This is a genomic window from Viridibacillus sp. FSL H8-0110 (assembly GCF_038003565.1).
Taxonomy (GTDB): domain Bacteria; phylum Bacillota; class Bacilli; order Bacillales_A; family Planococcaceae; genus Viridibacillus; species Viridibacillus arenosi.
Map to the genome: position 1 here is coordinate 807,399 of NZ_JBBOPJ010000001.1, position 230,686 is coordinate 1,038,084.

The 230,686-nt window shown below is 36.6% G+C and carries 212 protein-coding genes, 20 tRNA genes, 3 rRNA genes, 2 pseudogenes, 3 riboswitches and 4 other annotated features (2 of these 244 only partly in view); of the genes and pseudogenes, 178 read left to right on the forward strand and 59 right to left on the reverse strand.

Annotated elements, in window-relative coordinates:
- The 4 genes from MHH98_RS03960 to MHH98_RS03975 all read left to right on the forward strand — a co-directional run.
- On the forward strand, nucleotides 1–994 hold the 3' portion of the coding sequence (locus MHH98_RS03960; RefSeq protein WP_038188594.1) for an HD-GYP domain-containing protein. Its footprint begins 110 nt before the window's first position; 994 of the gene's 1,104 nt are visible here — the last part of the coding sequence; the start codon falls outside the window, past its left edge; the stop codon is at nucleotides 992–994.
- Between the two features lie 42 nt (nucleotides 995–1,036).
- Nucleotides 1,037–1,801 (forward strand): sporulation protein YunB, encoded by a 765-nt coding sequence (gene yunB / locus MHH98_RS03965; RefSeq protein ID WP_038188591.1) that lies wholly within the window; start codon nucleotides 1,037–1,039, stop codon nucleotides 1,799–1,801.
- A gap of 180 nt (nucleotides 1,802–1,981) precedes the next feature.
- The gene (gene lipA / locus MHH98_RS03970; RefSeq protein WP_340712235.1) at nucleotides 1,982–2,917 is read left to right on the forward strand and encodes a lipoyl synthase; all 936 of its coding nucleotides are present in this window, start codon (nucleotides 1,982–1,984) and stop codon (nucleotides 2,915–2,917) included.
- A gap of 14 nt (nucleotides 2,918–2,931) precedes the next feature.
- Nucleotides 2,932–3,327 (forward strand): YutD family protein, encoded by a 396-nt coding sequence (locus tag MHH98_RS03975; protein ID WP_076034571.1) that lies wholly within the window; start codon nucleotides 2,932–2,934, stop codon nucleotides 3,325–3,327.
- 379 nt (nucleotides 3,328–3,706) lie between these two features.
- On the opposite strand, the gene MHH98_RS03980 is transcribed toward MHH98_RS03975, so the two are convergent.
- Entirely contained in the window at nucleotides 3,707–3,973 is a 267-nt protein-coding gene (locus tag MHH98_RS03980) for a DUF3055 domain-containing protein (protein ID WP_038188587.1), read from the reverse strand.
- A gap of 89 nt (nucleotides 3,974–4,062) precedes the next feature.
- Here MHH98_RS03980 and MHH98_RS03985 point away from each other — a divergent pair, with 89 nt between their 5' ends.
- Nucleotides 4,063–4,515 carry a DUF86 domain-containing protein gene (locus MHH98_RS03985; protein WP_340708748.1) on the forward strand — a complete coding sequence of 151 codons (453 nt, stop codon included), beginning with the start codon at nucleotides 4,063–4,065 and terminating at the stop codon, nucleotides 4,513–4,515.
- Complete coding sequence (locus MHH98_RS03990; protein ID WP_076065716.1) at nucleotides 4,512–5,276, forward strand: TIGR01457 family HAD-type hydrolase; 765 nt, start codon at nucleotides 4,512–4,514, stop codon at nucleotides 5,274–5,276. The genes MHH98_RS03985 and MHH98_RS03990 overlap by 4 nt, the downstream gene beginning before the upstream one ends.
- A gap of 52 nt (nucleotides 5,277–5,328) precedes the next feature.
- Here the strand turns inward: MHH98_RS03990 and MHH98_RS03995 are convergent, their stop codons facing one another.
- A complete protein-coding gene (locus MHH98_RS03995; RefSeq protein WP_038188577.1) occupies nucleotides 5,329–5,565 on the reverse strand; it encodes a YuzB family protein in 237 nt (78 codons plus the stop codon).
- Nucleotides 5,566–5,720: 155 nt separating this feature from the next.
- Here MHH98_RS03995 and MHH98_RS04000 point away from each other — a divergent pair, with 155 nt between their 5' ends.
- A complete protein-coding gene (locus tag MHH98_RS04000) occupies nucleotides 5,721–6,788 on the forward strand; it encodes an NAD(P)/FAD-dependent oxidoreductase (RefSeq protein WP_038188575.1) in 1,068 nt (355 codons plus the stop codon).
- A 60-nt stretch (nucleotides 6,789–6,848) separates the two neighbouring features.
- Here MHH98_RS04000 and MHH98_RS04005 read toward each other — a convergent pair whose 3' ends face one another.
- A complete protein-coding gene (locus tag MHH98_RS04005) occupies nucleotides 6,849–7,181 on the reverse strand; it encodes a YuzD family protein (RefSeq protein WP_038188572.1) in 333 nt (110 codons plus the stop codon).
- 329 nt (nucleotides 7,182–7,510) lie between these two features.
- Between MHH98_RS04005 and MHH98_RS04010 the strand changes: the two genes are divergently transcribed.
- Nucleotides 7,511–7,732, forward strand: coding sequence for a NifU family protein (locus MHH98_RS04010; protein ID WP_038188571.1), 222 nt, complete (start codon nucleotides 7,511–7,513; stop codon nucleotides 7,730–7,732).
- A gap of 83 nt (nucleotides 7,733–7,815) precedes the next feature.
- Here MHH98_RS04010 and MHH98_RS04015 read toward each other — a convergent pair whose 3' ends face one another.
- On the reverse strand, nucleotides 7,816–8,517 hold the full coding sequence (locus tag MHH98_RS04015) for a DUF2225 domain-containing protein (protein ID WP_038188568.1): 702 nt from the start codon (nucleotides 8,515–8,517) through the stop codon (nucleotides 7,816–7,818).
- A gap of 144 nt (nucleotides 8,518–8,661) precedes the next feature.
- On the opposite strand from MHH98_RS04015, the gene MHH98_RS04020 reads away from it, so the two are divergent.
- The 4 genes from MHH98_RS04020 to MHH98_RS04035 all read left to right on the forward strand — a co-directional run bounded on the left by MHH98_RS04020 (nucleotide 8,662) and on the right by MHH98_RS04035 (nucleotide 11,637).
- Nucleotides 8,662–9,024 (forward strand): HesB/IscA family protein, encoded by a 363-nt coding sequence (locus MHH98_RS04020; RefSeq protein WP_038188565.1) that lies wholly within the window; start codon nucleotides 8,662–8,664, stop codon nucleotides 9,022–9,024.
- A 404-nt stretch (nucleotides 9,025–9,428) separates the two neighbouring features.
- On the forward strand, nucleotides 9,429–10,646 hold the full coding sequence (locus MHH98_RS04025) for an NAD(P)/FAD-dependent oxidoreductase (protein ID WP_038188562.1): 1,218 nt from the start codon (nucleotides 9,429–9,431) through the stop codon (nucleotides 10,644–10,646).
- Between the two features lie 60 nt (nucleotides 10,647–10,706).
- On the forward strand, nucleotides 10,707–11,204 hold the full coding sequence (locus MHH98_RS04030; RefSeq protein ID WP_038188549.1) for an NUDIX domain-containing protein: 498 nt from the start codon (nucleotides 10,707–10,709) through the stop codon (nucleotides 11,202–11,204).
- Nucleotides 11,205–11,307: 103 nt separating this feature from the next.
- Complete coding sequence (locus MHH98_RS04035; RefSeq protein ID WP_038188547.1) at nucleotides 11,308–11,637, forward strand: YuiB family protein; 330 nt, start codon at nucleotides 11,308–11,310, stop codon at nucleotides 11,635–11,637.
- Between the two features lie 66 nt (nucleotides 11,638–11,703).
- Here MHH98_RS04035 and MHH98_RS04040 read toward each other — a convergent pair whose 3' ends face one another.
- Nucleotides 11,704–12,177: a divergent PAP2 family protein gene (locus tag MHH98_RS04040; protein ID WP_038188535.1), complete on the reverse strand. Its 474-nt coding sequence runs from the start codon at nucleotides 12,175–12,177 to the stop codon at nucleotides 11,704–11,706.
- A gap of 155 nt (nucleotides 12,178–12,332) precedes the next feature.
- On the opposite strand from MHH98_RS04040, the gene MHH98_RS04045 reads away from it, so the two are divergent.
- A complete protein-coding gene (locus tag MHH98_RS04045) occupies nucleotides 12,333–13,841 on the forward strand; it encodes a leucyl aminopeptidase (protein WP_340708750.1) in 1,509 nt (502 codons plus the stop codon).
- A 67-nt stretch (nucleotides 13,842–13,908) separates the two neighbouring features.
- The gene (locus MHH98_RS04050; protein ID WP_051448801.1) at nucleotides 13,909–14,142 is read left to right on the forward strand and encodes a hypothetical protein; all 234 of its coding nucleotides are present in this window, start codon (nucleotides 13,909–13,911) and stop codon (nucleotides 14,140–14,142) included.
- A 44-nt stretch (nucleotides 14,143–14,186) separates the two neighbouring features.
- Here the strand turns inward: MHH98_RS04050 and mnhG are convergent, their stop codons facing one another.
- Genes mnhG through MHH98_RS04085 form a run of 7 tightly spaced genes read right to left on the reverse strand, consistent with a single transcriptional unit; the run spans nucleotide 14,187 to nucleotide 19,956 of the window.
- Nucleotides 14,187–14,564, reverse strand: a complete 378-nt coding sequence (gene mnhG, locus MHH98_RS04055; RefSeq protein WP_038188527.1) for a monovalent cation/H(+) antiporter subunit G — start codon at nucleotides 14,562–14,564, stop codon at nucleotides 14,187–14,189.
- Nucleotides 14,548–14,829, reverse strand: a complete 282-nt coding sequence (locus tag MHH98_RS04060) for a Na(+)/H(+) antiporter subunit F1 (protein WP_038188525.1) — start codon at nucleotides 14,827–14,829, stop codon at nucleotides 14,548–14,550. The genes mnhG and MHH98_RS04060 overlap by 17 nt, the downstream gene beginning before the upstream one ends.
- A complete protein-coding gene (locus tag MHH98_RS04065) occupies nucleotides 14,826–15,305 on the reverse strand; it encodes a Na+/H+ antiporter subunit E (protein ID WP_038188523.1) in 480 nt (159 codons plus the stop codon). The genes MHH98_RS04060 and MHH98_RS04065 overlap by 4 nt, the downstream gene beginning before the upstream one ends.
- A 6-nt stretch (nucleotides 15,306–15,311) precedes the next feature.
- A complete protein-coding gene (locus MHH98_RS04070; RefSeq protein WP_076034589.1) occupies nucleotides 15,312–16,796 on the reverse strand; it encodes a Na+/H+ antiporter subunit D in 1,485 nt (494 codons plus the stop codon).
- A complete protein-coding gene (locus MHH98_RS04075) occupies nucleotides 16,789–17,133 on the reverse strand; it encodes a Na(+)/H(+) antiporter subunit C (protein ID WP_038188520.1) in 345 nt (114 codons plus the stop codon). The genes MHH98_RS04070 and MHH98_RS04075 overlap by 8 nt, the downstream gene beginning before the upstream one ends.
- On the reverse strand, nucleotides 17,133–17,555 hold the full coding sequence (locus MHH98_RS04080; protein WP_038188517.1) for a Na(+)/H(+) antiporter subunit B: 423 nt from the start codon (nucleotides 17,553–17,555) through the stop codon (nucleotides 17,133–17,135). Before MHH98_RS04080 ends, MHH98_RS04075 begins: the two co-directional genes overlap by 1 nt.
- The gene (locus tag MHH98_RS04085; RefSeq protein ID WP_340708751.1) at nucleotides 17,542–19,956 is read right to left on the reverse strand and encodes a Na+/H+ antiporter subunit A; all 2,415 of its coding nucleotides are present in this window, start codon (nucleotides 19,954–19,956) and stop codon (nucleotides 17,542–17,544) included. Before MHH98_RS04085 ends, MHH98_RS04080 begins: the two co-directional genes overlap by 14 nt.
- 165 nt (nucleotides 19,957–20,121) lie before the next feature.
- Between MHH98_RS04085 and MHH98_RS04090 the strand changes: the two genes are divergently transcribed.
- On the forward strand, nucleotides 20,122–20,679 hold the full coding sequence (locus tag MHH98_RS04090) for a DUF5366 family protein (protein WP_038188511.1): 558 nt from the start codon (nucleotides 20,122–20,124) through the stop codon (nucleotides 20,677–20,679).
- A gap of 58 nt (nucleotides 20,680–20,737) precedes the next feature.
- Here MHH98_RS04090 and MHH98_RS04095 read toward each other — a convergent pair whose 3' ends face one another.
- Both MHH98_RS04095 and MHH98_RS04100 read right to left on the reverse strand, forming a co-directional pair.
- On the reverse strand, nucleotides 20,738–22,591 hold the full coding sequence (locus tag MHH98_RS04095; protein WP_340712236.1) for a transglycosylase domain-containing protein: 1,854 nt from the start codon (nucleotides 22,589–22,591) through the stop codon (nucleotides 20,738–20,740).
- Nucleotides 22,592–22,741: 150 nt separating this feature from the next.
- Entirely contained in the window at nucleotides 22,742–23,956 is a 1,215-nt protein-coding gene (locus MHH98_RS04100) for an MFS transporter (protein ID WP_038189105.1), read from the reverse strand.
- Between the two features lie 276 nt (nucleotides 23,957–24,232).
- Between MHH98_RS04100 and MHH98_RS04105 the strand changes: the two genes are divergently transcribed.
- Together MHH98_RS04105 and MHH98_RS04110 are read left to right on the forward strand one after the other, a co-directional pair.
- Nucleotides 24,233–24,823 carry a peptidylprolyl isomerase gene (locus MHH98_RS04105; RefSeq protein ID WP_038188505.1) on the forward strand — a complete coding sequence of 197 codons (591 nt, stop codon included), beginning with the start codon at nucleotides 24,233–24,235 and terminating at the stop codon, nucleotides 24,821–24,823.
- Between the two features lie 18 nt (nucleotides 24,824–24,841).
- Nucleotides 24,842–25,060 carry a hypothetical protein gene (locus MHH98_RS04110; RefSeq protein WP_038188496.1) on the forward strand — a complete coding sequence of 73 codons (219 nt, stop codon included), beginning with the start codon at nucleotides 24,842–24,844 and terminating at the stop codon, nucleotides 25,058–25,060.
- A gap of 21 nt (nucleotides 25,061–25,081) precedes the next feature.
- Here the strand turns inward: MHH98_RS04110 and MHH98_RS04115 are convergent, their stop codons facing one another.
- A complete protein-coding gene (locus MHH98_RS04115; protein ID WP_340712237.1) occupies nucleotides 25,082–26,257 on the reverse strand; it encodes a MalY/PatB family protein in 1,176 nt (391 codons plus the stop codon).
- Nucleotides 26,258–26,332: 75 nt separating this feature from the next.
- On the opposite strand from MHH98_RS04115, the gene MHH98_RS04120 reads away from it, so the two are divergent.
- The gene (locus tag MHH98_RS04120; protein WP_340712238.1) at nucleotides 26,333–26,593 is read left to right on the forward strand and encodes a DUF1871 family protein; all 261 of its coding nucleotides are present in this window, start codon (nucleotides 26,333–26,335) and stop codon (nucleotides 26,591–26,593) included.
- A gap of 51 nt (nucleotides 26,594–26,644) precedes the next feature.
- Here the strand turns inward: MHH98_RS04120 and MHH98_RS04125 are convergent, their stop codons facing one another.
- Complete coding sequence (locus MHH98_RS04125; protein WP_327192149.1) at nucleotides 26,645–26,860, reverse strand: helix-turn-helix domain-containing protein; 216 nt, start codon at nucleotides 26,858–26,860, stop codon at nucleotides 26,645–26,647.
- Nucleotides 26,861–26,962: 102 nt separating this feature from the next.
- The gene (locus MHH98_RS04130) at nucleotides 26,963–28,294 is read right to left on the reverse strand and encodes a sodium-dependent transporter (RefSeq protein ID WP_340712239.1); all 1,332 of its coding nucleotides are present in this window, start codon (nucleotides 28,292–28,294) and stop codon (nucleotides 26,963–26,965) included.
- A 133-nt stretch (nucleotides 28,295–28,427) separates the two neighbouring features.
- Here MHH98_RS04130 and MHH98_RS04135 point away from each other — a divergent pair, with 133 nt between their 5' ends.
- The 3 genes from MHH98_RS04135 (at nucleotide 28,428) to yugI (ending at nucleotide 29,485) form a co-directional block, all read left to right on the forward strand.
- Nucleotides 28,428–28,652 carry a sigma factor gene (locus tag MHH98_RS04135; protein WP_235175762.1) on the forward strand — a complete coding sequence of 75 codons (225 nt, stop codon included), beginning with the start codon at nucleotides 28,428–28,430 and terminating at the stop codon, nucleotides 28,650–28,652.
- A gap of 179 nt (nucleotides 28,653–28,831) precedes the next feature.
- Nucleotides 28,832–29,023 (forward strand): RNA polymerase sigma factor, encoded by a 192-nt coding sequence (locus tag MHH98_RS04140; protein WP_235175764.1) that lies wholly within the window; start codon nucleotides 28,832–28,834, stop codon nucleotides 29,021–29,023.
- Nucleotides 29,024–29,104: 81 nt separating this feature from the next.
- Nucleotides 29,105–29,485: a S1 domain-containing post-transcriptional regulator GSP13 gene (gene yugI / locus MHH98_RS04145; RefSeq protein ID WP_038188484.1), complete on the forward strand. Its 381-nt coding sequence runs from the start codon at nucleotides 29,105–29,107 to the stop codon at nucleotides 29,483–29,485.
- Between the two features lie 35 nt (nucleotides 29,486–29,520).
- On the opposite strand, the gene MHH98_RS04150 is transcribed toward yugI, so the two are convergent.
- Nucleotides 29,521–30,828 (reverse strand): sigma 54-interacting transcriptional regulator, encoded by a 1,308-nt coding sequence (locus MHH98_RS04150; RefSeq protein WP_340712240.1) that lies wholly within the window; start codon nucleotides 30,826–30,828, stop codon nucleotides 29,521–29,523.
- Between the two features lie 139 nt (nucleotides 30,829–30,967).
- On the opposite strand from MHH98_RS04150, the gene pruA reads away from it, so the two are divergent.
- The 3 genes from pruA (at nucleotide 30,968) to MHH98_RS04165 (ending at nucleotide 35,170) form a co-directional block, all read left to right on the forward strand.
- Entirely contained in the window at nucleotides 30,968–32,512 is a 1,545-nt protein-coding gene (gene pruA / locus MHH98_RS04155; RefSeq protein WP_038188481.1) for an L-glutamate gamma-semialdehyde dehydrogenase, read from the forward strand.
- Nucleotides 32,513–32,639: 127 nt separating this feature from the next.
- On the forward strand, nucleotides 32,640–33,833 hold the full coding sequence (locus MHH98_RS04160) for an ornithine--oxo-acid transaminase (protein WP_038188479.1): 1,194 nt from the start codon (nucleotides 32,640–32,642) through the stop codon (nucleotides 33,831–33,833).
- A gap of 92 nt (nucleotides 33,834–33,925) precedes the next feature.
- Nucleotides 33,926–35,170 carry a Glu/Leu/Phe/Val family dehydrogenase gene (locus MHH98_RS04165; protein ID WP_038188476.1) on the forward strand — a complete coding sequence of 415 codons (1,245 nt, stop codon included), beginning with the start codon at nucleotides 33,926–33,928 and terminating at the stop codon, nucleotides 35,168–35,170.
- 66 nt (nucleotides 35,171–35,236) lie between these two features.
- On the opposite strand, the gene MHH98_RS04170 is transcribed toward MHH98_RS04165, so the two are convergent.
- The 4 genes from MHH98_RS04170 to MHH98_RS04185 all read right to left on the reverse strand — a co-directional run bounded on the left by MHH98_RS04170 (nucleotide 35,237) and on the right by MHH98_RS04185 (nucleotide 38,040).
- Nucleotides 35,237–35,473: a DUF378 domain-containing protein gene (locus MHH98_RS04170; RefSeq protein WP_038188473.1), complete on the reverse strand. Its 237-nt coding sequence runs from the start codon at nucleotides 35,471–35,473 to the stop codon at nucleotides 35,237–35,239.
- Nucleotides 35,474–35,530: 57 nt separating this feature from the next.
- A complete protein-coding gene (locus MHH98_RS04175) occupies nucleotides 35,531–36,241 on the reverse strand; it encodes a metallophosphoesterase family protein (RefSeq protein ID WP_340712241.1) in 711 nt (236 codons plus the stop codon).
- Between the two features lie 83 nt (nucleotides 36,242–36,324).
- Nucleotides 36,325–37,305, reverse strand: coding sequence for a cation diffusion facilitator family transporter (locus MHH98_RS04180; protein ID WP_038188467.1), 981 nt, complete (start codon nucleotides 37,303–37,305; stop codon nucleotides 36,325–36,327).
- A gap of 12 nt (nucleotides 37,306–37,317) precedes the next feature.
- Complete coding sequence (locus MHH98_RS04185) at nucleotides 37,318–38,040, reverse strand: MgtC/SapB family protein (protein WP_038188464.1); 723 nt, start codon at nucleotides 38,038–38,040, stop codon at nucleotides 37,318–37,320.
- Nucleotides 38,041–39,267: 1,227 nt separating this feature from the next.
- Between MHH98_RS04185 and MHH98_RS04190 the strand changes: the two genes are divergently transcribed.
- From MHH98_RS04190 to MHH98_RS04320, 27 genes are all read left to right on the forward strand, one after another.
- A 16S ribosomal RNA gene (locus tag MHH98_RS04190) occupies nucleotides 39,268–40,820 on the forward strand.
- A 184-nt stretch (nucleotides 40,821–41,004) separates the two neighbouring features.
- A 23S ribosomal RNA gene (locus MHH98_RS04195) occupies nucleotides 41,005–43,934 on the forward strand.
- A 133-nt stretch (nucleotides 43,935–44,067) separates the two neighbouring features.
- A 5S ribosomal RNA gene (rrf, locus tag MHH98_RS04200) occupies nucleotides 44,068–44,183 on the forward strand.
- The 16S, 23S and 5S rRNA genes sit together here with 20 tRNA genes alongside, the layout of an rRNA operon.
- 9 nt (nucleotides 44,184–44,192) lie before the next feature.
- A tRNA-Val gene (locus MHH98_RS04205) sits at nucleotides 44,193–44,268 on the forward strand.
- An 18-nt stretch (nucleotides 44,269–44,286) separates the two neighbouring features.
- A tRNA-Thr gene (locus MHH98_RS04210) sits at nucleotides 44,287–44,362 on the forward strand.
- A gap of 12 nt (nucleotides 44,363–44,374) precedes the next feature.
- Nucleotides 44,375–44,450, forward strand: a tRNA-Lys gene (locus MHH98_RS04215).
- A 19-nt stretch (nucleotides 44,451–44,469) separates the two neighbouring features.
- Nucleotides 44,470–44,554 (forward strand) — tRNA-Leu (locus MHH98_RS04220).
- Nucleotides 44,555–44,579: 25 nt separating this feature from the next.
- Nucleotides 44,580–44,654 (forward strand) — tRNA-Gly (locus MHH98_RS04225).
- Between the two features lie 6 nt (nucleotides 44,655–44,660).
- Nucleotides 44,661–44,749 (forward strand) — tRNA-Leu (locus MHH98_RS04230).
- Between the two features lie 29 nt (nucleotides 44,750–44,778).
- Nucleotides 44,779–44,855 (forward strand) — tRNA-Arg (locus tag MHH98_RS04235).
- 4 nt (nucleotides 44,856–44,859) lie between these two features.
- Nucleotides 44,860–44,936 (forward strand) — tRNA-Pro (locus MHH98_RS04240).
- A 19-nt stretch (nucleotides 44,937–44,955) separates the two neighbouring features.
- Nucleotides 44,956–45,031: transfer RNA gene (locus tag MHH98_RS04245), tRNA-Ala, on the forward strand.
- 27 nt (nucleotides 45,032–45,058) lie between these two features.
- Nucleotides 45,059–45,132: transfer RNA gene (locus tag MHH98_RS04250), tRNA-Met, on the forward strand.
- Between the two features lie 16 nt (nucleotides 45,133–45,148).
- Nucleotides 45,149–45,225, forward strand: a tRNA-Ile gene (locus MHH98_RS04255).
- Between the two features lie 22 nt (nucleotides 45,226–45,247).
- Nucleotides 45,248–45,340: transfer RNA gene (locus tag MHH98_RS04260), tRNA-Ser, on the forward strand.
- Between the two features lie 32 nt (nucleotides 45,341–45,372).
- Nucleotides 45,373–45,449: transfer RNA gene (locus tag MHH98_RS04265), tRNA-Met, on the forward strand.
- A 3-nt stretch (nucleotides 45,450–45,452) separates the two neighbouring features.
- Nucleotides 45,453–45,529: transfer RNA gene (locus tag MHH98_RS04270), tRNA-Asp, on the forward strand.
- A gap of 29 nt (nucleotides 45,530–45,558) precedes the next feature.
- Nucleotides 45,559–45,634, forward strand: a tRNA-Phe gene (locus tag MHH98_RS04275).
- Nucleotides 45,635–45,638: 4 nt separating this feature from the next.
- Nucleotides 45,639–45,712 (forward strand) — tRNA-Gly (locus tag MHH98_RS04280).
- A 7-nt stretch (nucleotides 45,713–45,719) separates the two neighbouring features.
- A tRNA-Ile gene (locus MHH98_RS04285) sits at nucleotides 45,720–45,796 on the forward strand.
- A gap of 10 nt (nucleotides 45,797–45,806) precedes the next feature.
- Nucleotides 45,807–45,881, forward strand: a tRNA-Asn gene (locus MHH98_RS04290).
- Nucleotides 45,882–45,886: 5 nt separating this feature from the next.
- Nucleotides 45,887–45,977 (forward strand) — tRNA-Ser (locus MHH98_RS04295).
- 4 nt (nucleotides 45,978–45,981) lie between these two features.
- Nucleotides 45,982–46,053, forward strand: a tRNA-Glu gene (locus tag MHH98_RS04300).
- Nucleotides 46,054–46,276: 223 nt separating this feature from the next.
- Complete coding sequence (locus tag MHH98_RS04305) at nucleotides 46,277–47,041, forward strand: MerR family transcriptional regulator (protein WP_340712242.1); 765 nt, start codon at nucleotides 46,277–46,279, stop codon at nucleotides 47,039–47,041.
- Nucleotides 47,042–47,129: 88 nt separating this feature from the next.
- Nucleotides 47,130–47,621 carry a TraR/DksA C4-type zinc finger protein gene (locus tag MHH98_RS04310; RefSeq protein WP_051448792.1) on the forward strand — a complete coding sequence of 164 codons (492 nt, stop codon included), beginning with the start codon at nucleotides 47,130–47,132 and terminating at the stop codon, nucleotides 47,619–47,621.
- Nucleotides 47,622–47,839: 218 nt separating this feature from the next.
- Nucleotides 47,840–49,042: an MFS transporter gene (locus MHH98_RS04315; RefSeq protein WP_340712243.1), complete on the forward strand. Its 1,203-nt coding sequence runs from the start codon at nucleotides 47,840–47,842 to the stop codon at nucleotides 49,040–49,042.
- Nucleotides 49,043–49,087: 45 nt separating this feature from the next.
- The gene (locus MHH98_RS04320; protein ID WP_340712244.1) at nucleotides 49,088–50,020 is read left to right on the forward strand and encodes a dipeptidase; all 933 of its coding nucleotides are present in this window, start codon (nucleotides 49,088–49,090) and stop codon (nucleotides 50,018–50,020) included.
- A 59-nt stretch (nucleotides 50,021–50,079) separates the two neighbouring features.
- Here MHH98_RS04320 and MHH98_RS04325 read toward each other — a convergent pair whose 3' ends face one another.
- Nucleotides 50,080–51,015, reverse strand: coding sequence for a hypothetical protein (locus tag MHH98_RS04325; protein ID WP_340712245.1), 936 nt, complete (start codon nucleotides 51,013–51,015; stop codon nucleotides 50,080–50,082).
- A gap of 366 nt (nucleotides 51,016–51,381) precedes the next feature.
- Here MHH98_RS04325 and MHH98_RS04330 point away from each other — a divergent pair, with 366 nt between their 5' ends.
- From MHH98_RS04330 to MHH98_RS04365, 8 genes are all read left to right on the forward strand, one after another.
- The gene (locus MHH98_RS04330; RefSeq protein WP_340712246.1) at nucleotides 51,382–52,767 is read left to right on the forward strand and encodes an isochorismate synthase; all 1,386 of its coding nucleotides are present in this window, start codon (nucleotides 51,382–51,384) and stop codon (nucleotides 52,765–52,767) included.
- Nucleotides 52,760–54,484: a 2-succinyl-5-enolpyruvyl-6-hydroxy-3-cyclohexene-1-carboxylic-acid synthase gene (menD, locus tag MHH98_RS04335; protein ID WP_340712247.1), complete on the forward strand. Its 1,725-nt coding sequence runs from the start codon at nucleotides 52,760–52,762 to the stop codon at nucleotides 54,482–54,484. Before MHH98_RS04330 ends, menD begins: the two co-directional genes overlap by 8 nt.
- Entirely contained in the window at nucleotides 54,472–55,287 is an 816-nt protein-coding gene (gene menH, locus MHH98_RS04340) for a 2-succinyl-6-hydroxy-2,4-cyclohexadiene-1-carboxylate synthase (RefSeq protein WP_340710689.1), read from the forward strand. Before menD ends, menH begins: the two co-directional genes overlap by 13 nt.
- 26 nt (nucleotides 55,288–55,313) lie before the next feature.
- Nucleotides 55,314–56,132 carry a 1,4-dihydroxy-2-naphthoyl-CoA synthase gene (gene menB / locus MHH98_RS04345; RefSeq protein WP_038188163.1) on the forward strand — a complete coding sequence of 273 codons (819 nt, stop codon included), beginning with the start codon at nucleotides 55,314–55,316 and terminating at the stop codon, nucleotides 56,130–56,132.
- A 127-nt stretch (nucleotides 56,133–56,259) separates the two neighbouring features.
- Nucleotides 56,260–57,705: an o-succinylbenzoate--CoA ligase gene (locus MHH98_RS04350; RefSeq protein ID WP_340712248.1), complete on the forward strand. Its 1,446-nt coding sequence runs from the start codon at nucleotides 56,260–56,262 to the stop codon at nucleotides 57,703–57,705.
- Between the two features lie 181 nt (nucleotides 57,706–57,886).
- The gene (locus MHH98_RS04355; RefSeq protein ID WP_076035346.1) at nucleotides 57,887–58,846 is read left to right on the forward strand and encodes a response regulator transcription factor; all 960 of its coding nucleotides are present in this window, start codon (nucleotides 57,887–57,889) and stop codon (nucleotides 58,844–58,846) included.
- A 145-nt stretch (nucleotides 58,847–58,991) separates the two neighbouring features.
- Nucleotides 58,992–59,840 (forward strand): ABC transporter ATP-binding protein, encoded by an 849-nt coding sequence (locus MHH98_RS04360; RefSeq protein ID WP_076064960.1) that lies wholly within the window; start codon nucleotides 58,992–58,994, stop codon nucleotides 59,838–59,840.
- Nucleotides 59,837–60,544, forward strand: a complete 708-nt coding sequence (locus tag MHH98_RS04365) for an ABC transporter permease (protein WP_038188151.1) — start codon at nucleotides 59,837–59,839, stop codon at nucleotides 60,542–60,544. Before MHH98_RS04360 ends, MHH98_RS04365 begins: the two co-directional genes overlap by 4 nt.
- A gap of 97 nt (nucleotides 60,545–60,641) precedes the next feature.
- Here the strand turns inward: MHH98_RS04365 and MHH98_RS04370 are convergent, their stop codons facing one another.
- From MHH98_RS04370 to MHH98_RS04380, 3 genes are all read right to left on the reverse strand, one after another.
- Nucleotides 60,642–61,613 carry a metal ABC transporter solute-binding protein, Zn/Mn family gene (locus MHH98_RS04370; RefSeq protein WP_038188148.1) on the reverse strand — a complete coding sequence of 324 codons (972 nt, stop codon included), beginning with the start codon at nucleotides 61,611–61,613 and terminating at the stop codon, nucleotides 60,642–60,644.
- A gap of 98 nt (nucleotides 61,614–61,711) precedes the next feature.
- Nucleotides 61,712–61,945 carry a membrane protein insertion efficiency factor YidD gene (gene yidD, locus MHH98_RS04375; RefSeq protein WP_038188145.1) on the reverse strand — a complete coding sequence of 78 codons (234 nt, stop codon included), beginning with the start codon at nucleotides 61,943–61,945 and terminating at the stop codon, nucleotides 61,712–61,714.
- A complete protein-coding gene (locus MHH98_RS04380) occupies nucleotides 61,946–62,110 on the reverse strand; it encodes a hypothetical protein (protein WP_155981199.1) in 165 nt (54 codons plus the stop codon).
- A gap of 98 nt (nucleotides 62,111–62,208) precedes the next feature.
- On the opposite strand from MHH98_RS04380, the gene MHH98_RS04385 reads away from it, so the two are divergent.
- The 3 genes and pseudogenes from MHH98_RS04385 to MHH98_RS04395 form a co-directional block, all read left to right on the forward strand.
- Complete coding sequence (locus MHH98_RS04385) at nucleotides 62,209–62,643, forward strand: Dps family protein (RefSeq protein ID WP_038188143.1); 435 nt, start codon at nucleotides 62,209–62,211, stop codon at nucleotides 62,641–62,643.
- A 191-nt stretch (nucleotides 62,644–62,834) separates the two neighbouring features.
- The gene (locus tag MHH98_RS04390; protein WP_340712249.1) at nucleotides 62,835–63,776 is read left to right on the forward strand and encodes a c-type cytochrome; all 942 of its coding nucleotides are present in this window, start codon (nucleotides 62,835–62,837) and stop codon (nucleotides 63,774–63,776) included.
- Nucleotides 63,777–64,070, forward strand: a pseudogene (locus MHH98_RS04395) (phosphoenolpyruvate hydrolase family protein); the annotation flags it as partial.
- Between the two features lie 230 nt (nucleotides 64,071–64,300).
- On the opposite strand, the pseudogene MHH98_RS04400 reads toward MHH98_RS04395, so the two are convergent.
- Nucleotides 64,301–64,539: pseudogene (locus MHH98_RS04400) on the reverse strand (hypothetical protein); the annotation flags it as partial.
- A 352-nt stretch (nucleotides 64,540–64,891) separates the two neighbouring features.
- Between MHH98_RS04400 and MHH98_RS04405 the strand changes: the two are divergent.
- From MHH98_RS04405 to MHH98_RS04460, 12 genes are all read left to right on the forward strand, one after another.
- Nucleotides 64,892–65,749, forward strand: coding sequence for a RhaT/GlcU family sugar-proton symporter (locus MHH98_RS04405; RefSeq protein ID WP_038188135.1), 858 nt, complete (start codon nucleotides 64,892–64,894; stop codon nucleotides 65,747–65,749).
- Between the two features lie 12 nt (nucleotides 65,750–65,761).
- Nucleotides 65,762–66,547: a glucose 1-dehydrogenase gene (gene gdh, locus MHH98_RS04410; protein WP_340712250.1), complete on the forward strand. Its 786-nt coding sequence runs from the start codon at nucleotides 65,762–65,764 to the stop codon at nucleotides 66,545–66,547.
- A gap of 687 nt (nucleotides 66,548–67,234) precedes the next feature.
- Nucleotides 67,235–68,458: a putative hydroxymethylpyrimidine transporter CytX gene (gene cytX, locus MHH98_RS04415; protein WP_038188129.1), complete on the forward strand. Its 1,224-nt coding sequence runs from the start codon at nucleotides 67,235–67,237 to the stop codon at nucleotides 68,456–68,458.
- A gap of 19 nt (nucleotides 68,459–68,477) precedes the next feature.
- Nucleotides 68,478–69,335: a bifunctional hydroxymethylpyrimidine kinase/phosphomethylpyrimidine kinase gene (gene thiD / locus MHH98_RS04420; RefSeq protein ID WP_340712251.1), complete on the forward strand. Its 858-nt coding sequence runs from the start codon at nucleotides 68,478–68,480 to the stop codon at nucleotides 69,333–69,335.
- Between the two features lie 96 nt (nucleotides 69,336–69,431).
- Entirely contained in the window at nucleotides 69,432–69,614 is a 183-nt protein-coding gene (locus MHH98_RS04425; protein ID WP_038188115.1) for a YjfB family protein, read from the forward strand.
- Between the two features lie 172 nt (nucleotides 69,615–69,786).
- Nucleotides 69,787–70,209 carry a VOC family protein gene (locus tag MHH98_RS04430; protein WP_038188112.1) on the forward strand — a complete coding sequence of 141 codons (423 nt, stop codon included), beginning with the start codon at nucleotides 69,787–69,789 and terminating at the stop codon, nucleotides 70,207–70,209.
- Between the two features lie 398 nt (nucleotides 70,210–70,607).
- Nucleotides 70,608–70,798: riboswitch (cobalamin riboswitch) on the forward strand.
- Nucleotides 70,799–71,053: 255 nt separating this feature from the next.
- Nucleotides 71,054–71,284 carry a hypothetical protein gene (locus MHH98_RS04435; RefSeq protein ID WP_038188098.1) on the forward strand — a complete coding sequence of 77 codons (231 nt, stop codon included), beginning with the start codon at nucleotides 71,054–71,056 and terminating at the stop codon, nucleotides 71,282–71,284.
- Nucleotides 71,285–71,420: 136 nt separating this feature from the next.
- Nucleotides 71,421–71,610: riboswitch (cobalamin riboswitch) on the forward strand.
- A gap of 205 nt (nucleotides 71,611–71,815) precedes the next feature.
- Complete coding sequence (gene metE, locus MHH98_RS04440) at nucleotides 71,816–74,104, forward strand: 5-methyltetrahydropteroyltriglutamate--homocysteine S-methyltransferase (protein ID WP_340712252.1); 2,289 nt, start codon at nucleotides 71,816–71,818, stop codon at nucleotides 74,102–74,104.
- 392 nt (nucleotides 74,105–74,496) lie between these two features.
- Complete coding sequence (locus tag MHH98_RS04445) at nucleotides 74,497–74,808, forward strand: hypothetical protein (RefSeq protein WP_038188093.1); 312 nt, start codon at nucleotides 74,497–74,499, stop codon at nucleotides 74,806–74,808.
- A 51-nt stretch (nucleotides 74,809–74,859) separates the two neighbouring features.
- On the forward strand, nucleotides 74,860–75,333 hold the full coding sequence (gene ytkD, locus MHH98_RS04450) for an RNA deprotection pyrophosphohydrolase (protein WP_038188085.1): 474 nt from the start codon (nucleotides 74,860–74,862) through the stop codon (nucleotides 75,331–75,333).
- Nucleotides 75,311–76,096 (forward strand): alpha/beta hydrolase family protein, encoded by a 786-nt coding sequence (locus MHH98_RS04455; protein ID WP_076064954.1) that lies wholly within the window; start codon nucleotides 75,311–75,313, stop codon nucleotides 76,094–76,096. The genes ytkD and MHH98_RS04455 overlap by 23 nt, the downstream gene beginning before the upstream one ends.
- Nucleotides 76,097–76,100: 4 nt before the next feature.
- Nucleotides 76,101–76,559, forward strand: a complete 459-nt coding sequence (locus MHH98_RS04460) for a hypothetical protein (protein ID WP_038188080.1) — start codon at nucleotides 76,101–76,103, stop codon at nucleotides 76,557–76,559.
- Nucleotides 76,560–76,707: 148 nt separating this feature from the next.
- Here MHH98_RS04460 and pckA read toward each other — a convergent pair whose 3' ends face one another.
- Nucleotides 76,708–78,294, reverse strand: a complete 1,587-nt coding sequence (gene pckA, locus MHH98_RS04465; RefSeq protein WP_038188414.1) for a phosphoenolpyruvate carboxykinase (ATP) — start codon at nucleotides 78,292–78,294, stop codon at nucleotides 76,708–76,710.
- A 202-nt stretch (nucleotides 78,295–78,496) separates the two neighbouring features.
- A riboswitch (SAM riboswitch) is annotated at nucleotides 78,497–78,615 on the forward strand.
- 263 nt (nucleotides 78,616–78,878) lie between these two features.
- Here pckA and metK point away from each other — a divergent pair.
- The gene (gene metK / locus MHH98_RS04470) at nucleotides 78,879–80,075 is read left to right on the forward strand and encodes a methionine adenosyltransferase (RefSeq protein WP_038188077.1); all 1,197 of its coding nucleotides are present in this window, start codon (nucleotides 78,879–78,881) and stop codon (nucleotides 80,073–80,075) included.
- A 172-nt stretch (nucleotides 80,076–80,247) separates the two neighbouring features.
- On the opposite strand, the gene MHH98_RS04475 is transcribed toward metK, so the two are convergent.
- The gene (locus MHH98_RS04475; RefSeq protein WP_038188074.1) at nucleotides 80,248–80,760 is read right to left on the reverse strand and encodes a gamma carbonic anhydrase; all 513 of its coding nucleotides are present in this window, start codon (nucleotides 80,758–80,760) and stop codon (nucleotides 80,248–80,250) included.
- A gap of 121 nt (nucleotides 80,761–80,881) precedes the next feature.
- On the opposite strand from MHH98_RS04475, the gene MHH98_RS04480 reads away from it, so the two are divergent.
- The 3 genes from MHH98_RS04480 to MHH98_RS04490 all read left to right on the forward strand — a co-directional run bounded on the left by MHH98_RS04480 (nucleotide 80,882) and on the right by MHH98_RS04490 (nucleotide 84,576).
- Complete coding sequence (locus MHH98_RS04480) at nucleotides 80,882–81,679, forward strand: alpha/beta hydrolase (protein WP_038188071.1); 798 nt, start codon at nucleotides 80,882–80,884, stop codon at nucleotides 81,677–81,679.
- Nucleotides 81,680–81,888: 209 nt separating this feature from the next.
- The gene (locus MHH98_RS04485; protein WP_038188068.1) at nucleotides 81,889–83,343 is read left to right on the forward strand and encodes an alanine/glycine:cation symporter family protein; all 1,455 of its coding nucleotides are present in this window, start codon (nucleotides 81,889–81,891) and stop codon (nucleotides 83,341–83,343) included.
- 231 nt (nucleotides 83,344–83,574) lie between these two features.
- Nucleotides 83,575–84,576: an LLM class flavin-dependent oxidoreductase gene (locus MHH98_RS04490; RefSeq protein ID WP_038188064.1), complete on the forward strand. Its 1,002-nt coding sequence runs from the start codon at nucleotides 83,575–83,577 to the stop codon at nucleotides 84,574–84,576.
- Nucleotides 84,577–84,622: 46 nt separating this feature from the next.
- On the opposite strand, the gene MHH98_RS04495 is transcribed toward MHH98_RS04490, so the two are convergent.
- The 4 genes from MHH98_RS04495 to MHH98_RS04510 all read right to left on the reverse strand — a co-directional run bounded on the left by MHH98_RS04495 (nucleotide 84,623) and on the right by MHH98_RS04510 (nucleotide 87,918).
- A complete protein-coding gene (locus MHH98_RS04495) occupies nucleotides 84,623–85,198 on the reverse strand; it encodes an isoprenylcysteine carboxyl methyltransferase family protein (RefSeq protein WP_412104694.1) in 576 nt (191 codons plus the stop codon).
- Nucleotides 85,167–86,234 carry a type III polyketide synthase gene (locus MHH98_RS04500; protein WP_038188059.1) on the reverse strand — a complete coding sequence of 356 codons (1,068 nt, stop codon included), beginning with the start codon at nucleotides 86,232–86,234 and terminating at the stop codon, nucleotides 85,167–85,169. Before MHH98_RS04500 ends, MHH98_RS04495 begins: the two co-directional genes overlap by 32 nt.
- Before the next feature lie 155 nt (nucleotides 86,235–86,389).
- Nucleotides 86,390–86,962: a tRNA (mnm(5)s(2)U34)-methyltransferase gene (locus MHH98_RS04505; protein ID WP_340712253.1), complete on the reverse strand. Its 573-nt coding sequence runs from the start codon at nucleotides 86,960–86,962 to the stop codon at nucleotides 86,390–86,392.
- The gene (locus tag MHH98_RS04510; RefSeq protein ID WP_038188053.1) at nucleotides 86,959–87,918 is read right to left on the reverse strand and encodes a TIGR01212 family radical SAM protein; all 960 of its coding nucleotides are present in this window, start codon (nucleotides 87,916–87,918) and stop codon (nucleotides 86,959–86,961) included. The genes MHH98_RS04505 and MHH98_RS04510 overlap by 4 nt, the downstream gene beginning before the upstream one ends.
- A gap of 165 nt (nucleotides 87,919–88,083) precedes the next feature.
- Between MHH98_RS04510 and MHH98_RS04515 the strand changes: the two genes are divergently transcribed.
- The 4 genes from MHH98_RS04515 (at nucleotide 88,084) to leuS (ending at nucleotide 93,714) form a co-directional block, all read left to right on the forward strand.
- Entirely contained in the window at nucleotides 88,084–89,262 is a 1,179-nt protein-coding gene (locus MHH98_RS04515) for an MDR family MFS transporter (protein WP_038188050.1), read from the forward strand.
- 128 nt (nucleotides 89,263–89,390) lie between these two features.
- On the forward strand, nucleotides 89,391–90,080 hold the full coding sequence (locus tag MHH98_RS04520) for a CoA transferase subunit A (protein WP_340709416.1): 690 nt from the start codon (nucleotides 89,391–89,393) through the stop codon (nucleotides 90,078–90,080).
- Nucleotides 90,081–90,099: 19 nt separating this feature from the next.
- Nucleotides 90,100–90,756 carry a 3-oxoacid CoA-transferase subunit B gene (locus MHH98_RS04525; protein WP_038188043.1) on the forward strand — a complete coding sequence of 219 codons (657 nt, stop codon included), beginning with the start codon at nucleotides 90,100–90,102 and terminating at the stop codon, nucleotides 90,754–90,756.
- 231 nt (nucleotides 90,757–90,987) lie between these two features.
- Nucleotides 90,988–91,203, forward strand: a binding site (T-box leader).
- 96 nt (nucleotides 91,204–91,299) lie between these two features.
- The gene (gene leuS, locus MHH98_RS04530) at nucleotides 91,300–93,714 is read left to right on the forward strand and encodes a leucine--tRNA ligase (protein WP_038188040.1); all 2,415 of its coding nucleotides are present in this window, start codon (nucleotides 91,300–91,302) and stop codon (nucleotides 93,712–93,714) included.
- A gap of 185 nt (nucleotides 93,715–93,899) precedes the next feature.
- On the opposite strand, the gene MHH98_RS04535 is transcribed toward leuS, so the two are convergent.
- Complete coding sequence (locus MHH98_RS04535; protein WP_038188037.1) at nucleotides 93,900–94,208, reverse strand: hypothetical protein; 309 nt, start codon at nucleotides 94,206–94,208, stop codon at nucleotides 93,900–93,902.
- 321 nt (nucleotides 94,209–94,529) lie between these two features.
- On the opposite strand from MHH98_RS04535, the gene MHH98_RS04540 reads away from it, so the two are divergent.
- Nucleotides 94,530–95,216: an ArsR/SmtB family transcription factor gene (locus MHH98_RS04540; RefSeq protein WP_038188034.1), complete on the forward strand. Its 687-nt coding sequence runs from the start codon at nucleotides 94,530–94,532 to the stop codon at nucleotides 95,214–95,216.
- 65 nt (nucleotides 95,217–95,281) lie between these two features.
- Here the strand turns inward: MHH98_RS04540 and MHH98_RS04545 are convergent, their stop codons facing one another.
- Nucleotides 95,282–96,172: a DMT family transporter gene (locus MHH98_RS04545; protein ID WP_038188029.1), complete on the reverse strand. Its 891-nt coding sequence runs from the start codon at nucleotides 96,170–96,172 to the stop codon at nucleotides 95,282–95,284.
- 286 nt (nucleotides 96,173–96,458) lie between these two features.
- On the opposite strand from MHH98_RS04545, the gene MHH98_RS04550 reads away from it, so the two are divergent.
- Both MHH98_RS04550 and MHH98_RS04555 read left to right on the forward strand, forming a co-directional pair.
- A complete protein-coding gene (locus MHH98_RS04550; RefSeq protein WP_038188023.1) occupies nucleotides 96,459–97,088 on the forward strand; it encodes a Bax inhibitor-1/YccA family protein in 630 nt (209 codons plus the stop codon).
- Nucleotides 97,089–97,327: 239 nt separating this feature from the next.
- Complete coding sequence (locus MHH98_RS04555) at nucleotides 97,328–98,380, forward strand: CAP domain-containing protein (RefSeq protein WP_051448790.1); 1,053 nt, start codon at nucleotides 97,328–97,330, stop codon at nucleotides 98,378–98,380.
- A gap of 208 nt (nucleotides 98,381–98,588) precedes the next feature.
- On the opposite strand, the gene MHH98_RS04560 is transcribed toward MHH98_RS04555, so the two are convergent.
- A complete protein-coding gene (locus MHH98_RS04560; RefSeq protein WP_162148719.1) occupies nucleotides 98,589–100,703 on the reverse strand; it encodes a sigma-54-dependent Fis family transcriptional regulator in 2,115 nt (704 codons plus the stop codon).
- A 441-nt stretch (nucleotides 100,704–101,144) separates the two neighbouring features.
- Between MHH98_RS04560 and MHH98_RS04565 the strand changes: the two genes are divergently transcribed.
- The 9 genes from MHH98_RS04565 (at nucleotide 101,145) to MHH98_RS04605 (ending at nucleotide 111,685) form a co-directional block, all read left to right on the forward strand.
- Nucleotides 101,145–102,308 (forward strand): acyl-CoA dehydrogenase family protein, encoded by a 1,164-nt coding sequence (locus tag MHH98_RS04565; protein WP_246832406.1) that lies wholly within the window; start codon nucleotides 101,145–101,147, stop codon nucleotides 102,306–102,308.
- Nucleotides 102,309–102,332: 24 nt separating this feature from the next.
- Complete coding sequence (locus tag MHH98_RS04570) at nucleotides 102,333–103,517, forward strand: CaiB/BaiF CoA transferase family protein (protein WP_340712254.1); 1,185 nt, start codon at nucleotides 102,333–102,335, stop codon at nucleotides 103,515–103,517.
- Between the two features lie 16 nt (nucleotides 103,518–103,533).
- The gene (locus tag MHH98_RS04575) at nucleotides 103,534–104,322 is read left to right on the forward strand and encodes an enoyl-CoA hydratase/isomerase family protein (RefSeq protein ID WP_038188016.1); all 789 of its coding nucleotides are present in this window, start codon (nucleotides 103,534–103,536) and stop codon (nucleotides 104,320–104,322) included.
- Between the two features lie 96 nt (nucleotides 104,323–104,418).
- A complete protein-coding gene (locus MHH98_RS04580) occupies nucleotides 104,419–105,189 on the forward strand; it encodes a 3-hydroxyacyl-CoA dehydrogenase (protein WP_038188011.1) in 771 nt (256 codons plus the stop codon).
- Nucleotides 105,190–105,290: 101 nt separating this feature from the next.
- A complete protein-coding gene (locus MHH98_RS04585; protein ID WP_038188006.1) occupies nucleotides 105,291–106,814 on the forward strand; it encodes a long-chain-fatty-acid--CoA ligase in 1,524 nt (507 codons plus the stop codon).
- Between the two features lie 121 nt (nucleotides 106,815–106,935).
- Entirely contained in the window at nucleotides 106,936–108,513 is a 1,578-nt protein-coding gene (locus tag MHH98_RS04590) for a long-chain-fatty-acid--CoA ligase (protein ID WP_038187987.1), read from the forward strand.
- A gap of 55 nt (nucleotides 108,514–108,568) precedes the next feature.
- Complete coding sequence (locus MHH98_RS04595) at nucleotides 108,569–109,348, forward strand: enoyl-CoA hydratase/isomerase family protein (protein WP_051448788.1); 780 nt, start codon at nucleotides 108,569–108,571, stop codon at nucleotides 109,346–109,348.
- A gap of 24 nt (nucleotides 109,349–109,372) precedes the next feature.
- Nucleotides 109,373–110,524, forward strand: a complete 1,152-nt coding sequence (locus tag MHH98_RS04600) for a thiolase family protein (protein WP_038187981.1) — start codon at nucleotides 109,373–109,375, stop codon at nucleotides 110,522–110,524.
- A 12-nt stretch (nucleotides 110,525–110,536) separates the two neighbouring features.
- The gene (locus tag MHH98_RS04605) at nucleotides 110,537–111,685 is read left to right on the forward strand and encodes an acyl-CoA dehydrogenase family protein (RefSeq protein WP_038187977.1); all 1,149 of its coding nucleotides are present in this window, start codon (nucleotides 110,537–110,539) and stop codon (nucleotides 111,683–111,685) included.
- A 132-nt stretch (nucleotides 111,686–111,817) separates the two neighbouring features.
- On the opposite strand, the gene MHH98_RS04610 is transcribed toward MHH98_RS04605, so the two are convergent.
- Complete coding sequence (locus tag MHH98_RS04610) at nucleotides 111,818–113,071, reverse strand: BaiN/RdsA family NAD(P)/FAD-dependent oxidoreductase (RefSeq protein ID WP_038187974.1); 1,254 nt, start codon at nucleotides 113,069–113,071, stop codon at nucleotides 111,818–111,820.
- Between the two features lie 125 nt (nucleotides 113,072–113,196).
- Here MHH98_RS04610 and MHH98_RS04615 point away from each other — a divergent pair, with 125 nt between their 5' ends.
- Complete coding sequence (locus MHH98_RS04615) at nucleotides 113,197–114,804, forward strand: putative polysaccharide biosynthesis protein (protein ID WP_038187970.1); 1,608 nt, start codon at nucleotides 113,197–113,199, stop codon at nucleotides 114,802–114,804.
- Between the two features lie 9 nt (nucleotides 114,805–114,813).
- Nucleotides 114,814–115,521, forward strand: a complete 708-nt coding sequence (locus MHH98_RS04620; RefSeq protein WP_038187965.1) for a pseudouridine synthase — start codon at nucleotides 114,814–114,816, stop codon at nucleotides 115,519–115,521.
- A gap of 170 nt (nucleotides 115,522–115,691) precedes the next feature.
- Here the strand turns inward: MHH98_RS04620 and MHH98_RS04625 are convergent, their stop codons facing one another.
- Nucleotides 115,692–115,913 (reverse strand): DeoR family transcriptional regulator, encoded by a 222-nt coding sequence (locus MHH98_RS04625; protein WP_038187960.1) that lies wholly within the window; start codon nucleotides 115,911–115,913, stop codon nucleotides 115,692–115,694.
- 343 nt (nucleotides 115,914–116,256) lie between these two features.
- Between MHH98_RS04625 and pepV the strand changes: the two genes are divergently transcribed.
- The 7 genes from pepV (at nucleotide 116,257) to MHH98_RS04660 (ending at nucleotide 123,855) form a co-directional block, all read left to right on the forward strand.
- Nucleotides 116,257–117,648, forward strand: a complete 1,392-nt coding sequence (gene pepV, locus MHH98_RS04630; protein ID WP_038187955.1) for a dipeptidase PepV — start codon at nucleotides 116,257–116,259, stop codon at nucleotides 117,646–117,648.
- Between the two features lie 114 nt (nucleotides 117,649–117,762).
- A complete protein-coding gene (locus MHH98_RS04635) occupies nucleotides 117,763–118,977 on the forward strand; it encodes a right-handed parallel beta-helix repeat-containing protein (protein ID WP_038187945.1) in 1,215 nt (404 codons plus the stop codon).
- Between the two features lie 135 nt (nucleotides 118,978–119,112).
- Nucleotides 119,113–119,964: a D-amino-acid transaminase gene (dat, locus tag MHH98_RS04640; RefSeq protein ID WP_038187940.1), complete on the forward strand. Its 852-nt coding sequence runs from the start codon at nucleotides 119,113–119,115 to the stop codon at nucleotides 119,962–119,964.
- 145 nt (nucleotides 119,965–120,109) lie between these two features.
- Nucleotides 120,110–121,138: an NERD domain-containing protein gene (locus MHH98_RS04645; RefSeq protein ID WP_038187937.1), complete on the forward strand. Its 1,029-nt coding sequence runs from the start codon at nucleotides 120,110–120,112 to the stop codon at nucleotides 121,136–121,138.
- Nucleotides 121,135–122,070 carry a diacylglycerol/lipid kinase family protein gene (locus MHH98_RS04650; RefSeq protein ID WP_076035358.1) on the forward strand — a complete coding sequence of 312 codons (936 nt, stop codon included), beginning with the start codon at nucleotides 121,135–121,137 and terminating at the stop codon, nucleotides 122,068–122,070. The genes MHH98_RS04645 and MHH98_RS04650 overlap by 4 nt, the downstream gene beginning before the upstream one ends.
- Nucleotides 122,071–122,136: 66 nt before the next feature.
- Nucleotides 122,137–122,793 (forward strand): tRNA (guanosine(46)-N7)-methyltransferase TrmB, encoded by a 657-nt coding sequence (trmB, locus tag MHH98_RS04655; protein ID WP_038187931.1) that lies wholly within the window; start codon nucleotides 122,137–122,139, stop codon nucleotides 122,791–122,793.
- 183 nt (nucleotides 122,794–122,976) lie between these two features.
- The gene (locus MHH98_RS04660; protein WP_038187929.1) at nucleotides 122,977–123,855 is read left to right on the forward strand and encodes a YtnP family quorum-quenching lactonase; all 879 of its coding nucleotides are present in this window, start codon (nucleotides 122,977–122,979) and stop codon (nucleotides 123,853–123,855) included.
- A 173-nt stretch (nucleotides 123,856–124,028) separates the two neighbouring features.
- Here the strand turns inward: MHH98_RS04660 and MHH98_RS04665 are convergent, their stop codons facing one another.
- A complete protein-coding gene (locus MHH98_RS04665; RefSeq protein WP_038187927.1) occupies nucleotides 124,029–124,343 on the reverse strand; it encodes a peptidase M4 in 315 nt (104 codons plus the stop codon).
- Between the two features lie 243 nt (nucleotides 124,344–124,586).
- On the opposite strand from MHH98_RS04665, the gene MHH98_RS04670 reads away from it, so the two are divergent.
- The 10 genes from MHH98_RS04670 to MHH98_RS04715 all read left to right on the forward strand — a co-directional run bounded on the left by MHH98_RS04670 (nucleotide 124,587) and on the right by MHH98_RS04715 (nucleotide 135,622).
- The gene (locus tag MHH98_RS04670) at nucleotides 124,587–125,660 is read left to right on the forward strand and encodes a M42 family metallopeptidase (RefSeq protein WP_038187924.1); all 1,074 of its coding nucleotides are present in this window, start codon (nucleotides 124,587–124,589) and stop codon (nucleotides 125,658–125,660) included.
- 77 nt (nucleotides 125,661–125,737) lie between these two features.
- A complete protein-coding gene (locus tag MHH98_RS04675; RefSeq protein WP_038187922.1) occupies nucleotides 125,738–126,256 on the forward strand; it encodes a DUF84 family protein in 519 nt (172 codons plus the stop codon).
- Between the two features lie 104 nt (nucleotides 126,257–126,360).
- Nucleotides 126,361–126,882 carry a hypothetical protein gene (locus MHH98_RS04680; protein WP_038188402.1) on the forward strand — a complete coding sequence of 174 codons (522 nt, stop codon included), beginning with the start codon at nucleotides 126,361–126,363 and terminating at the stop codon, nucleotides 126,880–126,882.
- A 10-nt stretch (nucleotides 126,883–126,892) separates the two neighbouring features.
- Nucleotides 126,893–127,204, forward strand: coding sequence for a thioredoxin family protein (locus tag MHH98_RS04685; RefSeq protein WP_038187920.1), 312 nt, complete (start codon nucleotides 126,893–126,895; stop codon nucleotides 127,202–127,204).
- A gap of 91 nt (nucleotides 127,205–127,295) precedes the next feature.
- Nucleotides 127,296–128,111 carry a DUF1444 domain-containing protein gene (locus MHH98_RS04690; RefSeq protein ID WP_038187918.1) on the forward strand — a complete coding sequence of 272 codons (816 nt, stop codon included), beginning with the start codon at nucleotides 127,296–127,298 and terminating at the stop codon, nucleotides 128,109–128,111.
- The gene (gene ytpR / locus MHH98_RS04695; RefSeq protein WP_340712255.1) at nucleotides 128,108–128,713 is read left to right on the forward strand and encodes a YtpR family tRNA-binding protein; all 606 of its coding nucleotides are present in this window, start codon (nucleotides 128,108–128,110) and stop codon (nucleotides 128,711–128,713) included. Before MHH98_RS04690 ends, ytpR begins: the two co-directional genes overlap by 4 nt.
- 200 nt (nucleotides 128,714–128,913) lie before the next feature.
- Entirely contained in the window at nucleotides 128,914–132,864 is a 3,951-nt protein-coding gene (locus MHH98_RS04700) for a DNA translocase FtsK (protein WP_340712256.1), read from the forward strand.
- A gap of 157 nt (nucleotides 132,865–133,021) precedes the next feature.
- Nucleotides 133,022–134,332: a UDP-N-acetylmuramate--L-alanine ligase gene (gene murC, locus MHH98_RS04705; RefSeq protein WP_038187915.1), complete on the forward strand. Its 1,311-nt coding sequence runs from the start codon at nucleotides 133,022–133,024 to the stop codon at nucleotides 134,330–134,332.
- A gap of 202 nt (nucleotides 134,333–134,534) precedes the next feature.
- A complete protein-coding gene (locus tag MHH98_RS04710; protein WP_038187904.1) occupies nucleotides 134,535–135,008 on the forward strand; it encodes a DUF948 domain-containing protein in 474 nt (157 codons plus the stop codon).
- Nucleotides 135,009–135,028: 20 nt separating this feature from the next.
- Nucleotides 135,029–135,622 (forward strand): YtxH domain-containing protein, encoded by a 594-nt coding sequence (locus MHH98_RS04715; protein ID WP_051448785.1) that lies wholly within the window; start codon nucleotides 135,029–135,031, stop codon nucleotides 135,620–135,622.
- A 69-nt stretch (nucleotides 135,623–135,691) separates the two neighbouring features.
- Here MHH98_RS04715 and MHH98_RS04720 read toward each other — a convergent pair whose 3' ends face one another.
- Nucleotides 135,692–137,851, reverse strand: coding sequence for a cell division protein FtsA (locus MHH98_RS04720; protein ID WP_038187899.1), 2,160 nt, complete (start codon nucleotides 137,849–137,851; stop codon nucleotides 135,692–135,694).
- A 181-nt stretch (nucleotides 137,852–138,032) separates the two neighbouring features.
- Here MHH98_RS04720 and MHH98_RS04725 point away from each other — a divergent pair, with 181 nt between their 5' ends.
- Together MHH98_RS04725 and ccpA are read left to right on the forward strand one after the other, a co-directional pair.
- On the forward strand, nucleotides 138,033–139,118 hold the full coding sequence (locus tag MHH98_RS04725; protein WP_038187896.1) for a bifunctional 3-deoxy-7-phosphoheptulonate synthase/chorismate mutase: 1,086 nt from the start codon (nucleotides 138,033–138,035) through the stop codon (nucleotides 139,116–139,118).
- Between the two features lie 105 nt (nucleotides 139,119–139,223).
- Entirely contained in the window at nucleotides 139,224–140,222 is a 999-nt protein-coding gene (gene ccpA / locus MHH98_RS04730) for a catabolite control protein A (protein WP_076034305.1), read from the forward strand.
- A gap of 70 nt (nucleotides 140,223–140,292) precedes the next feature.
- On the opposite strand, the gene MHH98_RS04735 is transcribed toward ccpA, so the two are convergent.
- The 4 genes from MHH98_RS04735 to MHH98_RS04750 form a co-directional block, all read right to left on the reverse strand.
- Nucleotides 140,293–141,480 (reverse strand): acetoin utilization protein AcuC, encoded by a 1,188-nt coding sequence (locus MHH98_RS04735; protein ID WP_038187890.1) that lies wholly within the window; start codon nucleotides 141,478–141,480, stop codon nucleotides 140,293–140,295.
- Nucleotides 141,450–142,097, reverse strand: a complete 648-nt coding sequence (locus tag MHH98_RS04740) for an acetoin utilization AcuB family protein (protein WP_038187887.1) — start codon at nucleotides 142,095–142,097, stop codon at nucleotides 141,450–141,452. The genes MHH98_RS04735 and MHH98_RS04740 overlap by 31 nt, the downstream gene beginning before the upstream one ends.
- A gap of 26 nt (nucleotides 142,098–142,123) precedes the next feature.
- Entirely contained in the window at nucleotides 142,124–142,756 is a 633-nt protein-coding gene (locus MHH98_RS04745) for a GNAT family N-acetyltransferase (protein ID WP_038187885.1), read from the reverse strand.
- A gap of 200 nt (nucleotides 142,757–142,956) precedes the next feature.
- Nucleotides 142,957–145,593, reverse strand: coding sequence for a transglycosylase domain-containing protein (locus tag MHH98_RS04750; protein ID WP_340713516.1), 2,637 nt, complete (start codon nucleotides 145,591–145,593; stop codon nucleotides 142,957–142,959).
- Between the two features lie 158 nt (nucleotides 145,594–145,751).
- Nucleotides 145,752–145,953, forward strand: a binding site (T-box leader).
- Nucleotides 145,954–146,000: 47 nt separating this feature from the next.
- On the opposite strand from MHH98_RS04750, the gene tyrS reads away from it, so the two are divergent.
- Nucleotides 146,001–147,266 (forward strand): tyrosine--tRNA ligase, encoded by a 1,266-nt coding sequence (gene tyrS / locus MHH98_RS04755; RefSeq protein WP_038187882.1) that lies wholly within the window; start codon nucleotides 146,001–146,003, stop codon nucleotides 147,264–147,266.
- Between the two features lie 428 nt (nucleotides 147,267–147,694).
- Here tyrS and MHH98_RS04760 read toward each other — a convergent pair whose 3' ends face one another.
- The 3 genes from MHH98_RS04760 to MHH98_RS04770 all read right to left on the reverse strand — a co-directional run bounded on the left by MHH98_RS04760 (nucleotide 147,695) and on the right by MHH98_RS04770 (nucleotide 149,235).
- Entirely contained in the window at nucleotides 147,695–148,507 is an 813-nt protein-coding gene (locus tag MHH98_RS04760; RefSeq protein WP_038187879.1) for a cobalamin-binding protein, read from the reverse strand.
- Nucleotides 148,508–148,612: 105 nt separating this feature from the next.
- Entirely contained in the window at nucleotides 148,613–148,966 is a 354-nt protein-coding gene (locus tag MHH98_RS04765; RefSeq protein ID WP_340712257.1) for a rhodanese-like domain-containing protein, read from the reverse strand.
- Nucleotides 148,966–149,235, reverse strand: a complete 270-nt coding sequence (locus MHH98_RS04770; RefSeq protein WP_340712258.1) for a glutaredoxin family protein — start codon at nucleotides 149,233–149,235, stop codon at nucleotides 148,966–148,968. The genes MHH98_RS04765 and MHH98_RS04770 overlap by 1 nt, the downstream gene beginning before the upstream one ends.
- A 179-nt stretch (nucleotides 149,236–149,414) precedes the next feature.
- Between MHH98_RS04770 and MHH98_RS04775 the strand changes: the two genes are divergently transcribed.
- The 3 genes from MHH98_RS04775 to MHH98_RS04785 all read left to right on the forward strand — a co-directional run bounded on the left by MHH98_RS04775 (nucleotide 149,415) and on the right by MHH98_RS04785 (nucleotide 150,977).
- Complete coding sequence (locus MHH98_RS04775; RefSeq protein WP_053416639.1) at nucleotides 149,415–149,678, forward strand: metal-sensitive transcriptional regulator; 264 nt, start codon at nucleotides 149,415–149,417, stop codon at nucleotides 149,676–149,678.
- A gap of 59 nt (nucleotides 149,679–149,737) precedes the next feature.
- Nucleotides 149,738–150,034, forward strand: a complete 297-nt coding sequence (locus MHH98_RS04780) for a rhodanese-like domain-containing protein (protein WP_340712259.1) — start codon at nucleotides 149,738–149,740, stop codon at nucleotides 150,032–150,034.
- A gap of 292 nt (nucleotides 150,035–150,326) precedes the next feature.
- Entirely contained in the window at nucleotides 150,327–150,977 is a 651-nt protein-coding gene (locus MHH98_RS04785) for a Yip1 family protein (protein WP_340712260.1), read from the forward strand.
- 202 nt (nucleotides 150,978–151,179) lie between these two features.
- Here MHH98_RS04785 and rpsD read toward each other — a convergent pair whose 3' ends face one another.
- Nucleotides 151,180–151,782 carry a 30S ribosomal protein S4 gene (rpsD, locus tag MHH98_RS04790; protein ID WP_038187861.1) on the reverse strand — a complete coding sequence of 201 codons (603 nt, stop codon included), beginning with the start codon at nucleotides 151,780–151,782 and terminating at the stop codon, nucleotides 151,180–151,182.
- 407 nt (nucleotides 151,783–152,189) lie between these two features.
- Here rpsD and MHH98_RS04795 point away from each other — a divergent pair, with 407 nt between their 5' ends.
- Entirely contained in the window at nucleotides 152,190–154,064 is a 1,875-nt protein-coding gene (locus MHH98_RS04795; RefSeq protein ID WP_038187858.1) for a sensor domain-containing diguanylate cyclase, read from the forward strand.
- Nucleotides 154,065–154,119: 55 nt separating this feature from the next.
- On the opposite strand, the gene MHH98_RS04800 is transcribed toward MHH98_RS04795, so the two are convergent.
- Both MHH98_RS04800 and hisJ read right to left on the reverse strand, forming a co-directional pair.
- Entirely contained in the window at nucleotides 154,120–154,605 is a 486-nt protein-coding gene (locus MHH98_RS04800; RefSeq protein ID WP_038187855.1) for a GAF domain-containing protein, read from the reverse strand.
- A 19-nt stretch (nucleotides 154,606–154,624) separates the two neighbouring features.
- On the reverse strand, nucleotides 154,625–155,422 hold the full coding sequence (gene hisJ, locus MHH98_RS04805) for a histidinol-phosphatase HisJ (protein ID WP_076064938.1): 798 nt from the start codon (nucleotides 155,420–155,422) through the stop codon (nucleotides 154,625–154,627).
- A gap of 148 nt (nucleotides 155,423–155,570) precedes the next feature.
- Here hisJ and ezrA point away from each other — a divergent pair, with 148 nt between their 5' ends.
- The 10 genes from ezrA (at nucleotide 155,571) to MHH98_RS04855 (ending at nucleotide 166,038) form a co-directional block, all read left to right on the forward strand.
- Entirely contained in the window at nucleotides 155,571–157,262 is a 1,692-nt protein-coding gene (ezrA, locus tag MHH98_RS04810; RefSeq protein WP_076034306.1) for a septation ring formation regulator EzrA, read from the forward strand.
- Nucleotides 157,263–157,339: 77 nt separating this feature from the next.
- Nucleotides 157,340–158,488 (forward strand): cysteine desulfurase family protein, encoded by a 1,149-nt coding sequence (locus MHH98_RS04815; protein ID WP_038187847.1) that lies wholly within the window; start codon nucleotides 157,340–157,342, stop codon nucleotides 158,486–158,488.
- A complete protein-coding gene (gene thiI, locus MHH98_RS04820; RefSeq protein WP_038187845.1) occupies nucleotides 158,485–159,687 on the forward strand; it encodes a tRNA uracil 4-sulfurtransferase ThiI in 1,203 nt (400 codons plus the stop codon). Before MHH98_RS04815 ends, thiI begins: the two co-directional genes overlap by 4 nt.
- An 80-nt stretch (nucleotides 159,688–159,767) precedes the next feature.
- Nucleotides 159,768–159,968 carry an alpha/beta-type small acid-soluble spore protein gene (locus tag MHH98_RS04825; protein WP_038187843.1) on the forward strand — a complete coding sequence of 67 codons (201 nt, stop codon included), beginning with the start codon at nucleotides 159,768–159,770 and terminating at the stop codon, nucleotides 159,966–159,968.
- A 175-nt stretch (nucleotides 159,969–160,143) separates the two neighbouring features.
- A complete protein-coding gene (gene mbcS / locus MHH98_RS04830; protein ID WP_038187842.1) occupies nucleotides 160,144–161,721 on the forward strand; it encodes an acyl-CoA synthetase MbcS in 1,578 nt (525 codons plus the stop codon).
- Nucleotides 161,722–161,863: 142 nt separating this feature from the next.
- Nucleotides 161,864–162,760, forward strand: coding sequence for an EamA family transporter RarD (gene rarD / locus MHH98_RS04835; protein WP_038187840.1), 897 nt, complete (start codon nucleotides 161,864–161,866; stop codon nucleotides 162,758–162,760).
- Between the two features lie 74 nt (nucleotides 162,761–162,834).
- The gene (gene sppA, locus MHH98_RS04840; protein ID WP_038187834.1) at nucleotides 162,835–163,857 is read left to right on the forward strand and encodes a signal peptide peptidase SppA; all 1,023 of its coding nucleotides are present in this window, start codon (nucleotides 162,835–162,837) and stop codon (nucleotides 163,855–163,857) included.
- Nucleotides 163,858–163,870: 13 nt separating this feature from the next.
- Nucleotides 163,871–164,497 (forward strand): RDD family protein, encoded by a 627-nt coding sequence (locus MHH98_RS04845; protein WP_340712261.1) that lies wholly within the window; start codon nucleotides 163,871–163,873, stop codon nucleotides 164,495–164,497.
- 24 nt (nucleotides 164,498–164,521) lie between these two features.
- Nucleotides 164,522–165,028 carry a thiol peroxidase gene (gene tpx, locus MHH98_RS04850; RefSeq protein ID WP_038187829.1) on the forward strand — a complete coding sequence of 169 codons (507 nt, stop codon included), beginning with the start codon at nucleotides 164,522–164,524 and terminating at the stop codon, nucleotides 165,026–165,028.
- Between the two features lie 74 nt (nucleotides 165,029–165,102).
- Nucleotides 165,103–166,038 (forward strand): class I SAM-dependent methyltransferase, encoded by a 936-nt coding sequence (locus MHH98_RS04855; RefSeq protein WP_038187824.1) that lies wholly within the window; start codon nucleotides 165,103–165,105, stop codon nucleotides 166,036–166,038.
- 52 nt (nucleotides 166,039–166,090) lie between these two features.
- On the opposite strand, the gene MHH98_RS04860 is transcribed toward MHH98_RS04855, so the two are convergent.
- On the reverse strand, nucleotides 166,091–166,546 hold the full coding sequence (locus MHH98_RS04860; RefSeq protein WP_038187813.1) for a universal stress protein: 456 nt from the start codon (nucleotides 166,544–166,546) through the stop codon (nucleotides 166,091–166,093).
- Between the two features lie 295 nt (nucleotides 166,547–166,841).
- On the opposite strand from MHH98_RS04860, the gene ald reads away from it, so the two are divergent.
- Entirely contained in the window at nucleotides 166,842–167,957 is a 1,116-nt protein-coding gene (ald, locus tag MHH98_RS04865) for an alanine dehydrogenase (protein WP_340712262.1), read from the forward strand.
- 85 nt (nucleotides 167,958–168,042) lie between these two features.
- Here the strand turns inward: ald and MHH98_RS04870 are convergent, their stop codons facing one another.
- Nucleotides 168,043–169,131, reverse strand: coding sequence for a M24 family metallopeptidase (locus MHH98_RS04870; protein ID WP_038187794.1), 1,089 nt, complete (start codon nucleotides 169,129–169,131; stop codon nucleotides 168,043–168,045).
- A gap of 143 nt (nucleotides 169,132–169,274) precedes the next feature.
- Between MHH98_RS04870 and MHH98_RS04875 the strand changes: the two genes are divergently transcribed.
- Nucleotides 169,275–169,955 carry a metal-dependent hydrolase gene (locus MHH98_RS04875; protein ID WP_038187791.1) on the forward strand — a complete coding sequence of 227 codons (681 nt, stop codon included), beginning with the start codon at nucleotides 169,275–169,277 and terminating at the stop codon, nucleotides 169,953–169,955.
- 104 nt (nucleotides 169,956–170,059) lie between these two features.
- Complete coding sequence (locus tag MHH98_RS04880) at nucleotides 170,060–171,370, forward strand: DRTGG domain-containing protein (protein WP_038187790.1); 1,311 nt, start codon at nucleotides 170,060–170,062, stop codon at nucleotides 171,368–171,370.
- Between the two features lie 43 nt (nucleotides 171,371–171,413).
- On the opposite strand, the gene MHH98_RS04885 is transcribed toward MHH98_RS04880, so the two are convergent.
- Nucleotides 171,414–171,731, reverse strand: coding sequence for a YtpI family protein (locus tag MHH98_RS04885; RefSeq protein ID WP_038187789.1), 318 nt, complete (start codon nucleotides 171,729–171,731; stop codon nucleotides 171,414–171,416).
- Between the two features lie 204 nt (nucleotides 171,732–171,935).
- On the opposite strand from MHH98_RS04885, the gene MHH98_RS04890 reads away from it, so the two are divergent.
- The 8 genes from MHH98_RS04890 (at nucleotide 171,936) to MHH98_RS04925 (ending at nucleotide 181,936) form a co-directional block, all read left to right on the forward strand.
- The gene (locus tag MHH98_RS04890; RefSeq protein WP_038187788.1) at nucleotides 171,936–172,877 is read left to right on the forward strand and encodes a DHH family phosphoesterase; all 942 of its coding nucleotides are present in this window, start codon (nucleotides 171,936–171,938) and stop codon (nucleotides 172,875–172,877) included.
- 22 nt (nucleotides 172,878–172,899) lie between these two features.
- The gene (gene dnaE, locus MHH98_RS04895) at nucleotides 172,900–175,992 is read left to right on the forward strand and encodes a DNA polymerase III subunit alpha (RefSeq protein ID WP_143691226.1); all 3,093 of its coding nucleotides are present in this window, start codon (nucleotides 172,900–172,902) and stop codon (nucleotides 175,990–175,992) included.
- Nucleotides 175,993–176,129: 137 nt separating this feature from the next.
- Nucleotides 176,130–176,783 carry a FadR/GntR family transcriptional regulator gene (locus MHH98_RS04900; protein WP_038187787.1) on the forward strand — a complete coding sequence of 218 codons (654 nt, stop codon included), beginning with the start codon at nucleotides 176,130–176,132 and terminating at the stop codon, nucleotides 176,781–176,783.
- On the forward strand, nucleotides 176,780–177,643 hold the full coding sequence (accD, locus tag MHH98_RS04905) for an acetyl-CoA carboxylase, carboxyltransferase subunit beta (protein WP_038187786.1): 864 nt from the start codon (nucleotides 176,780–176,782) through the stop codon (nucleotides 177,641–177,643). The genes MHH98_RS04900 and accD overlap by 4 nt, the downstream gene beginning before the upstream one ends.
- A gap of 2 nt (nucleotides 177,644–177,645) precedes the next feature.
- Nucleotides 177,646–178,599 (forward strand): acetyl-CoA carboxylase carboxyl transferase subunit alpha, encoded by a 954-nt coding sequence (gene accA / locus MHH98_RS04910; RefSeq protein ID WP_038187785.1) that lies wholly within the window; start codon nucleotides 177,646–177,648, stop codon nucleotides 178,597–178,599.
- Nucleotides 178,600–178,743: 144 nt separating this feature from the next.
- Nucleotides 178,744–179,700, forward strand: coding sequence for a 6-phosphofructokinase (gene pfkA / locus MHH98_RS04915; RefSeq protein WP_038187784.1), 957 nt, complete (start codon nucleotides 178,744–178,746; stop codon nucleotides 179,698–179,700).
- Nucleotides 179,701–179,722: 22 nt separating this feature from the next.
- Nucleotides 179,723–181,483, forward strand: a complete 1,761-nt coding sequence (pyk, locus tag MHH98_RS04920) for a pyruvate kinase (RefSeq protein WP_038187774.1) — start codon at nucleotides 179,723–179,725, stop codon at nucleotides 181,481–181,483.
- 63 nt (nucleotides 181,484–181,546) lie between these two features.
- The gene (locus tag MHH98_RS04925) at nucleotides 181,547–181,936 is read left to right on the forward strand and encodes an FxsA family protein (protein ID WP_038187771.1); all 390 of its coding nucleotides are present in this window, start codon (nucleotides 181,547–181,549) and stop codon (nucleotides 181,934–181,936) included.
- Here the strand turns inward: MHH98_RS04925 and MHH98_RS04930 are convergent.
- A complete protein-coding gene (locus MHH98_RS04930; protein ID WP_051448783.1) occupies nucleotides 181,917–182,891 on the reverse strand; it encodes an AI-2E family transporter in 975 nt (324 codons plus the stop codon). The two genes, MHH98_RS04925 and MHH98_RS04930, sit on opposite strands and share 20 nt — an antisense overlap.
- Before the next feature lie 249 nt (nucleotides 182,892–183,140).
- Between MHH98_RS04930 and citZ the strand changes: the two genes are divergently transcribed.
- From citZ to rplT, 18 genes are all read left to right on the forward strand, one after another.
- Nucleotides 183,141–184,256: a citrate synthase gene (citZ, locus tag MHH98_RS04935; RefSeq protein ID WP_038187768.1), complete on the forward strand. Its 1,116-nt coding sequence runs from the start codon at nucleotides 183,141–183,143 to the stop codon at nucleotides 184,254–184,256.
- A gap of 81 nt (nucleotides 184,257–184,337) precedes the next feature.
- Nucleotides 184,338–185,603, forward strand: coding sequence for an NADP-dependent isocitrate dehydrogenase (icd, locus tag MHH98_RS04940; protein WP_038187765.1), 1,266 nt, complete (start codon nucleotides 184,338–184,340; stop codon nucleotides 185,601–185,603).
- An 81-nt stretch (nucleotides 185,604–185,684) separates the two neighbouring features.
- Nucleotides 185,685–186,623 (forward strand): malate dehydrogenase, encoded by a 939-nt coding sequence (gene mdh, locus MHH98_RS04945; RefSeq protein ID WP_038187758.1) that lies wholly within the window; start codon nucleotides 185,685–185,687, stop codon nucleotides 186,621–186,623.
- Nucleotides 186,624–186,774: 151 nt separating this feature from the next.
- Nucleotides 186,775–187,251 (forward strand): MaoC/PaaZ C-terminal domain-containing protein, encoded by a 477-nt coding sequence (locus MHH98_RS04950; protein WP_038187755.1) that lies wholly within the window; start codon nucleotides 186,775–186,777, stop codon nucleotides 187,249–187,251.
- A 49-nt stretch (nucleotides 187,252–187,300) separates the two neighbouring features.
- On the forward strand, nucleotides 187,301–188,014 hold the full coding sequence (locus MHH98_RS04955) for a response regulator transcription factor (RefSeq protein WP_038187751.1): 714 nt from the start codon (nucleotides 187,301–187,303) through the stop codon (nucleotides 188,012–188,014).
- The gene (gene pnpS / locus MHH98_RS04960; protein ID WP_038188370.1) at nucleotides 188,014–189,558 is read left to right on the forward strand and encodes a two-component system histidine kinase PnpS; all 1,545 of its coding nucleotides are present in this window, start codon (nucleotides 188,014–188,016) and stop codon (nucleotides 189,556–189,558) included. Before MHH98_RS04955 ends, pnpS begins: the two co-directional genes overlap by 1 nt.
- Nucleotides 189,559–189,884: 326 nt before the next feature.
- On the forward strand, nucleotides 189,885–192,512 hold the full coding sequence (gene polA, locus MHH98_RS04965; RefSeq protein WP_038187748.1) for a DNA polymerase I: 2,628 nt from the start codon (nucleotides 189,885–189,887) through the stop codon (nucleotides 192,510–192,512).
- Between the two features lie 12 nt (nucleotides 192,513–192,524).
- Nucleotides 192,525–193,397 carry a bifunctional DNA-formamidopyrimidine glycosylase/DNA-(apurinic or apyrimidinic site) lyase gene (gene mutM / locus MHH98_RS04970; protein WP_038187746.1) on the forward strand — a complete coding sequence of 291 codons (873 nt, stop codon included), beginning with the start codon at nucleotides 192,525–192,527 and terminating at the stop codon, nucleotides 193,395–193,397.
- Nucleotides 193,398–193,410: 13 nt separating this feature from the next.
- On the forward strand, nucleotides 193,411–194,007 hold the full coding sequence (coaE, locus tag MHH98_RS04975) for a dephospho-CoA kinase (RefSeq protein WP_038187743.1): 597 nt from the start codon (nucleotides 193,411–193,413) through the stop codon (nucleotides 194,005–194,007).
- 133 nt (nucleotides 194,008–194,140) lie between these two features.
- Complete coding sequence (locus MHH98_RS04980) at nucleotides 194,141–195,163, forward strand: glyceraldehyde-3-phosphate dehydrogenase (RefSeq protein ID WP_038187741.1); 1,023 nt, start codon at nucleotides 194,141–194,143, stop codon at nucleotides 195,161–195,163.
- A 243-nt stretch (nucleotides 195,164–195,406) separates the two neighbouring features.
- Nucleotides 195,407–195,874 (forward strand): transcriptional regulator NrdR, encoded by a 468-nt coding sequence (nrdR, locus tag MHH98_RS04985; protein WP_038187738.1) that lies wholly within the window; start codon nucleotides 195,407–195,409, stop codon nucleotides 195,872–195,874.
- 23 nt (nucleotides 195,875–195,897) lie between these two features.
- The gene (locus tag MHH98_RS04990) at nucleotides 195,898–197,325 is read left to right on the forward strand and encodes a replication initiation and membrane attachment family protein (RefSeq protein ID WP_038187735.1); all 1,428 of its coding nucleotides are present in this window, start codon (nucleotides 195,898–195,900) and stop codon (nucleotides 197,323–197,325) included.
- Nucleotides 197,312–198,256 carry a primosomal protein DnaI gene (dnaI, locus tag MHH98_RS04995; protein WP_038187734.1) on the forward strand — a complete coding sequence of 315 codons (945 nt, stop codon included), beginning with the start codon at nucleotides 197,312–197,314 and terminating at the stop codon, nucleotides 198,254–198,256. Before MHH98_RS04990 ends, dnaI begins: the two co-directional genes overlap by 14 nt.
- A 75-nt stretch (nucleotides 198,257–198,331) precedes the next feature.
- Nucleotides 198,332–198,575: a binding site (T-box leader), on the forward strand.
- 292 nt (nucleotides 198,576–198,867) lie between these two features.
- A complete protein-coding gene (thrS, locus tag MHH98_RS05000; RefSeq protein WP_038187733.1) occupies nucleotides 198,868–200,802 on the forward strand; it encodes a threonine--tRNA ligase in 1,935 nt (644 codons plus the stop codon).
- Nucleotides 200,803–201,053: 251 nt separating this feature from the next.
- Nucleotides 201,054–202,244 (forward strand): iron-containing alcohol dehydrogenase, encoded by a 1,191-nt coding sequence (locus MHH98_RS05005; protein WP_038187732.1) that lies wholly within the window; start codon nucleotides 201,054–201,056, stop codon nucleotides 202,242–202,244.
- 369 nt (nucleotides 202,245–202,613) lie between these two features.
- On the forward strand, nucleotides 202,614–203,120 hold the full coding sequence (gene infC / locus MHH98_RS05010) for a translation initiation factor IF-3 (protein WP_038187731.1): 507 nt from the start codon (nucleotides 202,614–202,616) through the stop codon (nucleotides 203,118–203,120).
- Between the two features lie 37 nt (nucleotides 203,121–203,157).
- A complete protein-coding gene (gene rpmI, locus MHH98_RS05015; protein ID WP_038187730.1) occupies nucleotides 203,158–203,358 on the forward strand; it encodes a 50S ribosomal protein L35 in 201 nt (66 codons plus the stop codon).
- A gap of 54 nt (nucleotides 203,359–203,412) precedes the next feature.
- The gene (gene rplT, locus MHH98_RS05020) at nucleotides 203,413–203,772 is read left to right on the forward strand and encodes a 50S ribosomal protein L20 (RefSeq protein WP_038187728.1); all 360 of its coding nucleotides are present in this window, start codon (nucleotides 203,413–203,415) and stop codon (nucleotides 203,770–203,772) included.
- 163 nt (nucleotides 203,773–203,935) lie between these two features.
- On the opposite strand, the gene MHH98_RS05025 is transcribed toward rplT, so the two are convergent.
- The gene (locus MHH98_RS05025) at nucleotides 203,936–204,379 is read right to left on the reverse strand and encodes an RrF2 family transcriptional regulator (protein ID WP_038187725.1); all 444 of its coding nucleotides are present in this window, start codon (nucleotides 204,377–204,379) and stop codon (nucleotides 203,936–203,938) included.
- Nucleotides 204,380–204,547: 168 nt separating this feature from the next.
- Here MHH98_RS05025 and hmpA point away from each other — a divergent pair, with 168 nt between their 5' ends.
- The 4 genes from hmpA to MHH98_RS05045 all read left to right on the forward strand — a co-directional run bounded on the left by hmpA (nucleotide 204,548) and on the right by MHH98_RS05045 (nucleotide 209,573).
- Nucleotides 204,548–205,732: an NO-inducible flavohemoprotein gene (hmpA, locus tag MHH98_RS05030; RefSeq protein ID WP_038187722.1), complete on the forward strand. Its 1,185-nt coding sequence runs from the start codon at nucleotides 204,548–204,550 to the stop codon at nucleotides 205,730–205,732.
- A gap of 297 nt (nucleotides 205,733–206,029) precedes the next feature.
- Nucleotides 206,030–207,481, forward strand: coding sequence for a DUF5776 domain-containing protein (locus tag MHH98_RS05035; RefSeq protein ID WP_340713518.1), 1,452 nt, complete (start codon nucleotides 206,030–206,032; stop codon nucleotides 207,479–207,481).
- 261 nt (nucleotides 207,482–207,742) lie between these two features.
- Nucleotides 207,743–209,203, forward strand: a complete 1,461-nt coding sequence (locus tag MHH98_RS05040; protein WP_340712263.1) for a DUF5776 domain-containing protein — start codon at nucleotides 207,743–207,745, stop codon at nucleotides 209,201–209,203.
- Nucleotides 209,204–209,312: 109 nt separating this feature from the next.
- Entirely contained in the window at nucleotides 209,313–209,573 is a 261-nt protein-coding gene (locus tag MHH98_RS05045) for a DUF1294 domain-containing protein (protein ID WP_038187719.1), read from the forward strand.
- Between the two features lie 298 nt (nucleotides 209,574–209,871).
- On the opposite strand, the gene MHH98_RS05050 is transcribed toward MHH98_RS05045, so the two are convergent.
- The gene (locus tag MHH98_RS05050) at nucleotides 209,872–210,249 is read right to left on the reverse strand and encodes a hypothetical protein (protein WP_038187713.1); all 378 of its coding nucleotides are present in this window, start codon (nucleotides 210,247–210,249) and stop codon (nucleotides 209,872–209,874) included.
- Nucleotides 210,250–210,333: 84 nt separating this feature from the next.
- On the opposite strand from MHH98_RS05050, the gene MHH98_RS05055 reads away from it, so the two are divergent.
- The 7 genes from MHH98_RS05055 to MHH98_RS05085 all read left to right on the forward strand — a co-directional run bounded on the left by MHH98_RS05055 (nucleotide 210,334) and on the right by MHH98_RS05085 (nucleotide 218,680).
- Nucleotides 210,334–210,819, forward strand: coding sequence for a dUTP diphosphatase (locus MHH98_RS05055; RefSeq protein WP_038187711.1), 486 nt, complete (start codon nucleotides 210,334–210,336; stop codon nucleotides 210,817–210,819).
- Between the two features lie 71 nt (nucleotides 210,820–210,890).
- A complete protein-coding gene (locus MHH98_RS05060; RefSeq protein WP_038187710.1) occupies nucleotides 210,891–211,979 on the forward strand; it encodes a M42 family metallopeptidase in 1,089 nt (362 codons plus the stop codon).
- A gap of 138 nt (nucleotides 211,980–212,117) precedes the next feature.
- A complete protein-coding gene (gene argF, locus MHH98_RS05065) occupies nucleotides 212,118–213,083 on the forward strand; it encodes an ornithine carbamoyltransferase (protein ID WP_038187708.1) in 966 nt (321 codons plus the stop codon).
- Between the two features lie 303 nt (nucleotides 213,084–213,386).
- The gene (locus tag MHH98_RS05070; protein WP_038187706.1) at nucleotides 213,387–214,223 is read left to right on the forward strand and encodes a metallophosphoesterase; all 837 of its coding nucleotides are present in this window, start codon (nucleotides 213,387–213,389) and stop codon (nucleotides 214,221–214,223) included.
- Nucleotides 214,224–214,325: 102 nt separating this feature from the next.
- Entirely contained in the window at nucleotides 214,326–214,973 is a 648-nt protein-coding gene (locus MHH98_RS05075; protein WP_038187705.1) for a response regulator transcription factor, read from the forward strand.
- A 118-nt stretch (nucleotides 214,974–215,091) separates the two neighbouring features.
- Nucleotides 215,092–216,336: a sensor histidine kinase gene (locus MHH98_RS05080; RefSeq protein WP_200866442.1), complete on the forward strand. Its 1,245-nt coding sequence runs from the start codon at nucleotides 215,092–215,094 to the stop codon at nucleotides 216,334–216,336.
- A 37-nt stretch (nucleotides 216,337–216,373) separates the two neighbouring features.
- Nucleotides 216,374–218,680 (forward strand): glycoside hydrolase, encoded by a 2,307-nt coding sequence (locus tag MHH98_RS05085; RefSeq protein WP_038187695.1) that lies wholly within the window; start codon nucleotides 216,374–216,376, stop codon nucleotides 218,678–218,680.
- A 132-nt stretch (nucleotides 218,681–218,812) separates the two neighbouring features.
- Here MHH98_RS05085 and MHH98_RS05090 read toward each other — a convergent pair whose 3' ends face one another.
- Together MHH98_RS05090 and MHH98_RS05095 are read right to left on the reverse strand one after the other, a co-directional pair.
- Nucleotides 218,813–219,787 (reverse strand): bile acid:sodium symporter family protein, encoded by a 975-nt coding sequence (locus tag MHH98_RS05090; RefSeq protein ID WP_038187691.1) that lies wholly within the window; start codon nucleotides 219,785–219,787, stop codon nucleotides 218,813–218,815.
- A 231-nt stretch (nucleotides 219,788–220,018) separates the two neighbouring features.
- Nucleotides 220,019–221,404, reverse strand: coding sequence for an FAD-binding oxidoreductase (locus MHH98_RS05095; protein ID WP_340712264.1), 1,386 nt, complete (start codon nucleotides 221,402–221,404; stop codon nucleotides 220,019–220,021).
- 304 nt (nucleotides 221,405–221,708) lie between these two features.
- Here MHH98_RS05095 and MHH98_RS05100 point away from each other — a divergent pair, with 304 nt between their 5' ends.
- Entirely contained in the window at nucleotides 221,709–222,851 is a 1,143-nt protein-coding gene (locus MHH98_RS05100; RefSeq protein ID WP_038187685.1) for a C40 family peptidase, read from the forward strand.
- A 224-nt stretch (nucleotides 222,852–223,075) separates the two neighbouring features.
- Here MHH98_RS05100 and sspI read toward each other — a convergent pair whose 3' ends face one another.
- Nucleotides 223,076–223,282: a small acid-soluble spore protein SspI gene (gene sspI / locus MHH98_RS05105; protein ID WP_038187682.1), complete on the reverse strand. Its 207-nt coding sequence runs from the start codon at nucleotides 223,280–223,282 to the stop codon at nucleotides 223,076–223,078.
- A 137-nt stretch (nucleotides 223,283–223,419) separates the two neighbouring features.
- Between sspI and MHH98_RS05110 the strand changes: the two genes are divergently transcribed.
- From MHH98_RS05110 to MHH98_RS05140, 7 genes are all read left to right on the forward strand, one after another.
- On the forward strand, nucleotides 223,420–224,397 hold the full coding sequence (locus MHH98_RS05110) for a zinc-binding dehydrogenase (protein WP_076034313.1): 978 nt from the start codon (nucleotides 223,420–223,422) through the stop codon (nucleotides 224,395–224,397).
- 23 nt (nucleotides 224,398–224,420) lie between these two features.
- A complete protein-coding gene (locus tag MHH98_RS05115; RefSeq protein ID WP_038187674.1) occupies nucleotides 224,421–225,191 on the forward strand; it encodes a TrmH family RNA methyltransferase in 771 nt (256 codons plus the stop codon).
- Between the two features lie 62 nt (nucleotides 225,192–225,253).
- Nucleotides 225,254–225,484, forward strand: a binding site (T-box leader).
- A gap of 119 nt (nucleotides 225,485–225,603) precedes the next feature.
- Complete coding sequence (pheS, locus tag MHH98_RS05120; protein WP_038188362.1) at nucleotides 225,604–226,641, forward strand: phenylalanine--tRNA ligase subunit alpha; 1,038 nt, start codon at nucleotides 225,604–225,606, stop codon at nucleotides 226,639–226,641.
- Between the two features lie 12 nt (nucleotides 226,642–226,653).
- Nucleotides 226,654–229,059 carry a phenylalanine--tRNA ligase subunit beta gene (pheT, locus tag MHH98_RS05125; RefSeq protein WP_038187672.1) on the forward strand — a complete coding sequence of 802 codons (2,406 nt, stop codon included), beginning with the start codon at nucleotides 226,654–226,656 and terminating at the stop codon, nucleotides 229,057–229,059.
- A 126-nt stretch (nucleotides 229,060–229,185) separates the two neighbouring features.
- Nucleotides 229,186–229,374 (forward strand): PLD nuclease N-terminal domain-containing protein, encoded by a 189-nt coding sequence (locus tag MHH98_RS05130; protein ID WP_076034314.1) that lies wholly within the window; start codon nucleotides 229,186–229,188, stop codon nucleotides 229,372–229,374.
- Entirely contained in the window at nucleotides 229,371–230,255 is an 885-nt protein-coding gene (locus tag MHH98_RS05135; RefSeq protein ID WP_038187665.1) for an ABC transporter ATP-binding protein, read from the forward strand. The genes MHH98_RS05130 and MHH98_RS05135 overlap by 4 nt, the downstream gene beginning before the upstream one ends.
- Nucleotides 230,252–230,686, forward strand: the 5' portion of a protein-coding gene (locus tag MHH98_RS05140) for an ABC transporter permease (RefSeq protein WP_076034315.1). The gene runs 348 nt beyond the window's last position; only the first 435 of its 783 coding nucleotides appear in the window; the start codon lies at nucleotides 230,252–230,254; its stop codon lies off the right edge, out of view. The genes MHH98_RS05135 and MHH98_RS05140 overlap by 4 nt, the downstream gene beginning before the upstream one ends.

Consider the following 230,686-nt stretch of genomic DNA (forward strand, 5'->3'; position numbering starts at 1 on the left):
AATAGCCAACCGACTTTTACAATTAAATGTTCAATATGTATATATTAACGATAAAATTTCTCATGATATTAATATAGTTGAAGCTGTGCCAATACATGTAAGAAGAAAAGCTGTAGATAAAATTACAGAATCCTTCAAAATGTTAAAAAATCAAAAAAATGCTGATTTAACTTATTGTTTAGATCAACAGTCCAAACATTTTGGATGTATTATAGAGCAGTTACTTGAAAGTATTGTAAATAGTGAAGAAATGATTACAGTTTTGAGTGATGCATTTATATATGATGAATATATTTATCAACACTCACTACAAGTGGCCATTTATTCTATTGCGATTGCTAGAGAGATGAAATATACATCGGATGAAATACGCCAAATTGGGATTGGTGCCATGTTACATGACGTAGGTAAGATGCTAATCCCACTTGAGATTTTAAATAAACCTGGGCGCTTAACAAATGAAGAATACGATACAATGAAACTTCATGCAAAGTATGGCTTTGATTTATTAAGAAACTTACATACTATTTCTTTATTATCAGCACATTGTGCATTCCAACATCACGAAAGACTTGATGGTAGTGGGTATCCACGTGGATTGATTGATTTTGAAATTCATCCATATGCTAAAATTATTGCTGTCGCCGATGTATTTGATGCTGTGACATCTAATCGCGTATATCGAAAGAAAATGTTGCCATCGCATGGAATGGAAATAATAAAGCAAGGTATAGGTACGTTATACGATGAGAAAGTTGTAAAAGCATTTCAAAAATGCATTGCCATATATCCAAATGGAACTGTCGTTTTACTTTCTGATGGTCGACGAGGCATCGTCTCAAAACAAAATCATAAATCAACAGATAAACCTTGGATTCGCATTTTTGAGGAGGATGGTGAAATATTGCAAGCAACATATGAATGTTGCTTGGAAAATGAACCAGCTACTTACATCCATCAGGTTGAGGTGGAATACCTCGTACATAGTGAATAAATAATGCCCCTTAGTCATAGCCTATGATTAGGGGGAATTTTTTTGCGTTTACCAAAACAAAGACGTAGATTGTTAGTGCAAAAACGACAAAAACGCTCTCGATTATTACCACTTTTTATCGTAAGCTTTTTTGGGATGATTGCTCTCTTATTTTACTTAGTGAATATAAGACTGATGCCAACATATTTGGATTATGCGGAAGTCCAAACGAATCGAATAGCATCTGAAGTTATTAGTAAGGCTATTAACTCTAGAACTGCGAATGTCCTTGATGTTAATGATATAATAGAAGAAGTTCCAGGCGAAGATACTAAAATGACAAAGTTTAATTCAGAAATTATTAATCGTGTTATGGCGGAAACATATACGCTCGTACAAGATCATCTTGAAGAAGCAGAGTCAGGAAATTTAAGTAAACTGCCGAAATACGACGATATTGAATATGATGCCAATGCAATGCAAGAAGATGGTGGTGTTGTCTTTTATGTCCCAATTGGGCAGGTAACAAAATTACCCTTGTTAGGGAATTTAGGACCGAAAATACCTATTCGTTTTCATGTTATAGGCAAGATCAATACAAATGTCGAAACGGATATTGAGGAGTTTGGTATTAATAATGCACTCGTGAAAGTGCAAATTCATTTATCAGTAAATGTTCAAGTCATCGTTCCATTTGCTAGTAAATCAACCACTGTGGAGCAAAGAATTCCAGTTGCTATTGGTATGCTTAAGGGGACAGTACCTAATATTTATACGACAGGTGGAGGTACGCAACCATCAGTCGAGGTACCTATTAAAATGAACTAAGAGATATTTAATTTCCCTTTTCATTTCATTTCATTTAAATTAATATTTACTTAGTGCAGGGTATAGCAAAATATTTTGACAATATTAGTAATCGAAGGTTGTTTGAAACTATTTATTATGTTACATTGACAAAAGTACTACAATATATAAATAAGCCTTGTGATGGGAGACGAATCTTCAATGACATCATGTAAACCAACTAAAGTAGAACATATAAGAAAACCGGATTGGCTAAAAATTAAACTAAATACTAACGACGACTATAAGGGCCTAAAGAAACTGATGCGAGAAAAGAACTTACATACAGTTTGTGAGGAAGCCAGATGCCCAAATATTCATGAATGCTGGGGTGAAAGACGTACAGCGACATTTATGATATTAGGAGCTGTATGTACACGCGCATGTCGCTTCTGTGCAGTAAAAACAGGCCTTCCAAATGAATTAGATACAGCAGAACCAGAACGCGTAGCAGATTCAGTTGAAATTATGAACTTAAAGCATGTCGTTGTAACTGCAGTAGCACGTGATGACTTAAAAGACGGAGGAGCAGAAGTTTTTGCAGAAACTGTTCGTGCAATTCGTCGTAAAAATCCATTTACATCAATTGAGGTATTACCTTCAGATATGGGTGGAATTGAAGAAAATTTACGTATATTAATGGATACGAAACCTGATATTTTAAATCATAATATCGAGACAGTAAAACGTTTAACACCTAGAGTTCGCGCTCGAGCAAAATACGATCGCTCATTAGAGTTTTTACGTCGTGCAAAAGAAATGCAACCTGAAATTCCTACAAAGTCATCATTAATGTTGGGACTTGGAGAAACAGAAGAAGAAATTATTGAAGTAATGGATGATTTACGCGCAAATAATGTAGATATAATGACAATAGGTCAATATTTACAACCGTCAAAAAAACATTTACCGGTGAAAAAATATTACTCACCTTTAGAATTCGGTAAACTGCGCAAGATTGCGATGAGTAAAGGATTCTCTCATTGTGAAGCTGGTCCACTTGTGCGTAGTAGTTATCATGCCGATGAACAAGTAAATGCCGCAGCTAAACAAAAACAACTGCTTGGCGAAGAAAAAAGCGCTATCGCGAATAACTAACGGATGGTGGTAACATGGTCATTGCAGAACGAATGGCGTATGATGTATTAACAGATTATCGTGAAGGTTTCCAAGAAGAGGCTTTTCTTGGACGATTTAGCGATATTTTAACAAAGTATGACTATATTGTTGGTGATTGGGGCTATGGCCAATTACGTTTAAAAGGCTTTTTTGATGACAAAAATCAAAAGGCTTCTTTCGATACGAGAATAAGTACATTACAAGATTATTTATATGAATATTGTAACTTTGGATGTGCTTATTTCGTACTAAAAAAAACCGGTAAAGCGCCGATTCCTGTAAAAGAGGAAGTACTTGAAGAAGTAGATTCTGAGGCTGTAGATGAGCCTGAAATCGTTATCACTGAAACATTTCAAGAAGAACAAAAAAACATCAATTCCGAGCTGTAAAAGCCGGAATTGATGTTTTTTTTAGTATTTTTTTGATTTAAAGTGGTTAAATTAGAGTTGGGTAAGGGGGTATCCAGCTTCAGGCGCTAGATTCTCGGGTCGTTTCGGTCTTTCGGCACAAGACGAAAAGCGTCTTGTGTTCGAGTCCTCCAACGCCTGTCTAGTCTGAACGAGCGCCTTGGGCTAACAGGATGTTAGTCATGCAACCGTTGCGACAGGACGTCGCGAACTTAGGTTGCCTTCCTAAAGTTAGATATCCAGCTTCAGGCGCTAACGGCTCGAGGTCGTTTCCGTTCTCTCGGTCAAAAGCGGGAGTGATGCTTTTGATTCGAGAACTCCAACGCTTGTCGCCGTTGGACGAGCGCCTTCAGCATTTAGGTTACCCAATTAATTCATGTAGGTAGTCTCGTAGTTCTTGTGCTTCGTCTTCGGGACGGTTGTATACTTGTTCTAAGTATCCTGGCTCTTCTAGGTCGTCTGAGCCGAGAATAGCAAAGCGGCCGAGTTGCATATCTAAAACGAGCACTTTTCCAAAAAAGCGTCCGCTTTGTAAAATTGCTAAATCATAGCGTTGCGATTCGCCTGTGAAGCTAACAAAACGAGTCTTTGTATCTTCAACATCGTCGTATAAGAAAAATCTTTCCATTGCGTGTGCAACTCCTTCCGATTCTAAAGATATGGTACTATAGAAAGGAGTAGACTATCAACTTTTATAATTTGAATGGAGGAAGTACTGTGTATTTCGTTGATCGTAAAAAAATAATAAAAAATCTTGAATATATGAATTCATTAATAGTGGTTTTTGAAGGCCAAAAAGACTGGTTATCAGATGATATCCGTAAATTGGCTGTGGAGCGTATTGCGAATACATTAATCGAAGCAATAATTGATGTGGGTAACTCTATGATTGATGGTTTTATTATGCGTGATCCTGGAAGTTATGAAGATATAATTGATATTTTAGTCGATGAAAAAGTCATTACACTTGAGATGGATCAACCATTAAAAGAGCTAATTGGATTAAGACGCGCACTTGTGCGTGATATTTTAGAAGTAAATGATGAAGAGTTAGTAGTTGTATTAAATAATAATATGGATGCTATTAAAGCATTTGCACCAAAAGTAGAGCATTATTTAGTGAATGAGCTAGGTCCAGTATCTGCGTTCATTCCAGAGGAACAAAAATGAAATCATACAAAGCCTATTGTTTCGATTTAGATGGGACTGTGTATAAGGGAACTGAACCTATTCCTACTGCTGTAGCTTTTATACATGCATTACAAAAGAAAGGAATTGAGCCTTTCTATATCACCAATAATGCACGTATGACGCAAAATCAAGTACAGCAGAAATTACTGAAAATGGGGATATGTGCACCTGAAGCGCATATTTTAACTTCAGCTATCGCAACTGCAAAATATATCAGCAATCAATATCCAAATGCAACAGTGCAAATGATAGGTGGAGATGGCTTAAGAGAAGCTCTTCTTGCTGAAAATATAAGGTTCACTTCTGAACAACCGGATGTGTTAGTGCAAGGTATTGATCTGGAATTAAATTATTCTAAAATAGAAAATGCTTGCTATGCTATACAAAATGGTGCAGATTTTGTAGCGACCAATGGTGATATTAAATTTCCAAGTGAAAAAGGCTTTGCACCAGGAAATGGATCGATTGCTGAGCTAATTCATAATGTGACAGGTGTGGAACCTACGTATATCGGAAAACCACATCCTCATATGCTAGCAATTTTACAGCAGATGAATGGGTTTGAAAAAGAAGATATGCTTATGATTGGTGATAATTATGATACGGATATATTAGCAGGTATCGGCTTTGGTATAGATACATTACATGTGAATACTGGAGTAACACCTACTGAATCTGTGTTGAAAAAGGATATCCAACCAACTTACAGCATTAATAGTTTACTCGATTGGCAATTGTAAAATAAAAGTCGCAAACTATGTTGTTCATTCACATAGCTTGCGACTTTTTTGGTTAAAATAAAGGATTCTCTTCAATAAATTGATAGACTTTTTTTGTTAATTCTTCCGGCGTTTCAGCTTCAACCATTTCGCCGTTTACTAGAGCATATAAAGAATTAGAGCATTTAGTACAATAGCTTAAACAGCCATATTCTAAAACATCTATATTAGGATCCATTTCTAGCACTTCAAATGTATCTTGGGAGCCATTTGCTAAATTACTAACACAAAACTCAACAAGCGGATTCATGTGCGCTTCACCTCACTACTCGAAATGCTACTATTTTTTTTTTCATTCGTCAATTTTCGAGTCTATATTGTGAAACTTCTCACAATCGTTTATACTCTTAGTGGACAGTTTTGAAATGAAACGGTATGTAATATTGTAAGAAGAAGGAGATTACTATGAGAAAATTAGTCTTATTAGGCGGTGGCTACGGTAATATGCGTATTCTTTTGCGTTTATTACCAAATAATTTACCAGAAGATGTACAAATCACTCTAGTAGACCGTGCACCATTCCATAGCTTGAAAACCGATTTTTATGCTTTAGCTGCAGGTACAACACCTGAGAAACATATTCGTGTAAGTTTCCCTGAAAATGAGCGGTTATCGATCGTTTATGGCGAAATTGAAAAAATTGATACAGTTAACAAAGCTGTACTATTAGAAGGTGGTAATAGCGTAGCGTATGATGATTTAGTTATTGGTCTAGGTTGTGAAGATAAGTATCACGGTGTACCTGGTGCGGATGAATTCTCGTACAGCATCCAAACAATGGCTAAATCACGTGAAGCTTATAACGCTCTTTGTGGCCTTCCATCTGGTTCTGTCGTAGGAATCGTTGGTGCAGGATTAAGTGGTATTGAATTGGCAAGTGAATTACGAGAAAGTCGTGCAGATCTTAAAATTAAATTATTTGATCGTGGCTCTCGTATTCTAAAAGATTTCCCAGAACGTTTAAGTAACTATGTTAAAAAGTGGTTCGATAATAATGATGTTGAAGTTATTGCGAACTCGAATATTACAAAAGTAGAACAACATATGCTACATAATCATGAAGAGCAGATTCCAGTAGATGCAGTTGTTTGGACAGCGGGTATTCAACCAGTTAAGGTAGTCCGTGACTTAGGTCTAGAATCTGATCGAACTGGTCGAGTAGTTATAACTCAATATATGAATATACCAAATGATGAACATGTCTATGTGGTTGGAGACTGCGCAGCTTCACAATTTGGTCCGAGTGCACAGTTAGCTGAAGAGCAAGCTGAACATATTGTTCGTATATTAAAATTGCGTTGGAAAAATGAAGCACTTCCGGAGAAAATGCCAGAAATTAAGCTAAAAGGCTTTATGGGTTCTTTAGGAAAGAAACAAGGCTTCGTCTATTTAGCAGATAAGACTGTAACAGGTCGAATTGCTCGCTTGATGAAATCAGGCTTGCTGTGGATGTACAAACGTCAAAATGGTTAAAAAAAGCTGTCTCACGTACAATGATGAAACATTGTACAGTGAGACAGCTTTTTATTATATTTATTTATCGATTGGTTCAAAGCCTAATTTCTCAAGCTCCTTAAAAACAGGCTTTAACTGAATGTAGCCTTCTCCAATAATTTCATTATTAATTAATACTAATGGATAGAAAAACTCATCATCTCTTACTCGTTCTGCCCATTGTTTATGGCGTTCATTTTCAATAGGATTTTCTATATCAATATATGTGATTTGATAAGGTTGTTCCGGATATTTGCGATCTATTGCAGCTTGTAACCACTCATAAGTATCCTTGGAAGACGGTGCATTAACACAGCTTGCACACATGACACTAGCCCCGTATATTTCGATTGCAATTGTCTTTTCTGTCACTTACAATTCATCCTCTCGTTTACAATACTAAAATTTTTCCATATGTACTCACATATAAATATAAAGATAAACGGTAAGATTGTCACTTACAATTTTAAACTATTAAAAATTAGCTATTATTAAAAAACACTGAAATCGCTCGGTAGATTAGACGAGAAAAATAGTTAAATAATTATATAGAACATAGCTATAAAAGATGAGGGATAGAATAGCATTTTTGGAGTGGATAGTAATTATAATATTGTTATACCATTAATTGAGCATTTTAATTACTTTCCTTTGTGTTCGTCTGATATTATAATAATTATAAGGAAAGGAGTCGATTGAAAATGCAAGAACAAGTACAAGAAGTTTTAGATAAATTACGCCCATTCCTTCTTCGTGATGGAGGAGACTGTGAATTAGTTGATATAGAAGATGGTATCGTAAAATTACGTTTACTAGGCGCATGCGGAAGCTGCCCAAGTTCTACAATCACTTTAAAAGCAGGGATTGAACGTGCGTTATTAGAAGAAGTACCAGGTGTTATTGAGGTAGAACAAGTATTCTAAACAACAACCGTATAGAGATAAAAAAGAGCCAGTTTTTATAAGGCTCTTTTTTTCTTATAGATAAGTGTAAATTACAAAAGGAATCATAGAACTTTGGTGCGTTCAGTCATTTCATTTTCAAGTCTCATTGTTTGCCATTGTTCCTTGGCCATTTCAATAATTTTCGTTTCATTTGAACTACGTTGCTTTTCTATTACACGAGAGAAGTAGCGAATGGCTTCTTCGCGTTCTCCTAATCTTCTCGATAATTCGGCTATTAAGTAGATAACACGAACTTCCGACATAGAAGTACCGTTATGATCGCCATTGGAGAAAGCATCTATATATTGATTTCGAGCAATAAGCATAAATCGATTTTCTAGCTCTTTGTTATCAAGCGTACGGTATAGCCAAGCTGTTCTTAATGCAAGTCCCGCTAGTGTAATATGCTTTTCTTTTTTTATATGTCCACAAACTAGTGCTAATTTATATACTTGAAGTGCATCATCTATAGTTCGTTCTTTATCAAATGAATGTTTTTTCCAATGCAAGCTGATTTTTTGATCGATCTCTTCTGATATGCCTGGTCCAAAATATTTTGTAAAGTCTTCCGTGAAAGAAAATCCACAGTGCTCACATACAAATGCATTATATAAAAGAGGGTTAAAATCATTTTCGTATAACGGATGAAAATCACTTTCATTATTACTAACCTTAATAAATTTTGATCGCACTTTTATTGTTTTAAATTTCTTTTTACAATGAATGCAGTCTATTTGCTTCTCGTAATAAGGTGAAATTTCCATAATGTAGTCCTCATTCCCTATTTGTATATATGAATCAATTATACCAGATGAAAGGCCTTTAGATGTGTCAAATTTCCGAGTATGAGATGTTTTACTCCAACATAAATTATTGTTATGATAGAAACATGAAAGAAGGTGACACAGATGACGCAAGTAATTGAAATTACTGAAGCTGCTGCTATCCATGTAAAAGAAATGATGCAGCACAATGAAGAAGAAGGCTCTTTTTTACGCATTGCTGTAAAAGGTGGCGGCTGTAGTGGTCTGTCATACGGTATGGGATTCGAAAACGAAAAGGCAGAAAATGATTTTATACAAGAAGAACATGGTTTACAAATTCTTGTTTCCAGTGAAGATGCACCAATCTTAAAAGGAACTAAAATCGATTATAAAGAATCACTAATGGGTGGCGGGTTTACAATTGATAATCCAAATGCTATCGCATCATGTGGTTGTGGAACTTCGTTTAGAACAGCCAAAACAGAAGGTACTCCTGAAAGTTGTTAATCTAAAAACTATATAAAAAAACCTTCTCATTTCGATAACTTTGAGAAGGTTTTTATTTTTTTATGGATACTTTATTTTTTTAGGGGAATAAATAAACTAATATTTAGCATCTAATTAGTTGCTTGTGAACGAATATTATGCATGTATTTATCATAATGATAAATTGACAAAAATTAATAAATTATACTAAAAGGGATAAATAGAAAAAAAACAACCCTGAAATAGTAACTTAATTAGCTCGTTTTTTCAACATTACTCTATTGAAATCAGTTAACAAAAGGTCTAATATAGTATGTAGGTATTTTGTCGAAAAATAGACACACTGATGGTAGAGATGAAGTATGTAAAATACTTCTTTTTTATTGGTCAGAGAATATAAAATTTTAAAGGTGGTTTCGATTCTAGTGAATAGACCGAAAATATTAATATTGGGTGCAGGATATGGTGGCTTAACAACAGCTGTTAACTTGCAAAAGAAAATTGGTTCTAATGTAGCCGATATTACAATTGTAAACAAAAACTCATACCACTATGAGTCAACTTGGTTACACGAAGCTTCAGCAGGAACTCTATCTCCAGAGAAAGTACGTTATGACATTCAAAGTGTGTTAAATAACAAAGTTAACTTTGTACAAGCAGCTGTTGAATCTATTGACGCTACAAATAAAAAAGTAATTACTGATGCTGGTGAAATGTCATACGATTACCTAGTAGTAGGTCTTGGTTTTGAAGGTGAGACTTTTGGTATCGAAGGTTTAGATAAATTTGCATTCGGTATTTCTGATGTAAACGAAGCTCGTAAACTTCGCGATCATATTAACTCTCAGTTCGCTGAATGGGCATCACAAGCTCCTGCTGAAAAAGATGATACCTTATTAACAATCGTAGTTGGTGGCGCAGGATTTACAGGTATCGAATTCCTTGGTGAATTAGCTAACCGTATTCCAGAGCTTTGCAAAGAATATGATGCACCGCAAGAAAAAGTACGAGTTGTCTGTGTAGAAGCAGCTCCAACTGTATTACCTATGTTCTCTCGTGAATTAGTAGAATACGCTGTTGGTTATCTAACTAAAAAAGGTATCGAATTCTCAATCGGTACTCCAGTAGTTCAAGCTACTCCTGAAGGCGTTAAAATTAAAAAAGGCGAAGAAGAATTCGAATTCATCAAAGCTGGTACTGTAGTATGGGCTGCCGGTGTTCGTGGTTCTCGCATTGTTGAAGAATCAGATATCCCATCTAAACGTGCTCGCGTTGCAGTTGATAAAGACTTACGTGTACCTGGATTCCCTGAAGTATTCATCGTTGGTGACTGTGCATTCTTAATGAATGAAGAAGCTGGTCGTCCTTACCCAACAACAGCTCAAATCGCTATGCAACAAGCAATCACTGTTGCTGAAAACCTTATTGCTTTAATCGAAGGCAAAGACACTAAAGAATTCGTACCAGCACTTAAAGGTACTGTATGTTCTCTAGGTGATTCTGATGCAATCGGTGAAGTTTTCGGTAAAGAAATCACAGGTAAATCGGCTTCATTCATGAAAAAAGTAATCGATAACCGTGCACTTTACATGGTTGGTGGCGCTGGCTTAGTTCTTAAAAAAGGTAAATTTAACGTACTATAATTATACCTTTCACACTCCCTTCAGTTATTATAACTGTAGGGAGTTTTTTATTGGGAGGTAATGTCATTGAATAAACAAGACCGTATGAAAGTTTGGTTAGGTGTATCAGGTTTAGTAGAGAATAATAATGGTGAATGGCTTGTAGTGATGAAGCGCTATGGTGGTCTTGATGGTAAATGGTCATTACCTGCTGGTTTTGTACAGCCAGCTGAAACTGCAGATCAAGCTGTAATTAGAGAAATAAAAGAAGAAACAGGAATTGACGCTACCATTCTAGGCTTAATTGGTTTGCGGACAGGCGTACTAAAAAATGATATAAGTGATAATTTAGCCGTTTTTCATTTAATAGCGAATGATCCATTACAGCCAGTTGTTGCACAATTAGAGGAATTATATGAGGCATGTTGGATGTCTCCATTAGCTTTAAAAGAGGACGAGCGTACGTCGTTAATGATACTAGAGTTATTAAAAACAGAAATTAATGCTCGTAAAAGTGCATTAGATAATTTAGAGCCAGATAATATATTTGGCTATACCGCATATAAATTGTTTTTCTAGTAATATTTGAATTATGACAAAGCTTTGAAATTACTTACTAGTCGTTGAAAGCATTGTTCCAATCATGTACACTTATGAGAGGAAAAATGGAGGTTTCGAATATATGGCTGGTTCATTTTCAATTGTACAATTGGTATTATCAATGATATTATTCCTCGTTATGTTCTTTGGTATCGGGTTCTTAATCAATATGTTACTCCGTGCTACTTGGTTCATGGCGATTGTCTACCCAATAGTAGTCATCTTCATTGTTGATGAAGTGGGTTTTTTCGATTATTTCTTTAAGCCAGGAACGGCATTCCCGGCATTAGGGGATAAACTAGTATCATTACAATTAGTTGATATTCTTATTCTAGCAAGTGGACTTGCAGGCGCTATTATTGCAGGTTTAGTAATGAAAGCACTACGAAGAAATGGCTATCGTATGTTCTAACTTGAATATTCGATTCACAAAAAAAGCAGTGTCACGATTTTATATCGGACACTGCTTTTTTACATTTTAAAAGATTGTATAGACGAAAACTGAAATGAGTATGCCAGTTAAACTTCCGAAGAATACTTCGCTTGGTCTATGACCTAGTAGTGTTTTTAGCTCTTGCATTTTCTCTTCTTCTTTTTTGTTTATCCAGCCTTTCGCTTCATTGACGAAGACTTGGAAATCTTTGCGCAGTTGATTAATAATGACTGCTTGTTGTCCTGCTTGATAACGTATTCCAGTTGCATCAAACATAACGATTATAGCAAATACCGTGGAAGCAGCAAACAAAGGTGAATCCACACCACTTTCAAAGCCAATAGCTGTTGTAAGGGCTGATACAGCCGCAGAATGTGAGCTTGGCATGCCGCCAGTAGATGTGAAAAGTGACCAATCGATTTTCTTAGTTGCAATGAAATGAATAGGAATTTTAACAAATTGTGCAAAGATAATTGCAAAAAGTGAGGAGAGCAGGGGAATATTGTGAAGAAGCTCCATTAAATCAGCACCTTTCTAGCCTAAAATAAGTTAGTAATACTATAACATAGGACAGAACATTGAAAAAACTCTAAGGAAATTCGGAATCCGAACATTTCGTATGATGTAATATTTTTGATATAATAGAATTGATAATATAGGAATGGAGGATTCGAATGAACATTATTAAAGAAAGTCAAACATTTCAATCTGCACAAGCAGATATATTAATTGTTGGTGTATCTAAAAATCAAGAACAATTAGTAGGGTGGGGAGATTTCGTAGAAGTCTTTGGAAATCCAATTACAGAATGGATTAAAGAAGGGGATATTGCTACGGATCTAAAAAAACTAACGAAAATCCCATGCTTTATACCATCAACTCAAGTGAAGCGTATACTATTTGTTGGACTTGGAGACCGCAAAATGCTAAGCACAGATGAATTACGCGAATCATTCGGCTTAGTTGGAAAAGAACTACATAAACTAAATGTTAAAACAGTTTCAATATGGTTAGATTCATTTGTAACTGCTGACATTGACCCGACTGAAGTATCAATTATTGCAGCTGAAGGCACGGGTTTAGGTTATTATAACGTACAAAATTACAAAACGACGTCTAATGCAATTGATGTGAAAATAGAAGAAGTCAGTTTCATTACGACAGCAGATACGCAAGAAATAGTGGCTGGTTTTGAAGTAGGACAAATATATGCTGAAGCTGTAAATGAAGCACGTACTTTAGTGAACTTACCAGGTAATATATTAACTTCCGCAAAATTAGCAGATTATGCGGAAGAACTTGCTAAACAATATGATTTCGAAATTGAAATTTTAAACAAAGTTCAATTAGAAGAGCTAGGAATGGGTGCTATTTTAGCTGTCAATAAAGGTTCAGTAGAAGAACCGCGTGTTATTACGATTAAATACCAAGCAACCGAGAAATGGGAAGATGTCATTGGACTAGTTGGTAAAGGTGTTACATTTGATACAGGTGGCTATTCTATTAAAACTAAAACGGGACTAGTTGGTATGAAAGGCGATATGGGTGGAGCTGCTGCTGTACTTGGCGCAATGAAAATAATTGGCGAATTACGTCCAAACAAAAACGTCATCGCTGTTATTGGTTCAACAGACAATATGATCTCAGGTGAAGCTTTTAAACCAGATGATGTTATTACAACATATAGTGGGAAAACTGTAGAGATATTAAACACTGATGCGGAAGGTCGTCTCGTATTAGCAGATGCTGTAACTTATGCAAAACAACAAGGTGCAAACTATATCATCGATGTGGCAACATTAACAGGAGGCGTCATTACAGCTCTAGGTTATGATAAAACTGGTGCTTTAACAAATGATGAGACATTATTTGAAACATTCCTTGAAGCTTCTGAAGAATCAGGAGAATTCGTATGGCGTTTACCTTTAACAGAAAACGATAAGAAACGAATTCGTAAAAGTGATGTAGCAGATTTAAATAACTCTCCTGGTTCTGATGGGCATATGATTTTCGGAGGAGGATTTGTAGGAGAATTCGTTGGTGATATACCTTGGATTCATTTAGATATAGCTGGAACTTCAGATGCTCATGGTGCACATGATTTAGGACCTAAAGGTGGCACTGGCGTAATGGTGCGTACTCTGGCAACATTTATCGAGCGTTTAGCAGAGGAAGATATATAGTGAAATAGGCCAAGACCTAGCTGTTCTTTCCTATGATACATAGGATAGAAAAGAAAGGAGGAGGCTTATGTTTCCATTTCGCGGCGGATTTTTCGGCGGACCATTTTTTGGTGGTTTTCTTGGTGGTTTAGTTGGATCATCCATTAGACCACATCAACATTACAATCGTTTTTATGGACCAAACTATGGACCGAACTTTGGGCCAAATTATGGACCAAATTACGGACCGAATTTTGGACCGAACTTCGGACCACAATGCGGACCACCGTTTGGACCTCCATGTGGTAGACCTTACTGGTAAAATAAAAGCTTTTGTCCCATTTGTATGGAGACAAAAGCCTTTTTTCATTCTTTTTCTTTTATAGAAGCTTCTTTCATTTTGCGTTCATATTCTGGTTTTAATTCATCCTTTACAGTACCTTTCCAAGCTTTTACACCTGAAAAGTAGGCTGCACGAGCTATAACATGGCCACCAACAGGACCTGTGATGAACAAAAATAAAATACCGAGTAAAATACGAGGATTAAAATGATCTTCTATTAACCAAAAGTGTAAGAATACGCCGATTAAAATACTCATAACACCTAATGTAGCGCTCTTAGAAGCCGCATGAGACCGCGAATATACATCAGGTAGTCTAATTAGGCCAATCGCGGTAACCATGATAAATATCGCTCCAAAAGAGATTGTTAAAACGATTAATATATTAGCGAGAATTGTCACGTTCTATGATCTCTCCTTTCTCTATAAACTTAGAGAAAGCTACAGTACCGATAAAGGATAGAATCGCTAACAGTAAAATAATATCTAAATAGAAACTTGTTTTGATGAAAATGGAAAATAGGCCAACTAGAGATATGATAGAAACACCTATTGAGTCAAGTGCTATCACACGATCTGGAACAGAAGGCCCTTTCACAAGGCGGTAAACTATACCGACTAGTGATAGTGTCACAATGACAATAATAGCCCAAATAAAGTACGTCATGAGCGACTCACCTCCAGGATGGCCTTTTCAAAGGAATTTTTGATAGAGTCAACTGCTGAATCAACATCATCAATATCAATTGCATGTATATAAAGTGTTTTTGAATCATCCGACAGATGGACAACGATCGTGCCAGGAGTCAAAGTTATCAAACTGGATAACAACGTAATTTCCCAGTCTTGTTCTAGTTCAGTTTGCATAGCGAAAAATGCTGGATTCATATCAAGCTTAGGCTTAATGATAACCATAAATACTTGGAAATTAGCGAGTATCAGCTCTTTCATAAACAGAACTACTAGTTTAATTACTGCCCAAAATCGACTAATATATAGACGACTAGTGAAGAAATTTCGCATAATATAAATCATGATCATACCTAAGATGAAACCTACTACAAAGTTACTTGAAGCGAAGTTAGTAGACAAGAACATCCATATAAATGCGATAAAGAAGTTTAATAAGATTTGAAATGCCATCGTCATCTACTCCTTTAACACGGCATCTGTATACACAGATGGATTATTTAATATATTTCCTGCATCTTGCATAAATGGTGTAATCCACTCTGAACCAACGCCATAAAATACCGTCAGCACTACTAGAATAACAGTGGGGATAAACATCATTCGATAGTAACCTTTTTCCACAGGTTGTAATGGACTTTTCTCTTTGCCCCAAAATGCATAGATGAAAATGCGAATTACAGATAGTAAAACGACTAAGCTGGATAATAAAATCCATAAACTTCCCCATAGATTACCTGCTTCAAAACCTCCACGAACGATTAAAAGTTTACCTATAAAACCGCTTAATGGTGGGATACCAGCAAGTCCAAATGCTGCGATTAAGTAAAACCATCCTAAAGCAGGATGAGTTTTCATAAGACCGCCCATTTTCCGTAAATCTGAGGTACCTGTAACAGCAATGACGATACCAACTAAGAAGAATAGTGCTGCTTTAATTAGCATGTCATGGATCAAATAAAACATTGCGCCCATTAAAGAATTGTCATTCATTTGAGATACCCCAAATAAAATAACACCGACTGCAATAATAATGTTATAAATAATGATTTTCTTTACATCGAAGTATGCTAATGCTCCAATACATCCGGCGAGAATCGTTAGCACTGATAAAATCATTAATAGTTCATGCGTAAAGCCCATATCATGTACGAAGAATAGCGTATATGTACGAGTAATAGCATAAACGCCAACCTTAGTTAATAACGCTCCAAATAGTGCAAGCACAGGAATAGGAGGAGCGGCATATGAAGAAGGTAACCAGAAAAACAGTGGGAAAATGGCTGCTTTTAATCCAAATACAATTAAGAATAAAACAGCAATGACGGTAATAATACCGGGTTGCTGAATGTCTGCAATTTTCACAGCGATATCAGCCATATTTAGCGTGCCTACAACCGAATATAGATAAGCTACTGTAATAACAAAAATAGCAGATGAAATTACATTGACTAAAATATACTTAATGGACTCTCGTAATTGTGCCTTTTCGCCACCAAGAACGATTAACAGGTATGATGACATTAACAACACTTCGAAGAAAACGAATAGGTTGAAGATATCACCTGTAGTAAAGGCACCATTCACACCGGTCAGCATAAATAAAATACCTGGGTAGTAGAAGTACGATTCACGTTCTTTACCTATAGCTGCAATGCTATACCATACAGTAAAGAAAGCAAGTATAACAGATGTTAGAACTAGCAATGCAGATACCATATCTGAAACCATCGTAATCCCAAATGGAACAGGCCAGTCCCCAAATGTTACAACTTGCGGGCCTTCGTTTTTCACTTTAAATAACAATACAATAGCAGCAACTACAGCAATTGATAAACCTGTCATTGCTCCAGTTCGTTGAAAACGAATATTTTTTGGTGCAAACATCAACAACATTCCAAAGAAGAACGGGATGATGATTGGCAACAATAGGAAATTACTCATCATCTTCATCAGTTCCTCTCATTAAATTCATATCATCCGTGCCAAGCTCTTGATAAGCTCTATAAGCTAGTACTAAGAAGAAAGCAGTAACACCAAAGCTAATAACAATTGCTGTTAAGATTAACGCTTGTGGGATGGCATCAGCCATATTTGTAACGCCTTCTGATAACACTGGAGGTGCACTGCCGCCTAAACCACCCATTGTTAAAATAAGTAGGTGAGCACCGTGGCTAAGAAGGCCAGTACCAATAATAATGCGAAGTAAACTTTTAGATAGCATTAAGTAGACAGCTGCCATGAATAGAAAACCAATGGCAATGGCCATTATGACTTCCATCAATCATCCCCTCCAATCGATTGAATGATTGTTAACGTAACACCAACAACTACTAGATAAACACCTGTATCAAAAAGCATTGCAGTATGCAATTCAGTATCACCAATTAACGGTAGATAGAAATGGTCAAAATAATGCTTGAAGAAAGGTTTACCCAAAAACATACCTATAGAAGCAGTTCCGAGTGCTAAAACTAAACCACTAGCGGTCATAATTGTATAGTTGATCGGTAATAATTTTTGAACAGTTTTTAAATCATAAACCAACAGTAAAAGTACGATGGCGCTTGAAGTAAGTAAACCTCCAACAAATCCGCCACCAGGTGCAAAGTGACCTGCTAAAAAGACATGAATTGAAAAGAGAAAGATGATAAAAAATACGACATGTGAAGTCGTTTTTAATATGACATCATTTGTTTTCATGCTCATTCTCCTTTCTACTTAGGCGGAGTTTAATCATACCTAAGATAGCCATACCAGCAATAGATAACACCGTAATTTCAAATAATGTATCGAATCCACGGTAGTCTACTAAGATTACGTTTACGATATTACCACCACCGGCTAATGTATTGACGGTTTCTTTGTAATACTCCGTAATAGAAGGTACAAGCTTTTGAGATTGTGCAGACAAAGCAACGAGTGTCACCATTACACCAACACCTAATGAGATGATAAAGTTGTTTAAGCGGAATCGAATCCGCTCTTCATGTCGACTAAGTTTCGGTAAATGATAAAACGCAAGTAAGAATAGTGCTACCGACACCGTTTCAATAACGAGTTGTGTTAAAGCTAAGTCTGGCGCGTTAAAGATAACAAAGAACAGCGCTACTGTATAACCTACGGCTCCTAACGCAATGATGGCTGTTAAGCGTGATTTTGAGAGCAAAACAGTTATAGTGCTAATAATCAGGACGAGAATTAAAATAATCTCATACACATGAATTGGTGCTGTACCCTCCATCGAGAAACTAAAAGCATCTTTTACAAATAAAGTACTAATAGTAATGACAACGATGAAAGAGAACATATAGACTAAGTAATTGCGAATTGAACCAGTCATATATAGTTTTGAAATAAAATTTAAATCCTTATCTAAGAATGTCATGAATCGGTCGTATAAACGATTTAGTGACAACCAATCTGGTGCGATTTTGTATAACTTTTGCCATTTTGGAATCGTTAAGAATAGCAAGAAGCCAACAATGAAAATACCGATTGTCATAAATAACTCAGTATTAAAGCCATGCCAAGCAGAGACATGAATTGGAATAGCACTAGCTGAGTCATATAAGAATGGTTGAATAGCTAGAACAGCTGGTTTTACAAAAACGTCTCCAATTATATTGGGGATAAAGAATATGATTACCACAAGTGAAGCTAAAATTATTGGTGAAATAAGCATACCAATAGGTGCTTCATGGGCTTTTTTCGGTAATAATTCAGGTTTATATTTACCGGTAAATGTTTTGAATACAAAATAGAAGCTATAAACGAATGTAAAGACGCTTGCTATCCAAGCGACGATAGGGAAGATAGTTCCCCATGTATCCATTGCAAAAAGATTAAAGTCCTTTATAGCAAGCATAGATGTTAAGAACATTTCTTTACTTAAAAATCCGTTAAATGGTGGAACACCAGCCATTGAGAAACTGCCGATTGCTGCAACTGTAAAGCTGATTGGCATAAGACTCATTAATCCACCGAGCTTGCGAATATCACGTGTACCGGTTTCATGATCAACGATACCTGCAATCATAAATAGACTACCTTTAAATGTCGCGTGATTTATAAGGTGAAAGATAGCTGCAAAGGCAGCAAATTTAAATACAGTATCCTGCGCTTGGTCAACATGGAATGCAACAGCTCCTGCACCAAGCAAAGACGTAATTAGTCCTAATTGACTGACAGTTGAAAAAGCTAATATGCCTTTTAAATCTGTTTGCTTTACAGCAAAGAAAGAACCCCAGAATAATGTAAATAAACCGACTCCCATAACTAGCCACACCCAAATTTCTGAGCTAGCATAGATAGGTGTTAAACGTGCTACTAAATAGATACCGGCTTTAACCATCGTCGCAGAGTGAAGATATGCACTAACCGGTGTAGGCGCTTCCATCGCATCAGGTAACCAAATGTAGAATGGGAACTGTGCAGACTTTGTGAATGCCCCTAAAAGAATAAGTACTAGTGATAGGGTGAACCAATCATGTGAAGCAAGTGTCGGAGCTTGTGCGATGAGTTCGCGTATAGAGTACGTTTCACCCATGATGGATAAAAGAATGAAACCTCCTAGCATCATGAGGCCACCAAATACAGTAATCATCATCGATTTTAATGCACCAAATCTAGAGCGATCACGGTCATACCAATAGCCGATTAATAAGAAGGAAGAAATAGATGTTAACTCCCAAAATAGATATAAACTAATTAAATGGTCTGATTGTACAACGCCCAGCATGGCACTCATGAACATTAACAAATAGACATAGAAATTATGTAATTGTTCACGTGTACGATCTAAGTAGAAGATAGAATAAAGAACGACTAAGGCACCTATTCCCGTAATCAGAAGCGAAAATAACAGGCTTAAGCCATCAATATAGGAGATAAATGAGATATCAAGTGATGGAACCCAATTGACCTTTGAAACAATGGTTTCTCCATGCATCACTCTCGAAATATAAGAGGCATAAATGGCTGCTAACACAACTGGAACAATTAATACAAACCAGCCAGTATGGATTCCTCTTACCTTCTTAAAAAGAACAGGTATAAAGATTGCAGCGATAATTGGTATGAATATAAATAATACTTGTACCAAATAAATCCTCCTTTCAAAAAAACTTAATATGCAGTCAACAAATCATATTATAGCTCATTATACATACATTTGCATGGCATAATCTTTATTGTTTCCCTTGATAGTAAGGGTATTTGTTCGATATTATAAATAGGAAATAAATAATAAAATAATCGAGGAATTTAGATGAAAAACCCTTATGTTTATGGATATTTACCGCTTATTACGATCATACTTTTTAGTTTAACTTTTGGATTGTATACGGTAACAGAATCCATTGAAGTCTTCAAATCTATTGGTGTATACACAGGTATGCGCGAGTTTTTATCAGAAATACAGTTACGTGTATTTTTATTAATTGTTTTTGCACTTTGCTATTTTATGTTGTTCTCTGCGTTAAAGTTGATAGGAGAGACAATTCATGAATTAGCAATGCTGTTCTTTTCAAAAGATATTGATGGTAAAACAGTCGCTGAAGCACGGGGAGGAAATGTTATTTTCTTCTTTGGAGCCATAGCTTCTGCTTTCGGCATTCAATCGTTCATGTTATTAATGATTATTTTCTTACTGACTGTCCTTACATACTTTATTTATGTCATTTATAAAATTAGTAATCATATGACGTTAGGTGCTACGATTGGTGTTTTAATATTTGATATTTTACTTTGGAGTATCTTAATAACATTAATTGTTTATGTCATTTTTAAATTGTATAACGGTATTTTAGCAAGTTTACCAATTTAAATGTTGGGAACATAAAAAGCTGTCAGGGGATATAACTCACCCACGACAGCTTTTTGTTTTATTGCATGATATTAGAGAATATACGATGATGTATTTTAGCATTTTCAAGCCAGTACATATTTCTAGGGCGGTCAAATCCAATCCATACTGCAGAAGTATAGCGATCTGTTAATCCTGCAAGCCAATAATCACGATAATCATTAGTGGTACCTGTTTTTGCACCTACATAGGGAGCGTTAATATGAATACCAACTCCCGTTCCATTTTGAACAACGTCCGATAATAATGTTCGCATATGCTGGATGGTACTAGGTGACCAAACTTGTTTTTGCTTTTGCTCCCATTCATATCGAAGCTTGCCATCGCGACTTTGTACTTGACGAATAGCATGAACAGGTTCGTAATCCCCGTTAATAAAGCTAGTATAGGCATCAGCTAATTCTAATGTCGTAACACCATGTGTTAATCCACCTATAGCGGCAGGATAGATGTGATCAGCGTTTGATAATGAATCAAATTGAAATGGCTTCAAGTAGGAAAATGCTTTGTTGGCACCAATTTGATGAAACAAACGCATAGCAACAGTATTGTAACTATTTCGGAAACCTTGTTGAAGCGTTACATTGCCAATCACTTGTCCACCATAGTTTTGAGGGCAGTAAGAGCCAATGCAGAAAGGCTGACCGCTCACAATCGTATTAGGAGTTGCTGATGTGGTTTCAAAATAAGGTGCATAATCAATTAATGGCTTAAATGCAGAACCTGGCTGACGTACTCCCTGAAATGCTCGATTATAATCAAATTTCTCATACTCCTTACCTCCATAAATACTAACAATTTCACGATTGTTATTATCAATAACAACGGCTGCTGCTTGTAAATCTTGAGTATAGGAAATGGCTTGATCGATTGCATTCTGGTCAGCTCTTTGCTTAATAGGAGATAGGGCAGTATCGATAATCAGACCATCATTTAGCAAAGTATTAACCCTTTTAGTCAGCTTTTTATTAATGCCTCTTTTTTCAGAAGTTGTTTTAGCTGCTTTAAGTTGCTTTGTAAATCCTTCTTTGTCGGCGATTAATGATCGTAATTCACTTAATACATACGTACTATAGGCAGGGTAAAGTTGTTTTTTCTGCTTGATAGTAAGTGTTATTTTTTCTTTTTTAATTTTCTTTCCTTGTTTCTTTGTTAGAATTTCCTTATCCACTAGTTTGTTGATAAGGCGTTCCTGTCTTTTCTTTGTATTAACAAAATGTTTGACAGGGTCATATAAAGAGGGGTTATTTGGAATGGCCGCTAAAAATGCCATCTCAGCTTTTGTTAGTTTATTTACTGGGCGTTGAAAGTAATAAGTTGATGCACCACCAATACCATAAACGCCATTACTAAAGTACATTTCATTCAAATACATATTTAAAATTTCGTCTTTAGAAGCTTTTCTTTCTAACTCATATGAATAGAAAATTTCAAGTACTTTTCGCTCATAAGATTTTTCCTCTGATAAATAACGCATGCGAACAAGTTGTTGCGTGATGGTACTCCCACCTTGGGAAGATTCACCACTTGATGAGTTTGCAACAATAGCACGCGCAATGGCACTTAAGTCAAAGCCGATATGTTCATAAAAATGCTCATCTTCACTATATAAAAATAGTTCTTGAACAAACTCTGGAATATCCGCAAGCTTCATAGGTTTGCGCCATTCTGTATATTCCTCTGAAAAGGTATCCTTATTTTGATCTCTTATGACAGTTGGAATGAGTGAGTTTGTCGCATCTAACTGAATGGAAGATGTGAATTTTTTATCCAAAGTATTAGCTGTATTCTTTTCTATTGAAATTTGTTCGAATAGAAAAAACAGTAAAGGAATACAGAGGATAATAATAAGACTACCAACTACTTTTCTCAATGATACCCCCCTCAATTAAATGTTTCTATATGTATAGTAAGGTTAAAGAAATGAAAACGCTCATAAAAAAGAATAGCACATTTTACAAGAAGGCTGTAAAAAAATAAAGTATTTCTCAGCCGTAATCTAATAAAAATATGCTATCCCAATTTACGATTCTAAAATGTCTTCTAAATGCTGTTTTGGATATTTACGTGTCCACTTTAATAAAATGAAAGCTATTAAAAATAATGAGCCTGTTACGTAGAAAACGGAAGAAATTCCGATAAATCCACTGACGATTCCCCCAAATGTAGGACCGATTATATTCCCTAGGAAACGAAAGCTTGTATTATAGCCCATGACTTCACCTTGGATATCTATAGGTGCTTCGCGACGTATTAGAGCCGTAGTAGTAGGAATTAGACCACCAACTGCAATACCGAACAACAATCTAAGTCCCATCAATTGCCAAAGTGATGTCACAAACGCTTGTGGAATAATGAAAACAACAGCTATTGCTAAAAGAATTGTTAACACCTTTTCATAACCTATTTGGTCACCAAGCCTGCCCCAGAACCTTGCGAATAATAAGTTCCCAACACCTGCAGCACTAAAGGTCAGTCCAGCTAGAAAGGCAACCTGCCCACTAGTTGTTAAATCGGATACATAAAGAGAAAGTAAAGGTTGAATACTGAAATTTCCGATTTGAATAAGACTTGTAATCATCATGACATTAAATAATAAACGATGATGGAATATGCCTTTTAATACTGCTATTCGAGAGTATACAATCGCATTTTTCTTTTTCACTTTTTGGATTTCACGGACACCGAAAATGATAAGTAGGGCAGCAGTTGCAATGGAAATCGCAGTAATAATAAACGTATACTGAAAACCGAATTCATCTGCCAACAAACCACCGACAACTGGACCAAAAAGTGTCCCTGTTACACTCCCCATTTGTAGAGTTCCTAGGGTTTTTCCTGCAATTTCTTTTGGTGTTTGTCTACTTATAAACGCAAGAGATGTCGGGATGAATCCCGTTACAATACCCATGAATAAGCGTAATAAGAAAAACTGTTCTACACTTTGTACATGTCCCATAAAGAAAATACTGATCGATATGCCAAAGCCATTAATAATTAAGATTGGTTTATAGCCATATTTATCTGCAACTCGTCCCCAGATAGGTGACATTAGAAAAGCAGACACAAATGTGGCACCAAAGATTAAACCTGCCCATTTTTGGACATAACTTTCGGTGAAATTGCCCATCGTTTCAATGTATAATGATAGAAAGGGCATAATCATAGTAGTTGTTCCTGCAACTAACAAGTTAGCAAACCAGATAATGATAAAATTGCGTTTTTGCTGTGGGTTCATATGAGCACTTTCTTTCGCTGTATTATTTGGTCTATTCGTAGTATAAAGCATTATGAATTTTGAATGAAGCTCTTCAAATGCTAATGGTGGAGTTTTTAACTGAAAAATAGTGTGAATTGTGATAGACTATGACGAGGTATCCAAGTAGTATACGCAACCTCAAAGTGTTGAAGTTATTAAGGTTGCGATGGTGGGATAAACCCACTTTAAAAATTACTTTTATTTTCCCCGTAAAAAGGGTAACTAAACATTCACGATTATAAAGGAGAGTATATTATGTATCCACAATTAACAACTGAAGTACAAGCAAACGAAGCATTAGTAGAAATGAAAACGACTTTAGGTTCAATCAAGATTAAATTATTCCCAGAGCATGCACCTAAAACAGTTCAAAACTTTTTAACTCACGCTGAAAATGGTTATTATGACGGTATCATTTTCCACCGTATTATTAAAGACTTCATGATTCAAGGTGGAGATCCAACTGGTACAGGTATGGGTGGAGAAAGCATTTATGGATCAACTTTTGAAGATGAATTTTCAAATGACTTATTCAACATTCGTGGTGCTTTATCAATGGCTAACGCTGGTCCAGGTACAAACGGAAGCCAATTCTTCATCGTTCAAATGCCATCAGTTCCAGCTAACATGATCGGACAAATGAAAGATGCTGGCTATCCAGAAGAAATTATCGCAGCATATACAGAAAACGGCGGTACACCTTGGTTAGACCACAAACATACTGTATTCGGTCAAGTTGTAGAAGGTATGGACATCGTTGATAAAATGGCTGATGTAGAAAAAGACATGCGTGACAAACCACTTGAAGACATTTCAATTCAATCAATTGAAATTCTTCAAAAATAATAATTGGAGTGTTCTCAGATGAAAACTTGGGTATTAAATGAGTTTCTCTATTTTCCTGAAGACAAATCGGAATATCTTCCAGCAGCAATTGAATTAGCAATTATTTTAGTTCTATGTGTCGCTGTGTTTTTTACTGTTAAAAAAATGGCCAAAAAACAAGAGCTTAAAACAAAAATGCTAGAGGAAGAAATTCTTCAAAATCGTCAACAAGACGCAAAACAAAACCAGTCGAATTAGATTCGACTGGTTTTTCTTTGCTTATTTAAATGCTTTTATAAATCTTTCAATGCCGTCCTGTACAGTTGCTTTTGAACAGGCTACATTCATACGAACGAATCCGAGACCTGATTCCCCGTATTTAGAACCTGGATCTAAAGCGAGTTTCCCAGTATGTAACAAGCGTTCCATCACTTCTTCTTCTTCTAAACCAGTTCCACGGTAGTCAATCCATAATAAGTATGTACCCTGAGGTTTTACAATTTTAATGCCAGGAACAGCAGCAGGAATCTGCTCAATAACAAGGTCCATATTAGCTGACACATATGACAATAACTCAGTTAACCATTCTTCACCTTCAGTATATACGGCTCTCATTGCATCAATAGCAAAAATGTTAGGTCCCATTTGACCATGCGAAGCAGCATTTTGTAAAAGTTTATCACGCATAGAATCGTCAGTAACAATCATCATAGCTACTTGTACACCTGCTAAGTTAAATGTTTTCGTTGGTGCCATACAAGTAATTACACGAGCAGCCTCTTCACCAGCAATTTTTGCGAGAGGGATATGCTTTTTACCATCAAGTATTAAGTCTGCGTGAATTTCATCTGACAAAATCAGTACATCGTGTTTTGCACAAATTCGAAGCATTTCACGTAAATCGTCCTCACTCCAGACGATTCCCCCTGGATTGTGTGGGTTACATAAAATGAATAACTTCACTGCTTCTTTTGCTGCACTTTTTTCAAACGCTTCAAAGTTTAGTGAATAATGACCATCTTTTTCTACCATTACACACTCTTCCATCTCACGTTTTAACGCAATCGGAACATTAGTGAATGGAGGATAAACAGGCGGGGTGATTAAAATCTTGTCTTTTGGCTTTGTATAAGCTTCAACAATAGATGCAATGGCAGGGACAACACCACTATGATAGAGAACCCAATCCTTTTCGATTGTCCAATTATGGCGCTTTTCAACCCAATTGACGAACGTTGCTGTTGTTGCATTATCTGCAACTGCATAACCTAGCACAGGGTGTTCTAAACGCTCACGGATGGCTTTAGTTACTACTTCAGGAGCAGCAAAATCCATATCTGCAATCCACATTGGTAAGATATCTGATGTATCTTCAATTTGGTAAATTGCCTTCATCATATCCCATTTTACTGAGTTTGTATCTCGTCTATTAATCACTTTGTCAAATCTACTCAAGCATATCCCTCTTTTCTTTTTTTATATCTATGTTATCATAACCATTAAAGATGAAAAGTAAATAGGTGAAAAAATATGGAGAATATTGCAATGAATAGAAAGGCTATAAATATCCTTTCTGAGTGGGATCCTTTTGAAATGGGGAATTTCACATATGATACGGAAGCAGCCGATGTCGTAGCGGAATTACAGCATATTGATGATCCAACTGTGTTAGGTAAGAAAATTCAAGGAATTTACGAGCAGTCATTCGAAAGATGGATTCCTATAGAAGAATGTATCGGAATTTCATATAAGCTATTAGCCGTAAAATTTGAAGCCAAATGTATCGTATAAATGAAAAAGCCTTATTGCTCGATGAAACTCGAGCAATAAGGCTTTTTTTACTTAATGTAATTGTAAACCGTCCGTTAAGTTAGACAATGGAACTTCTAATGCATTTGAAAGCTTGAAAATCGTCTCTTTTGAAGGAATATCTTCTCCAGATTCATAGCGCCCTAGTTTCCCTGCACTAACACAAACTTGTAAAGATAATTCCTCGAGTGAAATATTACGTTCACCACGAAGTTGGCGAAGCTGAGTATGAAAATCTTGAATCATCATAATAAATAAAGCACTCCTTTCAAATCGTCTACAATAATAATAATTAAATTATATCACGGCTTGAGTGATGAAATTTCTAACTTAAGTGACAGAAAAATGACGTTATCTAAAGAACACACTTTGAATAAAGACGATAATAATTGCAATTGGAGCGACGAAACGAACAAGAATACGCCAAGTTTGGAAGATCCAATCTTTTGTGTCCAATTCAGCAGCAGCGTCTGCTTTCGAAATTTTATAACCTGAGAAAATAGCAACAAGTAGTGCACCTATTGGCATACCAATATTATTCGTAAGGAAATCAGCTGAATCAAAAATCGATAGACCGAAAATTTTAATATCTGACAATGCACCAAAAGATAATGCACTAGGAATACCAACGATGAAAATCCCAAAGCCGCATAGCCATGAATATTGCTTACGTTTATCATATTTTGGACCCATCGCAGTTGCTACAACAATTTCTAACATAGCAATAGCAGATGTCACTGTTGCAAATAATAATAAGATAAAGAAAATGATCATAAACACTGAACCAAAAGGAATTTGCTGGAACACAGCAGGTATAATAATAAAGACTAGCCCTGGACCTTGGTCAGGAGAGTAACCTAATGCAAATACAGCAGGGAATATTACCAAACCAGCTAATAAAGAAATACCAATATTCATCCAAGCAACATTCATTGCAGAGCTACCTATTTTCGTTTCTTTTGATAAGTAAGAAGCATAAGTCAGCATAGCCGAAACCCCAACACTTAAGGAGAAGAATGCTTGTCCTAAAGCCATCAATAACGTTTTACCTGTGAAATATGACCAATCAGGTACGAACATAAATTTAATGCCCTCAATTGCACCATCTAAAGTTAAAGAACGGATAACTAATACGATAAAGAAAATAAATAGTAATGGCATCATCCATTTGCTTGCTTTTTCAATCCCGTTTTTTACTCCACCCTGTACAATCCAGACAGTGAGAAATAAGAATACAGCTTGGGCAATGACAACTTCCCAAGGATTTGATGTAATAGAGGCAAAAAGCTCACCATAATAATCTTCGCCACTACCAGATAATTGAAATGAAATTGCACGAACAATATAACTTAATATCCATCCACCAACAACACTGTAGAAGGATAAGATAATAGCAGACAATATAAAACCTGCCCAACCAGTTAAAAACCAACGTGTACCTGGAGCTTGTTTTTTAAATGAGGAAACAGCATCTGTTTGACCACGTCGTCCAATCATAAATTCAGCCACTAATATAGGCAGTCCAATAAATAATGTACATATAATAAATAGCAATATAAAGACACTACCACCATTAGTACCAGCCATATACGGAAACTTCCAAATAGCCCCTAAACCAATGGCGCTACCAGCTGCCGCTAAAATAAATCCTATCTTTGACGCAAATTGATCCCTATTTGACACTTTTTATGTCCTCCTTTTAGTAAGGATTGTTTTATTCTACCTCAATCAATTAGAAAAAAGTATAGGATTTTGTGAAACAAAATTGAAACTTCTATCGTATCACCAACAGAACAACAGAGAGCGAGGGGGGACAATGCCAGTTAAGGAACTAATCGCCAAAGCTCAAAGTGAGGATTTAGAATCATATAGCCTACTTATACAGCTTCATCATAGAACAGTTGAAAAGTTTACTTTTCAGTGTGGAGTTCATGTGCATGACATACCAGATGTCACTCAAGAAGTATTTATAAAGCTTTACCGTTTTTTACACCAATTTAATCATGAGAGATTTACAACCTGCTATATAAAATTACCTTAAATGCAACGCGCGACTATTATCGCAAGGAAACGAGTGAAGTAGCGAAGGAACATAGATTGATACAAAACAGTTCAAAACATACATTTACACCTTCAGCTGAAGAATGAATTTTAGTCTTTGAGGAGGATCAAGAACTACCTCAAGCTATTTTGCAACTTGATGAATTCCGCCATCCTATTGTGCTCTATTACTTTCGTGAACTAACATACGAGCAAATAGCAGATGTATTAAATATATCGCTACCATCAGTTAAAACACGTCTTCTGATTGTTAGGAAGAAAGAAGACCAAATAGATTTACTTAATGTAAGTGAGTTCAGACTAATCAAAGAAGAAAATGGTTGGCTTATCCCATTAAATCCAACAAAGTGATTTTTTGCCCGTACTATACCACTATGTTATAATTTAACATGAATATAGTGTATATATAGCTACAGAAGGTAGGAAGGGCTTATGGCAGACAAATATGTAGTAGGAGATGTGTTAACTGGTAAGATAACAGGAATACAACCCTATGGTGCTTTCGTTGCTCTTGACGAAGATACCCAAGGACTTGTGCATATTTCTGAAATTACGTACGGCTTCGTAAAAAACATTGCAGATCTTTTATCGGTTGGTCAGGAAGTACAAGTAAAGGTACTTGAAATCGATGAAAATGCGAGCAAAATCAGCTTATCTATTCGTGCACTGCAGGAACGCCCCCCGATGAAACGTAAAGAAAACGCGCCAAGAAAATCTTTACAAGCGCGTGTTGACGAAAAAGATGCAGTTGGTTTCAATTCATTAAAAGAAAAGTTACAAGATTGGATCGATCAATCAGGTATAAAAGGTTAATAAAAAGAGGGTTCACATTAATGTGAACCCTCTTTTTATTTCTTCATTTTTCGAATACGGTATTGCAAATTTTGTCTGCTCATCCCAAGTGCATTAGCTGTTTTCGTGATATTTCCTTCATACATATTCAATGCTTTTTGCAAATAATATTCTTCTGCCTCACGTAAATACTCATCAAGCGGTAATAGTTCCTTCGTATTTTGTACAACAAAATAGGATGCATCGTGTGATGAGTCCCGCAATGCTTGCACCTTCCATTTGAAATGGAGTGGCAGCATTTCAAATGTTATCAATTCCTCTGTCGTTACCATTGAGACAATTTCCTCAAGCAGAATTTCTAATTCCTTTAAATTACCCGGCCAATCATATAGATGGAAAAGTTCATTTACTTCACTAGACAAGTCTTGAATATTAGAACCGAAACGTTGACGATGACGTTTCAGAAAGTTCTCTATAAATGGTTTAATATCTTCTCTTCTTGAATGTAATGGTGGCACATTAATCGTGACGGATGCGAAAAAATAATAGAGTTCTTTTAACAGTTGGCCAGAAGCAATTAAATCTATTGGATCTCCACCAATACTAGCGATAAACATATGGTTTTTCATATGGTTCTCTTCTAATAATTGTAATAACTTCTCCTGTAACGTTAAAGACAAAAATTCAATACGTTCGCAGAATATCGTGCAATTTTGAAGTGAGTTTGTACTTTCATATAGTTTTTCTAAAATGGCTGAATCTGAACGCTGACAGAATATCGTGATGAAATGTTGATTTACAGGATCTAAATTATGATGGATGCCTTCAGCAATTAAGTCTTTACCAGTACCAGATTCCCCGATTAAAAGTACTGGGAGTCTTGCTGTTGCAGCTTTTTCAGCTGTTTGAATAACTGCCTTCATAGGTGGAGAAACAGCGGTAATACTTGAAAAAGTAATTGGTTCACCATAACGTCTTAGTGGTTGGTAAACGAGCTTTTCAAGTGTAGTAATATCACGAGCGAACTCAATAGCCCCAATTAGTGCATCATTTTCAAAAACGGGAAATGTATCATTAATTGTCGTAATTTCCTGACCATTATGATTCCAATAGGTTTGTTTTACATTGAGTACTTTTTCGCCAGTTTGTAGAACTTGAAGTAATGTACTTTCTTCTTGCTCAAATTGAAAGAGTTCTAAAATAGAACGATCTATAACATCCTTTAAATTCAAACCCTCAATATCTTTCATTTTATCGTTATAAATAACCGTTTGCCCATGGGCATTTACTGCATGAATGCCAACAGAAGCATGTTCTGTAGCGTGGCGGTAAAAGGGGGTTAAATCGTTGTCAATTGGTTTCATATTTTATCACCTTGAAATTTTTTTATAATTTTAAATATTTTTTACTTGAAAAACGCAATAATCTTTTGCATTATTATAAGTGTAAACAATTTATAAATGCAAATATTTTTTGCACTTACATCACAAAGGAGGATTACAAATGATTCCGTACAAACATGAACCATTTACAGATTTCTCTAAAGAAGAGAACAACACAGCATATTTAGAGGCTTTAAAAAAGGTGGAAGGATATCTTGGGGAAGAATATCCGTTAATCATCGGTGGAGAACGTATTACAACGAATGATCAAATCATTTCATATAATCCAGCAAATAAAGAAGAAGTTATCGGCTCAGTTTCAAAGGCTAACAAAGAATTAGCTGAGAAAGCGATGCAAGTAGCAGATGAAACTTTTCATACATGGAAGAAAGTAAAACCTGAAATTCGTGCAGATGTATTATTCAAAGCAGCAGCGATTATTCGTCGCCGTAAGCATGAGATTTCTGCGCTATTAACAAAAGAAGCAGGTAAGCCTTGGAATGAGGCTGATGCTGATACAGCGGAAGCAATTGACTTCTTAGAATATTACGGTCGACAAATGTTACGTTTAAAAGACGGTCAACCAGTTGAAAGTCGTCCAGGTGAATTCAACCGTTATGACTATATTCCATTAGGCGTTGGAGTAGTAATTTCGCCTTGGAACTTCCCGTTCGCAATTATGGCAGGTACAACAGTAGCTGCTGTAGTAACAGGAAATACAGTACTTTTAAAACCAGCATCTACGACGCCAGTAGTTGCTTATAAATTCGTAGAAATTCTTGAAGAAGCTGGATTACCAGCAGGCGTTGTTAACTATATTCCGGGCTCAGGGGCAGAGGTAGGAGACTATTTAGTAGATCATCCGAAAACACGCTTCATTAGTTTTACTGGTTCACGTGATGTGGGCTTACGTATCAACGAACGCGCTTCAAAATTAAATGAAGGTCAAATTTGGCTGAAACGTGTAATCGCTGAAATGGGCGGTAAAGATACTATTGTAGTTGATAAAGAAGCAGATTTAGAACTTGCTGCACAATCAATCGTAAAATCAGCATTTGGGTTTAGCGGTCAAAAATGTTCAGCATGTTCAAGAGCTGTCATTGTAGAAGATGTTTACGATGAAGTAGTAGCTCGTGTCGAAGAATTGACAAAAGGCTTATCAGTTGGGGACCCAACTGACTTATCAAATTTCACTGGACCAGTAATCGATGCTGCTGCATTCAAAAAAATTACTAGCTACATTGAAATTGGTAAAGAAGAAGGCCGAATTGTTGCAGGAGGCACTGCAGATGATTCAAAAGGATTCTTCGTAAATCCAACAGTAATCGTTGATGTGACTCCAGAAGCACGTGTGATGAAGGAAGAAATATTTGGACCAGTAGTAGCTATTGCAAAAGCTAAAGATTTCGATGAAGCATTAGCTATTGCAAATAATACTGAATATGGTTTAACAGGTGCAGTTATTACAAAAAATCGTATGAATCAAGAAAAAGCGCGCGAAGATTTCCATGTAGGTAATTTATACTTCAACCGTGGGTGCACAGGAGCAATCGTAGGTTACCAACCATTCGGAGGCTTTAACATGTCCGGAACAGATTCTAAAGCAGGCGGTCCAGACTATTTACAATTGCATATGCAAGCAAAAACAACTTCAGAGACGCTTTAATCAGTCTGTATCAAAAATGATTTAATGAGAAAAAACAAAAAGGCAGACTATATTGCATATGTCTGTCTTCTATAAAGAAAATAGTGGACGTTAGAAAGCTTGCGTTTACATTTTAGGGGGAAATATAATGACAAAGACACATGAGATTATTAAGCAAACAGAAACATTTGGTGCACCAAACTATTTACCACTGCCAATCGTTATTTCAGAAGCAGAGGGAGTATGGGTAAAGGATCCAGAAGGAAATAAATTTATGGATATGCTTTCAGCTTATTCTGCTGTAAACCAAGGACATCGCCATCCAAAAATCATTCAAGCATTAAAAGATCAAGCAGACCGTGTGACATTAACGTCTCGTGCTTTCCATAGTGATCAACTTGGACCATGGTATGAGTTAGTTTGTGAAGTAACTGGAAAAGAAATGGCACTACCTATGAATACAGGTGCTGAAGCTGTAGAAACTGCATTTAAAGCAGCAAGACGTTGGGCTTACGATGTAAAAGGTGTAGCAGAGGGTCAAGCAGAAATCATAGCATGTAATGGGAACTTCCATGGCCGTACAATGACTGCGGTATCTCTGTCTTCAGAAGCAGAGTATAAAAGAGGTTTCGGACCAATGTTACCTGGTATTAAATTAGTAGATTACGGTGATTTAGATGCTCTAAAAGCAGCTATTACACCAAATACTGCTGCGTTTTTAGTTGAACCGATTCAGGGAGAAGCGGGTATTGTTATTCCACCAGCAGGTTATTTAAAAGCAGCACGAGATTTATGTCGTGAAAATAACGTATTATTTATCGCTGATGAAATCCAAGCAGGTTTAGCTCGTACAGGGAAAATGTTTGCATGTGAATGGGAAGATGTAAATCCTGACATGTACATTTTAGGTAAAGCTTTAGGTGGGGGAGTTTTCCCGATTTCATGTGTTGTCGCTAGTAAAGAGATTTTAGGTGTCTACAATCCAGGATCGCACGGATCGACTTTTGGCGGTAATCCAATTGCATGTGCAGTTTCAATTGCAGCATTAAATGTGCTAAAAGAAGAAAAGCTTGCTGAACGTTCATTAGAGCTAGGAAATTATTTCATGGATGAGCTGAAGAAAATTGATAATGATGCGGTAAAAGAAGTGAGAGGTCGCGGTTTATTCATTGGAATGGAGTTAAATGAATTAGCACGTCCATACTGTGAGAAGTTGATGACACTAGGTTTATTATGCAAAGAGACACATGATACAGTGATTCGTTTTGCACCACCACTAATTATTTCTAAAGAAGAATTAGATTGGGCAATTGAAAAAATCAAAAAAGTCTTTACAAAATAAACTGAAATATATCCCACAATCTCTGGAACTATGTTACAATGTTTGCGATATACAGTAAAAAAACATTACGAATAAAGAGGCGAGAAAATCAAATGGCAGAAAATCTTAACCTGTTTACATCAACACAGGCGGTTATTCACGAAGCTCTTCACAAGCTAGGCTACGATGAGGGAATGTATGAACTTTTAAAAGAGCCACTACGCATGCTAGAAGTACGTATTCCAATTAAAATGGATGATGGAAAAGTGAAAGTATTCACAGGCTACCGTGCACAACATAATGATGCAGTAGGTCCTACAAAAGGTGGCGTGCGCTTCCATCCGCAAGTTTCTGAAGATGAAGTTAAAGCGCTTTCAATGTGGATGACTTTAAAAGCAGGTATTGTTGATTTACCTTATGGCGGTGGTAAAGGTGGTATCATCTGTGATCCACGTCAAATGTCTATGGGGGAAATTGAAAGACTAAGTCGTGGCTATGTTCGTGCTATTAGCCAATTCGTTGGACCAACAAAAGATATTCCTGCTCCAGACGTTTTCACGAACTCACAAATCATGGCGTGGATGATGGATGAATACAGTCGTATTGATGAATTCAACTCTCCAGGTTTCATCACTGGTAAACCTATTGTTTTAGGTGGTTCACAAGGTCGTGACCGCGCAACTGCACAAGGTGTTACAATTGTGATTGAAGAAGCAGCTAAACGTCGTAATATTGACATTAAAGGTGCACGTGTCGTTATCCAAGGATTTGGTAACGCAGGTAGTTTCCTAGCTAAATTCATGAGTGATTTAGGTGCTAAAGTTATTGGTATCTCTGATGCTCACGGAGCTTTGCATGATCCAGAAGGTCTGGACATTGATTATTTACTAGATCGTCGTGACAGTTTTGGTACTGTTACAACTCTTTTTGAAAATACAATCTCCAATAAAGAACTGCTTGAATTAGATTGTGATATTTTAGTTCCTGCTGCGATTGAAAATCAAATTACTGCGGACAATGCACATAATATACGTGCAAGTATTGTAGTAGAAGCAGCAAATGGCCCGACAACTTCAGAAGCGACTAAAATTTTAAATGACCGTGGCATTCTACTAGTACCAGACGTACTAGCAAGTGCTGGAGGCGTTACAGTTTCTTACTTTGAATGGGTTCAAAACAACCAAGGCTATTACTGGTCAGAAGAGGAAGTAAATGAAAAACTTCTTAAGAAAATGGTTGATGCATTTGATAATGTCTATACAGTTGCAACAACACGTGGTATCGATATGCGTTTAGCAGCTTATATGGTAGGTGTACGCAAAACAGCTGAGGCTTCTCGCTTCAGAGGCTGGGTATAATCGTTAATCTAAAAAGTAACCCCCAAGAACATAAAAGTGTTCTTGGGGGTTTTTACATATTAGGCATTACATCGTACGCGCAACTTGAGGTTCTGAACGCTCTATTTCTTCTGAAGGTCTAAAGAGTATCCACAAATTCACTAGACCAGCAATTCCTACAATAGTATAGATGATTCTCGATACCACACTAGCTTGTCCACCAAAAAGACTTGCGACAACATCAAATTGAAATAAGCCAATAACACCCCAATTTAAAGCACCGATAATAGTGAAAAATAAGGCCGTTCTTTGTATAACGCTCATCATAACACCTCCTCATACAGCTAGAGTGTGTTGTGATGTCGAAAATCATACGAGTTTTTATTTAATAAAGCAAATCCTCTTACTAGGTAGTTCTAGACAATTCAATTGACCGCCAAAAACGGCGCCTCCATCAATACCAATAATATTATTTTGTCCAAAATAAACATTATGGTTATTTTCACTTTGGTGTAAATTAGAAGTTGGAGTATGTCCAAATACTATTGTTTTACTGCCAGTATAACCGTTATAAAATTCTTCGCGAATCCAAATAAGTGTTTCTTTTTCCGTTTCGCTTACAGGGATATGAGGATCAATTCCTGCATGCACGAATATATAATCTTCGTCTTCTATATATATATGTAAATTTTTTATGAATGCTAAATGCTCATCAAGCTTTTTAGATTGTAATTGTGGAACAGTGAACTGTTCACCTTCCCCAATTCCTTGAATCTCTTCCTTAGAAAAGCCGTAGCTAAGTAAGGTTTCTTTACCTCCACACCGTTCGGTCCAATGTTTCCAAGCGTATTCCGTTTTTTCCGTAAATGCTTTTTCCATTAAATTTTCGTGATTGCCAATTAAAACAATCGCTCCGTTTTGCTGTAACTTCATGATTAAATCTAACACATCAGCAGAATCAGGTCCTCGATCAATATAATCACCCAGTAAAACTAATCTGTCTTCATCTGGTGAATAATTTGCTAGAGTTAAGAGTTCTTGGAATTTTTTTAATTCACCGTGTATATCGCTAATTAATATTGTTTTTTGCATTTTCATCTCTCTTTTCAATTGGTTATGTATGAAAGGGAAGCATGTTATTGAAATACAGATAACAATGCGTCCCAATCTTTTATTTACTTCATATTGTTAAGGTTATCGTCAAGGTGATTCCAGTTTGTAATACCATCATCTTCGTCAAAAGCAACTGTTACTTTTGAAACTTTAGTTTGCGATAATAAAATCTTCATCAAATGATCCCTAATATCATCAACCTCAGCAAAAGTAAGCGTAGGATCTATTTCAGCAAGAACCTCTACGTGTAAAAATTCACCTTCTTTTACTACTTCTAATTTTTGTATATCACGCACATTTTTATCTTCCCATAATAAACGTGCGATATGATTTAGCATTTCTTCATCCGTTTCACCAATGACTCCACGAGCATTTTCTAGGAATACGACACCAACTACGTAGAACATCATGAGACCAATTAGAATAGATGCAATACCCTCTACTTGTAAGAATCCAGTGAAATGTGCGATTATCACAGCTACAAAAGCTAAAACGCCACCTAAAGTTGCTACTAAATCTTCCATAAAGACAAGCTTTGTTGCAGGTTTTGCTCGGTTTAAATTGGCAAAGGCCCTCGGTAGGGCTGAAAAGAAAGTGGCTGACTCATTTGAATCATGAAGAATTTCTTTCGCTGCCTTCATTAACACAATACCTTCTAATACAATACCAATTCCTAAAACGCTCAAACTAATCCACATACCATTCGAAGTAGCGGGGTGAGTAATTTGATGCCAGCCTTCTTTAATTGTTTCGTAAGATAATATTCCTACAATAATAACGGCACCTAAACACACTAAATTAACAACACGGCCGAAACCTTTTGGGAATTGTCGAGTGGGTGCTTTTTTAGATAAAGCAGAGCCTATAAAAACAAAGAATTGGTTGGCGGAGTCTCCTAATGAGTGCATCATTTCTGCAAACATTGCAATGTTCCCTGTAAAGAAGAAAGCGACTCCTTTTAATACACCTAAAAATAAATTGACAAAAGCCGCTAATAGCGAGGGTTTATTTCCTTTTTTTAACAAACTCCAAACATTACTCATAAAATGCCTCCTCTAAGACAGGATTTCAATTTCTATTTCTTCTATATAAGGTTGTTCGCGAATGCTGTTATATAATGAAATAGTATCTTTTTTGGGAAGAGAAGAAAAACGTAAATCAACTTCATGCTTAAATTCATTATTCTCTAGACGAATGTCTTTAATACGCATATTATCTACATCCATATCATTCTTCTGTAAAAATAGTAAAATATCATTGATATCTTGTGTATTTTTAACGCCTATCTTTAATGATACTTCACGCATACGAAGTCGCTTAGGTCCAAATTTCATGAAAATTGGAGCAAGAATTTCTACACCAATCATAATAATAACTACAGCAATAATAGCTTGCCCATAAAAACCTGCACCAACTGCAATACCAATTCCTGCAGCTCCCCAAATCATAGCGGCAGTTGTTAAGCCGCTTATATTGTCATTACCTCTACGTAAGATTACTCCAGCACCCAAAAAACCAATTCCACTGACTATTTGTGCAGCTAAGCGGAGTGGATCCATTGTGACATTTATGCCGGGTACTGGTTTAGCGTTATAAACCGATTCTATTGAAATGATTGTTAACAAACAGCTGAACGTGGCAATGACTAAACTTGTTTTCAATCCAACAGGTTTTCTTTTCAACTCTCTTTCAATACCGATGACTAAACTCAACGTAGCTGCAACAATCAACTTAATAAACATTTCATGAGTTAAAGTGTTATCCAGTAAGAAATTCAATATAGTATTCCTCCTTAGTTTCATTTTTTTTATTTCGAACGCCGTTTGCTCAAGTTAAAATTATGTACATCTAGTATTCGTATTGTACACTATGTGGTTGGGGAATTTACCCTTTTCTGCTATTTAAGTTACACTTGCAGGCTGTACAGATTCCAACGTCATAACTTTTTTATTGAATGCTTTTTTGATTTTATTTATTTCTTCAATATTCTTTATGAAATTTAAGAATAAAATAGGCCAATTTAAAAAAGTAATTGGCTGTATTCAATTGATGTGAGTTAATTTTTAATGATTCAATTCATTCTATGGTTTGAATCATTAAGTTACATCTCGGTAGTAAGTTCAACAGTTCTTTTTACATTACAGCCTGTGCTTTTGTAGGAATGTAATTCTTCCATAAAAAAAACTTTATTCTAAAACACTATTTATCCGGTTGTATTGCAAACAAAAAGAGTGTACTAATAAGTAGGGGAGTGAGACTTAATGGTAAATGGTTCAACTTTTTTGTTATTTGTAGCTTACGCATTAGCAACCGGTTATTAGTTATATGAGCAAGAGTTCCGAAAAAGTTTAGCATTAATGACATATACAATGAATATTAGGTTCGTACAATTACTTAATTTTTCTAATTTCCTATTTAAGAGGAATCATATTGACTAGATTCTTCTATTGAATTGTTTTACTATACTAGCTATAGTACCCAATTTGTTAGGACATAATCTTTTAAGGAGTCTTTATAATGAGTGAGTATGAAAGTGTGCTCAATAGCGGATCTATTTGAAACAATTGGAGCGGTAATGTGTGGTAAACTTAAAGTATATTCTATTTCATGAAAAACTAATGCATACTCAAGTAATAGGTGTGATTGTAACATCCTATATTATGCTGTATATAATTAATGAAAAAAGAATATAAAGTTATTTTAAAAAAACTGTTGATTTTTAAAATAGCATGCTGTATAGTAATAAATGTCGTTAAGACGTGCTACAAAATATGAATACAACATCTTAAAAAACTTTTTCAAAAAAGTATTTGACAAAGAAAACAGATGATGATAAGATATTGAAGTCGCTTACGAAACGACAACAAAATGAACCTTGAAAACTGAACATGCAAGACGTTAATCAATAAATGTTTTTGAACATCAACTCTGTTGGTGGATCAAAACAAAAATAGATATCATCTTCGGATGATACGCTAGCAAAGCTAATGAGCTTTCAAACTACTTTTATGGAGAGTTTGATCCTGGCTCAGGACGAACGCTGGCGGCGTGCCTAATACATGCAAGTCGAGCGAATGATGAAGAAGCTTGCTTCTTCTGATTTAGCGGCGGACGGGTGAGTAACACGTGGGCAACCTACCTAGTAGATTGGGATAACTCCGGGAAACCGGGGCTAATACCGAATAATCCATTTTGTCACATGGCAAAATGCTGAAAGGCGGTTTCGGCTGTCACTACTAGATGGGCCCGCGGTGCATTAGCTAGTTGGTGGGGTAACGGCCTACCAAGGCAACGATGCATAGCCGACCTGAGAGGGTGATCGGCCACATTGGGACTGAGACACGGCCCAAACTCCTACGGGAGGCAGCAGTAGGGAATCTTCCACAATGGACGAAAGTCTGATGGAGCAACGCCGCGTGAGTGATGAAGGTTTTCGGATCGTAAAACTCTGTTGTAAGGGAAGAACAAGTACGTTAGTAACTGAACGTACCTTGACGGTACCTTATTAGAAAGCCACGGCTAACTACGTGCCAGCAGCCGCGGTAATACGTAGGTGGCAAGCGTTGTCCGGATTTATTGGGCGTAAAGCGCGCGCAGGTGGTTTCTTAAGTCTGATGTGAAAGCCCACGGCTCAACCGTGGAGGGTCATTGGAAACTGGGAGACTTGAGTGCAGAAGAGGAAAGTGGAATTCCAAGTGTAGCGGTGAAATGCGTAGAGATTTGGAGGAACACCAGTGGCGAAGGCGACTTTCTGGTCTGTAACTGACACTGAGGCGCGAAAGCGTGGGGAGCAAACAGGATTAGATACCCTGGTAGTCCACGCCGTAAACGATGAGTGCTAAGTGTTAGGGGGTTTCCGCCCCTTAGTGCTGCAGCTAACGCATTAAGCACTCCGCCTGGGGAGTACGGCCGCAAGGTTGAAACTCAAAGGAATTGACGGGGGCCCGCACAAGCGGTGGAGCATGTGGTTTAATTCGAAGCAACGCGAAGAACCTTACCAGGTCTTGACATCCCAATGACCGCTCTAGAGATAGAGTTTTCCCTTCGGGGACATTGGTGACAGGTGGTGCATGGTTGTCGTCAGCTCGTGTCGTGAGATGTTGGGTTAAGTCCCGCAACGAGCGCAACCCTTGATCTTAGTTGCCATCATTTAGTTGGGCACTCTAAGGTGACTGCCGGTGACAAACCGGAGGAAGGTGGGGATGACGTCAAATCATCATGCCCCTTATGACCTGGGCTACACACGTGCTACAATGGACGATACAAAGAGTCGCTAACTCGCGAGGGTATGCTAATCTCATAAAATCGTTCTCAGTTCGGATTGTAGGCTGCAACTCGCCTACATGAAGCCGGAATCGCTAGTAATCGTGGATCAGCATGCCACGGTGAATACGTTCCCGGGCCTTGTACACACCGCCCGTCACACCACGAGAGTTTGTAACACCCGAAGTCGGTGAGGTAACCTTTATGGAGCCAGCCGCCGAAGGTGGGATAGATGATTGGGGTGAAGTCGTAACAAGGTAGCCGTATCGGAAGGTGCGGCTGGATCACCTCCTTTCTAAGGATAATTACGGAAACAGATCTTGGATCTGTCGATTAACGTCTTGCGTTCAGTTTTGAAGGCTCATTGTAAAATGATCTTCAAAACCTTGTTCTTTGAAAACTGGATAAAACGACATTGAAGCAAATTAAGTAACACATTTTTTATTATTAAGTTTTTTAGGCTTAATAACTAACTTTTAGGTTAAGTTATTAAGGGCGCATGGCGGATGCCTTGGCACTAGGAGCCGAAGAAGGACGGCACTAACACCGATATGCTTCGGGGAGCTGTAAGTGAGCTTTGATCCGGAGATTTCCGAATGGGGGAACCCACTGTTCGTAATGGAGCAGTATCTTGACGTGAATACATAGCGTCTTGATGGCAGACCCAGGGAACTGAAACATCTAAGTACCTGGAGGAAGAGAAAGAAAAATCGATTCCCTGAGTAGCGGCGAGCGAAACGGGAATAGCCCAAACCAAGAGGCTTGCCTCTTGGGGTTGTAGGACACTCTATATGGAGTTACAAAGGAATGAGTTAAACGAAGCGGTCTGGAAAGGCCCGCCAGAGCAGGTAACAGCCCTGTAGTTGAAAGTTCATTCTCTCTTGAGTGTATCCTGAGTACGGCGGAACACGTGAAATTCCGTCGGAATCTGGGAGGACCATCTCCCAAGGCTAAATACTACCTAGTGACCGATAGTGAACCAGTACCGTGAGGGAAAGGTGAAAAGCACCCCGGAAGGGGAGTGAAATAGATCCTGAAACCATGTGCCTACAAGTAGTTAGAGCCCGTTAATGGGTGATAGCGTGCCTTTTGTAGAATGAACCGGCGAGTTACGATTACATGCGAGGTTAAGTTTTAGAAGACGGAGCCGCAGCGAAAGCGAGTCTGAATAGGGCGAATGAGTATGTGGTTGTAGACCCGAAACCAGGTGATCTACCCATGTCCAGGGTGAAGGTAAGGTAACACTTACTGGAGGCCCGAACCCACGTACGTTGAAAAGTGCGGGGATGAGGTGTGGGTAGCGGAGAAATTCCAATCGAACCTGGAGATAGCTGGTTCTCTCCGAAATAGCTTTAGGGCTAGCCTCGTGATAAAGAATCCTGGAGGTAGAGCACTGTTTGAACTAGGGGTCCATCCCGGATTACCGAATTCAGACAAACTCCGAATGCCAGTGATTTATGCACGGGAGTCAGACTGCGAGTGATAAGATCCGTAGTCAAGAGGGAAACAGCCCAGACCACCAGCTAAGGTCCCAAAGTAATTGTTAAGTGGAAAAGGATGTGACGTTGCTTAGACAACCAGGATGTTGGCTCAGAAGCAGCCATCATTTAAAGAGTGCGTAATAGCTCACTGGTCGAGTGACGCTGCGCCGAAAATGTATCGGGGCTAAACAATTCACCGAAGCTGTGGATGGACATCTTAGATGTCCGTGGTAGGAGAGCGTTCTAAGTGCTGTGAAGTCAGACCGGAAGGACTGGTGGAGCGCTTAGAAGTGAGAATGCCGGTATGAGTAGCGAAAGACGGGTGAGAATCCCGTCCACCGAATGACTAAGGTTTCCTGAGGAAGGCTCGTCCGCTCAGGGTTAGTCGGGACCTAAGCCGAGGCCGATAGGCGTAGGCGATGGACAACAGGTTGATATTCCTGTACCACCTATTTACCATTTGAGCAATGGGGGGACGCAGTAGGATAGGGTAAGCATGCTGTTGGTTATGCATGTTCAAGCAGTGAGGCGTGAAATGAGGCAAATCCCATTTCTATAACGTTGAGCTGTGATGACGAGGACGTATGTCCGGAGTTCCTGATTTCACACTGCCAAGAAAAGCCTCTAGCGAGGTAAAAGGTGCCCGTACCGCAAACCGACACAGGTAGTCGAGGAGAGAATCCTAAGGTGTGCGAGAGAACTCTCGTTAAGGAACTCGGCAAAATGACCCCGTAACTTCGGGAGAAGGGGTGCTCTAGTAGGGTGAAAGCCCGAGAGAGCCGCAGTGAATAGGCCCAGGCGACTGTTTAGCAAAAACACAGGTCTCTGCAAAACCGTAAGGTGACGTATAGGGGCTGACGCCTGCCCGGTGCTGGAAGGTTAAGAGGAGTGCTTAGCGCAAGCGAAGGTGCGAATTGAAGCCCCAGTAAACGGCGGCCGTAACTATAACGGTCCTAAGGTAGCGAAATTCCTTGTCGGGTAAGTTCCGACCCGCACGAAAGGCGTAACGATCTGGGCACTGTCTCAACGAGAGACTCGGTGAAATTATAGTACCTGTGAAGATGCAGGTTACCCGCGACAGGACGGAAAGACCCCGTGGAGCTTTACTGTAGCCTGATATTGAATTTTGATACATCTTGTACAGGATAGGTAGGAGCCAGAGATTCCGGAGCGCCAGCTTCGGAGGAGGCGTTGGTGGGATACTACCCTAGATGTATTGAACTTCTAACCCATGCCCCTTAGCGGGGTAGGAGACAGTGTCAGGCGGGCAGTTTGACTGGGGCGGTCGCCTCCTAAAGAGTAACGGAGGCGCCCAAAGGTTCCCTCAGAATGGTTGGAAATCATTCGTAGAGTGTAAAGGCATAAGGGAGCTTGACTGCGAGACCTACAAGTCGAGCAGGGTCGAAAGACGGGCTTAGTGATCCGGTGGTTCCGCATGGAAGGGCCATCGCTCAACGGATAAAAGCTACCCCGGGGATAACAGGCTTATCTCCCCCAAGAGTCCACATCGACGGGGAGGTTTGGCACCTCGATGTCGGCTCATCGCATCCTGGGGCTGTAGTCGGTCCCAAGGGTTGGGCTGTTCGCCCATTAAAGCGGTACGCGAGCTGGGTTCAGAACGTCGTGAGACAGTTCGGTCCCTATCCGTCGTGGGCGTAGGAAATTTGAGAGGAGCTGTCCTTAGTACGAGAGGACCGGGATGGACACACCGCTGGTGTACCAGTTGTTCTGCCAAGGGCATCGCTGGGTAGCTATGTGTGGACGGGATAAGTGCTGAAAGCATCTAAGCATGAAGCCCCCCTCAAGATGAGATTTCCCATTACGCAAGTAAGTAAGATCCCTCAAAGACGATGAGGTAGATAGGTTCGAGGTGGAAGTGTGGCGACATACGGAGCTGACGAATACTAATAGATCGAGGACTTAACCAAATTTTACTTAACGAACTTCAATGTAATTTATCCAGTTTTGAGAGAATAAGAAAAAAACTTTTCTAAAATAGCAAAAAACACTTGCTAAACTTTAAAAAATATGTTATAATAATTCTTGTCCTTAAGAAAATAGTCTAGTGACGATGGCAAAGAGGTCACACCCGTTCCCATGCCGAACACGGAAGTTAAGCTCTTTAGCGCCGATGGTAGTTGGGGGTTTCCCCCTGTGAGAGTAGGACGTTGCTAGGCGAACAATATGGAGGATTAGCTCAGCTGGGAGAGCACCTGCCTTACAAGCAGGGGGTCGGCGGTTCGATCCCGTCATCCTCCACCATTATTTTAAATAAACAATGCCGGTGTAGCTCAGTTGGTAGAGCAACTGACTTGTAATCAGTAGGTCGAGGGTTCGACTCCTTTCGCCGGCACCATTCATTTTATATGAGCCATTAGCTCAGTTGGTAGAGCATCTGACTTTTAATCAGAGGGTCGTAGGTTCGAATCCTACATGGCTCACCATTTTTAAAAAACATTATATGCGGGTGTGGCGGAACTGGCAGACGCACTAGACTTAGGATCTAGCGCCGCAAGGCGTGGGGGTTCGACTCCCTTCACCCGCACCATAATTTTTAAGTTTATCAGCATATTGCGGAAGTAGTTCAGTGGTAGAACACCACCTTGCCAAGGTGGGGGTCGCGAGTTCGAACCTCGTCTTCCGCTCCAAAATATGCCGGGGTGGCGGAACTGGCAGACGCACAGGACTTAAAATCCTGCGGTAGGTGACTACCGTACCGGTTCGATTCCGGTCCTCGGCACCATATTTTAATATAATATAAGTGATATAAATGCGCCCGTAGCTCAATTGGATAGAGCGTCTGACTACGGATCAGAAGGTTGTGGATTCGACTTCTGCCGGGCGCGCCATTAACGGGAAGTAGCTCAGCTTGGTAGAGCACTTGGTTTGGGACCAAGGGGTCGCAGGTTCGAATCCTGTCTTCCCGACCATTAATACTTTCAACCCTATGGGGCCTTAGCTCAGCTGGGAGAGCGCCTGCCTTGCACGCAGGAGGTCAGCGGTTCGATCCCGCTAGGCTCCACCAATTTATTACTAAATTTAATACCATCATGGCGGCGTAGCTCAGCTGGCTAGAGCGTACGGTTCATACCCGTGAGGTCGGGGGTTCGATCCCCTCTGCCGCCATACTAACCAAACTAAAGGACCTTTAGCTCAGTTGGTTAGAGCAGACGGCTCATAACCGTCCGGTCGCAGGTTCGAGTCCTGCAAGGTCCACCATCTACACAACGTTATATTTTTTGGAGGAATACCCAAGTCTGGCTGAAGGGATCGGTCTTGAAAACCGACAGGCGGGTCATACCGCGCGGGGGTTCGAATCCCTCTTCCTCCTCCATTTTTTAAAATTTAATTTCATAATATCATTATCGCGGGGTGGAGCAGTTCGGTAGCTCGTCGGGCTCATAACCCGAAGGTCACAGGTTCAAATCCTGTCCCCGCAACCAAATGGTCCGGTAGTTCAGTTGGTTAGAATGCCTGCCTGTCACGCAGGAGGTCGCGGGTTCGAGTCCCGTCCGGACCGCCATTTTTTAAAAATATTGTATTAATCATCATGGGTCAGTAGCTCAGTTGGTAGAGCATTAGATTGAAGCTCTAAGTGTCGGCGGTTCGATTCCGTCCTGACCCACCATGATGCGGGTGTAGTTTAGTGGTAAAACCACAGCCTTCCAAGCTGTTGTCGAGAGTTCGATTCTCTTCACCCGCTCCAATTTTATGGGCCTATAGCTCAGCTGGTTAGAGCGCACGCCTGATAAGCGTGAGGTCGATGGTTCGAGTCCATTTAGGCCCACCATTAAAATTTTTCCGAAGTAGCTCAGTGGTAGAGCATCCGGCTGTTAACCGGACGGTCGTAGGTTCGAGTCCTACCTTCGGAGCCATATATGGGGAAGTACTCAAGTGGCTGAAGAGGCGCCCCTGCTAAGGGTGTAGGTCGCGTAAGCGGCGCGAGGGTTCAAATCCCTCCTTCTCCGCCATATAGGCCCCTTGGTCAAGCGGTTAAGACACCGCCCTTTCACGGCGGTAACACGGGTTCGAATCCCGTAGGGGTCATACTTTAAAAACCATTAGAATCATATTTGATTCTAATGGTTTTTTTGCGTTTGGAAAGTAAATTGAAAAGGCATTTTTTTAATGAGTTAAAGCTATTTTTGCAGATAATGAAAGTAACATACTAAGTAAAGGCTGATTGCCGATACTTAGATTTTTTATTTTAAATACTGTTGACCTTAACGTTACGTCAAACTATATAGTAGAAACATGGAGGTGAAAGAAGATGGAAATGACAATTCAAAAACTTGCTCAGCTGTCAGGAGTTAGTTCAAGAACATTGCGTTATTATGATGATCTAGGCTTGTTAAAACCTACACGTGTAAATTCTTCAGGTTATCGTATTTATGGGCAAGAAGAGATTGATTTGTTACAGCAAATATTATTTTATCGTGAATTAGGCTTTAAGTTAGAAGTCATTAAAGAAATCATAACAGTCGAGAATTTTGACTATAAGAATGCCTTAATGGAGCATTATAAGGCATTAATGGAGAAACGCCACCAATTAGATGTCATGATAACAACGGTAACTAAAACGATCAGTGCTATGAATGGAGGAATTCAAATGTCGAATGAAGAAAAGTTTGAAGGTTTAAAGGAAAAAATGATTTTAGATAATGAAAAACAATATGGTCAAGAGATACGTCAAAATTACGGAGATACTACAGTTGATGCTTCCAATAATAAAGTGCAACAAATGACTGAGCAGCAATATGAAGAAGTGCAAGCATTAGAGCAAGACGTGAAGAGATTATTAAAGCAAGCAATGGAAACTGGTCAAGCTGATAGTGATGTTGCTCAGCGTGCTGCCGAAGCACATAAGCGATGGTTAATGTATTATTGGCCAAAGTATAGTAAAGAAGCACATGCAGGACTTGCAGAAATGTATATAGCAGATGAACGTTTCACGAGCTATTATGATAAAGAGCAAAATGGTACAGCACAACTTTTAAGAGATGCTATATTAATCTATACTGGAATGGATATTTAGAGTACTGCAAAAAGCAGTACTCTTTTTTATGTTTGATTTAAAAAATATAGGAAATAATAAAAATAGGTTATATTAATGGAGGAATAAAATGACGAACACAAAATATCAAAATTTAAAAAATCAAATGATACAAGAATTATTTGTGTTGCAGGGAAGAAAATATACACATGAGCCCCCAGACTCAACAGAGTTATCCAATTATGACAACCATCCTGCAGATCAAGCAACTGATTTAACAGATCAAGTAACAGAAATGGCGATAGGCGAGCATAATGAACAAGAAATTGAAAAACTTGAGGCTGCGTTGCGAGCTATTGATGATGGTTCTTATGGAAAATGTAGTGAATGTGGAGAAGACATTCCATTTGGTCGATTAGAGGCTATTCCAACAGCACTGACATGTGTTGAACATGTACCAGAAAATAAGGTACCTACTGACAGACCTGTTGAGGAGGAACTATTAAATGCATCAACAGAGAGACCTATACAGGATGAAAGATCGATTGTTGATAATGAGGACAGTTTTCTAGAAGTAGAAGCATACGGTTCCTCAGATTCACCTAGCGATCAAATAGAATAAAGTAAAAATGGGACTGTGGGGATACAGTTCCATTTTTGTTGTGCTCAATATTAATGACAACTATGTGAAATTAGAAAGATATTTTATGGAATCTTCAGAAATTTATATACATATTAAATTTACATAATTGTAAAATGGAAATATATAGATTTTATTGTATGTAGAAGGGGGAAATACAATTTCATCAATCGATTGACAAATAAGGGGTGAAAATTGGGATGTGGAAAAGATATTCTTTATTACTTAGTGGAATTGGCGTTTCGTTTTTTGGGAATTGGATTTACATAATCGCGTTGAATGTCTTGGTTCTTGATATGACCAAATCAGCAGCAGCAGTTGCAGGTATTTATATTGTAGGTCCTGTTGCAAAGTTACTAACAAATTTCTTTGCCGGCTCCATAATTGATAGGCAGAATAAGAGAAGATTAATGATAATTTCTGATGTGATAAGAGGTTTACTTGTGCTACTTGTACCTTTTATGGGATCGATTTGGATTATTTATACCATAATCTTTGTTGCAAATATGGCAGGTTCTTTTTTTGGGCCCAGCTCTACTTTTTATATTACGAAATTTGTAAAGGAAACCGATCGACGACGATTTAATTCAATTATGAGTATGATGAATTCAGGTTCGTTTTTAATCGGCCCAGCGCTTGCGGGTATACTAATTGCAACAGTAGGTACAACGATATGTGTCGTGATTAACGCAGTTACATTCTTTTGTTGTGCGATTTGTATTTACCTGTTACCAAATATCGAAGATGAAACAATATTAAAGCGTGAACCATTTTCTTTAAAAATGATGTTAGTAGATTGGCAAGTTGTTAAGTCATATATAAAACAAGATCATTATTTTATAAAAGTATATTTATTATTCCAAGTTGCTTTAATGATTGCTTTTTCTCTAGATTCACAAGAGGTGACATTTATTAAGCAAAACTTAGGATTATCTAATCAAATGTATGGAGTAATCGTTAGCATTACGGGGATAGGCTCAATTATTGGGGCATCAATATCAGCAATGTTTGTGAAAAAAATATCATTACAAATATACTTTGCCGTAGGTATGTTGATGACCACAGTTGGCTATTTATTATTTTACAGCTCTGTAGGGTTTTGGACAGCAACTGCAGCATTTATCTTTTTAGGGTTCTTTATGTCATTCTCCAACTCAGGATATGATACTTTCTATCAAAAAAATGTGCCAACAGAAATTATGGGGCGGTTTGGTAGTGTAACAGCAATGTTCTTAAGTATAATACAAATTTCATTTACTTTTATTATCGGTGCTCTAGCTGAATGGTTTTCTTTACAAATGGTGGCTGTAGGATTTTCGGCAATAGCAGTGCTACTATCGGTCATATTGTGCACACAAGTATTTCAAAAATCAAACAAGCGATATTATGCTGAAACATCGTAACCATGTATAATATGTGCAGTAAGATAGCTAATGGGGGTACAACATATGAATATTATCGATTTGCATTGTGATGTGTTATGGAAATTGTCCATAGCCGAAGAACCACTTAATTTTAGAAATGCACCACAATTACAAGCAAATTTAGAACGCTTAAAGCAAGGAAAAGTGAAGGTACAATTTTTTGCGATTTTCGTAGATGAAGATATACCTCAAGGAAGAAAATATTTAGAGGCACTCCGCCAAATTGAATTATTCCAAACACAAGTGCTTGCTCCAAATCCGGAGATCGTACATATTACAGATTGGCATCAACTAGAAACGCTACAAGAAGGTGAAATTGGAGCGGTTTTAACATTAGAAGGTTGTGATGCCATCGGAGCCGATCTATTCAAATTACAGGCTATATTAGATGCAGGAGTGAAACTAGTTGGCCTCACTTGGAATAATGAGAATGCTGTTGCCTATGGTGCACAAAATGACCCTAATTTAGGTTTGAAAGATTTTGCAAAAGAGGTTGTGGCATTATTAAATGAACGTGACATACTCATAGATGTATCACATTTAAACATGCAAGGATTTTGGGATGTACTACCGATAGCTAAACATATTATTGCTAGTCACTCGAATGCACGTGCATTATGTGACCATCCTCGTAATTTAACGGATGAGCAGGCAAAGGCTCTTGTAGAACATGGTGGTCATATTCATCTAGTTTATTATCCAGAGTTTATTGTCAATCATACTGAATCTGCTACAATGCAGGTATTGATTCAACATTTTATGCATTTAGCAAATGTAGTGGGTGTAGAGAATTTAGGGTTAGGATCAGATTTTGACGGCATTCACCAGTTTGTTGAGAATTTACAGAATGCATCTCAAACTCAAAATTTGTTAGAGAAATTGCAAGACCATTTTACTGAGGATGAAGTGAAAGGTATCGCGAGTAATAACTTCTTATCTTATGTGAAAGAAATATAAATTTAAGTATAAAAAAAACGTCATGACGTAGGTTGTCATAACGTTTTTTTGCAGTGAAGTTAATTCTTTGTTATTTTCACTAGTACTTGCTTACTTTTGCCGTAAATGATTAATTCGTAAGCATCTTTCTTTATCTGGGTTTTAGTGGATTCTAATGTGAAAAATTTCTTGAAAGTCTCTTTTAAATAAGTGACATTTTCGGACTTAGACTTGTCTAACTCCGTGTTTAAAGAAATATAGGTTTTTCCATTCTTTATTTGATAACTTATACCTTTCAGCATGTAATCACTTTTCCCAATAAGATTATCTGAAATAGTGCTAATAATTGGACTCCATCTATAATCTTGAAGTCTTTTCGATTTGTTATACAGTTTAAATTCAACTTTTTTTATTTTAAACTTTTCCTTCTTTAAAGCCTTTTCCACAGCTTGCTTTATAGTCTTTTTTCTTTTTTCAGTATTAGGTAATTCTATAATGAGGATTCCAGATTTTATATCGTTATATGCTATGCTAGGCGGTGTATCATATCCGAATTTTTTCATGGTTTTTGAAATGATAGGGAAGAGGTTCAGCATTTCTTTATGGATTTCTTCACTTTTAGATGGCAACTCATTAGGCAGAACATTTTCGAATTTCTCGATTTTGATTTTATAATCGTCAATATAGCGGGCTGCCAAAATTTCTTCAACTTTCTTTGTCACTATTGGTTTTTCTTTTTCCAATTCTTCATTGGTTAGATGGAGAGAAATAGTTATGGTATAAGGATATGGTATTAATCCGACACTCATAATTTCATAGTCTGCGCGGTTTAAAGTATCAAAAACTTCCCGAGCCACAGAATTCCCACCAATATCTAATCGAATCGGTGCTAACTTCTTTCCATTACTAGCCATTACAACTGAAATGGTGGTATTACTTATAAAAAGGAAAAAGAAAGCAATTGCAAAGCTTACAATGATATGTGGCTTTTTCAATAGGTTTCGTTTTACTTTCATAAATGCTGACTTTATTTGCTTAGCATCAGACTTTTTTCTCGTAGTGATAACCCCTTTTCTGGACTCTCTTCTAGTATTTTTAAAACTTTTATTACGATCGATTTCAGTTCTTATTCAAATAAGGTTGTTCATAAGTAGAATATATGTTGTTAGACAAAATGTCATGACATAATCTATCATGACGTTTATATTTTAGCTGTATTAGAATTTTTTAGTAAATTACTAGCGGGAATACATAGAAATTGCGAGTGAACTTTGCAAATGAAGTGCCGAATTGCCAATAAAGATGTATGATAGTATAGGATATTTAAGTATGTACGAGTGGATTCCATTAATTGGTGGGATCCGTTGACGGAGGGAATTTTCATGAATCGGAAGTTGTCAGCAACAACCGGCGACCGAATTGAAACGGAGCAATCGACATTATATTTTCATACAGAAACAATAGAAGTAAGTCGATTGTCAGCGCTCGCTTTTTTTGAAGCAGGTGAGCAATCATTTGCTGGACAACGATTTTTTTGGCAAAATCGTGAAAAAACATTTACGCTTGCAGGTTTGGGTCATGCTCATACAATTACAAGCGATGCAAAAGAACATAGATTTGATGACGTTGAACAACAATGGAAAAAGATAACGCAAAATGTTGTGAATGATGAAAATGATATACAACCAATTTTGTTTGGTGGATTTACATTTGATACGGAAAATGAAGTGTCAGGTGAATGGACAGGTTTCCCTGAAGCTTTTTTTGCTGTTGCAACATATCAACTTGTGATAAAGAATGATCAGGCTTATGTGAGTATTCATTTGATCACTGAAGAAGAGAATACGCCAGAAGCACTTAATGCTTTACGCAAAGAATGTGATGAATTAATTCATACAGCGCAAGTAAAGGCATTAAAAACCTATGCTAAACCTCAAATAAAGAGCAGTTATGAACCTTATAAAGAAGAATACTTGGAATCAATCAGCAAGGTCACGTCTTTAATACGTCAGAAAGAAGCGGACAAAGTTGTTATTGCAAGATCGCTCGCTTTGCAATTTGAAGAACAAGTAACATCTCCGAATGTGTTATCACAAGTAATGATGGAGCAGCCAGAAAGCTATTTATTTGGCCTAGAAGAGCAAGGTAAATTGTTTTTTGGAGCATCACCTGAGCGTTTAGTAAAGGTTTCCGATAAATATGCTTACTCTTCGTGTATTGCGGGTTCTATCAAACGTGGGAAAACGGCTGAAGAAGATGACTTGCTAGGACAAAGCTTATTAAATGATACGAAGAACCTTTCCGAGCATCAATATGTGGTGGATATGATCTTACAGACATTTAAAGAAAACTGTGCAAGCTATCAAATTCCAAACGCGCCACAGTTGCTGAAAATTAGAGATATACAACATTTGTTTACACCAGTTGAAGGTCCATTGAAAGAAGGAGCGACTGTTTTACAATTAGTAAAAACATTGCACCCAACACCGGCTTTAGGGGGCGTACCTCGTATGAAGGCAATGGAAGTAATACGAGAATATGAACCAATGAATCGCGGTCTCTATGCAGCTCCAATTGGGTGGCTAGATGCTCAAGGTAACGGGGAATTTGCTGTAGCTATTCGTTCGGCTCTTTTAGCTAAAGATCAAGCATTTTTATATGCTGGTGGTGGCATAGTGGCTGATTCACAACCAAGCAGTGAATACGATGAAACTTTAGTGAAATTCCGTCCGATGTTACGAGCTTTAGGAGGACAATTACATGAGTGAGAAAGAGACTTTAACGAGCTATGTTTATAAGCTCGTTGCGTCATTATATAAAGCAGGTGCACGAGATGTAGTTGTGAGTCCAGGCTCACGCTCAACTCCACTTGCTTATGCTTTTGCTTCTTCAAAGGAATTTAATTTATACCGTCAAGTAGATGAGCGTTCTGCAGCATTTTTGGCATTAGGTATTGCAAAGGCAAGTGTGCGACCGGTTGTACTAGTTTGTACATCAGGAACAGCGGCAGCGAATTACTTCCCTGCAATCGTAGAAGCGAGCTATGCGCGTGTACCATTGATCATATTAACGGCGGATCGTCCACATGAATTACGTGAAGTCGGAGCACCACAAGCAATCGCTCAAGTGAATTTATACGGTACGCATGTAAAATGGTCAGTGGACTTTCCACTACCAGATACATCAACAGGGACAATGTCATTTATCGAACGTCATATAGCACGTGCGATGTCGATTGCGACGACTGCACCTGCTGGCCCTGTACAAATTAATGTACCGTTCCGTGAACCACTACTGATCAATTTCCAAGAAACGTTACCAGGTGGGACCTTTGTGGAAAGTTACGGAGCTGAATTACGTCCTTCGAAAAAAGCATTTAATACATTAGAAATAGCAATTAACAAAGCTGGAAAAGGATTATTAATCTTTGGTGAGATGAATCCAGGAACGGAATTAAAAGCTGTTTGGGATTTTATTCGAAAGGTGAAATGGCCAGTTCTTGTGGAGAGCCTATCTCATTTACGTTCGAATATTCCCGAAGATTGTATGGATTATATCATTGATCAGTATGATGCTATTTTGAAAAACGAGGCTTTTAAAAATTCGATGGCACCTGATACTGTTATTCGCTTTGGCGCACAGTTAGTATCTAAACCTCTTTCATTATTTTTAACCTTGGTTAAACCTAATACGTTTATAGTAATAGATGAAGATCCGATGTTCCGTGATTCTTTAGCAATTGCAACACATCACGTACATGCAAGTGTCAGTGACTGGTTAGAAGATGTCACTGTTGAGTCAACAATCGATGCTATTTATAGATCTAATTGGATTGCTGCAAATGGTATTGCAACAAAACATATTGAGCAGTATTTACAAGAGCAATCTGATGAGGGTGCAATGGCAGCGACGCTCTTTACAAATTTACCTGAAGCAAGTGATTTATTTTCTAGTAGTAGTATGCCAATCAGGGATGTAGATACATTTTTCAACAAAACGGCAAAAGATGTGAAGATTTTTGCGAATCGCGGTGCAAATGGCATTGACGGTGTTGTATCTACTGCTTTTGGTGTGCAACTTGCAAGACAGCGTGAAACGTATTTATTGATTGGTGATTTAGCGTTCCTACATGATGTGAATGGGTTAATCACGACACGATATCAAGAGTGTAATATGACAATCATTGTGATGAATAATGATGGCGGTGGTATTTTCTCATATTTAGCACAAGCTACAGAAGAAGCACATTATGAAGAATTATTCGGAACGCCATCAGGACTTAACTTTAAAGAAATCGCAGTAATGTATGGAGCAGAATATCAGGCTGTAGAAACAAAAGAGGCATTTGTAGAAGTGTTACAAACATCAAAACAAAAACCGCTACGCTTGATTGAAGTATTTACGAATCGTCAAGTAAATGTTGAGACACATCGTAAATTATGGAAAGCGATTGGTGAGGAGTTAGATGCGAAATGGCAAGCGTAATGATGACAGTAAACGGCTTAAACTTGCATTATGAAATTATTAATCCACGTGTCAAAAAAACCGTTGTATTATTACATGGGTTTACTGGTAGCTCTACAACCTGGGATAAAGTAATAAGTTCAATGAGCGATCAAGTACGTATCATTGCAATTGATTTGATTGGTCATGGCTACACAGATAGCCCGAAAAACGTAGAGCATTATTCTATGGAGAAGCAAGTTTCAGTCTTACATGGATTGTTGGCACAACGTGGTATCAATAAATTCACGTTAGTAGGTTATTCTATGGGGGGGCGCATTGCATTAGCTTATGCTTTGCAATACCCTGAAACAATAGAGCAACTTATTTTGGAAAGTGCTTCACCAGGTTTGCAAACGATTGAAGAACGGACTGTCAGAGTAAAAGCTGATAATATTCTTGCAGAGCGTCTTGAAAAAGAGGGTATACAAGCATTTGTGGATTATTGGGAGAACATACCCTTATTTGAATCGCAAAAAAACTTACCTCAAGAAATTCAAGAGGAAATTCGTGCAGGCCGCTTATTGCAAAATGAAAGAGGTTTAGCAAATAGTTTAAGAGGCATAGGTACAGGACAACAAAATTCATATTGGGATGAGCTGACAAGCTTTACTAAGCCAGTTGTTTTAGTAACAGGGGAGTTAGATAAAAAGTTTTATCAAAAAGCTGTCGATATGAAGAATTTATTCCAAAATTGTAAGCATGTAGTCGTATCAAAAGCTGGACATGCAATTCATGTGGAAAATCCTAAAACTTTTGCTACAATAATAGAGGAACAAAATTAAAAATTTCAAGTAGGAGGATTATATATATGACTCGTCAATGGGTAACAGAGCGTACATACGAAGATATTAAGTATGAATCTTATAATGGTATCGCGAAAATTACAATTAATCGTCCGGAAGTGCGCAATGCATTCCGACCAAAAACAACTTCAGAATTAATCGACGCATTTACACGTGCACGTGATAATGCAAATATCGGTGTAATTATTTTAACTGGGGAAGGCGATCAAGCATTCTGCGCAGGTGGAGACCAAAAAGTTCGTGGAAACGGTGGCTATGTTGGAGATGACAACATTCCTCGTTTAAACGTATTAGACTTACAACATTTAATCCGTATCACGCCAAAACCTGTAGTAGCAATGGTTGCTGGTTACGCAATTGGTGGCGGACATGTGTTACACATCGTTTGTGATTTAACAATCGCAGCAGAAAACGCTCGCTTCGGACAAACTGGACCTAAAGTAGGTTCATTTGACGCTGGTTACGGTGCAGGTTATTTAGCACGTATCGTTGGCCATAAAAAAGCGCGTGAAATTTGGTACCTATGCCGTCAATACGATGCACAAGAAGCATTGGATATGGGCTTAGTAAATACAGTTGTTCCTCTAGAAAGATTAGAAGACGAAACTGTTCAATGGTGTGAAGAAATGCTTTCTAAATCACCTACTGCATTACGCTTCTTAAAAGCGTCATTCAACGCAGACACAGATGGTTTAGCAGGTCTTCAACAATTCGCTGGAGATGCAACTTTACTTTACTACACAACAGATGAAGCAAAAGAAGGTCGCGACGCATTCAAAGAAAAACGCGAACCAGACTTTGGGCAGTTCCCACGTTTCCCGTAAGTGCTGGATATGCAAAATAAATACTTCAAGTAATCGTCAACAAAAGACAGCTCAAAAAAGTTGTCATTCTAAGCTGTCCTCCAAGGGCAGCTTTTTTTATCAACATATACAACCAGGGGGTGAAAAAATGATACCAAACTGGCTTTTACAACGTAGCCTATTAACACCTGAGCGGATTGCACTTAGCTTTGAAGAAGAACAGTGGACGTTTAAAGAAGCGAATGATAAAGCACATATTTTAGCGAAAAAGTTAACTGCAAATGGCGTAAAGCCGCGATCAAGGGTAGCTATTTATGCACCATCCCATCCCGATATTATTTGGATGATGTATGCTTGTATGCATTTGCAATGTGAAATGGTACTATTAAATTTACGATTAACAGACAAAGAACTAGCTTATCAAATTGATGATGCGGCAGTTGATTTTATTTTAGTAGAGGACTTACTAGTGGGGAAATTGCCAGTAAATAAAGTGCCATCATTGACTTTTAATGAAATTTATACAAGTCATGAAGAGGGATTCATTCTTGCAAACGAGTGGGATGATGATCAAACGATGACAATCATGTATACATCGGGTACAACTGGATATCCAAAAGGAGTTCGTCAAACGGTAGGGAATCACGTTTCAAGTGCTACTTCCTCCGTTTATAATATGGGTTTAGTAGAAGATGATTGTTGGCTTTGTACAATGCCATTATTTCATATTAGTGGATTTTCCATGCTAGCTAAATCATTATTGCATGGTGTCGAAATTAAACTCTATCCTAAATTTAGTGTTAAAGAAATAGTAAACGAATTATTAGCAGGTACTGTAACAAGAATGTCTGTTGTTTCTGTCACTTTAGAAAGAATTATATCGGAGTTGGAAGCTAGAAATGCTAAAGTTTCTCCAAAGTTTTTAACAATGCTTGCAGGAGGCGGGCCGGTTCCAATCGATTATTTGAAGAGGGCGGAACAACTTGGGCTTAATGTTTCCCAAACATACGGAATGACAGAAACATCTTCACAAACAGCAACTTTATCAAGTACAGATGCATTGCGTAAATTAGGATCTGCGGGTAAAGCACTCTTTTTCAATCAAATCCGTATCGATGGTGCAGAGAAAGCTTTTGATCAAGGTGAGATATTAATTCGTGGTCCTCATGTAACACCTGGATATATAGGCAAATTTTCAGATAAGTCTTCTCAGGAAAATGGCTGGTTACACTCAGGAGATATTGGTTATTTAGACGATGAGGGTTATTTGTATGTCGTTGATCGCCGTTCAGATTTAATCATTTCTGGTGGTGAGAATATATATCCTGCGGAGATTGAAAATGTGCTCGTCTCACATGATGCTGTGCGTGAAGCTGGTGTATGTGGAGTAGAGAATGAAAACTGGGGGCAAGTACCAAATGCATTTGTTGTTTTAAAAGAAAGAGTAAATGTAGATGAATTGCTCGCGTTTTGCAGGGGACATTTAGCCAATTATAAAGTACCACATCAAATTTATATCGTTAGTGAATTACCTCGTAATGGTTCAAATAAGTTATTGCGAAGAAAATTAAAAGAATTATTAAACAAAGAATAAACTCAAGATTGAAATTAATTAAACCATCTATGATGATTAATATCATAGATGGTTTAATTTTTATTAATAGCATTGATTTTAGGCGAATTCAGCAGTTTTCATATGTATTTTAATTGGTTTAAATGAATTAATTTCCATTATGTTGTATAATTTTATTATTTGTGAGAGGAAGTTAATAAATATGACAAAAGATTTTCAACAGATTGTTATTCCTGAGTCTGTTATTGGTGGTGTCACAATTTGTCCTTCGTTCAAATTGCCATTTAATGAGGGTGCTGTAACTGGCATATACTCTGATGTAGAACAAATAGGATATATTGTACAACAACTCCAATACAATAATCAAATAAACTTTCATTTTAGAAAAGAAGGGTGCTACGAACGATTAACAGTAATGGAAAGCCTGAAGTTTGAAAGGGCTTTATATAATTCAAATGCGGTACTCGAGGATGTTCTTAAAATTACTGGTTTGATGGATAAAGAAAGTGTGAAAATCAAGGATTTAAATGATGTACAAGTTCAAAGAGTTCGGTTTGCCAAATTATTAATGCATGAGCAACCTATACATATTTTAGAAGAGCCTTTTCAAAACCTAGATGTAGAAACTAAACGTATTGTCGAAATTGTCATTACAACATTAAAGGAAAAAGGATATATTGTATATTTATTGGCGAATAACTTAGAAGATCTGCTGAGTTCATCAGATCAACTATATCGTCTGGATACAACGGGATTAGAACCATTGGATTTACAAGAGGAGAGAAAAGAATTCGAGAAAACACCTGAAACTGAAAATCAGCTAATTAAATTAGAGAAAATTCCTACCAAGCTGAATGATAAATTCATATTATTTAATCCACCTGAAATTGACTATATTGAAAGTGTAGATGGAGTAGTGAATGTATATGTCAGTGGAGATGCATTTCCATGTACCTTAACACTTAATGATCTCGAACACCGTCTAGTTCCATTTGGTTTCTTCCGTTGTCATCGGTCATATATTGTAAACTTACAAAAGGTTAGAGAAATTGTTACATGGACTAAAAATAGCTATAGCTTAATTTTATCTGGTAATGAAAGAACGCATGTTCCTTTATCTAAAAGTAAGTTAGTCGAATTAAAGAAAATAGTCGGAATATAAATTATTTCTCAGGAAATAATCGTCCTCCATTCACACATAATTTGATATCATTCACCATCATATAACTCCATTCACCCGATATATAATGCACGATCATGAAGCCTCTTGTATTCTTAGGTCAAGATCGAATACAGGGGGAATACTAATGGAAACGATAATTGAAGTAAAACATTTAGAAAAGAGCTTTCAAAAGGAGAAGGCAATCCGAGATGTTTCTTTTGAAATTAAAAAGGGGGAAATATTTGGTTTCCTTGGACCAAGTGGGTCGGGTAAAACAACGACGATAAAAATTTTAACTGGGCAACTTACTGCATCTGGAGGAGATGTACGCGTCTTTAATAGTGATGCGAAAGCATTGCAACAACCTGCAGCACGTAGTCGATTTGGAATCTTAACAGATAATAGTGGTTTATATACGAGGATTTCAATTGAAGAAAACCTCCTATTATATAGTAAATTATATAATTTACCTGATTCATCAGTTGAAGAGGCGCTCAAGTTTGTTAATTTATATGAAGAACGTAAGAAACGTGTTAATACTTTATCAAAAGGGATGATACAACGCGTTACATTAGCACGTGCTATTCTACATAAACCAGAATTGTTATTTTTAGATGAGCCAACTTCTGCGCTGGATCCAGTGAACACTAATCATATTTATGCTGGATTACGTAAATTAAATGAGATGGGAACGACAATTTTCTTAACGACGCATGATATGACAGAAGCTGAGGTACTTTGTAATCGTGTAGCTTTTTTGGATAAAGGGACTATACGTGCAATTGGATCACCAACCGACTTAAAACGCCAATTTGGAGATGACTCGTTAACAGTTGAACTATTAAATGGTAAAAAGGAAATAATTGGTAAAGGAGCAGAAGATGCTAAACAAATGTTTGAATGGATGCAAAATAATCAAGTAGAACGTATATCTACTAATGAACCGAGTTTAGGGGATATTTTCGTACAAGTAACGGGGAGGGAACTATTATGAACACATCAGTTAAAAGAATCCAAGCAATATTAGTGAAAGACTACAAGGAGTTTTCGCGTAATATAGCGGTATCATCAATGATCTTTTTACCGCTAATTTTAGCAGCTATGTATGCTCGAATGGGTGTCGATACAATTCAAGGGTACTTTATGTCGATTAACATTACATTTTCAATGGTAGCCACTTACGTCCAATGTTGCTTGATTGCTGAAGAGAAAGAGAAGAATACGCTGAGGAGTTTAATGTTATCTCCAGCATCGACTTCTGAAATCCTAATTGGTAAAAGTACATTAACATTTATATCAACTATGCTTATTGTAGGGGGATGCATGTATTTCTCAGGGTATATGCCAGGGAATTTAGTAGTGATGGCATTAGCACTAATGTTATCAGCAGTATTTTATATAGCTGTCGGAACATTTTTAGGCCTTTTTGCTAAGTCTGTAATGGAATCGTCTGTGATTGTATTACCCGTACTAGCTATATTTTCATTAGGTCCTATGGGGATGGCGTTCATTGAAAATTATCCTATATTGAAAGTTGTCGAATGGCTTCCAAGTGTTCAAATTATTCTTTTGGGAGAGCTACTTGAAAAAAGTTATGCTTTAGGGGATTTGATTAAGCCATTTGCAGTGATTATTGGATGGATTATAGTAGCAGCTATAGCTACAGTGGTTACCTTTAAAAAACGAATGGTGGATTAGTTGGGTAAATACTTGGTAATAAAGTGAAAATTAAAAACCCGTGCATAGAGCCATTATACGGACTCTTTGTACGGGTTTATTTTTTGTTTAACACATATTATTTTGATTCATGCAAAGCCTTTTTTAATGTCTCGATATCTTTTTTCATTAAAGTAAAGTATGTTTCATCGTTTTTAATGTCCTCATCTGTAAGAACACTTAAATTGTGAAGAGTAAGTGGTTCTGCACCTACTTCTTTTTGGATGACTTCTGCTAACTTAGAAGAAACATTTTGTTCAAACAGGATATAGTGAATATGATTCTCTTTTGCTTGATCTACAATTTTCGTTAATTCTTTTTGAGAGGGTTCGTCTTGGGAATTCAACCCGGCTACGGAAATTTGAGTTAATCCGTATGTCCCAGCAATGTAGCCAAATGCAGAATGAGATACAAAGAATGTTTTAGAAGGGGCATTATCTGCCATTTCTTTGAATTCTTTATCTAAATCTTGAAGCTCTGAGATTAAAGACTTGTAATTTTTTTCAAATTCTTCTTTATGATTTGGTTGAGTTTTTACTAAAGCGTCTTTAATAGAAAGTGCTAAATCTTGGCTGATGATAGGTGAAAGCCATACGTGAGGGTCAATATCACCATGTGCATGATCATGATCTTCTTCTTCAGCTTCATGTTCATGTGCAACACTTGTACTAACGTCTAGTTTTTCTTCGGATACATTAGCGGCAGTTTCAATAAGTTCTACATTTTCATTTTTTAATGTTTTTTGGGCATTTTCAACGAAGCCTTCTAAACCTAAACCAACATAGAAAAATAAATCCGCATCTGCTAAATTCATCATATCCTTTTGAGTTGGGTCAAATGAATGTTCATTTGATCCAGGAGGATAAATTGAATTAACTTCAACATGACTACCGCCAATCCGTTCTGCAAAGTAAGTTAAAGGATAAACAGTTGTGTAAATAGAAAGTACGTCTTTATTACTTTTATCCTGATTTACTTGGTCATCTGCATTACAGGCAACGGTAAATAAAGCGAGTATAGCAATTAAAAATATAGATAGAGTCTTTTTCATATAAGCACCCCTTAAATAGTAATCATTACGATTTGTTCTTTCGACATGTTTTATCATACAAGAGTTTATAAAAAAACACAATAAAAAAAGCCCCGAAATTAATCTTTTTTCGGTGGCCATTCTTCTGGTACAGGGTCATATCCACCTGGATGTAGTGGATTACAGCGTAAAATGCGACGGATTGCTAGGTAAGCGCCTTTAAAAGCACCGTGTTTTTCAATCGCTTCCAACCCGTAATTTGAGCATGTTGGGTAGAAGCGACAAGATGGTGGAGTCAAAGGTGAAATCGCTTTTTGATAAATGCGAATAAGGAATTTGAAAATATACTTCATTTACTTTTCTTCTTTCTCGGCAGTATAAAAAGGCTGCGTTGGTTTAGGATCAATCGTTTTATGTGAATCTTTTTGGTTGTTTTTTGCGATATAGTAAATTAAATAACTTGCTAAAGCTACTGTCAAAATAACAACAGGCATTATGGCAATCCAAGCAATCGACATTTATTTCACCTCAATGATTTCTTCATGTTTATTTTACTTAAAATAGCGGTATATTAACAGTATAGTGCTTAAAACAGAAAGAGGAGTGTGAAAGTTTTATGTCAGCTTTACAAAATGAATTAAATCAACTAGTAGCTTCATGGTCGGTGCTTTATACAAAATTACATAACTACCATTGGTATGTGAAAGGACCATCTTTCTTTACGCTACATGAGAAATTTGAGGAATTGTACAATGAAGCCGCAACTCATTTAGATGAAATCGCTGAACGAATATTAACTTTAGGTGGACAGCCTGTAGCAACATTAAAAGAGCATTTGGAAATTTCGAATGTAAAAGAAGCGACTGGTAACGAATCAACAAACGAAATGGTTGAAACTGTTATTAGCGATTTTGAGATCATGATGAAATCCTTAAAATCAGGAATGGATGAAGCTGCAAAAGAAGAAGATGACATGACGGAAGATTTATTAAATGCTACCTATCAAAGTCTTGATAAACATGTTTGGATGTTAAAAGCATTCTTGGGTTAATCTAAATAATATTAAAGTAAAGTCAGTAGTTTTTGCTATTGGCTTTTTCTTTTGCCTACAAAATGAAATAACATATTTTGTGTCGAATAACTGACATTTACTAAAAATACCCATTTTATTCACTGGCAATTACTGATTACATTTTCTATTTAAGTTAATATAAGGGTAACAAACGCAATGGAGATGATTTTATGAAATCAGGCACAGGAATAGCCGTTGGCCTTTTGTTTATTGGAGCAATACTTGGGGGAGTATGGCTTACAAAAGCATTCTTTGTTGAAGGTTTAGATGCAACAGAAATGGTAACAGCGAGTGCGAAAAGTTCAAATGATAAAAATCTTTCTTATAATCCTCCAAGTTTAGACGATGTACCAGAGGGAGAGATGGGTGAGTCCATTCTCTTTGGATATGAATTAGTAAATGATACTAACAACAAAGCAGAGCAATATGTAGGAAACAATTTAACTTGTACAAGTTGTCATGCTGGAGCGGGATTAGATGAGAACTCTTCTTCATTAGTTGGAATGACTGCTGTTTATCCGCAGTATATTGAACGTTCTGGAGGTATTGTAACGATAGAAGAACGTATTAATGGTTGCATGGTCAGAAGTATGAATGGGAAGAAGTTTGAAGCAAATAGTGATGAACTTGAAGCAATTGTATCTTATTTTAAATATATTTCTAAAGATATTCCAGTAGGTGCAGATATGCCTTGGCGTATGAACAATTCAATGGAAAATGTACCTGTTCCAAGTGTTGCTAATGGTGAAGAAATCTATCAAAAATCATGTATTACATGTCATGCTGCAGATGGAGCTGGCACTGGTCCAAATACTGGCCCTGCATTATGGGGAGAAGATTCTTTTAATGATGGAGCGGGTTTAGCACGTCTTTCAAAACTTGCAGGATATGTAAAAAATAATATGCCAGCTGGTGGTGAAGGAACTCTAACTAATCAAGATGCATCAGATTTAGCGGCATTCATCTTATCTCAAGACCGTCCAGTATGGGCTAATCACGATAAAGACTGGCCAAAAGGTAATCGACCAAAAGATATTATGGATAAAGAAAATCGTCAAAAAGTGAAAGATGGTACGATTGATTGGAAAGCTATGCTAACAACTAAACAATAAATCTTAGTTGCTCACATGGGGTTGACGACAAAAGGAACAATTGGCGCACATACCGCATTAACATTGGATTGTGAGGAACGAATTCAAAAAATAATTGAAGCTGGTCGTTTTATCAATCCAGATATTTTAGTTATTTGCCATGGTGGACCAATTGCTGAACCAGCAGATGCTGAATATGTGATCAACAAAGTGGAAGGTATTTGTGGTTTCTTTGGAGCTTCAAGCATTGAACGTTTTGCTGTTGAAAAAGGAATTAGAGAACAATCAGAAGCTTTCAAGAATATTCGTTCTTAATTTGTCATGAAAGTTAATGACAGTATTTAAATGACGTCTTGTTAATAATTAATTCTGGTTAAGTTCTTTTTCATAAAAACTAATTAGAAACTGAACTTACTATTGCTAAAAATCAAAAGCAACCTTTCTCGAGTTTAATCCTGAAGTAGCTATTTTAAATGCCTTTTTGAGGACTAATAAGAGCATGTTTTGAACAATCTACGTTCATAACATGCTCTTTTTTAGTTCGTTTAGGGGTTTCTACAGTGATTAACTATAAACTTATGCATATGGTTATTATCTAATTGCTTTTCATGTTTTTGTTTATTAAATTTCGGATTCAATTCACTCCACACATCAAATTTATTTCCATCTAAATCAGCAAAGACAAAGTTTCTACGTGTATGTCCTTTATTTGCATATATTACCGACTTCCATTTTACTGTTCTATAAAAACGCTATGAATTTTTTCTAATGCAGTTAATCCATTATGAGTTTATAAAAAATAGGTTCAATTAGATAAAAGGATTAGAAATAGAAAAAAGTGAAAGAATAGTAAGGTGGAATGAAATTCATCAATAAAGGAGACAAAAAATGCAAGATATAAAATTAGCAGTAATTTATTACAGTATGGATGGCACTAACTAGCGATGGGCTGAAGAAGGTGCAAACAGCAGTGAATTCAAGCAAAGCATACAGTAACAGTTGCAGAATGGGTAAAGAAAGCAAATCAAAAAGGGCGTTGAACCAAAATTTCAACATTTTGTTGGAGAAGGATTTAGATCTTTGTACTAAAATTTTACTCGCATCAATATGAAATTTAATATAGAAAGGCTTAAAAAATGGATATCTTCCTAGCAATTTTACCTGCTTTATTTTGGGGAAGCATTGTGTTATTTAATGTTAAACTTGGCGGAGGACCCTATAGTCAAGTACTAGGGACAACCCTAGGTGCACTTCTTTTCTCCATAGGTATTTATATTTTTGTGAAACCGGTGTTAACACCGGTAGTTATCGGTGTAGGAATTGTATCAGGTTTATTTTGGGCATTAGGACAAGTAAATCAATTAAAAAGTATTGATATAATGGGCGTTTCTAAAACAATGCCCATTTCTACAGGGTTGCAATTAGTTTCCACTACTTTGTTTGGAGTAATTGTGTTTCATGAATGGTCCACTACGATGTCGATTGTATTAGGTGTTCTTGCACTTATTTGTATCATTACTGGAGTCGTACTCACATCACTTCAAAACGAGGAAGAGAAACAAAAAGCAGAAGCAGGGAATTTTAAAAAGGGAATATTGATTTTACTTGTTTCAACCTTTGGTTATTTAGTTTATGTAGTAGTGATACGCTTATTTGATATAAATGGATGGTCTGCTTTATTTCCTCAAGCAATTGGAATGGTTCTAGGTGGTATTTTATTGACATTTAAGCATAAACCATTTAACAAATATGCAATTCGCAATATTATTCCAGGTTTAATCTGGGCAGCTGGAAATATGTTTTTATTTATTTCTCAACCCCGCGTAGGTGTAGCAACAAGTTTTTCCCTTTCTCAAATGGGAATTGTAATTTCGACGTTAGGTGGAATATTTATATTAGGTGAGAAGAAAACAAAACGTCAATTCATTGCTATTATCATTGGGATTGTTTTAATTATCGCGGCTGGAATTATTTTAGGAATTGCAAAAGGATAGGAGAGCTAAGTTATGTATCCAGATTTAAAAGGAAAAGTTGTTGTCATTACAGGTGCCTCAACGGGACTGGGAAAAGCGATGGCAATTCGCTTTGGAGAAGAAAAAGCGAAAGTTGTGATTAATTATCGCTCTAATGAAGCAGATGTAAATTCTGTAGTGGAAGAGATTAAAAAAGCAGATGGAGAAGCCATTGCGATAAAAGGTGATGTTACAGTTGAATCGGATGTTATAAATTTAATTCAGTCAGCTGTGAAAGAGTTTGGTACGCTCGATGTGATGATTAATAATGCAGGTATAGAAAATTCAGTAGCTTCACATGAGATGCCCTTAAATGATTGGAATAAAGTAATCAATACGAATTTAACAGGTGCATTTTTAGGAAGCCGAGAAGCAATCAAATATTTTGTCGAGCATGATATTAAAGGTACCGTTATCAATATGTCTAGTGTTCATGAGAAAATTCCTTGGCCATTGTTTGTGCACTATGCTGCTAGTAAAGGTGGTATTAAGTTAATGACAGAAACATTAGCTTTAGAATATGCCCCAAAGGGAATTCGTGTAAATAATATTGGGCCAGGAGCTATCAATACGCCAATTAATGCTGAAAAATTTGCTGACCCAGAAAAACGTGCTGATGTTGAAAGTATGATTCCGATGGGGTATATTGGAAAACCGGAAGAAATTGCAGCGGCAGCAGCATGGCTTGCCTCCTCCCAAGCAAGCTATGTAACAGGGATTACATTATTTGCTGATGGTGGGATGACTTTATACCCATCCTTCCAAGCTGGACGTGGATAAAGTAGTTGATTAAAGATTCAGTACTATTGAATAAGTGCGGTTACCTTATAAGCTCTTATTGTAGATTAAGTAGTGTGCACAGAATAATTATTCAATACGCAGGCAGAACTAGACAAGGACGAATTGTAACGTGGACTCTAAAAAATCGCGCCAAGTATAGGATTCTTCAGCTGTTCATTCAACTAAACATGACATGGTCAAAGATGTACGGAAAAAGACCTGCCCAGGTATACTTTTCATTTAAAGGGTTAGGTGTGAATTGGAAAGAATGGAAAACTCAGAAAAACGATCAAACTAGTTGATTGGAGTGCAGGCGGAGACCCCTTGGGGAACTAGCGAACATCTTGAGACCTCGTAGGAGCGTTAGTGACGAGGAGGCTCAAGGTCCGTCCCCAGGAAAGCATCCGCCGGAATGGAAATTAACGGGATCGAAGAAAAAGCCATGTCAGAAACGATTAATCGTTTCCGCCATGGCTAAAATTCATTTTACGGACTTTTTCAGTGCCCTCCGAAATGATGGGAGCTAATTCGTACTTTTATTAATGTTAGGAGAAGTCATTTTTCTTTTCACAAAGAAGTAAACTGACCTTATCATTTTATCCAATATTGGTCCTTTTAATATAATCAAATATTAAGGTACAATAGCGAATAATTCTGAAAATATTTGTGAAAAGAATAGAGGCTAACATGAATAATACATATAATACAACGACCATTAGCCAATTCTTTCTTTGGGTTGGAGCTTCTGTATCGATTGCAGAAATTGTTACAGGCTCACTATTAGCCCCACTAGGTTTAACGAAAGGGATTCAGGCAATTATTCTGGGTCATGTAATCGGGGCAACTATATTATTTTTATCCGCGTGGATTAGTGCGAATAGTCGTGTAACAGCTTTACAAGCAACGCGTATTTCCTTTGGTACATATGGCTCTTATGGTTTAACAATTTTGAATATGCTACAACTTGTTGGCTGGGCTTCGGTAATGATTGCAACAGGTTCAATTGCATTAAATGGTATTTCTAAAGAGTTATTTGCATTTGATTTTCAAGCACTGTGGAGTATTTTAATCGGTACTATTCTTGTGATGTGGGTATTATTTGGTTTGAAGAAAATTTCAAGGCTGAATATTGTTGCAGTGACGATATTATTTGGTTTTACGATTATTTTAACTTCCGTTATTTTTGGTGGAGGAGGAGTTGGGACAGTACCCGATGCAACGATGAAATTCAGTACAGCTGTAGAGTTGAGTGCAGTTATGTCTCTTTCATGGTTACCTTTGATTGGAGACTATACACGCCATGTGAAACATCAGAAAATGGGTACAATAATGAGCGTACTAGGTTACAGTCTAGGAAGTACATTTATGTTTATCATCGGACTTGGTGGTAGTCTTTACGTTGGTTCATCTGATATTAGTGAGATTTTGATGGCGAGCGGTCTAGGTGTAGTCGCACTATTGATTGTGTTATTATCTACTGTCTTAACAACATTTTTAGATTCGTATTCTGCAGGTATTAATTTTAAAAATTTTGTTCCAAGAGCCAATGAGCGTTATGTTTCGGTTCTATTCACGGTTCTAGCAGTGGTAATTGCAATTGCCTCAAGTGTATCTGCATATGAGGACTTTTTGTATTTCATAGGTTCTGTCTTTGCACCGCTATATGGTATTTTGTTTGCTGATTATTATTTATTAAAGCGTCGACATATTGATCCACAAAAGAAATGGTCTTGGCAAAGTTCACTTCTTTGGTTAGCGGGTGTAGTAGTTTACCATGCTTCACTAAAGTATCCAATTCTTCTAGGACACACACTTTGGGTATTAGTTGGAATCTTTGCCATAAGAATAATCATGATGACAATTACAGAGAGAGTTAAAGGTACTAGTAAAGCACAATTAATAGAAAGATAAATGAAGGGATAGAATCAATATGACAGTTTCCAGAGCATTAACAATCGCAGGATCAGCAGCGCGCGGTGGAGCAGGGATTCAAGCAGATATCAAAACTTTTCAGGAGCTAGATGTGTTTGGTACATCAGCTATTACGGCTATTGTGGCAAAAAATCCTCACACAGGACAAGGGATTTTCCCGCAATCAGTTGAAGCGATTGAGGCACAAATTCACACGATTTTAGAAGATATCGGTGCAGATGCAATTAAAACAGGAATGCTTTTCACACATGAAATAATAATAAATGTGGTTAAGTGGATTCAACGATCCGGTGTGAAAAAAATTGTTGTAGACCCTGTAATGATTGGGAAAATCGGTTCCGCATTATTAAAAGAAGATGCTATGGAAGCGATGCGTACGCAACTAATTCCTCTAGCAACGATCATCACACCGAATATGCCAGAAGCTTCTTATTTACTAGACGGCATGGAGTTAAATTCTTTAGAAGATTTAAAAGTAGCGGCAAAGAAATTACACGAATTAGGACCACGATATGTACTTGTAAAAGGCGGGCGATTAGAAGGCCCTGCAATTGATGTATTATATGATGGTGAACAATTCTATTTGTTGGAGGCGCCACGATTCGATACAATCCATACAAATGGTGCGGGCTGTACATACTCCGCAGCAATCACAGCGGGTTTAGCAAAAGGTCAAGCTGTACCAGAAGCTGTTATTGAGGCGAAAAAATTCATCTCAGCAGGCATCCGCCATTCATTTGGTTTTAAACAAGGTGTAGGTCCTACTTATCATGCGGCTTATGGCAAATATGGTGAAACGGACTGCACGGTTACAATTGAAAGTTCAGAGCTTTCTACGAATTACGATGAAAGATAGTTCCCTTGGATATGTAAATATTACAATGGATTTTTTGCATGCATTTAATAATATCTTGGAATTTCCGATACTATTAAAGATAAGGGAGTGATACTAATGGATATTAACTCTATGATGTCAATGGATCTTGCACAGCTTCAACAAACCGTACAAATGAGCGTTTTGCAAAATTCGATGAATATGCAAGCGACAGCAGCTGTACAGCTATTAGAAGCAATGCCAGAGCCTGCTCAAGCGGCGCACCCTTATAAAGGGGCAACTATTGACGTCCAAGTCTGATTTGCTTAAGCCGCGTACTTCAACTTTGTGGTACGTGGTTTTTTTTATTGGGTTGAAAAAATTCTAATTACGAGTTATATAACTGAAAAATTTGACTACTATATGTTGGAAATATAAAATTAGAATGTAATTATGTTTGAAACAATATGAAGTGAAAAGAGGAGTGTGCTAAATGGCTATTAATGTGTATCTTAATTTTAATGGAAATTGTCGCGAAGCAGCGGAGTTTTATGCAGAGGTTTTTAACACAGAGAAACCAGAAATTATGACTTTTGGTGATTCGCCACAAAATCCTGAATATACTTTACCAGAGGAAGCAAAAGATTTAGTCATGCATACTCGACTAAACATACTTGGAAGTAATGTTATGTTTTCGGATGTTTTCCCTGGTTCTCCTTTTATATTAGGGAATAATGTTAGCTTAGCCGCTGTTAGTGACAATGAAGAAGAACTTAAATCTGCTTTTGAAGCACTAAAAGTTGGCGGTAAAGTTGGTATGGAGCTACAAGAAACATTTTGGAGCAAATGCTATGGAAGTTTAAAGGATAAGTTTGGTATCGAATGGCAATTTAGCCATGAGGGTGAAGAAGCTTAATATATTGGTATTAGATAAAACTTTTTGCAGTACTGTCCAGGCCTTAATAAGATGAATAAAAGAACATTGTATAAACAACAGCAACTGTTTGAATTTTAGAACAGTTGCTTGCTCTTTATAAAATATATTTTGGCACATTAATATGGTTTATCTAAATAATATCAAATTTTTTTGAAATAGTAGTTGAAAATAGAACCCCTCCATTTTAAACACCCCATTGAATAAATCATTTATATCTATAATAAGAAGCATACACTTTGCTATTAGTATACAGAAATACTAATATTCTATCGAAAATTCAATCAATAATTTATATTCAACATAAATCCTTTTTTAAATTACATGTAAATAATATTATGAATATTTGTATTACATTATGGTAAGATGGTGATACAACTGAATAATGTGTAGAATTGGGTGCACTATTTTCAATAGATAGCTGCTTAAAAGGGAAATCGGTTAGAATCCGATGCTGTCCCGCAACTGTATGTAGGAGCAAACTTTTAGATCCACTGTTAGAACTGTAATGGGAAGGGAAAAGTGAGCGATGATGACAAGCCAGGAGACCTGCCTAGTTTAGTACACACCAAAAACCTACGTGGATAGGAGGTGTTATGTGATAATGAATAGAAACCCTATTTATATGATCACTGTACGACAGCGTATTAGAGAAAGCGTTTGGACTAATGAGGATTTAGAAGCGATTAAAACTTCTGTTTCTCTGTTTAGAAACGTTTATTCTAGTATGTATTGTCGAAACAGGGAACATATTAATTAATCATAAAAACATCTTTTATTAATTGATAAAAGATGTTTTTTTATTGAACAGATAAGGGGAATATGAATGAATATTGAAGAGTTTAAATTACAGTTAAAATCGAGGGTGATGCTCTCACAAGTAACAGATACAGTTTGTACTTTATTACAGGCGAAGAACGTGATTGAAAGCTCCATTGAAAATTGTGAAATTGAAAATATTGAAGAAGAATTAGGAAAGCTAGAAAAGGCTTATACAAGTGTATATAACGAACTTGTATATTACCCACATGATTTGATTGAAGCTAGTATTGATTAAAAGATGAAAGTGTAACTAATAATTATACTAAAAAAACTGTATTTAACGGTTTGGTAATCATATAAAATATAATTATTTTTATATTTAGAATATACTGAACAATTTATGGTTTGTGTGTTATAGTAAGTGAACAATTGAATATCGTGTAGGCTAAGGTGCGCTATCTTAAATAGATAGTCGCTTAAAAGGGAAATCGGTTAGAATCCGATGCTGTCCCGCAACTGTATGTTGGAGCAAACTTTAAAATCCACTGTTAGATTTGTGATGGGAAGGAAAAGTAAGCGATGATGACAAGCCAGGAGACCTGCCTTAGTTTAGTACACACCAAAAAACCTACGCGGATAGGAGGTGTTAGAGAGATTTTTTCAAGGATTATTATATCCTAGTACGATAAGCGAATTTGAAAGGGAATAGTGTGTCATTTTTTATTATTCCTGATTTTTTTCGATATTTACTATATTAAAAATCATCAACCACCTTTTAATGTTTTTCATTAATTGGTGGTTTTTTATTGAATTGGAGGATTGAAAGATGAAAAGTACAGTTATTGGATATCCATATATCGGGCCTAATCGTGAATGGAAAAAAACTATCGAAGCTTTTTGGTCAAAAGAAATAAGTGAACAACAATTCGAAGCTCAGATGAAAGAGTATAGATTAGCAAATATTCAAGTTCAGCTAGATGCAAAGATTGACTTAGTAACCGTAGGTGATTTTACATACTACGATCGTATGTTAGATTTAGCAGCAATGTTTGGAATTATTCCTGCACGTTATAAATGGAATTCAGATTTAGTATCTCTAGAAACTTACTACGCTATGGCACGTGGAAATCAATCTGCTTCTGCAAGTGAAATGACAAAGTGGTTTAATACGAACTATCACTATATTGTACCTGAGTATGAAGGACAAACTTTAAAATTATTGAACAATAAACCATTACGCTATTATTTAGAAGCGAAGGAAAACTTTAATACAGAGCTAAAGCCTACAATTATAGGCCCAGGGACATTTTATTTTTTAACAAAAGAAGTTGCAACGCTGAATAAGCCGTCATATTTACTTCAGTTAATCAAAGTCTATAGTCAACTATTGAGTGAACTTTCTGCAGCAGGTGCAAAATGGATTCAAATAGAAGAACCGATTCTATCAACTTCTTTATCTAAGGATGATATGGAACTAATCTCAGAAATATATGAACAACTAAACACTGTAAATTACTCTAGTAAATTGCTGCTGCAAACATATTTCGAGTCAGTAGAATGGTATGAAGAATTGATTAAATTACCTGTAGAAGGCATCGGGCTAGACTTTGTACATGGTCTAGAAGAGAATATTTCTAATATCAAAAAAATTGGATTTCCAAAAGATAAGGTTCTAGCAGCGGGAATTATTAATGGTCGTGACATTTGGATTACTCCTTTACAACAATCATCTGAAATGCTAATTGAATTAGAAAGTTTAGTTTCCCCTAATCATCTGTGGATTCAGCCATCATGTAGCCTAATGCATGTGCCAGTAAGTCTAACAGCAGAAACGAAATTATCAAAAGAGTTATATGAAAACTTAGCATTTGCTAATGAAAAGTTACAAGAGTTGGCTATTTTGAAAAACGCTTTGACAAATAATCGTGATGCGGATCAAGAGGCCTTCGAACAAAACAGATTAACTAGAGAATTGCTAAATAGCAGCTCAGTACGTCAACAAGGAGAAGTCCAGAAGAATATTAAAAGGTTGAGTGAAATTCAAATAACTCGTCAATCATCATATGCTATTCGAAAAGATCGTCAGCAAAAGATTTTACAATTACCAGACTTTCCGACAACAACAATTGGTAGCTTTCCGCAAACAGCTGAAGTGAAGCGCAATCGTTCACAGTTGAAAAAAGGACTAATTGATAAGGAACAACATGATGATTTCATAAAAAAAGAAATAAATAAATGGATTACGTACCAAGAAGAACTAGAACTTGATGTTTTAGTTCATGGTGAATTTGAAAGAACAGATATGGTTGAATACTTTGGAGAAAAGCTTGTTGGATTTGCATTTACAGAAAAAGCATGGGTCGTTTCATATGGATCACGTTGCGTTAAACCACCAATTATTTATGGAGATGTTAAGTGGGAAAAACCAATGACGCTCGATGAAACAGTGTACGCACAATCGTTAACAACTAAACCTGTTAAAGGTATGTTGACAGGGCCAATTACGATTTTAAATTGGTCATTTGTTCGTGATGATGTTCCACGTAGTATTGTAGCTCAACAAATTGCCTTGGCACTACGTCAGGAAATTGAAGCATTAGAGACTGCTGGTATTCGTATTATTCAAGTCGACGAACCTGCACTTAGAGAGGGTTTACCATTAAAGTCCTCAAAACATGATGCTTATTTGGACTGGTCAGTGGATGCCTTTAAATTAGCTACATCAGGAGTTGAAGATGAGACGCAAATTCATACGCATATGTGCTATTGTGAATTTAATGATTTTATTGAACCAATCCATGCGCTTGATGCGGATGTTATTTCAATTGAAACATCGAAAAGTCACGGTGAAATTATTGGGGCTTTCAAAAATGCAACATATACAAATAGTATTGGTTTAGGTGTGTACGATATTCATAGTCCAAGAATTCCTGAAATAGATGAAATGGTTGCTGTAGTAGATGACAGTCTTGAAGTTATCTCACCAGAACAGTGCTGGATTAATCCGGATTGTGGTTTAAAAACACGAAAAACCGATGAAACTTTAGCAGCGCTTGAGATAATGGTAAAAACCGCTCAATTGTTAAGAAAACGAAGTGTACAACGTGTAAACTAAAAAAGTATCATACAAGCCTATAATCCAATTAAAATTGAATTTTGTTATAACATTGATTATTAAAAAATAAAATTGATATAAGTTACTTTAGAAAGAAAATCAAAATTTTGAATCCGCCTTTACTTAAAGATTAGTAGAGGTGGATTTTTAGGTGCTATTCATATTATTTTATCAGTGAAGAGCGTTAAGGATATTCGATGAAACAAAGTTAACCGAGGTGCTATTGATAAAAGGGTAGAAGTTACCAAGGTCATTTAAAAGGTTATTGAATGAATAAATTTAAGTGAAAAGGTATCTTCTATTATCAACAAGTGAATATTGCTATGTTTACTGGGGCTCAAAGTATAATTGATTTAGATTAGGTTATCCTATATAAAAAAAAGGATGATATGATGAATAAACCCATTACACTTTACGTTTCGATTGCAAATCAGCGTTACTATACTTCTCCTGACGAATCACCATGGGAATTTAAACTTCAGATTGAACCACAGTATATAAAAGTTTTTGACCAACTATTTAATCAAGCGGAATATTTTGATGGGAAGAGTATATGGAGAGCTCAATTACCTTACATTCCATACCATTTAGATCAGGAAAACGATGAAGTTGATCTACGTTTAAAGAAACTATATGCACTTGTTCATGAATTTGGTGATACTGAAACGAAGCAATTAATTGAGCAAATGCCGTATTATAGTTGATTGAAAAACATACCTTCGTTACACTTAGAGCAATAGGGAGTGATCGAAGGTATGTTTACATTTACAGATTTAAACGGCAATGGTGTTGAATTATCTTTTAAAAAAAATGCTTTTAAAATAGCGCCTAAGCATGTATTAGTCTTGGCTAAATATCATAAACAGTGGTTATTAACGGATCATCCAAACCGTGGCCTTGAATTTCCAGGTGGCAAAGTAGAAGGAGACGAAACGTTAGAACAAGCTGCTGAAAGGGAAGTATATGAAGAAACAGGTGCTATCATTCATGAAATAGAATGGTTAGCAACATACTATGTTCATGATGATCGTCCATTTAGTAAAGCAGTATATGTGGCAAATGTATTGAAAATCGATGACATTCAGCAAAAATTTGAAACGAATGGAGCTGTACTGCTATCGGATGAAGAGTTACATAATTGTGATCGACTAAGCTTCTACATGAAAGATGCAGGGATGAAAAAAATGTTGGAGAAGGTGAGTGAACGTGAAGATAAATGGCTTCGTTGAAAGTAGTCGTAGTTATCCGTCTCCAAATCCACAAGTTCGTCTAACTGAAATTACATATTGGTCTGAAGGTTTGCGAGTGAAAGGATTACTTGCAGAGCCCGTAGCAAAGGGTATTTATGAAGGACTACTTTATCTAAGGGGCGGTATGCAGGGTATTGGAATGGTGCGACCTGCTCGTATTGCGCAATTTGCATCGCAAGGATTAGTTGTTTTTGCGCCGTATTACCGAGGAAATCGTGGGGGAGAAGGGCGAGATGAATTTGGTGGAAATGACCGTTATGATGCAGTGAATGGTGTCGATGTATTAAAACAATTTTGTCGTTCACATCGTATTCATATTTTCGCATTTTCTAGAGGTGGTTTGATGGCGCTTTGGACTGGAATTTTGCGAAATGATATTACCTCGATTGTGACTTGGGCAGGCGTTTCTAATCCTAAATTTACTTATGAAGAACGTATAGATATGCGTAGAATGATGAAAAGGGTAATAGGCGGATCACCTACTAAGATGCCTGAGGCTTATGAAGAACGTTCACCAATTGCGAAGATAAAGCAATTAAATGCACCAATATTAATTATTCATGGTAAAAAAGATGAAAACGTTGGAATGCATCATGCATTATTGCTTGAAGAAAGCTTAAAGGCATTTAATAAGCATGTTGAAACATGGTATTATAATGACTTTACACATTTTTTCCCTAGTGCAGTCAATCACAAAATAGTTAAGAGCGCATGTAATTGGATGAAACTCCAAAAGGGGTGAACTAATGCTAGGTTATGTAAAAATAACAGTCGACCCGGAAAAATTGAAAGTGGGAGCAAGTTTTGAGGAAACATATCTATTTTGGCAAATTCTTTGCGATGTATTTGTAAAAGAGTGTGTAGAAGTAGAGATTCAAAGTTGGCAAGAAGAAAATGGTGTCATTGAAGAGTTGGAAAAAATATCGGATGTCTCTAAAGATGAAGGTCTAATAAAAATTCAAAGAATTCCTCTAACAGATGCTAATCGTGCATTTTTTAATAATCATGCTGCTAATAAAGAGGGGAAATTAAAATGGTTCTCTATGCGCTTTTACGATGAAAATGGGAAAGGCAGAATAGAGGTTAGGGATTATGGCTTTGAGGTACGCTTTAATAAGGTCACAGGAGCACAATCTGAAGAAGTGATACAACAATTTTCTAATCCTCATACAGAGGCGGTATTTTATGATGATGATGTTGAATAAGTTGATTGGAGCGTAGCGACGAAGCAGCTTTGAGCCCGCCCGAGGAAAGCGTCCACCGTAGTGGAAATCAACGGTCTTAACAATTTGTATATATTGTAAAATAAAAAGACCACTCAGAGAGTGGTCTTTTCTAATTTGTTCGATTGATTTAAGCGATAGGACCGCCGTTTTTCACGATATCTTCTGAAACAACACCGAATTTTTTGAAGTTTTCGCGGAACATGTTAGCAAGTGCAGAAGCTTTTTGATCATAAGCTTCTTTATCTTCCCAAGCGTTACGTGGATTTAATACTTCAGTTGGGACACCTTCAATTGCTACAGGCATTTCTAAACCGAAGATAGCATCTTTTTCAGTAAAGACGTTATTTAGTTTACCATCGATTGCAGCGCGAACCATTGTACGAGTGTAAGAAAGTTTCATACGGTTACCAACACCGTACTCGCCACCAGTCCAACCAGTGTTTACTAAGAAAACGTTTACTTCGTGTTCGTCGATTTTGTTACCTAACATCTCAGCATAAACTGTTGCTGGAAGTGGTAGGAATGGAGAACCGAAGCATGTTGAGAATACTGGTTCAGGTGAAGTAACACCACGTTCAGTACCTGCTAGTTTAGATGTGAAACCACTTAAGAAGTGATACATTGCTTGTTCTTTTGATAACTTACTGATTGGAGGCAATACACCAAAAGCATCTGCAGTTAAGAAGATGATTGTTTTAGGATGGCCTGCAACAGATGGATCAACAATATTTTCGATATTTTGGATTGGGTAAGCAACACGAGTATTTTCTGTTAGCGAAACATCATCATAGTTAGGTATGCGTGTTTCCTCATCCACTACTACGTTTTCTAATACAGTACCAAAACTAATTGCATTGTAAATTTCAGGTTCTTTCTCTTTAGAAAGGTTGATAGTTTTAGCGTAGCAACCGCCTTCGATATTGAATACACCGTTGTCAGACCAACCATGTTCATCATCACCGATTAGTTTACGATCTGCATCTGCAGATAACGTTGTTTTACCAGTTCCAGATAATCCGAAGAACAATGCTACATCGCCTGCTTCACCAACGTTTGCTGAACAGTGCATTGAAAGAATACCTTGTTGTGGTAATAAGTAATTCATGATACCGAAAATTGATTTTTTCATTTCTCCTGCGTATTCAGTTCCACCAATTAGGATGATACGTTTTTCAAGCGAAACGATAATGAAAGTTTCTGAGTCAGTACCGTCTACTGCTGGATCCGCTTTGAAAGTTGGAGCAGAAACGATTGTGAAGTCAGCTTCATGAGTTTCTAACTCCTCTTCAGTAGGACGAATGAATAATTGGTGTGCAAATAAGTTATGCCAAGCGTATTCATTTACTACACGAATAGCTAAACGAGATGATGGGTCTGCACCTGCAAAACCTTTAAATACAAACAATTCTTCTTTTTCTTTTAAGTAGTTTACTACTTTAGTGTATAATGAGTCGAAGATATCTGACGAAATTGGTCTGTTTACTTTACCCCAATCAATTTTGTCTTTCGAACTATCTTCTTCAACCATATATTTATCTTTAGGAGAACGACCTGTATATTTTCCTGTGACTGCCCTTACAGCACCATCAACAGTTAGGATTGCCTCACCGCGTGAAGTAGCTTTTTCTGTTAATTGTGGTACTGAAAGTTGTTCCAGAATATTATCACCTTTCAATAATTCCTTCAGTTCATTCGTAATTTCTACTGAATTCATCGTTTTACGTACCATCCTTTTTATATTATTCCTCGTATTAGAGGGGATTTATAATTCATTTCGGAAATTAGTATAACACATTTAGTTAAATAATCTATACTAATTACCATTTAATTTTCATGAAAGTTGTACTTTTTTTTAGAAATAAAAAAGGTGTTGACAACTAAGGTATAATGTTCTAATATGAGAAATTGAACGGATACTCTTATCCCGAGCTGGTGGAGGGTCAGGCCCTATGAAACCCGGCAACCTGCATTGTGATTTTATGTGATGCGCTGGTGCTCAATCTGATGCAAGGATTTGATCCTTGAACGATAAGAGTGAAAGGTGCTTATGAATTATTCCCTTCCACTCATTAGTAATAATGGGGGGAAGGGTTTTTTTATTTAAAATAGACCAATTCCTAAATTTTTTATAAGTATGTGTAATTTATGCGGTTCTATTTATATATAGTGGCACTTTCTAGAATCCTCGTGTTAAAGGCAGCAACGGCTTGGCGTTCAATCCTACTGGAAAGAACTAACATGGGTAATGAGTACCGTATCATTTCCGAGGCAATCTCGCAGATAATAGGAGGAAACCAAATGACAAACCGTCGACTGTTTACATCTGAGAGTGTAACAGAAGGACATCCAGATAAAATTTGTGATCAAATTTCGGATGCCATTTTAGATGAAATCGTTTCAAAAGACCCGAATGCACGTGTAGCGTGTGAAACTACAGTTACAACTGGTCTTGTATTAGTAGCAGGAGAAATTACAACATCAACTTATGTTGATATTCCTAAAATCGTTCGTGAAACGGTAATGGAAATCGGTTATACACGTGGTAAATATGGCTTTGATGGCGAAAACGTAGCTGTTTTAACAGCAATCGGTGAGCAATCAGCTGATATCGCATTGGGCGTTGACCAAGCACTTGAAGCACGCGAAGGTTCAATGACAGATGAAGATATTGAAGCAATTGGTGCAGGTGACCAAGGTTTAATGTTTGGATATGCATGTAACGAGACACCTGAGTTAATGCCTCTACCTATTAGCTTGGCACATAAATTAGCAAGACGTTTAACTGAAGTTCGTAAAACAAACGAGTTACCTTATTTACGTCCAGATGGTAAAACACAAGTAACAATCGAATATGATGAAAATAATCATCCAGTTCGTGTGGATACAATTGTTATTTCAACTCAACATGATCCAGAAGTAACGTTAGAGCAAATTAAAGAGGATTTACAAGCACGTGTAATTGCTCCAGTTGTACCTACTGAATTACTAGACGAGAAAACAAAATACTTCATCAACCCAACAGGTCGTTTTGTAATAGGTGGACCAAAAGGTGATGCAGGCTTAACGGGACGCAAAATTATCGTAGATACTTATGGTGGATATGCTCGTCATGGTGGCGGTGCTTTCTCTGGTAAGGATGCGACTAAGGTTGACCGTTCTGCAGCTTATGCAGCGCGTTATGTTGCAAAAAATATCGTAGCAGCTGAACTTGCTGAGCGTTGTGAAGTACAACTGGCTTATGCAATTGGTGTTGCACAACCGGTTTCAATTGCAATCGATACTTTCGGTACTGGTAAAGTAAAAGAAACAAATTTAGTTGAATGGGTTCGTGAATTATTTGATTTACGCCCAGCTGGAATCATTAAAATGCTTGATTTACGTCGCCCTATCTACAAACAAACAGCTGCTTATGGTCACTTCGGCCGTACAGATTTGAATGTTCCTTGGGAAGCTACAGATAAAGCTGCCGTTTTAAAAGAAAAAGCTGGACTTTAATTCAATCTGAAAAATTACAATAACATAAAATATCCCGAGTTACATGTTGATTATTAAGTAATCAATTGTAGTTCGGGATGTTTTTTATTATATTATAGAAGAAACTCATAGCAAGAGATTAAAAAAACCTGAGAATTCGTTTGAAAAACGATACTCAGGCATCTTGATTGAATTATTTTTGAAGTGATTTATAATATTGTCCTTTTTCGTAATACTCGTTGACAATACGGTCCATATCTTTTTTATCTTCCTCTGTTAACTCTCTAATAACTTTTGCAGGGCGTCCAAATGCTAATGTGTTTGGAGGAATTTTCTTACCTTGCGAAACGAGACTACCGGCACCTATAAATGCACCTTCGCCAATCTCAGCACCATCTAGGATAATTGAAGCCATTCCTACAAGAGCGCCTCTTTTTATAGTACAGCTATGTAATGTTACTTGATGTCCAATTGTCACATCGTCTTCTAAAATAAGTGGATATGCAGGACTTTGATGTAAACAACATAAATCTTGGATATTTACTTTGCGTCCGATAATCGTAGGTGAAACATCTCCGCGAATAACTGTATTGTAAAAAATAGATGAATCAGGTCCAATAGTAACATCGCCAGTGATAATTACGTTATCACCGATAAAAACGGATGGGTCAATAGATGGTTTTTTGTCTCTAAATGGATAAATCATCGAAAAACGCCTCATTTCAAGTTATTATGTATTATTATCGTAACAAAAGGAAGCTATGAATGGAACTGAAATCGTCAGAATACGTTAATATATACGTAGGAATTTATGAGGTGAGATAGTAATGTGGAAATGGGAAACGGATGGCCAAGCAAGAGCTGTCGCTGTAATTATACATAGTGCATACGAACATCATCGTCGTTATGCATGGTTAATCGAAAATTTAAGAACATCTGGTATTCATGTTATTTCAGGAGATTTACCTGGACATGGTGAAGAGAGTAGACATAAACGTGTGCATAGTGAAGAGTTTAAAAGTTACGAAACATTTGTTAAACAACTTATGCAAGCAGCTTTAACATATAACTTACCTGTATTTGTTGTGGGACATGGTTTAGGAGCTATATTAGGGATCCATGTTGTTGAAAAATTCAAATACGAATGTACAGGTATTATAATAACATCACCTTGGATGCATTTAAAACACCAACCATCAAAGTTATCAAATGCTTTAACAGGTCTAAGTAAACTGACAGGCAATCTGAAAATCAATCACGAAATCAATATTAAACACTTAACGAGAAGCTATGAATTTTATAAAGAGGAAAAAGATGATATTTACTATAATGATGTCATAACTGTCAATTGGTATCGTGAACTTCATGGTTTCATGAAGGGAATATCACAACAAACGGTATTTCCAAATATCCCGATTTTATTAATGACTGGTGGCAACGATAAAATAGCGGATGTATCGTATGGTAAAAAATGGCTTTCTCAACAAAGTTTATCAGAGTATCAGTATAAGGAATGGAAAGCCTGTTATCATGATTTGTTCCAAGAACCTGAACGCGAAGATATTTATGCTTATATGGAGAGCTTTATCTTTAATACATTAAAATCAGTTGGATACATCATTTAAATTTTGACGGAATTTTACAAAATTCCGTCTTTTTTTATTTGTAACCGATTTCAATTGTCATATAACACATAAGGGATATTCCAAACTTTATTGTTTTGATATATAATACATAACAATTGCTATTTCGATAGAATGAATTTTCCTTTATTAGAAACTGGCAATATATATTATTCATGGAATAACTTATTATGATCAATGGGGGACAATAGATGGAAGCCATTATTACCAGTGTTTATGAAATTTTATGGGGACCGTGGATGATCTACGGTATTCTACTAGTCGGATTATTATTTACTATATTAACAAAAGGTGTACAAGTCCGTTTATTGAAAGACATGTTTAAACAAATCTTCAGTGGGAAAGAATCTGAAGCAGGTGTATCATCTTTTCAAGCACTATCCATGGCACTATCTGGTCGTGTTGGGACAGGGAATATTGCAGGTACTGCTACTGCAATTGCATTTGGTGGACCGGGTGCAATTTTCTGGATGTGGGTAATAGCCTTCATCGGATCTGCAACCGCTTATGTAGAATCAACTTTAGCACAAATATATAAAGAGAAAAGAAATGGTGTTTATCGTGGTGGTCCTGCATTTTATATAGAGAAAAGTACAGGGAAGCGTTGGTTAGGAATGATTTTTGCGGTAGCAGCAGTTGTAGCAATGTCATTTTTACAACCAACTGTGCAGTCAAATGCTATTGCTGACTCGATGTATACTGCATTTGGTATAGAACACTGGATTTCAGGTTTAGTCGTTTGTGTTATTTTGGGTGCTATTATTTTAGGTGGCGTAAAACGTATAGCTTCAGTAGCTTCTTTTATCGTACCGTTTATGGCACTAGGGTATCTTCTTGTTGCAGCCATTATTATTGTTATTAATATTGAGAAGGTACCTGAAGTACTTTCTTTAATAATTCGAAGTGCGTTTGGTCTAGATTCTACTTTTGGTGGGATGATAGGTGCTGCAATAGCATGGGGAGTAAAACGTGGTGTTTATGCAAGTGAAGCTGGACAAGGTACAGGGCCTCACCCAGCTGCTGCTGCTGAAATATCTCACCCAGTAAAACAAGGTCTAGTACAGACGGCTTCTGTATACTTAGCTGTATTTTTAGTTTGTACTGCAACAGCATTTATGATTCTATTCTCAGGTATGTATAATGTCCAATTAGATGATGGTAAAGGTGAATATTTAGTTGAAAATGCCCCAGGGGTTATCGCAGGGACAGCCTATACGCAAGCAGCTGTAGATAGTGCATTCCCAGGTGCTGGGGTAGGCTCGGGCTTTGTTGCCATTGCATTATTCTTCTTTGCTTTTACAACGACAATGGCTTATTATTACATTGCTGAAACGAATATTGCTTATATGTTTGAAGGGAAGCGGCAGAAAGTCGGCATACGCATCGTGCAAATTATTATTCTTGCTACTACTTTCTATGGTGCCGTTCGAACATCGGATTTAGCTTGGGTTTTAGGTGACATTGGTCTTGGTCTAATGGTTTGGGTCAATATCATAGCACTATTGTTCTTGGTGAAACCGTCTATAATAGCATTAAAAGATTATGAAGAGCAGAAAAAGCAGGGAATCGATCCTCAATTTGATCCCGTTAAATTAGGTATTAAAAATGCTGAGTTTTGGGAACAAAGAAATAAAGAAAGAAAATAAGAGTTTAACTGATATCTGACTCGATTTGTCCGATAATGAAATTATGTATGCATATAAAAATGTCAAAGTTTTATAATATAGTAGAGCGTCTCTTAGTCTGACAACGACTTAAGAGGCGCTTTTTTAGGTTTACATACAATAAAAAGCACTAAAGGTACCTCAAATGCCCTTAGTACTTTTTATTGGTGTTATTTTATAAGATTCGGTAATCTTTAGCTAGGAGGCGATTTTTTGGACATTCGATTAAGTATATTAGACCAGTCACCCATTTCTGAAGGTTCCAATGCTGTCGAGGCATTGCGACAAACAACTGTTTTAGCGCAAAAGGCTGAAGAATGGGGATATTCAAGATTCTGGGTTTCAGAACATCATGATACAACAACTTTAGCGGGTTCATCGCCTGAAATATTAATATCTCATTTAGCGTCAGTAACTAAGAGCATTCGCATTGGATCAGGTGGTGTAATGCTACCACATTACTCAGCGTATAAAGTTGCAGAGAATTTTAAGTTATTAGAAGCCTTATACCCAGGGCGTATAGATGCAGGGATGGGAAGAGCACCAGGTGGAATGCCACGTGCAACTCATGCTTTACATGATGGGAATTTTCGTGATGTCAATCAGTTCCCTAATCAGATTGATGATTTACTTATGTATTTGCATGATGCAGTACCAGAAGGTCATCAATTCCAAGGCTTAAAAGCAACACCAGTGACCAATAGTGCTCCACCTGTTTGGATGCTTGGTTCAAGCGCTAATTCAGCATTTTTAGCTGCGGAAAAAGGATTACCATATATGTTCGCTCAATTTATTAATGGTGATGGTGGCCCATCATATGCTAAGTCATATAGAGATCGCTTTAAACCATCTCAATATTTGCAACAGCCTAAGCAAGCAGTTGCCGTCTTTGTTGTTTGTGCAGAGACTGAAGAAGTTGCTAAGCGAATTGCATCATCAAAGGAACTGACTATGCTACGTTTAGTACAAGGGAAGCCATCAGCTGGAACACCATCTATTGAAACAGCTATGAATTATCCATATACCATTTATGATTTGCAAAGTATTGAAGAATTCCGTAAAAGATTAGTAGTAGGAAATCCTCAACAAGTAAAAGAGCAGATTGAAAATTTAGCAGAAGTATACCAAGCTGAGGAAGTGATGCTTGTAACGATTGCTTATAATTTTGAAGACAAATTAAAGTCCTTTGAACTAATCGCAAAGGAAATACTATAAAAATAACCTCTACTTAGCAAATTTAGCTATGTAGAGGTTATTTATTTTAATTAGAAATTTTATCAGGTTTATTAGATGTGTGATTGCTATATTGTGAAAGTGCTTCTTCTTCTATCGGAATACGTATAAGCATCATGCCATAATTAAGTAATGTAAAAATAATAGCAGTAAAATATGCCTGGAAAATAAGTGGTATAATGGCGATTTCAAGAGCGACAATTGCGTAATTAGGATGTGGCATCCATTTATACGGCCCTTGCTTTACTAGTTTAGCTCCGGGTAAAATAATGATTTTTGTATTCCAAAAACGACCAAGTGATTGAATAGCCCAAACACGTGCAAATTGAAGAGTTATGAAGGCTATTAGTAGATATGGCCAAAGTGGGCTCAGTGTAGGTTTAAGCCATAAGTATTCAAAAAGTAGGCTGCATAAAAAGAGCGTATGCATTATCACCATGAGTGGGTAGTGTCCCTGACCAGCCTCAATAGCTCCCTGTGTTTTTTGGTAGCGCTCATTTGATCGTGCAACCATTAATTCACCTAAGCGCTGTAAACAAATTAGTATGAAGACGATAGAAAACAGCAATTCATCACTTCCATTCCAAGAGTAATAGTTCACCACTAAAACCAGGTCCTAAAGCAGCCATTAAGCCAACATCTCCTTTATTAGCATACTCTGTCATTGTTTTTTCTAATACATATAAAACAGTTGGAGAAGACATATTGCCATGATCTTGTAATACGGTTTTACTTGGTATAAGCAATTGCGAATCTATTCGTAGAGCTGTTTCATAAGCAGCCAATACTTTCTTTCCGCCCGGATGTGCTACAAAATGATTGATGTTCGAAAGCCCTATTTTGTTAGCTTTTAAAAATTCTTCTACAAAAGGGGCTAGCCAATTTTCGATAACACTAGGAATACTTTTGGCGAATATGACATGAAAGCCTGTATTTTCAACAGCCCATCCCATGACATCCTCTGAGTTCGGAAGCCATTTGGAAGCAGTAGCTTTAATAGCGGGTAGTGGCTGGCGAGATGATGCCATGACAGCATCCCCACAAACGAGCGCACAAGCGACACCATCTCCGAAAAGCGACGTGCCTATAAGGTTACTTTTAGTTAAATCATTCGCTTGGAAAGTAAGACTACAAAGCTCCACACATAGTACTAAAACTTTTGAAGCAGGGTGGGCAATACAGTAATCATTAGCCCGACTAATTCCTGCGGCACCACCTCCACAACCTAGTCCCCAAATAGGAATCCGTACAACATGTTCAGAAAAAGGGAGTTTGTTCATAATTCGAGCATCAATACTTGGTGTGGAAATGCCTGTACTAGAGATGAATACAATGGCATCAATATCCTTCGTACTCACACCTCCAGCCTTTTCTAAACAGCGCTCAATAGCAGTAACGCCAAAAGAGACAGCGTATTCAATGTATAGCCGGTTACGTTCGGCGAAATCGTGGTCTTGTTTATACCAATCAATTGGCATAGTAAGATGGCGATTAAGAATTTCACCATTTTCAAAAACACGTAAATAGCGTTCCAGTTGAGTTATTTTTTTTGAAAAAAGAGTGCGAACAAAATGTTCAGCCTGAGTTTGTACTAATGTAAAGGGTGGATTATATGTACTAACTGCATGAATTTTTGGCATACTGATTCTCCTTATAAAAATAGAATATTATCAGTATCACTATGTGCAATGGCTTTTATTCATGTATTTTTTGTAGGTAATAAGGTGGAAGGTATAAAAAAGACTTCCATCACCTTTATAAACGGTAATAGAAGTCTTGTATTGTAGTAAATAGTTTATGGTAGGTCCTTCATTTTCTCTAGAGCAATGATAAAAGGAGGATCATTTTTTTGGTTGATAAATTCATAACGTAAAACATGAACATATTTCTGTGGTAAGTCACTAACATAAGCTAATAATTTATCGCGTTCATCCTTGCCACCTTCATGCCCATGGTAAACAACGAGAATAATCATACCGCCCACATGTAATAGGTCTAGTAAGTCAGAGACTGCTTCGATTGTTGTGCCAGGCTTTGTGACAATTGAGTGCTCACTGCCAGGTAAATAACCGAGATTGAAAATAGCTGCTTTAATAGGCTCTGATACATATTTTTTAACGTTTTGATGACCATCTAAAATAACAGTAGCTTGCTTGTCTAATTGGTTCTCCGCCAGACGTAACTTTGTTGCTTCAACTGCTTGCTGCTGCACATCGAAAGCATAGACATGCCCTTTAGGGCCTACAAGCTCTGCTAGAAAGGCTGTATCATGTCCATTGCCGGCTGTCGCATCAACCACAGAATCACCAGCTACTACTGTATCTGCTAGTAAAGCTTTTGTGTATTGTAATACGCGCTGCAGCTTCATTTAGTTGATACTTCCGCATGGTAATACTTCCCTTGCCAGCTACCTCGTCTTTCAAGTTCAGCATCAATACCATTTAAAACTTCCCACTTGTTAACACTCCACATTGGTCCAATCATTAAGTCGATAGGTCCATCACCTGTTATTCGGTGTACGATCATTTCAGGAGGGATGATTTCTAGTTGGTCAGCTACCAGCTTGATATATTCATCCTTATCTAGAAATTCAAGAATGCCTTTTTCATATTGTTTAACCATCGGTGTACCTTTTAATAAATGAAGTAGATGAATCTTAATCCCTTGTACGTCAAGATTAGCGACAGCTCGTGCAGTCTCCATCATCATTTCATTTGTTTCAAGAGGTAAGCCGTTAATGATATGACTACATACTCGTATATTGTGCTTGCGTAATTTTTCGACGCCTTCAACATAAGTCGCGAAATCATGTGCACGGTTAATCATTGTTGCTGTTTTTTCATGGACAGTTTGTAAACCTAGCTCTACCCATAAATAAGTTCTTTCGTTAAGTTCAGCTAAATATTCAACAACGTCGTCAGGCAAGCAATCAGGTCGGGTAGCAATACTAATCCCCATAACACCTTCTTGAGCTAAAGCCGCCTCGAATTTCTCTTTTAAGATTGGTAATGGGGCATGTGTATTTGTATACGCTTGAAAATAGGCCATCGTTTTGCCGTTTTTCCATTTTTGCTCCATTTTATGTTTGATTTTTTCGAATTGAACTGGAATTGGATCTACTCGATCACCAGCAAAGTCACCTGAGCCGGCTGCACTACAAAATGTACACCCGCCAAAAGCTACAGTACCATCACGGTTTGGACAGTCAAAACCAGCATCCAAAGCTACTTTATATACTTTGTGACCAAACTCATCACGTAAATATCGATTCCATGTATAATAACGTTTCCCATCAGAAGGGAACGGAAATAAATTTTCAGTCATGCGTTTTCACTCCTCTAACGAACTATTTTAACATGGGAATGGCCTATTCATCGAATCATTTTGTTTGAAGTGAAAAAAATTAATAGAAAAAAGCTTAATGGGGTTGTTGAAACAGTGGAAATGAAATAAGATTATTTAGTTATACGAAACAATGGGGGTAAGGGGATGCCGAAAAGTGTCTGGCTTTTAATAATTGGTATGCTTGTAAATGTTACAGGTAGTTCATTTTTATGGCCTTTAAATACAATTTATATGCATGATCATCTAGGCCAATCACTTTCTGTAGCGGGGCTTGTGTTAATGGCAAATGCTGCTGCAGGTGTTGTTGGTAACTTACTAGGTGGTTATTTATTTGACCGTTATGGCGGCTATAAGGCGATAATGTTCGGAATTATCGTGACAATTTTAGGTCTAATCTGTTTAACGATTTGGCATGGATGGCCACATTACGTGTGGTTTTTAACGCTAATCGGTTTTAGTGGTGGGGTAGTATTCCCAAGTATGTTCGCAATGGTAGGTACTGCTTGGCCTGAAGGAGGGCGACGTGGATTTAACGCCATTTACTTAGCTCAAAACTTAGGTGTAGCGATTGGTCCCGCTCTTGCAGGAGTTGTAGCGTCGTATAGCTTTGACTATTTATTTAGTGCGAATTTACTAATGTACGTAGTGTTCTTTTTCATTGCCTTTTTTGGTTTCAGGTCCATGGGTGAACAATCAATGGGGCCAACATCTGTTGTGAGTGAAAGTAAGCGTGTGAAGGATAAATCCTCTTTTATCGCACTATTAATAATATCATCAGGTTTCCTATTCAGTTGGATTGCCTATTCACAATGGACGACAACAATTTCATCGTATACACAAGATTTAGGTATTTCATTGAAGCAATATAGTTTGCTTTGGACTGTAAATGGTTTACTGATTGTAATTGGGCAACCACTGATTAATCCGATTGTAAAAAAATTGGAACATCTTATGAAAGCGCAACTAGTGTTAGGGATTTCCATCTACATCGTATCTTTTATTGTAGTGAGCTTTGCAGAATCATTCCAAATGTTCATGGTCGCAATTATCATTTTGACTTTTGGTGAAATGTTCGTATGGCCAGCAATTCCTACAATTGCTAGTACGTTAGCGCCCAAAGGACGAGATGGATTTTATCAAGGTGTTGTAAATAGTGCTGCAATGATAGGACGAATGGTCGGCCCCTTTATAGGTGGTGTGCTGGCTGATCAATTAGGGATGCATATCATGTTCATTGTTTTAACAATTTTCCTTGCGATTGCTATAGTACCTTACGTCATGTATGATCGACCACTAAAAGAGAAAAAAACTGAGAGTCTTTGAGATTCTCAGTTTTTTTATTTACATAAAATACTACAAAAATATATATTTCTGCTAGAATTTGAATATTTATTACTTGTTTGAGAAAATGAAAGAGGGAGAAATTTTAAGTGAAGAAAGGGGTAGTGAAGATGAAGCCTATTTATACTTCTGCAAATGAAGCGATTGCTGATATTCAAGATGGTATGACACTTATGGTGGGTGGGTTTGGCTTAGTTGGTATTCCAGAGCAACTCATTCTAGCTTTAGTTGAAAAAGAAGTGAAAGACTTAACAATCATTTCTAACAATTGTGGCATTGATGATTGGGGACTTGGATTACTGCTACATAAAAAACAAATAAAGAAAATGATCGGTTCTTATGTAGGAGAGAATAAGGAATTCGAGCGTCAGGTACTATCTGGTGAAATTGAGGTAGAACTGACACCACAAGGCACACTAGCCGAGAAAATTCGTGCTGGTGGAGCAGGGATTCCAGCATTTTATACACCTGCGGGAGTGGGGACTCCTATTGCAGAAGGGAAGGAAACACGCATATTCGATGGTAAGGAATATGTCTTAGAAGAAGCCTTACGTGCAGACTTTTCATTAATAAGAGCAGCTAAGGCAGATCGTTTTGGTAATTTAATTTATAACAAAACAGCACAAAACTTTAATCCAATCATGGCTGCGGCAGGACTTTTTACGATTGCAGAAATAGAGGAATTAGTGGAGCCGGGGGATATTGACCCGAACCAAGTTCAGACGCCGAGCATTTACGTACAAGGCCTAGTTCAGGCGAAGCAGGAAAAAAGAATTGAACGCTTAATGATTCGTTCTTAAAGAAAGGGGACTTTGAGATATGAATGTAAGAGAAATAATAGCACGTCGTGCGGAGCAGGAAATTGCTGACGGGAATTATGTCAATTTAGGAATTGGTATGCCAACATTAGTGGCTAATTATATAGCTCCAAATAAACAAGTAATTTTACAATCAGAAAATGGATTATTAGGAATTGGGCCATATCCAACAAAGGATGAGGTAGATCCTGATTTGATAAATGCAGGGAAAGAAACGGTAACAACTATTCCTGGCTCTGCTTTTTTTAGCAATGCTGAATCATTTGCTATGATCCGCGGAGGGCATATTGATGTAGCCATTTTAGGTGGAATGGAAGTATCTGAAACAGGTGACTTAGCTAATTGGATGATTCCAGGTAAAATGATTAAAGGTATGGGCGGAGCAATGGACTTAGTACATGGCGCGAAGAAAATTATCGTAATAATGGAGCATGTAGCAAAGGATGGCTCTGCTAAGATTAAAAAGACTTGTGAGCTACCGTTAACAGGAAAGTCCGTTGTCGACAAAATCATTACTGATCGAGCTGTCATTGATGTAACACCTACAGGACTGGTATTAAGAGAAGTATTTGAAGGGTATACAGTAGAAGAAGTTGTTGCGGCTACTGGGGCCAATCTAAATATTGAAAATGTTCAGGAAAATGTAGTAGTAAGATAAGTATATTCTAAATAAAAAAGAAAGGCATAAGTAGGGTATGCCTTTCTTTTTTTACTTTAAAATAAAACGCGTATTATTGATATTCTTTTCTTTACATATATATATAGTAGAAATCGAACCTTTTACATATTATAAAAAACACTCATATTGAATATCTTAACCCTTTTATTTACAATGATTTTTAAATTGCTTGTCATTTTGGCTCAATTCGATTAGAATTAGATTCAATATAACAAGACTATGATAAGGAATAGTAAATTTATTTGATTTTCAAGAGAGCTAGCGGGTGGTGTGAGCTAGTAAATGGATAAATTGAACTCGCCTTGGAGTCTGCAATGGTGAATACAAGTGTAACCAAAGCCGTTTTCCGCGTTAAGGAGTCAAGTTGAGTGTAATACACTAATTTGGGTGGTACCGCGGGAACCTTTTTAAGCTCTCGTCCCTTTTTCTAGGGACGGGAGTTTTTATTTTGTCTAAAATATAGGAATATTATGACAATGTAAAAGGCGAAACTTGTTTTATTATTTTAAGGAGGAGAAATCATTGAATTTCAATCATCAAGAGATCGAAAAGAAATGGCAATCGTATTGGGCAGAACATAATACATTTAAAACTGTCAATGATGAATCAAAGCCAAAATTTTATGCACTAGATATGTTCCCTTATCCATCAGGAGCGGGTCTACATGTTGGACACCCTGAAGGATATACAGCAACAGATATTTTAAGTCGTTTCAAGCGTATGCAAGGCTATAATGTCCTTCACCCAATCGGTTGGGATGCATTCGGACTACCTGCTGAACAATATGCTTTAGACACGGGTAATGATCCTGCTGAATTTACAGCAAAAAATATTGCGACATTTAAACGTCAAATTCAAGAACTTGGCTTTTCATATGACTGGGATCGTGAAATCAATACAACAGATCCAAGCTACTATAAATGGACTCAATGGATTTTCGTCCAATTATACAAAAAAGGCTTAGCTTATATTGATGAGGTAGCTGTTAACTGGTGCCCAGCACTTGGTACAGTACTTGCCAATGAAGAAGTAATTGATGGTAAATCAGAACGTGGTGGACACCCTGTTGAACGCCGTCCTATGAAACAATGGATGCTGAAAATTACTGCTTATGCTGATCGTTTAGTCGACGATTTAGAAGAAGTAGATTGGCCAGAAAATATTAAAGATATGCAACGTCACTGGATTGGTCGCTCTGAAGGTGCAGAAGTGGCATTCACAGTAGATGGTACAAATCAATCGTTCCGTGTATTCACAACACGCCCGGACACATTATTTGGTGCTACTTATGCAGTACTTGCCCCTGAACATAAACTAGTAGCTGAAATTACAACAGATGCACAAAAAGCAGCAGTTGAAGCATACTTAGACGAAGTGAAAATGAAATCAGATCTTGAACGTACTGATCTTGCAAAAGAAAAAACTGGTGTCTTCACAGGCGCTTATGCAGTTAATCCGATTAATGGTGAAAAAATGCCGATTTGGATCGCGGACTATGTACTTGCAACATATGGTACAGGAGCAATCATGGCTGTTCCTGCTCACGATGAACGTGACTACGAATTTGCAAAACAATTCGATTTACCAATCGTTGAAGTTGTAGCTGGTGGAGATATCGAAAAAGAAGCTTACGCTGGAGAAGGTAAACATGTTAACTCTGGATTCCTTGATGGTTTAGGCAAAGAAGAAGCTATTGCTAAAGCGATTGAATGGTTAGAAGAAAAAGGCGTAGGTGAAAAGAAAATTTCTTATCGTTTACGCGACTGGTTATTTAGCCGTCAACGTTATTGGGGAGAGCCGATTCCAGTTATCCATTGGGAAGATGGCGAAGTAACAACGCTTGATGAATCAGAACTACCACTTATTTTACCTAAAACAGATGATATCCGCCCAAGTGGAACAGGAGAATCACCACTTGCGAATATTGAAGAGTGGGTAAATGTAGTTGACCCTGTAACAGGTAAAAAAGGTCGTAGAGAAACAAATACTATGCCACAATGGGCTGGTTCAAGTTGGTACTTCCTGCGTTATATCGATCCAACAAATGATGAAATGCTAGCGGATCCAGAATTATTAAAACGCTGGTTACCAGTTGATATTTACATTGGTGGTCAAGAGCACGCTGTTCTGCATTTACTATATGCTCGTTTCTGGCATAAAGTATTGTACGATCTAGGTGTTGTACCAACTAAAGAGCCTTTCCAAAAATTATTTAACCAAGGGATGATTTTAGGAGAAGGTAATGAAAAAATGTCTAAATCAAAAGGGAATGTAGTAAACCCTGATGATATCATTGCGAGCCACGGTGCAGATACACTTCGACTTTACGAAATGTTCATGGGCCCACTTGAAGCATCTATTCCATGGTCTGAAAATGGCCTTGATGGAGCGCGACGCTTCTTAGATCGTATCTGGCGTTTATTTATCAATGAAGATGGATCATTATCAGATAAAATCCAAGCTTCAGAAGATACTACTTTAGAAAAAGTGTATAACCAAACAGTGAAAAAAGTAACTGAAAACTACGAGCATATTCGTTTCAACACGGCTATTTCACAAATGATGGTATTCATCAATGATTGCTACAAAGCAGATGTCGTGCCAACAGCTTATGCTGAAGGCTTCGTTAAAATGTTAGCGCCAATTGCTCCTCACATTGCAGAAGAATTATGGGCGAAATTTGGTAAAGAAGAAACATTAACATACGCTGCATGGCCAACATTTGATGAGTCAAAATTAACTGACGATGAAATCGAAGTAGTAGTGCAAGTAAATGGTAAAGTAAAAAACAAAATTTTAGTAGCAAAAGACGCATCTCGTGAGGACTTACAAGAAATTGCATTAGCAGATGAAAAAATTGCAGAACTACTTGCAGGTAAAGAAATTAAGAAAATTATCGCTGTTCCTGGGAAACTTGTGAATATTGTAGCGATTTAAGCTTCACCAATTAATACTTCTGCTATTTAGCAGTTTAACCATATCTTCTCTTTAAAATGGAGAGAAGATGTGGTTTTTTCTTTTTTTAATAGCGCAAGGAGTACTGGGGTTTCAAATTTAGTCCGCACAAAAATACACAGTTTCAATTTTGCGAAATTGAAGCTGTGTATTATTAATTGATTAATTTACAAATCTCTCTGAATCGAACTTTTTCCTAAACCCATAAAAAAATCAATGAAATAAGCGATAGCGATTAAAATATGAATGGCCCACCCAAGGATAGGAATCCACGTCAGTAAAGTTAAGATAATCGCTAAAATTGGTACAACTTTTGAGTGACCAGTAACAAAGCGAAGGACAAGAACGATGACGTGAATAACTAGCGCAGTCGTTAAAGCTGAGTATCCAGAACCAATCATAATAGCTCCACCTAAAATAGGTATAGCTAATAATAGTTCATATAAAAAAGCAATAATAGTTGGGATTATAAACATATACAAAACCTCCTGATTAGATATCATACCCTATATACGTTTGAAAACAACAATAGTTGCAAAGATAATTAATTTATAAATAAATGACTTAGAATATTAGTGTCTATAGGTAAAGTGGGATAAATTTCAAGGGTTATTCCACTATCGCTACTTAGGGTGTTTAATAAGAAACGATGATAAAGCTGAGCAAAGTTCTTTGGAAAGTGATAATGGCAAAATGGAAGTTGATGTTCAAATAAGATTCAACGTATTTGGTGCATATTGTAAGTATTCTATACTTTGACTATAATCGAAATATGGAATGCGGAAAGGGTGTTTGAAATGAGTATAAATCCAAATGTGGCTGAGGTTGCCGCTCTCCTTGGAGAAACATCAAGAGCAACTATTCTTACAAGTTTAATGGATGGGCGTTTTCATACAGCCAGTGAATTAGCTTATATGGCAGCTGTAACACCACAAACTGCGAGCTTTCACCTTGCGAAATTAGTAGAAGGTAATTTGGTGAAAGTAGAGAAACAGGGACGTCATCGCTATTTTCAGCTAGAGGGTGGAGAAGTCGCCCGTATTTTAGAATCTTTTCTGGCCATCTCGCCACCTCCTGAAGTGCGCTCATTAAAACAATCTAACCAAGTGAAATTACTTCAGGAAGCTAGAACTTGTTATGACCATTTAGCCGGTAAGTTAGGTATAAATTTAACCGAGTCAATGTTGCATTCAGGTTATCTAAAAAAAGAAGAGAGAGAATTTATAGTTACTCCTACTGGAGAACAATTCTTTACTGAATTAGGCATTGATATAGGTAAACTAAAAAGAAAACGCCGCTCATTTTCACATGCTTGCTTAGACTGGAGTGAGCGTCAACATCATCTTGCAGGTGCTTTAGGAAATGGACTAATGACACACTTTTTTGATTTAGGATGGATAGTTAGAGTGCCATCTATACGTGCTGTTAAAATTACAGACAAAGGAAAAATAGGTTTCAAACAGAAATTTAATATTAATATGTAATGATGAAATGAAAAACCCTCGCCTAATTATATAGATAAGGCGAGGGTTATTCGATTAAACAAAAGCTATTCATTTACTTTTACAGTACTTTGAACTAGATTTTTTTTGAAATTACTATTGACCAAATAAATACCAATAATTATAAAGAGGCCACCAACTATAAGAGAAGGGTATAACGGTTCATCTAATAATAACCAGCCAGTTAGTACCCCAAAGAAAGGTGCTAAAAATAAAAAGGCACTCGTTTTTCCTGGATCACCTTTTTGTAAAAGATAATACCATACGGCAAATTGAACAATGGATGACATAATACTTAGCCATAATAAAATGAGTATTGAGTTACCATTCAAAATAAAAAATGACTTTTCAAGAGTAAAACTACCAAGTAATAATATTAATCCACCGAACAGCATTTGATAGGCAGATAAAACCCAGTTATCAAAAAAGGCTCCCCATTTTTTAGCTAATAATGTGGCCATCGCCCAAAATACAGCAGACAGAATACCAAAAAGAATACCAATCTTAAATTCAATTTGCGCTCCCATTGTTATACTTACGCCTACTAAACCTAAAAGAACGCCAATCCATTGATAATATTTATAGCGTATTTGAGAAAAAATAGTACCGAATACCACTACGAGTAGTGGGTTTGTGAAAGTGAGAATTGAGGACTCACTAGCCGTAATTGTTCGTAAACTTAAAAAGATACAACCCATAACACCAGCTGTTTGCAAACTCCCAATTATCAGCAACTTTACCCAACTTTCCTTTGAAGTTGGATGAGGTCTTTTTAAAATAATCACGATTATTGCCATGATGATTCCCGCAAGTGTAAAGCGTAATGCTGCTAATAACAATGGTGAAGAATAAGGCAAACCAATTTTAACGACTGCAAAAGAAGACCCCATTAAAAATGTTGTTAAAACTATCAGCGGTATAAATTTGAAAGTATTCATATTCAATCTCCCTACATATTATAATGACTAATCTATATAAAGTATAAATGCTGGATATTTCAACTGTTATCGAAGTATGGAATGCGAAAATGCGAGATAAACATATAGTGGTAAATAACTAGATATTATGAATTAGGCTCATTATTGTTATAGATTTTTTAGCTAAAGAAGAATTTCATAATTGTTTGAAAGGGGGAAAGAAGTCTGATAAATCCATACTATTAAACATTTCTTCAAAAAAGATTTATACTGGAAGTAGCTTAATAATATAGGAGAGATAAATTTAATGGAATCACAATTTCCGAAGGTTCTTCGGTTCTTTACCTTGCTGTGGGTAGTCACAGCAATCGGGCTATTTGCTGGGATATTTGTTCCCGTATCACTAGTAATGCCTATTAGTATTGCAACGGTTGTTTTGCTGTTAATCGTTATGTTTAGTCGAGCTGCAAGAAAAGCGAGTAAAATGATCTCCATCCTTTTTGCTTTCTTAACAGGTGTGACATTATATAGCTTGCTCCAATTTTACATCGGTGCATTAGGCGGAAGTCTAGTACTGGTTATCTTCGGTACAACTGCAGCGATCTTCATCGTAGCAGGAATTATTGGCTATAATACTAAACGCAATTTAGGTAACTGGGGCAAATTTTTGTTCATCGTATTAATCGGTGTCATCATTTTTTCTATCATTACAATTTTCGTTGGTTTTAGTGATATTGTTATGGTCTTTGCAAGTGCAATTGGTGTTTTGCTGTTTGTAGGTTATACGTTGTACGATATGAATCAAATTGCCCGAAGTTATATTAGTGATGAGGAAGTGCCACTCGTTGCATTAAATCTATACTTAGATTTTATCAACCTATTCACAGAACTACTAAAACTCATTTACCATTTAAAAAACATAATAAATAGAGATTAACTGATGAAGAGATAGGTAAAGTATGGATGAGATGCTTTCCCTATCTTTTTATTATGGAGAATAATACAAATTAACTGAGTAATTTATTTTAAAATGTAATTTACGTTTTATTAAATTATCCATTTTTTTGATAAGAAATTGTACTTCTTGTCCTTTTAAACTATTTTTAACTATATTACTATAATAGAGTTATACATGAAAGTTTAGGTAATTTAAGCAACAGAAGGGAAGTAAGCACGATGTATAAGAAGATATTTTCATGTTTGATTGCTATCCTCTTAATGGTAGGAACGTTATCGACAACGGGATTCGCGGCAACTAGTGTTAAGTTTAAAGACGTTTCTAAAACTCATTCAAACAAAAAAGCAATTGAGTATGTAGTTTCAAAAAAAATAATGACGGGGTATAAAGGTAGCAAATTTAAACCATCTAGTTATGTAACTCGTGAGGATGCGGCTAAAGCAATTGTGAAAGCTTTAAAACTTTCTACTAAGAACCGTCCTAATCCGAAATTTACGGATTTAAAGAAATCGAGTAAGGCATATCCATATGCCGCAACTTTAGTAGACGAAAAAATTTGGAAGAAATCCAAAAAATTCAATCCAAAAGGTAAAATAACGAAAATTGAAATGGCAACTATGTTAACAAAGGCGTATAAACTAAAATCCGTAAAAAATCTGTCCTACTCAGATGTATCTAAGAAAAACAAAGCATATAAAGATGTACAAGCATTTGTCACAACAGGTGTTGGGAAACGAAAAACATCAACAAAGTTTGGTGCAAGTGATTTAGTTAAACGAGGAGCATTTGCTCAGTACATATACAATGGGAACCTTTATAAAAAAGGTAAATTAAAATCACCATTTAAAAAAGAACCTGTAAAGAAACCAGAAACAAAACCTTTAACTTTTAGCGAACAAGTAGTTAATCTTATGAATGTAGAAAGAAAAAAAGTTGGAGTGGAACCACTTAAAATAGACAAAAGGCTAGAGAAAACAGCTACTCTTAAATCAGAAGACATGCGTGATCTTCAATACTTTAGCCACACGAGTCCTACATACGGTTCTCCGTTTGATATGATGCGTAAATACGGAATCAGTTATTACTATGCAGGTGAAAATATTGCGGCTGGCAAATCAACTCCAGAAGCAGTTATGAATTCTTGGATGAATAGTCCCGGTCATAAAGCAAACATGCTAAATAGCCGTTTTACTCATATTGGGGTGGGTTATGCCAACGGTGGCCCTTATAGACATTACTGGACACAACAGTTTATTGCAGTAAGTTATTAAGTTATATGTATTTTTAATAAAAAAGCGAGGAGAAAACATTATGTTTTCTCCTCGCTTTTTACTTTAGGGACTTAAGAATATTTCTTGATTTATCAAAAAAAATATATTATTGCCTCTTTTATTTTAACAAGGAAGTATGATTGATTTTCTCTTTTGTATACCTATTATATTGGTAGTATGCTCGAAATAGATTATATTGTAATGACCTTTATTTACTTATATTATATTTTTTTATCTTTTCGTAAAGCCAAGTGCGACTGATACCCAATAATCTACTTGCTTTTGCTTTATTTCCATTTGTTTCTTTAAGTGCAGCAAGTATGAGTTCTTTTTCTTTAAGATCAATAGCATTCCAGTATGGCTTATTATTATGTTCCTCCGAATATGATAGAAGTGTATTTGTTTGATCTATTCTTATACTTTCAGTTGTTGTAAGAATATTAGCATTAAACGATTCTGGAAGGTGTTGAGCATCTATATATCCATCACTTGTTAGATTTGCTGCTCTTTCTAAAATATTATGTAGCTCACGAATATTACCTGGCCAGTTATAGTTTAATAACTTTGTTAATGCAGAATGTGTGATTCCTTCTAAATGAAATCCTGAAAGTTTTAGTTGTGAAATAATGGATTCTGCAATATCAGGTATATCCTCGATCCGGTCTCGTAAAGGTGGAATGTTAATCCTCATTATATTTAAACGATAGTATAAATCTTCTCTGAATTTCCCCTCTTTAATAAGTATTTCAAGGTTTTGATTTGTTGCAGCAATAATTTTAGTTTGGAGTTTAATAATACGATTGCTCCCTATTGGTTCAAACTCCTTTTCTTGTAAAACTCGCAATAGTTTTGATTGGAGGGAAAGAGGCATATCACCGATTTCATCTAAAAATAATGTTCCATTTTGAGCCATTTCAAATTTCCCTTTTTTTCCACCCTTTTTTGCACCAGTAAATGAGCCTTCAGCATAACCGAAGAACTCTGATTCCATTAACTCTGGAGGAATTGCTGCACAGTTCACTTGAATAAACATACCGGTCTGAGAAGAAGAGGCATGAATTCCATGTGCAAATAATTCTTTTCCAGTACCACTTTCCCCTAAAAGTAAAACCGTTGATAAACTATGAGAAGCAGCTAAGGCCTCTTTTTTTATCCTTTTAATATTAGAAGATTCCCCAATAATATTAGCAAAAGAGTATTTTGTTCCTTTAAGTTCATTCAATTCTTTTTGATAGTAAGTGACTTGTTGTTCCAAGTTATTTACCTTTTTAATAGCTTCTTGCAAATGCTTTAAACCACGGTATGTAATTTTACAAATTGCTCCGATAATTTCTTCATTGTTTTTTATAGGTAAGATTGTAATAAGACATTGTGTCTTACCAATTAATTTTGCAACATTCGTTATTCTGACACCGGTTTGTAGAGCTTCATCTAATCCTAAATCAGGGTACATGTTCAAAATGGATTGCCCTAAAAGTTCATTACTTTGAACATTATATAATTCACAAAAGCCATTATTGACCATCGTTATTTCTGCCTTTTGATCAACTAAAATTATGCCATCATAAGCTAGCTCAATAACGCTTCTTAACTTTTCCTCCCATTCCTTAGAAAAACGTAGTTCACTGGCCATTTTTTCAATATTAGTGAAATCATCCATTATGACCATGGAACCAACTAGTTTATTTTTTTCTATCAATGGATAACTCTGTACGACAAGGCTATGCCCATTTAAATGCATCTTCTTTTTCATTATTTGTTCTTTGTGATGCAATATCCCAGTTAATAGATTAGTAATCTCCTCAAGTCCGTTTAATTCATTGAATATATGTTGTTTATTGGGTAATAATTGAAGGATTTTTTCTGCTACAGGATTGATGGCGTTAACCTTAAACTTAGTATCAACGGAAAATAATCCGAAATTTAAGTTTTCAAATAGTAAGGATTGTTGGGTTTGCAATCGATCATATACTAAGTCGTATGCAAATAATATTTGTGATGTAGATAGAATACCAATAGGATGCAATTGTCGATTGACGACTGGAGCATGTCCAATTTGATGTTTAAGCAGTAATTTTCGAGTCTCATTAATATCTTGATCTGGATATAAAAAAATGGGATTAAAATTAATAAAAGATGTGATTGGGCACTGAAATGAATAACCTTCTGCTAGTATTTGAATAATTTTATTTTTTGTTAATAAACCTATTAACCTTTTATCATCATTAACTACCGGAATAATTTGCGAGTTTATTTTAGCGAAAATTTCCAATGTATCTTGAATTGTGTAATGTACTGTACAAGTAGGCGAATCTTTCATCATGATATCCTCGACACGCATTATAAAATTCCTCCACTTATAAAATTCTGATTATTATAAATATTATAACAAAACAGTGTACAGTTAACACTTATTTGTTAACATGCATCATTTATTTACGGAAATGTGTTCACGACTATGTACATATGTATTTTACAAATCACTCAATATTCATGGGATATCAATGAAAAATAAAGTTGGCATGGGTCTTGCTTATATAAAGTAAAGCCAAAGTTTTATCGGAAGAAGGTGGTTTTGTTGAGATTAAATGAATTCGTAGTCAGGCAGAAATTTCAATCAGAGCCAATTGAAATTCTTCATATGGTTCAAGACAAAGAAGAGGAGAAATTATTACGATCTCATTAACAACATACAATCAAAATGAAAAAAGCGTACTAAAGGTCGAGGTGTCTGGCATCGTCAAAGTGTAAAGGAGAATTATATATGACAATGAGTGAGTTATATCAAGCAGATGAATTGTTTTTATTTCGTAAATCCATTCAATCCATAGCAAAGAAAGTGATTGAACCTGACTATAGTAAGTGGGAAGAAAGTGGATCAATCCCTCGTGAATTATGGAGAAAGCTAGGGGATGAAGGGCTGTTATGTATAGATATTCCAGAAAGATACGGTGGGTCAGGAGCGCCCTTCGCTTATTCTGTAACAGTGATCGATGAGTTGAATCGTTTAGGTTATGCAGCAATTGCTGTTAATTTATCGGTCCATTCTAATATTATTGCTCATTACATATTGAGCTCAGGAAATGAAGAGCAAAAAAATTACTACCTACCAAAAATGGCTACTGGTGAACTTGTCGGTGCAATTGCAATGACTGAACCCGGAGCTGGAAGTGATCTTCAAGGAATTCAAACAACAGCCCGGTTTGATGAAGTCCAATCAACTTACATTATAAATGGTTCGAAAACATTTGTTAGTAATGGCCAACTTTGTGATTTCGTGATTGTTGTTACTAAAACAGATTTCCAAGTACCTGCATCAAAAGGAACAACATTATTTATTGTAGATTTATCAATTTCAGGTATAAGCCGAGGGAAAAACCTTCAAAAAATAGGATTACATGCATGTGACACATCTGAAATGTTTCTAGAAGACGTATTAGTTCCGGAGGAAGCAATTTTAGGAGAATTAAATAGAGGATTTATAACATTAATGAAGGAACTTCCAAGGGAGAGGTTAACAATCGCAATAGGAGCCCAAGGAGCAATGGAAGGAGTACTAGATTTAACCATCGCTTATGTAAGTGAACGCAATGCATTTGGAAAACCAATTAGTCAATTTCAAAATACTAAATTTCGCATTGCAGAAATGAAGACGGAGGCAAGAGTGAATCGTTCGTTTGTTAATGAATGTCTGTATTTATTAGAAAGAGGAGAACTTGATACTGAGACAGCAAGTATGGCTAAACTTACATGCACTGAAGCACAAGGGAAAATCGTAGACGGTTGCCTACAATTATTCGGAGGATACGGGTATATGCGGGAATATCCAATCTCTAGAGCTTTTGTGGATGCTAGAATTCAAAGGATTTTTGGAGGTACCTCTGAAATTATGAAAGAGATTATTAGTAGAGGTATTTTTGGAAAATAAGAAAAGAAGGGGAGTTAATCGATAATGGGCATATTAAATGGATTGAAAATATTAGACTTTTCAACCTTATTGCCGGGACCGTATGCCACGATGATGCTCGCTGATTTAGGTGCTGAAGTAATTCGGGTAGAGTCCTCAACAAGAGTCGATTTAATCAGAGTTACACCACCTTTTGACAAAGATGGTTTGTCTGCTGCCCACGGGTATTTAAATCGCTCAAAACGATCGTTGACATTAAATTTGAAGCAGGCGGCATCAGTGGAAATCATTAAAACGTTAGTGGCCGAATACGATATCGTTATTGAACAATTTAGGCCGGGTGTTATGGAGCGTTTAGGTCTTGATTATGAATCACTAAAGAAGGTGAATTCTAAACTCATTTACTGTTCGCTGACAGGATACGGTCAAACAGGTCCTTACCGCAATCGACCAGGGCATGATAATAACTATTTGTCAGTGGCTGGAGTAATGGACTACTCACGTCGTAAAGGAAAAGTTCCGACAACGATGGGTATCCAAATTGCGGATATAGCGGGTGGGTCATTGCATTCGGTTATTGGAATATTGGCAGCTGTTGTTCATCGGGAGAAGACTGGAGAAGGGCAATACATCGACGTAAGTATGACAGATGCTGCTTTTTCAATGAATGCGGTATATGGATCGGGATATCTCGTCGGAGGAATCGAGCCACAACCAGAAGAAATGCAGTTAAATGGTGGCACATTTTATGATTTCTATGAAACGAAAGACGGACGATATTTTTCCGTTGGTAGCATTGAGCCACCCTTTAAAAAAATACTTTGCGAGGCTCTTGGGAAATCGGAATTATTTGAATTGGGGATGAGTGAACAAGCAGAGGACCAAGGCATGTTTAAGAAAGAAATTAAAGCAGTCTTTTTAACAAAGAATTATGAAGAATGGCTTACCGTGTTTGATGAAGATTTAGAGGCATGCGTGGAACCAGTATTAACGTTTGCTGAAGCGTGCGATCATCCACAACTCCAAGCAAGGGGAATGATTGTAGATGTCCCGAAAGCAGATGGCTCTGGTCAAAAACAAATGGCTACTCCAATCAAATTTTCATCAGCTAAACCAATTTATCAGCATGTAGGTACAGCTGTCGGTGAAAATACAGCAGAAATTTTAGAAGGACAAGGATTTAGTGAGCATCAAATTAGAGAATGGAAAGAACAAGGCGTATTTAAATAAAGGGGGGCAATTTACAATGAGCAATCAACCAATTATTTATGAAAAACGTAAACAAACAGCATGGATTTACTTAAACCGCCCAGACGAAATGAACTCAATAGGAAAAGCTTTATTGCTGGCTTTGAAGGAGGCAATTGTCCAAGCGGAAAACGATGATGACATCCGTGTTGTTGTACTTTCAGGCAAGGGGAAAGCATTTTGTGCAGGAGCAAATTTAAAGGAACTACTGGAAGACCTTGAGGTGAAGTATCAAAAGGAACCTGGCTTATTAGATTTAAGTGAAGAGCTTTTTGGGAAGTTAGAAAAGTTGAGTAAACCTTTAATTGCTGCATTAAACGGTATTACATTGGCGGGCGGTCTAGAGCTTGCGATGACGGCCGATTTTGTGATTGCGTCTGAAAAAGCGAAAATCGGAGATGCTCATGCTAATTTCGGTGTGTTACCTGGAGCAGGTGGCGCTGTAAAGTTGCCACGAAAAATTGGTGTTAACCGTGCGAAGTACTTACTGTTCACTGGAGAATTTATTAGTGCAGCTGAAATGAAGGAATACGGACTTGTCCAAGAAGTAGTTAGTTCTGAGGAATTGGAAATTACTGTACAAGAGATTGCAGACAAAATTACGGAGAAAAGTCCTTTGGTCCTTCGCAAGATGAAACAACTTGTAACGGATGGATTGGAGCAACCTGTAGAAATCGCATTGAAACAAGAATTGCTATCGTTGAAAGCGCATACAAAGTCATACGATATGGCAGAAGGATTAGCTGCTTTCACAGAAAAACGAAAACCAGTTTTTGAAGGATATTAACCTCAATCAGTAGTAGTTCAAACTATTGCTTTATAAAAGGAATTCTATCGGTGAAGGCAGCAAATTTTGATCAATAAAAGAATTGGAGTGGAGAACATGAATATAAAAGATAAAGTAGCAATTGTTACAGGTGGAGCTTCTGGTTTAGGACTTGGTACGGTTACAAGTTTAGTAGAAAGAGGAGCAAAAGTAGTCATTTTTGATTTGAATGAAGAAAAAGCACAACAGGCTTGTGAACAATTGGGTGAAAACGTTGTTTACGCGCTTGTAAATGTTACGGACGATGCATCTGTACAGGCTGGAATTGTGAAAGTCATTGAGACATTTGGAGGGGTGCATATTTGTGTGAACTGCGCAGGTGTCGGAACTCCTCAAAAGACATTAGGCCGTTCTGGAGCAATGCCTTTAGAAAACTTTAAACAAGTGATAGATATCAATTTGAATGGGACTTTTAATGTACTGAGATTAGCAGCGACAGAAATGGCGAAAAATGAACCTCTTACAGATGCAGGCGAACGTGGGATTATTATTAACACGGCATCAGTAGCTGCTTTTGACGGGCAAATGGGGCAGGCAGCTTATGGTGCAAGTAAAGCTGGAGTCGCAGGAATGACTTTGCCAGTTGCGCGCGACCTATCTTCTTTTGGCATTCGTATTAATACGATTGCGCCTGGTTTGTTCCGTACACCAATGGCAGAGACCTTGTCAGAAAAAGTGGTTGAGAAATTGGAAAGCATGGTCGAGTTTCCAAAACGTCTTGGAAAACCGACTGAATACGCATCATTGGTACTATTCATGATTGAAAATGAGTATATAAACGGTGAAGTGATTCGTCTAGATGGTGGAATTCGAATGTCACCACGTTAAGCGATGAATCAGTAGGAACAGAGCGGACATCATTGCCTTATCTCATAATGACTAATCAAATTTCTGAATGTTCAATTATATTGTATTGGAGGATTTAATAGATGAACATTGTAAATATTTTAGCGCAAAATGCCGTAAGACACCCGCATAAAATGGCAGTTGTTTATGAAGACCGTTCATATACTTATGGCGAGTTTAATGAAACTGTGAACCGCTTTGCCAACGGTTTACTTGACTTAGGAGTGAACAAGGGAGAAAAAGTGGCTCTTATGATGAAAAACTCCGATTTTTTCGCTATTTCTTATTATGCATGCGCCAAAATAGGGGCAGTCATTGTGCCGATGAATTTTCGGTTAGTTGAAAGAGAAGCGAATTACATCTTGAATCAGTCTGACAGTGTCCTTGTCATTTGTGATCAAGACTATGAAGAGTTAATTCAAGCATCTAAAAATGGCATCCCTGCTATCCGCCAAGTGATTACTGTTGAAACGCCAAGCATCGAAGGAAACTTGTCAATTGAAGCTATCTTATCTAAGGATACTTCTGAGCCATCTATTGAAATTAACGGTACGGACGACCTTCATATTTTGTATACTTCAGGAACTACGGGTAATCCAAAGGGTGCACTATTTGACCATCAACGTGTGACAAATGTAAATGTGGGGATGATTGGAACGTTTGGTTACAACGCGCAGGAAAAATTTATTCATATTGCACCGTTATATCATGCGGCGCAGCTAGTAATATGTTTAACAAGTAGTTTTTTCGTAGGTGGATTTAACGTGATACACCGAGAATTTAACCCTGCAGCTATATTTAGAGACATTGAGAAATATAAAATCACGAACTTTTTCGCAGTTCCAACAATGTATAAATTAATGCTTGAATATACGGATAAAGATCAATATGATGTTTCATCTATTAACCGTTTTTCTTATGGTGCAGCACCTATGTCTGCTGAACAAGTCAATCAATGTATCAAATTTTTCAAAACGCATAATTTTTACAGCTTATGTGGATTAACAGAAGGAGGTCCTACAGGTGTTTTCTTATCTCCGGAGGAACATAAGACAAAAGTTGGGTCAGCTGGTAAGGACGGCTTGTTGTTAACGGAAGTGAAAGTCGTTGCACCTAATGGACTTGAAACAAAGGCAGGTGAAGTTGGAGAACTTATTCTTAAAGGTAGTACGATTATGAAAGAATATTATAAAAAGCCTAAGGAAACGGCAAGCACGTTAAGAGATGGTTGGTTATACACCGGGGATTTAGGTGTAAAAGATGACGAAGGATACATTTCTATAGTTGATAGAAGTAAAGACATGATTATTTCAGGTGGAGAAAATGTCTACTCTGTTGAGGTTGAGAACGTGTTAAGCGCACATCCACAAATTGCAGATATCGCAATCATTGGAACACCCGATCCGCAGTGGGGAGAAGTCGTGACGGCTGTTATTGTACAAAAAAATGGAGAGACGATAGATCTTGTAGAGTTGGAAGCTTATTGTAGAAAGAATTTATCGGGTTATAAAATTCCAAGAAAAGTGCTATTTGAAAACGAATTGCCTCGCAATACTTCTGGGAAATTGATGAAGTTTCAACTGCGAGAGACAGTTAAAAGTAATTAATGAATAAATAACTATATAAATTGAGTATAGGCGCCTATCAAGTGGCAGCCGGAGCGGATTTGAAGGGACTCTTTTTTTCAACAATTAGATGTTAAAAAAACTTATACCGAGGTGAAAGATAATGATTCTAACAAAAAGTCTACTTAGTACGGTTAGAAATTGTCCAGAGAAACTGGCTGTTGTCGACGGGCATCATCGATATAGTTATAAGGAATTAGAGGGACGGACTGCGAAACTGAAAGAATCTCTAAAAAAATTGGGCGTGAAAAAAGGAGAGCGTATCGCCTTACTTCTGCTGAACGATTTTCGCTATCTTGAATTGATATACGGTATAACAGCAATGGGCGGAATCGTTGTGCCGCTGAATACGCGTTTTAGTTTAGAAGAGAACGCCTATGTACTAAATGATGCAGGGGTAGAGATTTTATACGTCAACAAAGAATTTTTACCTATTGTTGACGAGCTGAAAAAGCGAGTATCTGGTATCAAACATGTAATTTTGTCTGAAAATCGAGATGCCTCAGAGCTAAATGAGTACTTAGATATACTCTCGTATGAGGCCTTGCTTGATGAGGAGTCCGTAGAAGAGCTTGTCTACGAAGACGTACAGGAAGAGGATGTAGCTGGTTTGTTCTATACAGGAGGGACAACTGGACGCTCCAAAGGCGTCATGTTAACACATAAAAATTTGCTGTCAAATGCACTTCATGTTGCTTTGAATTTTGAATATATGGAAAGTGATATTTATCTGCATGCGGCACCTATGTTTCATCTTGCGGATCAAGCATCTACTTTTGCGGTAACGTTAGCCGGAGGAGCACACACGGTGGTGCGCCAGTTTACACCGAAAGATGTATTGCATGTCATCGAAAAAGAACAGGTGACAGCTGTTATGTTAGTGCCCACGATGGTTAATATGCTACTTCATTCAGCAGATTTCGAGAAATATGATACGTCTTCACTTAGGTTAATGTTATATGGTGCTTCACCTATGGTTACGGGACTATTAAAAAAAACCATGACAATGTTGCCTAACGCGCAGTTGTTTCAGGCATATGGCATGACCGAGGCATCTCCGGTTCTGACTCTCTTGAAGCCGAAAGATCATATTATTAATGGGACGAAGGAAGAGGAAAAGCGTCTTGCTTCATGTGGGAAACCTGTTCAGTTCATCGAAATGAAGGTAGTGGATGAGGAAGGTAATGAGGTACCAATTGGTCAAGTGGGCGAATTTATCGCAAGGGGTCCCAATGTCATGAAGGGCTATTGGAATTTGCCTGAGGAAACGTCGCAAGCTCTTCGGAATGGATGGTATTTTACTGGAGACATGGGATATAAAGAAGAAAAAGGATTTTTCTATGTAGTTGACCGAGCAAAAGACATGATTATTACGGGTGGAGAAAATGTGTATTCAGTGGAAGTAGAGCAAGCACTATCAAGCCATCCGGCTGTGTTAGAATGCGCGGTATTTGGTGTACCTCACGAGCAGTGGGGAGAAGTTGTCAGAGCTGCTGTTGTATTAAAACAAGGTACTGTTGCGACAGAAGAGGAGATTCTTACTTCCATTCGTCCAATAGTTTCAAATTATAAAGTACCAAAATCAATTGAATTTCTATCGGAGTTGCCAAAAAGCGGAGCAGGTAAAATATTGAAGCGCGTGATACGTGATGAATATTTAAATCAACAAACTACAACATGACTCAGTATGGTAAACGTGTCCTAGCATTAGACCTCGTTAAAGGAGGAACAATTTGGTGTCTACAGTTATTACTAGATTTAAAGATGGGGTTTATGAAATTGAGTTAAATCGGCCAGATCAGTTAAACGCTGTAAATTATGAATTAGTATCAGATTTAGCCGCAGCGGTAATGGAGGCAAAAAATGATCAGAATATACGAGCAGTCTTACTATACGGAAACGGAAGGGGTTTCTGTTCGGGTGGTGATTTGAAAGACTTTGGAATCGACACCACTGATACAGTTGCAGTTAAAGAGTTTTTGCAAAAAGGGCATGAGGCAATTACGGGTATTTATAATATGGAAAAGCCTGTTGTTGCAGCGATTCATGGTCCAGCAGTTGGAGCAGGGTGCAATATTGCTTTTTGCTGTGATTTGATCGTTGCGGATGAAAGTGCCATATTTTCAGAGATTTTCGCAAAAGTAGGAGCAATCCCTGATATGGGGGGATTATATTTCCTTCCACAAAAGATTGGCATGCATAAAGCCGCGGAATTAGTGTTCACTGGCAAAAAAATAACGGCCCATGAAGCGCTGGAATATGGCTTGATCAACGAAGTTGTTGCAGATGGAACAGCTGTGAAAAAAGGTAGAGCACTTGCAGTTTCATTGGCAGAAGGTCCTACAAAGTCATTTGGTATTGCTAAAAGAATCATGCATCAAGCTACACACGTATCCTTGGAAAATATTTTAGAAATGGAAGCATATGGCCAATCTATTGTGTTTCAAACAAGAGATTTCAGAGAAGGAAAAGCAGCTTTTGTAGAAAAACGAAAAGCTGAGTTTCTTGGTTATTAATAAATAGAAAAGGTGGGGTTTAAAATGACAGAAGTTGTAATTGTAGATGGAGTACGGACAGCGGTAGGCAGAAGAAAGGGGTTTCTATCTGGCTATAGATCAGACGAGCTGGCAGCAGTTTTGCTTGATGAACTTGTGAAACGTACAGGTATAAAAAAAGCTGAAGTCGATGATGTTATTTTAGGGTGCGTAACACAATCAGGGGAACAAGCTGGTAATATTGCGCGAACAGCGGCACTAATTGCTGGGTTCCCAATTCATGTGCCTGGTGTCACGATCGATCGACAATGTGGATCTAGCCAGCAGGCAGTTCATTTTGCTTCACAAGCTATTGCTTCAGGCGATATGGATATCGTCATTGCTGGAGGAGTAGAAAGTATGTCACGAGAACCTATGTTTTCGAATATAAGAGAAGCAAAACCAAGCGAGAAATTAACTGCAAAATACGAGATTATAAATCAGGGATTGTCCTCGGAACGAATGGTTGAAAAATGGAATTTAACACGTGAGGAGCTTGATCAATATTCATCAGAAAGTCATAAAAAAGCATTTGAGGCAATAGAAAATGGGCATTTTACAAAAGAAATTGTGCCGGTAGATGTTCAATTAGAAAATGGAGATACAAAGAGTTTTGCGATTGATGAAGGGCCTCGTGAAGGGTCTACTGTGGAAGTTTTAGGTGAGTTGAAGACTGTTTTTGATGAGAATGGAACTATCACTGCAGGTAATGCAAGTCAGATGAGTGATGGAGCTTCAGCTGTTCTTCTGATGTCTCGCGAAAAAGCAGATATGCTTGGTTTGAAGCCAAAAGCCCGTATAGTTGCTAGAAGTGTTACAGGATCAGATCCAACACTAATGTTAACTGGACCAATTGAGGCGACCAAGAAAGTGCTTTTAAAAGCAGGTCTTACAATAGATGAAATAGACACATATGAAGTAAACGAAGCATTTGCGCAAGTTCCATTAGTTTGGTTGAAAGAGGTAGGTGCAAACCCTGAAAAGTTAAATCCTGATGGTGGGGCAATTGCACTTGGTCATCCATTAGGAGCTACTGGAACGAAGCTTTTAGTGACTTTAATGAATCGATTAGAACGCACAGGTGGTCGCTACGGGTTACTTTCCATTTGTGAAGGAATGGGTATGGCAAATGCGACTATTATTGAACGTATAGAGTAAGGAGGGATATTTATGACGAGATATAGATTTGAAACAGAAGAGCACGAGATGTTCAGAGAATCGCTTCGAAAGTTTCTACAAAAAGAAGCTGCACCTTTTTATGATACGTGGGAGAAAAATCGAATAATTCCAATTGCATTTTGGAAGAGTCTTGCTGAGATGGGCTTTCTATGTCCTCAAGTAGAAGAGGAATATGGTGGTCTTGGTTTAGATTTTAGCTTTAATGTTATTATTTCAGAAGAGTTAGAACGTGTAGGAACTAGTTTAGTAGGAGTTGGCCTACATAATGATATTGTTGTTCCGTATATTGAGTCATTTGCTTCAAAGGAACAAAAAAAGCGGTGGTTGCCGAATTGTGTGACGGGCGATACTATTACGGCGATTGCAATGACAGAGCCAGGAACTGGATCAGACTTAGCAAATATTCAAACGACAGCTACACGAGAAGGTGATTATTATGTGTTGAATGGCCAAAAGACGTTTATTACAAATGGTATTAATGGAAATTTATTTGTTGTAGTTGTTAAAACAAATCCTCACGCTGAGCCAAAACATAGAGGTATTAGTTTAGTAGTTGTTGAAGAAGGAACACCTGGTTTTACTAAAGGTCGTAAATTAGATAAGGTCGGACTTCATGCACAAGACACAGCTGAATTATATTTTGAAGATTGTAGAGTCCCTGTAAGTAATTTATTAGGTGAAGAAGGGAGAGGTTTTAGTTATCTAATGGAAAAACTGCAGCAAGAAAGACTAGTTGTTGCTATTTCAGCACAAATAGCTGCAGAGGATATGTTGGAGACAACTTTGGAGTATATAAAGTCACGTAAAGCCTTTGGAAAATCAATATCATCTTTCCAAAACACACAATTTAAAATTGCTGAGATTGCGACAAAAATTGAACTAGGAAAATCATTCCTCGATGCTCTTATTGAAGATCATATAGCTGGAAAAGATATTGTTACAAAAGTATCGATGGCGAAATACTGGTTAACAGAATCTGCTCGGCAAATCTCCAGTGATTGTATGCAATTACATGGCGGATATGGTTATATGGAGGAGTATAAGATTGCTAGAAGATATCGAGATATACCTGTCGCATCTGTATATGCAGGAACAAATGAAATTATGAAAGTAATCATTGCTAAAAATTTAGGTTTGTAAAGTCTATACTTATTCTTTTCCATAAAAAAGCGATTTATAAAAAATTCGTATAAATAACATAAAAAGCCATTATTTCGTGTGAAATCGAAATAATGGCTTTAATAATGGAAGAATAAAAAAATTGGAGCTAGTTCATAATTGAGCAGCACTCATACCAGCAATTCGCCCAGTTACAAGTGCAGAAGTAATATTGTATCCGCCTGTATATCCATGGACATCTAAAATTTCACCACAGAAATAAAGACCGGTTTTCTTTTTGGAAGCCATTGTTTTAGGTTCAATCTCTTTTACTGAAACGCCACCACCAGTAACGAAAGCTTTTTCTAATGGTTGTGTACCATTCACAGTCATTTCAAATGAGACCAATTCTTTTGCAAATAAACGTGTTTTTTCTGCTGCAAGATCAGCTCCAATAGATTGTGGATCTAGACCAGCACGCTCAAGTAGGAATAATAGCCAGCGCTCAAGTACAATACCTTTCCACACGTTTTTTAATGCTTTTTTCGGCTCATCTTTTGCCAGTTTAAAGAGCATTTGGAATGCAGATTCTTCGTTGTAATCCATTAATGATTGAATGCGTATAGTAACTGGGTTACCACCGTTTTTCTTCATTTCTTTTACGACGAATTGGCTACAGCGTAAAATGGCAGGTCCACTTAAACCGAAGTGGGTAAAAAGCATGTCCATTTGATGTGTTACTAAAGGTTTGCCTTTTTTGTTTAGCACGGAAACAGCTACATCACGTAATGCTAATCCTTGTAGTTCGCGAAGGCGGATGAAGTTTTCGTTTGAAAGTAGAGGAACTTCTGTTGGATAGAGATCTGTTACAGTATGACCGGCCTTCTCAGCCCAAGGATAGCCATCCCCTGTCGAACCTGTTTGTGGTACAGCTTTACCACCAACTGCTACTACGACTGCATTTGAAAGTATTTCTTCACCATTTGCTAAGCGTACGCCTAGAATTTTGTTCTCATCCATTAATAATTTATTAACGGTTGTACTTAATCGAACATCTACTTTTAAGCGATGTAATTCGTTAATCATAGCATCTACAACGTCTTGCGCACGATTGGAGACAGGGAACATACGCCCATGATCTTCTTCTTTTAGAGCGACGCCTAAGCCTTCAAAAAAGGCAATGATATCTTCGTTGTTATAAACAGTAAAAGGGCTGTATAAGAATCGACCATTTCCTGGAATATGTTTGACGATTTCTTCAACAGGTAGGCGATTTGTGACATTACAGCGACCGCCTCCTGAGATAGCTAATTTCTTACCTAATTTTGTTCCTTTTTCAAGCAGTAATACTTTTTTTCTTTCAGTGCCAGCAGCGATTGCGGCCATTAGGCCCGAGGGACCCCCACCGATTATTATGACGTCATACATATATGTGAACTCACTTTCTTTTTTTATTTATTATACATGATTTAAATAAACTATTTGAGTAATTGTTCTTTGAGTTGTAAACTATCATTTAGGTTCATTAGATTTACGAAGAATGGAAGGGTTGTATGTCATCATTAATGAAAAGCACTGCCATTTTGACCATTGGCATGTTTTTATCGAAATTACTTGGCCTCGTTTACGTATTCCCGTTTTACGCCATCATAGGGCAAGAAAATGTTGCGTTATATTCGTATGCCTACATTCCATATACAATAATGCTTTCGGTGGCGATTTCAGGCGCACCAATTGCAGTTTCAAAATTTGTATCGAAATACAATAGTATAGGTGATTATGAGTCAGGGCGAAAACTTGTGAAGTCTGGTTTAATCATCATGACAATCACTGGTTTTTTATCCTTTTTAGTCCTTTATTTATTAGCAACGCCGATTGCACATTTAGTTATTAAAGATGAAGAGCAAGTTTTTTCTGTTGCTCAAATAGCATCAGTTATTCGCTGGGTTAGTTTCGCGCTTATTGTTGTACCATTTATGAGTTTAGTTCGTGGTTTTTTCCAAGGTTATGACCATATGAAACCAACTGCTATTTCACAATTGATTGAGCAAATTGTGCGTATTATTGCGCTATTAATAGGATCTTTTTTAATAGTGAAAGTATTTGGAGGATTAGCAGAGACAGCTATTTCATTTGCGGTGTTTTCTGCATTTATCGGAGCACTGGGAGGACTATTGATTCTCTATTATTATTGGAAACGATTAAAACCGGAGTTTGATTTGAAGCTTTCTCAAAGTGTTTCTTCTGGTAAGTTATCGTATAAAGAAATTTATTCCGAAGTCATTCGTTATTCCATTCCATTTGTATTTGTTGGGGTGGCAAACCCACTATTCCAGTTAGTTGATATGCTAACATTTAATACAGCTATGGGGAACATTGGTTTATCGAGTGTAACGGATTTATATTTGAGTATGCTGAATTTTACAACGCATAAAATTGTTATTATTCCAGTCATGCTTGCAACAGGTTTTTCGATGGCTTTAATACCAACAATTACAAAGTATTTCACAAACAGAGAGCATACACAACTTATTCAAGCGATGGATAAAACGTATCAAATTTTATTATTTGTCACTTTACCAGCTGTAGTTGGAATCTCTATACTGTCTAAAGATATTTATCATTTGTTATATTCAAATGATGCAATGGGTGCGAGTATTTTAGCAGCATACGCACCAGTAGCGATTTTATTTGCCTTTTTCCAAGTGACAGCAGCCTTATTACAAGGAATCGATTATCAAAAGTGGATTGTCTTCAGTTTATTAACAGGGATATTAGTAAAACTTATCGTCAATATACCACTGATTGAAGCATTCCAAGCAAAAGGTGCAATCATAGCGACAGCGATTGGCTATACTGTATCAATCGGCATCAATATGGTCGTCCTGAAAAAAGCGTTAAATTACAAATCATTTGTTGTTATTAGACGATCAATCTTAATCACCCTTTTAACTGCCATAATGGCTGCTACTGTTATCATCGTCCATAAATTATTATTGTTAATGGGTGTAGCAGAAACTAAATGGCAAGCACTACTATACTTAACGATTTGTGCAACAGTTGGAATTGTTGTATACGGATATTGTTCTCTAAGAGTGGGCCTAGCCCAAAAATTATTAGGGGAACGAATTACAAGAATTTCACGCAAGCTTGGCATGTAGGAGGAAAAAATGCGCTTAGATAAATTACTATCCAATATGGGCTACGGCTCGCGTAAAGAAGTTAAACAGTTACTGAAAATGAAAGCAGTAACTGTTGACGGCGAAGTAGCAAAAGATGTATCAAAACATGTAGACCCTGTAAAACAAAATGTGTCAGTATTAGGAGAGCGTGTGCATTATCAAGAATTCATTTATTTAATGATGCACAAGCCACCTGGTGTTATTTCAGCAACAGAAGACTTGCATGATCAGACGGTTATCGATTTACTAGACCCCTTTCATGCACATTTTGAACCGTTCCCTGTAGGACGTTTAGATAAAGATACAGAAGGTTTACTGTTGATCACAAATGATGGTGGATTGACACATAATTTATTGTCACCGAAAAAGCATGTTCCAAAAGTGTATTATGCGCAAATTGATGGTGAAGTAACTGAGGCGGATATTGAAGCATTTTCTAGAGGAGTAATGCTAGAAGATGGCTATATGACAAAACCTGGCGAACTAGTTATATTAAATGCTGGTCCTACATCTGAAATTGAATTGACAATTTCAGAAGGAAAATTTCATCAGGTGAAGCGTATGTTTGAGTCGGTTGGGAAAAAAGTGACGTATTTAAAGCGTCTTTCAATGGGGTCATTAAAATTAGATGAGCAATTAGAACTTGGTGAATACCGCGAGTTAACTGAGGAAGAATTAAATAACCTAAAATCTTAAAACAAAAAGAATGACCAAGCGACGCAGCATGGTCATTCTTTTTTTACATGTAATTAATTTAGTAGTAATTTTGAAAAGACGTTTTTGCGATCAGCATGATAAATCTAAATAAAGGCAAATGTTAACGTCTTGTTCAACGAAAAGCGTGAGATCTAACTCGTCGAATGGTTCTATGATGTCATTTTCACTTTTTTACGCGTCGTTGTCCAGTTACCTCGACTTGGGCTTTCCACCAAGTCATTAAAGGCTAACACATTCAAATCTCTTTGAATGGTGCGAGGAGTGATGCCGAATTCATCGACTAAATCTTGCGTAGTTACAGTCCCATTGCTAAGAATGTACATATACACATCTTTAATACGATTGAGCATCCGATCAGTAGTTGGTTTCAAAGTTGAACCACTCCTTCATCTTAATTCTCATGGCAAAGACTAGCGGACGACAATATTTGCGAGGTATTTCAGGCTTTTTTTCTTTTGCCTTAGACATCCCCTTCTCTTAGTTGATCGTCAGAATATGATTATCTGACAATTCGATTATAACGAAAAACTTAATACTTTTCCAACATTTTGTTTGGATTTACAAAGTTGTAACAGTATGTTCATAGTTATATACGAATTATTTTATGGTTTAGTTGGAAAAATGTTCGTGTATTGCCAAGTGCTATGTTATTTCTATCATAGAAGTAAGTAACCGTGTAAAATGGATTTATGAAAAGTGTAAGGAGGAACGAATTTGAATTGGTTAAAACAAGCTCAAGAAAGACAAGACGAATTGATTAAAGAATTGCAGGAATTAGTACAAATTGAAAGTGTTTTAGATGAAACAACAATTACAGCAGAAGCACCATTTGGCGAAGGTCCATTAAAAGCTATGGAATGGTTATTACAAAAAGGTGAAGAGCAAGGGTTGACGGCAAAAAATATCGATAATATGGCAGGACATATTGAAATGGGACAAGGTGAAGAGCTAGTCGGAATTCTTTGTCATGTTGATGTAGTGCCTGCAGGTAGTGATTGGCAACACCCTCCATTTGGTGGTGTTGTAGAGGACGGCAAATTATTTGGACGAGGGGCAATTGACGATAAAGGTCCAACAATGGCTGCTTGGCTCGCTATGAAAATGGTGAAGGATGCAGGTGTTCAACTAGATCGTCGAGTAAGATTAATTATTGGATCTGATGAAGAAACTGGATTCCGTTGCGTAACTCGCTATTTTGAAAAAGAAGAAATGCCTACTTTAGGATTTGCCCCAGATGCTGATTTTCCAATTATTAATGCTGAAAAAGGGATTGCTGTATTAGTATTTAGCCAACAGCAAAAAATGGCTGAAAACGAACAATTAATTTCTTTCAAAGCTGGTCATCGTACGAATATGGTACCTGATTTTGCAGAAGCCAAAATTCAAATTGTATCTGCTGATTTTGAAGCAGCATTCCAAGCATATTTACAACAAGAGAGCTTACAAGGTGCGATTGAAAAGGTATCTAATGTGTTTACAGTATCAGTTAAAGGTAAGTCTGCTCACGCAATGGAGCCAAATGCTGGTGTGAATGCAGCAGTAAAATTAGCAGCATTTTTGAATACACAATTATCCACTTCAGGATCAAAAGAATTTGTACAGTTCTTAGTAACTTCATTTGGTGAAGAAACACGCGGTCATGCTTTAGGACTGGCTTTCAATGATGAGATGTCTGGTGATACTACACTTAACGCAGGCGTAGTATCATTTGAAGCGGGGAAAGGTGGAGAAGTACAAGTAAGTTTGCGCTATTCTGTCACATATCCATATGATGAAAAAATAACTGCCGCTCAACAACAGCTTGCTAAAAATGGATTTGCCTTAGATATAGCAGAAAACTCAGCTCCCCATTATGTAGATGAGAAAGAAGAGTTAATCCAGAAACTAATTAAAGTTTATGAGCGTAATACCGGGGAAAAAGCCGAGCTATTATCAATTGGTGGCGGTACTTACGCACGTGAATTAAAAACAGGTGTAGCTTTTGGTATGTTATTCCCAGGTGAGCCTGATATCGCGCACCAGGCAGATGAGTTTGTTGTAGTTGAAAACTTAGTGAAGGCTGCTGCTATTTATGCAGATGCCATTGTCGAACTAGCAACTAAATAAGATTTACCTTTTTTGAGATTGAAAAGTATAGTACACTAATTATTAACCCCCTTTCTAATATTTGGATGGGGGTTTATTATATATTATACTCAACATAAAGGAGATTTTAGATCAATGCTTAATGTTAAGAGAATAAGTATTTTATTTGGAGCAACAGTTCTGTTTTTTAGTCTACTATTATACATATCTACAGATGCAGCAAATGCAGAGGATAAGCCTTTATACACAGTTACTCCTTTATCAGATCCAATCAATGAAAATTATATGAACTATTCCACATATACTAGTGAAACAATGCAATATTATATGTTACGTTCATATCTAGAGAAACTGGAAAGTACGGGTGGCGGAACACTGATTTTGAATGAAGGTACATATACAGTTACAAACGCACTTTATGTACCATCTAATGTAACGATTGAATTTGAAGATGGTGTTAGAATAATTAAAGGAACAGATACGGGTTCTAGCATGAAACCAGCCAAATCAATATTCCAATTTGTGAGACCTTCTAAAGCAAAAGAGGATGATGCTTTTGGCAAATTTAAAGGGGAAAAGAATATTTCCTTAATAGGTCATGGTGAAGTAACAATCGATATGGATTATGATCTTGCTGCTATTTCCATTATTATGGGACATAACCAAAACATAGTTGTAGATAATATTACATTCTTAAATATGTACTCAGGACATTTTATTGAATTGGATGCTTCAAAAAACGTTGTTGTAAAAAACTGTACATTTGACGGCTCTAGAAACTATCTAGGCTACAATAAAGAAGCCATCAACATTGATACACCAGATGCAAAAACGAGTGGTTGGAGCCAAATTTGGAGTAAATTTGACGCTCAACCAAATTTCAATGTAGTCATAGAAAACAATAAATTTAACCTACTTGACCGAGCGGTTGGAACACATAAATATTCAGGCGGGAAATACCATGATCGTATTATTATTCGAAACAATGAAATTTCCAATACACGATCAGATGCAATCCGTGTGATGAACTGGTCAAATTCAGTTATTGAAAATAATACAATCACTAATGTAAATGAAGGCAATTTACGTGGTATTCTAGCAAGTGGTGCGGTAAATCCTACTTTCCAAAATAATGTGTTTACTAACGTTAGCCGTGCAATGCAATTTATTGTTTGGCAGAATAATGGGCCAGGGGAAGAATATGAACCTATTTTCAATGATTTAAGTGAAACAAATAAAAAAGCATTAGCTATGAACAATGGACATAACATGAAAGAAGACTTTATCCGAATATCTAACGAAGAATTTAAAAATTACTTAAAGCCAGAAAAGGTATATCTAAAAAAATAATAACACTAATTAATTTTCACCAAAAAAGTGCAATGAAGTATATTTATTCATTGCGCTTTTTTGATGATTGTGATAAAAATGAGGCAGATAACTAAGAGTAAAATATGTGTAGAAACAACTTGAGGAGATGCTTGAATGACAACAATGCTTTGGAATGACCGTTTGGTAAAAAAGGAAGAAATCAAACTTTCTATAGAAGACCGTGGCTATCAATTTGGTGATGGCGTCTATGAAGTTATTAAAGTTTATAATGGCTCAATGTTCACAGTAACTGAGCATATTGACCGTTTTTATGAAAGTGCTGAAAAAATTAATATTGTGATTCCATATACAAAAGATGTTCTTCATAAAATGGTATATGATTTGATTGAAGCCAACGAAATTGTAAATGGCTATGTCTATTTTCAAATTACTCGTGGTTCTTCACCTCGTGCTCATGCATTCCCACAGCCAACGACTGAACCAGTTTTCATCGCTTATACAATGAAAGGTGAGCGTTCAATTGAGAACTTTGAAAAGGGCGTAAAAGCTAAATTTGTAGAAGATATTCGCTGGTTACGTTGTGATATTAAAAGTTTAAACTTACTTGGAAATGTGTTAGCAAAAGAAGCAGCACAACAAGCAGGGTGCTACGAAGCAATACAACATCGTGGAGAAATTGTAACAGAAGGTTCTTCTTCAAATATGTATGGTATAAAAGATGGTGTACTCTATACACATCCAACTAATAATTTAATCTTACATGGGATTACAAGAAGAGTTATAATGTCCCTTTGTGAAGAAATTGGATTATCTGTTATAGAAGAAGCATTCACAACAGAGCAAGCAATAGACATGGATGAATTCTTTATGTCTTCAACAAGTTCTGAAATTACGCCTATTATTCAAATTGATGACAGCATTATTGGCAATGGGAAACCAGGCGAATGGACTAGAAAATTACAAGCTGCTTTTGATGCACGTGTACAGCAGTTAGGGTCCTTATAATTTTACAAAATATAGAGATAGAGGGGGCGAAATCAACGCCTTCTCTATTTTTTTTTCTTTACGTCATGTAGAATGGATAGATAAAGCAGTAGAAATAACCCTACTTTTGAACGAATTTATTTTTATTTTAGAAGGGAAGCTTATAATGGCGCAATTAGTTAAGCTACAAGATTATATTTCACGCTACCAAATTGATTTGAAACGCTATCCGTCTCAATTTGTAAGATTAAAACAAATCCAGTGGGAACGTATGAAAAAGGAATGGGAAACTGGTGCTGAAATAGAGCAATGGGAGCACGAGTCTGAAGAATTAGAAAAAAAGCAACGTAATCCATTTTTTAAAAAGGTATTCTCTTTCTCTCTTAAAAAGAAAGATGAAGCTTTTGAGCAAGAGGAACTTGTGCACAATGACGAAGTACAAGATGAAACTAGTTTAATTCATGGCGTAACAGATGAAGAAGACATGCCAGAGGAAATAATGACTTTAGATTTTGAACCGAATATACTTTATCGACCACAAACGGCTGAAGAATTAAAGCGAATGTATATTGACCAACTATTTCAATTTCAATTAAAGTGGGCTAGTTCAACTTTAAGGGAAAAATCATATGTTGAACCAAGATATCAACGTGATTCGTTATTACGAGCATTGACACAAAACCTTCCAGATAGTTATTTGTTATTCTACTATCCTATTCTACAATTGAAAAAAGCACCTATTGAGATGGGGATTATTTTATTTACACCAACAAGTTGTCTTTGTATTCAAGTTCTTGAAGAGGAAGAACGAGCTTCATTTATTGGTAGTGGAGAACGCTTTTGGGTGAAAAAAGTAGGTACAACAGACAAAAAAGTGTTAAGTCCATTGATTAGTTTAAATCGTATGGAATCTATATTGAAACAATTGTTTACAAATGATCAAATTGATATACCAATCCATAAAATTGTCTTATCACGAAATGGCTATATCGACTATCCTGGTTCAGCATATGGTGTTCAATTTATCGATAAACGTAAATTTCCAGAATGGTTTTCAAATTTAAAAAAGAACCCATCTCCTATGAAGCATATGCAGTTTAAAGCTGCACAGTCGGTATTAAATACAGGCCAAACAACATCATTCCATCGTACGAATTGGGATACAAAGACAGAGGAAAAGGATATGGATCAGTGAAAGTTGTTTTTATTATTAATGAAAAAGCGGGAAATGGATCTGCTAAGAGGAAATGGAGCTATCTAGAAAAGTCCTTGCAAATCCCGTATCAAATAGAGTTTACAGCTTACCCGGGCCATGCAACTGAGATTGCAAAACGATACGCCAACTCAGCTATAGTGCAATCTGAAAAGTATTTATTGATCGCGATTGGTGGAGATGGAACAGTCCATGAAGTAGTACAAGGAATTTTAGAGAATGAAGAAGTCTGTATTGGCGTAATTGGTGCAGGTTCTGGAAATGACTTCGGAAGAGGATATGAAACGTTTAAAACGGCAGCAGAAATAAAAGCGTATGTTGAGCAATGTAGTGGTGGTCAATTAATGGATGTCGGAAATATGCAAAGAAATGGTGTTACATATTATTTTGTTAATAACGCAGGAATTGGCATCGATGCATATATAGCAAAAGTGGCGAATGAATCGAAGCTTAAGCAATACTTTAATATTTTTCGTTTGGGGAAACTGACATATATTTATTTTTTACTTAAGGCATTAATGAATTTTAAAACATTTTCGGCTAAAGTTGTACATAATGGACAAGAAAAAGTTTTTGAAAAAGTATGGCTTGTAGTAGCTAGTAATCAGCCATACTTTGGTGGTGGAATGAAAGTCTCGCCATACTCTATCCCAAATGATCACAATATCGAATTGACAGTTGTTTATGAAATCTCTCGTATAAAATTATTGTTTCTGTTTAGTACCGTCTTTTTTGGTAAACATACTGGATTAAAAGCAGTTCACCAATATTCTGCTAAAGAATTCGAAGTTGAAATTCATAATGAGGTTATGGCTCATACAGATGGAGAATTTGCTGGTGAGACAAAGGAATATGAGTCGATTCACTTTGGTGTAATCCATCAAGCTTGGCAATTGGCAAGAAAGTCTTCTTGACGAATGGAAAGCTTTCTTTAATAATGAGAAGTTGAATAGTAGAAATAACAGAAATGAGGAAAAGAATTGAGACTTCGACATAAACCATGGGCTGAAGAATTTATCGCTAGTCACCCAGACATCGTCGTTCCAAATCCTGAAGAGCAAAAAGGTAAATGGAATGAAGTATTCAAAAACGACAATCCATTGCATATTGAAGTAGGAACAGGTAAAGGACAATTTATCACTGGTATGGCGCTTGCTAATCCAGAGATTAACTATATCGGTATTGAGCTTTTTGACAGTGTTATAGTAAAGGCGGTTGAAAAAGTACAAGCTGCTGGTCAGCCAACTAATTTACGATTATTAAAAGTAAATGGTTCGGATTTAGAAAAGTTTTTTGAGAAAAACGATGTTGACCGTTTATACTTAAATTTCTCTGATCCATGGCCAAAAACACGTCATGCAAAAAGAAGATTAACGCATGCTGGTTTCTTAAGTATCTATGAGAATATCTTACCTGATTTCGGTGAAGTACACTTCAAAACCGATAACCGTGGCCTATTTGAATACTCTTTAGTGAGCATGTCACAATATGGTATGAAACTTGTTTATGTCTCTTTAGACTTACACAAAGAAATGCTTGAAGATAATATTATGACTGAATACGAAGAGAAATTCTCTGCAAAAGGTCAACCAATTTATCGGGTGGAAGCACAATTCCAGTTACCAGAAGTGAAATGAAGGGTTTTGAAAATGCAGGAGCTTACATAAGCTACTGCATTTTTTGTTTGTAAAAATGGAAATGGATAGAAAAAAATAGAACAACCTTTTTGTACATGTTACAATTTATATGAGGGAATATTCATTTTTATATAAAAATAAAAATGTTTGAACTCTAAGTTTTAAAACAAGGGGGAAAAGAAAATGGATCAATTTAAATTTCATGATATGACATTAACATGGCTCAAAGGGGGAACCACTTTTTTAGATGGTGGAGCAATGTTTGGGGTAGTGCCAAAGCCACTTTGGTCACGCAAGTATCCGGTCAATGAAAATAACCAAATTGAACTACCGACAGATCCAATTCTTATTCAATATCAAGGCAAGAATATGTTAGTCGATACAGGTGTTGGAAACAATAAGTTTACTGAGAAGCAATTGCGAAATTTCGGTGTGACAGAGCAATCATTTATCGATGATGGCTTAGTCGAAATGGGATTACTATCGGAAGACATCGATTATATTCTTATGACACATTTACATTTTGACCATGCTTGTGGTTTAACAAAATGGGAACAGGACAAGCTGGTACCAACTTTCCCAAATGCTAAAATCTTTGTATCACAAGTTGAATGGGATGAAATGCGAGAACCAAATATTCGTTCAGCAAATACGTATTGGAAAGAAAATTGGGAGCCGGTGCAACATTTAGTAGCTCCATTCATTGGTAAATTAGACGTATTTCCTGGTATTGAAATGATTCATACAGGTGGGCATAGTAATGGGCACAGTATTATTAAGTTAACGCAAAATGGGGAGACTATTCTACATATGGCGGACATTATGCCAACACATGCTCACCAAAATCCATTATGGGTCCTTGCGTACGATGACTATCCAATGACATCAGTTTTCGCTAAAGAAAAGTTAATGAAGGAAGCATTAGAAAACGGCTATTGGTTTAGCTTCTATCATGATGCACACTATCGTCTCATTAAATGGAACGAGACAGGTAAAGAAGTAATCGGAGAATTGAAACGTACAAGAGAAGAGATGAAAGAAGAGACTGTCCCTAAAGGATAATTCTTTTCCTTTTCATTATAGTAGGTATCTCTGAGCTGGAAAGTTGGCTCTTGAGATACTTTTTTTATGTGAATTTGAGAGTAGTCCACTACGGAAGAGAAAATTACGTTTGTTTTTTTGTTTAAAAATAAAAAAACTCCTCTATAACGAGGAGTTTTAGAAAAACGTAAGGATTAAACACGTACTAAGTCAATAATCGAGCCTGTTTTCGCATCAGCAGCAAATTCAAAACTTTGTGTTTCACCATTATGAACGCGAGAAATACCGCCTTTATACACAGGGATTTCGATGTTTTCTTTTTTGAAAACTTCTGGTTCCATGAATATCCATGATCCATCGATAGGACCTTCTTGTTTAAATAAGTTTTTAATGTCAGACAATACTGAATTAGCTGGTTTGTTTGGATAAATTTTTTCGCTAGCTTCTTTAATTACATAAGCTGCAGCAAGTCCTGTTGCAACACCAAGTAGGAAATCACGTAATTTCATAGATCATTGCCTCCCTAAATTTCATATGAAGCTAGTGTACCACATCCATTATATGGAGTGAAAATGTGAGGGTGGTACTTTTGAGTATACTAGTTCAAATGAGGAAAGTTTTATACATGGAGATCACACTGTTAGTTGAAATGGCGCTTTCCACATTTCGGTTGCCGAAATAAAGTGCTAGTAATAAAAGCATTTTTTGGATAAAATAAAAGATATAGTGGCTCATTAAAGGAGGCTTTTCAATTGAATCAAGAAACTTTAGATATGTTTAAAACACTAACTGAACTACCGGGGGCACCAGGTGATGAACGTGCCGTACGCGCTTTTATGCGACAAGAGTTATCTAAGTATGCTGATGAGATTGTGCAGGATAATTTAGGTGGCATTTTCGGATTAAAAAAAGGTGACGAAAATGGTCCCCGTATTCTAGTTGCAGGTCATATGGATGAAGTTGCTTTAATGGTAACTTCAATTACTGATAATGGTATGCTTCGTTTCCAACCTCTAGGTGGATGGTGGAATCAAGTAATGCTTGCGCAACGTGTTGAAGTATATGCAACAAATGGTCCAATACCAGGTGTTATTGCTTCTGTTCCAAAACACTTATTAACACCAGAAATGCAGTCAAAACCAATGGAAATTAGCAATATGTTAATTGATGTTGGTGCTGACGATAAGGTAGATGCTGAAAAAATGGGTATCATTCCAGGCCAATCAATTATTCCAGTTTGTCCATTTACACCGATGGCAAACCCGAAAAAAATTATGGCTAAAGCATGGGATAATCGTTATGGCTGTGGATTAGCAATTGAACTATTAAAAGAACTGAAAGACGAAAAACTACCGAATACATTATATTCAGGTGCGAATGTTATGGAAGAGGTTGGACTACGCGGAGCTAAAGTGTCAGCTAATTTGATTAAACCTGATCTTTTCTTTGCATTAGATGCCAGCCCAGCTAATGATACTTCAGGTGATAAAACGCAATTCGGTCAACTTGGTAAAGGTCCTTTACTTCGTATTTTGGACCGCACAATGATTACTCATAGAGGAATGCGTGAATACATTCTAGATACAGCTGAATCTAATAATATTCCATATCAATACTTCGTCTCACCAGGTGGCACAGATGCAGGAAATGTACATATTTCTAATGATGGTGTACCAAGTTCTGTTATCGGTATTTGTTCACGCTATATCCACACACATGCTTCAATCATTCATACGGATGATTTAGATGCGGCGAAGGAATTGATCGTGAAGCTGGTCAAAAATGCAGACCGTACAACGTTAGAAACAATCCGTGCAAACGGCTAATTTGTTATACTATTAAGGGGGTTCCGACAAGGGCCCTCTTTTTCTGTACATAAATAATTATTTAAAGGAGTATGAAAATGCTAATAGCAATAGGAACAAAAAATAAAGCTAAGACAGGTGCTGTTGAAGCAGTTGTAAAACAATGTATAAATGAAGAATTAGTATTCGAACATATTGAAGTTGCATCTGGCGTATCCGTACAACCGATGACAGATGCTGAAACAAGAGAAGGTGCAATTAATCGTGCTAAGAATACTAGTAATGTTTCCAATGCAGATTTTTCATTTGGATTAGAAGGTGGAGTTAAAGAAATTGATGGGGTTATGTATGTTTGCAATTGGGGAGCTCTTGTCTTAAAAAATGGACATGTTATTACAGCTGCGGGGGCTCAGATTCCATTGCCAGAAACAGTTGCAGAAGCGGTGAAAAGTGGCAGAGAGCTAGGTCCTGTAATGGATGAATACACTCAACAAAACGATATTCGACAACATTCTGGAGCAATTGGTATTTTCACTCAGGATTTTGTTGATCGAAAAGAAATGTTTGAACATGTTATAAAATTGTTAATTGGGCAATACTTCTTCCAAAAAGCATGACTTTTCCCTCTTTATTAGCAGTTTAGTGGGAAGAGCACTAAAGTTGCATGGACTCTATAACATCTTTAAAATAGAATGGAGTTCAAGCAAGGATGGAGGATGGCATGTCACGATATACTATTGTATTGTTACTAATCATTTCTGTACTGGCAAGTCTGGCAGGTTGCGGACAAACTATTGAAGAACAAATGGATCAGGGAATGGAGAATGCCAAAAGTGTATTTAACGCCAAACCTGAGAAAAGTACAGAGCAAACCAATAAAATCAATTTCTATCTACCTTCAGAATTTACTATAGAAACTTCATCTGATGATACAAATATTATATTGTCTAAAGATGAAAATGCATTTGTTCTATTTATTAATCCTAATGAAAGTAATGATAGTGAAAGATTTTATAAAGCTTTGAAAGCTGATAAAAAAGCTAATATAGTAAAAGAACAAACTTTTAAAAAGAAGAACCGATTTGGATTTGCAAGTGTTTTAAAGAAAGAAGACAAACAATATGAGATTCTTGTAAGTAGTGGTGGTGTTAAATTGACGACCATTACAAATGGTGAAAATATTGATGAACTAATAGAACAAATGATGCAAATTGTTCGATCAGTGAAGATTACTAATAAGTGAGGTTAAGAACATGCAAAGTTTACAAACTATTGAACAATTTTCAGACTTAAAATCACAAGGAAAAACAGTCTTTCTATTTACAGCAGGCTGGTGTCCAGATTGTCATTTTATCGATCCGTTTATGCCAGAAATAGAAGAAAAATTCGAAGATATTCAATTTGTATCAGTTAATCGTGATGATTTTATCGATTTATGTGGAGACTTAAACATTTTCGGTATACCTAGCTTCGTCGCATTTGAAAATGGTGAAGAAAGTGGTCGGTTTGTAAGTAAAGATCGTAAAACACAAATTGAGATTGAAGAGTTTTTAGAATCATTATAAGTCTTTGGAGATAGTGAAAGAAAAACTGTCTGATACGGTTCACAAAAAAGTGAACCGTTTGTTTATGTGAAAATAAAGGGAGTTGAAGCAGTTGAAATCTAAAGAGCTAGTCAAAAAGCTACAAGAACGATTGAGTGATACTCACTTTGAATGGCAATTTGATGAAAAACACAACAAATTAAGATTAGATCATAAAGAGCTAGGTAAAGGAATGGACATATCTTTACCAGGTATCCTCTCTAAATATGAAACGAAAAAAGAACTTGCAATTGATGAAGTAATTTACACAATTCAAGAGACATTTTCAGCAATGGAAAAAGAGCATGCAGAAGGATTTGAGAACATAGATAATATTTTCCCAATCATTCGCTCCACATCTTTTCCGAAAAAATCAAAAGATGGTCATGCTTTCGTTACTACTGATCACACAGCAGAGACACGTATTTACTATGCTCTTGACCTTGGCAATACTTACCGCCTAATCGATGTCGATATGCTAGACAAGCTAAATGTATCAACAGAGCAAATAACAGAAGCTGCACGCTTTCAAATAAGAAAGCTGAATACGAAAGTTAAAAAAGACGTAGTAGCTGAAAATGTTTTCTATTTTTTAAATGAAAATGATGGTTATGATGCAAGTCGTATTTTAAATGATACCTTTTTAAAGGAAATGCGTGGTAAGATTGAAGGGGATATGACTGTGTCAGTACCGCATCAAGACGTGCTAATCATAGGAGATATTCGTAATGAAGCAGGATATGATGTACTAGCACAAATGACTATGCATTTCTTTACAGTAGGCACTGTCCCAATTACATCACTGTCATTTATTTATGAAGATGGCGATTTAGAACCCATCTTTATATTAGCTAAAAACAGAGTGAAAAAGGAGCAAGAGAAAAAATGATCGTATCATACAACAAAGCTTATGTTGGAGACGTTTTACTCGTTCAATTATCGACAGAAGCAATCGTAAAAACTGTGTTAGAAAAGCACGGAGATTTAGTTCTATTAAAAGAAGAATCTACTGGCGAAGTAAAAGGGTTTAACCTTTTTAATGCAAGTGAATATTTGCAAATCGAACAACAAGGTAACGTTGAAATTACGGAAGAGCTAGTAGCAGCAATTGATGCAGCTATCTTTAAGAATGGCGCAACATTAAATTTAGATGTTGACCTAACACCTAAATTTGTCGTTGGTCTTGTTGAAGAAAAAGAAAAACACCCGAATGCAGATAAATTAAATATTTGTAAAGTAAATGTTGGAGATGAAACATTACAGATTGTATGTGGTGCTCCAAATGTTGAAGCAGGTCAAAAAGTGGTTGTAGCTAAAGTGGGAGCAGTAATGCCTTCAGGTATGTTAATCAAAGATGCTGAGCTACGTGGCGTTCCTTCTTCTGGAATGATTTGTTCAGCTCGCGAATTAGCAATACCAAACGCTCCGCAAGTAAAAGGTATTTTAGTGCTTGAAGATGATGCAATTGTAGGTACACCTTTTCAAGCTTAAATAAAATATTATTAAATCGACATACCGAATTATAGGTATGTCGATTTTTTATTTTGTAACAAAAAAGAAATAATTATATTAATATACGAAATGAATTTGAGAAAAATGGTAATTTTCTAGTGCATTCTTTCGCTTCTCATTGCATACTTGGCGTTATTACTGATAAAATGAATGCAACGATTTGGAAAAGAGTGATTCTTATGAAGTGGTTTAAAAATGTAGTTGCTCGTATTATGGGTGACGAAATCGAAGAATATGATAATGAAAAAAAGATTAATAATGACAGAATTAAAATACAAGATACATATGAAGACTATATAGAACAAGAGTTTGAAACAGTACAACAAGAAGATTCTATACCCGCATTTTTACGTAAAAGAGATGCTTTCCGTTTCCCGGTTATATCTGATTCAGAGCGCTCGCAAATGATAAAGAAGGAAACTCCAAGCAAGCAAGCGCCACTACCATCGAATAAGCAAGTTAGACCAAAGCCACAATCCGTTCAACCAGATCAATGGCAAGAACAGAGACAAAAGCAAAAACGAGATCGTTTCCAACCGTCTTCTCAAAATCAAACAACAACGCAAAATAGAAGGTCACCATTTGAAAATCAGGTACAGCAATATCAGGAGTCAGCTCGATTCGAAACACGAGAGCAGCGGAGACCAATAGTGAAGAATGGGTATAACGAGGTGCCATCAAAACAAGAGCGTATTAATCCATTTAACCCAAAGCCAAATTATGATACAACCGCTTCTTATAGGGAACGACCAAGTTCTTCACTAGGTCGTAGATCGGTTGAGAGTGAAACTGAAACTGTGACTACCACAAAGCCAGAGCAAGTAAAAAAGCAAAAGTTCAAACCTACAAATGTACCTTCACCCGTTTATGGTTTTCAAAAGCCACCTTTGCGTTCTACTCATGACCAGCTAGAGGGCCATGAATCCAATGAACTAAAACAGACTGATGATCATTTAGAAGCAACAAAACAGGTTACTGTAGAAGTAATGGAGTCACTACACACCGCTGCTACAGAAGAACATGCCATTGTTGAAACAAAACTAGAGGAAGCTCAAGTTATTACTGAAACAGAAATGAATGCAGCCCAAGCAATTCCTGAAACAGAAATGAATGCAGCCCAAGCAATTCCTGAAACAGAAATGAATGCAGCCCAAGCAATTCCTGAAACAGAAGTAGAAGAAGTTCAAGCTACTGTTGAAACAGAAGTAGAAGAAGTTCAAGCTACTGTTGAAACAAAAGTAGAGGAAGTTCAAGCTACTGTTGAAACAAAAGTAGAGGAAGTTCAAGCTACTATTGAAACAAAAGTAGAGGAAGTTCAAGCTACTGTTGAAACAAAAGTAGAGGAAGTTCAAGCTACTGTTGAAACAAAAGTAGAGGAAGTTCAAGCTACTGTTGAAACAAAAGTAGAGGAAGTTCAAGCTACTGTTGAAACAAAAGTAGAGGAAGTTCAAGCTACTGTTGAAACAAAAGTAGAAGAAGCCCAAGCTACTGTTGAAACAGAAGTAGAAGAAGTTCAAGCTACTGTTGAAACAGAAGTAGAAGAAGTTCAAGCTACTGTTGAAACAGAAACAGCAGAGGCCCAAACAGTTGTTGAAACGATAGTAGAGGAAGTCCAAAAAATTGTTGAAGCAGAAGTAGAAGAAACTCAAGTAATTGCTGAAACAGAAGTAGAGGAAGTTCAAGCTACTGTTGAAACAAAAGTAGAAGAAGCCCAAGCAATTGCTGAAACAGAAGTAGAGGAAGTTCAAGCTACTGTTGAAACAGAAGTAGAGGAAGTTCAAGCTACTGTTGAAACAAAAGTAGAAGAAGCCCAAGCAATTGCTGAAACAGAAGTAGAGGAAGTTCAAGCTACTGTTGAAACAAAAGTAGAAGAAGCCCAAACAGTTGTTGAAACAATAGTAGAAGAAGTCCAAAAAATTGTTGAAGCAGAAATAGAAGAAACTCAAGTAATTGCTGAAACAGAAGTGAATGTAGACCAAGCTATTGATGAAATAATAGTAATGGAAGAACAGCCTCTTGAAGTTGCTATTGAAGAGGGTATAACTGAATCGACTATAAAAATGGAAGAAGTAAATGATCAATATAGTGATTGTGAGGAAATTGCCTCTCCAACTACTGGTGAAGAGCCAATCCAACAACAGCTAATACCTGTTGCAATTAAAGAGCTGAATGAAATCGTAGATCAAAATCTAGAAGTAAAATTAGTTGGGCAGGCACAAACTTCCATAGAGGAGATTACTATAGAAGAAAAACCTGCCATTGTCGAAGAACTTATTCGCCGAGCGGAAGATCCTGAAGATGAGCTTTTAAAATCAGAAGATATAATTGTAGAAGCAACTATAAAGCCATCTGAAAAAGTAGAACAAATAGAGGAACCATCTTCAAAAGAGGAAGAGTACCAAGAGCCAGTAAAAAAAGAAGAAAGTAAACTTCCATTTAATGTTCTTATGTTAAAAACAGATAAAGAGAAATGGGCACTGAAAGAAGCAAAGACTAAGCAATTATTAAATACGAGCGTAGAAGAAACTGTTCTCCCTTTAGTCGTAAAAGAGCAGCCTGTTGCAACGAGTATTACAGAGAACCCTATACAACAACCCATATTAGAAACATATACGGTGTCTGATAATCAAGAAGTTGCGGCGACAACAGTAGAGCCAGTCATCGAACCTGAAATTGAAGAGCCTATGCCATCACGCATTAACGAAAACCTTGACGAATCTCTAAAATATTTAGAGTCACCAGAGGAAAAGACAGAGGATTTTGAATGGATGGATATGCAAGGTGAGAAACTAATTGAGGCACTCTCATATTTTCAAGTAAAAGGAGAGATTGTTCAAATTGTGCAAGGACCTGCAGTAACGCAATTTGAAATTACAGTTGGTCATGGTACCAAGGTGAGTAAAATACGTAATTTAGCAGATGATTTGAAACTGGCTCTAGCTGCTAGGGATATACGTATTCAAGCTCCGATTCCAGGTAAGAGCTCAATCGGAATTGAAATTCCAAACCAAAAATCACGACCAGTGCGTATTTCTGAGATTGTTGGTGACCAGTTATTTATTGATTCAGATTCGCCTCTTGAAGCAGCGTTGGGTTTAGATTTAACAGGAAAACCGGTAACGCTTGATCTTCGTAAAATGCCTCATGGATTAATTGCAGGGGCAACTGGATCTGGTAAATCTGTTTGTATTAACTCAATTTTGGTTAGTCTATTATTAAAAGCTAGCCCACAAGATGTGAAGCTGCTTTTAATTGACCCTAAAATGGTGGAATTGGCTGCATTTAATCATATTCCTCATTTAGTGAGCCCGGTGATTACCGATGTCAAGGCAGCTACTGCAGCTTTAAAATGGGCTGTAGAGGAAATGGAAAGACGTTATCAGTTGTTTGCACATGTTGGCGCGCGAGATATTACTCGATACAATGCAATGGTTGAAGAAGAACGAAAATTTTCATTAAAAATGCCATATTTAGTGATTGTCATCGATGAATTAGCAGATTTAATGATGATGGCTCCTACTGATGTGGAAGAAGCTATTTGTAGAATTGCTCAAAAAGCAAGAGCTTGTGGTATACATTTAGTACTTGCAACTCAACGCCCATCTGTAGACGTTATTACGGGGCTAATTAAGTCTAATATTCCGACACGTATTGCTTTCTCTGTATCATCTCAAATTGATTCACGTACAATATTAGATAGCCAAGGAGCGGAGCGATTATTAGGTCGTGGTGATATGCTGTACTTAGGTAATGGAATGTCTGGGCCTATTCGTGTGCAAGGTACATTCGTAACGGATGAAGAAATAGAAGCTGTGACAGACTATATGCGATCGCTAGGCGAGCCGGAATATATTTTTGAACAAGAAGAATTGTTGAGAAAAGCTGAGGCTATTGAGGAACAAGATGAGTTATTTGAAGAAGCATGCCGACACATTTGTGAGCAAGGTACAGTTTCTACATCTTCTTTACAACGAAAATTCCATATCGGTTATAATCGAGCAGCCAGATTAGTAGACATGATGGAAGCTCAAGGATTTATCTCAGAGTCAAAAGGTACAAAACCACGTGATGTTTTTTTGAAAACACAAGATTTAGAGAATCTCTTTAATAACGGATATGATGAAATGTAAATTATTTATGACTAATGTCTTATTACTTATAAATAATAAAAGTGAAAGAGTGGGAATTATCGTTTATTTTAGAAGTGTAGTAATCCATGCTATAATGTAATATGTTTTAAAGATTTGATTAATCAAGGGTAAGGAAACTTTCCCGGGAGGTTTCAACATGACAGTTTATCATTTTACAGGAATTAAAGGATCAGGAATGAGTTCACTTGCACAAATTCTATTTGATTCAGGTGAGACGGTTCAAGGTTCCGATATCGAAACATACTTTTTTACAGAGGATCCTCTAAGAGAGCGCAATATTACCATCTTGCCTTTTGATGAGAACAACATTCAACCAGGAATGATTGTAATTGCGGGTAATGCTTTTACGGACGAGCACCCAGAGTTAGTAAAAGCCCGTGAAATCGGTGTAGAAGTAATTCGTTATCATACATTCCTAGGGAAATATTTAGAACAATATACATCAGTCGCTATTACAGGAGCCCATGGTAAAACTTCAACAACAGGTTTAATGTCTCATGTGTTAGAAGGAGACAAGCCGACTTCTTTTTTAATTGGTGATGGTACTGGTGGCGGGGCAGTAGGCGCTCAAAACTTCGTAATGGAAGCATGCGAATACCGCCGTCATTTCTTAGCATATCATCCAGATTATGCAGTGATGACGAATATTGATTTTGATCACCCTGACTATTATAAAGACATAGAAGATGTGTTTGATGCGTTTCAATCAATGGCATTACAAGTGAAAAAAGCTATTATTGCTTGTGGTGACGATGAACACTTACAAAAAATTCAAGCTAATGTACCAGTAGTATTTTACGGCTTTGGTTCTGAAAATGATTTTGAAGCGCGTAATGTAGAAAAAACAACTGAAGGGTCTACCTTCGATGTTTTCGTACGCAACGAATTTTATAGTAAATTCCATATTCCAATGTTTGGAGATCATAATGTATTAAATACACTTGCCGTGATTTCTTTATGCCATTATGAAGGAGTTCCAGCGGAAACGATTCAAGCTCGCCTAAGTACTTACGATGGTGTTAAACGTCGTTTTACTGAGACAGCAATTGGCGCTCGTACATTAATTGATGATTATGCTCACCATCCTACAGAGATTAGAGCAACGATTCAATCTGCACGACAAAAATACCCGAATCGCGAAGTTGTAGCTATTTTCCAACCACATACATTTACACGTACTCAAGCTTTTTTACAAGATTTTGCGGATAGTTTAAGTGAAGCAGATAGTGTTTATCTTTGTGATATTTTCAGCTCTGCGCGTGAAAAATCAGGTGCTCTGTCTATACAAGATTTAGTAGATCTAATTGAAGGCAGTAAATTATTGAAGTTAGAAAATATACCTTCTTTAATAGAGCATAAAGAATCTGTATTCTTGTTTATGGGTGCAGGCGATGTGCACAAATTCCAAGAAGCATTTGAAGCTCATTTATTAGAAAAAGACGCATAATACAAGTGAAAATATATAAAAAAACAGTTTAACCTCTTCTTGAGGCTGAGCTGTTTTTTTAATGGAAAATTCTTTATTTTTGTAGTATAGTGATGATGATTAGCAGGATTTAGCAATGTTTTGTTGAATGTATTGTAATATGTTATGTTTAAATACATTCATTTTGTGGGAACTTAAATGTATATAGTTAGGAGGGTGTAAGATGATAGTTATTTTGTATATAGCAGCACTAGTTGCGGCTATAGGGTTCCTTGTTTTATGTATTGGTTTAACAATGACATTAAATTCGTTGAAAACAACGTTGAATAATGTAGCGAATACAATGGCTGGAATTGAAGGTCAAATGCAAGGAATTACACGTGAGACAACAGGCTTGTTAGAAAAAACAAATAGTTTGGCAGAGGATATTCAGGATAAATCTAAACAACTGAATACCGTAGTTCAAGCCGTTAAAGGTTTTGGTGATTCAGTAAATGGATTGAATAATTCAGTACAACAAGTAACATCTTCTATTTATTCAAACGTTTCGAAAAACAGCGATCAGATTGCTCAAGTTATTCAATGGAGTAACGCTTTTATGGGAATACGTGGTAAGATGAAAGAGCGTAAAGCAAACGGTGAAACAGTTACGGTGAATACACTAGATGAAACTGTTAAGCGAAAAAGAAGAAAATAAGATTTTGGGAGGCGCTAGGTATGTCAGAACAAAAACCGAATTACAATGATGTGAGAAATAATTATGATGTTTATGGTAACCAAGGAATTGAGGGTTCGGAAGTGAATGCTTACTTACCACAACCTTATGAACATAAAACTGAATCTCTCTATGACGAATCAAATGTAAATGTAAAAGATTTTGTGATTGGCGCATTTGTCGGTGGTATTGTTGGGGCTGCTGCAGCGTTATTTTTAGCTCCTAAAACAGGTAAAGAATTGCGTGATGATGTGGCAACACAAGCTAGCCAAATTAAAGAAAAAAGCATTGAGCTTTCTTCCACTGCAAAGGAAAAATCAGCTCAAATTTCAAAAACACTACAAGAACAATCAGGTCAATTAGTTGATAAAGTAAAATCAATCAAATCTAAAACAACTCAGCCATTGGATGATGGAACGGCTTCTTCTGAAGGCGAAGAGCCGATAGATATCATGGAAACTATGGAAAAAACGATTGCAGAATACGAAGCAGAAACTAATGAGCCGACGGCGGTAAGTTTGGCTCTTGAAGAAGCAGTAGAAGTAGTCGAGTCTGTAACGAAAGAAGCAAAAGCTGAAGCGTCAAAAAACAGATAATGTATTCATAAGTAAAAAGCTATCTCAAAGTTCGTTATTAGAACATTTGAGACAGCTTTTTTTCGTTATTTATAAGATTTCTTGCTCTACTTTATTTAATGTAATAGAAAGTCGATCGCCACCGAAGATTTCTGCATCGAATTTTGAAGGTTTTTCATTACGTAATATTGAAAATGAGCCTTTGAAATCTGTAGGTAATTGCCAATTGGAAAAACGGAATACATCTTGGTAAATCCAGTTACTAGTATCTTTTGTTACAAATTGAATTTTAGCACCGTTTGGTATGACGTCTGATTTATGTGCAATTTCTCCGTTGATATAAACGGTTATACAATTTTTATTCAACTCTAATGTTTCATCTTGGAATGTTACAATTATACGATCTTCTATTTGGATATTAAGGCGCTTAGCGATTAGTTCAACTGTCGGCAATTCGGTCATTTGGATGGTTATGCGGTCATTGTGCTTCATAGCATAGTGAAGTTTTGTCGGAAGACTATTAAGCGATAAACTACTCGCGAATTCAGGTAAATTTACTGGCTTGTTGTCAATGAAAATTGTAAATGGTGTTATTCGTTTAATAAAGGCTTGATTGTTAGTCCAATACAAAATTTCTTCTATGGTATCGGCTGTTTTAATAGAAACAATGTCTCGATCTTTCAATTGCGTATCCGAGGAGACTGATTGGCCATTTACCGTGATTTTCGGTTGTATTTCGTATGATAAATCTTGGATGTATACTTTTTTAACACCAGCATCATCTAATATATCTTTTACCGAAGCTTGAGCAGGTGCTCCGTTTTCGCCTTCTTTTAACTCGATGATATCACCATTTTGTATGAGGTGTTTGGTGTTTGCTTTATTACCGTTGACGAAAATTTCAGTTGGACTACCATGACCACCAGGTATAAAGATATCCTGATCGTTTACTTTAATTGAAAGAGCTAGACCTGGTTTACCGTATAATTTTGTAGCTAAAACATTGGCTGCAAGTAATGCGTCTGACACAGTCATCTCTTTTAATTCAAATAAACGGATGATTTGTTTATTTACTTCGACCGTCATATATTTTATTGGTGCTCGTTTTGCGGCAATGGCAATACCAATAGGTGTTACAAGTTCAGGAGAGGCAGGCACATGATCCTCCCTTGTGAGTTGTTGAATGGCATCAATCCCTCGAACTGCCACCCTATTTTCTGGTAACTCTAAAACTCTGCAAAGTTCCATTGGTAAATCCGGTGTTAAACTGCCACCACCTACTAGTAAAACGGCTTTTGGAGCAATTTGGTTATTTAATCGTAAAATTTCAGTGCCAATCGCTGTAGCAAGTTGTACGACTGCTGGACGTAATTTTTCCATTATTTCAGAGCGTGGGTAAAACTGATCGAAGCCTAATATATCTTGAATATTAATCTCTTCTTGCATAGCCATTTCTTTTTTTGCTTTTTCAGCAACTGGGAAGTCTAGTAAGTAATGGTCACTTAACGCCTCTGTAATTTCATCACCAGCTGTAGGTACCATTCCATAAGCTACAACTGTACTTTTATCTGTAATGGCGATATCTGACGTACCTGCACCTATATCCACTAGAGCGACATTTAATCGGCGCATTGTGGGAGGAATTAACGCATTGATGGCTGCAATTGGTTCAAGGGTTAATGCTTCCATTTCTAAATTTGCACGTTTAAGAGCAGCTAACAGCGATTCTACGACGACTCTTGGTAAGAAGGTGGCAATTACTTCAACTGAAGCTTCCTCGCCTTGTTGGTCAATTAAACTGCCAATTTCTTCTTGGTCTAAACGGTAGTATAAAACTGAATAGCCAACACAATAATAATGACTAGTATTATTTTTATCTTCTTTATTTTGTAATAGTTGTTGCTGGGCTTGTTGAACAGCAGCTAATTCTAAACGGCTGATATCATCTTCAGTGAAAGCAAGTCGGTTTTTTATATTAATAGTGACAGCAGCTTGTTCAGTTTTTAAGGCTCGACCGGCAGCAGCAACACTTACTTTATGAAGAGGGCCGTGTTTCTCTTCAAGTTGAGTTTTAATTTTCTCTATTAAAGTAGCTACATGTAATACATTATGTATTTGACCATCTACCATAGCACGTTCCTTGTGTTCTTCAATCATTAAGTCGACAACGTGGAAATTTTCACCTTGTTCTTCTATAATTATTCCAACTACAGATCGTGTACCTATATCTAATGCAAATAGCTTAGACATCGTGTTTTGCCACGTCCTTTCATGTGCATTTAAAGCAATATACTTCGCCGCGTTGAAGCGTTAAAGAAATATTGCGTGACTTTTGTAAAAATATTGATTATAATATTCATATTATCTAAAAATGTATCACAGTTTTCAGTCTACTGAAAGTACCTGATACGAGGAAGTGAGGAGAAACGCAATGAGTCATCAAAATTTAGATCACTTACGTGACCGCGTAGACGCATTAAACCTTGAAATTTTAAGTTTAATTAACGAACGTGCAGAAGTCGTACAAGAAATTGGTAAGATTAAAGAAAAACAAGGTGTTAATCGTTATGATCCTCTTCGTGAGAGACATATGTTGAACCTTTTGAAAGAAAATCATGAAGGTCCACTTAGTCAAGGTACGATTGAACATATTTTCAAAGAAATCTTTAAATCAGCATTAAAATTACAAGAAACAGATCATAAAAAAGAATTATTAGTATCTCGTAAACGGAAACCAGAGGATACAATTGTGAATATTAACGGAGAAGCAATTGGTTCTGGAGAACCAACATTCGTATTTGGTCCATGTGCGGTAGAATCTTACGAACAAGTAGCAGCAGTTGCTGAATCGATTCAATCAAAAGGTCTGAAAATGATTCGTGGCGGAGCTTACAAACCACGTACATCTCCATATGACTTCCAAGGACTAGGTCTTGAAGGTTTGAAAATTTTAAAACAAATTTCAAAGGAATTCGGTTTAGCTGTAGTTTCTGAAATTGTTACACCATCACATTTGGATGAAGCGCTAGATCATATCGATGTTATCCAAATAGGTGCACGTAATATGCAAAACTTCGAATTATTAAAAGCTGCGGGAGCGACAAATAAACCTGTACTTTTAAAACGTGGTTTAGCAGCAACAATTGATGAATTCATCAATGCTGCAGAATACATTATCTCAAAAGGTAATGATCAAATTATTCTATGTGAACGTGGTATTCGCACATATGAAAAAGCGACACGTAACACATTAGATATTTCAGCTGTTCCGATTTTAAAACAAGAAACACATTTACCAGTATTTGTAGATGTAACGCACTCAACTGGTCGTCGTGATTTACTATTACCATGTGCTAAAGCGGCCATTGCTATTGGAGCAGATGGTGTTATGGCAGAAGTTCATCCAGATCCAGCAGTAGCATTATCGGATGCTCAACAACAAATGAGCATTCCACAATTCGATGAATTCTACGAAACTCTACAAAAGTTCATGAAATCTTACGAAATACAAGCATAATAGGGGGTGACGATTCGAATTACTAGAATCGTCACCTTTCTTTTGTTGAAAAATCTTTGCTAATTGTCGTATCATAAAAAGAAGAAAAGAAAAGGAGGTCATCAAGTGACCGTTACAATTTATGATGTTGCACGTGAAGCAAATGTTTCTATGGCGACAGTTTCACGTGTCGTCAATGGCAACCCAAACGTTAAGCCGTCAACTAGAAAAAAAGTTCTTGATGTAATTGAACGCTTAGAATATAGACCAAATGCGGTTGCTCGTGGCTTAGCAAGTAAAAAAACAACGACAGTAGGCGTTATCATTCCGGATATATCCAATATTTTCTATGCTGAACTTGCTAGAGGTATTGAAGATATCGCGACAATGTATCGCTATAATATTATTTTATCCAATTCTGATCAACGAGAAGAGAAGGAACTTCAGTTATTAGATAATATGTATGGTAAGCAAGTTGATGGAATTGTTTTGATGAGCGAGCAAGTCACAGAAGAGTTATTAGATAAAATGGGACATTCCCCTGTACCAATCGTTTTGGCAGGTTCAATTGACCGAACACAAGAAATACCATCTGTAAATATAGATTATTTACAAGCCGCTTATGAAGCTGTTAGCCGACTAATAGATAATGGCCATAAACGAATTGCTTTCGTGTCAGGACCATTCACTTCTACGATAAACCGAGAATATAAATTTGCTGGCTACAAAAGAGCATTAGAAGAAGCCGGAATTGAATTAGCTGACAATCTTGTTATAGCTAATGAAGATTCTTATGATAGTGGTATCGAAGATTGGTCAGAGTTAAGCAAGCTTGAAAATGCACCAACAGCCTTCTTTGCAGGTAGTGACGAGCTAGCCATAGGAATTATCCATGGTGCACAAGATGCAGGTAAGAAAGTACCGGACGATATTGAAGTAATTAGTTTTGAAAATTCGAAGCTAGCACGTATGGTACGTCCTCAATTAACAAGTGTTGTATTACCGCTGTATGATATAGGTGCGGTTTCAATGCGCCTTTTAACTAAATTTATGAACAAAGAAACAGTGGAAGAAGGAATTGTTATACTTCCACACCGCATTGAAGAACGAGATTCAGTAAAATAAAAACTTAAATAAAAAAGGATCGCTCTAGCATCGTGTGAAAGACGATAGGAGCGATCCTTTTTATGTACGTTTAGCTTTTGATAGAACGAATCAGGTACAATGCTTTTTCTAAAATTTGATGATTTTTTTCGGTGATTTCTACTTTTCGTGGCACTTCATTATACATATTAATTGGATCCATCCAAGTAGGAATTAGGGTGACTGGAGATTCGGTCTGCCACTTCTCTAACCAAGCAGACGGAAGCGGCCCATCAGGAGCTTTTTGGTCAGTCATTTCTGTCCAAATAAGTGACCATGCTCTTGGAACTACACGCCAAATATCATAGCCGCCACCACCTACTGCAATCCAGCGGCCATCACAATATTCATGAGCTAGCTCATGAGCGATTCGTGGAATTTCTTTATAAATCTTCATCGAACCATACAGATGAGTTAAGGGATCAAAATAATGAGCATCTGCACCATTTTGTGTCAAAATCACATCTGGTTTGAAATGATCGACTATTTCTCTAAAGGCTGTTTCATAGATGTCCAAAAATGACTCATCTTCTGTAAAAGCATCAATTGGTAAATTGAAGGAAGTACCATGACCCTCACCAGTTCCTCTTTCTGTAACGTTTCCAGTGCCAGGAAATAGATAACGACCTGTTTCGTGAATAGAAATAGTGCACACATTTGGATCATCGTAGAAGCTCCACTGAACACCGTCACCATGATGTGCGTCTGTATCGATATAGAGTACTCTAGCATTGTATTTTTGTTGCATATACTTAATGGCTACAGTGCTGTCATTATAGATACAAAATCCCGATGCACGACCTTTAAAGCCGTGATGAAGTCCACCACCTAAATTAGCAGCATGCTTTGCCTTTCCTTGCATCACATAATCGCATGCAGTTAATGTACCACCAACGATATGAGCACTCGCTTCATGCATAAATGGAAAGATGGGAGTATCCTCTGTGCCGATGCCATACTGCTCACCCTGTTCATTTGTTATTTCACCGTGGCCAGCTTTTTTTACTATATCCATATACTTTGAATCGTGACCGAGAAGAATTTCTTCATCTGTTGCGATACGTGGTTCAACAATATCGGCTTTATTTAAGGCACCAAGTTCATTTAGTAAATCAACTGTTAAAGTTAGTCTTTTTTGATTAAAAGGATGAGTGTCTGAAAATTTATATCCAAGCTGATTATCTGAGTAGATGAATACGGCGTTTTTTTCTACATTTTCATGCCCGGCATATTTGGCCATAGCACCTCAAACCCTTCTTTTCGTAAATCCTCAATGATGGAAAGAGGATTCATGATTTTTACTCGAATAGATAGTATTTTCATCTCATCAAACTCTTTATCTGGATATACTAAGACACTTAATACACTCGCGTGGTGCTTATGGAATACTTTTGTTACTTCAAATAATATGCCAACGATATCTGGTACACGAATTTCAATATGTGAACTTGGTTTGTTTGCTCCAGTTAACTCAATATAGTTATAGAGTAAGTCTGTTCCTGTTACGATTCCTACTAATTTACCACCGCTGATGATAGGTAAACAACCGATGCGATGTTCATAGAAAATAATGGCGATTTCTTCGACGAAATCAAGTGGATGACCAACAATTATATTCTTTGTCATAATATTTTCTAATGGTTGGTCATAGATACCTTCGTCTGGTATTTTGAGCAGGGAAGAAGGAAGCGCGTTTTTTATATCCCTTTCTGTCACTAGGCCAATAACTTCATTAGCTATATTTGTAATAGGTAAATGACGAATCTGTTCTTTTTTTAGTAGTTGAACAGCCTCCTTAATAGTGTTGGATGGCTTTAAGGAGAACACAGTTGAATTCATGATTTCTTCAACAATCATAGACAAAATCCCCTTTGTTTAGTTGTTTAGTACATGAAACGGCTTTTAAAACGTAGCTGATCAAACCTTTGAATTGATTCACTATCAACTCTACTACCAATACGTGCCATTAGGCAATTCGCAGGGTGTGAAGAGATTTCAGGTTCATCCGTGGCGAAATTCTCCAGACCTCCCGCATTCATCATTTTCTCCATGATTTTACGATATTCCCAAACATTTAGTCCTGTTCTTTTTAAATCCCAGTGCCAATAATATTCGGTTGTAATAACGATATAGTCTTCCATCGCATCATCCATCATAGATACGCGAAGTATTTGTTTACCTACACCTGTTCCGCGAAAATCTGGTATGACTTCAATTGCTCCAAGCTCAATTAAATTTTCCATTTTCCCTTCTGACCAACGTTCTAATGGATCAGGGTATAAAAAGGTAGCATAACCGACGATGGTATCCTCATTACGTGCAATAATAATACGTCCTTCAGGTAATTTGGCTATTCCTATTAACGCTTTAAATTGTTGTTTAGCAACACGAAAAGCTGTTAAATCCTCATGGAATTTTAGTTTTTCTAATTGCTCAGGTGGGATAGGACCTTCAACTACAATTTGACCTGATTTAGTTTCCATATTAACGCCGTAATAAGTTTTAATAAATTCCATTATTTCACCGCCTTACTAAGATATTGTATTTCAATTATACATGAATGAAAAAGAGAATAATCACATAAATGAGAAAATTATATGTCTAGTGTCGTAAGTTTGTGAGGTGATAAAAGGTGTAATCAATGAGATTTAAATGTAATTAATAAGTATAAAAAAAGTAGCATTCTACAAGTGTGTAGAATGCTACTTGATAAGGGTTAATTATTGTTACTAGTACCATTGTTTTCAGTACTATTCTCTTTATCTTTATCTTTATCTTTATCTTTATCCTTGTCCTTATCGGTACTTGGGTCCTTGTCTTTATCTTGCTCTGTTGTATTGTCTTTGTCTGTTGTCGGTTTATTATTATCTGTATTAGGTTTCTGGTTCTTATCTTTGTCTTTGTCAGTATTTACGTTTGAATTTGAAGAATTGTTATTCGGTTGTTTATCTTTATCTTTATTCTTATCTTTATCCTGGTCTTTCTCATCATCAGGTTTGTTCGCAGCATCTAATTTCTCTTTCTCTTTTGGTGATAGAATACCTGCAGGATCTCCACCTAGGATACCTAACATACGAGAGATAAAGTCAGGATTTAAGCCACCACTTGAGTTGAAACTATCATCTGGACTAGTAGGTAGCATCACTTGAGAGTTAAATAAATCAGTACGTGAAAAGCCTGCTTTTGAACATGCTGAAGATAATGCTCGACCAGACAAACCACAGAATGTTTGACTTACTACACCTGCAGGAGCAGAGAAGCGTTTGCCAGATGCTGTAGCTAATTTTGGATTAGAATCATAAACAGAGTTCATCAGTTTAGCCCATAACAAATTAATACGAGTACTTGGTTGCAAGTAAGTCTCATTGTATTGATAAAGTGTTTGTGGTGTATCATAACCCATCCATACACCTAGTGAAATGTCAGGATTGTATCCAACCAACCAAACGTCTTTATATTCTTGAGATGTACCTGTTTTAGCCGCGAAGTCTGCACTAAATTTCAGGCCAGCATTTGCTGTTGTACCAGTTCCTTGTTTCAATACATCACGCATCATATCCGTAATGATATATGAAGTTTGAGGACTATATACTTGTTTCGCTTTAGATTTGTGTTTATATACTGTTTTGCCATCCGAGTCAACAATTTTAGAAATCATATAACCATCTACGAATTTACCTCCATTTGCAAATGTTGCAAATGCATTCGTATTTTCTTCCACAGTTACACCGTATTTTAGCGCTCCAATAGAAGTTGAGTAGTTCGTGTAATCATCTGCATCCAAATTTGAGAATCCGTTTTTAACTAATAAATCAGCAGGTCTACGGTTCATAATTTGGCTGTACAGTCGGATTGCTGGTAAGTTTTGAGAGTCTTTTAATGCTTCACGTGCCGAAATAATACCTCGGTTATCACTTTCAGTATAGTTGGATGGAGACCATCCGTTAATATTGAATTTCACATCGACTACAGGACTACCTGCCCCGATTAATCCATATTCAATCGCTGGTGCATAAACTAGAAGTGGCTTCATAGTAGAACCATTTGAACGTTTGGCTTGAGTCGCATGATTTAGTTCTTCTAATTTAAAGTCACGACCACCGATAAAGCTTAAAATTTTACCTGTTTTGTTTTCCATGACAATACTACCAACTTGTACAGGCACATCAACTTGTTTGCTTTTTCCAGTCTCTGAATCTGTAACAGTCTTTTTAAATGTAGCACCGTAATAGGTAAAGTTATCTTTTACATTTTGCATATTATCATACATTTTCTTATCAATCGTAGAGTAAATCTTGTAACCTTTTGATCGCAATTCACGATCTGCTAAGATTGTATATTTTTCTTTTAATTTCTTTTCATTTTTTAATCGTTTTGGATCTAATCCATCTTTTTTAGCTAAAATAGTAGCCATTATATCTTTTGCACGGCTTTCAATTTCGTATGTTACATATGGATACTTTTCTTCTGGGCGAAGTTCTGGTTTACGGAAATCTTTTTTAATTTTGTATTTCAAGGCTTTTTTATACTGCTTGTCCGTAATATAGCCTGTTTCATGCATACGATATAGAACAGTTTTCATACGGTTAACACCAAGTGCTAATGAATCTTTATCTTTAAGCTTTCCTTGCTGTGTAAATGGTGTATAGGCATAAGGTGATTGTGGAATCCCTGCGATATAGGCAGCTTGTGCAAGGTTAAGTTCACTTGCTTTTTTATTGAAAATACCTTCAGCCGCTGTTTCGATTCCAGCAATATTGCGACCAGATGCATTTCTACCATAAGGAATAATATTTAAATAAGCTTCTAAAATTTCGTCTTTGTCCATGAATTTTTCAAGTCGCATTGCGAGTAATAGTTCCTTAGCTTTACGCTCGTATGAAACTTCATTTGTTAAAATTTGATTTTTAATTAATTGCTGCGTTAATGTGGAGCCACCTGTTTGAGTTGAAGAGTTCGTTACATCTTGTAACAATCCACGGAAAACTGCTTTTGGTACAATCCCGTTATGTTCATAGAAGTATTCATCCTCAGTAGCTAGTACTGCATTAATTACATTAGGCGAGACCTTATCTAGAGTTGTTTCGCGTCGTTCTAAGTCCGAACGCATTTTACCTAAATATTTTCCACCTGCGAAGTAGAGATCACTTGTTTCATCATAAGTTAAAATGTCGCTACGCATTTCAGCTTTTGCTCGCAGAGGCTCTTCTTTTACGAGGGAAGCAAAATATCCAGCGCCAATAGACCCTACAAATATAAAACCTATAACTGCTAATGTGATAAATAATAAACATAAATTCCAGATTACGCTTGATGTTATACGTAGTGTTTTCATCCATCTCATAGAAGTCATTTCTTGAAAAAGATTGTCTATTTTTTCAACCCATTTTTTAAATTGTTCTATCACTAAATCGACCTCCTAAAATCTCGTTAATTATACCATAATTGATTTATGACTAATAATATTTATTGACAATGAATCTAAATGAAGTACAATAGTCATTAATAGTTTTTCGAGCGTTGAAAAGTGCGCAGTAGTGAACATATTCCCTGTATAGAGAGCTAGCGGTTGGTGTAAGCTAGTCATAATATGGACACGAATTACACATTTGGAGCGAGAACGTAAGCGTCGCGTTAAGACGTATGAGCCGGAAGAATCATTTTTTCTTCAAGCTGGGTGGTACCGCGTTAAATTGTGATTAACGTCCCTGCATATTTATATGCAGGGACTTTTTTTATTTATATTAGGAGGTAAGGAATATGACAAATCTATTATTGGAAGATTTACAGTGGCGTGGCCTACTGTACCAACAAACAGATGCTGAAGGTATGGAAAAATTATTAAATGAGGAATCTGTTTCTTTGTATTGTGGTGTTGACCCAACTGCAGATAGCATGCATATCGGACATATCGTGCCACTACTTACTTTAAGAAGATTCCAAATTGCAGGTCACCAACCAATTCTATTAGTCGGTGGCGCTACTGGTATGATTGGTGATCCATCAGGTCGTTCTGAAGAGCGCCAATTACAAACGGTTGAACAAGTTGAGAAAAACGTACAAGGAATAAAAAAACAATTAGAGCGTATTTTTGATTTTAATTCAGAAAACGGGGCAAAACTTGCAAACAACCGCGACTGGATTGGCTCAATGAATACTATTGAATTCCTACGCGATTACGGTAAATTAATCAATGTAAACTATATGCTTGGTAAAGATACAATTTCATCTCGCCTAGATACTGGTCTTTCATTTACTGAATTTGCTTACACAATTATTCAAGGTATTGACTTTAACCACTTATACGACAACTTCAACTGCCGTATTCAAGTAGGTGGTTCTGACCAGTGGGGAAATATTACAACTGGCCTAGAAGTGATTCGTAAAACCCATGAAGAAGAAACAAAAGCATTTGGTATCACAATTCCACTTGTAACAAAAGCGGATGGTACAAAATTCGGTAAAACAGCAGGAGGAGCAGTTTGGTTAGATGCTGAAAAAACATCGCCATATGAGTTCTACCAATTCTGGATCAATGCAGCTGACTCTGATGTCGTGAAATACTTGAAAATCTTCACATTCCTATCTCGTGAAGAAATCGAAGCATTAGAGACTGCTGTAGAAACTGAGCCACATCTACGTAAAGCACAAAAAGCATTAGCTGCTGAAATGACAAAATTAATCCACGGTGAAGAAGGTTTAGAACAGGCAATTCGTATTACAGAAGCATTATTCTCAGGTGACTTAAAAGCACTTTCGGTAGAAGAAATGAAAGTAGCATTTAGTGGCGTACCTTCTGTTGAAATCGCGAAAGAAGATCAAAACATTGTCGACCTAATCGTCGAAGCTAAAATTTCATCTTCAAAACGTCAAGCGCGTGAAGATGTAACAAACGGAGCTATCTCAATCAACGGCGAAAAAATTACAGATTTAGCATACACTGTAGACGCCAAAGATCGCCTAGAAGATGCATTTGCAATCGTAAGAAGAGGTAAAAAGAAATACCACATGGTACAGTTCAATTAAATGCTGAAGGCGCTCGTTTTAAGGAACGTAACCTAAGTGCGCGGCGTCCTGCCGCAACGGTTACGTGACCCACATCCTGTGGGCCTTCGACAAGCACTGGAACTTTCGAAACAAAAGCATTTTTTCAGCTTTTGTCCGAGAAAGTGGAAGTGACCTCGAGCAGCTGAATATGTTGATTAAAGTACTAATAATTAGTCATCAAGACTACTGTTCACTCTAAAGTGAGCAGTAGTCTTTTTTGAATTTATACAAAGAAGCATAGAACTTATAAATATTATGATTATTTAAGAAAACCTTTCTATACATAGAGTAGGCTCTTTTGTAAGAAAATAACCCTATTTAATCGTAAAATATTGAAATATAAAAAGGGTTACAAAAAAAGACTTCTCACTCAATGTGAAAAGTCTTCTACTATTACTAAATTCATCTTATTTTTCAATTATCCATTCAGGTAACGCGAGACTTTCATACTCTATGGGATGTATTAAGGTTGCCAATTTCAAAGCACCTTCTAGTAACCTAGGCGAAGGACGGCAATAGAGCCATTCCTCCATTACATGTAGGCGATCTAATTTTATAGCAGTCATTTCTGATGCACCTGGTCTTTTCAGAAGGTGTCCAGGTTTAATCCGGTGGTGTTGAACACCGACCCAAGCTAAAAACGCATAATCAGGATTTCGTTTTAATACATCGTTCCATTCAGTCTGTACACTAGCTAATTCAACATCAGCAAAGAGGTTTACACCACCCGCAATTTCACTTACTTCAGTCAACCAGTTAATACCGCCTGGTGTGAAAATGGGGTTTGGCCACCATTCCCAATATAATGAAGGTTTAATTTCGCAACTTTCGCCGATTTTCTTCATGCTAGAAACAAAGCTCTCAAATTCAGCAGCTCTTATCTCAGCATGTTCCAGTACGCCACATGCTTTTCCTAGTATACGTAAATCGTCAGCAATTTCTTGTAGACTATTAGGATTTAGAACGAGATGTGGGATTTTACGACGCTCGAGTTCCTCAATATTCTTCTCCATTCCAGGAACGCTAAGCGAAGCAATGACGAGCTCGGGCTCCATGCTTTCAAGCAAATCCATATTAATAGAAAGATCCGGACCAAGGCGTGGTAAATGCTGAATAGAAGATGGCCAATCAGAAAAATCATCTATAGCAATTAACTGATGCTCAAGTTGTAAATAGGTGAGTAGTTCAGTATTACTAGGGCAAATTGATATGATTTTCATTAATAAAAGACCTCCTTTAAAAAAATAGCCATTCGTTAAGTGTCATTATAACATAACGAATGGCTATTTTTGGTTATAGATGAAAAGGCGAGTAGTAATGCTATGTTATGACCATCGACTCATACCACCTTTGACATTATAAACAGAAGTAAAGCCTGCTTTTGAAAGAATACTAGCAGCTCGAGCACTTCGCATACCACTTTGGCAGATAACGATGATTTCCCTGTTGGCGTCGAGTTTACTTACTTTGCTAGGTAGTTGATCTAGTGGGATATTTTGAAACTGTACAATATGTTGGGTATTATATTCACCAGGTGTACGGACATCGATAAATTGCTTAGATTTGTCATTTAGCATATTTTTTAAATCGGCTGTAGAAATATTTTTTACACCTTTTGCTGTTTTGGTGCGGAAGTAAATAAAAATAGCGATTGCAAGTAGTAAGATAATCCATTCCATTATTGTAGTTCTCCGTTTCTATTAGTTGTTGTTAGTTGCTGGATAATTTTCATAGCAGAAATTGGGTCATAACCAAGCACCCAATTACTATTAATATTGGTTTGGGGGACTCCGAGACGACCTGTTGCTGCCATTAGTTCTTGCACAATTTCAGGCTTTTCTTGAATATTTACTTCTTTATAGAGAATGTTTTGTTCGTTTAGAAAATTTTTCATTAATACGCAGTATCCACAATTTATGGATGAATAAACGGTCACGTCCAATTTCATTTCGTTATTGCCTCCTTTCGATAGCTACTTCTATATACCCTGGTAGGTATTTTTAATATACTATGGAGGGTATGAGTTTTCAACTAATTTGTTTATAACATCTTTACTTGACACAATACCTTTAGGGGTATAGTATCTATAAATGTTACACGATATGCTTGAATTGAGGTGACGATAATATGGAGTATAATGATCAAATTAAGAATCGTTTGAAACGAATAGAAGGCCAGTTAAAAGGTGTTATCCGCATGATTGAAGAAGAAAAAGAATGTAAAGATGTCATCACACAGTTATCTGCCTCTCGCTCAGCAATTGATCGCGCGATCGGACTTATTGTAAGTACTAATTTAGTACGTTGCATGGAAGATGAAAATGAGCTTAAAGGGAAAGATAAAGAAACTTTAATAAAAGAAGCTGTAGATCTATTAGTGAAGAGTCGATAATCGTCTCTTCCTTATTTTCAATATTTTATATACCAGGTGGGGTAAGGGAGATAATAAAAATGAAATTAATTTCAGTAGAAGAAGTACAACAATTATTAGAATCGGGTAAAGAATTGAATTTAATCGATGTTCGTGAAGTGGATGAAGTAGCAGCAGGTATAATTCCAACAGCCATCAATATCCCTTTAGGTTTAATCGAATTTCGTATGAATGAATTAGATAAAACAAAAGAGTACATTATGGTTTGCCGTTCAGGTGGTCGTAGTGGCAACGCAACAATGTTTTTAGAAAATCAAGGCTTTAATGTAGTTAATATGGATGGTGGCATGTTAGCTTGGACAGGTGATGTCGAATAAATTATAGCTATAAGAATCGTATTAAAGAGTATGCATTTCGCATACTCTTTTTTATGTGGCTAAACACTAAAAAAATCAAGGTGTTTTATCGACCAATATGATTATTGGGTGGAAGCGTAATTGTAAAATCAAAAATTTCGGTTTTAAGGATTGCTGAAAAAAAGCTTAAGGACTTGATTAAACAGCGTTATTGTTGTGTTTTTCATATTTTCCATAAATATGTTTTCAATACAATATACCTATCTAATATTTGGTATGCTTTAAACAGAAAACTAGAAGGGAAGAATAATAAATGAATGAATTACAAGAAACAAAGCAGCAAGAGGTGTTACATCCATTTTTTTCTATTTGGTTGCATCCTAAAAAAACGGCCAGGTATATTCTTGATTATAAAGGATTAGGTTACGCTATCATGTTCATATTGCTTGGAGGAATGGCGGGCGTACTCTTCGGTGCTATGGATTCGAAATTACCTTTAGATATTCCAACTTGGGGTATACTATTAATTTGTGTAATTGGTGGACCATTTATTGGATTGTTTTCATCTGCTATTGGGGCAGGGGTAATATTACTAATAGGGAAGTTATTTAAAGGCAAGGCAACTTATAATGAGATGTTCAAAGTAATGGGGTTATCTTCAATTCCTCATATTTGGTTAGCACCCATTTTATTATTATGGATGGCATTTTCACCAGAAACTTTCTTTCGGATGGATAGCGATTATCTTGAAGTGAAGAATCTTATAGTAACTCTAGTTTCGAGTCTAATCGCGTTTTGTGTTACTATTTGGGCGGTTGTTATTAACGTAGGGGTAGTTGCAGAGACACATCGCTTTTCTAATTGGCGTGCATTTTTCACGATTTTCATTCCGGGCTTCCTTGCTTTTATCATTTTACTTATTATTGTTATTATTTTTACGTTCTCATTTATTGGGCAAATGTAGAGTTTTAATTAGTAAATAATCTAGTTCTTATCCACTCGAGGCTAATTGAACATCCAAATTTTTTGGATGTTCGTTAGTCTTTTTTTATACTACTTTTCTAAAGGTAGCTTAAAAAGGAATTAGTTTTAATTTAGTGGATAATATGTAATAAAAAAACCTTGTACCCGATAAAACGGGTACAAGGTTTTGGAAAGAACAAAGATTAACGAGAGTAGTACTCTACGATATAAGCTTCGTTGATTTCAGCTGATAATTCGCTGCGTTCTGGAAGACGTACAAAAGTACCTTCTTTTTTGTCTGCATCGAATGATAGGTATTCTGGTACGAAGTTGTTTACTTCGATTGCTTCATTAACTGCAGTAAGGTTTTGAGATTTTTCACGAAGAGAAATCACTTGACCTGGTTTTACGCGGAATGAAGGGATATCAACGCGTTTACCATCAACCAAAATGTGGCCGTGGTTTACTAATTGACGAGATCCACGACGAGTGCGTGAAAGACCTAAACGGTAAACTAAGTTATCAAGGCGAGTTTCAAGAAGGATCATGAAGTTTTCACCGTGGATACCTTGCATTTTACCAGCTTTGTCGAATAGAGTACGGAATTGACGTTCGTTCATACCATACATATGACGAAGTTTTTGTTTTTCTTGTAATTGTAAACCGTATTCTGATAATTTTTTACGTTGGTTAGGACCGTGTTGTCCTGGTGCGTAAGGGCGTTTTTCGATTTCTTTACCTGTGCCGCTTAGTGAAATACCAAGACGACGAGACAGTTTCCATGATGGACCTGTATAACGAGACATAGAGAGTCTCCTCCTTTAATTGGTTTTATTTTGTTGTAAAATAAAAACCAGATGTATCCAGAATTATTGACATTTTATTTTCATGCAACTTCGCCCATGCAGCCAAAGGGTTACGTGTTACACCATCCATTTCTGGAGGAATAAAATGAAAGCAATAAAACCATACAACTGCTGCGTTTATTTTACACAAAGACCATTGTAACTTTTACATAGTAATGTGTCAAGGTAAATGAGAGATTGTAGAACAGATAAAACAAGTAGATAAACGATAAAACAAGGAGTTTTGATACGATTTCTCGAATTCAAGAAGTTTTTTCCAAAAGAACTATAGTTGAAAAGACTTATTTTATGTATAATAGAATTAGACAAGATCATATATAGCATGTTTTGAAGGAAAAGGTGATTGCATGGCAGATTATCAACAAACAATGCAAAATGTAAAATGTCAGATCCTAGACTTGTGGATGGATTTAATAGATGAAAAACTTAATAGTAGTGAATATTTCGAACTATTAAAAGGAATCCTATTACAATACTTCGGTATTTCAAAAAGTGAATACTTACATTTAGATAAAGATAACTTCTACCCTGTCTCAATCGATGCAGCACATGAGAATATAACGCAAGGTATTCCGAGTAAATTATTAGAGCAGCATCTTCATCAAGAGTATCCATTCCCAAGCGCATTTGTTGATATTTTGAAAAAGAAATATGATTTTGCCGATGATGTAATAGTTTTACGGGAAGTAAATCAGAAACCGTTTGGCATTATCATTGTGCAAGAAACTGTGGATTGGAAAGAGTTTGCGAAGACAAAGTATATTTATGATTTTGAAATACTAATCTCGCGTGTGATTCAGTTAATACAAAAAAATATTAGAGCCACATATGAACAAAAGATGAATCTTGAATTAGTTAGAATGACTAGTATTTTCCATTCATCTATGGATATTGATCGAATACTGAAAGCACTTCTTCATGGTGTCAGAAGTGCCCTCCCAAAGTTTGAATCAAAACTTATTTTATCAAATGACCAAGATCGTCATTTAACTGTTGATACACATACATTTGATTATATGTCAGAGCGTTCTTCTACTATAGAAGCATTTGTCTCTGGTGATTTGAAAATTGAACAGGCAACAGACATAGAATGGTGTGTATTAAATGCACCTATAAAGGGCCGTCAAGGAATTTATGGGGTGTTACAAATTTTTGCACCGCTAAATTATGTTTTTGGTAAACAAGAGAAAGACCTTATTATGCATATAGCTGAAACATCAGGGAATGCATTAGAAAATGCAAAACTATATCATCAATCACATCGTCTAGTTTCAGATCTCCAACTTATAAATGAAACTTCGCACCGTTTAAATATGAAATTGAATCAAGAAGAAATGTTATTGTTTCTGGCAAAACAGTTAACAAAGTCGTTCAATCCGGATGAGATTTGCTTTGTTTTAAAAGAAAATGATGTGTATCAAGTAACAACGGGGAGTACAGACTTTTTCTTTGAAAATGAATCTATGCCATATTTGAAATATGTCGGTGATCATTTTGATGAATCGACAGATGCGTTATTTGTAGCAGATTTCAGCAAATTAGTGGTTGATAAAGTTTCGCTTATGTCAATGATGGCTATACCTATTATTATTCGAGAAAAAGTACATGGTTTTAGTATTGTCTTACATAATAATCCGTATTTCTTTTCGTTTGATAGTTTTAAACTAATGCAATCTTTAATACGTCATTCTTCGTTGGCGATTTCTAATACAATTTTACGTGATCAACTTCAAGAAATGGTCGATCGAGATCATTTAACTAAATTATTTGCTAGAAAATATTTGGATCGATATGTTGAAATTTCGATGGATAAGGATGAAGGTGGTGTCTTTATTCTATTAGATATTGATGATTTTAAAATGATCAATGATACATATGGACACCAAAAAGGTGATGCGATTTTAGTAACGATTGCGCAACATTTGATAGACACGGTGCAGGAGCAAGGCATTTGTGCTAGATGGGGTGGCGAAGAAATTGCTATCTATTTACCTAACCAAACATTATTGGCATCTATTGATTTAGTTGATAAGATTGTTGCATCTGTACCTGAAGTAACAACGCCATCTGTAACTGTATCTTCGGGTGTAGCTGCTTGGCAAAAAAATCTTAATCACAATTTTCATAACGTATTTCAAAATGCCGATATTGCATTATATGAAGCGAAAAATAACGGCAAAAATCAATTTCGTTTGTTTGAGATGGATGATGTCACAAATTAAAATCTTAAAAAAGAGTTACGCCCAATACAATTGTGAGCGTAACTCTTTTGGCATTTTAGAATGAAAGATGTTTCGTTAATACGTGCACAAAGTGTTCTATACCTTTACGATCATCATCTGAAAAGCGATTTTGAATAGGACTATCGATATCAAGTACACCTAAAAGTTTACCCTCAACGATGATTGGGACAACAATTTCTGATTGAGAAGCCGCATCACAAGCAATATGACCTGGAAATGCATGCACATTTTCGACGACGATTGTTTCTTGTTTCGCTGCTGCAGTACCACAAACTCCACGTCCAATTGCGATATGGACACAGGCAGGTAACCCTTGGAATGGTCCTAACAATAATTCTTCGTTTTTATGTAAGTAAAATCCACACCAGTTAATGGTGTCTAAAAATTGATTTAATAATGCGGAGGCATTGCTTAAATTAGCAATTGTATCTGTTTCGCCTTCTAATAAAGCATCAAGTTGCTTCGCTAATAATGCATATTGTTCTGCTGAGTTGCCAGTATAAGAAGATTGTGTAAACATTTCATCTCTCCATTCTATATTATCTTAAAGGGAAAATTTTATCATAGTGTTGATGTAAATCCGTAACTTGATGAGCGTCAGAGCCAAAAACAATTGGGATTTTTAGTGCGTCAGCAAGTTTAACATATTGTAATGGAGGATAAGGTTCTTTACAATCTTTTTTTGACAAGCCGGCTCCGTTGACATCTAGTTCATAGTCCTTGACGGCCATCAGTTGTAAAATCTCTTCGATTTGTTTATGATCATCGATTTTTTGTTGATGTGCTAATTGGAATTTATGAACGAGTGTCGGGTGACCGATTCGCTTTGGTTTGTAAGGTCCTAAATCAGCAGAAATAGATTCTTTTACTGTTTCATAATATAAATTGTAAATTTCTTTAACTGTTCCAACTGCTTCTGCAAATTCCAGGAACGTCTCACTTGAAAAATCAATACATGTATAGGTATTGTCATGTTTTAAAAAATGAACTGATAGAATAGCATCGTCCAACTGAGGACCGATAACATTTAAAAAGTCCCGTGTTTGTTGTTCATAACCGGAAATAAAATCGACTTCTAAGCCAATACGGATACGAATTTGTGAGGCATATTGTTTTTTTAATTCCTTTAACTTCTCTATGTATGGAATTAAATGTTCGGCTTCCATACCACTATCCTTCATAGGTGTAGGGTCAATAAAGCCACTAGGAAGAGGTGCGTGTTCTGTAAATGTAATGTCGGTAAATCCGAAATTGATTGCTTTTTTTATGTATTTCTCAAAATCATCAGTCGTTCCGTGAGGGCAAAAAGGTGAGTGAATGTGAGCATCTCGTTTCATGAAATATTCCTCCAACTTGTATAATATAGTGAAATGGCAGATATTTTTTTAAAATACGTGCAAACGGTAAACAAATTCACCGAAAACATGGTAATATTAAGGTTAATTAATTGGCTGAAATAGTGATTTAGGAACAGGGGGTCTTACGATGCAGTATATCATTCCCGTTATAATCGTACTATGTATTATAGTAGCATTCATTTTTATTTTGCGTCGAAAACATAATAAAGAAATTCAGAGGTTGGATCAGAAAAAACTTCAAATTCAAAACAAACCCGTTTTGGAAGAGTTAACAAAAGTGAAAGCTCTGAATATGAATGGTCAAACAGAAGAGATGTTTGAGCGCTGGCGCAATAAATGGACGGAGCTTATGGACGTTGAAATGCCTAAAATCGACGTGCTATTATTTGATGCTGAAGAACTTGTGGATAAATTCCAGTTTGGCAAAGCGACTGACATTGAAAAAGAAATTGAATCACGTATTAATGAGTACGATCAAGAGATGATCCAAATTTTAAAAGAACTTGGTGAATTAATCGGTAGTGAAGAGAAAAACAGAATTGAAATTGAACAGCTGAAGGATCAGTATCGTTCAGCTAGAAAAACGTTGTTAGCTCATCAGTATTCATATGGTCCTGCTGCAGGTCCGTTAGAAAAACGTCTGGAGACATTTAATCCGAAATTTGAAGAATATGAAGTACTAACAGAATCAGGCAACTATTTACAAGCAAGAGAAATTGTTATTACGTTAGATGAAGAAGGTCAACATATTTTCAAATTGATAAATGAAATTCCAGCATTATTAACGGATATTCAGCATAAGATTCCATCTCATATTCATGAACTACGCAATGGTCAACGCGAAATGGAAGAGCAATCTTTCTTCTTAAAACATTTAGAACTGAATGGAAAGTTAGATGTAATGGAAGAAAGTATTGATGAATTTAAACAACAAATTGCTGATTTGAACATAACTTCAGTACAGCATCGAGTAAATGAAATCAAAGATGAAATCGATTCATTTTATGATGCATTAGAAAAAGAAGTGATGGCTAAGCGATTTGTTGATGAAAACTTTGAACAAATTGGTACACGATTAGAAAATGTTATTGTATCAACTGATGAAACAGCAAAAGAAGCAGAAGAAGTTCAAAAAGGATATCATTTATCAGAAAAAGATGCTGCACTTCCTTCAAATTGTAAACAACAATTGATGTCAGTTCGTCAGAGATATGAATTACTATCTATTCAAGTAAAAGAAGAGCAATCTGCCTATTCTAGCTTACAAGAGGAGTTAAAGGGAGTTAAAGAAGAGACAGAACGTTTATTTGAAGAGCAAGATCGATTTGCTGATCGTTTAAAGAGTCTAAGAATTGATGAAAATAAAGCAAGAGCTACACTTGGAAATCTAAAGCAGTTATTGCATGAAACAGATCGCATGTTAAATAAGGCAAATATTCCAGGAATTCCAGAAGAAATGGATATCCGTTTAGAAGAAGCAGAAGAACAGTTATTTATAGTTGTTCAAAGCTTAAAAGAAGTTCCATTAAATATGGTAGCCGTACATAAGAATTTGGATACCGCTGAAAAATGTATTCAAGATGTACATAATACAGCAACAGAAATGCTTGAAAACGTATTATTAATTGAAAGAATTATTCAATATGGTAACCGTTATCGTGCATCCAATCCAACAATGCACCAACGATTATTAGAGGCTGAGCAGGCATTCCGGGAATTCCGATATGCAAAAGCGCTAGAAAATGCTGCAACAGCCGTAGAAGCAGCCGAACCAGGTGCTATGAAAAAAATTCAAGTACTTGCCAAAGACGACAATTGACGTTCATAATAAGAGAAGCATAAAGCCACCGCACGGTAGAGTGCAGGTGGCTTTCTTTTGGAAGGAAGGTTACACAATTGATTTATCTCGATCATAGCGCGACGACAAAACCAGATTCAGCCGTATTGCAAACTTTTATACAAGCGAATGAACGATATTACGCAAATCCAGCTTCCCTTCATCAAATGGGTACAGAAGCCAATACATTATTAATGAAAGCAAGAGAGCAAATCGCACAAATTTTAAAAACAGAGCCTGAGCATATAATTTTCACATCAGGTGGAACAGAATCAAATAATTTTGCTATTAAAGGTCTTGCTAGAGCCAATCAGCATCGTGGCAAACATATTCTAATCTCCGCTATCGAACATCCATCTATCATCGAAAGTGCTCGTCATTTAACAAATGAAGGCTTCGAATTAGAATTTATTGACGTCGATAATAACGGAGGGATTATACTATCGGATCTGCGAAGTAAAATTCGTAAAGATACGGTGCTCGTTAGTATAATGCATGTAAATAATGAAATGGGAGCTATTCAACCGATTTCGGAAATTGCAAAGATTATACGCCCAAATAGCCGTGCGTTTTTCCATGTGGATGCAGTACAAAGCTTCGGAAAATTGCCAGTGCAATTTCAAGGAGATAATGGTCCAGATGCTTTAACTATTTCTGGTCATAAAATAAATGGCTTAAAAGGAACAGGGTTATTAGCTTTTTCAAAGCGCATTAAAATTCAACCGATACTACATGGTGGCGGACAAGAATTAGGCTACCGTAGTGGAACTGTTGCAGTGCCACAAAATGTTGCATTAGCAAAAGCCATGCGCCTAGCTGTGGAGCAAATGGCAGAGAATACAACGAAATTTAGAAAGTGGCGCGAGGATCTACATGTATTTTTAAATAAAATTTATCATGTCCATGTTATTTCAAGTAACGATGGTGCACCACATATTATAAGTTGCAGCGTAAGAGGCTTAAAAGGTGAAGTTGTTGTCAATGCATTGCAAAGTGAAGGCTTTATCGTTTCCACATCTAGTGCGTGTTCCTCAAAAGATTCAAGTATTAGTCATGTTATAGAAGCACTTCAAATAGAAGAAAGTTTTGAAAAGGGTGTTATTCGTATAAGTCTTGGCAATGGCTTAACCAATTCAGATATCGAACAATTTAAAGTAGTATTTGCGAAAATGATGAAACAATTAAAAGGAGAGACAATTCAACTATGAAATGGCATGAAATACTAATACGTTACGGTGAATTAACAACAAAAGGACGTAATCGAAAACAATTTATCACACGTTTAAGAGAAAATTTACGATTTTCATTTGCAGATATACCAGATATGAAAATTCGTGCAGAACGAGATCGTATGTATATTAGCAGTGATAATGACGAAGATATGGAAGAACTGATTAAACGCTTACCAACAGTTTTTGGCATTCATTCTTTTAGTCCAGTTGCAAAATGCGAACCGACTTTGGATGCAATGAAAGAACTTGCGATTAATATTATGAAATCAATCAATACAGATGGTAAAACGTTTAAAGTAAATGCAAAACGTTCAGATAAAAGATTTCCATTAGACACTTATGAGTTACAACTTGAAATGGGTGGACATGTTCTAAGTAATATTCCAAATTTACATGTTCAAATGAAAGAACCTGAAATCGAACTTCGTATTGAAGTACGTGAACATGCAGTATATATGATGGTAGAAGTAATTCCTGGAGCAGGTGGTTTACCAGTCGGTGCAAACGGAAAGGCATTGCTATTATTATCTGGAGGTATCGACAGTCCAGTTGCAGGCTATTATATGATGAAACGCGGAGTGCGAATTGAGGCAATTCATTTCTTTAGCCCACCATATACAAGTGATCGTTCACTTGAAAAAGTTAAAGATTTAGCTGAAAAAATGAGTCGTTTAGGCGCGAATGTACGTCTGCATATCATTCCATTCACTGAAATTCAACAAGTAATCCAACAACAAGTTCCAGAAAATGTAACTATGACATCGACACGTCGTATGATGATGAAGATTTCAGATGCAGTACGTGAAGAAATAGGTGCAACTGCAATTGTAACGGGTGAAAACTTAGGACAAGTAGCAAGCCAGACTTTAGAAAGCTTAGCTGCTATTAATGAAGTAACTTCAACGCCTATTTTACGTCCATTAATCACATACGATAAATTAGAAATTATCGATGTAGCAAGAAAAATTGACACATACGATATTTCAATACGTCCATATGAGGACTGCTGTACGGTATTTACACCAGCAAGTCCAAAAACAAAACCGAAATTAGAGAAAGTTGTATATTACGAAAGCTTTACTGACTTCGATGAAATGATTCAAAAAGCGGTGAAAAACCGCGAAATTCATACGTTTCCGAAGCAGAAGCAAGATGAATTTGCAGATTTACTCTAATAGAAGAAAGAATTTCCTGTAATTTGCCCGTATGAAATCCCTCCTTCAGCGCATTCTATATTCACAAGGAGGTGATACACATGGCAAATTCAAATTCAAATCCACTTGAAGTAGCAGGTGCTAAACAAGCGATCGACCAAATGAAATACGAAATCGCACAAGAATTCGGAGTGCAACTTGGTCCAGACGCATCATCGCGTGCTAACGGTTCCGTTGGCGGAGAAATCACTAAGCGATTAGTGCAAATGGCAGAGCAACAATTAAAAGGTTACAACAAATAATCAAATGATTATGTAACCAAAGGAGAAGCCGGTGGCAGATTTGTCATCGGCTTCTTTTTATGTTATTTTTGTTACCTAGTACTAAGACTTGATGGTGTATGTGAGTTGTGCAAATTTTGAATTTTCTGTATAATATAAATGTTCTTAATATGAGCATCTTAAGGGGGAGTTTTTCATGAAACGCGAAGATTTACTTGCGCCAGAAGACTATAATTTAGTTGTGGAATTTGAAAAGTATATACATGATGAGGCAAGGAAAGCCATTGTTTATGAAAACGAAAACGGTAATACAGATGAAATCACTTATGCTGGTTTAATAAAAAAGGCAAATAAAGTGGCGAATGTATTTACTAACCATGGCTTAAAAAAAGGTGATGTAATCCTTATTATGGTGCCTCGTTTAATCGAAGCATATGTTACTTATGTAGCTGCACTAAAAGCAGGATTAGTTGTCATTCCTAGTTCTGAAATGTTACGTGCTAAGGATATCGATTATCGCCTTGTACATAGTGAAGCCAAAGCCATTGTTTCTTATGAGCCATATATTGAACAATTTGATGAAGTAAAACATTTAGAAGGCTTAAAACTTTTTGTTATTGGTCAAGCACATAAACCATGGATTGAACTTATTCAAGAAGCAGAAACAACATCTGAACAATTTGAAATGGCACCGACAAAAAATACAGATATGGCGTTTTTATCATATACAAGTGGTACTACAGGGAATCCTAAAGGTGTTGTCCATACGCACGGTTGGGCTTACGCACATTTAAAAACAGCGGCAGCTCATTGGCTTGGTATTGAAGATGGTGATCTAGTATGGGCAACTGCAAGTCCTGGTTGGCAAAAATGGATTTGGAGCCCGTTTCTATCGGTATTAGGAAGTGGAGCTACTGGTTTTGTTTATAATGGCAAATTTGAAGCAACAAAATACCTGCAACTATTAGAAAAAAATAAAGTAAATGCATTATGCTGTACACCAACGGAATATCGTATTATGGCGAAAGTGGACGGTTTAGGAGAATATAATCTAACTGCATTACACAGTGCCGTTTCTGCAGGAGAACCGTTAAATCGCGAGGTAATCGATGTGTTTGCCAGACTTTTTGACTTAGAAGTGAGAGATGGCTATGGGCAAACAGAAAATACATTATTAGTCGGTACGATGAAGGGAATGGAAGCAAGATCAGGTTCAATGGGGAAACCAACACCAGGCAATATCGTTGATGTTGTTGATGAATATGGTAAACCATGCGAGGCTGGCGAAGTTGGCGATATCGCTGTTCATGTATCAACGCCTGCCCTTTTTAAAGAGTATTTAAAAGATCCGGAAAGAACTAGCATGCAATTCCGTGGTGATTATTACATTACAGGAGATCAAGCTAAAAAGGATGAAGATGGATATTTCTGGTTTGAAGGGCGTTCTGACGATATTATTATTAGTTCAGGATATACAATTGGACCATTTGAAGTAGAGGATGCTTTAGTTAAACACCCTGCAGTACAAGAGTGCGCGGTGATTGCAAGTCCAGATGAGATTCGCGGTAATATCGTAAAAGCATTTGTCGTTTTAAAAAATAAAGAAGATAAAGGTTCAACTACTCTTATTCAAGAGTTACAAGACCATGTGAAACAGCTAACAGCTCCTTATAAATATCCGAGAGCGATTGAGTTTATAGATGAATTACCTAAGACAACTTCGGGTAAAATCCGTCGTGTTGAATTAAGAAATCTAGAATTAAATAAAGCATAATGGTTGCGAATTAGAAGGTCTATAGTCACTGCAATATCGCAGAGGGATAGGCCTTCTTTTTTATGTTACGTTTACTTTCGCACACTAAAGTCATATAATTATAGCGGTAATCTATAAACTTAATATAGAAAGAGGTGTTACTATGCAAGAAGAAAAGAAAGGTATACTTTCTGCCTTAGGAGCTTATATAATATGGGGGATCTTTCCACTTTATTGGAAAGGGTTACAACATGTTGCAAGCGAAGAGGTTTTAGCAGGACGAGTAATTTGGTCATTTATTTTAACGTTATTATTTGTGGTCATCATGAAGCAAGGAAAAACGTTATTATTGGATTTTAAACAGTTATGGCAACAACCAAAATCATTTTGGTTACTCGTTACTGCAGCTTATTTAATTTCACTAAATTGGTTTTTATACATATGGGCTGTTAATAATAATCATATCGTCGAGTCAAGCTTAGGTTACTATATGAATCCATTAGTATCTGTCTTATTAGGGATATTCTTTTTAAAAGAAAAACTATCTAAAGCACAAGTATTGTCTTTCATAATTGCCGCAATTGGCGTTTTAATATTAGTTATTTCATATGGTCAGATTCCTTGGCTGTCATTCGGTTTAGCATTGACATTTGGTGTGTATGGTTTACTGAAAAAGAAAGTGTTAGTTGATGCCACAAGGGGATTAGTTTTAGAGACATTCTTTATATTACCTGTCGCCGTGGCATATTATGTTTATGTTTATTTCCACGGAAATATTTCATTTTTACATACTGATTTGAAAACGGATGTACTTATTATTGGAACGGGTATTGTAACTGCGGTGCCATTAATATTATTTGCTACTGGAGCGCAGAAGATTCCATTATATTTAGTTGGATTTATCCAATATGTATCACCAACTATAATGTTATTTTTAGGTGTAATTGTTTATGGGGAATCATTTAGTGGAATAGATTTATTATCATTTTCATTCATTTGGGTAGCATTAATATTATTTTCAATTACTAAAATTATAGAAGTAAGAAAATCTAAAAATTAGTAATTTGAAAAAAATCGAAACATTTAGAAGTTTGGTTCGTAAGTTAATAGAAGGCAAAAGGAGGAAAAGAGAAGATGAATACAAAAAGATGGATCGCTTTAGGAGCAGCTGCATTATTATTCGTTACTTCGATTGGTGTAAATACTGTATTAAAAGTTGCTACGACGGATTTTACATCAAAATTCGATAACGTGCTTAATATGTCTAATGGTACTACATACAGTGAAATGCCAATCGAATCAGGTGACTTAAATAAAAGAATTGCTGTTTTATCCGTAAACGGTACAATTCAAGACAACGGAGGTTCTGGTTCTTTACTAGGCGGAGCTGCAAGCTATAATCATCAGTTCTTTATGAATCAATTAGAGTCGATTATAGATGATAAATCTGTTAAAGGTGTAGTATTAAAAGTAAACTCACCAGGTGGTACTGTTATTGAATCGAAACAGATTTATGACAAGATAAAAGAACTTCAACAGAATCGTGAAATTCCATTGTATGTATCTATGGGATCAATGGCTGCTTCAGGTGGTTATTATATTTCAGCACCAGCTGATAAAATCTTTTTAGATGAAGAGACGATGACTGGATCAATTGGTGTAATCATGCAAGGCTTGAATTACGGTAAATTAGCAGAAAAATATGGAATTGAATTTCAAACAATCAAAACAGGTAAGTACAAAGATATAATGAGCTCTACACGTGAAATGACGTCTGATGAGCGCGATATGTTACAGGAAATGATTAATGATTCTTATGAACGTTTTGTTGATGTTATTGAAGATGGCCGTGGCATGAGTGAAAAAGATGTTAAGAAAGTTGCTGATGGTCGAGTATTAAATGGTACACAGGCTATTAAAGCTGGCTTAGCTGATGAATTTGGTTATGCAGAAGATACGATTGAAGCGATGAAAAAGGATCATAAACTAGAAGGTGCTGAAGTTTTTGAATATGCTACTTCAGAAGATTGGACTTCACTATTCTCTGTGAAAATGAACAATCTATTTGGCGCCTCTGCTGAAACACAAGCAATTAGTAAAATTCTTTCTAACTACAATTCTGCACCACGTATGATGTATATGTACGGTGATGAGTAAGGGGCGATGAAAATTGACGGAATTTGTTGAGGTACACACGATTAGTCAAGAGCCGGTACAGGTTAGAAAAATAGAACAATATGAGTTAAAACCAGCAGGCTTCTGGGTGAGGTTTTGGGCTTATTTATTAGATTTAGCTATCATTAGTGCAATTTCTGGCTTAACAGTGAATCCGATTGTGACTATACTTGGAATCGATACTGATAATGCGCCATGGTATGCACCTGTAGCAATTGTTTCTAGTGTTATTTTCTATTTATATTTTGTTATTATGACGAAATTTTGGAATCAAACAGTAGGGAAAATGGTCTTTGGACTGAAAGTGGTCCATGTAAAGGAAGAAAAGTTAAAGTGGGGTACGGTTATTTTCCGAGAATGGATTGGGCGATTCTTTTCTGCTACTTTACCAGTCATCTACTGGATGGTAGCTTTTACACCAAATAAAAAAGGATTACATGATTATATTGCAGATACAATTGTAGTTCATGAAAATACTTATGAAAAACATGATAAGATGGTACGAGTGGAACATAAAAAAACTACTGTTGCTGAATCAAAAGAAGAGGAAAATCTATCAATTAATAAAGAAGCAGTCGATTCTGAGGTTTCTCAGTTGCAAGAGCCTAAAAGCTTCGAGTAAGATTAAATACAAGGAGGCGTTGAAATGGTACAAGTAACATTTAAAAATAACCCTGTAACATTAGTAGGTAACGAAGTAAAAGCAGGTGATCAAGCACCTGCTTTTACAGTGGTAGCTCCAGATCTTTCTGAAAAAACATTACAAGATTATGAAGGTAAAATTCGTTTAATAAGCGTAGTACCTTCAATTGACACAGGTGTTTGTGATGCACAAACACGTCGTTTCAATGAAGCTGCTTCTGAGTTAGGCGAAGACGTAGCCATTTTAACAATTTCATGTGACTTACCATTCGCTCAAAAACGCTGGTGCGGTGCGAACGGAATCGAAAATGTTTATACACTATCGGATCACCGTAATATGTCATTCGGTGATGCTTATGGTGTACATATGAAAGAACTTCGTTTATTAGCGCGTTCTGTTTTCGTTGTAGACCAAGATGGAAAAGTTGTTTATGCAGAGTATGTATCAGAAGGTACAAACCACCCAGATTATGAAGGTGCATTAGCAGCTGTTAAAGAACTAGTGAAATAAGGATTCTAATAATTAAAACAACATGAAACCCACTCTGTCTTTTATGAGTGGGTTTCACGTTTGAAGGAGTATATATGGAAACAATTGAAAAACTCTTTTCTTTTATTAATGACAATGCTCAGAAGATAGAGAAAGAACAAGAATTAACCTATTTAGATAGTGTTTTAGAAGTATTGAATGCATGGTTAGATGGCGATAATGTACCGGCTGGAAAAGTGGCTTCAAAAGAAGATATTCGTAAGGCGATTCAACTGGCTATTTTAAAAGGGATGCGTGAAAACGCACAACCTAATCACCAAATGACTCCAGATGCATTGGGGTTATTAGTTGGTTATTTCGTGGAACAATTTATGGATAGTGAAGAGAATGATGGTGCTAAAATCAAACTTCTTGATCCAGCAGTTGGTACGGGGAATTTGCTATTAACCGTGATGAATTTATTACAAGACCGTGCAGATGGAGTTGGAGTAGATATTGACGAGCTACTAATTCAATTAGCGGCCGCGGCAGCTGATTTAACAGAGCAGCCAGTTTCACTTTTCCGTCAAGACGCATTGCAAAATTTAATGATAGATCCGGTTGATGCAGTAGTCTGTGATTTACCAGTAGGGTATTATCCAAATGAAGAAGTAGCAAAAGAATTTGAATTGAAGTCTACTGAAGGTATGACATATGCGCATCACTTATTTATCGAGCAGTCGTTAAAATATTCGAAGGATGGCGGATATTTATTCTTCTTAGTACCAGAGAATATTTTTGAATCAGAACAAGCACAAGGTTTGTATAAATATTTACAAAAAACAGTGTGGATTCAAGCAGTAATTCAATTACCGAGTTCACTTTTTTCAAATAAAGCACATTCGAAGAGTTTATTTATCTTACAAAAGAAAAGTACTGATGGAAAGCCTGTGAAAGAAGTACTACTTGCTAAAGTGCCTAGTATGACGAATAAGCAAGCGTTAGAAATGTTCTTTACAAAAGTACAAATTTGGAAAAAAGAGCAGAAATAATACGTAAAAAAGAGACCCTAATTATTATTAGGAGCCTCTTTTTATTTAATAACTATTCAGCGTCAGGTTCTGGTGTACGTACTACAAGTACATCACATTTAGCAGAGCGAACGATGTTTTCAGAAACACTACCGATTAGGAAGCGTTCAACAGCATTTAAACCTGTTGCACCACAAATGATTAAATCTACTTCGTATTTTTTAGAGATTTCTTTTGTAATAATTGTTTTTGGGGAACCGTATTCGATTAAAACTTTAACATTTTCTACACCAGCTGTTTCAGCATCTTTTTTATAGCCAGCAAGCAATTCTTGAGCAAAAGTTTGAGCGCGTTCAGCAATTGAACGGTCATATGCTTCAACAGCAGCAAAAGAACGAGTGTCGATTACGTTTACTAAATTTAACGTTGCGTTGTTACGTTTAGCAATTCCAACAGCTTTTTTGAACGCCCATTTTGCTTCTGCAGAACCGTCTACAGCCACGATGATATTGTTATAAGATAATGTCATATGTAATTCCTCCTTTATATTTAATATTATTATACCACCCAATAGAAACAAATAAACACCATAATATTGAAGTTATTGTGAAGGCTTTCCAAAAAAAGTGTGAACAATTGGGTATGAATATTGAATTTTGCAAAAGACTTATATTGATAGAATTATTAAAAAATATAATTTTCTAAATTAATACACAAATGAGTGTTAAAATCTGTTAGAATGAACTTGTTTTTAAGTAGAGTTACTTGTTCATTTTATTAATACAACAAGAGTTAATATCTTTTCACAATTAGGAGGATGGATTATGAAGATTGGTATTCCAAAAGAGATTAAAAACAATGAAAACCGTGTTGCTATGACACCTGCTGGGGTGGTCAACTTAACAGTTTTCGGACATGAAGTATTCATCGAAAAGGGAGCCGGTCTAGGATCTGGTTTTGGAGATGAAGATTATTTAGCTGCTGGGGCACATATTGTAGGGACAGCTGAAGAAGCTTGGTCTCAAGAAATGGTGATGAAGGTAAAGGAACCAGTTGCATCTGAATATGGTTATTTCCATGAAGGACTTATTCTGTTTACTTATTTACACTTAGCACCAGAGCCAGAATTAACACAAGCATTGCTTGATAAAAAAGTTGTAGGGATTGCTTACGAAACAGTGCAACTTCCAAATAGATCATTGCCTTTATTAACACCGATGAGTGAAGTTGCAGGACGCATGGCAACTCAAATTGGTGCTCAGTATCTTGAGAAAATGGAAGGCGGTAAAGGTATTCTTCTTGGTGGTGTACCAGGAGTAACACGTGGTAAAGTCACTATTATTGGTGGAGGAATGGCTGGTGCAAACGCAGCGCAAATTGCAATTGGTATGGGTGCTGACGTAACAATAATCGACCTAAGCCCAGAACGTTTACGCGTATTAGATGACCAATTTGGTCGTGATGTTCAAACTCTTATTTCAAATCCATTCAATATTGCTGAGTCTGTAAAAAATTCAGATTTAGTAATTGGAGCAGTGCTTATTCCAGGTGCAAAAGCGCCTAAGCTTGTAACAGAAGAAATGATCAAGTCAATGTCACCTGGTTCTGTAGTAGTTGATATTGCAATTGACCAAGGTGGTATTTTAGAAACTTCTGATCGTATTACTACCCATGATAATCCTACTTATGTGAAACATGGAGTAGTGCATTATGCAGTAGCAAATATGCCAGGAGCTGTGCCACGTACTTCAACAATGGCTCTTACAAACAATACTGTTCCTTACGCTTTGCAAATTGCAAACAAAGGCTATCAACAAGCTTGCTTAGACAATGAAGCATTGAAAAAAGGATTAAATACGCTAGATGGTCATGTCACTTTTGCAGCTGTTGCAGAAGCATTAAACCATCCTTATGTAGATGCAAATACATTATTAAGATAATGAAAGCAAGAGTCACTTAGTAATTTTACTAAGTGGCTTTTATATGAAAAAGGACTACTCAATAGATGAGTAGTCCTTTTTGTTACTAAAGAATGATTAGTTCTTTTGGATATTTCGTTAGAACTTCCACGCCATCTTTTGTTACATATACGTCGTCTTCGATACGAACACCAGTAACATCCCCTTTGTAAATACCAGGTTCGATTGTAAATACCATTCCTTCTTGAAGAGCCATTTCGTTTGCACCGTGAACAGATGGGAATTCATGTACAGAAATGCCCAAACCGTGACCTAGACGGTGTGTGAAATATTCGCCGTAGCCAGCATCAGTAATCACGTCACGAGAAATCTTATCTAAATCCATCGCACGAACGCCAGGTTTAACAGCTTCAATAGCAGATTCGTTGGCGTTGCGAACAGCTTCATAAATTTCTTTTTGAGCGGATGTTGGCTCACCAAATGACACTGTACGTGTAATATCAGAGCAATAGCCATTATAGACAACACCTAGATCAAATAAGATGAAATCGCCTTTTTCAATTTTACGTTCACCAGGATTACCATGTGGAGAAGCAGTTTTCTTACCACTTAAAACCATTGTGTCGAATGACATATACACGCCTTTTTTCTTCATAGCTAGTTCAATGGCAGATAATATTTCAAGTTCAGTTTTACCTTCAGCAATTTCACTACAACCTACTTCAATAGCATAATCTGCAAGAGCAGCTGCTTGTCGTAAGTTTTCAAGCTCTTCTTCTGATTTCACTAAACGCATGTTGTTTAGTTGGTCATCAAAACCAACAAATTTTGTGGCAGGGAAAAAGTCATTAAGAGCTTCTAAACGTTCAACAGTTAAATGTGATTTTTCGATTGCAATATTTTGTAATGAAAGTCCACGTGCTTCTGCTGCTTGATGTAATAGTGCCCATGCATTATCAGTGTCTTCATGACCAACTACTTCATGAGACCAGCCTGCAGCTTTAGCATCAGGTACTTCCATTTTAGGGCAAATTAAAAATGGTTCAGCATCTTGGAAAATCATTACTCCAAGTAGTCTTTCGTGTGGATTACTTTTAAATCCAGATACATAAAACACATTATCAGGTGTTGTTACAAATGCAGCGTCAATACTTTGTTCTTTTAAATAGTTTGAAATAGTTTGTATTTTACCCATTATTAATCCCCCTTGGATTGATTTAATAGACCATGGCTAAACGAGCGCCTAAGGTACTATATTATTAGAATACCAAAAAAGAAGGAGAAAACGTATTGATAACGAATATTTTTTGTAAGTCGAAATATTAGGAGGATTTAATTATGAAAGTTTCATATCACGGGCATTCAATTGTGAAGATTCAGGTGAATGGTTATACGATTTTAATCGATCCTTTTATTAAAGGTAACAAATTAACAGATTTAAAAGTGGAAGACCAAAAGCCGGATGTGATTTTACTGACGCATGGACATAATGACCATGTCGGGGATACGGTGGAGATTGCAAAAGCAGTTGATGCTTTAGTAGTCGCACCTGATGAACTAGCGAGTTATTTGTCCTGGCAAGGCGTTAGAACGCATCCACTACATATAGGGGGCTCTCATGTATTTGATTTTGGAAAAGTTAAATTGACACAAGCATTCCACGGCTCTTCCTATACGACAGAGAATCGTGAAATTATTTATACAGGTATGCCATCTGGTATTTTATTTTTTGCAGAGGGTAAGACAGTTTATCATGCAGGAGATACAGCGTTATTTAGCGATATGAAATTAATAGGGGAGCGCCATCCAATTGACCTAGCATTTTTGCCAATTGGAGATAATTTTACAATGGGACCTGAAGATGCAGCATATGCGGTCTCATTTTTGAAACCGAAAGTTGTCGTTCCCGTGCATTATAATACATTCCCGGTTATCGAACAGGATCCAAATAACTTTGCTGAAATGGTGTCGATAACTGAAGTGAAAGTATTGAATCCAGGAGAAGAACTGGAGATTTGATTAAAAAACCTGAAAGAATATGTCTTTATTGGTTTTTCAACTAATGAATATGACCAGAATGTGGTACACTTAAGCAACAATGATGTTGGAAAATAGGTGATTTTATGGCTACAAAACATGAGAAGATTCTTCAATATATAGAATCACTTCCTGTAGGGGATAAAATTTCTGTGCGACAAATCGCAAAGGATATTTCCGTGAGTGAAGGAACTGCTTATCGTGCAATTAAAGAAGCAGAAACGAGAAGACTCGTTAGCACGATTGAGCGTGTTGGAACGATTCGAATAGAGAAGAAGAAAAAAGAGAATATTGAAAGACTTACTTTTGCTGAAATCGTTAATATAGTGGATGGACAAGTTCTAGGCGGTAAAGATGGTTTGCATAAAACACTGACGAAATTTGTCATCGGTGCGATGAAGCTTGAGGATATGATGCGTTATACCGATGCAGGTAGTCTTTTAATTGTTGGGAACCGTGGTCGTACGCATGAAAACGCCCTAAAAGAAGGTGCGGCTGTTTTGATAACAGGCGGCTTTGATACGGCGGAAGAAACAAAAAGACTTGCTGACGAGTTAGAATTACCAATTATTTCGACTAGTTACGATACGTTTACTGTAGCAACAATGATTAACCGTGCTATTTATGACCAATTGATTAAGAAAGAGATTTTATTAATTGAAGATATTTTCGTCTCAATGAAAGATACTGCTTTCTTAAAATCGACGGATACGGTTCGCGAGTATCATTTATTAAATGCTTCAACGACTCATGGAGGATTTCCGGTAGTGGATAAGCATCATAAAATTGTTGGTATCGTGACCTCACGTGATGTAATTGGTAAACAAGATGATGACCCTATTGATCGACTAATGACACGTAATCCTATTACAGTGTCGATGAAAACTAGTGTTGCAACGGCAGGGCATCGAATGATCTGGGAAGGCATTGATTTACTACCGGTAGTCAATGATCAAGGATTGTTACAAGGTGTGATTAGCCGTCAGGATGTTTTAAAGGCGTTACAAATGGCGCAAAGGCAGCCTCAACATGGTGAAACAATAGATGACCTAGTAAAAAATGAAATCAAGATGGCGCGAGACACTGAGGAAACTACAGTAGAGTTTACCGTAACACCTCAAATGACAAACCAATTTGGTGCCATTTCGTACGGTGCATTTACTACTTTACTAGTAGAAGCAGGTTCTAGTGCACTTAAAAAATTTAAGCGCGGTGAAAGTGTCGTAGAGAATATGACAATTTATCATATGAAACCGGTTCAAATGGAGACATCATTAGTCGTAAAACCACGCATTTTGGATATGAGTCGTAAATTTGTAAAAATGGATTTCGAAGTTTATAGTGAAGCTATCTTAGTTGGTAAAGCGATGATGACCTTCCAATTATTAGAGCGCTAAACGTATTGAATTCGACAAAAAAAGTGATGCACAGTACTGTGCATCACTTTTTATTCAAACGGTATTCTTCTTCAACAAATTGTCCATAGTGGCGAACTCGTTTATTATAATTAAACGCAGTAAATAGGCCGAAAATAACTAAAACTGCACATACAATATACGTTAAAGTAGTGTGGTAAATAATAATTTGGTTGATACCAAAAATAACTAATAAGCCACCTAAAGCTACACCCGCACGACTCGAATACCATTTTTTGCGAATAGGTAAATCAGAACGGAATTGTTTTGTTTTAAGGTAAAAATAAAAAACAACTGTAATAGCAATTAAAATTGCTAGAACAACATTCAAAATATTAGACATGGTGTTCCTCCTATAAAAGCAAAGCTGACTCTAGTTTAACGATAAATACAGGAAAAAGCGAGTAGAAAAACAAAGGAAACTTGTTATATAGAGAGACTATGAGAGATTAAATTTTTCAGTATATATCCTTTGATAAAATCTATTAAGCAAACCTTTGTATAGCTGGGATTTAGAGGGTTCACAATCATTTAAAGGAGAATCAAAATGAAACGACAAATTATTGACACAATTAAACAATATGACACAATTATTATTCATCGTCACGTTAGACCAGATCCAGACGCGTACGGCTCACAAATGGGTCTGCAAGCTATTTTACAAGCGACTTATCCGGAAAAAACAGTATATACAACGGGTGAACATGAAGAATCACTTTCATTTCTTGGAGAGCCTCAGGTTGTTGCTGATAAAGAGTTTGAAAATGCTCTTGTCATTGTTACTGACACAGCTAATACTGAGCGTGTCGATGATCAACGTTACAAACAAGGGAAGTTTTTAATTAAAATAGACCATCATCCAAATGATGATGCATATGGAGATATGCTGTGGGTCAACACAAATGCAAGCTCTTGCAGTGAGATGATCTATGATCTATTCACAGAGGGTAGAAAAGTAGCGGATTGGAAAATGGATAGTAAAGCAGCTCGATTCTTATTTGCGGGAATCGTTGGTGATACTGGTCGTTTTATCTATCCGAGTACAACAGAAACGACATTTAATACTGTTGGGGAACTAATCAAATATAATTTTGATCGTACAGAATTATTTGATGGTATGTATGAATTGAGCCGAGAATTGCTGCATATGCAAGGTTATATGTTCCAAAATTTTGTGATGGATGATAATGGTGCAGCTTATATTAAATTAACAATTGAAGTTTTAGAGCAATTTGGCGTGACTGCTTCCGATACTTCTCTTTTAGTAGGATCATTAGGTAATGTTAAAGGGATTAAGGCTTGGGTGATTTTTGTTGAAGAGGCAGATCAAATTCGTGTTCGCTTACGTTCAAAAGGACCAATTATTAATACTCTTGCAAAACAATATAATGGTGGAGGCCATCCAATGGCATCTGGCGCTACTATTTATAAATGGGAAGAATCAGAAGAGGTTATCTCGAAATTAAAAGAACTTTGTGCAAAATACTAACTATCGAAAGGAAGAGATGAAGTTGCAAAATGTATATCCACAAATTGTGACGGCTGCGGATATGTTAAAAAGTACGATTCGCATTGAGGAGCTCATTTCTTTCTTACAGCAAGAACATGCGAAGGCAGCAGCAATCGTCAATTCTAAATTGTACGGCTTGTTGCCTTTTTGGCGTGCATTAAAAAAAGCCGAGATTCATCCAGTTATTGGTTTAACCGTTCGTGTGCAATTTAGAGAACATCAAGTACGATCTGTCGTTTTGTATGCGGCTACTCAGCAAGGTTATCAACATTTGCTGAAAGTAACTTCCGCTATGTCTATTCGGGAAGGAGAAGTATTACCATTACGCTGGCTTGAGGGGTATCAAGAGGGTTGCATACTGATGGTACCTATGACTTCACCAGACTGGATAGCTGAAGGTTCGTTTGAAGATGTACAAGCACTACAAGGTATTTTTGGTAAAGGTAGATTATATGTTGGGATCGACAGACCTGGTGGTTTGAAGTCTGATATAGAACAGGATATTATTAGCTATTGCCACGAACAAGAATTACCTATTTGTGCGACTCATCTATGTACATTTATGCGTGAGGAACATGCTTTTTCTTTTGAAGTAGCTAAAGCTATTGAACAAGGGATGAAGATGAACATTAGCGATCAATTAACTGCACGCGAGCGCCAACAGTTTGTACCTTTTAACAGGCAATGGCAGGATTGGTTTGCAGATTATCCTGAGTGGCTTTTGTCGGCTGAGGAAATGTTACTTAGTTGTCAGGTTGATCTAGCATTCGACAAATTTTTGATGCCTAAGTTTCCAACGCCAAATAATGAGACAGCTTTTTCATTACTTGAAGCGAATAGCTTGAGAGGACTACAAGAACGGGTACCAAATGCCAGTGCAGATTATATAGAGAGACTGCATTATGAATTAGGAATCATTCAAGAAATGGGCTATGCAGATTACTTTTTAATCGTTTCAGACTATATTCAATACGCGAAAAGTAAGCAAATTTTAACGGGACCAGGTCGTGGTTCGTCAGCGAGTTCACTTGTTGCCTATACTTTACGTATTACAGATGTTGATCCACTACAGTATGGTTTATTATTCGAACGTTTCTTAAATCCAGAGCGAATTACCATGCCAGATATTGACGTTGATTTCGCAGATCATCGTCGGCAAGAAGTGATTCAATATGTTGCTGATAAATATGGGAAAACATATACATCACAAATCATTACATTCGGTACGTTATCTGCTAAAGCAGTTGCAAGAGATGTTGCACGCGTATTTGGCTTCACCAGTGAAGAGTTGTCAAAAATTTCCTCACTTATTCCTAATAAGGTAGGTATTACCTTGAGAGAAGCTTTAGCGGAATCTATATCATTACGTGATTGGATTGCAGCTTCAGATATACGTCAAAAATGGATTGAAGTTGCTTTAAATCTAGAGGGATTGCCACGAAATGCGTCGACGCATGCCGCGGGTGTTGTACTTTCTCCAGAGCCTTTAGTAAATATTGTTCCTATTGAGCCAGGTAACGATGGGCTCTATATAACGCAGTGGCCGATGCAAGAAGTAGAATCCATCGGCTTATTAAAAATGGATTTCCTAGGTTTACGTAATTTGACCATTTTAGAGCGTATTCGTTCAATGATTTACTACGATACACGGAAGTTTCTTGACTTTGAAAAAATTCCATTACATGACCCCTCGACCTTCAAGTTGTTGCAACAAGGCGATACAACAGGTGTTTTCCAATTAGAGTCAGATGGTATGCGCCAAGCATTACGTGACATAACGCCAACTGCTTTTCAAGATATCGTGGCAATCATTGCGCTGTATCGTCCAGGTCCAATGGATTTTATTCCTGTTTATAGTAAAAGGAAGCACGGTGGCGAAGCTGTAATCATGCCACATCCAGTACTTGAACCTATTTTAAGAGAGACGTATGGTGTCATTGTGTATCAGGAACAAATCATGCAAATTGCTTCAGTGATGGCAGGATTTACGATGGGAGAAGCAGATATTTTACGTCGAGCAGTTAGTAAAAAGAAGAAGGAAATATTAGATGCTGAACAACAACATTTCGTGAAAAACTCTGTAGCAAAAGGGTTTACTGAGCAAGTAGCTGTGGAAGTTTACGATTTAATTGTTCGTTTTGCAAATTACGGTTTCCCAAAAAGTCATGCAGTTGCATATAGTGTCATTACTTATCATATGGCGTATCTAAAAGCGAATTTTCCTACGTATTTTTACGCTGCACTTTTGACAAGTACTATAGGAAATCAAGATCGTCTTATGCGCTTATTGCAAGAGGTAAAACAAAAAGGAATAACTGTATTGCCACCATCTGTTCATCATAGCGGCCGTACATTTCGAGTGGAAAATGGTGCTATTCGTTTTGCGCTTTCTGCAATAAAAGGTGTCCCACAATCATTTTTAACAAAACTTTTAAGCCTACGTAAAAACGGTCATTCCAACTGGGCTGATTTATTTGATTTTGCGCTTGATATGACAGGTGTTCATTTCACTAGAAAAGCATTGGAACCATTAATAAAAGCCGGAGCGCTGGATGACTTTGGTAGAAATCGTGGACAACTGTTAGCTTCTATTGAAGCGGTGGTCAAACATGCGAATTTATATCGACCAAATGATGAAGAGAGTCTATTAAGCGATGGCGATTTTTTATTCGGTAAACCCAAATATGCAGACGCAAGCTTGATGCCAGAAAAGTTATTGTTGCAATATGAAAAAGAGGTGCTTGGATTTTATATGTCAGAGCATCCAATTTTGAAATTAAAGAAAGAGTTGCAAATAGATTCAATGTCTGCTGCAAATATTTTAGAAATACAAGGTCGAAAATATGTGAAAATGCTCGGAATCGTTTCTGGGATTAAGCAAATTCGCACGAAAAAAGGCGAACAAATGGCGTTTATCGACCTAGAAGATGAATCTGGTATGCTTTCAATAACGATCTTTCCTCGTGAATATATCCATATTCAAGAATGGTTACAAGAGGAGCAAATCGTTTTGGCAGAAGGTTTTGTTGAGCCACGCAACGGTAAGGCGCAGATGATTGTAAAAAAATTAATAACGGAACTAACTGAAAAATAGATTAAACGACTAAAACTGTGTGATTTTCGCACAGTTTTTTTATTTTTACTTTACTCTTCGAAAGATTTTATGTATGCTATTATCAAAAGTGGTCAGACCACTTTTTTTACAACTTATATTGTCCAAGGAGAAATTCGATGAGTGCAGAAAAACCAACTTCTAAAATGTTTTTACAAATTGTCAGTGAACTACGAGCTTTAATACGTGATGAAAATATTCCGGCAGGTGGTAAAATTCCATCAGAGCGTGTACTAGCTGAGCGTTTGAATGTTGGAAGGTCATCTGTAAGAGAAGCACTACGCAGTTTAGAGCTACTTGGACTCATTGAAACGCGTAGAGGCGAAGGAACATTCTTAACCGATTTTCGAAATCATAAACTAGTAGAAGTATTGTCTACCTTCATTTTGCAAGAAGGAACAGATCTAGAAAATGTGAACGAAACACGAAAAATTCTTGAACGTGATGCAATTCGTATCGTGTCTTCAAATGAAACATTACGAAAGTTACCAGTATGGGAAAGTTTGTGGCGTAATCTTGAAACTGAAGGTGTAATTGCGCGCGAAGATGTTATGAGGGAAATCGTTATCGCATCAGAAAATCGCCTTGTACTGAAAATGTGGATTCTGTTAAAGCAATATGGAAAAGAGATGTATAGTGGACTTTCTACCGAGCATGAACAGCCTATGTTACAAACCTTTATAAGTGAATTAATGATAGGAAATACTGCTGAAGCAATAAGCTGGTTTGAAAAATGGACCGAATTGCTACATAAGGGGAGAGATATTTTATGAGTATAAAAGATTTATTTAAAACCAATAAAATTAAAAATAAAGCACGTATTTCTATAAAACGTGAAGAAAATGATGTGCCAGAAGGAATCATGACAAAATGTCCTGACTGTCGTCATGTAGAGTTAACAAAAGATTTAGTGAAAGGGTTAAAAGTTTGTTCAAAGTGCGACCATCACTACAAAATGACAGCATATGAGCGTGTTGATATTTTCTTCGATGAAGGCACATTTAAATCATTGGATGATCACTTACATTCTATTAATCCATTAGAGTTTCCTAGCTATATAGAAAAGATTCAATCAGATATAAAGAAAACAGGATTAAATGAAGCAGTATTAACGGGTGTTGGTGAGTTAGATGGCGAACAGATCGTAGTAGCGATTATGGATTCGCATTTCCGTATGGGTTCAATGGGTTCTGTAGTTGGTGAGAAGATCACCCGTGCAATTGAAAAGGCCACTGAATTAAGTGCACCATTTATCATTTTCACAGCGAGCGGTGGCGCTCGTATGCAAGAAGGCGTGTTATCTCTTATGCAAATGGCGAAAACGAGTGTTGCCTTACAACGTCATAGTGCGGAAGGCAATTTATTTATTTCAATCATGACACACCCAACAACTGGTGGAGTTTCTGCAAGTTTTGCATCTCTTGGAGATATCAATTTAGCTGAGCCAAAAGCGTTGATTGGCTTTGCGGGACGTCGTGTTATTGAACAGACAGTTCGCGAAAAGTTACCAGAGGATTTCCAAACTGCAGAATTTCTATTGGCACACGGTCAGTTAGATGCGGTGGTAAATCGTAAAGATATGCGCAAAACAGTTTCAACAATCGTTAAGCTTCACGTAAAGGAGGCGCAATAATAATGGTGAAATACTTACCGTTCGAAGCACCACTTATGCAGCTTCGTGAAAAAATTAATGAATTAAAAGAATTCACTGCTAATGCAGATGTTGATATGTCGAAAGAAATTAGTCAGCTTGAGGACCGTTTTAGTAAATTAGCTAAAGAAATTTATGATAATATCCAACCTTGGGACCGAGTGCAAATTGCTAGACATCCTGAACGCCCAACTACAAAAGATTATATAAATGCTATTTTTGATGATTTTATCGAGTTTCATGGTGATCGAAACTTTGGTGATGATGAGGCGATTATCGGAGGTATTGCCTCTTTTGAAGGCCGACCAATTACAATTATTGGCCATCAAAGAGGGAAGGATACAAAAGAGAATATTCGACGTAACTTCGGTATGCCACATCCGGAAGGCTATAGAAAGGCACTACGCCTAATGAAGCAAGCTGAGAAATTTTCAAGACCAATTATATGTATGATTGATACAAAAGGTGCGTATCCTGGTAAAGCCGCAGAACAACGTGGACAAAGTGAAGCTATAGCACGCAATCTATTCGAAATGGCGGGGCTAAAAGTTCCAGTCATCAGTATAGTTATAGGTGAAGGTGGTAGTGGTGGTGCACTTGCTCTTTGTGTAGCTAACCAAATCCACATGTTGGAAAATGCAACTTTGTCTGTTATTTCACCAGAAGGAGCTGCTTCAATTTTGTGGAAGGATGCGACTTTAGCACAAAAAGCTGCAGAAGCTATGCGTATTACTGCACCGAACTTAAAGGAAATGGCAATTATAGATGAAATTATCCCTGAAGTGTTAGGTGGGGCGCATAATGATGTAGCACAACAAGCTCTCAATATGAAGACAGTTCTAAGGGATTCATTAGAACAGATGAAAAATTTAACAGCTGATGAATTGATACAAAATCGTTATAATAAATTCAGAACTATTGGGGTTTACGCTGAATAGTAACAATTAAATTTTGGGGTGGGCTGAATCTGTATCGATATATTCGATACACGAAACAGCCTATTTCTTTCGACGCAATACTGACACAGAATACTATTTCGTGTTAATGTCTTAATAGTGACGCTTGTAGGAGGAATGAATCATATGAAAAAAATTGGTGTTTTAACAAGTGGTGGAGATGCACCAGGCATGAATGCAGCTGTCCGCGCAGTTGTCAGGAAAGCTTTATATCATGATTTAGAAGTTGCAGGTATTTACTATGGCTATCAAGGGCTGATAGAAGGACAAATTGAAAGTTTAGATCGCGGTTCTGTAGGGGATATTATTCAACGTGGAGGTACGAAATTACATTCTGCACGTTGTCTAGAATTCAAAACAGAAGAAGGACAACTTAAAGCAATTGAACAGTTGAAAAAGCATGGTATCGAAGGGTTAGTTGTTATCGGCGGGGACGGTTCTTATCGAGGGGCTTTGGAGTTAACGAAGCGTGGTTTCCCTTGTGTAGGCGTGCCGGGAACAATTGATAATGATATTCCAGGAACAGATTATACAATAGGTTTTGATACAGCTTTGAATACTGTAATTGATTGTATTGATAAAATTCGTGATACAGCAACATCTCATGAACGAACATTTATCATTGAAGTAATGGGTCGTGATGCAGGTGATTTAGCTTTATGGGCTGGTCTAGCTGGTGGTGCTGAAACGATTTTGATTCCTGAAGTACAACATGATTTAGACGAACTTGTCACTCGTTTAGAACAAGGTTATGACAGAGGGAAAAAGCACAGTATTATTATTGTTGCTGAAGGTGTTATGTCTGCGAGTGATTTGGCAAAAAAACTTTCGGAAAAAAATATTGAAACAAGAGTTTCAGTTTTAGGTCATATCCAACGTGGCGGATCGCCGACAGCACGCGACCGTGTACTAGCAAGTACTTTTGCTGCGAGAGCAGTAGAATTATTAATTGAGCACCGTGGCGGTCTTGCAGTTGGCATGAGAAACCATGTGGTGGTAGACTATGACTTAGCAGAGGCATTTAAGAAAGAACGTAATACAGACTTGTCAATGTACACTTTATCAAAAGAATTATCGATTTAATTAAATTGGAGTGGTCGAGAAAATGAGAAAAACAAAAATTGTATGTACTATTGGTCCCGCTAGTGAATCGCAAGAAATTTTAGTGCAATTAATCGAAGCAGGTATGAACGTAGCTCGTTTGAATTTTTCGCATGGTAGTCATGAAGAACACGCAGCAAGAATCGAGAGCATTCGTGAAGCAGCGAAAAAGACTGGACAAGTTGTGGCTATTTTGCTTGATACAAAAGGTCCTGAAATTCGTACGCATTCAATGGAAAATGACGCTGTAGAATTAGTAACAGGTCAAACAATTGATATTTCAATGACAGAAGTACTTGGCAATAAAGAAATTTTCTCTATTACGTACGAAAAACTTATCGATGATGTTGAAGAAGGTTCAATCATTTTATTAGATGATGGCCTAATTGAATTACGTGTTACTGGTAAAGATACTGAGGCTGGAATAATTCATACTGTAGTTGAAAATGCAGGCCAACTAAAAAATAAAAAAGGCGTGAATGTACCGGGCGTTTCAGTACAATTACCAGGTATTACAGAAAAGGATGCACAAGATATTCTATTTGGTATCGAACAAGGTGTAGACTTTATCGCTGCTTCATTTGTGCGTCGTTCATCAGATGTATTGGAAATCCGTGAATTGTTAGAAAATAACAATGGTGGACATATCCAAATTATTCCGAAAATCGAGAATCAAGAAGGTGTCGATAATATCGATGAAATCATTCAAGTTTCCGACGGTTTAATGGTTGCTCGTGGTGACCTTGGAGTTGAAATTCCAGCAGAAGAAGTACCTATTGTTCAAAAAAATCTAATCCAAAAATGTAACACAGTAGGAAAGCCGGTTATTACAGCAACACAAATGCTGGATTCAATGCAGCGTAATCCTCGCCCTACTCGAGCTGAAGCAAGTGACGTAGCGAATGCTATTTTAGATGGTACAGATGCAATCATGCTTTCTGGTGAAACAGCAGCTGGACTTTATCCGGTAGAATCTGTAAAAACGATGTATAAAATTGCTAATCGAATAGAGGATTCATTGGATCACCGTGCGATCGTTAGTAAACGTAGCCGTGAGAAAGGTGCTAGCATGACTGAGGCAATTAGCCAAGCAGTTGCATACACTTCACTCAATTTACAAGTTTCAGCTATTTTAGCACCAACTGAGAGTGGCCATACAGCACGTATGATTGCCAAATATCGTCCAGGTGTACCGATTATTTCAGTTACATCATCAGAACAAACATGTCGTAAACTAGCGCTTGTATGGGGTGTATTCCCTATCGTTGGACCAAAAGTAAGTTCTACGGATGAAATTTTAGAGCTAACTGTCCAAGAAAGTTTGAACAAAGGATACGTTCACCACGGTGATCTAGTTGTAATTACAGCTGGTGTACCAGTAGGTGAAGCGGGTACTACAAACTTGATGAAAGTGCATGTAATTGGCGATATGCTTACTAAAGGTCAAGGCATTGGTAAATCTGCTGCTATTGGTAAAGCCTTAGTTGTCAGAAATGCTGAGCAAGCACTAGCGCAAGATACTGAAGGTAAAATTATTGTAACGATTGGTTCTGATCGTGATATGATGCCAGCGATCTCTAAATGCGCAGGGTTAATTACTGAAGAAGGTGGACTAACAAGTCATGCTGCAGTTGTTGGCTTAAGTCTAGGTATTCCTGTTATTGTGGGTGTGAAAGACGCTACAACAATGATTAGCGATGGACAAGAGTTATCAATCGATGCAGTATCTGGAGTTATCTACTACGGACGTTCAAGCATTTTGTAATAAATAAACAAACAACCTCAGCGCATTTGAGCTGAGGTTGTTTTTTAAAAAGAGGTGAATAAATTGCGTAAAATTCTACTATTTCTTTTACTGATTCCTATAATTGAAATCGCGGTTGTATTAATATCCGGAAAACTAATTGGTGCCATGTATACACTAGTCTTAATTATTGTCACTGGTATATTAGGAATCTATTTAGCTAAAACGCAAGGAGTTAAAGCTTTTAAGGATATTCAACAAGCGATACAAAATGGACAACCACCAGGTAATGCCATGATTAATGGCTTACTTATATTTATTGGGGGAATGTTCTTAGTCTTACCAGGCTTTGTATCTGATATTATTGGTCTTCTTTTAGTCTTTCGCCCCACAAGAAATCTCTTTAAACCACTTCTTTATTATTGGCTACGTAAAAAGATGAAAAACGGCCAAGTTATTTTGATACAAAAATAGGATGGTTTCTTAATTTAACAGCTAGTAATAATAAGAATGGACTAATTAAAATACCTGCAATGCCAAAAAGCAATAAACTAATGGCACTTATCATAAAAGCGTGAACGGATCGGATATGTAAAGTTGACGCCCACATATACGATTCAGCGAATTGTCTTGAAAGCTGAATTACCGCATAGAGAATCAATAGATATATGCAAAGTAATTGATTACCAGTTATAAAAAAATATATGCTCATTGGAATAAGGAAGATACCAATTCCTAAAAAGGGGAGACTATCTGCCACAGAGATGAGTAATGCTTTTCCAACAGGAAATGAAAAACCAAGTATCATTAAACCAACGGATAAAAGAGCAAATGTCATGAGTAACAAACGTAATTCTACTGACAGGAAATAGCCGAACAATTGAGAAGCTTCTTCATAAACTCGTTGAATAGGCTTTCTAAATCGAGCAGGTAAATAGATAAAGAACCATAGTCTATTCCTGCTTGTTTCATATAAAGCAAAATATAAGGCTACTAGATAAAAAGTAAAATTAATTAGATTATGGAAGGTGGATTGCACAATATTTACGAGCGATTCCATAGCCATATCTACTAGGGAAACAAATTTCTCTTGCAGATTCAGAAGTAGCATTGATTGCATATTAGAGAAAAACTCAACTTGGGTAATTATGCGTTTAATCTCTGGTAAAGTTTCGATTAAAACAGAAGTTAAAAAAAGTATAGTTGCGATAAAAGTGGATAAAATAATAACTTCAGTAGTTAATGCTGCAAGCCATTTAGGCAGTTTTAATATTGTGATCAAATACTTTAGTAATGGATATGCGAAATAAGCAGTTAAAATCGCAAGAGCTACAGGTAAAACTAACCAACACAACACTAATAGTAGAGCAATTAGTACGAATAATTGGATTCGGTACATGGTAGATTTTTTGATTTTTTCTTGTAACAAAACATCATCCTTTAAAAAATGTGATTTTTTCATCCTAGTTAATGTTAATTTTTTTCTACAAAATGCGATATTTCTGTCTAAATTTTGTTTTTTAAACGAAATACGGCCTTTTCATTCACAAAGCCGTCAAAATTTATTATAATAGCAATGTAAGCGATTTACTTATAGGTTCATATCGAAAAAACGTAGGTTGCATTTATGTAATTTTGTGAATGCTATCTAATACATTTGGAGAAGGAGCGATATATTATGACAGCAACACGCGGATTAGAAGGTGTCGTAGCAGCAGAGACTAAAATCAGTTCTATAATTGATGATACTCTTACATATGTTGGCTACAATATTGATGACTTAGCAGACAATGCATCTTTTGAAGAGGTAGTTTACTTACTATGGCACACACGTCTTCCTAAAGCAGACGAATTAGCTGAATTGAAACAACAATTAGCTGACAATATGGAAGTGCCACAAGCGGTATTAGATCACTTTAAAACTTATGACATCAAATCTGTTCACCCAATGGCTGCATTACGCACAGCAGTTTCTTTACTAGCTTTATATGATGAAGATGCTGAGGATATGTCTGACGAAGCAAACTATCGTAAAGCAATCAAGTTGCAAGCTAGAATTTCTACTGTTGTAACTGCGTTCTCTCGTATTCGCGCAGGTTTAGAACCAGTAGCACCTAAAAAAGAGCTAAGCTACGCTGCAAACTTCCTTTATATGTTATCTGGTAAAGAACCAGAAGCTATCGCTGTTGAAGCATTCAACAAAGCATTAGTATTACATGCTGACCACGAATTAAACGCATCTACATTTACTGCTCGTGTATGTGTAGCAACATTATCTGATGTATATTCAGGTGTTACAGCTGCAATTGGCGCACTTAAAGGTCCTTTACATGGTGGCGCTAACGAACAAGTAATGAAAATGCTTTCTGAAATTGGTTCAGTTGATAAAGTTGAAGATTATATCAACGATAAATTAGCTAACAAAGTTAAAATCATGGGCTTCGGACACCGCGTATACCGCAAAGGTGACCCACGTGCTCCACACTTAAAAGTTATGTCTGAAAAGTTAACTAAATTAACTGGACAGCCTGAATATTATGAAATGTCAGTGAAAATCCACGAAATGGTGACTGGACAAAAAAATCTACCACCAAACGTAGATTTCTATTCAGCATCTGTATACCATTCATTAGGTATCGATCACGATTTATTCACTCCAATCTTCGCAGTTTCACGCGTATCTGGATGGGTAGCTCATATCTTCGAACAATATGCTAACAATCGTTTAATTCGTCCACGTGCAGAGTATGTTGGACCAGGAATGCAAAAATATGTACCTGTAAACGAAAGATAATTGGTATAATAAAAAAGTCAAGGGCGGTGCTAGGTTTTGGCACCTGCCCTTTGATTATGAATATTAGGAGGCAATAAGTTCATGTCTAACGGTAAAATCGTAGTTGAAAATGGCGTACTTAAAGTACCAAACAATCCAATCATCCCATTCATCGAAGGTGACGGAATCGGTCCAGATATTTGGGCAGCAGCATCACGCGTAATCGATGCAGCAGTAAAACAAGCTTACAATGGCGAAAAATCTATCGAGTGGAAAGAAGTACTTGCTGGACAAAAAGCATTCGACCAAACTGGCGAATGGTTACCACAAGCAACTCTTGACGCTATCAATGAATACTTAATCGCAATTAAAGGACCTCTTACTACACCAATCGGTGGCGGTATCCGTTCTCTAAACGTAGCATTACGTCAACAACTTGACCTTTATGTTTGTTTACGTCCTGTACGTTACTTCGAAGGTGTTCCTTCTCCAGTTAAACGTCCTGAAGACACTGATATGGTTATTTTCCGTGAAAATACAGAAGATATCTATGCTGGTATTGAATATGCTGAAGGTTCAGATGAAGTTAAAAAACTTATCAACTTCCTTCAAACTGAAATGGGTGTTAACAAAATCCGTTTCCCAGAAACTTCAGGTATCGGTATTAAACCAATATCTAAAGAAGGTACACAACGTTTAGTTCGCGCAGCTATTAACTATGCTATTACTGAAAAACGCGAATCTTTAACTTTAGTACACAAAGGTAACATCATGAAGTTCACTGAAGGTGGATTCAAAACTTGGGGTTACGAATTAGCTGAAACTGAATTTGCTGACCAAACATTCACTTGGAATCAATATGATGCAATCAAAGAAGCTGAAGGCGCTGAAGCTGCTGATAAAGCACAAGCAGAAGCACTTGCTGCTGGTAAAATCTTAGTAAAAGATTCGATTGCTGATATCTTCTTACAACAAATCTTAACTCGTCCAAAAGAGTTTGATGTTGTAGCAACTATGAACTTAAACGGTGACTACATCTCTGACGCATTAGCTGCTCAAGTTGGTGGTATCGGTATCGCTCCAGGAGCTAACATTAACTATGTTAGTGGACATGCGATCTTTGAAGCTACTCACGGAACAGCACCAAAATATGCTGGACAAGATAAAGTAAATCCATCTTCAGTATTACTTTCTGGCGTTCTTATGCTTGAACACCTAGGCTGGAAAGAAGCTGCAGATTTAGTAACTGCTTCAGTAGAAAAAACAATTGCTTCTAAAGTTGTAACTTACGACTTTGCTCGTCTAATGGACGGCGCTACAGAAGTAAAATGTTCTGCATTTGCTGACGAATTAATTAAAAACCTGTAATAATTAGATTCGATGAATGAGGGGATTGGGAATTTTTTCCCTTTTCCCTCTTTATATTTATTATCAAAGGAGTGTATTCGAATGACTTTGAAACGTAGTAAAATTTCTGTAATTGGCGGGGGCTTCACTGGCGCTACATCTGCTTTCTTAGCTGCACAAAAAGAACTTGGTGATGTTGTATTAGTAGATATTCCACAAGCTGAAAACCCAACAAAAGGTAAAGCTCTAGACATGTTCGAAGCTTCTCCGGTACAAGGTTTTGACGCACGTGTAAAGGGTACTTCTGATTATGCTGATACTGCTGATTCTGACGTAGTAATCATTACTGCTGGTGTTGCTCGTAAGCCAGGAATGAGTCGTGATGATTTAGTTCTAATCAATCAAGGCGTTATGAAAGCAGTAACAAAAGAAATTGTAAAATACTCTCCAAAAGCAACAATTATCGTTTTAACAAATCCAGTTGATGCAATGACTTACACAGTTTACAAAGAATCTGGGTTCCCTAAAAACCGCGTAATCGGTCAATCGGGTGTTCTTGATTCAGCTCGTTTCCGTTCATTCATCGCTGAAGAGCTAAACATCTCAGTAAAAGATATTACTGGTGTTGTACTTGGTGGTCATGGTGACACTATGGTTCCACTTACTCGCTACTCATTTGCAGGTGGTATTCCACTAGAAAAACTAATCGCTCCTGAGCGTTTAGAAGAGATCGTTGATCGTACTCGTAACGGTGGTGCTGAAATCGTAAACCTTCTTGGTAATGGTTCTGCTTACTATGCTCCAGCTGCAGCTTTAATTGAAATGGCTGAAGCAATAATTAAAGACCAACGTCGTGTATTACCATCAATCGCTTACTTAGAAGGCGAATATGGTTACAATGATATCTACCTTGGTGTACCAACTATTCTTGGTGCTAACGGTATCGAGAGAATTATTGAATTGGACTTAACAACTGAAGAAAAAGCAGCTTTAGATAACTCTGCAGAAGCAGTTAAAAACGTTATGAAAGTTCTTGCTTAACATACTTTTATTAACGAGCAGGTTGTTACCTACTCGTTTTTTTTCTGGTATAAAAAAGTTCAGATAATATGATATATGTATGCAATCACACTGTCTTTTTTTACTGATTATTGATACTATTGAAATAACAAATTATTTAAGGGGGAATATTGTGTTACTTGGCAAGAAGGGAAAGTTAGGTAAAAAAATTGAAGAGTTGTCTGTTGGCGAATCATTACAGCTAACGGAGAAAATCGAAGATAAAGACTTACTATTATATCTCGGCTTAACCAATGACAGTAATCCTCTATACATACAACATGACTTTACCTCACAGACTAGTTTTCAAAAACCTGTAGTACCTACAATCATGTTGAATGGTGTGGTAACATCAGCTATTTCAAAATATATTCCAGGTCCTGGTTCTTATATTACTTCGCAACAATTTGAATATCCGCAACCGGTATATCATTATGATACGATTCATATTTTACTTGAAGTAACCGAAGTGAATGTAAAGCTTAACGAAGTAACTGTGAATATTGAAGGACGTAATGATGAAGACCTGATAGTGATGCAAGGTAGAGTGACAGTAAATCCGCCGAATCGTGAACAAGATGATTCTGCAAATAAGAAAGAAGAAATCTAGTAGCGAAGGTTTGAAATGGGGGTTTCAAATCAATTGCGGGGGAAAAAACATGACATATAAAATACTTGTAGTAGAAGATGAAATTTCAATAGCAACATTATTACAATACAATCTCCAACAGGCAGGATATGAAGTTGTAATTGCAAATGATGGGAAAGACGGCTTACACAAAGCAATTTTGGAAAAGCCGGATTTACTATTGTTAGACTTAATGTTACCTAAAATGGACGGCATGGAAGTTTGCAAAGAGCTACGTATTAAAAAAATTAATACACCAATTATTATGTTAACAGCAAAAGACGATGAGTTTGATAAAGTACTTGGTCTTGAGCTTGGAGCAGATGATTATATGACAAAGCCATTCAGTCCACGTGAAGTAATGGCAAGGGTTAAAGCGGTATTACGCCGTTCTAAAGTGACAGAAGTAGTGAAGGAAGAAGAAGAGCATATTGAACAAACATATTCATTTGGACAACTGCAAGTACTCCCTGATCGGTTTGAAGCTTTTTTAGGAGAGGAAGTGTTAGAATTCACTCCAAAAGAATTTGAACTACTTGTCTATTTATTAGAAAATAAAAATCGTGTGTTAACACGCGATCAGTTATTAAGTGCTGTATGGAATTATGATTTTGCAGGAGATACGCGGATTGTTGATGTGCACATTAGCCACTTACGTGAACAAATTGAAGAAAATAGTCGCAAACCAAAATTCATTAAAACAATAAGAGGTTTAGGCTATAAATTTGAGGAGCCGAAGCTATGATGAAATCTCTTAAAGCTAGGTTGCTCATTGCTTTTGGATTTCTGTATGGTACAGCTCTAGCTGGTCTTGGTTTTATACTAGGCCAGCTTTTTCCTGTATATGTAGAGGATTCTATACGCTCTAATTCTATCCGATCACATGACAATATTTTACGTGCAATAGAAAAGCAAAGAATTGATTTAACTGCAGATCAAGAACAGGCTATAATAAATGCCCTACCGCTTGATTTTGGCGGAAATGAATTTTCGGATATAAGGATTCGCCTATGGATTATGCTTATTATCACTTTGATTATAACGTTCATACTACTTATGGTTGTTACTTCGCGCTTGATAAAGAATTTGGCTCAGCCTATAGATAATGTAACAAATACAGCGTTAGAGTTGGCAAAAGGAAATTATCGTGCAAGGGCATTTGAAAATGTAGAATCACCAACAATACAACTAAGTAATGCGGTTAATGTCCTTGCCCGAAACTTGCAAGATATTATGATGATTCGCGAGATGGAGCAAGAGCGTCTAAAGACGCTGATAGAAAATATGGGTAGTGCACTTATAATGATTGGGAAAGAAGGGCATGTATCTATTGTGAATAAAGCGTTTTTAGAATTATTCGATGTGCCCTATAGTACAGTCTATAAACAGGTTTTCCGTGAGTTAGGATTACCAAATGAGCTAGAACAATTTGTTGACCACGTCTTTATGACAGAAATAACATACCGTAAACAAATGCAAATAGAGATTCAACAAGAATTCCACCATATGGAAGTATATGGAGCCCCTGTAATAGGAGAGCACGGTCACTGGCTAGGGATTGTAATTATCATGCACGATATTTCAGAATTGAAAAAGCTAGAGCAAATACGTAAGGACTTTGTAGCAAATGTATCGCATGAATTACGTACTCCTATTACATCGATAAAAGGCTTTTCTGAAACATTATTAGACGGTGCTTACAAAGAACAAGGTACATTATTATCCTTTTTAGAAATTATTAATAAAGAGAGTAATCGCCTACAGATGCTTATTTTAGATTTGCTAGAGTTATCGAAAATTGAAAAGCACGGTTTTACAGTTAATATTGAACGTACAAGTTTAAAGGATGTAATTGTAAGGGCGTCTGAAATGACAGTGCCACGTCTTGAGGAAAAAAACATATCTTTCGAAGCGGAAATTGAGCAGGATGTTGTAGTTGAAGGTGATGCAAACCGGCTAATCCAGGTTGTGATGAATTTAATGACAAATGCGACTACTTACTCACCAGAGAATACGAAAATCAAAGTAAAATTATATGAACAAAACAAAAGTGGCGTCATTGAAATAATCGATGAGGGAATTGGAATTGAAAAACCTGAAATTCCAAGAATTTTTGAACGTTTCTACCGTGTTGATCGAGCACGTAGTCGCAATTCTGGTGGAACAGGTCTTGGTCTTGCAATTGTGAAGCATTTAATAGAGGCGCACCATGGTAAAATTCAAGTGGAGAGTGAAGTTGGTAAAGGAACGACAATGCGTGTTATTTTGCCGACAAAACAACCAAATTAACACAACATTTACAATTTATATATATACTCTTCATAATCCTTTGTTAATATAATATTCGAAGCCCCCTTCAACCAGTGTTTATGGAAGTGAGAATCTAGGTTTTCCTAGATTCTTTTTTTAGGATTTAAAGAGCTGAATACAGTAATTATAAAATACGAACATTTTTTCGTATTTGCATCAGTCGTCATTTTCCTTTCTACTTACACGCGTGGTAAGATAGAAGGGAGAGACGGCTTTTTGACGTTTAGGAAAAAAGAAATTCCGTGCATAATAACATATAAAGCAAATAGCTCAAAATAGAGAAAAAGTAAGAGGAGAGAGTATATATGACAAAGGAAAAGCTACTACTTTTAGATGGCAATAGCTTAGCATATCGAGCATTTTTTGCTTTACCACTATTAACAAATGATAGCGGTATTCATACAAATGCCGTTTATGGCTTTACTACGATGTTACAGAAAATATTAGAAGAGGAAAAACCAACGAAAATGCTTGTGGCATTTGATGCTGGTAAGACAACATTCCGTCATTCTACTTACGGGGAATATAAAGGTGGCCGTCAGAAAACACCACCTGAATTATCGGAGCAATTCCCGTATTTGCGAAAATTATTAGATGCGTATTGTATTAAGCAATATGAACTGGAAATGTACGAAGCGGATGATATTATCGGTACTTTGAGTAAACAAGCTGAAGAACAAAAGCTACAAGTAATCGTTGTTAGTGGAGATAAAGACTTAACGCAGCTTGCATCAGATAATACAACTGTCTATATTACACGTAAAGGCATGACGGATATTGAAAAATATACACCGGATCATATTCAAGAAAAGTATGGCTTAACGCCAGAGCAAATTATTGATATGAAAGGTCTAATGGGTGATGCATCAGATAATATACCAGGAGTACCTGGTGTCGGTGAAAAAACAGCTATCAAATTATTAAAACAATATCCAACAATCGAAGAACTATATGAAAATGTAGAACAAGTGAGTGGTGCAAAGTTAAAAGAAAAACTTACGACCAATGAAGAGCAAGCGAAAATGAGTAAACAGTTAGCGACGATTGATCGTCAATCACCTATTACTATTACACTGGATGAATTAGTGTATGATGGTCCAAATGTAGATGAGTTGTTTTCTTTATGGCAAGATTTATCTTTTAAATCATTAATCGAAAAAAGTGAATTTCAATCAGAAGCAACAACAACAAAGGAACTAACTTTTTCTATATTAGAAGATGTATCAGCAGAGCAGTTACAAGATGCGATGGCTGTACATATTGAACTTGCTGATGAGCACTATCATACTTGCGACAGATTTGGTATTGCATTAGTTGATGACAAGCAAGCTTATTATATTCCTTACGACAAAGCAATGGCTTCAATATCATTAAAAGAATGGTTAGAAGATGCTTCAAAGCAGAAGTTTATGGTTGATTCAAAAGCCGCACAAGCCGCATTATTACGTGATGGTATTAAATTAGCAGGGGTGGAATTCGATATGCTCTTAGCTGCATATATTGTAAATCCCGCTATTCCTTCCGATGATGTTGCAACGATTTCAAAAGAATTTGGTTATACTGATGTTCTATCAAATGACAATGTATATGGTAAAGGTGCTAAGAAAGCGACTCCGGCAATAGAAGCTGTGGCGGAGCATGCTTGTCGTAAAGCCAATGCGGTATTCAGCTTGCAGCCAAAATTAGAACAACTTCTTCGAGAAAATGAACAATTTGAGCTGTATAAACAGTTAGAGTTACCACTTGCTGCGATATTAAGTGAAATGGAAAGCGAAGGTATCACAGTTGATCGTGAACGACTTGTTGAAATGGGGCATGATCTAACAACGAAACTAAAAACAATTGAAGAAGATATTTATTCAATTGCTGGCCAAGCCTTCAATATAAATTCACCGAAACAACTGGGGGTTATTCTGTTCGAAAAATTGGGTTTACCTGTTATTAAGAAAACAAAAACAGGCTATTCAACTGCAGCGGATGTATTAGAAAAATTAGAGCCAGAACACGAAATTATTCGTCATATTTTACAGTACCGTCAGCTTGGGAAGTTACAATCAACCTATATAGAAGGATTATTAAAAGAAATCCACGAAGAAGATCAAAAAATTCATACAAGATTCCAGCAAGCGTTAACATCAACAGGGCGCTTAAGTTCTACAGATCCGAATTTGCAAAACATTCCTGTAAGACTTGAAGAGGGCCGTAAAATTCGCCAAGCATTTGTTCCTTCAAATCCAGAATGGCTTCTTTTTGCAGCAGATTATTCGCAAATTGAGTTACGTGTATTAGCTCATATGTGTGGTGACGAAAACTTAATCAATGCATTCCAAAATGGTTTAGATATTCATACGAATACAGCAATGAATGTATTCCACGTAGCAGAAGAGGAAGTAACATCGGATATGCGTCGTGCAGCAAAAGCAGTTAACTTTGGAATTGTTTATGGAATTAGTGATTACGGTCTATCTCAAAACTTAGATATTACACGTAAAGAGGCGGCAGATTTCATTGAACGTTATTTCGCTAGCTTTCCAGGTGTACAGGACTATATGAAAAATATCGTGGAAGAAGCGAAGCAACAGGGCTATGTGACGACTATGTTAAATCGACGTCGCTATTTGCCAGACCTGAAAAGTTCAAACTTCAATTTGCGTAGCTTTGCTGAACGTACTGCTATGAATACCCCAATTCAAGGTAGTGCTGCCGATATTATAAAAAAAGCAATGATAGATATGGCAGCAGCATTAAAAGAACAAAATTTACAAACGAAAATGCTTCTGCAAGTACATGATGAGTTAATTTTCGAAGCACCAAAAGAGGAAATTGCTATTCTTGAAAAACTAGTTCCAGAAGTGATGGGGAAAGCATTTGAACTAAATGTACCATTGAGAGCCGATTTTGCATTTGGCCCAACTTGGTATGATACAAAATAAAGGAGTGATCGCATGCCAGAATTACCAGAAGTAGAAGGTGTTGTGCGTTCATTACAACCGGTCGTTACCGGTAAAACGATTCATCATGTGACGATTTCAAAGATTATTAAACAAGCGAAAGAGCAAGGTAAAGAGTGTATTATAAAAGCAGTTGATCCTGATTCTTTCCAACAAGCAATTGAAGGAATGACTATTAAAAGCATTGAACGTCGCTCAAAATATATTTTTTTTCATCTGGAGAAAGAAGGGAATCCATATTTGCTCGTCAACCATTTAGGGATGACGGGCGCATGGTTCCATGTATCGCAACTTAGTGATATTACAGAAGAGAAATTTCTAAAGCATGCGCATGTCTTAATCCAATTCGATGATGACAATTGGCTTGTTTATTCGGATATTCGTCGTTTTGGTGAAATGCGCTTTTTGCATGAGCTAGCAGAGCATCCGCCACTACTTGAAATGGCACCTGAACCTTTTTCAGATGAAGCACTACCTCATTTTCTTGAGAGAGCAAATCTGCCGAAGTATGCAAATAAGGCAGTTAAAGAAGTAATTATGGATGGGCATGTGATTGCAGGTTGCGGGAATATATATGCGACAGAAGTGCTGTTTAAGATGAATATTCATCCAGCTCGTAAATTGTCACGAATTAGTCAACAACGTAAAATCGAACTTTTTGAGACAATTGTTCATGTTTTGCAAGAAAGTATTGATGTTGGCGGCTCGACCATTTCAGATTACAGAAATATTAATGGTGAAGCAGGCAGTATGCAACATCGTTTGAAAATGTATGGGAAAAAGACTTGTCCGACTTGTAATGGAGATACTAAACAAAAGATAATTAGTGGCAGAAACTCAGTTTATTGCCCAAATTGCCAACATTAAAGGTGTGATATAGATGATTATTGGATTAACTGGAAGTATTGCGAGTGGTAAAAGTACAGTGGCAGAAATGCTAAAAGAGTTACATTTACCAATTATTGATGCTGATTTAGTAGCCCGAGTAGTAGTTGAACCTGGAACAGAAACGCTAAAACAAATAGTAGAAGCATTTGGCGAAGAAGTGTTGCTGGATGATGGTACTCTAGATCGTCCTAAACTAGGGAGTATTATCTTCCATGAACCTGCAGCACGTAAAACGTTAAATGATATTATACATCCGGCTATTCGCCAAGAAATGCTTCGTCAACGTGATGAGTTATTAGAAAACGGTTCAAAAGATATAGTGATGGATATTCCATTATTATTTGAAAGTCGCCTTCAACATTTCGTAGAGAAGATTTTAGTTGTAACTGTCACAGAAGAAACACAATTAAAACGTTTAATGGAACGTAATAATTTATCTGAAAAAGAAGCTATGGCGAGAATTAGTTCTCAACTACCGTTATCTGAAAAAGAAAAAGGCGCTGATGCAGTTATATATAACAATAACTCGCTTGAATCAACGAGGGAGCAATTGTATAAAATATTAGGTAAGTGGAATGTACTCAAATAGGGTATTTTAGAAAAATCAGAATTCACTAACTTTTAAATGTTCATCATAATAGGTTTTACTTTCCTCAAAATGTGTTATACTAATTTTCGAATTAATAAAATAAGTATAACGCAATTACAGGAGGATATTATTCATGACAGTTTCTATTGCTATTAACGGATTTGGCCGTATTGGTCGCATGGTGTTCCGTCAAGCGATACTTCAAGATGATTTAAATATTGTTGCAATTAATGCTAGTTACCCAGCTGAAACGTTAGCACATTTGATTAAGTATGACACAAATCACGGGAAATTTGATGGGGATGTTCAATTTGAAGAAAAAGCCCTAATCATAAACGGCAAACGTGTTGAACTTATTAGTGAACGTGATCCTTTGAACTTACCTTGGAAAGAAATGAATATTGATATCGTTATCGAAGCAACAGGTAAATTCAATGCTCGTGAAAAAGCAGCATTGCATCTAGAAGCAGGAGCTAATAAAGTTATTTTAACAGCACCTGGGAAAAATGAAGATGTAACAATTGTAATGGGTGTTAATGATGAAAAATTAGACCTTTCAAAACATGATGTAATATCAAATGCAAGTTGTACTACAAACTGTCTTGCACCAGTTGCAAAAGTATTAAATGATACTTTTGGTATTGAAAATGGCTTAATGACAACTGTTCATTCATATACAAATGATCAAAAAAATATTGATAATCCACATAAAGACTTACGTCGTGCTCGTGCATGTGCGGCTTCAATTATTCCTACTTCAACAGGAGCTGCCAAAGCTCTAACTCTAGTATTACCAGAACTAGAAGGCAAGTTACATGGTATGGCACTTCGTGTTCCAACACCAAACGTTTCGTTAGTAGATTTAGTAGTAGATTTAAACAAAGATGTTACGGTTGAAGAAGTGAATGAAGCGTTCAAAGCAGCATCAGCTGGTTCTCTAAAAGGAATCTTAGACTTCACAATGGAACCATTGGTATCAGTGGATTTTAATACAAACCCAGCATCAGCTACAATCGATGGCCTAACTACAATGGTAATTGGTAGTCGTAAAGTGAAGGTACTTGCTTGGTACGATAACGAGTGGGGATATTCAACTCGTGTTGTAGATTTAACGAAAAAAGTTGCATCTGCTCTTAAGGCTTCTGTAAACGCTTAATTTTAATATAATATTCCCCTTTCTAGTAGTGTACTAGAAAGGGTTTTTTTGTTTAAGAGTAGAAAAAACTGCAATTAATTGTGAATATATGTCTGTTTTTTCTGTTAGTAACGCCCTTATATTGGCCAAAAACAGTATCTTTATCATACATCTGAGAATTTCCACTGCATTTTTTCGATTTTTTAAGGCATTATTTGATATAATAGATAAACTAAAATGTTTTGCAATCAGGAGAGAAAAAATATGAAATGTCCAGCATGTCAGTTTAATGGAACAAAGGTTATTGATTCAAGACCAGTAGATGACAATAAAGCAATCCGTAGACGCCGAGAATGTGAATCATGTGCATATCGTTTTACTACGTTTGAAAAAGTAGAAGAAATGCCGTTGATCGTCGTGAAGAAAGACGGCTCACGTGAGGAATTTAGCCGTGAAAAAGTTTTGCGAGGTCTTATCCGAGCGTGCGAAAAGCGTCCAGTAGCACTTAATCAATTAGAGGAATTAGTATTTGCTATTGAACAAGATCTACGTAGAATTGGTAACTCAGAAGTGAAGACAGAAGATGTCGGGGAAATGATTATGGATCGTCTTGCGAAAATTGACGAAGTATCTTATGTAAGATTTGCTTCTGTATATCGTCAATTTAAAGATATTAATGTCTTTATTGAAGAATTAAAGGAATTAATAGAAAGACAATCCGATGACAAATAAATGCGATATGAAGGACGGTGATCGTGGTGCATTTATATAAAGAACTACAGCCCGTTGATCGATTGTCCATTCGAATGCCATTTCCCGTATCTAGCTACGATCGCCAACTTATTACTCTGCTTTATCAGCCGTTAATAGGTGCGGAGCCCATTAGCTTATACTTTATGCTTTGGGCTGAAGGAGAAAGTACGACTGAAGCTGAATTATCACATTACCATTTGATGAACTCACTTGATATGCCGATTGCAAAGATTTTCGAGTCGCGCATCGCATTAGAAGCTATTGGTTTAATGCGCACTTGGCGTAAAGATTCTGAGGATGTACGCTCATTTATGTACGACGTGATGCCTCCTTTAGAAGCATCAGCTTTTTTTAATGATCCCTTACTATCCATGTTTTTATTTAGCAAAATTGGTGAACAAGCCTATAGACAGTTGCGCCAACGTTTCGTTCAGAAGGGTCCATCAAATGATGGCTATCAGGAAGTGTCAAGAACATTTACAGATGTCTATCGTCCTGTGCAGCATCATTTACCATCCTTTGCGAATGAGCAGACAGTTGAGGAAAGAGAGAAACCTAAAGAACTACCATTTAACTACGAGGACTTCGATTTTTCTTTACTTAGAGCTGGATTGTCAGAACAACTTGTACCATCTTCAGCACTTACTGCTGAAGCGAATGCAACAATTGCAAAGTTAGCTTTTTTATATCATTTAACACCATTAGATATGCAAAAAGTTGTTATGCTCGCTCTAGATGATCATATGATGTTATCCGAGTCAAGGTTAAAGAAATCGGCAGCTGATTATTACAAATTGACTGTTTCAACAGAACCACCTGCTATGCAACAAGCTTTCCAATCGGCAGTTAATGAGGCAGAGAAAAAGACTACAAAAGAGCAAGCTTTGCAGACGAAGGAAGAGTTATTGATTCATTACCTAGAAACAACTGCTCCAATTGATGTCTTGCGTGATATCGCTGATGGGAAAGAACCAATCCCTGCTGACATTCAGCTTGCTCAAAATCTTGTCCTACAATATCAAATGCCAATTGGTGTTGTAAATGCCTTACTTCAGTATGTTCTTTTACGTACAGACATGAAGTTAACTAAAAACTATGTCGAAAAGATTGCCTCACATTGGATTCGAAAAGGTGTGAAAACGACGAAAGAAGCAATGGACTTAGCGCGCAAAGAGCATAAGCAGTATATGGAATGGAAAACAGCTGAGCAAAAACCTGCAACGAAAAAACGTTACACCGGTGGTCGAGAAGAAAAAGTCCCTGACTGGTTTAAGAAAAATAAAGAAAAGAAACCTCAGAAAGAAGATACTATAAAAGAAACTTCAAAAGAAGCAGCTAAGAGTGATACCGATTTTGAAGAGGAAAGACGTAAAATTCTAGAGAAACTAGGAATAGAGGAAGGGCAGGTGGATTCACATGGAACCGATTAATAATCAACTTAGAAAAGTGATGGATTCACAAACTTTTCAAGAACGATACGAGCAAATGAAGCGAGAAATTCTTGAAAATAAAGGTGTCCAGCAATTTCTAGCTGACAACGATCAAGAAGTAAACAAAGATATGGTAGACCGTGGTCTAGGTAAATTATATGAATATACAGGACAGAAACATGATTGTGACGAATGTGTATCCGTTGCAAAATGTCAAAATGCATTAAAGGGCTTTGTGCCAATATTATCAATTATCCGCGATTCAATAGAAGTCGAATATACACCGTGTCAACAAAAACGCATGGAGGATGAGCGTCGTCAAGCTGCCTCTATGATTTCGAGTATGCATATGCCAAAAGACGTGTTAAGAGCGACGATCAAAGATTTAATGATTGATGATCATTCACGTGTGAATATCGCTAATCGCGCAGCGGATTTCGTTCGTGAATTTAAAGAAACGGGTGAACTTCCTCACAAAGGCTTTTATTTATATGGTGAATTTGGTGTCGGTAAATCTTTTGTATTAGGGGCTATTGCCAATGAATTGGCGACTTTACAAATCAAATCGGTTGTAGTATTTGTACCCGAGTTTTTACGTGAAATGAAAGGTTCAATCCAAGATCAATCTTTACAAGAGAAAATAGATTTTGTGAAAAAGGCGCCTGTTTTAATGCTAGATGACTTAGGCGCTGAAACGTTGTCGAGTTGGACACGTGACGAAATTTTGGGAACGATTTTTCATTACCGAATGGCGGAACAATTGCCGACATTCATCACTTCGAATCTTGGATATGATGAATTAGAAGACCATTTAGCTTATAACCAAAAAGGTGATCGTGATATGTTAAAAGCTTCACGAATTATGGAGCGTATTAAAGCTGTGACGACACCAATCCGAATGAGTGGGCAAAACCGAAGAGATCAGAAATAGTTGCATTTTTTTGATTGACTTTTTTTCCTACTTGATTTTAAACTTAATCGAGCGTATACTTTCAGTCATAATATAAAAAATGCTTTGAAAAGGACAACAATTTTTTGTACGACTTTTAGAGAGAGAAGCCTAGGCTGGAAGCTTCTTAGTACGGCAAATTATTTACCCCCTTGGAGCAGCGACAGTGAATGTACTAGTAATTGTCGACGGTAACGGCCCGTTAGCCGATCGAGAGCTTCGTCTATACCTGCACTCTTTTTAAGTGTTGGCAGTAGAAGGAAGAAGGGTGGAACCACGAGAATACAGCCTCGTCCCTTTTGGGATGGGGCTTTTTTGCGTTTTTATCTAAATGCTAAAGCGGCCCGTTCAGACTCGACAAGCACTGAAACTTTCGAAACAAAAGCGTTTTTTAGCTTTTGTCCGAGAAAGTGGAAGTGACCTCGAGAGTCTGGCCGCTGAAGCTAGAAATTTATCTAAATGCTGAAGCGGCCCACTTAAAGGAAAAAAGTCTAAAAACGCCACGTCCTGTGGCAACGACAGCGTGACCCGCATCGTGCGGCCCTAAACCTCTCGTAAGGCTAAAATAAATAAAACTAAAAGGAGATTACAAAATGGCAGACATGATTAATTTAAAATTCCCAGATGGCGCAGTAAAGGAATTTTCAAAAGGTACAACAACTGAAGAAATTGCACAATCAATTAGCCCGGGACTTCGTAAAAAAGCAATCGTTGGTAAATTCAACGGACAATTAGTAGATTTAACAACACCTTTAGAAGAAGACGGTGACATTGCAATCGTAACACCTTCTGATTCTGAAGCATTAGAAGTAATGCGTCATTCTACAGCTCACCTTTTAGCGCAAGCTGTTAAACGTATGTTCCCTGGTGTAAAACTTGGAGTAGGTCCAGTAATTGAAGGTGGTTTCTACTACGATATCGACTCACCAGAACCAATCACTGCTGATGATCTTCTGAAAATCGAAAAAGAAATGAAAAAAATCATTTCTGAAAATATCGTCATCACTCGCCAAGACATATCACGTGCTGAAGCAATCGAACGCTTCACTGCAATTGATGATGAATATAAATTAGAACTTATCGAAGCTATTCCTGCAGATGAGCAAGTATCAATCTACGAACAAGGCGATTTCTTCGACCTTTGCCGTGGTGTACACGTTCCATCTACAGGTAAGATTAAAGAATTTAAATTGTTATCAATCGCTGGTGCATACTGGAGAGGTAATTCAGATAACAAAATGCTACAACGTATTTACGGAACAGCATTCTTTACAAAAGACGATCTAAAAGCACATCTTCAAATGCTAGAAGAAGCAAAAGAACGTGATCACCGTAAAATTGGTAAAGAACTTGAATTATTCACTACTTCTCAAAAAGTAGGTCAAGGTCTACCGTTATGGTTACCAAATGGTGCGACAATTCGTCGTACAATTGAACGTTATATCGTAGACAAAGAATTGTCTCTTGGTTATAAACATGTTTATACTCCTGTATTGGGTTCAAAAGAGTTATATGAAACTTCAGGACACTGGGCACACTATCAAGATGATATGTTCCCACCAATGGAAGTGGATAACGAAACATTTGTATTACGCCCGATGAACTGTCCACACCATATGATGGTTTACAAATCGTCAATGCACTCATATCGTAACCTGCCATTACGTATTGCTGAACTTGGTACAATGCACCGTTACGAAATGTCAGGTGCTGTATCAGGACTTCAACGTGTACGTGGTATGACTCTAAATGATGCGCATATTTTCGTTCGTCCAGACCAAATTAAAGAAGAATTTAAACGTGTAGTAGAATTAGTGCTTGGAGTTTATAAAGACTTTGATTTAAATGATTACTCATTCCGTCTGTCTTACCGTGACCCAGCTGATACTGAAAAATACTTCGATGATGATGCAATGTGGGAAAAAGCGCAAGGTATGCTAAAAGAAGCAATGGATGAACTAGGCTTAGATTACTTCGAAGCTGAAGGCGAAGCAGCATTCTATGGTCCAAAACTTGACGTTCAAGTAAAAACTGCAATTGGTAAAGAAGAAACTTTATCAACAGTTCAACTTGACTTCTTATTACCAGAACGCTTTGATCTAAGCTATGTTGGTGAAGATGGTAAACCACATCGTCCTGTTGTTATCCACCGTGGTGTTGTATCAACAATGGAACGTTTTGTAGCTTTCTTGATAGAAGAATACAAAGGTGCATTCCCAACTTGGTTAGCGCCAGTGCAAGTAGAAATCATCCCTGTATCAAACGAAGTTCACTTCGACTATGCAAAACAAGTAGAAGAAAAACTTCAAGCAGCAGGCTTCCGTGTTGAAATGGATGATCGTGAAGAAAAACTTGGCTACAAAATCCGTGAAGCACAAATGAAGAAAATTCCTTACATGCTTGTATTAGGTGATAAAGAATTAGAAGCAGGTAGTGTAAACGTACGTCGCTATGGCTCTCAAGATTCTGAAAGCATTGCGATTGAAGATTTCTTAGTGAATTTAAAAGCTGACGTTTCTTTTGAATAAGTAATTTCTAATAATAGAAAGGTGACTGAGACATTAATGTCTCAGTCACCTTTTTCGTATACTCTTAATCCTAAAAAAATATCATCTTGCTATTTTTTGATAAAACATTTGCTTTAAGTTACCTTATTTCCTTATTTAATTACAAAATATGTCAAAATTAGAAGTTGAGAATACTTGATGTATAGATGATACTAGAAAAGTAGTTATTGCATGTAATTACAAACCATTTGAGTCTAAGGAGGAATTTATCCATGGGTGTACAAAGCGAATTTAATATGCCGTCTATTAATTTATTTGGAGCTGGGACAATTCAAGAAGTAGGTAGTCGTTTAAAGGGCTACAACGTAAAAAAAGCACTTCTTGTTACAGATGAGGGATTGCACAAATTAGGTTTATCCGAAACACTAGCAACAATTATTCGAGATGCTGGTGTGGATGTAGCAATTTTCCCTAAAGTCGTACCAAACCCAACGGATATTAATGTAGCAGAAGGATTGGAAGTATACCAAAACGAACGCTGTGATGCGATTGTGTCATTAGGTGGCGGTAGTGCACATGATGCGGCTAAAGGCATTGGCATTGTAGCAACGAATGGTGGTAAAATTTCGGATTATGAAGGTGTCAATTTATCAAGTAATCCTTTACCAACATTTATTGCTGTTAATACAACTGCTGGAACGGCGAGCGAAATGACAAAGTTCACCATTATTACTGATACAACAAGAAAAGTAAAAATGGCGATTGTCGATAAGCATGTTACTGCACTTGCATCGATTAATGATCCTGAGTTAATGGTTGGTATGCCGCCACAATTAACTGCGGCTACTGGTCTGGATGCACTGACTCATGCGATTGAATCCTTTGTTTCTACTGCAGCTACACCAATTACCGATGCGTGTGCAGTGAAGACGATGCAGTTAGTAGTAGAATATTTACCACGTGCTGTAGCAAATGGTGAAGACATGGAAGCTCGTGAACAAATGGTTTATGCACAATTTTTAGCAGGTATGGCATTTAACAATGGTTTACTTGGTTATGTCCATGCGATTGCACACCAATTCGGAGGTTTTTATGACCTACCACATGGTGTATGTAATGCGATTTTATTACCGCATGTATGTCGTTTCAACCTAGTGGCAAAAGTAGATCGTTTTGCGGAAATTGCTAAACACTTAGGTGAAAATGTAGAAGGCTTAAGCCAACGTGATGCAGCCGATCTTGCTATTGCTGCGATTGAACGTTTATCAAAAGACTTAGGGATTCCAGCTGGTTTTGCGGAACTTGGTGCGAAAGATGAAGACATCGAAACATTAGCAAAAAATGCAATGTTAGATGTTTGCGCTGCATCGAATCCACGTAAACCAACATTAGACCAAGTCCAAGAGATTATTCGTAATGCATGCAAATTCCCAGTAAAAGAAAAAACTTTAGTGAATGTATAATAAAAACTAAACGAAAGTATCTACGCTCATATTAAGCGTAGATACTTTTTCTTTTAAAAAAATGTCGAGTGAAATCATTGACAACATAGAATAGGTATGATAAATTTATAAAGGTTAATGAATACAAAGTTTGTGGTTGAAGAAGAGGCTGCCCGCTTCTCACCTGTTTGACTCATCAGTTGATGTTTACAGGTTACATGATAGAACGGATCACGCATTAAGGCGTGTACATATATCGGCGGGCGGACATTTCGACTATGTCCGCTCGTTTTTTTGTGGACATCGAAATATTCGTACCGATCATCGGGCAACTAGCCCAAACCATGTATTCGCGACACTATTTGGAGGTGGATTGTTATTAGCAAAGACATGTATGTAAACGAAGGTATTCGCGCACGTGAACTTCGTGTTATCGACCATAACGGTGATCAGCTAGGAGTTAAGACACGTAACGAAGCTTTGGAGATTGCCGAACGCGCCAATCTGGATCTTGTCCTTGTGGCTCCTCAGGCCAAACCGCCAGTCGCTCGTATTATGGACCATGGTAAATTTAAATTCGAGCAACAAAAGAAAGACCGTGAAGTACGTAAAAATCAAAAAGTTATCGTAATGAAAGAGGTTCGCTTGAGCCCATCTATCGATGAACACGATTTCCAAACGAAATTACGTAACGGCATTAAGTTCCTTGAAAAAGGAGACAAAGTTAAAGCATCTATTCGCTTTAAAGGTCGTGCAATTACGCACAAAGAAATTGGCCAACGTGTATTAGACCGCTTTGCTGCAGCTTGTGCCGAAGTATCTACGGTTGAATCTAAACCGAAGATGGAAGGCCGTAGCATGTTCTTAGTTTTACAACCAAAGAACGAAAAAGAGTAATTTTATAGTTACACGAACAGTTTAGGAGGAATTCGACATGCCAAAAATGAAAACTCACCGTGGTGCTGCGAAACGTTTTAAAAGAACGGGTACTGGTAAATTAAAACGTGACCGCGCATTTGGTAGCCACTTATTCGCGAACAAATCAACTAAAGCGAAACGTCACCTACGTAAAGGTCAATTAGTTTCTTCAGGAGACTACAAACGTATCAAGTCTCTACTTGCTTACATGAAATAATTCGATTCGAAAACATACAAATTCATACTATATGAATAGCAGGAGGTAATCACTATGCCACGCGTAAAAGGCGGTACAGTAACGCGCAAGCGTCGTAAAAAAGTTTTAAAATTAGCTAAAGGGTACTACGGTTCTAAACATACTCTTTATAAAGTAGCTAACCAAGCAGTAATGAAATCAGGTCAATATGCATATCGTGACCGTCGTCAAAAGAAACGTGATTTCCGTAAATTATGGATCACACGTATCAATGCAGCAGCTCGTGTAAACGGTCTTTCATACAGCCGTTTAATGCACGGTTTAAAACTTGCTGAAATCGAAGTTAACCGTAAAATGTTAGCTGATTTAGCAGTAACTGATGCACAAGCATTCGCTCAATTAGCAGATGCTGCTAAACAAGCAATCGCAAAATAATTCAAGCTTACTAGCATGATTGTAAGAAACTCATGAATCTTAGATTCATGAGTTTTTTGTTGGATAAAAATAAGCATAAGTACAGTATGCTTATTTATATGTATTTTTTGCAAATAAAAAAGAGATAATCTTTAATCACCTTTGATTAAGAGATTATCTCTTTTTATTTTTGGTTAGGAAATAACAATGCAGCCAATTCCTCTTTGGAGTGAAGAAAATCATCTAATGTATAGGTATCCAGAACAGCAATATATGCATGTAATGCTTTATTCAGGGCACCCTTTAAACTGCAGACAGGTGAAATAATACAGCCCACAGATTCTGGATTAAAACAATCTACAAGGTAGAAGTCCTCCTCGGTTTGCCGGACTAATTTTCCTATGACAATATCTTTTGGTTTTAAAGCTAATCTGATACCCCCACCTCTACCTCGAACAGTTTCAATGTAACCTAATTTCCCGAGTTCGTGCGTAACTTTCATCAAATGGTTTTTAGAAATACCATAAGCATCTGAGATTTCTTTAATTGTAGAGAGATCTTCAATATTTTTCGCGCCAAGATACAATAAGACCCGTAGAGAATAATCTGTATACAAAGTTAAACGCATTTGATTCACCACCATTTCTGTTTACATTATAACACGGCATTGAATTGTGTCTAAAAATTTAAAAGATGTATTTTAAATGTGTCTTTTATGTTAAAGATGTATTTTAGATATTGCTTTAAAGTAGAAATAGGCGTAAATTATAGACAGTTAAGAAAAGGAGTGTTTGATATGTTATCTAAGTCAACAATGGAAATTGTGAAATCAACAGCACCAGTATTGGAAGTCCATGGTAAGGCCATTACAACAGTGTTTTACCGTAATCTATTTGAAGCACATCCTGAACTATTGAATATATTTAATCATGCAAATCAAGCGAAAGGGCGTCAACAAACTGCTTTAGCAAACACTGTTTATGCAGCAGCAGTGCATATTGAAAACCTAGAAGCCATTTTACCCGTAGTAAAACAAATTGCTCATAAACACCGTAGCTTAGGCATAAAAGCAGAGCATTATCCAATTGTCGGAGAGTTTTTATTAAAAGCTATTAAAGAAGTTCTTGGTGATGCGGCAACAGATGAAATTATCCAAGCGTGGGGAGAAGCATACGGCGTAATTGCTGATGCATTTATCCAAACAGAAGAAGCAATGTACAAAGAAGCGGAAGCTCAAGAAGGTGGCTGGCGCTACTTTAAAGAATTCGTGGTAGCGAATAAAATACAAGAAAACGAGAAAATCGTTTCAATTTACTTAAAACCTGCGGATGGAAAGAAACTACCTGTATACAAACCAGGTCAATATATTACTGTGCAAATTGAAATCCCAGGAGAAAAATACTTGCATAACCGTCAATATAGCTTATCACAAGCACCTGGTGACGATGCATACCGAATTTCAGTTAAACGTGAAGATGAAGGACATCCAAATGGAATCGTATCTGTTTATTTACATGACCAGTTAAAAGAAGGCGATACATTGCAAGTAAGTGCTCCAGCTGGTGATTTCCAACTAGATACGACTTCAACAGCACCAGTAGCATTCATTAGTGGTGGTGTTGGTATCACACCATTAATGAGTATGTTTGAAACGCTTGCGACTATAGATGCTGATCGTCAGACAGCATTCATCCATTGTGCTCGCTCAGAAAATTACCATGCATTTGGACAAGAAATTGATGCTGTATTAGCGAAAATGCCAAATGCTAAATATTTCAAGTTAAATTCTGATGAGCCTAATGGTATTATCAATCGTGAATTTATACAACAACAAGTAGTTGAAGGTAGTAACGTTTATGTATGTGGTCCAGTTAACTTTATGGAAGCAGTTATTAATGACTTATATGCATTAGGCTTCACAGAACCACAAGTACATTTTGAATTTTTCGGACCAGCAATGCAATTAGAAATAAAAGCATAGAACGTCAAACGCCATTAGTAGTGTAAAAACTTCTAGTGGCGTTTTATTGTGAAAAAACAACAAAATATTAAAAAAGTCATATGAATTATACTTTTACGGAAAAATAATTGTGTTTTATAGGTCTAAAGTTTTTTTAGAATAATAATTCAGATTGTATTGAACTAGTGAAAGAAATAAAATTCGTCTTAATAGTGGATGTTAGAAAACGTTTGAATTTGTTAAACTCATAGAGTTCAAAGTCTAGAAACATAGTAGGATGACTTTAGAAGAAGGGATAAGGGGATTTAAACATTGAAAATGAAACAGTTTTTACTTGCACTTGTTTGCATGACAGTAATTTGTTCTATTAGTATAACAACATTTGCAGAGGAAAATTTAGAGCCAGCTAACCCAGATAGTACAACTGAATGGGATAAAGAAGAAAAAGCACCATATAAAATGAATGCTAGGGTACAGTCCGCTGAGCCGGTAATTGCTGATATTTCGAAATGGCAATATTCAATTGATTGGGCAACAGCTAGTAAAGTGCTAGATTTAGCGATTATTCGTACTCAATATGGTAGTGGTTTGGAAGATACATATCATAAAATATATGAAGCAGGAGCATTGCAATACGGTGTGCCATTCGGTGTATATTCATATAGTGTAGCTAGATCTACTGCAGCAGCGAGAATTGAAGCAAATACTTTTTATGATCGTGCCAATAAAAACGCAAAATTTTATGTAATTGATATTGAAGAAACAGCAACTGATGGAGAAAGTGTACGTGATATCATCAATGCTTATGTAGCAGAATTACGTAAGAAAACAGATAAGAAAATAGGCGTCTACATTGCTCATCATTTATACAATCAATTAAATATTGATACATCAAAATTTGATTTTGTGTGGATACCTAGATACAGCAATACCAATACACCACCGGATTATGAGTATCACTTATGGCAATATACGGACCAAGGAAAAGTGGCTGGAATTAATACAAATGTAGATTTAAATAGATTAAATCCAAATGTGTCATTAGATTTCTTTACAAAAGATAGTAGCGAAAATAATAAACCTATTGATCTATCAAATTACTATACTAAGAACCCTAAAAAAGTTGCTATAAGAAAAAAAGTGAACCAATACAATAATAAAAATTTCACTACTTCACGAAAAACAGGTTCATTAAGCAAAAATACAATTGTTGAAGTAAAAGGTATGGATTACTCTAGTAAAGGAATTCCAAGATTGATGTTAGCTAATGGGATGTATATTACAGCTAGTAAAAGCTATGTCACAAAATTAATTTCAAATATTGACGATTATTATACGTCTGTTCCAAAGAATGTCGTTCTAAAGAAAGGAGTAAGAACTTATAGCAGTACAAGTTTTACAGCTGCTAAAGAAGTATCTAAGATAAATAAAGATAAGATTGTTAGTATTGCGGATATTGATTATACAACGGGTGGTGCACCACGTTTGAAGACCACTTCGGGAACCTATATAACTGCAAATAAAAAGTATGTATTAAAAACGACAGCGAAAATTTCGAATTATATTACTGTTAAACCTAGTAAAGTAAAAACAGTAAAGAAAATTTATCAATATAAAAGTACTTCCTTAACTACTGCAAATAGAGATATAGCAATAGCAAAAGGGAAATCATTAAAAGTATCTGCTATTGTCTATACAAATGGTGGTACACCAAGATTAAAATTATCAAATGGCTACTATATAACTGCTAATAAAAAATACGTGCAGTAATAGTAGATAGGAGAAAACAATGGATGGGAAGTCTAGCTCCCATTCATTGTTTTTCTTTTATTTTCATTTTTGATTTGTGGAATATAACATTTTGCAACTGCTGTGATATATAACTGTTAGAGGAATTTAAAGTTCGTAAAGGAAATGATTTGAAGTTGTGTTCAATTTGTTATATAGACTTTGTTATGCTTATGTAGGCTATTACTAGATTGTTTCAAACATATTGAAATAGCAATAAAATACATAAGGAGATACATAAATATGAAAAGACTGCGTTACATGACAGCACTATTATGTTTAGTCACTGTGAGTTTTTTTGCCGTGCAAATTGCTTCGGCAGATGAATTGAGACCTGCTAATCCAGATAGCAAAACAAAGTGGGAAACCGAACCTGAATTGAAAGCCAATTCCACTATGAGCTTACGCTCTGCAGAGCCGGTTATTGCAGATATTTCTAAATGGCAAGGGACTATTGATTGGGCAACAGCAAGTAAGAATTTAGATCTTGTTATTATTCGCACACAATACGGTTCAATCTTAGAGGATATTAAACATAAGGAATATGAAGCTGGTGCTCTCAAATACGGCGTACCTTTTGGAGTATATTCATATAGCCTAGCAGAATCTACTGCGGATGCGAAAGAAGAGGCAAATTCTTTTTACAACCGCGCTAGTAAAGATGCTAAATTTTATGTATTAGATGTTGAAGAAAATACGAGTAAATCAGGCGAAAGTATGCGTACAATTATCAATGCATACGTGAAGCAACTGCGTACTAAAACAGATAAAAAGATAGGTGTATACATTGCGCACCATTTATATGAAGATTTAAATATTGATACATCGAAATTTGATTTTGTGTGGATTCCACGTTACAACAATACGAATACTGCCCCAGCTTATAATTATAATTTATGGCAATATACAGATAAGGGAATCGTACCTGGTATTTCAACCTATGTAGATCTAAATCGTTTAAACCCAAATACGCCACTGCATTTCTTTACTGAAGAAGCTGATGCTGAAACAGCGGGGAATGATGATTATTATACAACTAACCCCAAAAAAGTAGTTGTTAAGAAAACAGTTTATCAATACAGTTCGCCAAGTTTTTCCACTGGAAATAAAGGAGCGGCATTGAAAAAGAATTCTATAGTGTCAGTTTCAGGAATCGTGAATACTGCAAATGGAACTCCACGATTAAAATTAACAAATGGTCAATATATTTCGGCAAATAAAAAATTTGTTCAAAAAGTAACAAGTAAAATTGATCAATACTACACAACGGTGCCAAAAAATATTGTCGTGAAAAAAGGGTTAAATGCATATAAGAGTGTAAATCTTACAACTAGTAATAAAATATCAGGTGTCAAAAAAAATACTATCTTAACTATTAAAGATATTGAATATACGAAGAATGGTACACCGAGATTAAAAACGACATCGGGTTCATATATCACTGCGAATAAAGATTATGTATTGAAATTACCTACTAACTATTATGATTACTGGACGATTAACCCTGGCCAAGTGAAAATTGCTAAGAAAGTCTACCAATATAAAGGTACTTCTTTCACTACTGCTAATAGAGGGAAAGCAATTGCAGTAGGATCTACTGTCAAAGTAAGTAGTATTGCATATGGAACAAATGGTACACCACGATTAAAATTAACGAATGGTTATTATATTACAGCGAAGAAAACTTATGTAAAAGCAAAATAAATAGTATAGTATTCGTATAAGTATATATAATTGTAATAATAAGTAAAAACACACAGCAATTGGACTGTGTGTTTTTTATAATAAAATATCTCTTTGGAAGGAGAATAAGATGAGTGCAATTATACTTTATTGGATATTATTAATGTCTGCGATCGGCTTTATTTTAATGGGTTATGATAAGCGAAAGGCTATTAACCATGAATGGCGTATTAGAGAAAGGACATTATGGCTTGTTGCGCTTTTTGGAGGAGGAATAGGTTCGTATATAGGTATGCGTATTTTTCGTCATAAAACGCAACATACCTCCTTTGTCTTTGGATTACCAGCAATCGCGGTAATTTATGCGGTCATTTCGTTAGCTATTTATTAATGAAAAAGTATCGTCATAAAAAGAAGGTACATTTCCGACTGTAGACAAACTCGAAGAAATTCGAGTTTATCTACGTTTTTTTTTCTTTTGAAAAATAGATAAGACTGTTGATTTCCACTACGGTGGACGCTTTCCATGGACGGGCGCTTAGTCGCTTCGTAGCTACGCTCCAATCAACTAAACATGTAATATAAAAAAATCTTTTGAAGTTAGGAAAATGATGATTAGAAAAAATGAGCATTCTGAATACCTTTTGTCTACATACTGAAAAGTACCGTCTTAAAAAGACGGTACTTTTTTACTTCATCAATTGTTCGATTGGGTTTTTCCAGCTAATTGTTGCGTTTGGATAGTGACGACGGATTTCGCTTTCTAAAAATAGAATATCTTCTTTCTTTAAACCTTGAAGTTCCATTTCATTTTTCGTATCAATGAAAATGGATACGACTTCTAATATGTCGTTAGCTGATCCTAGATATTTTTCACCTTCAAACATAGCGCCTTTATAAGATATAAAAAAGTTCTTTCGTGCATTTTTGGAATCATCATAGAAGTAATAACTTCTACGTTGTACCGCATCATTGAATTTTCGCCTTGGATTAAAAAAGTAGCGAATGACTTTATACATGACATATAAAATGAGTACGACTAATAAAACACGAATGAGAACAAGCATCTACAGTTCCCCCTTGTACAAACATTATCCTTTCCTATACGATAGAAGAGATTGAAAAGTTTCAAAAATGTTAGGAGAATTATAATGAATTTACAAAAACTTTTTACAATGCAGCAACAACTTGATGCATTTATTGAAGAAACACAACAAATTACAAAGGATGTATTCCGTGAAAAAGGACTAGCATTACTTGTTGAGTTAGGTGAACTAGCAAATGAAACGCGTTGCTTTAAATTTTGGAGCACAAAAGGACCATCTGAGCGTTCGGTAATTTTAGAAGAGTTCGTGGATTCTATTCACTTTTTATTGTCATTAGGTATTATGAAAGGTTTCGATGATTTAAAAGAGTGGCCAATATCTAACCGCGATGGAGATTTGACGGATCTCTTCATCCAGACAGAAGGTGCGGTTTTAAACTTCATCCTTAAGCCAGAGAGAGCGCAGTATGAAGAAGCATGGATATTGTACGGTGCACTGGCGAATGCACTAGATTTTACAGCCGAAGATATCGTGCGAGCGTATGTATCAAAAAACGAAAAAAATTATGAGCGTCAACGTAACGGATACTAAAATATTTTTTGAAAATTGCCTATTATTGCATTATAATAGTTAAAGATTCGAATATTTAGGAGGTCGAAATAATGCAACAATTGGATGAGACTTTAACAATGTTAAAAGAACTAACTGACGCACGTGCTGCTTCAGGTAACGAACGTGAAGCGCGCGAGGTAATGAAAAAGTACATCGCACCTTTCGCAGACAGAATGGATAGTGATAATTTAGGTGGAGTAATCGCTGAAAAAGTGGGCGATGCAAACGGCCCTAAAGTTATGATAGCTGGCCATTTAGATGAGGTTGGCTTCATGGTCACTCAAATTGACGATAAAGGCTTCTTAAAATTCCAAACAATCGGTGGCTGGTGGTCACAAGTAATGTTAGCACAACGGGTGCAAGTTATTACGCGTAAAGGTGAAACGATTATTGGTGTAATTGGTTCTAAACCACCGCATATTTTACCAGCAGAAGTACGCAACAAACCTTTCCAAATTACAGATATGTTCATCGACGTCGGCGCTACTTCTAAAGATGAAGCAGAAGGATGGGGTATCTTACCTGGCGATATGGTCGTACCTTATTTTGAATTTACAGTGATGAAAAACGAAAAACATTTACTTGCTAAAGCATGGGATAATCGTATCGGCTGTGCGATAGCAATTGAAGTATTAAAAGGGCTAAAAGACGAAAAACATCCTAACATCGTTTACGGATGTGGTGTTGTCCAAGAAGAGGTTGGTTTACGTGGAGCTAAAGTAGCGACGCATAAAATTCAACCTGACATCGGTTTTGCAGTTGATGTAGGTATTGCTGGTGACACACCAGGAATTACATCAAAAGAATCGACAAGTAAGATCGGTGCTGGCCCACAAATTATTATTTATGATGCTTCGATGATTGCACATAAAGGTATACGTGATCTTGTGGTGGATACTGCAAATGAAAATGGCATCCCGTTCCAATATGAAGCCATTCCAGGAGGAGGTACAGACGCAGGTGCAATACACATAACTGCAAACGGTGTACCATCTTTATCTATCGGTATTGCAACGCGCTATATTCATTCACATGCAGGTATTTTACATCGTGACGACTTTGAAAACACGGTCAAATTAATCATTGAAGTGATTAAGAAACTAGACCGTGATACAGTGAATAAAATTATCTTTGAATAAGACTTATATTAAACTCCTTTGCTCACATGAGTAAAGGAGTTTAATTTTTTTGAAAAAACATAAAAATGCATTTGATTTAATATTTATGCATATGTATAATGGTCATTAACAATAAAAACAAAAGGGAGCGGATCATATATGAAACTTTTAGAATTAGTGCAGTTAAAATTAGTAGAAAGCTTAAAAGGTAAAGATTTAATTTCACTTATAGATTATACAAGTGAGGAAGTACAAGGCTTACTGGACTTATCCATTCAATTGAAAACAATAACTAAAGAAGGTAAATGTCCTCCGTTATTAGAAGGAAAAACGTTGGGAATGATTTTCGAAAAGCATTCTACACGCACGCGTATTTCGTTTGAAGTTGGTATGAATCAACTAGGTGGTAAAGGTATGTTCATGCATGCTCGCGATTTACAAATCGGTCGTGGGGAATCTGTTTATGATACAGGGCATGTACTATCCGGTTATTTAGATGGTATTATGATCCGTGCAAATTCACATGAAATGGTAAAAGAACTGGCTGAACACGCATCAATTCCTGTTATTAACGGTTTGACAGACCTTGCTCACCCATGCCAAGCGCTTGCTGATCTTGAAACAATTGCTGAAGAAAAAGGTCATGTGAAGGGCTTAAAGCTAGCATATATTGGTGATGGAAACAATGTAGCGCACTCATTAGTAGTAGCAGCAGCACATGTAGGAATGGATGTTGTCGTAGCGACACCTAAAGCGTATGAACCAAGCGAAGCGGTCATGAAAAAAGCAGCTGAAATTGCAGCTACAAATGGCAGTACGGTTTCATTCACATATGACCCAGCAGAAGCAGCAAAAGATGCTGATGTCATTTATACAGATGTATGGACTTCAATGGGGCAAGAAGAGGAAGCTGCAAAACGATTAGCAGACTTTAAAGACTACCAAATTAACGATGCATTAGTAGCGAACGCGAAAGCAGATTATATGTTCTTACACTGCTTGCCAGCACATCGTGAAGAAGAAGTAGCTACATCTGTTATTGATGGACCAAACTCATTTATCTTCGAACAAGCTGAAAACCGTCTTCACGCTCAAAAAGCTGTATTGGCTTCGGTTTTAGGATAATTATTCATTTCGAAATATAACAATAGTTTACGAACGCAATTTTGTTATCAAAAATTAAGGATAGGTAAGGCAAAGAGTATTTGCCTTACCTATCTTTTTTTGTTTCAGGATGGGTTAAGGGATTGTATTAATAAAATACAGTATTCTGTAACATTCACGTAACAGACTTGGCTTAGTCTAGTCCAAGATAGCTTTTCGGGGTATAGAAAATAGAATTAAATTGCGGATAGCATTCAAAACTGTTAACTCTGAATAGACCATGATTAGAAGCTAATAATTCCAAGTTAGAATGGTAGTGTAAAAGTGAAAAGGATAATTATTAATATCATAAAATGGCTAATTATATTAAGTATAGTTGTGGCGGGAATGGTTATATATTCATTTAAAATAGAACCGAAACGCCTTGTTACAAAGGAGTATGAACTTGAACTTACGTCAGGAGGAGAAAGTTCGCTAAGGGTAGTGCAATTTTCAGATGTACATTTAGGTCCGAATTATTCGCTAGAGCAGCTTGAGAAGCTTGTAGTGAAAATTAACGGACTTCAACCTGATGTAATAGCTTTTACTGGAGATTTAATGGATGTACCATCTCAATTTGAAGACAGGTCAAAAATAAGTGCGATTTTGGGTAAACTAAGTAGTAAATATGGAAATTATGCAGTATGGGGAAACCATGACCGTGGAGGCGGTGGAGTCAGGTTTTATGAAGATATAATGAATACCTCTGGATTTAAGCTACTAACAAATGAAAGTAGTACAATAGAGCTTGAAAATGGAAAGATAGTAAATATTATAGGGTTGGATGAAGCAATGCTTGGAAATCCTGATATTCCAAAAGCGTATTCAGGTACTAGTAATCAGGGAATGAATCTCCTTATACTACATCAGCCTGACCTTATAGAAGACGTAGGGTATGACAATATTGATGTAGCACTTGCAGGACATAGTCATGGAGGACAAGTTGATGTGCCATTGATTGGTCCTATATATACGCCCCCTCTTGCAGAGAAATACACTAAAGGGTTATACGAGCTTGGCATTCATAAGTATCTATATGTGAATAGTGGAATCGGAACGACGAGGATTCCAGTTCGGTTTTGGAATCCTGCAGAAATATCGGTGTTTAACATAACTCTATGAAATGAATATAAAATGTAAAGCGTCAAATAATGTCCCCGTCCCCTGGATTGTGCATTATTTGGCGCTTCCCTTTATATTTGTAATCGGAAAGGAGAGCAGAAAATGAATATTCTAATTGCCGATGATGAACAGCATATGGTTAAAATACTTTCAGCCTATTTAAAAGATGAAGGCTTCAATATTCTAGAGGCAAGGGATGGACAGGAAGCATTGGAGATTTTTGAAACAACTAAGATTGAATTGGCAATTTTAGATTGGATGATGCCTAAAATTGATGGAATAGAGGCATGTAAATATATAAAGGAAAACAGTCAAACAAAAGTTCTAATACTAACAGCAAAAGGTCAAAATGAAGACGAATTACACGCTTTCCATGGTGGAGCAGATGAATACATAAAGAAACCATTTGATCCACGAATATTAATATTAAGAATAAAAAAGCTATTAAATATGAGTGAAGAAATAAAAGTGAAAGATATTCTGATCAAAGAGAACGAAAAGAAAGCATATAAACAAAAAGAACCTATCCAACTAACAAAAATAGAATATGATTTATTGCTTATCTTTATAAAAAATAGAGGTGTGATTTTATCGAGGGATAAGTTGATTGATTTAGTTTGGGGCTTGGATTATGAGGGAGATCATAGAACTGTAGATACTCATATCAGAAGATTAAGAACTAAAATTGGGGATGACCTGATTAAAACCTATAGAGGCATTGGATACTGCCTGGAGGTGAAGGAAGATTAAAATTAGGAACAAGTTTTCCATTGGTATATCATCCGTTGTAATTTGCATCTTTATATTCTCAATACTTGCGAATATATTTTTGGTAGACAGATATTACATTCATGAGCAAAGAAAGATTTTGGATAAGGCGGCAAGCGATATACTCAAGGTGTCTAATAAGACCATTTTAATTGATTTGAATGAGATAGAAGAGAAATACGCTATAACTATTGTCTATTCAGAAGCAAGTGGAAGTTTGGATCAAATTAATGAAAGAATGATTCTGGAGTTTGAAAAGAAAAAAATAAAGCTAAATAAATTTTGGCTTACTGAACAAACGTTGGATAAGTTGCAGGAAAAAAGCGTTAATAAGATATACGACCAAGGGGTAAGTAAATATAAAGTTTTGACTAAATTTATGAAAATAGATAATTATATAATCGCTATTGGATTGCCGTTGCCACATATGGAAGATACTATTTCTATAATAAATAGATTTAATATTGTTTTGATGTCCATTTCTGTCATTTTTATTGTCTTTTTAGTAGTGATGATATCCAAAAAAATCACAAGACCATTAGAATCTTTGAAAAATTTATCTCAAGATATTGCCAATTTAAATTTTAGGAAAGAAGAGATAATGACAAATGATGAAGTAGGAGAACTAGCAAAAAGTATAAACATTATGAGTGGGAAATTAGAAAAAGCCCATGAGGAAATTAATAGTCAAAATAAGCGTTTGAAAGAACTAATGTCAGATATATCCCATGAGTTGAAAACGCCACTATCATTAGTGAAAATATATGAACAAGGAATTTCGGACGGTCTGGATGACGGTACTTACAGAGACACCATTGAAGAACAGATTGAAAAAATGAATGCACTAATAGAGAAGCTATTATTTTGGACAGCGTTAGAGAATGGTTCATTAAACAAATCTATTTTTGATATTGGAAAAATAATTATTGAAATGACAAAGAAGTACAAGCTAATCCTACAGGAATACGATATTAATTTATCCTTAAGTATTGATGAGAGCAAAGAATATTTGATTCAAGCTGAAAAAGAAGGAATTGATATTGTACTCGATAATTTAATTACCAATGCTATTAAATATTCCTATGATAAGAATATTGAAATTCATTTAACGAAAAACAACAATGCAGTGAAGCTTACGATTGCTAATGGAATAGGGGAAATGAATGAAAATGATTTAGAAAATATTTGGAGACCCTTTTATGTACTTGAAAAATCAAGAAGTAAGGAGCTTTCAGGAACAGGGTTGGGCTTACCTATCATCAAGACAATTTTAGATAATCACAATTTGGATTATGGATTTGAATTGAAAAATAGTAAGTTAGAGTTTTTTGTCACATTCGTGTAACAAGCCTAGGTTAGTCTAAGACTAGGAGGTGCGATACATGAAAAAAATAATATCTATCGTGTTAATTGTAGTCCTTGCTACTAGTGTTCTTACAGGATGTGTTGGCAACGAAAAAAGGCCAAGCAAAGAGGTCTACACGCAAAAAGATAATTTAGATTTTAACTTTAGTGTAGATCCTGAAACCTTTACGTTTGAGGTGGAATCCAATGGAACTACGGAGAAGGCTTCAGAACCATTGGAGAAAATGAAAGTTTCAAATTTAAAAGACGATGGGGATAACATTAGCTGGACCTATGCAGAGCAGAATCTAGATATAGATATCGAAAAGAAAGATAAGTATGTTGATATTACTGTCAAATCCAATAAAGATGAAGAAAATATGTTTTCTTGGCCAAAAGTGAAAGGTAATGGATACTTACTCCCATTAAATCAAGGAAAGTACATTCCAAGCGATGATTCAGTTTGGAAATACTATCTAAATGAAGAAAAAATGAAAGTGATTGAATCTTTCTCCATGCAGTTTTTTGCAGTTGATAAAGATGAATATTCGTTAGTATATATTATTAAAAACCCCTACAATAATGAAATTGCTTTTGATACAAAAAAAAACATAGAGTTTACTTTTAATCATGAGTTTCCATCTATCAATCAACAGAAGGAATATGGTTTTAGAATTTATTTAACGAAAAAAAATCCAGTACATGTTGCCAAAACTTATAAAAATTATTTAATTGAGCAAGGTGACTTTAAATCTTTAAAGGAAAAGGCTGAAGAAAATAATAATATTGAAAAACTTTATGGTGCCCCTCATATTTATTTTTGGGACAGAACTGTAATTTCAGAAGAAAATATACAATGGGCAAAATTGAAAAGTAGTTTCCCCGATAAGTTGAAATTATGGATTCAGGAGTTATTAGCTACTAAAGTTGAAGATGGGGCAGAGCTTGCAGCCGCATATGAGGATTTAAATAATTACGATTACGTAGACAAATATACTAAAAATAGAATAGTAAAAAGCCTAAGTGCTGTCATGCAACTAAAAGAATTCTATAATACGGAAGTATTTACTAAAGAGGATAAAGAAATTCAAAAGCTAATAAATAAGAAAATAGACAAATTAAATCCAGTAGAATTAATTGAACTTAATAAGAGGTTATTAAAAAGCGAGCTTGGTAACGTAGTGGACCCAATAGAAAAGTGGGCAGATGCAAATACTATAGATGTCATAAAAGATATGAAGCATTCAGGGTTAGCGAATTTATGGATAGGTTTAGATGACTGGCAAGAAGGGTTTATTAAACCAGAGTTAGTAATAGAAGCAGAGAATCAGGGATATTTAATCGGCACTTACGATTCGTATCATTCAATCCATGAACCAGGTAAAGAGCAGTGGGAAACGGCTAAGTTTAAGGATACTTCATTGTTTGAAGAAGCAACGGTAACGAATAAAGATGGAAGAAAAATTGAAGGATTTCAAGGCGTAGGTAGAAAGTTGAATCCGACATTAGCAATGCCGAGTGTGAAAGAAAGAGTAACGTCAATTTTAAATACTGGTTTACCATTTAACTCATGGTTTTTAGATACAGATGGCACTGGAGAAATCTTTGATGACTACTCACCAGAACATACTACTACTGAAGCGGAGGATGTCCAAGCTCGAATTAAGAGAATGGAGTATCTACAAAAAGAATGGGGAATGGTAGTCGGAACTGAGGGCGGTAATGATTTTGCTAACAAAACGATTGCTTTTGCACATGGAATAGAAACTCCCTCATTTTCCTGGATGGATGAGGATATGGGCAAAAATAAAGAGAGTAATTATTATGTAGGAAGATACTATTCAAGTACTGGCGGAGTCCCTGAGCTATTTTCTAAACAAATACCAGTGAAGGATAAATATAAGAAACTATTTTTGGATTCAAACTATACCATACCGTTATATAAATTAGTTTACAATAACTCTGTAATCACGACTTATTGGTGGGGATGGGGAACACTAAAAATAGCAGATGAAATTGAAAATAGAATGTTGTATGAAGTACTTTACAATGTACCTCCTCTTTATCACATTGATAAATACGAGTGGAAAAAGTACAAAGATACAATAATAAACCATTCTAAAGTGTGGTCAAGTTTCAGCAAAAAGGCAATAAAGGAAGAAATGACAGATTATAAAATTCTATCAGATGACAGATTAGTCCAAATGACTGAATATGGTAAATCATTAAGCGTGGTAGCAAATTTCTCTGAAAGTGAATTTGCTGTTCAAGGTGAGAAAGTACCTGGGAAATCAGTGTTAATCATTGATGGAAATAGTAAAACCATTTATACACCAGAGAAGTAAGTGTAAAATAAAGTGTATTGTAACCAATCAATTTAAGGTGAAGACTATTCTTGCCAAAACATATTTAATCCCCACCTGAAAGATGAACAGGTGGGGATAATTTTGAATTCGGACAAGAATTCTTATCTCATTTTATGCTTTTTGTGTAACCGTGGAAGTAGCCTTCTCAACCTCAACTTGATCTACAGGGCGTTTTGACCAATATGTTGCAAGAATTGGTCCGGAGATATTATGCCATACAGCACCGAATGTACTTGGTAAGGCAGCTAGTGGACCAAAGTGTGCTGCAGCAAGTGCTACACCTAATCCAGAGTTTTGCATACCAACTTCAATAGAAATGGCACGTTGGTCTTGTAAAGAAAGGCCACATAATTTCCCTGCATAGTAACCTAATAATAAACCTGCTCCGTTGTGTAAAAATACAGCAAAGAATACTAGTAAACCAGCAGAAGCGATTTTATCTTGGTTACCTGAAACTACTGCAGATACTATAATAATGATAGCGAAAACGGAAATTAAAGGCACAATTGAAATACTTTTATCAACGATAGTTGGCAAGAATTTGCGAACAAGTATACCAAGTGCGATCGGAACGATAATAACTTGGATAATAGACATAAACATAGATTTTGCATCTACAGGCATCCATTGACCAGCTAATAACAATAATAATAATGGTGTCAAAATAGGTGCAAGTAATGTAGAGACAGAAGTCATTGTAATCGATAAAGGCACGTTACCTTTTGCTAAATACACCATAACATTAGAAGCAGTACCACCTGGAACAGAACCTAGTAATACAAGACCCGCAGCTAGTTCTGAAGGTAATTGCAAAATGTAAGCGATCGCAAGTGCTGTAAGTGGCATAATCGTAAACTGTGCTACGATTCCGATGAGTACGGGTAATGGTTTTGTCAAAACGAGTTTAAAATCATTAGCCTTAAGTGTAAGTCCCATTCCAAACATAACGACTCCAAGTAATATCGTAATATATTGGCCGAATCCTAAAAAAGGTGTAGGTGCTAAATAAGCTATTACGGCAATCAGCATTACCCACAGAGCAAAGTATTTTCCGATAAATGTGCTAAACGTTTCAAGTATTTTCATTTGTGCAACATCCTTTCTTTATCTCTCTGATAAATTTTTAAAAGAGGATAGACATAAAATACAAAAGTAAGTATTACATCATAATAAATTCAAATAAATATATTATTCTGAAAATTTATAATAATACATTTATTATAATGGTGATTAAGCAGATTACAAGAGAATTTTAAAAAAACTAGTAAAAACCCCGCTCCTAATATTAAATAGTAGCGGGGTATCACATTATATATCTTATTCTTCGATACGAACGATTTTACCTGGATTCAAAATATTGTTTGGATCAAGTGAGATTTTAATAGCTTTCATGACATTATATGATTCGCCATGCTCTTTAGCTTGGTATTTTTGTTTCCCGATTCCAACGCCGTGTTCTCCAGTACAAGTACCGTTTCGATCTAATGCAAATTGTACGATAGCTTCATTAAAAGCATCGGCTCTCTTAACTTCCTCTGCATCTTTCATATCAATCATAACTATCGCGTGGAAATTACCATCACCGACATGACCTAATACTCCACCTGGAAGATTAGCTGCATTTAGTTGTTCACGTGCAAAATGAACAGCATCAGCTAAGTCTGAGATGGCTACGCAAACATCTGTTACCATTTGTTTTTTACCAGGATGACCGTGTGTATAAGCGTAAGCTAAGTTATGACGAGCATCCCAAAGTTTTGTACGAGCAGTATTATCAGATTCGAACTGTACTTCTACACAACCATGATCCTCCATAATTTCACGTGTAAATATCACATCTTGTGCTAAACCTGCTTCATTACCGTGAAATTCGATAAATAGAGTTGGTTTTTCAGGATAATCAGTGTCGCAGTAATGATTTACTTGGCGAATAGACTCTTCGTCGACTAATTCAACTCGTGCAATCGGAACGCCGACTTGTAAAATAGAAGTAACAGCAGCAATTGCATCTTCAACTGTCGGGAAGACAGCACGAGCAGCCGTTTCAAATTCAGGAATACCATAAACCTTTAATGTAAGTTCTGTGAAGCAACCAAGGGTACCTTCAGAGCCTACAAATAAACCATTTAAATGATAGCCAGATGATGATTTTGCAGCTAAATTACCAGTGTGAATAATTCTGCCGTCTGCTAAAACAACTTCTAAGTCACGTACTTGGTCGCGCATGACGCCATATCGTACAGCCGTTGTGCCGCTCGCGTTTGTCGCAGCCATCCCGCCTAAAGTAGCATCTGCACCAGGATCTACTGAGAAAAAGAGACCGTGTTTTTTAAGTTCTTTATTTAACTGCATTCTTGTGACACCAGGTTGTACTTTTACAAGTAAATCATCTTGACGAATTTCTAAAATTTTATCCATTAAAGAAAAGTCAATCGTAATACCATTTTGATAAGGAATAACATGACCTTCTAAACTAGAACCTCTCCCAAAAGGTACTACAGGAACTACTAGCTCGTTTGCCAGTTTCATAATTTCACTTACTTGTTCCTTCGTTTTAGGGAAAACAACGATGTCTGGAAGGGAAGCCACATGATATGATTCGTCTTGACCGTGTAGCTCTCTCACTGTCTCGTTAACAGAAACTTGATCTCCGTCTAGGAATTGTTTTAACGCTTCTACAATGTTATCAACTGCTACTGTCATTTCAATTCGCCTCACTTTAAATTTTTGAAGAATCCGAAATATGATTATTTTCGGATAATTAACGATGTAATAGAATTTATTATAATATGGCCACGATATTACGCAAGACAAAATATGGATAGAGCTGTTTTTATAGAATGTTAGTTAGGAATAGCTAAATTCCATACACTAAAGATTACATTTATGTTACAGTACATGTCGAAATATTGTTTTTCATATAGCAGAAGTATAGACTGGAAAATAGTCAAGTAAAAAAACATAGCAAAACACCCATAATATTACATAGAAAAGTAGATGATAATTAATGAAGAAGATATTCAAAAATGTTTTAGCAATAACCGTTTTAGCGGCTGCTCTATTACAAGTATCCCCTTCTTACGCTAGTCCTTCAAATGGCTCAGCTCAAACAAAAGCTGAACAAAAAGCCTTAAAGCTTGAACAAAAAATCCAAAAGATTGATAACAGTATTATTGAGGCAATGGATAAGGTTGATCGACTAAATAAGAAAATTAAAAACTCGAACGAAAAAATTACTCAAACAAAAAAAGACATTAAACAAACGCAAACAGAATATGAATTCCGTAAAACATTATATGAAGAGCGATTAAGAGATATCCAAGGTGAAAGCAAGAGTGAATGGATGTTATATGCAGATGTCTTACTATCATCTGAAGGTATGTCTGATTTCATCGACCGTACAACAGCCGTAACTCAAATTTTAAATAGTGATCAATCATTAATGACAGAGCTAAATGAAAAAGAAGATAAGCTAATCACTTCAAAAACATCTCTTGATAAAATTAATAAAGAATTGAAAAAAGATAAGAAAGATTTAGCTAAAGAAATGAAGCAAATCAAAAAAGATAAAAAGAAAGTTGTATCTAAACTAAAAGCAACGAAAAAAACAATTAAAGAAGAAAAGGCCGCTAAAAAAGCTGAAAAGGCTGCTCAAAAACGTGCAGAGAAAGCAGTAAGAGAAGCAGTAAAAACAGCTTCTAATGACGATGAAAAAACAGTGAGCTTACCACCAGTAGTGAATATCACAAAAACATCAAACAAAAATGATGCCCTAAACCTAACAAATCAAAAACCTTCAGGCGGAGATGCATCTGGTCTAATTGGTTATGCGAAGAATTTCCTTGGCGTACCATATGTATGGGGTGGTACTTCACCATCAGGCTTTGATTGTTCAGGTTTAATGCAATATGTTTACCGTTCTGAAGGCATTAGTCTTCCGAGAACGTCTAGTCAACAACAAAATGCAGGTACTCGTATTTCACCTAATGATGTCCAAGCTGGCGATTTAGTGTTCTTTGGTAGCCCTGCGTACCACGTTGGTATGTATATCGGTAATGGCCAATGGTTACATGCACCTCAAACTGGTGATGTCGTGAAAATCGCATCTTACAATCCATCTAGTTTCTCGAGTGCAGCACGCGTAAGATAATTAAAAATTAATAAGAAAAATAGTTATGAATAATGTGTAACAAGCTGAACTAAGCAATTTTATTAGTTCAGCTTTTTATATATTGAAAAGGTGAAATTTGTTGAAATTTCATTCGCTAAGATATAAGTTAAGGGTGAAAATGAGTATTAACTAGGTGGGAATATCATTGTCTCTAAATGAAAAACTGCCCAAGCGAAGTTGACATCGTTTGGACAGTTTTTTTATTAGGCCATTGCTTTGGATAAATCTTGCATAAAATTTTGTCTTTTTTGTTGATCTGCATTATTCCACCATGCTTCTAGAAAGACGCCAAGTCCAGGGAGTAAATGCTCCTCACCGCGTTTAATCGCATCTTCAACAACATTCTCCAGTTCGTCGGCGCTTTGACCTTGAACATTAGCTTTAACGGCTTGTCGTATTTGAAAATTCATACTTCATCCCTCCTATTATCATTTTTGCCGTTAGGCTCGATAGTTATACATTCATTTGTTAAAATTAGAATGGTTGATATTATTTACTATTGTGAATTTTATGAAAAAATATTACATAACTAAGGGGTTGTTTTATCATGAGAGCATTTGTTTTTGAAAAAGGATCTTTTAAAGTAACTGAATTACCTAACCCACAAGCTGGCGCTTTAGAAGCAGTAGTTGCGATTAAAGCTTCAGGATTAAATCGTCGAGATTTGTATACACCAGGACGTTTAGGCAATGATAGTGAGGCGCTTATTTTAGGTTCTGATGCAGCCGGTGTTATTGAAGCAATAGGTGAGGGTGTGACAGATTGGCAAGTAGGAGATGAAGTCATTATTAATCCTTCATTGCGTTGGTATGAAAATTCTGATGTACCCCCTGCTGATTTTGATATCTTAAGTTTTCCTGACAACGGAACATTCGCGGAGAAAATTGCTATTTCAGTGGAACAACTAGAGCGAAAGCCAGCACATCTTTCATTTGAAGAGGCTTCTGTTATTGGTATTTCACCATTAACAGGTTATCGTGCCTTATTTACAAAAGGGCAAATAGAAGCGGGGCAAACAATATTTATCCCAGGAGCAGGTAGCGGTGTTGCGACGTTTTTAATCCAAATGGCTAAAAATGTTGGAGCTAGAGTCATAGTCTCTTCTCGTAGTGAAGAAAAACGAAATGCAGCACTTGAAATTGGTGCTGACATTGCGATTGATACGCACGCTGACTGGGTAGAATTATTAAAAGAGGAACAAATCGATATTGTTATTGAAAGTGTTGGACGTGCCACTTTTAATCGCTCTTTGGATGTTTTAAAAAAGGGTGGTAAAATAGTATTGTTCGGTGCAACAACAGAAGACGTTGTCGATTTTGACTTACGAAAATTTTTCTATGGACAATATACATTGTATGGGACTACAATGGGAAGTCGCGAGGAATTCCGTGCATGCCTTGAGCATTTAGCGAAATTTAACACGCATCCAGTGATGGACCGAACTTTCTCATTAGATGAAGCGGAACAAGCGCTTGAATATTTAAAAGAAAATCATCAGTTTGGCAAAATAACTATAACGATTTAAAAATTAAAGGCGGTATACATTTTATGAAAAGAATAGAATCACCACAAAATTCACTAGTGAAGTATTGGAAAAAACTGGTGACAACTAGAAAAGAACGTGAACGCTCTGGCGAATTTATCGTTGAAGGATTCCATTTAGTTGAAGAAGCAATTAAAAACAATGGTGAGGTATTAACAATTATCGTCCGTGAAGGTGTGGACATTCCACATACATGGAATATTGATGACATTTTTGTTGTAGAAGTAACACAAGCAATTGCAAAAGAATTGTCTGAAACAGAACATCCTCAGGGTATCTTCGCACAATGTAAACAACGTGAAGTAACAGAGGAAGAACAAGTAGGCTGGACAAAATTATTATTAATTGATGCAGTTCAAGATCCAGGTAATGTGGGTACAATGATTCGTACGGCAGATGCAGCAGGTATTGATGCGGTTATTCTTGGTAAAGGCTCAGCGGATGCTTTCAATCCAAAAACAGTCCGCTCTGCTCAAGGATCGCATTTCCATATTCCTGTGGTGAAAGGGGATCTTGGAGACTGGATTGACAGTTTACAAGACAGATTAATCCCTGTTATCGGGACAGCTTTAGATAATGCAGTAGTATATTCTGAAGTGAAAAAAGGCGATAAATTTGCACTTATTATGGGCAATGAAGGCAATGGTATTCACCCAGACTTACTTGCAAAAACAGATGCCAATGTAATCATTCCAATTTTAGGGCAAGCTGAATCTTTAAATGTAGCAGTAGCTTCTGGTATTTTGTTATATAACTTCGCAGTTTCAGCAAAGTGACCTTGAAGAAAACAATTTAGTTGCGTATAATGTTTATTATTGCATACAATAATTTATAAAAATTAAATGCTTTGATCGGAAAAAGTATATGTTTCTACACTTTTTAGGGAGTGCTCGCCAAAGACTGCAAGCGTGCATAAAGTTGTGTTACATGGAAGTTCACTCCGTTAGCAGCCACCGGGACCAGCAATTGCTGTAAAGGTAGGCCGGTTTAGAGCCGTTATGTCAATGAAGTGATTGTACTTAAGTACAATAACTAGGGTGGTACCGCGAACTATGTCCTCGTCCCTTTTTAGGGGGCGAGTTTTTTTGTGCAGATTTTTTACATTCTACATGAAAAGAAGGTTTGCATGTTTAGTAAAAACAATTTGTTTTTTACTATTCGATATTGGAAGGAGGAATTTAAATGGCAATGGAAGAACAATTAAATCAGCTAAAGGAAGAAGCTTTAGCGAAAATTGCAGCGGCATCGAACTCTAAAGAGTTGAATGATGTGCGTGTTGCTTATTTAGGTAAAAAAGGTCCAATCACGGATTTATTAAAAGGGATGGGTAAACTGCCTGCAGAGGAACGTCCTAAAATGGGTGCTCTAGTAAACGTTGTACGTCAAGAAGTGACTGAGGTGCTTGAAGCACGTGCGCAATTACTAGAGGAAAAAGCGGTTCAGGAACAACTTGAAAAAGAATCAATTGACGTGACTTTACCAGGTCGTCCTATAAAAGTTGGTAGTAAACATCCGTTAACAAAGGTTGTTGAAGAAATAGAAGACTTATTCATCAGCATGGGATATGAAATTGCGGAAGGACCAGAAGTTGAAAAAGACTATTATAACTTCGAAGCATTAAACCTGCCAAAAGGTCACCCTGCTCGTGATATGCAAGATACATTCTATATTTCTGAAGAGATTTTACTTCGTACACAAACTTCTCCTGTACAAGCTCGTACTATGGAAGAAAAACAAGGTGCTTCTGTGAAAATTATCTGTCCAGGTAAAGTATTCCGCCGTGACAATGATGATGCTACACATTCGCATCAATTCAATCAAATTGAAGGACTTGTAATAAGCGAGAACATTACAATGAGCGATTTAAAAGGTACTTTGGATCTTTTCGCGAAAAAAATGTTTGGCCAAGAACGTGAAATTCGTTTACGCCCAAGTTTCTTCCCATTCACTGAGCCTTCAGTAGAAATGGATATCTCTTGTTTCAAATGTGGTGGATCTGGCTGTAGTTTATGTAAACAAACTGGTTGGATTGAAATTCTAGGTGCCGGTATGGTACATCCAAACGTTCTTGAGATGGCTGGTTATGATCCTAAAAAAGTTTCAGGCTTCGCATTTGGTATGGGGCAAGAACGTATTGCAATGTTGAAATATGGGGTGGACGATATCCGTCATTTCTATACGAATGACATCCGATTCTTATCACAATTCCACCGCACAGAAGAGTAAGGAGGGGTAAACATGTTAGTATCGTTAAAATGGTTAGAACAATATGTTGATTTACAAGGCCTAGAGCCAGCAGTTTTAGCAGAAAAAATTACACGTTCTGGGATTGAAGTGGACGGCGTTGCAAACCTAGCTGAAGGTATGAAAAAGCTAATGGTTGGCGAAGTGAAAGAAAAAGTAAAACACCCAGAAGCGGATAAATTAAATATTTGCCAAGTAGATTTTGGTGAAGAAGAATTATCACAAATCGTATGTGGAGCTCCAAACGTAGCAGTTGGTCAAAAAGTGATCGTTGCTCGTCCAGGTGCCCATTTACCGGGTGGCAAAATCAAAAAAGCCAAACTTCGTGGTGAAGTATCTAACGGCATGATTTGTTCACTACAAGAGCTTGGTATCGAAGGTAAATTAGTACCGAAAGCTTACAGTGAAGGTATTTTCGTATTACCTGCGGAAACGCCAGTAGGGGCAGATCCACTTGAAGTACTTGGCCTATATGATACAGTGCTTGAACTTGGTTTAACACCAAACCGTTCAGATGCTATGAGTATGTTAGGTGTAGCTTATGAAGTAGGAGCAATCCTTTCTGAGGATGTTAAATTACCGGAACTAGATTATACAGAATCAACTGAAAAAGCTTCTGATTATTTAAAACTTCGTGTAGATGCACCGGTAGAAAACCCTATGTACGTAGCAAAAGTTGTGAAAAACGTTAAAGTAGCTGAGTCTCCATTATGGTTGCAACAGCGTTTAATGGCGGCTGGCGTACGTCCGCATAACAATGTTGTCGATGTTACTAACTACATCTTAATGGAATATGGTCAACCGCTTCACGCATTTGACTATGACCGTTTAGGAACAGGGGAAATTGTAGTTCGTTTAGCTAATGAAGGCGAAAAAATAACGACTCTTGATGATAAAGAACGTACATTAAATGCGAGTAATCTTGTTATTACTAATGCTAAAGAACCAGTAGCTGTAGCTGGTGTTATGGGCGGATTAAACTCAGAAGTGCATGAAGGGACAACGACTGTTGTCATTGAATCAGCATACTTTGAAGGTTTATCAGTACGCTATACATCAAAAGACTTAGGTTTACGTAGTGATGCAAGTGCCCGTTTTGAAAAAGGTCTTGATCCAAACCGTGTTATTCCAGCAGCTGAACGTGCAGCTAAATTATTAGCAGAACTAGCTGGTGGGGAAGTATTAGCTGGCTCAGTAATGTTTGATGAATTAGATAAAACTCCTGCAAAAGTAATCGTTTCTCCTGACTTTATCAATGCTCGTCTTGGTATGAAGATTTCTTTAGATGATATGGTGTCAATTTTAAAACGTTTAAAATTTGATGTTGAAACTGCGAATGGCATGCTCTATGTAGATGCACCAACTCGTCGTCAAGATATTAAAATTGAGGAAGATATCGTCGAAGAAATTGCACGAATTTATGGCTACGATGAAATTCCAACAACACTTCCTGTAAGTGAAACAACACCTGGTGGTTTAACACCTTATCAAGCAAAACGTCGTATCGTACGTGCATATTTAGAAGGTGCAGGTCTTCACCAAGCGATTACTTACTCATTAACATCTGATGCACTTTCACAAAAATTTGCATTAGAAACGGCGCCTGTTACAAAACTGTTAATGCCAATGAGTGAAGAACGTAGCACATTACGTCAAAGCTTAATCCCACATTTAGTGGAAGCAGCGTCTTATAATGTCGCACGTCAAGCAGACTTAGTAGCACTTTATGAAGTAGATTCTGTATTCTTAGGTTTAACTGAAGAAAGTCTTCCACATGAAGAAGAACATGTAGCTGCAGTTATCACGGGTAAATGGTTAGATCACGCTTGGCAAGGTGAACATAAACAGGTTGATTTCTTCGTATTAAAAGGAATCGTTGAGGGTCTATTTGATCGCCTAGGTTTAGCAGATGCAGTAACATTTGAACGCGCTACTTTAGATGGTTTACACCCAGGACGTACGGCTAACGTATTATTAAATGGCAACCGTATTGGTTTAATCGCGCAATTGCACCCAACAGAACAAAAAGCAAATGGCTTAAAAGAAACATACGTAATGGAAATGAACTTAGCAGCTATTTTAGAAGCGTCTACTGAAGCACTAGTTTACGTTCCAGTTCCACGTTTCCCTTCGATGTCGCGTGATATCGCTTTAGTTGTTGATAGAAGCGTAGCGGCAGCGGATCTTGAAGTAATTATCCGTCAAGCAGGTGGTACTTTATTGAAAGATGTTCGTGTCTTCGATTTATATGAAGGAGACAAAATGGAAGAAGGTAAAAAATCAGTAGCCTTCTCACTACAATACTTCGAACCTGAGCGTACTTTAACAGATGAAGAAGTAGTAGCAGCACATGACGAAGTGTTAAAAGCATTAGCAGAAGCAAATGCACAAATTCGTTAATTAAATAGATTTTTAAACTAAATACCTGATCAGACATTATGTCTTGGTCAGGTATTTTTTTAATATCCTTTTCATGGAAAAGATTATCTGTTATATTTATTGTATAACAAAGAAGAGGTGAACAAGATGAGTTCATTATTATTGATGCTATTACCGATAATAATCATTCAGTTTATTTTAATGATTGTTGCTTTAGTTGATCTAGTGAAAATTCCGCAAACAAATGGGCCGAAATGGCTGTGGGCTATTGTGATTGTTTTTGCGAACATTTTAGGACCTATTATTTACTTTATCTTCGGGAGAAAACAAGTATGAGCCAGTTATTAAAAGTTTCAGCGTTGCAAAAGAATTATGGACAGCATGAAGTGATTAAAAATATATCTTTTGAGTTAATACAAGGAACAGCAACGGCTTTAATTGGACCAAATGGAGCAGGTAAAACAACTATATTATCGATGCTTGCTGGGCTATTGAAACCAACAAATGGGCAAATTCAATTCGACGGAATAGCAGGGGACCCGAGAGATGCGATTGGGTTTTTACCACAATATCCACAGTTTAATACTTGGCTAACAGCGAGTGAATTTTTAATAATGGCAGCGAGATTAAGTGGATTGACTGCTCAAACTGCGAAGGAAGAGTCAGAGAAAATGCTTCAATTCGTTGGCTTAAAAGATGCAGTAAATAAAAAGATTGGTACGTTCTCTGGTGGTATGAAACAAAGATTGGGTCTAGCACAAGCCATTATACATAAACCCAAACTCCTCTTATTGGATGAGCCAGTATCAGCTCTTGATCCAGCAGGTCGCTTAGATATGATGAATTTGATGAAGTCGTTACAACAAGAAATGACGATTTTGTATTCAACACATATTTTGAATGATGCTGAGCAAATGACGGATCAGCTATTATTCTTGAAAGCTGGTAAATTAGTTGAGCAAGGTTCATTACAAGATGTCAAAGCAAAATACGAACATCGTCAAATTGTAGTGGAATTTAAAGTAGTAGAAGAGGCTGCTCAATTTGTAGTGAATAGTACATTAAGTGCAGAGCAACAAGGTAACATTGTGATTTTACAGACAGATGATATGCAACAAGTTATTCAGGAGTTAGCGAAGGAGACCTTTGAAATCCGGAAAGTTGAGCAGCAATCTGCTAGCTTGGAGGAAATCTTCATGAAGGTGGCAAAACTATGATACAATGGCGTGTACTTTTACAAAAAGAATGGCGTGATCATGTACGTAGCTTGAAGATATTATGGATTCCTCTTGTATTTGTATTATATGGTGTTATGCAGCCGGTAACACTATATTATATGGAAGATATTATGAAGGCTGTCGGCAATATGCCTGAGGGATTTGATATGGGTATAGCAGATATGACATCGGTTGAAGTAATAGCTTCTACAGTCGGACAGTTCCATCTCATTGTTTCACTTATTATTGTTTTAAGCTTTATGGGGATTATTAGTAAGGAAAGAAAAAATCGTACAGCCGCACTATTGTATGTACGACCAATTTCTTTTGCTTCTTATTACTTCAGTAAGTGGTCTGGAGCAACAATTGTTGCGCTCTTTAGTACAATAATAGGCTTATTAGCAAGCTATTACTATACGGTGATTTTATAT

Excerpts from the sequence above, each read along its gene's own strand:
- lipA (WP_340712235.1), top strand. The coding sequence starts at position 1,982 with ATGACATCATGTAAACCAACTAAAGTAGAACATATAAGAAAACCGGAT.
- MHH98_RS03975 (WP_076034571.1), top strand. The coding sequence starts at position 2,932 with ATGGTCATTGCAGAACGAATGGCGTATGATGTATTAACAGATTATCGT.
- MHH98_RS03980 (WP_038188587.1), bottom strand. The coding sequence starts at position 3,973 with ATGGAAAGATTTTTCTTATACGACGATGTTGAAGATACAAAGACTCGT.
- MHH98_RS03990 (WP_076065716.1), top strand. The coding sequence starts at position 4,512 with ATGAAATCATACAAAGCCTATTGTTTCGATTTAGATGGGACTGTGTAT.
- MHH98_RS03995 (WP_038188577.1), bottom strand. The coding sequence starts at position 5,565 with ATGAATCCGCTTGTTGAGTTTTGTGTTAGTAATTTAGCAAATGGCTCC.
- MHH98_RS04000 (WP_038188575.1), top strand. The coding sequence starts at position 5,721 with ATGAGAAAATTAGTCTTATTAGGCGGTGGCTACGGTAATATGCGTATT.
- MHH98_RS04010 (WP_038188571.1), top strand. The coding sequence starts at position 7,511 with ATGCAAGAACAAGTACAAGAAGTTTTAGATAAATTACGCCCATTCCTT.
- MHH98_RS04015 (WP_038188568.1), bottom strand. The coding sequence starts at position 8,517 with ATGGAAATTTCACCTTATTACGAGAAGCAAATAGACTGCATTCATTGT.
- MHH98_RS04020 (WP_038188565.1), top strand. The coding sequence starts at position 8,662 with ATGACGCAAGTAATTGAAATTACTGAAGCTGCTGCTATCCATGTAAAA.
- MHH98_RS04030 (WP_038188549.1), top strand. The coding sequence starts at position 10,707 with ATGTCATTGAATAAACAAGACCGTATGAAAGTTTGGTTAGGTGTATCA.
- MHH98_RS04035 (WP_038188547.1), top strand. The coding sequence starts at position 11,308 with ATGGCTGGTTCATTTTCAATTGTACAATTGGTATTATCAATGATATTA.
- MHH98_RS04040 (WP_038188535.1), bottom strand. The coding sequence starts at position 12,177 with ATGGAGCTTCTTCACAATATTCCCCTGCTCTCCTCACTTTTTGCAATT.
- MHH98_RS04045 (WP_340708750.1), top strand. The coding sequence starts at position 12,333 with ATGAACATTATTAAAGAAAGTCAAACATTTCAATCTGCACAAGCAGAT.
- MHH98_RS04050 (WP_051448801.1), top strand. The coding sequence starts at position 13,909 with ATGTTTCCATTTCGCGGCGGATTTTTCGGCGGACCATTTTTTGGTGGT.
- MHH98_RS04060 (WP_038188525.1), bottom strand. The coding sequence starts at position 14,829 with ATGACGTACTTTATTTGGGCTATTATTGTCATTGTGACACTATCACTA.
- MHH98_RS04065 (WP_038188523.1), bottom strand. The coding sequence starts at position 15,305 with ATGGCATTTCAAATCTTATTAAACTTCTTTATCGCATTTATATGGATG.
- MHH98_RS04070 (WP_076034589.1), bottom strand. The coding sequence starts at position 16,796 with ATGAGTAATTTCCTATTGTTGCCAATCATCATCCCGTTCTTCTTTGGA.
- MHH98_RS04075 (WP_038188520.1), bottom strand. The coding sequence starts at position 17,133 with ATGGAAGTCATAATGGCCATTGCCATTGGTTTTCTATTCATGGCAGCT.
- MHH98_RS04080 (WP_038188517.1), bottom strand. The coding sequence starts at position 17,555 with ATGAAAACAAATGATGTCATATTAAAAACGACTTCACATGTCGTATTT.
- MHH98_RS04090 (WP_038188511.1), top strand. The coding sequence starts at position 20,122 with ATGAAAAACCCTTATGTTTATGGATATTTACCGCTTATTACGATCATA.
- MHH98_RS04100 (WP_038189105.1), bottom strand. The coding sequence starts at position 23,956 with ATGAACCCACAGCAAAAACGCAATTTTATCATTATCTGGTTTGCTAAC.
- MHH98_RS04105 (WP_038188505.1), top strand. The coding sequence starts at position 24,233 with ATGTATCCACAATTAACAACTGAAGTACAAGCAAACGAAGCATTAGTA.
- MHH98_RS04110 (WP_038188496.1), top strand. The coding sequence starts at position 24,842 with ATGAAAACTTGGGTATTAAATGAGTTTCTCTATTTTCCTGAAGACAAA.
- MHH98_RS04120 (WP_340712238.1), top strand. The coding sequence starts at position 26,333 with ATGGAGAATATTGCAATGAATAGAAAGGCTATAAATATCCTTTCTGAG.
- MHH98_RS04125 (WP_327192149.1), bottom strand. The coding sequence starts at position 26,860 with ATGATGATTCAAGATTTTCATACTCAGCTTCGCCAACTTCGTGGTGAA.
- MHH98_RS04135 (WP_235175762.1), top strand. The coding sequence starts at position 28,428 with ATGCCAGTTAAGGAACTAATCGCCAAAGCTCAAAGTGAGGATTTAGAA.
- yugI (WP_038188484.1), top strand. The coding sequence starts at position 29,105 with ATGGCAGACAAATATGTAGTAGGAGATGTGTTAACTGGTAAGATAACA.
- MHH98_RS04150 (WP_340712240.1), bottom strand. The coding sequence starts at position 30,828 with ATGAAACCAATTGACAACGATTTAACCCCCTTTTACCGCCACGCTACA.
- pruA (WP_038188481.1), top strand. The coding sequence starts at position 30,968 with ATGATTCCGTACAAACATGAACCATTTACAGATTTCTCTAAAGAAGAG.
- MHH98_RS04160 (WP_038188479.1), top strand. The coding sequence starts at position 32,640 with ATGACAAAGACACATGAGATTATTAAGCAAACAGAAACATTTGGTGCA.
- MHH98_RS04165 (WP_038188476.1), top strand. The coding sequence starts at position 33,926 with ATGGCAGAAAATCTTAACCTGTTTACATCAACACAGGCGGTTATTCAC.
- MHH98_RS04170 (WP_038188473.1), bottom strand. The coding sequence starts at position 35,473 with ATGAGCGTTATACAAAGAACGGCCTTATTTTTCACTATTATCGGTGCT.
- MHH98_RS04175 (WP_340712241.1), bottom strand. The coding sequence starts at position 36,241 with ATGCAAAAAACAATATTAATTAGCGATATACACGGTGAATTAAAAAAA.
- MHH98_RS04180 (WP_038188467.1), bottom strand. The coding sequence starts at position 37,305 with ATGAGTAATGTTTGGAGTTTGTTAAAAAAAGGAAATAAACCCTCGCTA.
- MHH98_RS04305 (WP_340712242.1), top strand. The coding sequence starts at position 46,277 with ATGGAAATGACAATTCAAAAACTTGCTCAGCTGTCAGGAGTTAGTTCA.
- MHH98_RS04310 (WP_051448792.1), top strand. The coding sequence starts at position 47,130 with ATGACGAACACAAAATATCAAAATTTAAAAAATCAAATGATACAAGAA.
- MHH98_RS04315 (WP_340712243.1), top strand. The coding sequence starts at position 47,840 with ATGTGGAAAAGATATTCTTTATTACTTAGTGGAATTGGCGTTTCGTTT.
- MHH98_RS04320 (WP_340712244.1), top strand. The coding sequence starts at position 49,088 with ATGAATATTATCGATTTGCATTGTGATGTGTTATGGAAATTGTCCATA.
- MHH98_RS04325 (WP_340712245.1), bottom strand. The coding sequence starts at position 51,015 with ATGAAAGTAAAACGAAACCTATTGAAAAAGCCACATATCATTGTAAGC.
- MHH98_RS04330 (WP_340712246.1), top strand. The coding sequence starts at position 51,382 with ATGAATCGGAAGTTGTCAGCAACAACCGGCGACCGAATTGAAACGGAG.
- menD (WP_340712247.1), top strand. The coding sequence starts at position 52,760 with ATGAGTGAGAAAGAGACTTTAACGAGCTATGTTTATAAGCTCGTTGCG.
- menH (WP_340710689.1), top strand. The coding sequence starts at position 54,472 with ATGGCAAGCGTAATGATGACAGTAAACGGCTTAAACTTGCATTATGAA.
- menB (WP_038188163.1), top strand. The coding sequence starts at position 55,314 with ATGACTCGTCAATGGGTAACAGAGCGTACATACGAAGATATTAAGTAT.
- MHH98_RS04350 (WP_340712248.1), top strand. The coding sequence starts at position 56,260 with ATGATACCAAACTGGCTTTTACAACGTAGCCTATTAACACCTGAGCGG.
- MHH98_RS04355 (WP_076035346.1), top strand. The coding sequence starts at position 57,887 with ATGACAAAAGATTTTCAACAGATTGTTATTCCTGAGTCTGTTATTGGT.
- MHH98_RS04360 (WP_076064960.1), top strand. The coding sequence starts at position 58,992 with ATGGAAACGATAATTGAAGTAAAACATTTAGAAAAGAGCTTTCAAAAG.
- MHH98_RS04365 (WP_038188151.1), top strand. The coding sequence starts at position 59,837 with ATGAACACATCAGTTAAAAGAATCCAAGCAATATTAGTGAAAGACTAC.
- MHH98_RS04370 (WP_038188148.1), bottom strand. The coding sequence starts at position 61,613 with ATGAAAAAGACTCTATCTATATTTTTAATTGCTATACTCGCTTTATTT.
- yidD (WP_038188145.1), bottom strand. The coding sequence starts at position 61,945 with ATGAAGTATATTTTCAAATTCCTTATTCGCATTTATCAAAAAGCGATT.
- MHH98_RS04380 (WP_155981199.1), bottom strand. The coding sequence starts at position 62,110 with ATGTCGATTGCTTGGATTGCCATAATGCCTGTTGTTATTTTGACAGTA.
- MHH98_RS04385 (WP_038188143.1), top strand. The coding sequence starts at position 62,209 with ATGTCAGCTTTACAAAATGAATTAAATCAACTAGTAGCTTCATGGTCG.
- MHH98_RS04390 (WP_340712249.1), top strand. The coding sequence starts at position 62,835 with ATGAAATCAGGCACAGGAATAGCCGTTGGCCTTTTGTTTATTGGAGCA.
- MHH98_RS04405 (WP_038188135.1), top strand. The coding sequence starts at position 64,892 with ATGGATATCTTCCTAGCAATTTTACCTGCTTTATTTTGGGGAAGCATT.
- gdh (WP_340712250.1), top strand. The coding sequence starts at position 65,762 with ATGTATCCAGATTTAAAAGGAAAAGTTGTTGTCATTACAGGTGCCTCA.
- cytX (WP_038188129.1), top strand. The coding sequence starts at position 67,235 with ATGAATAATACATATAATACAACGACCATTAGCCAATTCTTTCTTTGG.
- thiD (WP_340712251.1), top strand. The coding sequence starts at position 68,478 with ATGACAGTTTCCAGAGCATTAACAATCGCAGGATCAGCAGCGCGCGGT.
- MHH98_RS04425 (WP_038188115.1), top strand. The coding sequence starts at position 69,432 with ATGGATATTAACTCTATGATGTCAATGGATCTTGCACAGCTTCAACAA.
- MHH98_RS04430 (WP_038188112.1), top strand. The coding sequence starts at position 69,787 with ATGGCTATTAATGTGTATCTTAATTTTAATGGAAATTGTCGCGAAGCA.
- MHH98_RS04435 (WP_038188098.1), top strand. The coding sequence starts at position 71,054 with ATGAATATTGAAGAGTTTAAATTACAGTTAAAATCGAGGGTGATGCTC.
- metE (WP_340712252.1), top strand. The coding sequence starts at position 71,816 with ATGAAAAGTACAGTTATTGGATATCCATATATCGGGCCTAATCGTGAA.
- MHH98_RS04445 (WP_038188093.1), top strand. The coding sequence starts at position 74,497 with ATGAATAAACCCATTACACTTTACGTTTCGATTGCAAATCAGCGTTAC.
- ytkD (WP_038188085.1), top strand. The coding sequence starts at position 74,860 with ATGTTTACATTTACAGATTTAAACGGCAATGGTGTTGAATTATCTTTT.
- MHH98_RS04460 (WP_038188080.1), top strand. The coding sequence starts at position 76,101 with ATGCTAGGTTATGTAAAAATAACAGTCGACCCGGAAAAATTGAAAGTG.
- pckA (WP_038188414.1), bottom strand. The coding sequence starts at position 78,294 with ATGAATTCAGTAGAAATTACGAATGAACTGAAGGAATTATTGAAAGGT.
- metK (WP_038188077.1), top strand. The coding sequence starts at position 78,879 with ATGACAAACCGTCGACTGTTTACATCTGAGAGTGTAACAGAAGGACAT.
- MHH98_RS04475 (WP_038188074.1), bottom strand. The coding sequence starts at position 80,760 with ATGATTTATCCATTTAGAGACAAAAAACCATCTATTGACCCATCCGTT.
- MHH98_RS04480 (WP_038188071.1), top strand. The coding sequence starts at position 80,882 with ATGTGGAAATGGGAAACGGATGGCCAAGCAAGAGCTGTCGCTGTAATT.
- MHH98_RS04485 (WP_038188068.1), top strand. The coding sequence starts at position 81,889 with ATGGAAGCCATTATTACCAGTGTTTATGAAATTTTATGGGGACCGTGG.
- MHH98_RS04500 (WP_038188059.1), bottom strand. The coding sequence starts at position 86,234 with ATGCCAAAAATTCATGCAGTTAGTACATATAATCCACCCTTTACATTA.
- MHH98_RS04505 (WP_340712253.1), bottom strand. The coding sequence starts at position 86,962 with ATGAAGCTGCAGCGCGTATTACAATACACAAAAGCTTTACTAGCAGAT.
- MHH98_RS04510 (WP_038188053.1), bottom strand. The coding sequence starts at position 87,918 with ATGACTGAAAATTTATTTCCGTTCCCTTCTGATGGGAAACGTTATTAT.
- MHH98_RS04515 (WP_038188050.1), top strand. The coding sequence starts at position 88,084 with ATGCCGAAAAGTGTCTGGCTTTTAATAATTGGTATGCTTGTAAATGTT.
- MHH98_RS04520 (WP_340709416.1), top strand. The coding sequence starts at position 89,391 with ATGAAGCCTATTTATACTTCTGCAAATGAAGCGATTGCTGATATTCAA.
- MHH98_RS04525 (WP_038188043.1), top strand. The coding sequence starts at position 90,100 with ATGAATGTAAGAGAAATAATAGCACGTCGTGCGGAGCAGGAAATTGCT.
- MHH98_RS04535 (WP_038188037.1), bottom strand. The coding sequence starts at position 94,208 with ATGTTTATAATCCCAACTATTATTGCTTTTTTATATGAACTATTATTA.
- MHH98_RS04540 (WP_038188034.1), top strand. The coding sequence starts at position 94,530 with ATGAGTATAAATCCAAATGTGGCTGAGGTTGCCGCTCTCCTTGGAGAA.
- MHH98_RS04545 (WP_038188029.1), bottom strand. The coding sequence starts at position 96,172 with ATGAATACTTTCAAATTTATACCGCTGATAGTTTTAACAACATTTTTA.
- MHH98_RS04550 (WP_038188023.1), top strand. The coding sequence starts at position 96,459 with ATGGAATCACAATTTCCGAAGGTTCTTCGGTTCTTTACCTTGCTGTGG.
- MHH98_RS04555 (WP_051448790.1), top strand. The coding sequence starts at position 97,328 with ATGTATAAGAAGATATTTTCATGTTTGATTGCTATCCTCTTAATGGTA.
- MHH98_RS04560 (WP_162148719.1), bottom strand. The coding sequence starts at position 100,703 with ATGATGAAAGATTCGCCTACTTGTACAGTACATTACACAATTCAAGAT.
- MHH98_RS04565 (WP_246832406.1), top strand. The coding sequence starts at position 101,145 with ATGACAATGAGTGAGTTATATCAAGCAGATGAATTGTTTTTATTTCGT.
- MHH98_RS04570 (WP_340712254.1), top strand. The coding sequence starts at position 102,333 with ATGGGCATATTAAATGGATTGAAAATATTAGACTTTTCAACCTTATTG.
- MHH98_RS04575 (WP_038188016.1), top strand. The coding sequence starts at position 103,534 with ATGAGCAATCAACCAATTATTTATGAAAAACGTAAACAAACAGCATGG.
- MHH98_RS04580 (WP_038188011.1), top strand. The coding sequence starts at position 104,419 with ATGAATATAAAAGATAAAGTAGCAATTGTTACAGGTGGAGCTTCTGGT.
- MHH98_RS04585 (WP_038188006.1), top strand. The coding sequence starts at position 105,291 with ATGAACATTGTAAATATTTTAGCGCAAAATGCCGTAAGACACCCGCAT.
- MHH98_RS04590 (WP_038187987.1), top strand. The coding sequence starts at position 106,936 with ATGATTCTAACAAAAAGTCTACTTAGTACGGTTAGAAATTGTCCAGAG.
- MHH98_RS04600 (WP_038187981.1), top strand. The coding sequence starts at position 109,373 with ATGACAGAAGTTGTAATTGTAGATGGAGTACGGACAGCGGTAGGCAGA.
- MHH98_RS04605 (WP_038187977.1), top strand. The coding sequence starts at position 110,537 with ATGACGAGATATAGATTTGAAACAGAAGAGCACGAGATGTTCAGAGAA.
- MHH98_RS04610 (WP_038187974.1), bottom strand. The coding sequence starts at position 113,071 with ATGTATGACGTCATAATAATCGGTGGGGGTCCCTCGGGCCTAATGGCC.
- MHH98_RS04615 (WP_038187970.1), top strand. The coding sequence starts at position 113,197 with ATGTCATCATTAATGAAAAGCACTGCCATTTTGACCATTGGCATGTTT.
- MHH98_RS04620 (WP_038187965.1), top strand. The coding sequence starts at position 114,814 with ATGCGCTTAGATAAATTACTATCCAATATGGGCTACGGCTCGCGTAAA.
- MHH98_RS04635 (WP_038187945.1), top strand. The coding sequence starts at position 117,763 with ATGCTTAATGTTAAGAGAATAAGTATTTTATTTGGAGCAACAGTTCTG.
- dat (WP_038187940.1), top strand. The coding sequence starts at position 119,113 with ATGACAACAATGCTTTGGAATGACCGTTTGGTAAAAAAGGAAGAAATC.
- MHH98_RS04645 (WP_038187937.1), top strand. The coding sequence starts at position 120,110 with ATGGCGCAATTAGTTAAGCTACAAGATTATATTTCACGCTACCAAATT.
- MHH98_RS04660 (WP_038187929.1), top strand. The coding sequence starts at position 122,977 with ATGGATCAATTTAAATTTCATGATATGACATTAACATGGCTCAAAGGG.
- MHH98_RS04665 (WP_038187927.1), bottom strand. The coding sequence starts at position 124,343 with ATGAAATTACGTGATTTCCTACTTGGTGTTGCAACAGGACTTGCTGCA.
- MHH98_RS04675 (WP_038187922.1), top strand. The coding sequence starts at position 125,738 with ATGCTAATAGCAATAGGAACAAAAAATAAAGCTAAGACAGGTGCTGTT.
- MHH98_RS04680 (WP_038188402.1), top strand. The coding sequence starts at position 126,361 with ATGTCACGATATACTATTGTATTGTTACTAATCATTTCTGTACTGGCA.
- MHH98_RS04685 (WP_038187920.1), top strand. The coding sequence starts at position 126,893 with ATGCAAAGTTTACAAACTATTGAACAATTTTCAGACTTAAAATCACAA.
- ytpR (WP_340712255.1), top strand. The coding sequence starts at position 128,108 with ATGATCGTATCATACAACAAAGCTTATGTTGGAGACGTTTTACTCGTT.
- MHH98_RS04700 (WP_340712256.1), top strand. The coding sequence starts at position 128,914 with ATGAAGTGGTTTAAAAATGTAGTTGCTCGTATTATGGGTGACGAAATC.
- murC (WP_038187915.1), top strand. The coding sequence starts at position 133,022 with ATGACAGTTTATCATTTTACAGGAATTAAAGGATCAGGAATGAGTTCA.
- MHH98_RS04710 (WP_038187904.1), top strand. The coding sequence starts at position 134,535 with ATGATAGTTATTTTGTATATAGCAGCACTAGTTGCGGCTATAGGGTTC.
- MHH98_RS04715 (WP_051448785.1), top strand. The coding sequence starts at position 135,029 with ATGTCAGAACAAAAACCGAATTACAATGATGTGAGAAATAATTATGAT.
- MHH98_RS04720 (WP_038187899.1), bottom strand. The coding sequence starts at position 137,851 with ATGTCTAAGCTATTTGCATTAGATATAGGTACACGATCTGTAGTTGGA.
- MHH98_RS04725 (WP_038187896.1), top strand. The coding sequence starts at position 138,033 with ATGAGTCATCAAAATTTAGATCACTTACGTGACCGCGTAGACGCATTA.
- MHH98_RS04735 (WP_038187890.1), bottom strand. The coding sequence starts at position 141,480 with ATGGCCAAATATGCCGGGCATGAAAATGTAGAAAAAAACGCCGTATTC.
- MHH98_RS04740 (WP_038187887.1), bottom strand. The coding sequence starts at position 142,097 with ATGATTGTTGAAGAAATCATGAATTCAACTGTGTTCTCCTTAAAGCCA.
- MHH98_RS04745 (WP_038187885.1), bottom strand. The coding sequence starts at position 142,756 with ATGGAATTTATTAAAACTTATTACGGCGTTAATATGGAAACTAAATCA.
- MHH98_RS04750 (WP_340713516.1), bottom strand. The coding sequence starts at position 145,593 with ATGACTTCTATGAGATGGATGAAAACACTACGTATAACATCAAGCGTA.
- tyrS (WP_038187882.1), top strand. The coding sequence starts at position 146,001 with ATGACAAATCTATTATTGGAAGATTTACAGTGGCGTGGCCTACTGTAC.
- MHH98_RS04760 (WP_038187879.1), bottom strand. The coding sequence starts at position 148,507 with ATGAAAATCATATCAATTTGCCCTAGTAATACTGAACTACTCACCTAT.
- MHH98_RS04765 (WP_340712257.1), bottom strand. The coding sequence starts at position 148,966 with ATGGAATGGATTATCTTACTACTTGCAATCGCTATTTTTATTTACTTC.
- MHH98_RS04770 (WP_340712258.1), bottom strand. The coding sequence starts at position 149,235 with ATGAAATTGGACGTGACCGTTTATTCATCCATAAATTGTGGATACTGC.
- MHH98_RS04775 (WP_053416639.1), top strand. The coding sequence starts at position 149,415 with ATGGAGTATAATGATCAAATTAAGAATCGTTTGAAACGAATAGAAGGC.
- MHH98_RS04780 (WP_340712259.1), top strand. The coding sequence starts at position 149,738 with ATGAAATTAATTTCAGTAGAAGAAGTACAACAATTATTAGAATCGGGT.
- MHH98_RS04785 (WP_340712260.1), top strand. The coding sequence starts at position 150,327 with ATGAATGAATTACAAGAAACAAAGCAGCAAGAGGTGTTACATCCATTT.
- rpsD (WP_038187861.1), bottom strand. The coding sequence starts at position 151,782 with ATGTCTCGTTATACAGGTCCATCATGGAAACTGTCTCGTCGTCTTGGT.
- MHH98_RS04795 (WP_038187858.1), top strand. The coding sequence starts at position 152,190 with ATGGCAGATTATCAACAAACAATGCAAAATGTAAAATGTCAGATCCTA.
- MHH98_RS04800 (WP_038187855.1), bottom strand. The coding sequence starts at position 154,605 with ATGTTTACACAATCTTCTTATACTGGCAACTCAGCAGAACAATATGCA.
- hisJ (WP_076064938.1), bottom strand. The coding sequence starts at position 155,422 with ATGAAACGAGATGCTCACATTCACTCACCTTTTTGCCCTCACGGAACG.
- ezrA (WP_076034306.1), top strand. The coding sequence starts at position 155,571 with ATGCAGTATATCATTCCCGTTATAATCGTACTATGTATTATAGTAGCA.
- thiI (WP_038187845.1), top strand. The coding sequence starts at position 158,485 with ATGAAATGGCATGAAATACTAATACGTTACGGTGAATTAACAACAAAA.
- MHH98_RS04825 (WP_038187843.1), top strand. The coding sequence starts at position 159,768 with ATGGCAAATTCAAATTCAAATCCACTTGAAGTAGCAGGTGCTAAACAA.
- mbcS (WP_038187842.1), top strand. The coding sequence starts at position 160,144 with ATGAAACGCGAAGATTTACTTGCGCCAGAAGACTATAATTTAGTTGTG.
- rarD (WP_038187840.1), top strand. The coding sequence starts at position 161,864 with ATGCAAGAAGAAAAGAAAGGTATACTTTCTGCCTTAGGAGCTTATATA.
- sppA (WP_038187834.1), top strand. The coding sequence starts at position 162,835 with ATGAATACAAAAAGATGGATCGCTTTAGGAGCAGCTGCATTATTATTC.
- tpx (WP_038187829.1), top strand. The coding sequence starts at position 164,522 with ATGGTACAAGTAACATTTAAAAATAACCCTGTAACATTAGTAGGTAAC.
- MHH98_RS04855 (WP_038187824.1), top strand. The coding sequence starts at position 165,103 with ATGGAAACAATTGAAAAACTCTTTTCTTTTATTAATGACAATGCTCAG.
- MHH98_RS04860 (WP_038187813.1), bottom strand. The coding sequence starts at position 166,546 with ATGACATTATCTTATAACAATATCATCGTGGCTGTAGACGGTTCTGCA.
- ald (WP_340712262.1), top strand. The coding sequence starts at position 166,842 with ATGAAGATTGGTATTCCAAAAGAGATTAAAAACAATGAAAACCGTGTT.
- MHH98_RS04870 (WP_038187794.1), bottom strand. The coding sequence starts at position 169,131 with ATGGGTAAAATACAAACTATTTCAAACTATTTAAAAGAACAAAGTATT.
- MHH98_RS04875 (WP_038187791.1), top strand. The coding sequence starts at position 169,275 with ATGAAAGTTTCATATCACGGGCATTCAATTGTGAAGATTCAGGTGAAT.
- MHH98_RS04880 (WP_038187790.1), top strand. The coding sequence starts at position 170,060 with ATGGCTACAAAACATGAGAAGATTCTTCAATATATAGAATCACTTCCT.
- MHH98_RS04885 (WP_038187789.1), bottom strand. The coding sequence starts at position 171,731 with ATGTCTAATATTTTGAATGTTGTTCTAGCAATTTTAATTGCTATTACA.
- MHH98_RS04890 (WP_038187788.1), top strand. The coding sequence starts at position 171,936 with ATGAAACGACAAATTATTGACACAATTAAACAATATGACACAATTATT.
- MHH98_RS04900 (WP_038187787.1), top strand. The coding sequence starts at position 176,130 with ATGAGTGCAGAAAAACCAACTTCTAAAATGTTTTTACAAATTGTCAGT.
- accD (WP_038187786.1), top strand. The coding sequence starts at position 176,780 with ATGAGTATAAAAGATTTATTTAAAACCAATAAAATTAAAAATAAAGCA.
- accA (WP_038187785.1), top strand. The coding sequence starts at position 177,646 with ATGGTGAAATACTTACCGTTCGAAGCACCACTTATGCAGCTTCGTGAA.
- pfkA (WP_038187784.1), top strand. The coding sequence starts at position 178,744 with ATGAAAAAAATTGGTGTTTTAACAAGTGGTGGAGATGCACCAGGCATG.
- pyk (WP_038187774.1), top strand. The coding sequence starts at position 179,723 with ATGAGAAAAACAAAAATTGTATGTACTATTGGTCCCGCTAGTGAATCG.
- citZ (WP_038187768.1), top strand. The coding sequence starts at position 183,141 with ATGACAGCAACACGCGGATTAGAAGGTGTCGTAGCAGCAGAGACTAAA.
- icd (WP_038187765.1), top strand. The coding sequence starts at position 184,338 with ATGTCTAACGGTAAAATCGTAGTTGAAAATGGCGTACTTAAAGTACCA.
- mdh (WP_038187758.1), top strand. The coding sequence starts at position 185,685 with ATGACTTTGAAACGTAGTAAAATTTCTGTAATTGGCGGGGGCTTCACT.
- MHH98_RS04955 (WP_038187751.1), top strand. The coding sequence starts at position 187,301 with ATGACATATAAAATACTTGTAGTAGAAGATGAAATTTCAATAGCAACA.
- pnpS (WP_038188370.1), top strand. The coding sequence starts at position 188,014 with ATGAAATCTCTTAAAGCTAGGTTGCTCATTGCTTTTGGATTTCTGTAT.
- polA (WP_038187748.1), top strand. The coding sequence starts at position 189,885 with ATGACAAAGGAAAAGCTACTACTTTTAGATGGCAATAGCTTAGCATAT.
- mutM (WP_038187746.1), top strand. The coding sequence starts at position 192,525 with ATGCCAGAATTACCAGAAGTAGAAGGTGTTGTGCGTTCATTACAACCG.
- coaE (WP_038187743.1), top strand. The coding sequence starts at position 193,411 with ATGATTATTGGATTAACTGGAAGTATTGCGAGTGGTAAAAGTACAGTG.
- MHH98_RS04980 (WP_038187741.1), top strand. The coding sequence starts at position 194,141 with ATGACAGTTTCTATTGCTATTAACGGATTTGGCCGTATTGGTCGCATG.
- nrdR (WP_038187738.1), top strand. The coding sequence starts at position 195,407 with ATGAAATGTCCAGCATGTCAGTTTAATGGAACAAAGGTTATTGATTCA.
- dnaI (WP_038187734.1), top strand. The coding sequence starts at position 197,312 with ATGGAACCGATTAATAATCAACTTAGAAAAGTGATGGATTCACAAACT.
- thrS (WP_038187733.1), top strand. The coding sequence starts at position 198,868 with ATGGCAGACATGATTAATTTAAAATTCCCAGATGGCGCAGTAAAGGAA.
- MHH98_RS05005 (WP_038187732.1), top strand. The coding sequence starts at position 201,054 with ATGGGTGTACAAAGCGAATTTAATATGCCGTCTATTAATTTATTTGGA.
- infC (WP_038187731.1), top strand. The coding sequence starts at position 202,614 with ATGTATGTAAACGAAGGTATTCGCGCACGTGAACTTCGTGTTATCGAC.
- rpmI (WP_038187730.1), top strand. The coding sequence starts at position 203,158 with ATGCCAAAAATGAAAACTCACCGTGGTGCTGCGAAACGTTTTAAAAGA.
- rplT (WP_038187728.1), top strand. The coding sequence starts at position 203,413 with ATGCCACGCGTAAAAGGCGGTACAGTAACGCGCAAGCGTCGTAAAAAA.
- MHH98_RS05025 (WP_038187725.1), bottom strand. The coding sequence starts at position 204,379 with ATGCGTTTAACTTTGTATACAGATTATTCTCTACGGGTCTTATTGTAT.
- hmpA (WP_038187722.1), top strand. The coding sequence starts at position 204,548 with ATGTTATCTAAGTCAACAATGGAAATTGTGAAATCAACAGCACCAGTA.
- MHH98_RS05035 (WP_340713518.1), top strand. The coding sequence starts at position 206,030 with ATGAAACAGTTTTTACTTGCACTTGTTTGCATGACAGTAATTTGTTCT.
- MHH98_RS05040 (WP_340712263.1), top strand. The coding sequence starts at position 207,743 with ATGAAAAGACTGCGTTACATGACAGCACTATTATGTTTAGTCACTGTG.
- MHH98_RS05045 (WP_038187719.1), top strand. The coding sequence starts at position 209,313 with ATGAGTGCAATTATACTTTATTGGATATTATTAATGTCTGCGATCGGC.
- MHH98_RS05050 (WP_038187713.1), bottom strand. The coding sequence starts at position 210,249 with ATGCTTGTTCTCATTCGTGTTTTATTAGTCGTACTCATTTTATATGTC.
- MHH98_RS05055 (WP_038187711.1), top strand. The coding sequence starts at position 210,334 with ATGAATTTACAAAAACTTTTTACAATGCAGCAACAACTTGATGCATTT.
- MHH98_RS05060 (WP_038187710.1), top strand. The coding sequence starts at position 210,891 with ATGCAACAATTGGATGAGACTTTAACAATGTTAAAAGAACTAACTGAC.
- argF (WP_038187708.1), top strand. The coding sequence starts at position 212,118 with ATGAAACTTTTAGAATTAGTGCAGTTAAAATTAGTAGAAAGCTTAAAA.
- MHH98_RS05075 (WP_038187705.1), top strand. The coding sequence starts at position 214,326 with ATGAATATTCTAATTGCCGATGATGAACAGCATATGGTTAAAATACTT.
- MHH98_RS05085 (WP_038187695.1), top strand. The coding sequence starts at position 216,374 with ATGAAAAAAATAATATCTATCGTGTTAATTGTAGTCCTTGCTACTAGT.
- MHH98_RS05090 (WP_038187691.1), bottom strand. The coding sequence starts at position 219,787 with ATGAAAATACTTGAAACGTTTAGCACATTTATCGGAAAATACTTTGCT.
- MHH98_RS05095 (WP_340712264.1), bottom strand. The coding sequence starts at position 221,404 with ATGACAGTAGCAGTTGATAACATTGTAGAAGCGTTAAAACAATTCCTA.
- MHH98_RS05100 (WP_038187685.1), top strand. The coding sequence starts at position 221,709 with ATGAAGAAGATATTCAAAAATGTTTTAGCAATAACCGTTTTAGCGGCT.
- sspI (WP_038187682.1), bottom strand. The coding sequence starts at position 223,282 with ATGAATTTTCAAATACGACAAGCCGTTAAAGCTAATGTTCAAGGTCAA.
- MHH98_RS05110 (WP_076034313.1), top strand. The coding sequence starts at position 223,420 with ATGAGAGCATTTGTTTTTGAAAAAGGATCTTTTAAAGTAACTGAATTA.
- MHH98_RS05115 (WP_038187674.1), top strand. The coding sequence starts at position 224,421 with ATGAAAAGAATAGAATCACCACAAAATTCACTAGTGAAGTATTGGAAA.
- pheS (WP_038188362.1), top strand. The coding sequence starts at position 225,604 with ATGGAAGAACAATTAAATCAGCTAAAGGAAGAAGCTTTAGCGAAAATT.
- pheT (WP_038187672.1), top strand. The coding sequence starts at position 226,654 with ATGTTAGTATCGTTAAAATGGTTAGAACAATATGTTGATTTACAAGGC.
- MHH98_RS05130 (WP_076034314.1), top strand. The coding sequence starts at position 229,186 with ATGAGTTCATTATTATTGATGCTATTACCGATAATAATCATTCAGTTT.
- MHH98_RS05135 (WP_038187665.1), top strand. The coding sequence starts at position 229,371 with ATGAGCCAGTTATTAAAAGTTTCAGCGTTGCAAAAGAATTATGGACAG.